This is a genomic window from Flavobacterium hydrocarbonoxydans (assembly GCF_009789235.1).
Taxonomy (GTDB): Bacteria; Bacteroidota; Bacteroidia; order Flavobacteriales; family Flavobacteriaceae; genus Flavobacterium; species Flavobacterium hydrocarbonoxydans.
The window spans coordinates 403701-634386 of sequence record NZ_WSTB01000002.1 but is presented as its reverse complement, the minus strand read 5'-3'; the positions used below and the strand labels follow the sequence as shown (position 1 = coordinate 634386).

The window sequence follows — 230686 nt, the reverse complement described above, 5'->3', positions numbered from 1 at the left end:
CAGGAAAATCCTAATCAATACATTAAAAGAAGATTTTCGGTTATTGCTAAAAAAAGATTATTTGATTCAGGAACAATTTGAAAATGAATCGAATGACATTTACAAATCCAAAGATGGTAAGCGCGATAATTATCTTTATGTATCAAAAAAAGAAGAAAAATTAGACAAAATAATTCATACTTCGAAAAGAAAAGAAAAAATAACGCTTATTTTTAGTTCAGAAAACAATATTTTTGCGGAGAAAATTCAGATTATTCATCAAAATATAAACTTAAAAATTGAGTTAAATTATTTTAAACCAGAAGAAAATACGTCAAACTAAACTAACCAAAGAATGAAGAAAATTATTATAGCTGCATTTGTATTTGTTACAGGATTTACAAACGCACAAGTAACCGTTAGCCCAGGAATTAAAGGCGGTTTAAATATTTCGGGTTTAACTAATTTTGAGCGAACTAATTCAAAGTATGATTTTTATGCTGGAGGATTTGTTGCTATCAAATTCAACAAATACTTTACTTTGCAACCTGAAATATTATATTCCAGACAAGGCGTTGAACTTAATATTGCTACAGGAAGCTTAAATAATCAAAATGATTTTGTTTATAATTCTAGAAAAGCTAATTACGAATTAAATTATTTATCGCTTGATGCTGTCGCTAAATTTCATTTTAATGGTAAAGGATTTCATGTTTTAGCAGGACCTTCTTTTGATTTTAAAATAGATGATAATAACGATGAATTTTATGCAGACAAGCCGGTTAATTTTGATTTAGGATTAATTGCTGGCGTAGGATATTCTTTGCCAAACGGTTTAACTTTTGAAGCACGATTCAAACAGGGATTAATAGATATTTATGGTTATGATTATGCGGATGATGAGAACGGAAATGGTAATTATGATGAAGTTTTTTTAAATCAGGTTTTTCAATTCGGAATTAGTTACACATTTAAAACAAAATAAAAATGAAAAAAATTATTGTAATTGCTTTTGTCTTGGTAACAGGAGTTATAAATGCCCAGGTAACTTTTAAGCCAGGATTAAGAGCCGGAGCGGCTCTTTCAACTTTTTCGAACACCAATTCCAGTTATAAAACAGATTTTTATGTGGGTGCTTTTGGCGAAATTAACCTGACAAAAGTGTATAGTTTACAGCCCGAAATCACCTATACCCAACAAGGTTCGGATAATATAAAAATTATTCGTGATTATGACGGAGAAAATTATGTTCTTGAATCACGAGATTTAGAAATTGATTATTTGTCCGTTGCGATGATTAATAAATTTACCTTTAATCAGGGATTTCAGCTTCAGGTTGGGCCAACTCTTGATTTTAGAGTACAGGACAATTTAAAATATCTAGACTCAGATGTTGACTTGGCTTTTGTGCTAGGTTTAGCCTACAGAATATCACCCGATTTAACTTTTGAAGCTCGATTTAAAAAAGGTCTTGTAGATGTTCTGGAGAGTGATTATTATAGTAGTGGCGGATATAATGACGATTATTGGTTAGACGATTATAATACTAATATTGGTTTTCAAATAGGTCTTGCTTATTCTTTTGGAGGAAAAAAATAAATTTAAATAAATATGTTCAAAAAAATTACATTCGTTCTTTTTACAGCTTTTTTAAGCTTAACAACAACACAGGCACAAGTAACTTTTACACCAGGAGTTCATGCTGGTATAAATTTATCGAAAATCACCAGCTCAGATCTTGGAAATAAAACCGATTTTTATGTAGGTGCATTTGGTTCTATAAAATTCTCGAAAATATATTCTTTGCAACCTGAATTAACGTATTCAAGACAAGGTGGAAAAGGAACAACTTCAATGGGAAGCACTACTACTTATAATCCTGAAACGGGCAACTATATTACTGTTTATCAAAATGGTACTGTTGATGCCAGCCTACAATATTTCTCAGCAGTTACCATTAATAAATTAAATTTCACTGATGATATTTACGTGTTAGTAGGTCCGTTTTTTGACATCTTACTTGCAGATGACTTTAAAGTAGATCCTAAAAGTCAGGAACGAAATTTTAATAAAGGTGAAGATGTTGATTTGGGAATTGTTGGAGGGCTTGGATATAGTTTGAAAAACGGTATTTCATTTGAAGCCAGAGTAAAAAAAGGAATAGGAAGTGCATTTACAAATTATCATGCAAGCGGTATGAATGATAGTAACAATTTAGTTTTCCAATTTGGGGCTACTTATGCTTTCGGAAAAAAATAACTAAAATCATGGTTTTAAAAGACTTTTACAAAATACTTTCGGAAGAAAAAATCTCCGATTCTAAATACATCTTTACGATTTTGGTCAATGAAAAACATGATGTTTTCAAAGGTCATTTTCCAGGAAACCCTGTAATGCCGGGAGTTTGTATGATTCAGATTATTAAGGAAATTTCTGAGTCGATTATAAAGAGTTCATTGCTAATGCAAACCCTTACCAATGTAAAATTTATGGCGCTGATAAATCCTGAAATGACACCCGAATTGCGTTTAGAATTAGACATTAACACGACTGAAGACGATTTGATAAAAGTAAAAAACACTACTTATTTTAATGACACAGTAGCTTTGAAATTAAGCGCTGTCTATAAAAAACTGTAATTATGAAATTGCTGCTATCCTTGCTTTTATGGGTTAATTTTAATGGGCAGCCAGATCTAGCAGCCATTCGAAAAATGTATCCTTCGGTAACCAAATCAGAAAGTAATGCCAAAGATTTTATGGCAAAACTGGCTGCTATTTCTGAAGATAATAATAAAGTTTTAGTTGCTTATAAAGCGGCTTCTATCCTATTGTCATCAAAATATGAAAAGAGTCTTGCCTCAAAAAAAAGCCGCTTTAAGGAAGGAGCAAAATTACTGGAATCAGCGGTAAAAAATAAACCTGATGAAATTGAAATTCGGTTAATCCGATTGAGCATTCAGGAAAATGTACCCCAAATTACAGGTTATAAAAAAAATATAAAAGAAGACAAAACCTTTATTACAACACATTATAGTGAGCAAAACAATTCACTAAAAGAATATTTAAAAGCCTTTATTCTACAATCTAAAAGTTTTTCTGAAAAAGAAAAGCAATTTGTAAAGTAGGTAAAGAAAACACGTATGGAAGCTACTTTGTTACCACAGGAACCCTTAAATCCGATACATTTTTGTGTCATTGTACCCACGTACAATAATCACAAAACATTAAAAAGAGTACTGGATTCTGTTTTGGATTATACCCAGAATATTATCATTGTCAACGACGGTTCTACGGATGAAACAAGTGAAATTTTAAAACACTATTCGCAATATACCCAAATTCATCACCCTAAGAACATAGGAAAAGGAAGGGCGCTCCGCAATGGTTTTAGAAAAGCAATCGAAATGAATTTTGATTACGCCATAACCATTGATTCTGACGGACAGCATTTCGCCTCAGATATCCCGAATTTTATTGACGAAATCCAAAAAGAACCTAATTCATTGTTGATTGGAAGCAGGAATATGATGCAGGAAAATGTGCCTAAGAAAAGTAGTTTTGGTAATAAATTCTCTAACTTTTGGTTTTGGTTCGAAACCGGAATCAAACTTACCGATACCCAATCCGGATTCAGATTGTATCCTCTTAAACTTATTCCGAAACAATTTTACACCAATAAATTTGAGTTCGAAATAGAAGTTATCGTTCGTTCTGCGTGGAAAGGAATTGTGTTAAAAAACATTCCGATTCAGATTTTGTATGACCCAACTGAAAGGGTTTCGCATTTTCGTCCGTTTAAGGATTTTACCCGAATCAGTATTTTAAATACGGTTTTGGTACTCAACGCTTTGTTGTACATCAAACCGAGAGATTTTTTTCGAAAAGCAAAAAAAAAAGGGTTTAAGAAATTTTTCTTAGAAGATATTTTAGAAAGCAACGATTCCAATTTCAAGAAATCAGCTGCTATTGCGTTGGGTGTCTTCATTGGCATTTCACCTTTTTGGGGATTCCAGACTATCTTGCTTTTGTTTTTTGCAACCCTTTTTAAACTCAACAAGATCATTGCTTATATGGCGTCAAACGTGAGTTTTCCTCCGTTTATTCCGTTTTTGATTTTCGGATCTTTGAAAGTCGGAAGCTATTTTGTTTCCAGTGATACCCCTTTGATTTTAGATAGTTCGCTTTCGCTTGATGATATTCAGCAAAATGCAACGCAATATATCGTTGGAAGTCTTATTTTAGCATCCGTTTCAGGATTATCTTTGGGCCTTTTAAGTTATGCGCTTTTAAGTGTTTTTAGTTCCAAGAAAAAATAAAATTTGGTCTTAACCTAGAAGGTTTTAGTTTTGCCACAAATTACACAAATTAGCACAAATTTTTTTGAAGCAATTTTGAAGCCCTAGATTAAAATGAAAAAATACAGACCTTTAAAATAATCTGTGCAAATCTTTTAATCTCTGGCCGAAAACAATAAACAACAAACATCTAAAAAATGCATCAGTATTTTTACGCCATACATCAATTTGTAAACAAACGAAAATTACTTTCGGTTGTATTGGCTTTTTTGGTGCTTCTGGTGTTTGGTTTTTTTGCTTCGAAAATTAAATTCGAAGAAGATATTACCAAACTTATTCCGACCAACGATAAATCTGATGTGACGGCAAAAGTGCTGAAACAACTCAATTTTTCCGATAAAATTACCGTTATTTTCAAACTCGAAAAAAACGGAACCGATGAAGATTTAAAGGAAATGGCAACCGCTTTTTCTGATAGTGTTACCCAATCCTGCAAACCTTACATTACCGGAATTCAGGGAAAAGTGGATGAAGAAAACATTCAGGAAACTATTGATTTTATTTATCATAACCTGCCGCTTTTTCTGGAAAATAAAGATTACGATGCCATTCAAAACAAATTGCAAAAAGATAGTATAGCGGCCACGGTTCAGGGAAATTACAAATCAATTATTTCTCCATCTGGTTTTGTAACCAAAGATTTTATACTGCAAGACCCTTTGGGAGTTTCGTTTATCGCCTTAAAAAAATTACAGCAGCTTAATATTGGTGACGATTTTACTTTAGACAATGGTTTTGTCATGACCAAAGACAAAAAGAAATTATTACTTTTTATCACCTCGAATATTCCTTCGAGCGAAACCGGAAAAAATACCCTTTTTGCCGCCAGACTAAAATCGATTCAGGATAATTTAAATACCCAATTTAAAACCAAAACTTCGATTAGTTATTTTGGTTCGGCTTTGATTGCGGTTGCGAATGCCAATCAAATCAAGAGCGATATTATCTTAACGACAACCATCGCGATGATTACGCTGATGTTGATTTTGATTTTATTTTATCGAAAAATATTAATTCCGCTCATCATTTTCCTTCCAACGGTTTTTGGAGCACTTTTCGCAATTGCCTTTTTGTATTTTGTAAAAGAACAAATCTCCGCAATTTCACTCGGAATTGGTTCTATTTTATTAGGTATCACCATTGATTATTCGCTTCATATTCTGACGCATTACAAACACAACAGCGATGTTAAAACCTTATACAAAGACATCACAATGCCTTTGATTATGAGCAGTTCTACAACTGCTGTTGCTTTTTTATGTTTGCTTTTTGTAAAATCGGAAGCCTTAAACGACCTCGGAATTTTTGCTGCCGTAATCGTAATGGCGTCTGCCTTTTTCTCTCTTTTGATTGTGCCGCATTTGTATAAACCAAAAGAAACAGAACATAAGAAAAATGTCATTGATAAACTGGCACATTTTTCTTTTCATAACAATAAATTCCTGATCGGATTTTGTGTTTTGATTACCATTATTTGCTTTTTTACATATAATGATGTCGGTTTTAATAATGATTTATCACAGTTGAATTTTGTTCCGAAAGAAATAAAAGCAGCCGAAAAAGATCTGGAAGAAAGCTCCAGTCTGACCTCCAAAACCATTTATCTGGCTTCGTACGGAAACAGTATGGAAGAAGTTTTACAGAAAAACTCGCGGCTTTTTTCGGCTTTAGCCAAAGAAAAAAAGGAACAGAAAATTCTAAATTACAGTTCGGTTGGAGGCATTATGATTTCGCAAAAGGAACAGCAAGAAAAAATTGCAAAATGGAATTCTTTTTGGGATGCCAACAAAAAGCAATTTCTACAATCGCAATTGATTTCCGAAGGTTCGAAATTAGGTTTTAAACCTACTACTTATACTGCTTTTTTTGAACACTTAAATACCGATTTTAAACCAATTTCTGCTGAAGATTACCTCAAAATTCAGGCTTTGCAACTGCACGAATTTGTAACCCAAAAAAATGGTTTTTTCACGATTTCGACTTTGGTAAAAGTAACGCCGCAACAACGTGATGCGTTTGTAAAATCGGCGGAAGCCAAACCAAATTTAATTGCGATTGACCGTCAGCAAATGAACGAAACATTTTTCAGCACTTTAAAAACCGATTTTAATTCGCTGGTTAATTATTCGTTTATTGCCGTAATTCTGATTTTATTTTTCTTCTTCCGAAGAATCGAATTGGTAATCGTAAGCTGTATCCCGATTGCCTTAACCGGAATTGTAACAGCCGGAATTATGGGCATTTTTGGCATTCAGATGAATATTTTCAGTATGATTGTCTGCACGCTTATTTTTGGCCATGGAGTTGATTTTAGTATTTTTATGACCAGCGCTTTACAAAAAGAATATACCAACGGAAAGAACGAAATTGCCATTTACAGAACCTCTATTATTCTCGCGGTAATCACCACTATTTTAGGAATTGGCGCCATGATTTTTGCAGAACATCCTGCACTGACTTCTATTTCTTCGGTTTCGTTGATTGGAGTTTTTGCGGCACTGATTATTACCTTTATTTTCTACCCGATTCTGTTTAAATTATTTTTATCAAACAGGCCGAAGAATGGCAAAGCACCGTTTCAATTACGCTCTTTTCTGCATGGTGTAGTGTCTTTTTTCTATTATGGTTTAGGAGGTGTTTTAATGTCTTTATTCAGCTTGATCATTATGCCGGTTTTACCGCTGAATGAAAAAACTAAAATGAAAGGCTTTCGTTATTTCATCTCAAAATTCATGAAATCGGTATTGTATTCCAATCCTTTTGTAACTAAAAAAGTAATCAATATTCATCAGGAAAAATTTGAAAAACCGGCCGTCATCATTGCCAATCATTCTTCCTTTTTAGATATTTTAGCTGTCGGCATGTTAAGCCCGAAAATCATTTATCTGGTAAGTGACTGGGTTTATAATTCTCCTGTTTTTGGTGCTACGGTTCGTAAAGCGGGATTCTATCCGGTTTCTGAAGGGCTGGAAGGCGGTATTGAACATCTGCGTCAAAAAATTGAGGAAGGCTATTCGTTAATGATTTTCCCGGAAGGAACCCGTTCTGAAAGCAATCAGATCAAGCGTTTTCATAAAGGCGCTTTTTATCTGGCAGAACATTTTAATTTAGATATTATTCCGATCATTATTCACGGTACATCGGAAGCACTGCCAAAAGGAGATTTTATCATTTACGACAGTGCCATCACCGTTTCTATTTTAGAAAGAATTACACCCGAAAATCATTCTTTTGGGAAAAATTATACCGAAAGAACCAAACAATTAAGTGCCTTCTTTAAAGCCGAATATCATACCATACGCCAAAAACTTGAAGGCCCTGAGTATTTCAAAAAAATGCTCATCAACAGTTATGACTATAAAGAAATTGAAATCGTTAAAAACATAAAAAGCAATATTAACTCGAATCTGGAAATTTACCATCGTTTGAACAGGCACCTTTCGGCGAAAGCCAAAATATTGCATTTAGCTAATGATTACGGACAACTGGACTTATTGTTAACTTTGCAGGAACCACAAAGAAAAATAGATTCTTATACTAGTGATGAAGAAAAATTAGCAGTTGCTAAAACCAATTATATTGCTAAAAAAAGAAAGATTACTTATTTTGAAAACCTTGATTCGGTTTTGCAAAATCAATATGAGGTGGTTTTAATTTCTGGTGAAGATTATAAAACCGATTTAGAAAAAATTATTTCGATTACTTCGAATGTTATTTTGATAAACAGCACGGGTTTGAAAGACACATTGGTTAACTTTGGTTTTGAAATTTCTTCGGAAGAAAATCAAATTATGGTACTAAATAAAAAATAAATACTGATTGCAGACCTGACAGGTTTTTGAAACCTCTTAGGTCTTTCTCCAAAAAAGAATAAAATTAAAATGAAAGAGCAATACGATGTAGTCATTGTTGGTAGCGGATTAGGCGGCCTGGTTTCGGCAATTATTTTGGCGAAGGAAGGCTACAGCGTTTGTGTGCTCGAAAAAAACAATCAGTATGGCGGAAATTTGCAAACCTTTGTACGTGATAAAACCATTTTTGATACCGGAATTCATTATATCGGAGGATTAAGCGAAGGACAAAATTTGTACAAATACTTTAAATATTTAGGCATTATTGACCATTTAAAATTAAAAAAAATGGACGAAAATAGCTTTGATATCATTTCGTTTGAAGATCAGAATATAGAATATCCGCATGCGCAGGGTTATGAAAATTTTGTAAATCAATTGGTGCCCTATTTTCCTGAAGAAAAAAAAGCAATCGAAAATTACTGCGAAAAAGTAAAAGCAACCTGCGATTCTTTTCCGTTGTATAATTTACAATGGGAAGGCAAATACGACAGCGAAATTTTGACCTTAAATGCAAAAGAAACCATTGACCAGTTTACCCAAAACGAAAAGCTGAGAGCCGTATTGGCAGGTTCTAATTTTTTATATGCCGGAATCGAAGACAAATCGCCTTTTTATGTTCACGCACTTTCTGTAAACTCTTATATTCAGAGCTCCTGGCGCTGCATCAATGGCGGTAGTCAGATTACAAAACAGCTTTTGAAACAGCTTAAAAAACACGGTGGAGAATTTTATAAGTACAAAGAAGTCATTAATTTTAGTGTAGATAACAATAAGGTCACTACTGCAAAAATGAAAGATGGGACTCAGGTTGATGCCCAATATTTCATTTCGAATATTGAGCCTAAAACTACTTTGAAAATGGTGGGCGAAGAGAACTTCAGAAAATCTTTTTACAGCAGGATTCAAAGTCTCGAAGGCGTCATTTCGGCCTTTAGTCTTTATATTGTTTTTAAGCCCAAAACCTTTAAATACCTCAATCATAATTACTATCATTTTAAAAATAGTACCGATGTTTGGACGGCTCATGAGTACGACGAAAATTCCTGGCCAAAAGCCTATATGGCTTCTATGAATGCTTCGAAAAAAGAAGAAGAATGGGCAGATGGAATGACGTTTATTACCTACATGAAATTTGAGGACCTGAATCCCTGGGCAGAAACATTTAATACCACGGCTGAAAAAAATGACCGTGGCGAAAGTTATGATGAATTTAAATCGCGAAAAGCGGAACGTTTTTTAAACGAAATTGAACATAAATTTCCCGGAATTAAAGACTGCATTCAATCCATACATACTTCAACACCGCTTTCGTATCGGGATTATATTGGCGGTCACAATGGCAATATGTACGGCTATGTAAAAGATTCCAACAACCCGATGAAAACATTTATCGCTCCAAAAACCAAATTAGATAACTTGTACCTAACCGGTCAGGGCATTAACATGCACGGCGTTTTGGGTGTAACAATTGGTGCGGTTGTAACCTGTTCTGAAATTCTTGGAAAAGAATATTTAGTTACTAAAATCAATCAGGCCTCTGAATAAAAGCGTATGAAAAACCGAATTATTTTATTTACTGTTGTCGGTTTTTTACTGATTTTTATTTCCTGCGGAACCTCAAAATCTTTGCAGCATCAGCCTGATATTTCTCTTTATGATGCCACGCAACCCACGATAAAAAAACTTTCGGATACTGTTTTTACTTCTGGAAATAATTCATTTTTGAAAAACAAACAAGGTCTTTGGGAATTGTATGTCGAAGGCGACCCGTTACAAATTGGACTCACAACAGGCGTACTGACTGATTCTCTTTTAAAAAATCAGGAGCAGATATTTTTTTCCAAAATTGAAGATATTGTCCCTTCAAAATTCAAACAAAAACTGCTTCGGAATTTTCTTAAATGGTACAACCGAAAACTATATCTCAATGTTCCTGATGAATATCAAACCGAGATTTATGGTGTTTCGCAATTCAGCTCTCCAAATTTTGATAACATTGCGCCCCGCTATTTAAGAACTTTATATTTGCACGGTGCACACGATATTGGTCATGCCCTGCAGGATTTGGCTTTGGTAGGCTGTTCGTCTTTTGCGGCCTGGGGAGAAAAAGCAGCCGATGGAAATTTAATTCTCGGACGTAATTTTGATTTTTATGTGAATGATGCTTTCGCAGAAAATAAAACGGTTGCCTTTATCAATCCAAAAGAGGGAATTCCGTTTATGATGGTAACCTGGCCAGGTATGATTGGAGCCGTTTCCGGAATGAACAAGGAAGGTCTTACGGTCACCATTAATGCCGGAAAATCAAAAATCCCTTTGATTGCCAAAACCCCAATTTCGATCCTGACACGAGAAATTTTACAACACGCTCAGAATATTGAAGAAGCGGTTTCGATTGTAAAAAAGAGAAACGTTTTTGTTTCCGAATCAATTATGGTCGGAAGCGCTCAGGATAATAAAGCGGTTTTAATTGAAGTTTCGCCTAAAAAAATAGCCGTTTTTGATACTCCAAACAGTAATCAATTGATTTGTTCGAATCATTTTCAGAGTGACGCTTTTAAAAATGATGAACGCAATCAATTGCAAATTACCAATAGCCATTCTAAATATCGTTTCGACCGGATGGAAGAACTTTTTGCCGAAAACCCAAAAATAAATCCTGAAATTGCGGCAGGAATTCTTCGAAATAGAGAAGGTTTACAAAACATCCATTTAGGTTATGGCAATGAAAAAGCCCTGAATCAACTCATGGCACATCACGGTATTATTTTTAAACCTAAGGAAAAACTGGTTTGGGTGTCTGCAAATCCCTATCAGCTAGGAGAATTTGTGTGTTACAATTTAGATTCAATTTTTAAAGAAAAAAAAGCTGCTTCGGATGTTTCATTGGAACAAGAAAATATGAATATCCCGAAAGATCCTTTTTTAGAAACGGCTGCATTTCAAAACTATCAGAAATTTAAAATCGAAGACCGTAAAATAGATGTATTTTTGAAAAACAAATCCGAAATAACAACTGATTTTATTCAAAATTATCAATCTCTAAACCCTGATTATTGGGTTGTGTATTACAAAACAGGATTGTACTTTTATCAACAAAAGCAATTTCAACTGGCGCAAAACCATTTTGAAAAAGCACTCACTAAAGAAATTACAACTGCTCCTGAGAAAAAAGCAATTGAAAAATATTTAGAAAAAATCAAAAGAAAATTACAATGATTCCAGCAATAGAAAAAGATTCTTTAGAAAACATTAAAATTTTTCAAGAGCAAAAATTAGCAGAACTTTTAAGCTATATCAGTCAAAATTCTCCTTTTTATAAAAGGCTTTTTGCCGGAAGAAATATTGATTTATCCCAAATAAAAACACTCGAAGATTTACAGCATTTACCGGTTACCACCAAAGAAGATTTACAGCAATTTAATGATGATTTTTTGTGTGTACCGCAGCATAAAATCATCGATTATGCTTCTACTTCAGGAACTTTGGGCGATCCTGTAACCTTTGGTTTAACCGATTCGGATTTAGACCGACTGGCTTATAACGAAGCGATTTCCTTTGCCTGTGCCGGAATAGCCGAAGGTGACGTCGTACAACTGATGACGACAATCGACAGGAAATTTATGGCCGGTCTGGCTTATTTTCTGGGTCTTCGAAAACTGAAAGTGGGTGTCATTCGCGTAGGAGCAGGAATTCCGGAATTGCAGTGGGATTCTATCCTGAAATACAAACCGTCGTACTTAATTACGGTTCCTTCTTTTTTATTGAAATTAATTGAATACGCCGAAGCACACGGAATCGATTATAACCATTCGAGTATAAAAGGTGCCATTTGTATTGGAGAATCACTCCGAAACCAGGATTTTTCGATGAATACCTTATCCAAAAAAATCACTGAGAAATGGAACATCCAATTATTCTCGACCTATGCTTCTACCGAAATGAGTACCGCTTTTACCGAATGTGAACACGGAATTGGAGGACATCATCATCCGGAATTGATTATTACAGAAGTTTTGGACGAAAACAATAATCCGGTAAAAGAGGGTGAAGCGGGTGAACTAACGTTTACCACTTTAGGCATTGAAGCCATGCCTCTACTACGGTTCAAAACCGGAGATATTGTACAATTGCACACCAGTCCCTGCGCCTGCGGAAGAAATACGCTGCGTGTTGGTCCCGTTATTGGCCGTAAAAAACAAATGATCAAATACAAAGGAACTACACTTTATCCGCCAGCAATGAATGATGTGCTGAGTGATTTTGATGCGATCGAAAATCATATCATCGAAATCTCGACCAACGATTTAGGTACTGATGAAATCCTGATTAAGATTGCAGCAAAAAACCAATCGCCTGAATTGTTAAGCCAAATCAAAGATCACTTTAGAGCCAAATTGCGTGTTACGCCAAAGATAGAATTCGCTTCAAAAGAAACTTTGAATCCTTTGGTTTTTAATCCGATGAGTAGAAAACCAATTCGCTTTTTTGATTACCGAAAAACAAACCTATAACGCTTTTTTCACCATATAAGTAATATAAGTTCATTACAGCTTTGCGCAAAGTTTTTACAGAAACTTAAATGACTTATATGGTGAGAAATTTACCACATAAGTCATTTAAGTTCATATTAAGGTTTGTGTTAATCGTTCGTTTTATTAAATGCACTTATATAAGTCCATATAAAGATTACGAAATCAATACGTTATTAAATGAACTTAAATGACTTATATGGTGAAAAAAGATCTAGCTCTAAATCAAGCCTTTAATGTTTTGCTGTGATTTAAACTAAATGTTGTAATTTTGCACAAAATAGTGAAGATGGTCAAGATTGGCAACATAGAATTACCCGAATTTCCTTTATTACTGGCTCCGATGGAAGATGTGAGCGACCCTCCGTTTCGCCGTTTGTGCAAAACGCATGGCGCTGACATGATGTATTCTGAATTTATTTCTTCGGAAGGATTGATTCGTGATGCTATCAAAAGTCGGATGAAGCTCGATATTTTTGATTACGAACGCCCGGTTGGGATTCAGATATTTGGTGGAGATGAAGAAGCTATGGCTCTTTCGTCTAAAATTGTTTCTACAGTAAAACCGGATTTGGTGGATATTAATTTTGGCTGTCCTGTAAAGAAAGTAGTTTGCAAAGGAGCCGGAGCGGGAGTCCTGAAAGATGTTGATTTGATGGTACGTTTGACGAAAGCCGTAATTAGAAGTACTGATTTGCCGGTAACGGTAAAAACACGTCTGGGCTGGGATGACAATTCCATCAACATTGATGAAGTTGCCGAAAGACTACAGGATATTGGCGTTCAGGCTTTGACTATTCATGCCAGAACCCGTGCGCAAATGTATAAAGGTCACGCCGACTGGTCGCATATTGCCCGTGTAAAAAATAACCCGAGAATTACCATGCCTATTTTTGGAAATGGCGATATCGACAGTCCTGAAAAAGCATTGAAATATAAAAACGAATACGGTATTGACGGTATCATGATTGGCCGTGCTGCGATTGGTTATCCGTGGATTTTTAACGAGATCAAACATTTCTTTACAACCGGAGAACACTTAGCTGCTCCAACGGTTATTGACCGTGTTGAAGCTGCCAGAAATCATTTGATGTGGTCGATGGAATGGAAAGGTGAGCGTTTGGGAATTGTAGAAATGCGTCGTCATTATACGAATTATTTCAAAGGAATCCATTCGTTTAAAGAATACAAACAAAAACTCGTTACGACTGATGAACCTGAAAATCTTTTTGCTATTATGAAAGAAATCGAACAGGTTTATGCAGGATATGAATTTGTATAAAAAATAAAAAGACCTTCAACTTTGAAGGTCTTTTTTTACGCTTACTCTTTTCTGTTTTTATGGGCTGCTCTGTTTGTGATTATCTGTGTAGCTTGCAAATCTTGGCCGTCAATGGACGGCAGATGATGCAGATTGGCTATGCCAAAACACGGATTAGAATGGGTTATTAATTTAATTTTTCAGCTACCAAGGCTATTCTCTAAACTACGAGGCTTACTCTACAAATTACGAAGCTCATTCTCTAAACTACGGAGCTTACTCACTAAACTACCAAGCTTACTCTACAAAGTACGGAGCTCATTCTCTAAACTACCAAGCCTATTCTACAAATTACGAAGCTTACTCACTAAACTACCAAGCTTACTCTACAAACTAAGGAGCTCATTCTCTAAACTACGAAGGCTACTCTACAAACTACTAAGCCTACTCTACAAACTACGGAGCTTATTCTCTAAACTACCAAGCTATTATTTAAGTGATTACTATCACTTTGTGTCTTTGCTTTGCGGGCACGGAAAGAATTTCCGCGCTATCTTTGTGTATATCCGAGCGTTCGGGTTTTTATTACAAATATTTAATCTGGTTCGGTTGGGACTTTAAAACGATTTTTTGAACAATTGTAATAAACCCATTCTGAACTTTTAGGATAAGTATCTACCTCTTGTAATTCACATTTCCAGTTAGGGATATTTGCAAATTGCTTTGCCGATAAAAACAAAGTCATTAAAATAGTATCCCCAGCTCTATCTTTAGTAAAAGCGTAAGTCCTATAATCTTTATTGAACTTATTTGCATATTTCATTTTTAAGTTCCTTTCAAATTCTGTTATTTCCTTTGCTCTATCAATATCTACCACAAAGGGTTTAACAATATAACCAATTGTAGTTTCATTGCTTTGAACCTCATAACTTCCACATTGAGTAGAAGTAACAATAATTTGATTTTCTTCTACACTTTGATTTGTCACTTTAGTTGTATTGCACGATAGAATCAATAACACCACAAATAAAACTGATAAAGTTGCTTTTGTATTTTCCATCCGTTAAAAATACGTTTATAGATTTATTGGTAACTCGCTAAATTAATTTTTGTTAACTAAACCAAAAAAATTGGGAAAAACAATTAAAAGGAATATATAAATAATCAAAATTATTGCACTAAATAAAAAGTAATTAATGCCTAAATTTTTACTGTTTTTACTCTGATATAAATCCAAAAGAAATTCGTGCTTATTATTGAACACTAACAAAAAATAATTAGGTAAAAAGAACAATAAAAAACTAACTAGGATAGTCAAATACCTATTGCCTAAATAAAATTTTTGCAAAAAAATCAAATCAATACCAAACAAAGTGATTGAAACAAAACAAATTAAAAAACAGTTTAAAATATTTATGGTCGATATAACAATGAGAGATAATATTATAGAGCTTCTGTTTTTATTTTGTGCCTCACTTATTTTTAGAAATAAACTTACCCAAATTTTGTAATACATTTTTAACATCGCTTTTATTTAATATTGAATATAGACCTCCTCTACGTAAACTATTCCGATCGCACGTATGTACAAAAGATAGCGCGGATTTGCAATCCGTGCCCGCCATCTGTTTCAAAACAAATCTAACACTAATTCTTCTAAATCAGCATAATTTCGAGCTAGGCTGAAAGAATAATGTTCTTCTCATTTTGGTTTTAAAAATACAAAAAAGCTATAATTTTTCAGGTTGCAGCTTTTTTGGTTTGTGACTTATCGTTGCGGGCACGGATTGCAAATCCGCGCTATCTTTGGCTATCGTTGCGGATATCCGAGCGTTCGGGTTTATTTCATTAATTGCGCAACTTTTCATTTGAAAGACTTCGGAAAATGATATATTACATAACCCAAAACTATACCGATTTATTTTAAAATTTTATAGCTATAATCTATTAAGATATATGATAAAAAAAATAGAATTGTAAATAAAAATATAAACATTAAAAAATTATTTTTTTGTCTTAAATTAATTTTGGAAAAAAAATAAAATAATATTGCAGCAAAGTAGGGAAAAACAAATAATAATATTACTTCAAGATAAAAATTTTCAACTACTTTTTGCTGATATGTATTTATATCCATTAGATTTTTATGAAAATTAATTTGGGTGTTTTTCATACTATCCCAAATAACATATATAGAAATATATCTAGTTACACCTGCTGTTACTATTGAGAAAAACAATAATTTTAAAATTTCTTTATGTTTCATTTTAAGGTGGATTTTGTTGTTTCTCTAATATTTTCTATCTATAAAGTACTTATTACTTTCGTTTAGTTTATAATTTTAATAACCAATCGCTCGAATATAAATAGATAGTCTAGAAATTCTTTCAGTGCCCGCAAAGTAAAAACACAAAGCAAAAACTACCATTCAATATTTACAAATCCGAACGATCGTTAACAAAATTTTACACCAAAGTACGTTTCCACTTCCCTCTTTTATAAAAGAAAATTCCGGCTAGTGTAATGGCGGTTTCCGCAACGGGAATCGCGATGAAAACACCTGTTGGCCCCATGGCAAAATGTTTGGCCAACAAATAAGCCAGCGGAATCTGGAACAGCCAAAACCCGAAGAAATTAATTCCGGTTGGTGTCCAGGTATCTCCTGCTCCATTGAAAGTATTAATTAAAACCATTCCGATTCCGTAGAAAATAAATCCGATACTCATGATTTGTAACGCTTCGACCGCAATGGTTTTTACAGCTTCATCATTCGTGAAAAACGAAATAATGTATTTGCCAAAACATAACGAAATTACTGTAATAGTAGCCATAAAAATCACGTTGTAACGGGCGGTTGTATAAACCGATTTTTCGGCACGGGCAATTTCTTTCGCACCTAAATTTTGTCCTACCAAAGTAGCCGCCGCATTACTGAGTCCCCAGGCGGGAAGAATAAAAAACATCATAATTCGCAGTGCGGTCTGATAGCCTGCTGAACCGTGATCGCCACCGGTAGTTGCGACCAATTGCGCCAGAAAAATCCAGCTGCAGGAGGCAATTACAAACTGTAAAACACCAGGAGCAGCAATTTTTACCAATGCTTTTATTTGTTTAAAATCGGGTACAAAATAAGATGGAATAATCCTTAAAGCACCTTTGCCAAAAAACAAATGATACAACTGATACAACACTCCAATGCTTCTTCCTAAAGTGGTGGCCATTGCCGCACCTGTTAATCCGAAAGCCGGAATGGGTCCGAAACCGTTAATTAAAACGGGACATAAAATAATATTACAAATATTGGCTAACCAAAGACTTTTCATGGCTATGGCAGCATTTCCTGCGCCACGAAAAATTCCGTTTATCAAAAACAACAGCATGATACACAAACTTCCGCCCAGCATGATTTGTGTAAATCGGTAACCGTGTTCGGCAGCATCAACTGATGCGCCCATGATAATCAGAATATCTTTGGCATAAATAAAACCCAAAACACTCATTATGGTATTGATTACAAAAGCAATAATAATGGCCTGCATACCTGCTTTTGCGGCTGCAACAGGGTCTTTTTCGCCAATACGTCGCGCAACAACTGCTGTTGCCGCCATACTGATTCCGATCGCGATGGAGTAAACGATGGTAATAACCGATTCTGTCAATCCAACTGTCTGGATAGCAAAACTGCTGTGTTCTAAATGGCCAACGAAGTATAAATCGACAAGCGCAAAAACAGATTCCATCATCATTTCCAAAACCATCGGAATGGCTAATAAAATGACTGCTTTTTTAATGCTTCCGTTAGTGTAATCAAAGGATTCATCTCCTTTTATGGCTTGTTTAAGAGTAGTAAAAACTTTAGAAAATAAAGACTTTTTTATAATTGTTTCTGTCATAATAAATATAGGATAAATAAAAAATGGTCCAGATTAAGATAGCTGAACTTAAAAGAAGTAAACGTAAGTATCCTAATTTATTCTAAAAATAAAAATAGGATTAGGCAGAAACAATCATATGCTTTGAAATTTTAAGACGATAAATATAAGTAATTTTTTAATCGGGTAATTTTAATTCAGCAGTTTTTTACTTACGCGACTGCTGGCAATTAAAGAAGCTACAAAACCAAGGGATACAATGGTTGCCAGAACAATAAGTACATTTTCGAGAGTGAAAACAACTGGATACGCTAACGTTTCGGTAATCATAATAAGCTCGTACTGCTGTTGCAAAAGTACTAAGATGATGCCCAGAACCAGCCCCACAATTCCTCCAAGAACACTGAGTAAGGTTCCCTGAAGCAAAAATATTTTTCGCAAATCTTTGATTTCGGTTCCGAGATTAAAAAGGGTTTTGAGATTTCCTTTTTTATCTAAAATCATCATAATCAAAGCGCCAATCAGGTTAAAAAGCGCCACGATAATTACTAATGTAAAAATAAGATACACCGCAATATTTTCGGTATTGAGCATTTTATAGAGCGACTCATTGAGTTGTGCTCTGTTTTTTAAAGTGATTTTGTTGCTGAATATTTTTTCGAGTTGTGTTTTAACATCGGCTTCATTGGCATTGGGTTTCAGTTTCAGTTCGATTCCCGAAATCTGATTGGGTTTATACAGCAGTAATTCCTGAGCTAAACCCAAATCGGCAAATACATATTTAGAATCGAGTTCCTCGCTTACAGAGTAAATACCAACAGGCAAAACATCGGTTTTATTAAAAGCTTCTTCCGGGTTTTCGATAGCACCTTTTCCGGGTTTTGGCGCAAAAATCTGCAAGGGGTTTTCAAAGTCTAAGATACCCATCGAGAAATCTCTGGAAATTCCATACCCAATTACCACCTGATAGGTCTCGGGTCTGAGCCATTCGCCATTAAAAAGCTTTTTTTTGATGTCGTTTACCACCGCATAGTTGCTGTCAACTCCTTTAAGGTAAGTAACCTGCTGTTTATTTTTAAATAAAAATAACACCCGTTCTTCGATGATTTTGGTGTACGAAGCTACGCCTTCTGTTTCTTTGATTTGTTTTTCCTGATCGGGTGTGATCAAAAAAGATTTTCCTAAGGTACTGGTGATTTTCAAGTCCGGATCAATCTCGTTTGTAAACGAAAGACTGAACACTTTTAGTCCGCTAAATACAGACAAAACCACAAACAAAGCCATTGTACCAACAATGATTCCCATGCTGGCAATATAGTTGATGATATTGATCGCATTGTTTTTACTTCTGCTAAAAATATATCGTTTGGCTATGTAAAGGGGGAAGTTCAAATTATGATTTTCTTCTTTTCTCTAAAAGATCACGGTTTTCGATTGGGTTTTCTCTGTTTGATAAAGCGTTATCAATTTTTTCGATATAATCTAAAGAGTCATCGATAAAAAATACCAGATTAGGTACACGACGCAATTGCAAACGTACACGCTGAGACAAATCGTGTTTGATCAGGGTAGTATTTGATTTTATTCCTTCCAGTGTTTCTTTGGCTTTCTCTTGCGGAAAAATGCTTAAATACACTGTTGCCACAGATAAGTCTGAAGTAACACTAACTTTGGATACGGAAATTACCAAATTGCTAACTCCGTTTTTTCTCACTTCACCTTGCAAAATATCAACCAGGTCTTTCTGGATGACACCGCCTATTTTTTTCTGTCTATTTGTTTCCATAGTGCAAAAATACTACTTTTAAATTCAATCGGCACAATTTCGCAATCAACAATCGAATGATTTTTATACGATTAAAGTCCTTTTTTCTAAAATTATTCAAGCCTGTTTCCGATTATCTTCCTCTTTTTTTTAAAACAAATCCTTTTTCAGAATACGAAATTTCAAAAAAACAGCGGTCTAAAAAGTACTATTTTCAAAATTGAAACTTCAAAAAAAGAATCTTGCATAAATTATAAAATCATCATCAAAAAAGCGTTTTAAGATTAAATAAAATTGTAATTTAGATTAAAAAATGAATAATTTTCATTAAAAAATCCAAAACAATGATTATTTAATAAAATAGTTATGACAAAATTAGCACCAAGTTTAAATCATAAAGGATGGGACGAAATGTTTTCTAAAGAAGGTGTCCGCGAATCCTATCGTCAGGTTTTTCAAACCTTGCAAAGCCTGTCACATAAAAATTTAACCAACAAACAAAAACAGGCCTCTGATTTATTCATGAATCAGGGAATCACTTTTACCGTTTACAGCGATGATTATAACGGAATCGAACGGATTTTTCCTTTCGATATTATCCCGCGCATCATAACCCAGGAGGATTGGTTAGAAGTGGAAAGCGGTATAAAACAACGTTTGCTGGCACTGAATTTATTTTTAGAAGATGTTTACAACGATCAAAATATCATAAAAGAAGGTATCATTCCGGCAGGATTAATTGCTTCCTGCCCGCATTATATTCAGGAAGTTCAGGGTATAAAAGTACCGCACAATATTCATGTACACATTGCCGGTATCGATTTGATTCGCGGAGCAAAAGGAGAATTTTATGTACTGGAGGATAATCTTCGCTGCCCGAGCGGCGTGAGTTATATGCTTGAAAACCGTGAAATTACCAAACGTATATTTCCTGATATGCTGTCTTCTAATCATGTCAGTATGGTGAGCAATTACCCGATGATTTTTCATAGCATTCTGGTTTCGCTTTCTCCCCGAAATGTGTCGAATCCCAATGTGGTTTTGCTAACGCCGGGTGTTTATAATTCGGCATATTATGAGCATACTTATCTGGCGCGCCAAATGGGAATTCCATTGGTCGAAGGTCGGGATCTGGTGGTAAACAACAGTAAAGTTTACATGAAAACTACTTCCGGACTACAGCAGGTAGATGTCATTTATCGCCGTCTGGATGATGAATATCTGGATCCGTTAGTCTTTAAACCAGACAGTGCGCTGGGTGTTCCGGGTTTAATAAGTGCCTATCGCCAAGGCAATGTAGCCCTGGTAAATGCCGTAGGAAATGGTGTTGCCGATGATAAAGCCATTTACGCCTATGTTCCGGATATGATTAAATATTATCTGAACGAAGAACCCATCCTGAAAAATGTGCCTACTTACCGAATGGAAAATCTGGACGAACGCGAACATGTTTTTTCCAATATGGAAAACATGGTTATTAAAGAAACCAACCAAAGTGGCGGCTACGGAATGATTATGGGTAACAAAGCGACTCAGGAAGAAATGGATGAAGCAAAAATTGCCATTACCAAAACCCCAAGAAACTTTATTGCACAGCCTATTATTCAGCTTAGCACCGTTCCCTGTCTGATAGACGGTGAACTCAAATTACGTCATGTTGATTTGAGACCTTATGCATTATGCGGTCCAAAAGGCATCAAGATTGTTCCCGGCGGCTTAACGCGTGTTGCTTTAACAGAAGGATCGCTGGTCGTAAATTCGTCTCAGGGAGGCGGAAGTAAAGACACCTGGATTATTCAATAAAATTAATCAATCAAAAAAAAGAGAATATGCTTAGTAGAGTTGCTGATGGAATGTTTTGGCTTAGCCGGTATATGGAAAGAACAGACGGAATGTTGCTTACCCTGAATACCTCGTATATATTATCTTTTGATAAGGAAATTAATGATCAGCTGGGATACAAACCCCTTTTAGAATATTATTCCACCTTGTCTCAGGAAGAGATGATTGCCAAACAATATGATACTAATTTTGTTCTGAAATATATTATCTGCGACAGCCAGAATGATAATTCGGTGAAGAATCTGGTCATCAAATCGCGCGAAAATGCCAGAGGTGCTCAGGATAAAATTACCAAAGAATTGTGGGAACACATCAATTCGATGTACCATTATATGAATTCATCGGACTTGCCCAAAAAACTGGAAAGTCCGGATGCCTTAAAAGTTATCACCAAACTCAATAAAGATTTATTGCTCTACAACGGTATTCTTCAGGTTACGATGCCAAGAGGTCTGGGCTGGTGTTTTTCGAGTATCGGCAGACATATCGAACGCTGTTTGCAAACCATTTCGATATTGCAGGCTTATTATGCTCCGTTGCATTACAATCTCGAAGGCGAAGAAGATCTCATGTACTGGAGACGTTTACTGTTTTCGCTTTCGGGTTACGAATTGTATTTGAAAAGTTACAGCAATATTCCGCACAACCGCAAAGTCGTACAACAGGTTATTTTTAATAAAGATTTTGCACACTCGGTGATTTATACTTTGGACCTTATCAATAAATATTTAGACACCTTGTTCAAAGACAATAATCTGAGCGAAACCCGAACCCTGATGAATCAGTTTGGCCGACTCAAAAGTTATGTGGCCTACACCGATTATCAGCATCTTACCAATCAGGAACTCGAAGATGTCTTAAACAACACGAAAAATCAACTGATTCAGTTCTCGACTGATTTTTCAAAATTATTCTTTTCTTATACTTAAAATTATGGCAGTTTTCAAAATCGTTCACCTTACCAAATATCAATACAATTGGCCCATAAAAGAAAGTATAAATGAAATCCGGTTATTTCCTCATCATTTTGATAATCAGGAAGTTTTACAATATCAGCTTTTGATAACTAATAATCCAGACGTAGATATTTCTGTAGATTATTACGGAAATCGTGTGGGGAATTTTAATGTACTGGATGCCCATACCGAAATGACTATTGAATCCCGAATGCTCGTTCGCGTAAATCATTCGCTTAAAATTCCTGAAATAGATGCCACTTCCGTGAATGATATCCAGGCCGAAAAAGAAAAGAGCATTCTATTATTACGTCTTTGTTATAAAGAGGAGATTGAAAAACAGAAGGAAATTGAAGCCATTCTGAAAGAAATCGACATTGAAGGAAAATCGATAATTGAGATTGCTCAAAAATGTAACGCTTATGTTTTTGAAAATTTTACTTACACCAAAGGCATCACTAATATTGAAACTACCATCGATGAAATTTTGACTTTAAAAAAAGGCGTTTGCCAGGATTTCGCTCATCTTTTATTGCAGTTATTACGAACTTCAGGAATTCCTTCACGTTATGTGAGCGGTTATATCTGCCCTAACGAAAGCGGCTTACGCGGTGAAGGTGCTACTCATGCCTGGGTCGAAATTTACACGCCCACTCAAGGCTGGTTAGGTTTAGACCCAACCAATAATATCTGGACAATGGACAATCATGTTCGTTTATCGGTAGGGAGAAATTTTAGCGATTGTACTCCTATTAAAGGAACTTTCAAAGGTCTGGCCAGACAAACACTTTCGGTTTGTGTTTCTATAGGATATGAAGACGGCAGGCAATTTGAAGAAATTAATGATGTTCAGCTTCAGGAAGTATGTTCGCGCGTGCAGGAACAACTAGATCACATGGATCAGCTGCAGCAACAACAGCAATAAAAAGGGCGCTAAATTTAGCGCCCTTACTTTTACTTGTTCAATAACCACCCTTCAGGATTATTATTTGATGTATTTTGAAGAATCAAAAACTTAATAACTGTTTTTCCAGTATCACCGCTTGTTCTTACTTTTCCTAAACTTTGCTTGATACTCACTTTATCACCTTCGCTCACTGCAACCGAACTAAGATTTTGATAAACGGTAAAATAATCACCATGCTGAATCATAACGGCTTTGTTAACAGGAGATAAAACCATCACTTTTGCAACGACCCCTCCAAAAACAGCACGGGCATTTGCACCTTGCTCTGTCGTGATTTCTACTCCAGAGTTGTGTACCGTTACCGAAGGATATAGTGGGTGTGGCTGGTCTCCGTATCCAAGCGAGATAAATCCTTTTTCTACTGGCCAAGGCAATCTTCCTCTATTGGCTTTAAAATCTGCAGCTAAAATTTTGTCTTCAGGTGTCAAAGCAATTCTTGATGACGAAACAGCTCCTTTTGGTGCAGTTGATCCCGGATTTGCTTTTGCTTTTTCTGCTGCCGCTTTTCTATTGGCTTCGGCAATCGCTTCACGAATTAAACGATTAATCTGGGCATCGATATTTCTAGATTCTTTCTGTTTCTGTTTAATATCTGCGGCTATTTTATTCTTGTCTTTTTTAATAGCGTTTACCAGCTTTTGCTGTTCTTTCTTTTCAATTTCTAAGCTTTGTTTTTCTTTTTGATTTTCAGCTATAATTTTTTTCTTAACCTGTCTTTGATTATCCAATTTAGCGTTGTAATCCACTAACTCTGTCGTTTTCGATTGAATTTCTAAACCTTGATTTTTTCTAAAATTGGTGTATTGTTTTAGATATTGTGCTCTTTTGTAAGCTTGCAAAAAACTTTCAGAAGACAAAATAAACATGGCACGGCTTTGTTCTGAACGGCTTTTGTAAGACTTCAAAATCATCTTGGCATAATCCTCTTTCAAAACCGTTAATTCTCTTTTAAGTTTATTAACCTTCAGTTGATTAATATACATATCATTACTCAAAAGTCTTTCTTGCTTAGCAGTAGTATTAATCAGTTTTTCTTTCAGCTTAATTTTATTTTGTTGAATCAAAAATACATTTACTGCCGACTTCTCTTTTTTCTTTACAGATTGTAATATTTTTTCGTTGTCGCGTATTTCCTGTATAATTTGCGCTTTTCGCTGTTCAAGTTTTTCTTGCTGTGATTCCTGCGCCCACGAAAAAGTTGTGGCGCAAATAAAGATTAGGCTTAGGAGAAATTTTGGCATGTGTATAATATCTTTTTGCAAATTTACTTAATTATTACCTGTTTGTAACCACTTGGTATGCTATATGGAAAACTAAGTTCTTCATTAAACGAAATTGTATTGTAATTCAGACTAATATCTGTTTTTCCTTTTGGCTGAATAGCATTTATTTCAATGGATGTTGGAAGCGTTCCCTGATCAAAAACTTTACTATCTGCATACGCTATTTGAAGCATCATATTCTCAGATGGTTTCGAAATTTGTTCTTTCTGAAGCAAATATTTGTCTGCATCTATAAAAAAAGATTTTTTCAGATCCCCATTTTTTTCATCATCCAGTCTAAAAAGATTGTCTACAATAGTTTGCGTATATTTTCCTTTTTTCAAATCGTCTAAAGCTTCCCCTACTAATAAATTTTGAACTTTACCATAATCCAGATCTGTCCCCAGCCATTTGCTTAAACTAGTAAAATCACCTTCATAATAAGTTCCTTTTATTTTTTCGTAATAACTTACCGTTGTTGGGGTTATCAATGCTTTTGCCATTGTAATACCAAGAAAACGAACGCTTACTAAAATTTGTTTATCCTTTTCGATTTTAATTTCAGCGGATACATTCTGACTTTGTTTTTCGTCTTCGTATTTCGCACTCGCTTTTATATACAAGGTAGAAAAATCTAACTTATTGTTATAATGTTTTTCTATAACTTTATTATCTGTTTTAGTCACTTCCTCTTTAGAAGCGTTTTGTACCGCAACTGCTTTTGATTTACAGGAAATCATAAAAACAGAAACCAATGCTATCACTATATATTTTTTCATCTAAAATGTCTCCTTTTTACTTTTTTTGTTTTAATAATTCATTGCCTTTCGAAAAATAAAATTCTTTTTTCTTGGCATCTCCCAACCCATTATACGCTTCTCCTAACTGAATATTAAAGTTTGCTTCAAGCATAATATCTTCAACCACATAATCGAGTCCCATTTCAAGAACGGTTTTTGCGTTCTTAAATTGTTGTAACTGATTGTTTCCTAAACCGGCATAATAATAAAATTGCGGCTGGCTCGGATACACTTCAATCATCATCATAGCTCTTTTGGTCATTGGCTCAAACTGTTTCGCTTTGGCGTAAGCTTCAAGCAATAACATATTCGTTTCTCTATCCGTATCCGAATTGGCTTTTAAATCTTTTTCGTAATACTTAATCGCATTCTCAAACTGATTTTTACTATGATAAAATTTTGCAATTTCTTTGGCAACATCCACATTTGGATCGTTATCAAAATAACCAATTGCTTTTTCTAAATCTGTTGCATACTGCGGATTTTTGTTTACATAAATCAAAAATTCATTCAGGGTGCGGTGTTTTATTTTCGAATCGATTTTGGTACTTGACAAAATAGTATTCATCGATTTTATGGCTTTATCAGCCTGATTGTCGTCTAAATATACTTTGAATAAACTCACTTGTGCCCACTCCGAATTTGGATTTTCCTTCGCCAATTGTTTGGCCACATCCAAAGCTTTTTCAGTTTGATTGTCTTTAGAATATAAAAAAATCAGGTTGACATAATTAGATTCTTCTTTCGGATTTTGTTTAATCTGAGCAATCAAATTATCGATTTCTGCATTTTTATATTGCCCTTGCGATAAGATTTGCGTTTTATAAATTTCGCGTTCTTCCGATTTTCCAAACTTATCATTCATTTCGTTAATCGCCGTAAGTGCTTTGTCGTACTGGTTGGTAATCATGTACAACGAAATCAAATCGTCTTTGTATTCTTCGTCAAAAGGAATAATTTTCTGAATGGTTTCTATCGCCAAAGGATAATTTTTGGTTTCATAACTTACATCGTAAATTCCTAGCCAATACCATTTGTTTTTCGGATCAATTTGAGTTGCTTTTTCAAAAGCGGTTTGAGCACTTTGATAATCCTTCAGCCAAAAATAATTTTTTCCTAATTCGAAATATGCAACTGCATCATTCGGTTTTAGCTTGATACATTTTTCTAAAGAAACAATTGCCTTGTCGTAATTCTCAATTCCTTTTTGTTTAATTGATTCATAAAAAGAGTCCAGATATTCATCGGTAACCATAGCAATATCTTCCGGCTCTGTTTGTGCCAAAACCGAAGCTGAATTGCCCAGCAACACGAAAAATAATAGTATTAAAACTCCTTTTTTCATCATTTTTTTTCTGCAAGGTTTCTAAAACCTTGTGGGTATAATTAAGTTGAAAACTACACGATTTTAGAAACCTTACAGGAATAAATTATTCTAAAACGGAATAATCACCAATACTTACACTTGTGAATTTCCCATCGTAACTCACATGATTTCCAATCATTGCGTTATCTAAATTAGCATTTTTTATATGCGAATTAGTCTGAATCAAACTGTTTTTGATTGTACTATCTTCTACACGGGTTCCATTTCCTAAAGAAACATTTGGTCCGACAGTTGTGTTTTTCAACACTACATTTTCGCCAATATAACAAGGCGGAATAACGGTTGCATTTTCTAAAACTACATTATAATCAACCAAGTGTTCTCCGTCATTATGCAAAAATCCTAACATTCTGGAATTGGTTTCAACGGTAACATCTTTGTTTCCGCAATCCATCCATTCGTCAACGCTTCCGGTTTTAAACACTTTTCCGTTGGCCATCATGGCTTTGATTCCGTCATTGATTTGATATTCTCCACCATTCTGAATATTATTATCCAAAACATTCTGAAGTTCTTTTTTCAAAACTTCAACTTCTTTAAAATAATAAATTCCGATAACGGCTAAGTCGCTTACAAACTCTTTTGGTTTTTCAACCAATTCGATAATCTCGTTATTTGCGTTCAGTTTTACCACACCAAAAGCTTCTGGCTGATCGACTTGTTTTACCCAAATTACAGCATCTGCAGCTGGATCTAATTCAAAATCGGCCCTGATTAAAGTATCTGCGTAAGCGATAACTGCAGGTCCCGAGAGAGAATCTTTGGCACACATAATCGCGTGACCGGTTCCTAATGGTAAATCCTGACGATAAATAGAGGCTTTTGCTCCCAGGCTTCCTGCCAATTCTTCTAAACTTGCTACAACATCTGCGCCAAAAAAAGCTTCGTCACCTAATATAAAGGCAACTTCTTCGATGGGTTCTTTCAAAATTTCAGCAATATCTTCGACTAAACGGTGCACGATAGATTTTCCTGCAACAGGAATTAATGGTTTAGGAACAGTTAAAGTATGTGGTCTAAGTCGGGATCCCCGGCCTGCCATTGGAACGATTATTTTCATTTTTGTTTTATTGTTTTTAACGCAAAGTTCACAAAGATTTTTCGCAAAGTTCGCTATGTTTTATTCGTTTAAATTTAAGTTCGCAAAGTTTGAAAACTGATTTCAGAAAACTACTTCACTCCTGTACTTCCAAATCCGCCTTCGCCTCTTGAAGTTTCAGATAATTCCTGAACTTCAACCCATTCGGCTCTTTCGTGTTTGGCGATAATCAACTGTGCGATTCGTTCTCCATTTTCGATTACGAAATCTTCATTTGATAAATTTACTAAAATTACCCCTATTTCTCCTCTATAATCTGCATCAACAGTTCCAGGAGAATTTAAAACCGTAATTCCTTTTTTGGCAGCCAATCCGCTTCTTGGTCGTACTTGTGCTTCGTAGCCAATTGGTAATTCTATAAAAAGTCCCGTTTTTACTATGGTTCTCCCTAATGGTTTTAGGGTAATCGGTTCTGATAAATTAGCACGCAAATCCATTCCAGCCGAAGCAATGGTTTCGTAGTTTGGTAATTCGTGTTGCGATTTATTGATAATTTGTATTTTCATTTTTTATTTAAAAAAGTAAAAAAGCAAAATTGAATCGTTAAAAATTCAAGGTTACTTTCTATTCATAATTCCTTTGATTGTGTCTTTTTCCTTATGATAAACGAAGTACATGAAGGCTAATAATAACGGAATTCCAACGAAATAATTTTCTCTAAATCCGTAAAAAGAAATAGCCGAAAACACAATCGAAATTCCTAAATAAGCTCCAATTTTGTTCATATCATACGGTATCGGATAGTATTTGTTTCCTAAAATGTACGAGATTAACATCATACTTCCATAGGCTGAAATGGTAGCGATGGCTGAACCGTAATAACTGTATTTTGGAATTAATAAATAATTTAAACCCAACGTTACAATTGCTCCGACGATCGAAATGTAAGCCCCAATTTTTGTTTTGTCTGTCAATTTATACCAAACCGATAAGTTGTTGTAAATTCCTAAAAAGAAATTTGCCAAAATAATAAGCGGTACTACTTTCATAGCCTCCCAATACGATTTATTGTCAAGCAAAAGAAATTTTAGAATATCTGCAAAAACAATTACTCCCAATAAAATCAGAGAACCCAAAATGACAAAATATTTCGTGATTACGGCATAGGTTTGTGGCGCATTTTCATTTTTGGCATGACTAAAAAAGAACGGCTCAATTCCTAATCTAAAAGCAGTGGCAAACAAAACCATAAAAAGTCCGAGTTTGTAACAAGCCGAATAGGCTCCAACTTCTGATTTTGCTAAATTTTCCGGAAGCAAATATCCCAATAAAATTTTATCAAAATGTTCGTTTACGGCAAATGCAATTCCGGCAACCAGAATTGGCAAACCATATTTCATCATTTTCCTCCAGAGTGCCGGATCAAATTTTCTGCCTAACGAAAGATAATTTGGCGAAAGCACCACAAAAGTGGCTAAACTTGCCAGAAGATTGGCGATGAAAATATAAGCAATCTGAAAGTTTTCTACATATAAGTTATCCCAAACTGAGTTTGGATTATCTGCAGCTAATTTTGGTAAATACATTAAGAAAAAGATGTTCAGCAACAGATTGATAATAACATTTCCAATTTTAATGGCCGCATACACCATAGGTCTTTGATTGGCTCTTAGCTTTGAAAACGGTATTAAAACCAAAGCATCCAAAACCAAAATCCAAACCGAATACGTAATATACTGCACATCAACTTCTGCCCAGTGCGCCAGCGTATTTCTAAAAATTAATGCTGCAAATAAGAATATTATTGAAGTCCAAAAAACCGAAATTGTAGCGGTTGCAATTACATTTTTCTTATCGTCTTCAGCACTATAAAAACGGAAAAAAGCGGTTTCCATTCCATACGAAAGTATCACATTGAAGAACACCATCCAGGACAAAACAATCGAAACCTCGCCATATTCTGCAGTTGGTAAAATTCCAGTATATAATCTGACCAATAAAAAACTCAGCATTCTTGGTAATACTGTTGCGAGTCCGTAAATGGCAGTTTGTTTGAATAGGTTTTTATATAATCCCAAAATAGTTCAATAATAAATTTGTAAAACAAAAATAACCAATTCTTTGGTTTATTATTGCATTTGTGGGTTCAATAAGCAAAGAGTTATCTAAAATTTGATGTCTTAGTTTCTTTTTATCCAAAAAAAATCCCGAAAAAGCCTCTCTGTGAAGTATTAATCTTGTGTTATTAAAATTAATTGAATTTTATTTAAAGGTTGACTAACATTAAGAAAAGATAGTTTCATTTTATAAAAGTTAACAAACAACCGTAAAATGTATAACAAAACTTAAAAATTATATAACTTTTCAAAAGCACTTCGGTTGTAGCTTTGTAGTGTAGGGATTGATAACAGCTGATATGTAACCCTCGGCAAAAAAAACAGAGCATTGGGACTAATAAAGCTAGTTTGTTCCCATAAAAGACAAAGCGTGCAGAATTACAAAATCTGCAAATATTTATAAAATGGTACTGGTTCTCGATTTTGAACAAGTCGGGAATCACCATTTTATAAATTTCTTCTTTATTAAAAACTTAGTTTTTTTATTCTTTTGAAGTAAAACTTATACTTTCCTGAGTTTCTTTTGGTTCCGGAATATCTTCTTCAGTAAGTGTTTTTAGTGTTTTCTTACTTATTTTTTTAATCTTTACAATTCTATTCGCTTGATTTTGAACACATTTTTCGAATAAGTTCCGAACAACTCTGGCATTACCAAAGCTTTCGTCTTTCTTTTCATATAGTAATTCAAAAGTATCTTTGAGTTTTTCTTTAGCATCTTCTGAAATTATAAAATCAGATTTGGCACAAAAAGATTCAAAAATTTGAAATAATTCGGCTGGGGAAAAATGATCAAAATGAAAGAATCGATTAAATCTTGATCGCAATCCAGGATTCGATTCTACAAAAATTTTCATTGGTTCTGTATATCCTGCCACCACTACCGCCAGATCATCTCTGTGATCTTCCATCCTTTTCAGCAAGGTATTTACGGCTTCGGCACCATAATCATTACCAAATGAATTTTGAGTTAAACCATACGCTTCGTCTATAAATAAAACTCCGCCAATGCTTTCCTCTACCACTTTGTCCACTTTTGCTGCCGTTTGACCAACAAAACCGGCAATCATTCCTTCGCGGTCGGTTTCATACATTTGCCCTTTCGACAAAAAACCTAAGTGCTTGAAAATTCTGCTCAAAAGCCTTGCTACCGAGGTTTTACCTGTTCCCGGTGGACCTAAAAAAACAGTGTGCAATGTAATTTCGACATTTTTTAAACCTTGTTCAGAACGTTTTTTTTGTATTTCTAATAGGTTTATTAATTCTTCGACATCTTTTTTTACTTTGGCAAGACCTACCAACTCATTTAATTCTTCCAGCACTTTTTCAAGTGTATCTTCTGCAGCTACGTTTTTTACATCATTGTTTTTTTCTAATTCCGTTTTTAAATTTGAATCGAAAAAAGTCGTGAACGCTTTTGAATCAGTAAACTTGGTATCAAAAGCATATTCAATAAACTTTTGATATTGATTTAAAATAGTCTCTTTTTTGATGTTTTTAGTTTCAGATAAAATTTTAAAAAGCAAACACTGATTTTGTATTTCGCTTACGGGTTGGATCAGATTATCTTTTTTTATTTTGATGAGATGATTTTTAAATTCATCCGAAAAAATAAACTGATTTAATCCTGCTATAGAATTCTGATCTGCAAAATGATTATTTCGCAAAACATCATAATAATAGGCCAGAACCAATCTTGATTTTTCGTTTTCCTTAACTGATAATTGATTGTAAAGTATAATGATATCGGAAAGAAAAAAATGTTCTGCCTTGTATAAAAATCCTTTGGCCGAATTTGGATTTACTACTTGGTTTATTTTTTGAATAAATGCAGCATCCTGATTTAGAACACTGCAGATTTCAAGTATGTTTAATGTTTCTTGCTGTAATTCCTGAGCAAAAGAAGCTGTAAAAACCATTTTATCTTTTCTTATATTAGATTCGAAATACTTTTTTAAAGACAATAATGATTCTTCAATCTGGTCTATCGGATTGTTTTTCTTTAACATACACCGTTTAGGAAATCATCATTTGATGAATAATTTCTTTAGATAATTTTATATGATCTTCGCAGTAATCTTTCCATGCTAATCCTTCTTCCCTCAGGTCATATTTTGCCACAATGGTTCCGTAATGCTGTTGTTTCCCATCGATGGTAGGGTAGCCAATTACATAAATTGTTTGTGCAAGTTCGATTGCAAGCTCAATATCATGGGTCGAAAAAATAATAGTATTAAAGTCTGAAGAATTTCCTAAAAGTTCAAATGCTTTTTTTACTTCCTTAATATTTCCAACATCTAATCCTGAAAAAGGTTCATCCAAAACAATAAAATGATCTGACGAAAACAATTGTTCTATAATGGCGGTTCTTTGTCTTTGACCTCCGGAAAGTTCATTTGGGTATTTATCCGCACAATTTTCCAGTCCCCAATCTTTCAGATATTGTTTGATTTTAGTTTCTTTTTCAGATTCAGAAAGCTTAGTTTTTCTTAAAGAAAATTTAAGCGCCTGACTGACTGTTTTATGTCTGAACAAAGTATATTTTTGATCTACAAAACCAATGTTTCCTTCCTTTACAGATTTTGCAGCATTGGGTTCAGGATTTTCAAAATCCCTGATGAGTATTTTTCCAGAATTCATTGGAACCAGTCCTGTGAGTGCTTTAAAAAAAGTAGATTTTCCTCTGCCAGATCTCCCTACAAAAGCAACGACTTGCCCTGTAAAATCAATGCCTTCACGTACAACGTCTTTCTCAACAAGGTTTATATCTTTAATGATAACGGTATCATCGTAGGCTACGCTAAGATTTTCTACATATAAAAGCGTCTCTTTAAATTCGTGTTTCATGATTATATTTTTGAATATCTAAAAATTGCTTTTCGTAAATAATTGATTCCGGCATCCAGACCTAATCCTATTAAGAGGATGATAATTTGAAGTGCGATAATTCGGCCAGTATTCATGAACTTATCCGAGTTTTTTATCAGGAAACCTAATCCTCCTGAAGCTACAACTATCGATTCGACAGTAACAAGCATCATCCAGGTTATAGCAAGATTTTGTCTGATTACGTCAATAACATAATCTATTCTTCCTAAAACAATTACTTGCCAAAGCACTTCCCAACGATTACATTTTAATGTTTTTGCGTGGTCAAATTCTTCTTGTGGAATGTCTTTTATTACGGCAATTAAAGAGGTAGTCAGGAACGTAGTCAGGAAAATCACTAAGATCCATACCTGCATTGTTCTGGCTTCATGAATAACCATTGTGATATAAAACGAAAGTCCTGTAAAAGGCAGAAATCTAAATTTGGTTACAAATTCTGCAACTGATTTTAAGATCGGAATAGACCATGAATAAGCAAAGAGTAACGATATAATAGTTGCTAGAAAAATAGATATAAAACACAATTTTAATGAATTGAATATATGCTCTGCCAAACCTTCATTATACAAATCTGTAAATCCTTTTAAAACTTGGTCCGGAGAAGGAAAAAGATGCTTTTCACCAGAAGTTGTTGCAAACCAAATGACGATTAAAAGAACTAACCAGCCTGATAAAATAAGTGTTTTATGGAGTTTGGATACTTTTTCAAAGGGCGTTAAAAATTTTATCATAGTAGTATAAAAGGCTGCCCGAAAGCAGCCTTGTTTTTTTAAATTATTATTTCAATAAAGTAATAACTACACGTCTGTTTTGTGCTTTTCCAGATGCTGTATTATTGTCGGCAATTGGATCATTTTGTCCTTTACCATCTACCATTTGAAAACGATTAGCAGGAATTCCTTTTTGTTTCAAATAGGTTACAACTGCTTCAGCTCTACTCTTAGATAACGCTAAATTAGATGCCGGATTTCCAACATTGTCAGTGTGTCCTACAATAGTAAGTTTTGTGTTTTCAGCCTGTACCAAAAGGTTGTAGATTTTTTCAACCTCTTTACTGGATGAACTTGAAATTTCAGCACTTGCCGTATTAAAATTAATTTTCCATTCTCCAGACGCAACAACTTCGGTAGCTTCATTGCTATAATCTGCTTTATCAGCTGATGTTGACTCGATATCGTTGATGTTTTTCAGGAAAAATAAATTTACCGCCTGATCATAAGGAACAACTGCTCCAACATTTTCATTAAACCCAAACGGATTCAAATCTGTTAAATATCCTGAAACCTGATTATACACAGATTTGTATCTGTTTACACCATCTGATAATCCAAAATATTGCATTGCATCAGCATAATTAAATACTTTTGAACCACCCATATTATAAGTCAATCCACCTTTTGTTCCTTGTTGTCCTTTGAACATTTTATACCAATACTCCGGAGTCTCCATTTTATAAGTATCTGTAATCGCTTGTGAAGCTCTCACTTTCCAGTCTTCATAATTTTTCATTTGATTAGAAGCTGTCAATGCCGATTTTAAAATATTAGATACAATTTCAGGGTTTTTTTCCGCCCACTCTTTCACTCCAATAAGTGCTGTTGGCATTTGGTTGTTAAACTCTTTTGTAGAAACAATATCTACAAAACCTGTAAGTTTATCAAAAACGGTTTTGTCTCCAGGAGTCCAGGTTGCACAACCGTCAATTTTTCTGTTAACTGATTTTCCTGTTAATTTTCCGTTTGAAACTTCTTTCAGCGTAACCGTCCAGCCTGTAGTTTGTGATTTGATTAATTCCTCAGCCGATTTAATATAATCATCATTTTCTGAAGGATAAATATTTACTGCATCTGCATCATAAGTAGTTGGATCCGGATTTACTTTTAATCCGTTAGCAAAACAATAATTTACAGTCGTAACCCAGTCACCATCACCCAAAACTGCAGATATAACAGCACCTTTCATAGATTTCGGATCCGATTTCCAGCTTGGAGGCCCTATCAGTTTATCTTCTCCATAGCTCATTCCTACCACTCCCATTACCTGTAAATGGTATTTGTCTTTACCGTATTTTTCGTCTAATGATTTTTGAACAGAACTAATATAAAATGGCGCTCCATCACCCATAATCATCACTGCAAAAACACTTTTGTCCGAAGTTGGGAAAGCTTGACCTTTATCAAATTCTTCAATAAATTTCATTTGCATATTACGAAGTTCCGAAAGCCAGTCCTGACGAATAATTTCAAGATTTACTCCATTTTTTTCCATCAAAGAACCTTTAGTTGTTTTAGGTCCTCCGTTCGAAACGATAATTCCAGATTGAGCATTCCAGGCATACCCTCCAATTCTCACTAGTGGTTTATCAGCAACTTCTGTAGAAATATCAGTAGATGGAAGTGCAATTTTTTCAGCATTCGTTACATTATTAACATCGGTCTGGTTAATTTCCATTCCGTTTAATTGTTTAGAAACTGCTGTTTTAATACCTGGAGAAAGATAATATACTCCTGCTAAAATTGCCCCAATTCCAGCAATAACGATTAACAATTCAGAAAACGTTGTTAGTTTCTCTGTTCTTAAAATTTTTCCCATTTTATTGTATTGGTTTTGATTTGTTGTTTATTGGTTATGTTGTTTTTAAAAAATATCTCCAAATCCGCCACTTTCTAATTTCTCTTCTTTAGATAATTTATAGTTTGGACTTGTATATTTGGTCGAATCCGGAATAACGCTATCTCCCGTTTTAATTTTGTCTGCCAATGAATCTAATCGAGAGTACAACTCGTCATTATCAACAGAATACTTAGAGGTCAAAGCATCAATGTCAATCAAGTTTTCAGAGGTTCTGGCAATATCCTGAGCAATGGTAGAAGTTACCACTTCCAGAGCATATTCTAATTCCCAGTCCTGAGTAAACATCATGGCACTTTTTGCGCTTTCAGTTGCTTCCTTCGCATTTTTAGCAAACTCATATTCTTTTTGAAGCATCTTTACTGTAGCATCAAAATCTGCAATCTTAATATCAATTGCTGTTCCTGCCAATGTTAGTTTTCTATCCATTTTACCCAAAACATTGGCACGTACGCCATATTTTTGAATAAATCCTTTGCTTTGCTCGTATTGAGTAGAAATTCTTTGAGAGTCACTTAATTTTCTGGCCAGCTCACTTTGCAGGGCTACATACTCATCTGTATCTTTTGCTGCTACACCGTGTACTTTAACCATTTCGTCCATGGCAGTTTTAAGCTTTTCAGATTGGCGTTGTAAACTTAAAACATCTTCCTGAAAGCTTTTTGCTTCTTTTTCAGACTTGTTCGCTTCAACTTCCATTTCATTTTTTAGCCCTTTCAGTTTTGCTTTTGTATTTTTAAAAACTTCACGGTTCTTAATCATCTTTTGCTTTTGCTCTTCTAATTCATTAAAAGGATTACTTTGAATTAATGCTTTATGAAGATTTTTAGTAGCAAAACGTAATCCTTTCATAATAACAGGATACATCATTACTAAAAAAACTAAAAATACTCCTGTTGCGGATAATGCTATTGCCTGACCCAACATGGTAAATAGTGGTGGTATAATATAAGTCCAGACTAAATAACCTCCAATACCCAATAATCCCAGGGCTAAGGCAAAAAACAATGACTTTTCTCCTTTTTTAAGCGTATCTGATTTTAAAGCAATTTCTCCTTTTGACTCATCAAAATGTTTTAAGATTGGCAGCGCCAAAAGCGTACTCTTTTCTTGTTCGTATTTAGTGTCCATTTATTATAAATATTGGTTAATTCCGGTTATAACTGTGTTTATTGAGTTTAATATTTTTTGCTTAGCCAAATCGTTAGCTTCCATTTTTAATTGAATTTCAGAAAGTTGTTCCATATTTTTAGGATCCATTTTTTGAAGAGCCAGTTTTTTAGCTTCTAATTCTTTTTGAAGTTGAGCAATTTTAGATTCTAAATCGGCTACCTCTTTCGAAAGAGTGTTTTTTTCATGAAGAATCGTATTGTTTAATTCTGTTTTTTTTGTTTTACCAATATTATCATATTTAGCATAAACTTTTTCAATTTCTGTAATATAATATTTAGCTTTTTCCAAAAGAAATTCTTTTGTCAACTCGGGTTTGATAGTCTTACCCATTGTAAAAGCCATTTGATAACTTTGTGGATTAGTAACCCCTACAGCAATCACAGATTTATACAATTCGAAAAAATCAAAACCCGATTCATTCAAAGATTCAAAACCTTTGTCATAAACTTCAAAAATTTCATTCAAAAAAGGATTTGACAACGAATTTGCAGACAAACTTTCCGTCACATGACTTGGAAATTTAGTATCTGATGACGGCATAACCGGATTAGTCGTGTTGGTTACAGGGGTTGATTCAGGGGGGTGTGATGAAGGATTTTCATCATTAATAAAAAGACTTTTCCAATTAAAACTTTCTTTTGCCATATTAATATTTTTTGTTTGTCAGTTATAAAGGTTATACGTACAAAACATAAAAAAGTTACCGATATTTAAAAAATATAAATATATATGGTTTTCTTTTAAGTTAACTTATTTTCGTCTAGTATTTTAACGAAATGAAATCCTTTTGGTCCATAACCCTGATTATAATAAAACCGATGTGCGGCAAAGTTTGCCGTAAAAGCATCCAAAACGATACTGCTACAACCTAAATTTAAGGCTTTTTGCTCAATATAATCCGTTAGTATTTTGCCAATTCCTTTAGAACGAAATTCAGGATTAACAACGAAATTATCAATTTCGAGATATTTTCCTGTCCATAATTTAGTATTGGTCCAGCAACCTGTTATTCCTAAACAAATATCTTTTTCAAAAACAGCTATTTGAATGTAATTGTGAGCAACCATTTCTGAAAGATAGGTTGTGTATTTTTCAATTGACATCGTCGGATAAAGAAATCTCATGGTTGCAAGTTGTTCCACCATTTCTTCAACTGTATTAAGTTCTTTTATATTTAATTCCATTGTAAAAAGTAAATACCAAAAATACTTAAAAAAAGCTATTTATTGTATAATCATTAAAGCATCTCCACTACAACCGAAAGGAAGTAATTAATCTATGTTTAAAAGCTTCTTCATTCCATTTCAAAAATAAACTAATTATCAGTGATTATTTTAAATTGAAAGTCAAAAATCTAGCCCTTTTGTAGATTTTATTCTACAATTAAAAATCACCAAAAGTGGGTATTGTGGAACTCAATAAATAATATGATTTTTGTCTTGTTAAGTCATTAGTAAATATTTGATTTTTAACAACCTAAAACTTCAGCTATAACAATCTGAAGTTAATCAAACCAAAGGGATTGATACAGCTGTTTTGTAACCCTTAAAAAAAAACAGAGCATAGGAATGTTATAGCTAAGTTACAACCTAATAAAAGTAAAGCAACGGGGTTTCATAAAGCTAATTGTGACCTTAAAAAACAAAGCATCGGGATTGTTATAGCTAAATTGCAACCCAACAAAAAAGAAAAGCAAAGGGACTGATATAGCTAATTTGTAACCCACAGAAAAACAGAGCATCGGGATTGTTATAGCTAATTTGCAACCCAAAAAAAGAAAAGCATAGGGATTGATATAGCTAATTTGTAACCCATAAAAAAACAAAGCACCGGGATTAATATAGCTAGTTTGTTCCCATAAAAACAAAGCATAAGCGGAACAACAGAAGCCGCATTAAAAGAATGTATAAAATGGTTGCGTTCTCGGGAATACAATTCCCGAGAACACCATTTAAAACCTTTTGAATTAGTATTAATAACATCCAAAAAAGATTTTTAATCTATATATAGAAGTTGTTTAGGTTTTAACGTCCGTTCATTTCATGAGCGGATTTTTTTTATCCAAAAATTGCGCATTATCGCCTTTACGAGACTCCATTTTTCCATTCCAATTTTACCGTAGAGGCAAATAGCAGTACGTCTTACAATCTGAATAAATTTTGGTTACGGAACGTAAGACACACTGCTGTGCGCCTCTACTTTTCATCTCCTATGGTAAAATTAGGAAGTATAATTTAATCTTTTTCCACAACATTTAGTTGATCCAAAAAAAAAAAGAGCCACTAAATGTGACTCTTTTAATATCTCTAACTATACTAAACTTATCCGTTTAAAGCTTCTGCACCACCAACAATCTCAAGGATTTCGTTAGTAATAGCAGCCTGACGCGCTTTATTGTAAGTTAATTTTAATTGATTTCTTAATTCAGTAGCGTTGTCAGTTGCTTTGTGCATTGCTGTCATACGCGCTCCGTGTTCTGAAGCAAATGAATCACGAATACCTTTGTACAATTGTGTTTTTAATGATTTAGGAATCAAAGTTAATACGATTTCTTCTTTTGAAGGTTCGAAAATATAATCCCCTGTCGAAACCGGTACATCCGATTTGATAGGCGCCAACGGCAAAAATTGTTCTGTCTGAACGATTTGTGTAGCAGCATTTTTAAACTGATTGTAAATCAATTCGATTCTATCGTATTCGCCTGATAAGAATTTCTCAGTCAAAACATCTGCAATTGCAGCAACATTATCAAAAGTTAAATGATCAAAAATTGCATTATGATGACCGTGAGCTTTATGCGTTTTTACTAAAACATCATTTCCTTTTTTCCCAATAGGAAAAACATCAACTTGTTTTCCTGCATAAAAAGCAGAACGGTTTTTAACTTCCTTAATAATGTTTGTATTAAATGCACCACATAAACCTCTGTTCGAAGTTATAGCAACAAGTAATACTTTTTTTACTTCACGTTGTGTTGTGTAATCACCACCTACTTCACCATCAAGTGTAGCAGATAAATTTTGCAACAACTCCGTTAATTTCTCGGCATAAGGGCGCATCGCAGTGATTGCATCTTGTGCTTTCTTAAGCTTTGCAGCAGAAACCATTTTCATTGCCGATGTGATTTGCATCGTAGATGAAACGGAAGTAATTCTATTACGGATTTCCTTTAAATTTGCCATTTGTTAATGAGAAAATGTGACAATTTGAAAATTAGATAATTAAAAAATATCGGGGACATTTTCTAATTATCTAATTAAAGAATTATCTAATTAGTTATATTTTGCTGAAATTTCTTTTGCTGCTTTTTCGATAACATCAGTAATGTTGTCATCTAATTTACCAGCTTTCAAAGCATTAAGTGTATCTTTATGTTTTGTATTTAAGTAAGCTAAGAAATCTGCTTCGAATTCTTTTACTTTATTTACAGGAACGTTTCTTAATAAGTTTTTAGAACCAGCGTAAATAATAGCTACTTGATTTTCTACTGTATAAGGATCATTCAAACCTTGTTTCAAGATTTCAACATTTCTTTTTCCTTTTTCGATTACGTTTAAAGTAACTGAATCCAAATCAGAACCAAATTTAGCGAAAGCTTCCAATTCACGGAATTGAGCCTGGTCTAATTTTAAAGTTCCAGAAACTTTTTTCATTGATTTAATCTGAGCATTACCTCCAACACGAGATACTGAGATACCTACGTTGATAGCAGGACGAACTCCAGAGTTGAACAAATCTCCATCAAGGAAAATCTGACCATCTGTAATCGAAATTACGTTTGTTGGGATATAAGCAGAAACGTCTCCAGCCTGAGTTTCGATAATTGGTAAAGCAGTTAATGAACCACCACCTTTTACGATAGACTTGATAGAATCTGGTAAATCGTTCATGTTTTTAGCAATTCCATTATCAGCAATTACTTTACAAGCACGCTCTAATAAACGAGAGTGTAAGTAGAAAACGTCTCCAGGGTAAGCCTCACGTCCCGGTGGTCTTCTTAATAAAAGAGAAACCTCACGGTAAGCAACAGCTTGCTTAGATAAATCATCATATACAATAAGAGCTGGACGACCAGAATCTCTAAAGTATTCTCCGATTGCAGCACCTGCGAAAGGAGCATAAACTTGCATCGGAGCTGGATCAGAAGCATTAGCAGCAACGATAACTGTATAAGCCATTGCACCTTTTTCTTCTAACATTTTTGCGATTCCTGCTACAGTTGACGCTTTTTGTCCAATTGCAACATATATACAGAATACAGGTTTTCCTGCATCATAAAATTCTTTTTGATTCAAGATAGTATCGATACAAACAGTTGATTTACCTGTTTGACGGTCACCAATAACAAGCTCACGCTGTCCACGACCAACCGGGATCATAGCATCTACTGCTTTGATACCTGTTTGTAATGGCTCAGTAACTGGCTGACGGAAGATAACTCCAGGAGCTTTTCTTTCTAATGGCATTTCGTATAAGTCTCCACCAATTGGTCCTTTTCCATCAATTGGAAAACCAAGTGTGTTTACTACACGTCCTACCATTTGCTCACCTACTTTAAGAGAAGCAATACGTTGTGTTCTTTTTGCAGTTGATCCTTCTTTGATTCCTGTTGATGGTCCTAAAAGTACCACACCAACATTGTCTTCTTCAAGGTTCAATACAATAGCTTCAAGACCGTTGTCAAATTCAACTAACTCACCATATTGTACATTCGATAGCCCGTAAATACGAGCAATACCGTCTCCAACTTGAAGTACTGTTCCTACTTCCTCTAGCGTAGCACCAGATTCAAAACCTTCTACTTGCTTTCTTAATATTGCTGAAATTTCAGCAGGTTTGATTTCCGCCATCTTAATTTATAATTTAGACACTTTTATGTGTAATAAAACTAATTACTTAACTCTCTTTTTAATACCTGCAATCTGTTTGCAACAGATGCATTGTATTGCTTATCACCTATTCTTAAAATAAATCCTCCAATGATTGAAGCATCTACAATATTTTCAATTGTTATTTTTTTGTCTGATAAAGTCGCGATTTTAGCTAAAACTTTAGCTTCTAAAGCGGCATCCATAGGGATTGCTGTAGTAACAGTTGCTACTTCAACACCATTAATTACATCAAATAACATTTTATATTCTGTTGCTATTGCTTCCAGAATTTCAAATCTTTTGTTTTCAAATAATAAATGAAATAACCCTTTCGTTACACCATTTACATTTGCAAAAACCTCTAAAAGAGCACTTTCCTTAACTTCAACTTTTACAGTTGGGCTTTGAATAAAGGTACTCAATTCTAAATTGCTTTCAATAGTTGAAGCAATCACTTTCATATCGTTGTTTACAGCTTCGGCAACACCTTTAGAGTTTGCTAAGTCTAGAATTGCTTTTGCATAACGAATTGCTGCTCTTGTACTTGCCATAATCTTAGTTTAGCTTTACGTCACCTAACATTTTCTCAACTAATTTAGTTTGAGATTCTTTGTTAGATAATTCTTCTTTCAACAATTTTTCAGCGATGCTTAATGATAAAGTTGAAACTTGTAATTTCAATTCGGCCATTGCAGCATTTTTTTCATTTTCGATAGCTGCTTTTGCCTGCTCAATTAATTTTTGACCTTGCTCTTGTGCTTCGTTTTTAGAATCTGCAATAATTTGTTCTCTCATTTCACGAGCTTCTTTTAACATTGCATCACGCTCTACACGAGCCTCTTTCAAGATACGCTCATTGTCTGCAGTTAAATTCTGCATTTCTAAACGAGCAGCTTCTGCAGAAGCTAAAGCATTGTTGATCGATTCTTCACGACTTTTTACAGCGCCTAATATAGGTTTCCAAGCAAATTTTGCTAAAAGAATGAAGAAAACAATAAAGATAATTGTTGTCCAAAAAATTAAACTTTCTGGTGAAGTTAATTGCATAACAGTATATATTTAAAAATTGTTTGTCTTTGTTTTGAAAAAACTTCCTGGAGCCAACCGCTACAGGAAGTTTTAGATTTTAATTACTTTGCGATTAACGCAACAACTACTGCGAAAAGTGCAACACCTTCAATAAGTGCAGCAGCAATAATCATAGCAGTCTGGATTTTTCCAGCAGCTTCTGGTTGACGAGCGATAGCATCCATTGCAGAACCACCAATTTTTCCAATACCAAGACCTGCACCAATTACAGCTAATCCAGCTCCGATTCCAGCTAATACCATAATAATAAATTTATATAGTTAATAATTAATAAAACTCTAATTAATGATGATCGTGCTCTTCAACAGCCTGACCAATAAATAATGCTGAAAGCAATGTAAACACATACGCTTGCAAAGCAGCAACCAACATTTCTAAAACACTCATAAACAAAACAAATGCTCCAGCAACTGGTCCTATAGCAATGCTTTTGAAAATGAAAATTAAAGAAACCAAACTCAAAATAATAATGTGACCCGCAGTAATATTTGCGAATAAACGAATCATTAATGCAAATGGCTTTGTTAACATTCCTATAATTTCTACAGGAATCATAATTGGAGCCAACCAAACTGGAACTCCAGGTGTATTAAAAATATGTCCCCAATAATTTTTGTTCCCACTTAATGTTGTAACTACAAAAGTGATAAATGCCATTACAAATGTAAAGTAAATATTCCCTGTTAAGTTTGAGCTGAATGGAAAGAAAGGAATCAAACCAATAAGATTGTTAACCCAAATAAAGAAAAAGATAGTCAAAAGATAGGGCATATATTTACCATACTTTTTTGTGCCAATATTAGGAATTGCAATTTCGTCTCTAACAAAAGTAACAAGCGGCTCTAAAAAACCAGCCAATCCTTTTGGTGCATTTGGGTTATTCTTGTATGATCTTGCAACAGCAAAAAACAAGAAAAACAAAACAATCGCAGACATTAACATTGAGAAAACATTTTTTGTAATAGAAAAATCTAAAGGTCTTGCATCAAAAGCAAAAGCCCCGTTGTCTCTTTCCTCTTTTGTCATTTCTTCAAACTTATCCGCATAAAAAATTACTTCTTTATAACGAACTACTTTTTGACCATTAATATCAACTACATGATGTCCTTCATTATCATGATGGAATTTTTCAGATGAAAAAATCTCTAAACCGTTATTTGTCCATAAAATTACAGGCAGATTAAAAGAAATTGCATGACCATTCCAATCTGCTATATGAAAATCATGAGCATCTCCAATATGAGAATTGATTAATTCGCTTGCATTGAATTCTTTTTCTACATCGTGCCCGACAGTTTTTCCGTGCTCACTTGTTGTTCCATGACCTTCTGCTGCCAACTCCACATCATCGTGTTTCACTGAAACACTATCAACAGAAGTTGATGCAAAATTTATCGACGAAGTAAGCGCTAATAAAGTAACTAATAAGTACTGGACGGGTTTATTTGAAATTATCATTATTAAAACTGTTTCTAATTTAGGTTCCAAAAAATTTTTGCAAAGGTACATTTAAAATTGAAAATTGAAAATTTATACATGTAATTTTTAATATTTAAGTTTTCAACGAGCAATCTTATTGTTAATAAAGCAATTAACCTTTATTTATTAAGCGAATTGTGAAATATGTTTCAAAAAGTAAAAAACTAAAATACGGGGCAAAGAATGTAGTTAAATCTATAATAGGATTTTTAACCTCTCCTTTTATCAAAGGAATCAAAAAAATAATGGCAGCCATCATTCTAAAAAAACTTGCGCCTAAAAAAGCAAAACCAGTATAATTCTCAAAATTATTATTTACAAAAATTAAAAAAAGATATACCAAAAAAGTTGCAATAATATTAAAAACATAGATACTCAAAGGGCTATAAAAGAAGATTAATTTATCGGAAAGAAATTCCATTATGAAATATTGCACAATAAATAGTACAATAGAAAAAGGGATAAAATACTTTAGAAAATCGATTGTTTTGTTCATTATTTATTTAAATTTTTAACTTGCCTGATAACATTGTAAAGTGCTAGAAAAACAGAAAGCAAAGATAAGATTATAGTCCAAACAGAACCTCCATTTGAATATTTTTCGTCTAACTTAATTCCAACGTAGCAAAATAAAAAAATTATTATTCCCATTTGAAAAGGAATATTAACAAATACGATCCACTTATTCCTGTTGTTTTTGTTCGGCTCCTTTTCCATCTTTTGGTTTTTCCTGATTAACTTCTGTGATCATGGTGCAGGTTGCCGTAAAATTAGCTCCTGGTTCTATAGACAATTTGCCTACCAGAACTTCTCCGTGAATTTGTGCTGAGGATTTTATATTAAGAACTTCCAGAACTTTTATTTTTCCCTGGAATTCTCCTTCAATATCTGCATTGTTACAAATAATTTCTCCTTTTACAACTCCGGCATGACCTATCACTAATTTTCCTTGCGATGTAAAATTACCTATCAATTCGCCATCTAATCTAAAATCAGCTTTAGAAACGATGTCGCCAATTATGGTGGTTCCTTCCACTATTCTGTTGGTCTTTCCTAAGAGTTCTGTTCCGGTTTTTTTGGCTTTATCAAACATATTATAAATTATGGGGTTTTGGGGGCTAAATAAGAGTCAATATTTTTCTTAATCTGAACAATTTTGTAATTGTCACTAGAGATTATGATGGCTGGCTGTTTTACTTTATACTTTTTAGTATCGTTTAAAACACCCGCAACATCCTGCGCATACGATTCAGATTTTAAACCATGAATCACAACAAAACTTTCTTTTTGATTGTAGGTATCAAAAGAGGTTTTTAATTTTTCGAAGTTTTCTACATCTAAAAACTTCTTAATGGCGTCATCAATTTGTTTGGCTGAGTTTTGATCATCAGCTGTTACTCTGTAAACAATTTTCCAGTTTCGGTTGTCAACAGTTGTAAAATCAAGTTTTTCTAAGGTCGGAATATTTTTCTCTAAAATTTCGCGGGCATTTTTTCCTTCTTCACTATTAGGATAATTATCTGCTACATTTTCGAGTGCTTTTTTATAGGCTTCTAATCCGTTGACTTTTCCTTGTGTGCTGGCTTTCAATAATTCGAATTTCGATACGATATCGTCACCTGAATATTGATTGATTAAATTATCAATATTGTCTAATACGGTTTTAAACTGTTGCTCTTCATAAAGTTTATACCACTTTTGGTATTCTTTATCGGGCGAAAGATTATCACTACTATTGGTGTTATTAATAATTTGCGCATATCTCGAATTTGGATATTGGGCTGTAATCTCTGCTTTTATCTGCTCTGCCTTCTGCGGATTGGTAATTTGATATATCTTATACAAATTATACATCGATGGCAAAACCAATTTTTCTTCCGGATTGTTGCGTAATAATTGTTCCAGTTTATTGCTGGCCAAATTATACTCTTTAAATTTTTCTTTATAAATAAGCCCTAACTGATAATAGGCAAAATTGCGTTCTTTACCAATACTATCAATAGCTGCTTTTGTTGTGGGAAGCTGTTTTTCGTAAAAATCAGTAGTGTATTTTTCGATGACAATCGTATCTTTTGCTTTCTCAGCCGCGGCCAAAGCATCAGTTATAGAATCATTTTCTGCACTATTTGTATTGGCTCTTGAAGCTGCCATTCTCCAGTTGCCGCTAAGCGCTCTGTTTCCCCACATTTTTTTGAACTGAATTTTTCCGTAAGCAACTGTGGATGGATTGTAAAAATAAAATGTACTGGCTACATCATTATTAGATCCCGGAGTTGGAACTCCATCATTTGCTTTGGGTAAAGATTGTGGGTTTACAGCTCCATCTTGTAGAACATCAGGCTGCGAATTTCGCTCGATATTTTCCTGTTTTTCTTTTTCTTTTTCTTCTAAAAGACGTTTTGTTTCGTCTTTCTTTTTAAGTTCAGCAATGTAATCTTCAAAATATGATTTTCTTTTCTCTGGCGAAAAACTGTACACTTTCAGAATACTGTCGTTGCGTTTTGAAATCCCTTCATATCTGATGACATCGTCTAAGTTTTTCCGGTTTTTTTCAATCGAGGCAAACTCTCTGGTTTTAGGATCCAGTTTTACCAATGTACTGTCGTAATATTTAGCAGCCATTGTATAATCTGTATTTTTAAAATACATATTACCAATATTTCGATAAGTCGAAGCTACTAAATAAGAATCTGCAGATTTTCTTTTTAATGATTTATTATAAAACTCTAATGCTGATTCCTGATCTTTTCTTTTATCAAAATACACTCCCATTTCGTAAAAAAGCACATCATAATAAGGTCTGTTTTCGCGATCAGCCACTAATTTATTATAGGTTTCAATAAATATAGTGTCGTTATCTTTTTCATAATCAAATAGCTGAGCTTTTTTAGCATAGGCATGCATCATGTATTTTCTGTCGGCTTTTCTATTAAGATCGATTACACCATCATAAAAATAAATCGCACTATCTTTTACGCCGGCTTCCTGATACATTTGCCCCAGAATAAAACGGTATCTTGCTTTTTCTTCGTTGTTTTTTGTAAACTCTTCGGCAATTCTAAGTTTGGCAACAGCACTATCTTTTTGTTCTAAATTCAAAAAAGCTTCTGACAACAAAGCATTTGCATCAGCAAAAGTTTGTTTACCAAGATCTGTGTTTTTTAATAATTTATTGATATTTTTAACCACAATAGCATCATTGCCCAAACGCATATTGGTTTTTTCGCGCCAAATTTTCGCTGTATAAATATTGCTGCTATTTGGGTATTTGTACAATATATAATTGAATGCCTCCAATGCCGGAATAAAACGCTGATCGTAATATCTGGCTTTTCCGAGCAACAAGTAAGATTCGTCTATCTGATAATTTTTTTCTCTTCCGCCAATATTCATCGAGTGTTTCTGAATGGCTTTGGTCGCTTTGGTTTCGGCCAATTCGAAATCAGCATTTTTAGCTTTTGTTTCCTCTCTGTTGGTTTCGTCGATTTGCATTTTTTCGATAGGCAGCATCTTCCAGAAATTGTCCTGATTGTTGCCCTGAATAGATTTCAATCCTTTATCCAGGCCAATTCCGCCATTGTACAAAATGTTGTATTTTGTGCTTAGCGCATGCGAATTTCTAGACAAAAAAGTGTTTTTCTTGGTAGAACAGGCTATCAAAAAGAATAAAAACAAAAGCGTAAAACAATATTTAAGAGTATTCTTTTTCAATAGAAATAGATTTAAATCATTTAACTTCTAAAAAGGATTTTTAGTATAATGACTCGTAAAAATACGCTTCTTTTTGAAATATCAGAAAATTATACTGCAAAAAACGTTTCTAACTCCTGTAGGGTTTCTTTTGATGTCTGAATGTCTTTTACAATTTCACCTTTATTCAATGCTACAATCCTGTCACAAACCTCTACAGTGTGCTGCAAATCGTGGCTCGAAACCAAAACGGTAACATTAGGATTATCGGCTAAATCTTTGATAATTTTTTTTAATCGGCTTACTGTAGTTGGGTCTAAATTAGCAAAAGGCTCGTCCAGAATCACTACTTCAGGATTACCAATTAGCGTCGCAATGATACCAACCTTTTTCTGGTTTCCTTTGGATAAATCACGCAGGTATTTTTTATTTTTTAAAATTTCTCCATTAAAAAATTCTTCGTGTTCCGCCAATAAAGCATCAACATCAGCTTTGTTTTGATTGCGTAAGTCACCAATAAAATAAAAGTATTCCTCAGGAGTAAGATATCCAATCAGGAAACTTTCGTCAAGGAACGAACCGGTAAATGATTTCCAGTTTTCGCTGGTATTTACCTGAATATCATTGTTGTTTATATATCCGGTTGTTGGCTGAATTAAGTCTAATAACAAACTGAAAAAAGTCGTTTTTCCTGCGCCGTTATTTCCTACTAACCCAAAACTTTGCCCTTTTGGAATTTCAAGATTTTCGATATTTAAAACTGTAGTTCCGTTATATTTTTTTGAAAGTTGATTTACTTGTATCATGAATGTAAATTTTAGATTGTTGATTTCAGATTTTAGATTTAAAAAATCTGCTGTTTGTTTATATGTTCCATTTCAATCGGATAAAAATTATCTGATTGACACATTTTTAAATTGACTAATTAATTTTTTTGTTTGTAAGCCTGAATCGTACTGTATTTTTCGACTTTGTATCTTTTTTCGATAAGAGAAAATACTTTATTTCTGAAGATAAAACCCAGTACTCCTGCTCCTGCCACTAAAGTAAGTGCTACTGTTTTGTCTCCAAAATGAAGTCCAATCCAATACAATAATAAGGGCAATAATAATTTGGGTAAAGTCAATAACATCGCATTTACATTGAATGCTTTTTTGTCACCAAAAGCTCCGCTTGCAGCACTCAAATCGATTGGTGTTTTAGTAAAAGCACCTCCTAAAAGTACCAGATGCGAGTTGACTCCTATATTATAAATGGCGCCTACAACAATAGTCAGGTACGTTTCTAAACCATAAAAAAGGTAAAAAGAAGCTAAAACTGTTGAGACCGCAGTTGCAATTACAACTAACCACCATTTTGACGTAATATATCCGCGATACGGAATGTTTTGTGTCATCATTAATTGGTAATACGAACTATCCCAACTTGGTACAAACTGCCCGAAGACAAATAAAAATCCGCCCGAAACAAAAATTCCGGCAAAAATGTGCATCACAGGTGGCTGATGTGAATTTGCAAAAAAGATCAATCCGTAGAACAAAAAGAGAACGCTCATCAAAATTGTCGTTTTCGATCTTTTGTTTCTTTTGATCAATTTTATATCATTTTTCAGGAAGGTTCCTAAAGTCCCAAATTGATTCAGCCACACTAAATTTTCAGTTTTGGCAATATCTTCTTTTTTAGAAAGTCCTGCGTCTAAGAATAAATTGTTTTTGAAATATTTAAAAGTAAAAGCATACAAACCAATCAGGATTAAAAATGGAATAAGAAACAATGCTTTTTTTGCATATAATCCCAGAAAAAAAGGCGTTGTAAAAACAGTAACATCAAATAGTTTATAATATTGAGCGGCTCCTAAACCCAGAATCAAAACAACAAAAACTACAAATAATTTGTCGATATTACTTAGGATAATATTCAGGAAATTATTTATATATATCAAAGAAAAAATCGCCAGGTTCCAGCAAATTACGCTTAAAACATCATATCCTTCCATAATTAAAACAACCGAAAAGGGTATAAAAAACAAGGCGTGAACCCAATTGAAAAATGACAAGGCTGTTTTTCCTAATGAAAAATGCACAATAGTTGGTTTCTTAAACGGCAGCACCAATAAGGGTTTGATATTGAGAACCGGAATTGCCTGCATCAGGAGTCGAACCAGTAAATCGAACAATAAATAATAAATCAAAAATTTATTGATTGTAACAAATGGATCTAAATTCATTTCTTTGAGTCCATAAAAAAGCAAAACTCCAACAGCTATAAAACAAACTGAAAAATAAGCCATCAAAAATCCAATTAAGATTTTCATGGCGAGATTTGTTCCAAAGGAAGCTGAACGGGTAAAGGCTTTCCATTCGAGATAAATAAACTTTTTAATCATGGTTTTGTTTTTTGGTTTTGTAGTAAGATACCAAATGTAAGAAAACGTTACAAAAAAAGTTAAAAAAAATAATTTCGTGCCTGAGATTTAGTCTCTGTTTGCTACTTTTGCATAAAATTATATATCATGCCTTCATTTTTAAAACTCATAATTAAAGAGGTAAAACGTGAGACTGCCAATGCAGTTTCGGTACTTTTTAATGTTCCCGAAGAACTAAAATCAGATTATAAATTTATAGCCGGACAATACGTTAATTTAAAATTAACTCTTGATAATCAAGAAATTAGACGCGCTTACTCTATATGTTCTGCTCCAGAAAACGGCGAATTAAGAATTGCTGTTAAAGCCGTTAAAAACGGTTTGTTCTCGCAATTTGCAAACACAAAACTTAAGGCTGGTGATGTACTTGAAGTAGGTCATCCTGAAGGAAAATTTACCTTTGAACCAGACGCTGAAAGACAACGAAATTACGCCGCCTTTGTTGCCGGAAGCGGAATTACGCCGGCAATCTCAATTTTAAAATCGGTTTTGAAAAGTGAGCCAAAAAGCTCATTTGTATTGGTTTACGGAAACAAAACTCCGGAAGATACTATTTTTCACCAGGAATTACATGATTTGCAATTGCAATATGTAGGTCGCTTTTTTGTGCATTATGTTTATAGTCAGGCTAAAGCCGAAAATGCTTTGTTTGGAAGAATCGACAAATCGGCGGTGAATTTTGTTTTGAACAACAAACACAAAGAGCTGCAATTTGATAAATTCTATTTGTGTGGTCCGGAAGAAATGATTGATACCGTTTCTGGAATTTTGAAAGAGAAAAATGTAAAAGAATCGGCTATTAAGTTTGAACTTTTTACTTCTTCTTCACAAGAACACGAAATCAAAACTTCATTAGAAGGACATACAAAAATTACCGTTTTGGTTGATGATGAAGAAGCTACTTTCGAAATGTCGCAAAAACAAACTATTCTTGATGCAGCCTTAAAACAAGGAATCGATGCTCCTTATTCCTGTCAGGGCGGAATTTGCAGCAGCTGTCTGGCGCGTGTTACGACAGGAAGCGCAGAGATGACCAAAAACTCTATTTTGACTGATAAAGAAATTGCCGAAGGTTTGATTTTGACTTGTCAGGCACATCCAACATCGGAGACGATTTATATCGATTTTGATGATGTGTAAAAGTTAAAATTCCAAAAAAATTGAAATTCCAAATTCCAAACTTACTATTGGAATTTGGAATTTTTTTGTTTTATCATCATTCACAGTCTTTGTCAAATTGGAATTTGGAATTTTTTTATTGGAATTTAATATTTATTATTTATGAAATCAGTTCGGGAAATTTTTAAAAATAAGCAACATCTTTTGGAGGAACCTGAAGTCGAAAAACTTATAGAATATTGTGAAGAATTGCAGGATGAAATCGTGGAGTTTAAATTTCAGAAAACCAACAACAAAGAACTCGCTATGCTTGACATGATCAAAGAAGTCATAAAAGGATGCAATGCGATTGAAAAAGAACAAATGGAGCACGAACGATTTGGTTTTGAAGCACCAAATTATGAAGAGACCATTTCGAACTTAAAAAATTATATTTATGAACGTTGCCGGGATGAGAAGATTTGGTTGTAGTTGAAAATCCAATATATATAAAATTAAATCACAATAAAAAAATTCCAAATTCCAACTTATCATTGGGGTTTGGAACCGAGTGCTAGCGAACAGGCGAAGCAATTTTTTTAACCACTTTATCATTCCGTAGAAATCTAAAAGAACTCTTTGCTAAGATTCCTACGGAATGACAAACTGTATCTTTTAAAAATCAGGAAAAACCAACCCAAACTTGTCATTCCGTAGGAATCTCAGCAAAGTGATTCTACAAACAAAACTCCAACTGATCGTAGAGATTCCTACGGAATGACAAGTTTGGGTTTAATTCTGTTTTAAAATTGAGTTTGAATTTTAGCAACTATATCTTCCGGAAGAATCGTTCTCATCGCATCTTCGTAACCTTCAACCATTTTATTTCCATATACCGAAGTTGGTAATTTTGGAAATTGATTTCGATCTGAAGTCAAAGCATTTTCTAAACTCTGATTAAAAGGTAAAAATCCTGCGTACGGATGTGTTGCGCCCCAAAGCGTGATCACTTTTACACCCAGCATAGCGGCAATATGTGCGTTTCCGGAATCCATAGAAAGCATTACGTCGAGATTGCTAATAAGTTGTAATTCTTGCTGAAATTTAATTTTTCCAGCCATATTAATTACGTTTTCAAATGGTTTTGCAAGCGAATCCAGAATTTCGATTTCCTTCTTTCCCCCTCCAAAAAGCAAAATTTTATAGTTTTTATTTTGTGCCAATGTTGTAATCACTTCTGTCATTAAATCAATCGGATATACTTTTGAATCGTACTGGGCAAATGGCGCAATCCCGATTAATTTGTAATTTTCTTTTCCGATAATTTCCAAAAGATCAGCACTTAAATTTGCCTTTTCAGGAAATTCAGGATTCGATAAATCTAATGGAAAACCCAATTCTTCAAATACTTTTGCGTGTCTTTCGAACATGGTTGGGAGCTGTTCAAAAACTTTATTTTCGTGACGTGTCAGTTCTTTTTTACCTTCACGGCCTTTGTCAACTGTAGCTCTTTTTTTTCCGCTTAAAGCGAAAAGTAAACTCACAATCTTAGAACGCAAAACGTTATGCAAATCTGCAAAAGCATTAATTTTGAGTTTTTTGACGTCTTTAAATAATCTTAAAAGTCCAGGAAAACCTTTATGGCGCTCTTTTTCATCAAAAGCAAAAAAATCAAGATTCGGAATTCCATCAAAAAAAGGCTTAAAAAAAGGGCGGGAAATTACCGTAATTTTTACCGTTGGATACTGTTTTACAAAAGCGCGTAAAACAGGAACCGTCATGGCGACATCTCCCATTGCTGAGAGTCGCATGACGGCTATATGTTGAATTTTGTTTGACAATTTTTTTATTTTAAATTGAAAATGTTTTATACTTTAAATCCCGTTAATAGATTAAATGTCAATATATTATACTTCGCTTTTTTTTTAGCCCAGATTGAAATGAAAATCCCGGAGCAAAAAAAAATAAAGTTTCTTGTTTAAAAAAAGCGACCAACGGAAGCTCTTTTTTGAACAATAGAAACTCTATTTTTTTTGTGAGGAATTGAAATGAAAAGCTGAAAATAGCTTCCCTAATTATTTCTTATTCTGATACAAAACCGGGTTCAGATCATCGTCATTGTACATTTTCATTTGTTTGTACACTTTCATGAATTTTTCGCCACTTTCGATATCAGCAAGTAAATCATCAATTGCAGTTGATAAATCTGTTCTTTGTTCTAAAAGGATATTTAATTTTTCCTGACATTTATCTCTGTGCTCTTGCGAAGCCTCAGTACGAGTAGCTTCTTCCTGCATGTGATAAATTTTTAGCGCTAAAATAGACAATCTGTCAAAAGCCCAGGCAGGACTTTCAGAGTTTATTTTTGCTCCGTCTTTTACCTGAACATGGCTGTATTTTTGCAAAAAATAACTATCGATATATTCTACCATATCGGTACGCTCCTGATTCGATGCGTCGATTTTTCTTTTTAATGTTAAAGCAGCTACAGGATCAATTTGCGGATCGCGAATAATATCCTCAAAATGCCACTGAACGGTGTCAATCCAGTTTTTTAAATATAATAAATGTTCGAATTTATCTTTTGGAAAAGGATTGTTTATAGGCTGATCTACACTATCATATTGATGATAATCTTTGATACTTTGTTCGAAAACCGAATATGCTAATTTTGAAAACATGTCTTTATTTTTTAGAGTTACAAAGATACTTTTTATACTTTTATAGTACGAAAAAAACGAATATTTTTTCGGTTTGGTATTCTTTCCAATTCAACATTTTAAAAATTAAATATGAAAATTCATTATATCTCTGAAAATAATAGTGTTTTAAACCATTTTTTAGGTCAAATCCGAAATATTAATATTCAAAATGACAGTATGCGTTTTCGTAGAAATATAGAACGAATTGGCGAAATCATGGCGTATGAACTGAGTAAAAATTTGTCTTATAAAAATGTCGAAATTCAAACGCCGCTTGGCATTAAAAAAACTACAGAAATAAATGATGATTTAGTTTTATGTTCGATTTTACGCGCTGGATTACCGCTTCATAATGGTTTTCTAAACTATTTTGATCATGCGGAAAACAGCTTTGTATCTGCTTGCAGACATCATCCGAATAATGATGATGAATTTGAAATTCTGGTTGAATATCAAGCCCTTTCCATCATCAACAACAAAACGGTTTTATTGCTGGATCCGATGTTGGCAACAGGTCAGTCTATTGTTGCCGTTCACGAAAAACTGATTCAGAATGCAACTCCTGCTGAAATTCATATTGTGGTAGTTATTGCCGCACCGGAAGGCATTGCGCATCTTGAGGCAAATCTTCCGGAAAACTGTCACTTATGGGTGGCCTCTCTTGACGAAAAACTTAATGAAAAGAATTACATTGTTCCTGGTCTTGGAGATGCGGGTGATTTAGCTTACGGAAGTAAATTATAATTGGGAGAAAAAAGTAAATAAACTACACAGGATCAATACATAGAATACAATTTCGTTATTCAGTTTTTGCTGTACATATTCTATATGACTAGCAGCCATTACTGCTAATGGAGGAATTGTTAACAACAAAATATCATTGCTTTTCTCTGGTGAAATAATATAAATAAAAGCGGCCAAAACAAAATAAGCTACTACTTTTTTGAAAGACGAATGTACAATTTGTGGTCTGTTTGAAAGTGTCGTTAACATTGAGAAAACAAAAAACAACACCACCGCCACATAAATGGAGAGTGCTCCGTTTTCGTAATTATTTTTAAAATAATCGATTCTGAAATCAACAACTGCTCTTTGCTCGATAAACGTTACGGCATCAAAATTAAAAATTAAAGAGGTCATTAAAAACAAAATGGATACCGCCAAAAGTGCAATAAAAGGCAAAACCCAGTTTCTATAATCTCTTGAAGCATGAAAAATTATCGATATAAAAACCAAAATCAGGAAAAGAATACTCCAAAACTGGAACAAAGCGGCCACCAAAATCCAAAAAGAAGCATCAAAAATCTTTTCTTTTGAAGCTTTTAAGGATTGTAACGAAATCAATCTTCGGAATGCCAGCAACACAAAAAAGTTAGCATAAATAACATTCGGATTATTAAATATCGTGGGGAAAAACAGTGAGAATAATAAATAGAAAAGTGTAGCGTAACCATTGTCTTTACTGAGGCCGTTCTTCTTAACAACAAAATTTACCAGAAAAAAAGATGCTAAAATAAAGCACAACAAAACTATTTTTTGAAAGGCCAAAAAATAAGAAGTTGCCCAGGATGGATCCTGAATTTGATAAAGAAAAAAGAAAACCAGTATTAAAATTACGACCAAAGAATAATTTAATGGTGTAGATTTTCTAAAAACACTTGTAATCATAAGGATATTTTATACTTTTGTGATTGTAAATATAATACTTGTTTAAAAAGGAAAACCAACAAGTTGAAAAAAGATTCTTTTATTTGAATTTTGACTTCAATGCGTTACAAAACAATAAATAACATATAATTTTATAAATTATGACAGCTTTTTTCGAAGGAATACAATACTTATTCGTTAACATTTTATTTGCTCCGCTTGACTTTTTACGTTCATTAGAACTTGTAACCTGGTTTGGTGCAAACACAATCAACTGGATTTTCATGATTATCTGTAGTGCTGCAATCGTATATTGGATCAAACAATTACGTATTTTTGATGATGCTGGAACAGAAAACCAAGATACTACAGCTCACTCTTTTTTAAAATAAAAAAAGACTAACCCTTCGAAAAGGGTTAGAAATGTTTCTTTTTTAGATTAAATCGAAACCAATATCTTTTCTAAAATACATCTTATCAAAGCTTAGTTTATCTATGTTTTGATAAGATTTTTTTATGGCTTGTTGAAAATCATCTCCATAAGAAGTAATGGTCAATACACGACCTCCATTACTAACGACATTATTGCCATCCAATTTTGTTCCTGCATGAAACACAATCGAATCGGTAATGCTTTCTAAACCGGTGATTACTTTTCCTTTTTCGAAATCTTCAGGATATCCTCCTGAAACAACCATAATTGTAGTCGCACTTCTTGGATCCACTTTTAATTCGAAAGAACCTAATTCCTGGTTTGCAACCGCTTGAAACAACGCAACCAAATCTGATTCTAATCTTGGTACCACAACTTCTGTTTCCGGATCACCCATTCTCACATTGTATTCGATAACAATTGGTTCGCCTTTTACATTGATCAAACCAATAAATACAAAACCTTTATATTCGATTCCGTCTTTCTGGAAACCTTCGATTGTAGGTTTTACAATACGCGTTTCAATTTTTTCCATCAAAACAGCATCTACGTAAGGTACTGGAGATACTGCTCCCATTCCGCCTGTATTTAAACCTGTATCGCCTTCACCAATTCTTTTGTAATCTTTTGCTGTTGGCAAAATTTTATAGTTTTTACCGTCAGTCAAAACGAAACAGCTCAATTCGATTCCGTCCAAAAATTCTTCGATAACTACTTTTGAACTTGCTGCTCCAAATTTTTCATGAACCAGCATGTTTCTTAATTCAGTTTTCGCTTCTTCAAGATCCTGAATAATCAAAACTCCTTTTCCTGCTGCTAATCCATCCGCTTTTAATACATAAGGAGGTTGCAATGTTTCCAGAAAATCACATCCTTTTTCAACCGTTTCAGCTGTAAAACTGTCGTAAGCTGCAGTTGGAATGTTATGTTTCATCAGGAATTCTTTGGCAAATTCTTTACTTCCTTCTAGTTGAGCTCCTAATTTTGATGGCCCAATTACCGGAATATGCTGTAAACTTTCGTCGTTTTTAAAATAATCGTAAATACCTTTTACCAATGGATCTTCTGGTCCTACGACAACCATTTTTACATTTTCCTGAATTACAAATGCTTTTATGGCATCAAAATCGGTTGGAGACATCGCAACATTTGTTGCAATTCCAGCTGTTCCCGCATTTCCTGGTGCAACAAAAAGTTTTTCGCAAAGCGGACTTTGAATCATTTTCCAAGCAAAAGCATGTTCTCTTCCTCCTGATCCTAATAGTAAAATTGTCATCGTATCGTTGTATTTAGTTGTGGTGCAAAAATAATTGCTTTTGTACGTAAAAAATAATTAAATCTTAAAAAGTTGTTGATTCTTCGCTGTTAGTAACTGGTAAATATTATTTTTGATGAAATTTATCCTCAAAATGCTATCACTTTTCGATATTTCGCTTCAGCTAAATGGTTTTCCGATAAAGAAAGCGAAAGCTGAATTGGATAGAATTGTAAACTTATCAGAAGAAGAATACGCGCTTTTTCTTCAAAATAAAAAAGAAGAAATTGTCGATTTTCATTTGCAAAATAACCTTTTTTATCAGGAATTAGTGGGTAATAAAATCGCTCCAAAATGGGAAGATTTACCGGTTTTGAACAAACAGAATTTGCAAAAACCATTGAACGAAAGGCTTTCAAAAGGCTTTACTTTAAAAAATGTGTACCTCAACAAAACTTCAGGTTCCAGCGGAACTCCCTTTGTTTTTGCAAAAGATAAATATTCTCATGCCTTGACCTGGGCTTCGAATATCATGCGTTTTGGCTGGTTTAGAATTGATTTTAATCATTCGTATCAGGCTCGTTTTTATGGTATTCCGATGGATTTTGTTGGATACCACAAAGAACGTTTAAAAGATTTTTTGAGTCGTCGTTTTCGATTTCCTGTTTTCGATTTATCGGATGAAGTTCTGGAAAAATTTCTGGAAAAATTCAAAACAAAAAAATTCGATTATATTAATGGTTATACAAGTTCGATTGTTTTATTTGCTAAATTTTTAGAACAAAGAAATCTTATTCTGAATGAAATTTGTCCCACTCTGAAAGCTTGTTTTGTCACTTCAGAAATGCTTTTTGAATCGGATAAAAAACTTTTAGAAAAACAATTCAGAATTCCGATTGTCAACGAATATGGGGCTTCTGAGCTTGATTTAATTGCTTTTGAAAACACTTTAGGTGAATGGCAAATCAATGCTGAAACCCTTTTTGTAGAAATTTTAGACGAAAATAATCAGGTTTTGCCATACGGAAAAGAAGGCCGGATTGTGATTACGTCGTTATTCAATAAAGCGCATCCATTTATTAGATACGATATTGGCGATATTGGAATTTTGGACGAAAAAAGCACTTTGCAAAAACCAATTCTAAAAAAACTAATTGGAAGAACAAACGATGTCGCTATTTTACCTAGCGGGAAAAAATCGCCAGGATTGACTTTTTACTATGTAACGAAAAGTATTATCGAAGACGATGGAAATGTAAAAGAATTTATCATCAAACAAACCACATTAGATACTTTCGAAATCGAATATGTTTCTGAAAAAGCATTAACTACAGAACAGATTCAAAAGATTAAAGAAGCGATTTCAATTTATCTTGAACCTAATTTGAATTTTAGTTTTACTCGAAAAAAAGTTTTAGAAAGAACGAATCGTGGAAAACTAAAACAGTTTAAATCTTTTCTTTAATATAGATAAAATCTTACATTTGTTTTTTTTAATTAAAAACTTATGGCCGAACAATCTTTACTTTCTGAAGAAACTATTTCGAACAAAATATATTTTATCCGCAATCAAAAAGTGATGCTTGATCGTGATTTGGCTTTGCTTTATGGGGTTGAAACGAAAAGATTGAATGAGCAAGTAAAAAGAAATTTGTCAAGATTTCCTGAAGATTTTATGTTTCAGCTCACCGAAAATGAATCCAACTCTTTAAGGTCGCAAATTGCGACCTTAAAGAAAACAAGAGGAACTCATCAAAAATATTTACCTTTTGCTTTTACTGAACATGGCATTTTAATGCTTTCGAGCATATTAAAAAGCGATAAAGCAATCCAGACCAATATTCAGATTATGCGCATTTTCACGAAAGTGAGACAAATGCTTTTTGATACGACCGAAATCAAAATTGACATTCTTCAGATTCAAAAGAAATTAGAAAACCACGATAAAAATATAGAGTTGGTTTTTTCTTATCTGGATGAATTAACAGAGAAAAAAGAAAACCAAGTTGAAAGAGTGAAAATTGGGTATAAAAAATAATTTATATCTTTTTAAAAAACTAAATTTTCCTCGTATAAGACGGTTTTACAAACAACTGCGTAAACAAAAACCGAATCATCAATAAAAAAGAAAATATAAAATTATAGCCGTGAAAATCTCTATAAACACTATAATTGTGCTTTATTAATTTGAATTTTGAAGACGAAATAGAATCTCTTCTAATTCGATAAAAAGCCAAACTTTCTGGAACTGGCTGAGCCTGATTAATTTGTTTTAAAATCGTTAGCCATAATCGCCAATCTTGTCTTTTTTGGGTGGTTTCGAGTATAATTTTCCCAAAATATTCCGTATCATAAATAGCAGTTAAATTACCAACATAATTGCAGTAGAACAATTGTTTGTAAGTCAAATTCAACGGCGCTTCGATTCTTTTATTTAAAGGATTTCCTTCCTCATCTATCCAATCATAAAAACTGAAGGTAAAAGATAAATTATGCTTTTTCAAGAAGTTTATCTGTTTCTCTAATTTTATCGGAAACCATAAATCATCTGCATCCAGAAAAGCGATATATTTTCCTGAAGCTTTTTGTACAGCGAAATTTCGAGCGAAACCATTTCCGGAATTTTTTTCTAATTTATGTAGTTTTATCCTATGATCCGTTTGGGCAAATTCTTTTATTATATTGACCGTTTCATCTGTAGAAGCATCATCAACCAAAATCATTTCCCAATCAGAATAAGTTTGGTTTTGAACCGATTGAATAGTTGCCTGTATAAATTTTTCAGTGTTAAAAGTTGGTACAATTATAGAAACTAAATCAGCCATCAGTAAGCCTTTTTATCGCCTTTCAGCGTATTATAAATCGTATTCAAAATGATTTTAATATCTAATAAAATAGACCAGTTTTCCAGATAAAAAATGTCGTATTTCACCCGGTTGATGATATCGTTATCACTTTCAACCTCACCTCTAAAACCTCGCGTTTGAGCCAAACCTGTAATACCTGGTTTTATAAAATGACGCACCATAAACTTATTGATTCGTAACGCATACTTTTGAGTGTGACTGACCATGTGCGGTCTGGGTCCTACAACTGACATTTCTCCGAATAAAACATTAAAAAATTGTGGCAACTCATCAATACTTGTTTTTCTTATAATTTTACCAATTTTAGTTACTCTGGCATCATTTTTTGAAACCTGATGAAGATCTGCCAGCTCGTTGATTTCCATTGAACGAAATTTATAACAATCGAATTCCTTATTGTTCAGACCGTTTCTTTTTTGTTTGAAAAAAATTGGCCCTTTGGTTTCTAATTTGATCAAAATACCGAGTATTGGCACTAACCACGAAAGAATTCCGATAATAATAATACACGAAAAAAGAATGTCGAAAATTCGTTTGATATTTTTATTAAAATTTTCATCTAAACGAATTTCTCTCAGCGAAATTACCGGAATATAATCGTAATATTCGAAAGTAAAATTTCGGAAAAACATCTGTTTCTCGTCCGGAATAAACTTTAGTGTTTTTAAATTATTGTCGGCAAAGTCAATGATATCACTCATTTGATTTTGAGTTAAATCGCTCATAGAGCAATATATTTCATCAATTTTATTATCCATTACAAACGAATACATCTGATTGATTTTTGCCTCTTTCTCTTTTTCTAACTCAAATATTTGAATCAGCTGGTAGCCGTAATCTAAATTTTCAGTAAAAAAATGTTGCAGTGGTGCTACATTCATACTTTTACCAATCAGGATGACTCTTCTGAAATTGCCGCCAAATAAAACACGGTACTTTCGCAGAAAAAAATAAATAGAGAACTTAACGCCCAATATAAGACTGAACGAAATAAAAATGAATAACCCTATCGTCTGAAAACTGGTTTGTTTCGCATAAAAAAATGCCAATGCAAATGTCACCACAGCAAATAAACATCCTTGTTTAAAAGCGCAGTTCAGGATAGCAATCACTTTTGTATATCGATAGACTTCGTAAAAGCCCAATTGAGCGGCGATACTAAACCAGGCAATACTTAAAACTGTTGGAAATACAAGCTGCTCAACAGGAAAATCAGCGATATATGCCGCAAAAACATTGATGATTATAAAATCGATCAAAAAGGAGAATGGGCGAATATAACCTGAATATCTTCCTGTTTTTGTCCGCATTATTTAATGTAATTTGAAAAATCTTTATGCTCTTCTTTTGAAAGTTCTTCTTTTGAAAGTGATCTGAAATAATCGTACGTAATTTTCATTCCTTCGGAACGATTTACCTTGGCTTCCCAACCCAACAATTCTTTGGCTTTTGTAGTATCTGGCTGACGCTGCAACGGATCATTTATAGGTAGCGGATGGTACACCACTTTTTGATTGGTTCCGGTAAGTTTAATGATTTCCTCGGCAAAGTCCTTAATTGTAATTTCATCCGGATTCCCAATGTTTACTGGATACACATAATCAGAATGCAATAATCTGTAAATACCCTCTACCTGATCATCTACATAACAAAACGAACGTGTTTGCATTCCGTCTCCAAAAATCGTTAAATCTTCTCCACGAAGTGCCTGGCCAATAAAAGCCGGAATTACACGTCCGTCGTTAAGTCGCATTCTTGGTCCATAGGTATTAAAAATACGAACGATTCTGGTTTCTACCCCGTGAAAGGTATGGTACGCCATCGTGATGGATTCCTGAAAACGTTTGGCTTCGTCATAAACACCGCGAGGTCCTATTGTATTTACGTTCCCGTAATACTCTTCGGTTTGTGGGTGAACCAAAGGATCTCCGTAAACTTCAGATGTAGAGGCAATCAGGATTCTGGCTTTTTTCACACGTGCTAAACCTAACAAATTATGCGTTCCTAAAGAACCAACCTTTAAAGTCTGGATTGGAATTTTAAGATAATCTATAGGGCTTGCCGGTGATGCAAAATGCAAAATATAATCTAAATCACCAGGAACATGGACAAACTTGGTAATGTCATGATGATAGAATTCAAATTGTTCTAATTTAAATAAATGTTCAATGTTTTTAAGATCTCCGGTAATCAGATTATCCATTCCTATAACAAAATAACCTTCTTTGATAAAACGGTCGCACAAATGCGATCCTAAAAATCCTGCTGCTCCGGTGATAAGTATTCTTTTCATATTATTTAATTCTAAACAACAAATGTAATTGATTTGAAAATTATAAAAATATTTTTGCGTCTATCTTTTTACAAAATTCTCTTTTATATATTATTTGAAAACTGTTTGTATTTATTTTCGATAAACTCTTTTATTTCTTTTTCAAATCGTTGTTTCGAAAATTTCGTAGCATGTTCCCGAATTGTTTTGGGTTCAAATTTTAATTTTTCGAAAGTTAATACAGCCTCTTTAATTTGTTGTGCAGACTGCTCCTCAAAAAAAACACCCGTTTGGTTTTTAATAACTGTTTCAAGAGCTCCTCCTTTTGCAAAAGCAATTACCGGTGTGCCACAGGCTTGTGCTTCGACTGGAATAATTCCGAAGTCTTCTTCGGCGGCAAAAACAAATGCTTTTGCTTTTTGTAAATATTTTCTAAGTTGCTTATTATCAACAAAACCAACGAACTCAATATTATTGTTGGCAATTTTTTGCAATTTATCAAATTCAGGTCCGTCGCCGGCCACAATTAATTTTGAATGGGGCAATTGATTAAAAGCCTCTACAATCAATTGTGTTTTTTTGTACGGAACCAAACGCGAGGCCGTAAAATAATAATCTTCTTTGTTTTCTTCTAAAGTAAAAAAATCAACCTCAACCGGAGGATAAATTACCGTTGATTCTCTGTTATAAATGTTCCTGATTCTTTCGGCGATAAATTTTGAATTGGCAATAAAAAAAGAAACGTTATCTGAATTTGTAACATCCCATTTTCTGATTTTATTCAGAACATATTTCGCATAAATTCCTTTTAGGCCTTTGTCTAAACCGGAATCTTTTAAATATTGATCCTGCAGATCCCAGGCATAACGCATAGGCGAATGACAATAACAAATATGCAATTGGTTTTTTTGGGTACGAACTCCTTTTGCTACTGACGACGATGAACTAATAATCAGATCATAGTCTTTTAAATCAAATTGTTCAATAGCTAATGGAAACAACTGCAAAAATTTACGGTGATTTTGTTTCGCAGTAGGTAATCTTTGAATGAAACTCGTCTTGACCTTTTTCCCATTTAAAATAAAGGCCCGGTCTTCTTCATTCAAAAAATCAATTAACGCATAATGGTCAAAATCATCCCAAACGGAATTTATAGAATGAATGACCTTTTCGGCACCTCCGTTTACGTAATACCAATCGCTAATTAGGGCTTTTTTCATTGTTATTTATTGTGCAAATTTCCGAATAAGATAATAAAAATAATAGGCGTTTTTTCCGAAAATCAGATTTAAATTATACAAGGTTTTTGGTAACCAATGATTGAATAAATTAAGTTTTTTCAATTCTGTTTTAAGTTCATTTAATGTTTTGTTAGGCACACCAACATTCATTTCAAAAACATGAAACGATTGTCTTACCATGAGTTCCTGTCTTAATGATTCTGCAATTTCAATTTTGTAAAGTTGTTCTGTATCTTTCGCAATATCCAAAACGCCTTTCCACATTTTTGCTCTTCCTTTTGCTGAATAAGCTCCTGGAATATGTGCCGCTCCATCTTTTTCAGAATCACCAAATAAAGGAGAATTACCCGCGCGTCCGCCAACTGAAGGCTTTGCCAGATACCCTATTCCGCTTGTACAAAAAGCATTTGCTGCTAAATAAATCTGATAATAAAGTGTGCCATCGTATTTAGTGGTTGCCAAAGGTTGTGCCCACCCTTTATTAATTACCAGTCCGCCAACAAAACCACACATTCTGAAAATTAATTTAGGTGAATCTCCTTTTTTTATAATAGTTTCAGTTGGTAATACACTAGAAATCCCCAGTGGTTTAGTGATGTCTTTTTCAAAACGTACAAAAGGACGGGAAACCATCGCAACATCTGGATTTTTTTGGCAGAACAAATCAATTTCCTGTAAACCGTTTTTTAAAAACAAATCATCATTGCCTATCAAAATAACCCATTTGTGCAATGCCTTATCTATAAGTTTTCGAATATTGGCATCATAGCCCAAATTCGATTCGTTTTCTATATATGTTATCTTAACATTGTTTTCTTCAAACTGGCTTCGATGTCTGGCTGTAATTTCTCCAATGGCTACTCTCTCTTTCGAAAAATCCTCGCAAATAATGATTTCATTTGGCAAAAAATCCATTTCAAAAATAGATGTAAGCAGTTCATCATACTCATTAGGTCTGCCATAAGCCGGAATGGCAATACTATATCCTTCGCTAATTTTATTCATTAAAAAAATACAGTTTTCTGATTTTTCCAAAAATATGATTTTAATTTGTAAAAGCTTAAAATAAAAAATCAACTTTGCCTTAACTTAATAACTTTAGAAACCCAATTCATTTAAAAGTGCTTAAAAATATCTCTCTGAGTTTCGGAATAAATTTTATTAATTTATTATTCCCATTACTGTTAATACCTTTTTACATTAAAACGTTTGGTATTGACACTTATGGATTAATTGCTATATCGCTGTCATTAATAAACATTATTTCAGTACTTTATGATTATTCATGGTATGCGTATGCCCCGTTGGAAATTGGAAAAATAAAAGATAGTACTCCTTTATTAAACCAATATATTTCTAAGGTGATTAATACAAAAGTAGTACTCTTTGTTCCTTCAGTTTTATTTTTACTTTTCTTTATTCTGTTTTTTGATAATCTTATAAATGAATTTGTTTTTTCACTTTCGCTATTTGTTTTTTTATTTTCAAGGTCTCAAAACAATCTTTGCTTTTTTATAGGAATGGATAATGTGACACCTTATTTTATAATTAATACAATTGTAAAAATAAGCTGCATTGTTCTCGTTATGTTCACCCTAACTGAGAAATCTGATTATCAATATGTCTTTTATTACTTAGGATTATCGGATATTTTAATATTTGTTTTCTCAACAATTTTTTTGGTTAAAAAATGTCATTATAAATACTCCCTTTCCGCTTTATCCGAAATTGTAGAGGAACTCCGAACAGGATTTAAACTGTTTTTAACCAATCTGACAATTTGTGCAATGCTGAATTCAAGCACCTTGATTTTAGGCCTCTTTTTAGATACTAAAACGGTTGGGATTTACAACGTTGCCGAAAAAATCATTATGCTTTGCAAACAATCGCTCAGTGTTTTATTTCAGGCAGTTTATCATAAAGCCTGTTCAATAGGAACTTCAAAAACAGAACAACTCAACTCATTCTTAAAATCGGTTTTTGTTTATTATTTCGGAATCTATGGTTTTGGAACCATCCTGCTGATTCTTTTTCCGGCACTTATCATAAGTATCCTAAGTAGTGAATCTACTTTGGAATCCAGTCATTATTTAATTTTATTGGTTCCGATTCCGTTAATAGCGTCATTAAGTCAGTCAGCCTATATGTCCCTGATCTTGCATCATAAAAAAAACACTTATTTTTTGGCTCACTTGTTTGGTTTGTTTTTAAATGTCTTTTTAGGTGTCATTCTTTGTTATTTTCTAAAGGTGTACGGAATCATAATTGCCTTAATTGTAACCGAAATGTTTATCACGCTCTATCTTAATTTTGCAGTAATTTTAGAAAAAAAGCTAAACTTTTTTAAACCTCAACCGAATAAATAAAATGAAAGTTACTGTAAAAACGATACTGATTCCAACGCTTTATTTACTCGCGATATCACCATTTATTTATTATCTGGAAGCGATTCAGTCTTTGCTTATGATTGTAACCGGTTTGCTGTTGCTGTCTCTGGCTAAATTTAAAGATTTAAAAATCAAGTTTAAAAATGCTCCTTTTATTGCTTCGTTTCTGGTTCTCTCTTTTTACTGTTTATTTTATTTTGGTTCCTCAAGTTTCAAACTTATTGGCGAAAGCTTCTTGCTGTTTTTAGGTCCTTTACTTAGTTATTATTTGTATAAAACAGATTCATTTATTCAAAACAGAAAAAAAATTCAGTTTGCTTACTGTATTGCATTGAGTTTATTGTGCTGCTACTTTATTGGGTTTTATATCAATGACATTCCTAATCATCATCTCGACTGGTATTTAGCACGTTATAATCTGGAGTTTTATTGTAAAATTCACGGAACTTACATTTGCCTCTGGATAGGAATTGCTATTTTATTTCTGGCAGATTACCTTTCAGATTATAAAAACCTGCCTGTTTCACTTAAGATTTGTTCTTTTTTAATGTTTCTGGTTTTACTGTCGGGCCTAATAATTTATAACTCCAGAAATATTATTTTAGGGCTTCTTATTGTACTTATTCTTCGTTTTGCAATTCTTAAAAGTCAAAAAATAGTCGTGCATACCAAACTAAAATTAGCGGTTGTATTTGTCGTTTTACTTGTAGTTTTATTATCACGCCGCTATCTTGATGCCATTGATTTTATGATTAACGAGTCTTTTACAAATTCTACCCGATATGCGAGCTGGTCTTGTAGCTTAAAACTAATTTACGAATCCCATTTTTTGGGGATGGATTATAATCTGATTCAGGCTAAGCTTAATGAATGTTATCAGCCTTTTGATAATTTCGAATTAAAGAAGTTCCGGATAAACTCGCACAATCAATATCTGGATTTTTTATTGAAAGGTGGTTTTGTGTTGTTGGTTACTTTTCTTTGGTCTCTTTTTGTTAAAATAAAAGAAACCCTGAAACAAAAACAATATTTATACTTTTCGGTCACTGTTTTATTTATGCTTTCCTTTATTACCGAAAATATATTGGTTCGTCAATACGGAATTTACATTTATTTTTTCTGTGATGTTTTACTCCTGGGTATCATTTTTACGAATAAAAATCATCGTATTGACGAAATAGAAAAAAGCTAAAGTTGGAATATACAACATACAGCCATCACTAAGACAGACAAATAAATAAGTGAGACTTCCAAAAAGATAATAATAATTATTGTTTTTGGTGTTTAGCGCAACATAGATTGGGCAAAAAAATGAAACGCAAAACAATAGCAAACCTACAATTCCGAATTGCTTAAAAACAGATAAGTACACAATTTCCTCGATAAAATCGAATACCTGGCTGCCAAAGAAACTTAATCCTGTAACCTGTCGGATCTGGCTGATTCTTCCTCCTAAATTAGAGTCTAAAATAAATCCCGACAAAGAGCCATATTGGAAATATTTGTTCATTAATAAAGTAGCAAAAACAAATAAAATTAGTCCCAGAAAAGCATAGATTCTGACCAGTTTAAAAATTTGGTCTCTGTAAATAAGAATAAAATAAAACAGCAACCCAAGCCAGACTGTTCTTGAAAGTGTTAATAACAACGCTAAGATTACGATTGATAATTTTATCTTAGATACATTTTGTTTGTGGAATATAGGAAACAATAATAGCATACAAACTCCAAAGATGTTTCCGTTATTATAGGTCGAAATTAACTTAGATAATGAACCTCTCATGTTATATTTCCCTTCCAGGGTTCCTAAATCGGCGGCATTGACAGTCAGGTACGGAATCTCGATATAAGTTCCAGTCAGCTGTTTAAAAATAAATAATAAAACACCGTAAAGGGATACCCAGAAAACAGCTTTGCATATAAGATTCTCTATATATTCAGGATCTATTTTTTTTAAGAAAGAACTCAAAAAGACATAAAAAAGTAAAGGCAAAAAACCAAAACTCACATAAAAAGCAATCAGGTTCCCTAATGAACCATCATAACCTCTAATGAGTAAATTAATCGAAAAATACACTACAAAAGGCAATGTAGCCAGATAAGACCAAAAGTGTTTCGCTGAAATTAGAAATTTCCTTTTATCCAGTATAACTACTATCGTGAGTAAAAAAAGGATTCCTAAATATAAATAGCCCCATGTAATAGGAACTCCTGCCACTTTAAAGCCTCCTTTAGGTAAAAGTACCAGCAATAAAATACCTATAAAAAAAAGATACTCTCTAATTTTTTCATTACTCAGAATAATTTTAAAATTAAAATGCATCTTGAAATTTTTACGCTGCTGATTGGGATTGATAATATACTTTGATTACTCTTTTGTTTGATCTTTTATAAGTTCTAATTTATCAATCAATAAATCGGTACCCATAAAATACGGATCGTATGCCTCATTTATTTTGCTTAGCTTGTAGCCAAAATAAACCGGATCCCAAGTGATAAATTCATTAGGGTAAAAAAGTGTTTTAAAATTATCCGAATCACCGCTTATGGTGTCATTCTTATATACGACCGAAATATTTTTTAAGGTAATATTCAACTGAGATTCATTTTCTCCAACATCTACCCTTATGTTTGTTGGACTGATTTTTTCAGGAAGTTCTATTTTTAATTTTTGCATTTCAGGAGAGGCATATACCGGAACATGAATCGAACTTTCGTCGTTCCAGTCTTTATCAGCTGTAAGGTAAAAAACCTGAAGCCTGTCATTTTTTGCAAATACACCTTCGATAATTACCGAAAAATTATCTTTTGAAGTTGTTTCGTTTTCTGTATTCTGTTTACAGGAAACCATCACGAAAAGTAGCATTAAAATAGAAAGTAATTTTGAATTCATTTTTTGATTTTTAAGATTTTTTAATTTTATCAAGTGCTGCCTGTTTTTTATAAAAACGAACAGATCGTAGTGAAAAAAGATAAATAAGAACAAATAAAACCGGTAAAATGATTTTGAGCCTTCCTTTGATACTTGACGTGCTCTCCATATTGGTTACAACAGAACTGTCTTTTACAATTTTGTCTGATGTAATAAGATCTACCTTGAAGTTTGCATTTTCGCGCAACAGCTCATCCTTTGTTTTGATGATGTCGTTCAATTGCATGTTTTCATTGTTATAAACCAATTTGTCCTGATTTGCATTTCCTGAACTGGAGATTTTCAGCAAAATACCATCAATCTGCGAAACAATTTCTTCGTTTTGTTTTATTTTTTGTCTGATGTTATTTATTGAAATCTTTTGAATATCAGCATAATATTTACTCGAATTAATATAATTTAGTAAGGCTTTTGCCAGATTGCCATCTTTAGACAATCCTTTTGTTGAAAACGTAATGATGTAATAAGGATAATTTTTAGTGGTAGTTGTTTCCTTAATAACCGATTTTAAATCGCCATTTGCTGTTATTAATTTTAATACTTCCAGATTTTGTTCGTTGTTGTTCACAAACTTAAAAACATCTACAATAGGTTCTATTGAAATTTTAGTAAGTTTTGGTACTCCGGAGATTCCAATCGACTTAAAAAATACGGTATCCTGAATTTGAATTTTAGATTGAATCAAATCCACTTTCGAGTACAAATAATCAACACTGCCAAAATTTGGTTTTACAATTACCTGATTATCATAGCTTTTTTGCGTTTTATCTAAAAACATTCCAATCCCAAATCCTGCCACAACCAAAATTAAAACAATGATCCAATTGTGTATAAAAAACTGAATGGTCCTAAAAACTGAAGCACTAATCCTGTCAAAAAAATTACCTATTTTTTTCGAAATCTGAGCCAGATCAATTTCCTGATCTTCATTGTTATGGGGTACTTTTGTACTCATTTATACGTTTATTTTACGTTGAAAATTTGTTCTAAAATTTTAATGGTAATCAGATAGGTTGGTTTTACACCTGTTGTTCCTAATCCGCCTGAAGCCAGTGTACTTCCCGTTTCCAAAGGATTATCCGAAGCATAATAGGCATATCTTACTTTGATATCGTGCGGCACGCTTTTTCTAATTTTGGATGCTGACTGTATGGCTTTCTGGTAATACGAACCTTCCATCTCAAGACCAATTACGCCCCAGGTTGATTCGTGAAAGAATTTCAATAAATCACGATTTTGAAGCGATGTTCCTAAAACTGTAACCATGGCGCCTTCAAAAACAGCAATGTCATTTCCTTCAAACATTTTGCCTGTCAATTCATTTTCGAAGAAATAATTATCCGCTGTTCCTTCGTTGATATGTGCGGTCGGAATCATGATATCGCCTTTTCCGCCTTCCAGAATTCCGGCTTTACCCATTATCGAAACTGATTTTACATTCAGTAAAGTATCTTTCTTATACGGTTTCAAAAGTTCATCAATGGTTTCATAGGCCTGCTCACCAAACGCATAATCCATGACGATGATAACCGGCTTCTCGTCGTCCAGTTTTGCTTTCGCGAAAGCGGTTTTACTCCAGTCAATTTTGGCTGTATCAAAAATCTGAACATCGATGTTCGTTCCTGAACTATCAGGCAATGAAATCATACCGTTTTTAAGTGCCAGTTCTTCTACTATATTTCTGGTTTCTTTAGCGCCGGATTTGCTTAATTCTTCATAAATGAAAAAATCAGACTTGTCTTTGAATTTCGATTTCAACAACGGAGTTGCAAAAATAGAATTCATTACACTGTGCATGTTTGCACTTATCACGTGAATCGGACGCTTTAAAAGATTATTGGCTTTTAAAACTTCCTTGATGTTTGTTGCCCAGATTTCACCGTGAATATGGTGTCCTAAACGTTCTCTCAATACAGGACTGAAAGTAATGGTACGTTTATTATTGTCAACCAGTTCTTCAATGGCCAGTTTTCCTAACCAATAAATAACATGTAAAAAACGATCCGGAGCATTCTCTGAACCAAATGCGTCGTAAATATCCAAAACTTCTTCGAATGTTCTTCCTAAAATATTAGCAACATGCGAAATGGCTTTTTCTTTTTCGACCAAAGGTAATTTTTTGGTTTGCAAAACAGCTTGTTCCAGTTTCAGCCAGTCACGGGAAACTTCGCCTCCATCGTCCAGCAATACTCTGTTTTTTATTTTATGCGATTCGATAAAAATAAAAGTCAGGTGTGTCAGAATATCATAAATGTCTGAACGTCCACGCGTGATTTCAACATTCATTTGTTCCTCATCAATCCGGTAGCAGTTTCGTCTTCTTTTTGGTGGAACAATGGCCTGAAAATGCGATTTTGAATAGCCTTCATCTGAAGTTAGATTGATAAAACGGCATTGCTCAATCCCTATCGGAAGACGCTCAATAACGTATAAAAGCCCGTTGAGTTCTACTTTTTCTTCGGCAATATTTCCGTAAATTTCAGGACGTAATGCCAGTAATGATTCTCTTAAACTATCGCCGGAAACTCCCATTGGTTTATAAAAACCACGGTTGAATAAATGGCGCATTGTAATGTACATTTTTTCGATCGCCGCAGAAGATTCCTGCGCTCTGGATCTTGATATATGTTTGGTTTCTTTCATGCTTTTTTATTTTAAAAATCTTCTTTTTTAAATTTAAAGAAAACTAATAATTATGATTTAACGAAAATAGGAACTTTAAATTATTACAATCAAATCTATAAATTATTCCTGTTTATGATATTTCCATTTATCTGTGATGTTTTTTCGAGTTGCAATATATCCTAAAGGTAAATCAACCAATTCTAGAATTGTTTCATCACGATTTATAATTTGCTTAAGCGTTACAATTAATGCTACTGCTCCAAAACTTTCAAACTCATCATCACTAAAAAATTGCCAGGCACCATCCTCTTAATCATGGCTAACATATGTAATGACTTTATTTTCATTAATAATAAATTTTGTTGTGAAAACTGCTGTATTTAAAGGTTCGCTGAATTTCTTTTTTGTTTGTTTTTTACTTTTTCCAAATCCAAAAAATGATAGCATACTTGTAAATATTAATTAAGTTTTTTCTACTTCAAATTATCTGCAATATCACGATTATTCGACAATCTCGGAATTTTATTTTGCCCGCCCAATTTTCCCTGTGATTTCATGTATTCCTGAAAACCGTTTTTCGAAACTTTGGTAATCACTACTTTTCGCAAAACATTTCCGGTAATCAAATCGTCGTAATAAATGTTTTGCTTGCGCATAGAATTGTCAATCGCCTCTGCAAAAACTTCCATGTCTTCAGGCTCATTTTCAAATTCTACAAACCATTCGTGATACGGCAATCCTTCTGTTGGATTAATTTGTGGCGCAACTGTAAATTCGGTCAAAACAATATTAGTTCCCTGCATGGCTTCTTTCATGGCATTTTCGACTTCATTGGCAATTACGTGTTCACCAAAAGCCGAAATATAATGTTTGATGCGGCCTGAAACGATAATTCGGTGTGGAAACAAAGTCGTAAACTGAACGGTATCCCCAATATTGTATCCCCAAAGTCCTGCATTGGTAGAAACTATCAGTACATAATTTACACCTAATTCTACATCGCCAATGGTAAGTCGCTTCGGGTTTTCTGTAAAAAATTCATCTGCTTTAATAAACTCATAAAAAATACCTGAGTTTAACAACAAAAGCATTCCTTTTGCATTTTGCGAATCCTGATACGCAAAAAATCCTTCAGAAGCCGGAAACAATTCGATACTATCTACCTTACGGCCAATCATGCTATCGAATTTAGCACGATACGGTTCATAATTAACACCGCCATAAATAAACAAACTGAAATTTTTGAACAGATCGCCTATTTTCTTTCCTCCGCTTTTTTCCTGCAGACGCTCAAAATACATTTGTACCCAGGACGGAATGCCGGAAATAATGGTCATGTCCTGATCAATTGTTTCTTCTACAATGGCGTTTACTTTGGTTTCCCAGTCTTCGATACAATTGGTTTCCCAGGACGGCATTCGGTTTTTTTGCAGATATTTTGGTACAAAATGCGCTCCAATTCCTGATAATCTTCCTAATTTTATTCCGTATTTTTCAATCAAAATAGGGCTTCCCTGCAGGAAAATCATTTTTCCATCGACAAAATCAGCATTACCGGTTTCGTAAATATAATGCAAAATAGCATTTCGGGATGCCTCAATATGATAGGGCATAGAATCTTTGGTCAGCGGAATGTATTTTGCTCCGGATGTTGTTCCGGAAGTTTTAGCAAAATATAATGGTTTTCCTTTCCAAAGAATATTTTTCTCTCCTAACCGAACCTTATCAATATACGGTTTTAAGTCTTCATAATCCCTTACCGGCACACGTTTTCTAAAATCGTGTATGGTTTTTATTTTATCAAAATGATGATCAACGCCAAATTCTGTGTCTTTTGCGTTGTTGATCAGACTCTTAAAAACTTCTAATTGAGTCTCAACCGGTTTATTGGCCCAGGCCTTAGTCTGGTAGTATATTTTACTGGCAAATAATTTTGCTGCTACTGATTTGATCGACATTATTTAGTGGTATTTCTTTGATCCTTCTTGTTTTTACTTGATTGCTCCTCCTCTTTTGCTACTTCTTCCCGTAATTGCATTTCTTCTTCAGAAGCTTTCATATCAAGGTCTGAGGGCAAATCTGCTTCAGATAAAATAGAATCTTTATTAAATTTTGCGTATTCTAATTCGCCTTTTAAAACTTTTTGAACCCCTTTTAAATAGGCTTCATTTTTTTTCAATGCAATTGTTAACGAGTCGGATTTTATTGCCAATTCAGTAGCATTACGCTTTAAATCAGAAGAAGAATATCCTGGTATAAATTCGCGTAAAGGAGTAAAAGCGATGATAAATGTGGTGATTAAAATTAAAAATATTCCGCCCAGAGAAAAAAACACAAAAACATTCATTAGGTTAAGTTTAAAAGAAAAAGTCTCCTCAAAAGTCTCTTCGTTCAAAATAACCAGGCGTTTTTTGGTATATAGTTTTTTTCTAATCTTAGATTTTTTCTCCGTCATTTTAGGTTGTTTATACCAAGCAAATATAATAATTAATCGTGTTGTTGATGCTCGGCAAAGAGTCAGGAATACCTTTAAATATAGAATTTATATAATATTTAACGTTAGTTAAAACAAATATTTTACTCTAAAATCATTTCTTGTTCGCTAATTCTATATACCTTTGCATAAAATTTAATACAAACTTGCTTCGGCATTAATTATACAATCATGGGAAGATTAGGTCTTACAGAAATCCTTGTTATAGTAGGTATTGTTTTATTACTTTTTGGAGGTAAAAAAATTCCAGAATTAATGAAAGGACTTGGTAGCGGAATTAAAGAATTTAAAAACGCTGCAAAAGACGATAATCAGGCTGCTGCTAAAAAAGAAAACGAAGAAACTAAATAAGAAAATAATACCTTATTTATAATCCCAAATGACAATGTCGTTTGGGATTTTTTTGTTTATATAAAAAATCTTACTTTTAAGGACCCAAATTTATATAAACGATGAAAAATCTACTTTTACTGGCTTCTCTTTTTTTGAGCCTGCCAATTTTTTCGCAAACAAAACCCTTTCCTGCGAACACAACATTTAGCAATGGTCTGATGGCTTCTTCCAGAAATGGCCAGCATGCCATAGATAATTACGCCATCTGGAAAGCAAATTTTGTAGAGTTATGCTCAAATGGTCGCTACCGAATAAAATTTGATGATCCGTCTAAAACTGTTTCTGAAGGAATTGGTTACGGAATGTTATTGAGTGTATATGCCGCTGACAGAACCCTTTTTGATGGTCTTTGGCAGTATTACAAAGACAATGTGAATCAAAATGGTGTAATGAACTGGAAAATTAACGGCTGTTCCGGAACGGATGGTTTTAATGGTGCCACCGATGCCGAACTTGATGCTGCTTTTGCTCTTATTGTGGCAGATTATCAATGGGGAAGCGCTGACGCAATTCATTATAAAAATGATGCTAAAACTTTGATTTCGACTATTAAAACTCATGAAATTGAAGCCGGGACTTTTGTACTGAAACCCGGAGATCAATTCGGCGGAAGCCAAATTACCAATCCTTCTTATTTTTCACCAGCCTATTACAGAGCCTTTGGAAATTTTACAAATGATACGGCATTCTGGAATTCGGTTGCAGCCAAATCGTATGAGGTTATCAACGGCAATTTAACACAAAACAATGCGGCGGGCGGTTTAGTATCAGACTGGTGTCAGGCTTCCGGTGCGTATTCCTCAGAAGCTGGCGGATATAATAAAGCCGGTAAAACCTATAGTTATGATGCTGCCAGAACCCCTTGGCGTATTGCTGTAGATTATGCCTGGTACGGAAATGCTGATGCTAAAAACTATGCTAAAAAATCATCCGATTTTGTACGCGTTACTTTAAATAGTTCTACAAATATCAAAGACGGTTATAACCAGGACGGAACTTTAAGCGGTCAATGGCATAATGCCACTTTTGTTGGAGCTTTTGCCTGTGCTGCGATGGGTGGTGAAAATCAGGCTCATTTAGATGATTCCTATAATGACCTGAATAGTCTGGGCGAACCTACCAGTTATTTCAATCAAACGCTTAAAACATTGTATTTGTTTTTATTAACAGGTAATTTTTATTTGCCTAATAATGCCACTTTGTCTAACAATGATTTTATAATGGAAGATGCAGTGGTCACTTTATATCCTAATCCAAGTGCTGACATCTTTACGGTTTTTGCTCCTGAAGGCGCTGTAATCTCAGTAATTTCGCCATTAGGGAAACTTGTTCTGGAACAAAAATCAACTTATGAAACGACTAAAATCAATTTAAGTAATCAGGCTTCGGGTTTGTATCTGATAAAAATTACCCACGATAACAAAAGCGTTACTAAAAAAGTAATCAAAAAATAACGTGCTTTTCTTAAAACAAAACGCCCAAATTACAAATTGCAATTTGGGCGTTTTTTATAGTTTTATATCTCTATTTACATTTATTCGTCTCGAAAAGTGTAATTAACTGGTTAAGCGCTGTTTTAGTCTTAAAATCTTCTTTTTCAATGGCTGCAACGAGTTTTGGGCAGCTTGCAAAAGCTTCTTTGGCCATTTTTTTAATGTGTGAACCTGTTTGCGTATGAATAGCTGCACCTGCACCAGATTTGAAAAATCCAAAATACAACTCATCTCCTTTTTTCTTTCCAAAGAAATACGTTGTATCTCCAAATTGTCCTGAACTCGTTCCTTTTATAGGATTATATTGTATTGTTCCAGCAAAATCAACACAGCCTATTTTTATATCTCTGTCATAAATGATATAAAACCATTTTTTCTCTTTTGATTTTGAAAATTTTCCGCTAAAAGCATTGGCAGAGGTTAAGTATAATTTTTCGGCTACATACTCATTTTTATCTTCGTCAGTATATTCAATTTTTTTGATGTCAGCGGTTGGAATTTTTTCTTTTTTCGCTTTTTCATCTTTTTTAAAATTTACTTTAGAATCTGCACTTTCTACCATTTCGGCCAGACCAATTTTTTTGGTTCCGTCTTCCATGTACAAAATGGCTTTATTATAGTTTGCGTAACTAATCGCTGAAAACAAAAATGCAACGAGCATTGTAATAATTCTCTTCATAGGTTTTATTTTAAGTATTTGGGTTACCACAAATATATACTTTTTAAATAAAAACTTACAATTTATATATTACAAAATCATCGTCAGCTGAATCCTCTTTCTGTCTTCATCAACTTCTGTCACTTTTACATCTACGTGTTGGTGCAATTTAACTACTTCGTTTACATCACTTACAAAACCGGCTTTCAGCTGCGAGATATGAACCAGTCCGCTTTCTTTGATTCCGATATCAACAAAACAGCCAAAATTCGTAATGTTGTTCACAATTCCTGGTAAAATCATTCCGGTTCTTAAATCTTTTATTGATTTTACATTCGCATCAAATTCAAATACTTTAGCGGATTTTCTTGGGTCTAATCCTGGCTTTTCAAGCTCTTTAATGATGTCTTTTAGCGTAAGCAAACCAATTTCAGGTGTAATATAGTTTTCGGCCTTGATAAGCGCTGTTTTCTCTTTATTGGCAATTAAATCGTTTACCGAAAGTTTCAAATCTTTTGCCATTTTCTCCACAACCGGATACGCTTCGGGATGTACCGCCGAATTGTCCAACGGATTTTTCGCATTCGAAATTCTAATAAAAGCCGCACCTTGCTGATACGCTTTATCGCCCAAGCGAGGCACTTTTTTCAGCTGTTTTCTATCTTCAAAAGGACCATTTTCTGAACGATATAAAACTATATTTTCAGCCAGCTTCTCTCCTATTCCACTCACATAACTTAGTAAATGTTTACTTGCGGTGTTGATATTAATTCCAACCGAGTTTACACAACGAATCACCGTCGCATCCAGTTCTTCTTTCAGTTTTGTTTGATCCACATCGTGCTGATATTGGCCTACGCCAATGGCTTTCGGGTCGATTTTTACCAATTCTGCCAAAGGATCCGAAAGTCGTCTTCCGATAGAAACCGAGCCACGAACCGTAACATCATAATTAGGAAATTCTTCTCTCGCAATTTTTGATGCCGAATAAACCGAAGCTCCCGCCTCAGAAACAATAAAAACCTGTAATGGCTTATCAAAAGCAATTTTTTTGATGAAGAATTCCGTTTCTCTCGAAGCCGTTCCATTTCCGATAGAAATCGCATCAATCTGATAGGCATTTACCATCGAACGGATTTTTTTTATCGCCATAGCTTCCTCATTTTGTGGGGCATGCGGATAAATGGTTTCGTTGTATAACAAATCGCCTTTTTCGTCCAGACACACTACTTTACAGCCACTTCTAAATCCAGGATCGATGGCCAGAATACGTTTTTCTCCCAATGGCGGCGCTAATAATAACTGCCCTAAATTGTTCGCAAAAACCTGAATAGAATTCGCGTCAGCTTTTGCTTTGGCTTCCTGCAAAGTCTCATTTCCAATTGCCGGATTCAGTAATCTTTTATAACTGTCTTCAATTGCTAATTGCAAATGTGCCGTGGTGCTGTTTTGTTTTTTAATGATGATTTCATCAATTACATCATAAGCTTCATCGATATCAACATCAACTTTCATCTTTACGAAACCTTCATTTTCTGCACGTAACATGGCCAGTAATCTATGCGAAGGCGCTTTGGTCAACGGTTCTTCCCAATCAAAATACTGACTGAATTTTTGCGCACCTTCTTCCTCGCTTTTCTTTTTTACGACTTTGGTCGCAATAGTCGCTTTTCGCTGAAATAATCTTCGTAATTGTTTACGAACATAAATATTTTCGTTAATCCATTCGGCCACAATATCTCTGGCACCTTGCATGGCTGCTTCTTCGTTAATCACATTTTCATTAATATATTGCGTCGAAATAAAATCGACATCCACATCATTTTCAGAAATAATGATTTTCGCCAGAGGTTCTAAACCAAATTCACGCGCCACATCGGCTTTGGTTTTTTTCTTCTTTTTAAAAGGCAAATAAAAATCCTCTATCTCCTGTAAATCAAAACTTTGCTCTATTTTTTGTTTCAATTCCGGCGTAAGCGCTTTTTGTTCTTCAATAGATTTCAGAACGGCTTCTTTACGTTTTACAATCGTTTCGTATTCTTTCTGAAGTTTGGCGATTTGCTCGATTTGTACTTCATCCAAATTTCCTGTAGTGTCTTTTCGGTAACGCGAAATAAACGGAATGGTGCAGTCTTCCTGCAATAACTCTACTGTTTTCTGAATGTTAATCGCTGCTGTCTGAACAGTCCTGGCAATGAATTGAATGTTTGTCATTTTATGAATGAGATAATGTGTCAATTAGAAAATTAGCTAATTCTTTCCATTTTTAGTATTGTTAAAAATGGAATAATTACTTCGCTAAAATAATATCTTTGTTTTAATTTTTAAGCCAATGAAAATTTTATTACTCTATTTTTTAATCGTAAATGTTGCCGCTTTTGCATTTGCTGGATATGATAAAAATCTGGCCATCAGAAACAAACGCAGAATTCCTGAAAAAGCGCTGTTTTTTCTGGCTGCAATTGGTGGTTCTATCGGGTTATTATTGGCAATGTTCGTCTTTAGACATAAAACGAGTAAATCTTCTTTTATTGTGAAGTTTTTCGGAATTTTTCTTATCCAAAGTATAGTGATTTATCTTAAATTAAGTGATAAAATCTAAATTCAGTCAGTTCGTTGACTAAATTAACGTTAAGTCAGTCAATAGAAAACTGTTTATTCATCCTGAAGTATAAAATCTTTACTACAATTTTTACCAAAATCAGGCTGAATCGTACAATGATTTATTTTGAATTCGTGAAATAAAACCTCTTCTATTTCAGCTACAAGGGAGTTAAATTCTGAAATAGAGATGTTTTCTTTGCAATCTAAATGTGCCTCAAAATGAAGCTCATTGTCGTTTAGATGCCAAACATGAATGTGATACAAACGATGATTTCCGGTAACTTCGTGGATTTTTTTGGCGATTTCTTCAATATTTAAATCTTCAGGGGTAAAAAGCATCAGCATTTTAGTAGAAGATTTTAATACATCCAGACTCATAAAAATCAGGTAAATCGCAATCCCGAAAGTAATTATACTATCGACCCAAAACCACTGGAAATATTTCATTAAAATTCCACCCAACAAAACCGCTACCGAAGCCATCATATCGGTAAAAAGATGCAAATAAGCCGAACGCATATTTAGGTTATGATCGGCATCTTTTTTTATAATAATGGCCGAAAATCCGTTGAAAAGAATTCCAAGAACAGACAACCAAATAACCAAATTGGAAGCTATAATTACGGGTTCAGAAAATCGAACTACTGCTTCATAAACCAAAAAAACAGCCACTATAATTAAAGTTGCCGCGTTAATAAACGCGGCAATAATTTCGGCCCGTTTGTAACCAAATGTGCTCGCAGAGCTCGGTTTTTTTTTTGCTAATTGGTGTGCCACATAACTCAAAATCAACGAAATTACATCACTAAAATTATGCAACGCATCTGATAATAAGGATAAACTTCCTGAGATAAATCCGCCGATAATCTGCGCAACAGTAATACCAATGTTCAAAACAATCGAAATTGATAAATTTTTACCTGTTACTTCATGAGAATGCCCGTGATGATGATTATGGTTGTGGCCCATATTTTAGTTATTGACAAGCAATTTTATTGACTCTGTTCTGGTGTCTTCCACCTTCGAATTCGGTAGTCAAAAAAGTCTCAACCATTTCTACCGCTTGAGGAACTGATGTGAAACGCGCCGGAATACTGATAATATTAGCATCATTATGCAAGCGAACTAATGCTGCAATTTCTTTGGTCCAGCACAAACCCGCTCTTACTTTTGGGTGTTTATTAACCGTCATGGCAATTCCGTTTCCTGAACCGCAAATTACGATTCCAAAATCAGCTTTTCCTTCTGATACATCATTGGCTACCGGATGACCAAAATCAGGATAATCAACAGAATCCTCAGAATCTGTACCATAATTAGTTACTTCGTATCCTTTTGCTTTTAGCATCATTACAATTGCTTTTTTATACTCTGGTCCTGCGTGGTCGTTTCCTATCGAAATTTTCATTTTTAATTCTATTAAGTTGTGTCTTGCAAATTTAACCAATTAATAAATGTTTGCCTCGAATTACACTAATTTTCACAAATTTCTTTTCTTCTTCTATATTTATACCGTTTTGAACATTCTTTATTTATTAGAATATTTTCGTAAAATTTGTAGTTTTAAAATTGCTGAATGTAACTATCCTATTATCAGAAAATTATCACTTATCAACAATTTTAATATCTCTATAAGAATCTGGTAATCAATATATAATAAACATCCTTTTTGTTAAAATTTTATAATGTTAATACCAAAACGTAATTCGTTGATATTCAGTTAACTTTAAATTAACATTATTTGTTAATAAGTTGAGATAGAAAATTAGAAGTATTTTTTGGTTGTGTCGAAAAAAAACCTAATCCAAAACCGGAATCAAAAAACCTAATAAAGTTTGAGGAATTTTTAGAAAAGTTATCAATACTTGAAAGTAGATTTTCAACAGAAATTAACAATACAAGTTATCGACAAAATTATTTCATTTTTGGTTGTTAACCGATGTTAATTAAAATTCAAAAAACCTTAAAAACTAATCCTTTATCAAAATATAAGTATGTTGATAACTCACAATAACTAAGAGAAACTTCATTTCAATACATTTAAAAATAAAATTATTGTATCTATTAACACACTATAATAACCATCAAAAATTAATTTAATTTAAAATTTTCTTTTTGTTGTATTTAATATATGTTGACAACTTTGAAAGTTTAAAAAAGAAATTTTTTTTTTATTTGAAAAAAAAGAACTGTTTAAACGATTTTAAGTGGATTGTTGAGATTGTCCAGAATTTCCTGAACCTGTTCGAAATCGTTGGGATGAACTTTGAGTTTGATGCCACCCAGCGCCGAATTGTAAAAAGGAACGACTGATAGCATGATTTCGTTTTCGAAAAAATACGGAATTTCTTCTTGCTCCAGCAAATGTTTCAATACAACGGTTTCGTGTGCAAAATTGAAAGTAGCAATGGTTTTAAAGCTTTCCATAAACGGTCTTTTCGTAAAGATACGAAAGTTATAATTTTAATAATTTATTTGTTAAAATCTATTATCTGATATCTTATTTGTAATTTTAAACTTTTAAGAAAAGAATATGAGTAAGAAAATTAGAAAGCCGATAAAAAGTGAGAAAGATTTCTCCAGTAAAATATTAAAAATTTTATCGCAAAGCGCTAATAAAGCATTCAATTATAAACAAATAGCTGCTAAACTGGAACTTGATGATACCAATAGCAGAAATCAAATTATAAAAGATTTAAAAATATTAGCTGCTTCAAAAAAAATTATTGAATCAGAACCCGGTAAATATTTAATTAAAGCAGTAAGCGAAGATTATTACGAAGGAACAATCGATATGACCAGTAGAAAAACGGCGTATTTTGTTTGTCCAGATTTTACTGAAGACGTTTTTATTCCGACCAATAATTTAAATCGTGCTTTGGATAAAGACAAAGTAAAGGTTTATGTTTACAACAGAAGAAAAGGTAAACGTGCTGAAGGTGAAGTAATTGAAGTTGTAGAAAGAAACAAAACCGATTTTGTAGGTGTGATTGATATTCAGCCCAATTTTGCTTTTGTATCAACAGCAAATCCTAAAATGTACACCGATATTTTTATTCCAAAAGATAAAATTGGAGAGGCAGAAAATGGTGATGTGGTGTTGGTTACGATAGAAGACTGGCCCAAAAGAGCTGACAGTCCGTTTGGATCTGTGATTAGAGTTTTAGGAAAACCAGGTGAACACAATACAGAGATTCACGCTATTCTGGCTGAATACGGTTTACCGGCAGATTTTCCGGTAGAAGTAGAGGTGTATGCACAAAAAATAGATACTTCTATTCAGGAAGAAGAAATTGCAAAACGTCGTGATATGCGTGATACTCTTACGTTTACGATTGACCCAAAAGATGCAAAAGATTTCGATGATGCCTTGTCTTTCAAAAAGTTAGAGAACGGAAATTACGAAATAGGAATTCATATTGCCGATGTTTCGCATTATCTGGAAGAAGGAACAATCCTGGATGATGAGGCTTATCAGCGTGCGACTTCGGTTTATTTAGTAGATAGGGTAGTACCAATGCTTCCGGAAGTTTTATCTAATTTTGCGTGTTCGTTACGTCCGCAGGAAGAAAAATATACGTTTTCGGCCGTATTCGAAGTTTCTGAAGATGCAAAAGTGATCAATCAATGGTTTGGAAGAACCGTAATTTATTCGGATCAGCGATTTGCTTATGAAGAGGCGCAGTATATTATTGAAACAAAAGATAATACGATTCCGGTTGATATTTCTATCACGGGAGATTCTTATGTAGTCTCGGATGAAATTGTAAATGCAACTCTTAAATTAGATGAATTAGCTAAGATTTTAAGGAAGAAAAGAATGGCTAATGGTGCTATTTCTTTTGATAAAGTCGAAGTTAAATTTAACCTGGATGCTGAAGGAGAACCGGAAGGAGTGTATTTCAAAGTTTCAAAAGATGCCAATCATCTGATTGAAGAATTTATGCTTTTGGCCAATAGAAAAGTGGCTGAATACATTGGAAAACAAAAGAAAACATTTGTGTACAGAATTCACGATGAACCAAATGAAGACAAATTAATTGCGATGCAAACCGTAATTGCGAAATTTGGTTATAAAATAGATTTTAGAAACAAAGGAGATATTTCGAAATCACTGAATGCGCTGATGGAAGAAGTTAATGGTAAAAAAGAGCAAAACTTAATTGATACACTGGCGATTAGAAGTATGAGCAAAGCCAAATATTCGACAGAAAATATTGGTCATTATGGTTTAGCTTTCGATTATTACAGTCATTTTACATCGCCAATTCGTCGTTATCCGGATGTTATGGTGCATCGTTTGCTGCAATTTTATCTTGACGGAGGTAAATCTGTTGATGAGGAAAGTTACGAAACAAAATGTCTGCATTGTTCGAATATGGAAAGTTTAGCGACTAATGCTGAACGTGACAGTATCAAATACATGCAGGTTAAATACATGCAGGATCACCAGGACGAAGAGTTTTTGGGTGTTATTTCCGGTGTTACCGAATGGGGAATTTATGTTGAAATTGTTTCGAACAAATGCGAAGGTATGGTAAGAATCAGAGATATAAAAGATGATTATTATACGTTTGATGAAAAACAATATGCCTTGGTTGGCGCTACTTCTGATAAATTATTGCAATTAGGTGATCAGATTTATGTGAAAGTTAAAAATGCAGATTTGGTTAAAAAACAATTAGATTTTAATTTTTTAAGAAGAGAAGAATAAGTACTAATTTAAAATTTTATGAACATGAAAAAGTTAGTTTTAGGAGTTGCAATGTTAGTTGCACAAATGTCTTTTGCTCAGGTTACTAAAGATTTAGGAGAATTTGATTCGGTAAAAGTGTATGATAAATTAAATGTAAAACTTGTTGAATCAGCTGAAAATAAAATTATTATAAAAGGCGCAAGAGAATCAGAAGTAGAAATAGTAAACAAGAAAGGAATTTTAAAAATAAGAATGCCTTTTCCAAAATTGCTTTCAGGAAATGATTTAGATATTACATTATACTATAAAAAACTGGAACTTATTGATGTAAATGAGGGAGCAGCTGTTTCAAGTTCTGAAGCCATAAAAGCAACTTCTTTTAAAGTAAGTGCACAGGAAGGAGCTACCATCAATGTTAAACTGGATGTTGATAAACTAAAAGTAAGTTCTGTTTCAGGAGGTGAAATTACACTAAATGGAGAAGCAGATAATGTAGATGCCAGTTTAGGAGCTGGAGGATTTCTTTATGCAAGTAAATTAAATACGTCTCAAACTACAGTAAGCGTTTCTGCGGGCGGAAAAGCGGATGTGAATGCTTCGACCTTGGTTGATGCAAAAGTGAGCGCAGGAGGCTCTATTTACATTTACGGAAAACCAAAACAAATTAATCAAAAAACAGTTTTCGGAGGAAAAATTGAAGAAGTAAAATAACAAATTGTATTTGAATGATAAATGATATTTTGGCTGGACTGCCATGGGGACTTTTTTTAAGTTTTATGGTAGGTCCAGTATTTTTTATATTACTGGAAACCAGTATTACAAAAGGATTCAGAGCCGCTTTAGTCTTTGATCTTGGTGTAGTTCTAGGTGATGTTTTTTTTATAGCGATTGCTTATTTAGGAAGTTACAGACTGATTCAGAGTTTAAAAGACAAACCGGCACTTTTTATTTTTGGTGGCATAATAATGTTAGCTTACGGAATTATTTCTTTTGTAAAATTAAAAAAAGAAGAAAAAATCAATGACGAAGAAATTGATCGTGATATTATAAAAAGAAACTATGGAAGTTTGTTTATAAAAGGTTTTTTATTGAATGTTATTAATATTGGAGTACTTGGTTTTTGGATTGCAGTTATCATTTCAGTTGGTCCAAAATTAGATATGCAGAACTCAAGAATGTTTACTTTTTTTACTTCAGTAATCATTACTTATTTGCTTATAGACTGTCTTAAAATTCTATTAGCTAAACAATTAAAATCTAAAATGACACCAAACAATATTCTTAAAATCAAAAAAGTAATCAGTATTGTTTTGATGATTTTTGGTTTTGTTTTAATCATTCAGGGATGGTTTCCTAAGGAAAAAGAAATGGTAAAAAATGCTTTTGAGAATATTGAGAATCATTGATATTTAGTATATGAAAAGACTTTTACTTCTTTTAGTTGTGATTTTTATTAGTTGTAAAGACTCTAATAAAACTGTTGAAAAAAAAGAGAAAGCTGTAGATGATGTTCATGAAGTGGTAAGGATAGAAAGAAATGAATTTAAAACTTTTTTTATAGCTGATAAAATTGATCATTACTATCTAAAAATTTCTGATAATTCTCTTTTAAATATTCTTAAAGGCGATACAATTGTTAAGGATCAGAAGAAATTAAGTATGATTTTGTCAGGATATTATCCAGACTCAATTTCAAGACCAAATTTCGAATCCGATTTAATTAAATATACTTTTGTAAAAACAGAATTAAATAAAAAAAAGAAAAGAGAAGTTGAAAAAATATTTACTCAAAAAGATTCAATGCAAATGACATTTTCTGGTTGTATACCAATGTATCGAGATATTTTTATTTTCAAAAAAAATGATTCAATAACCGGAATTGCAAAGATTTGTTTTGGTTGCGGAGTAGCTTATTTTTATGGAACTAAAGTTGACACTGAAGGTTTTGGAATGAAATCAGAACTTAAAAAATTAGAAAAAATAATAAGATAATTATATTTTAAACCTCTCAATTTGAGAGGTTTTTTTATGTTTTAATTTAGTTTAAACACTTAGTTTGTCATTCCGATGAAGGAGGAATCTTCGCGACAATTATTTATAAAGTTTATCAATCTTTGTAGAGTTACTTGCGGGGATTCTTCATTCCTCAGAATGACAAGATTGAGGAAAAATCAGATAAAAAAAAATTATTTTACTTTGAAGTTTTTAGAGACATCGTCCGGATTCGAACACGATATTTATTTAATTTTTTCTAAAAATTAGCCATAAAAAAAAGAGACACATTTCTGTATCTCTTTTAGAGGCATCGTCCGGATTCGAACCGGAGTAGGAGCTTTTGCAGAGCCCAGCCTAGCCGCTCGGCCACGACGCCGTACTTGAACGGACGGCAAAAGTAACTAAAATCTTTAAAATTCAAAAGTTTAATGTAAACTATTTTAAAAATTAAAAAAATATTATCTTCTAACTTCGCTCATTTTTATAGTAACTGATTCAACATCACCACCAATAGGAGGATTTATCTTTGAAACTGAAACTGTAGTTTTTTCGACTGTTTTTATTTCTGCCAATATACGATTGTTGATTCTTTTGGCAACATGCTCTAATAAATGTGATCGAATAGCCATTTCTTCAGTAACAATTCTGTTCAAATGTACATAATCAACCGTATCAACAAGATTATCTGTGTCTGCAGAATGTTGCAAATTGGTTTTAATTTTTAAGTCAACTGTGTAATCAGAACCAATTTTTCCTTCTTCAATCATACAGCCATGGTACGAAAAAGTTCTGATGTTTTTTAATTTTATAACTCCCATTTTTATAGTTTTATTCTTGTAGTATTTGGATCTTGGTAATTGGATGTTACAGCTAATATTGAAACTATTTTTTCAGTTTCATCAACTGTAAAATGTATTGTATAAGGGAATTTTTTTATAGGTAATGTTCTAACAATATTATATTTTTCTTCGAAAAAAGGAATACTTTCTAATGTTTTGCGATAACTTTTAAATTCTAAATAGAAAAGTTTTCCTAATCCTTTACTTTTAGATTCATAATATTGTGCTGCTTCATTGACTTCAAGTTTTGCTCGTGTAAGTATTTCAATTTTAAATTTATTTACAGCCATTTTTTATCCATTTCTTTTTCAAAATCTTCCCAGCTAATATAATCCTCAGGTTTAGCATTTTTCATACGCTCTAAAACCATTTCTTGCTGCCATAACGGAATTTCGTTCGCTGTGTTTTCATCAATAGAAACATCAGGAATATGTTTGAAAAAACTAACAAAAGTTTCGTAAAAGTCGTCTGGAATTGTAACAGTTAATTGTCTCATAACTTTTAATATTTATACAAAAATACTAATAATTTTGTTTCAGGTTTAAAGTTTCAGGTTTAATGCCAGTTAAGTAACTTTAAACCTGAAACCTGAAACCTTTTTTTTATCTTTGCTAAAATTACTATAAAATAATGGCATCAGAAGAGAAATCACTCAATTTTATTGAACAAATCATAGAAGAAGATTTAAAATCAGGTTTACCAAATAACAAACTTCATTTTCGTTTTCCACCAGAACCAAATGGTTATTTACACATTGGTCATGCAAGTTCTATTGCGTTAAATTTTGGTTTAGGTATTGATTATCAGTCTCCTGTAAATTTACGTTTTGATGATACAAATCCTGAAAAAGAAGAGCAGGAATTTGTTGATGCGATTAAAAAAGATGTAGAATGGTTGGGTTATACCTGGTCTGAAGAACGTTATGCCTCTGATTATTTTCAGCAATTATACGATTGGGCTGTTTTATTAATTAAAAAAGATAAAGCTTATGTTGACAGTCAGTCTTCTGAAGATATGGCCATTCAAAAAGGAACTCCGTCAACTGTAGGAACTGATAGTCCGTACAGAAATCGTTCTGTTGAAGAAAATTTAGAGTTATTCGAAAGAATGAAAAACGGTGAATTTGAGGCTGGTACTCATATTTTACGTGCCAAAATAGACATGAAATCAACCAATATGTTGATGCGTGATCCTATCATGTACAGAATTTTACACAGACATCACCACAGAACCGGAGATGATTGGAAGATTTATCCAATGTACGATTGGGCACATGGACAAAGTGATTATTTAGAAGGAATTTCACACTCGTTTTGTACACTGGAATTTTTGCCTCACCGTGAATTATACGATTGGTTTTTAGATCAGATTATAGATGAAAATCAGTTGCGTCCAAAACAAAGAGAATTTGCAAGACGTAACTTATCACATACGGTTGTTAGTAAAAGAAAATTACAGCAACTCGTTAAGGAAAAGCATGTTAACGGTTGGGATGATCCAAGAATGTCAACTATTTCCGGGTTAAGAAGACGTGGTTATACTGCTGCTTCGTTACGTAATTTTGCCAATACTATCGGAATTGCAAAACGTGATAATTTGATCAATGTATCGGTTTTAGAGTTTTGTATTCGCGAAGATTTGAACAAAATTGCACCTCGTGTAATGGCAGTTTTAGATCCGGTAAAATTGGTAATTACGAATTATCCTGAAGGAAAAGAAGAGTGGCTGGAAGCCGAAAATAACCAGGAAGATGAGACTGCAGGTTTCAGAAAAGTACCATTTTCACGTGAATTATACATCGAAAGAGAAGACTTTTTAGAAGAAGCTCCAGCGAAGTTTTTCCGTTTGACTTTAGGAAAAGAAGTACGTCTTAAAAATGCGTATATCATTAAAGGAGAATCTGTTATAAAAGATTCTGAAGGTAATATTACCGAAATTCATGTAACGTATGATACCGATTCTTTAAGCGGAAGCGGTACAGAAGCAAGCCAAAGAAAAGTGTCTGGAACCTTGCATTGGGTTTCTATCGCACATGCTGTAGAAGCAGAAGTTCGTTTATACGATCGTTTGTTTACAGATGAAGCTCCGGACAGTTATAAAGAGAAAAATTTCTTAGATTTTGTAAATCCAAATTCGTTAGAAATTGTAAAAGGATTTGTTGAACCAAGTTTAGCAACGGCTCAAAATGAAGATAAATTTCAGTTTCAGCGTTTGGGTTATTTTACTGTTGATAAAGACTCAACTGCTTCAAAATTAGTGTTTAACAAGACTGTTGGACTAAAAGATGCCTGGGAAGAAAAGGGAAAAAAAGAAGAAAATAGTATCAATAATTCTTTAAAAGATATTAATAAATATTTTAAAGTTGAAACTAAACCGGAACGTCTTGCAATAGAAAACGCAATAGGGGAGAGCATCAAAAATGTTTCAAGTTTTTCTTTATTACAGAATTCATTAAAGAAAAACATCAACAATAATAAAAGTTCATTGTTGTTTGCTCAATTTATTTTGAAATATTCTGGTTTGAAATCTTCGGATTTTGAAGAAGAGGAAATCAAAAAATTATACAATATGTCTTTGAGAAGTGAATCCTCTTTTGTTCGTTCAAAAGCACTTTTGAATTTACGTGATTTAGAAAATCAAACTTTCAGAAATCAGTTTGAAGAAGAAATTTTAAAATTAAATTCAAATCCTCCCAAAAATGCTTCGGAGAGAGAAATCGAAATTTTATCAGAAATGATAAATAAGTAATATCATTATAATCTATTAAAAGCGCTTTTATAAGCGCTTTTTTTTATTATTAATTTTTTCTATTAAAAATTAAATTTTAATAGATATTATATTTTAAAAATGACTTTCATAAATTGATTTTAAAGCTATATTTCACTTCTTCTATATCTTTTATCCTTTTTATAAAAATAATTAAAAATGAAGCTTTATTTTAATTTTAGGCTCCATTTTAGCGAGTATTTACAGTTGTTAACAATGTTTTGTTTATAACCTTGATTGTTTCATTCCAATTTTTTAAAAATACTCAAAATTTTAAAGTATAATTTAAAACTATTGTAATTATAATATTTTTATTTTTTTATTATTATTTAAAAAATCTATTACTATTTAATTTTTAATAGATTTTATATTTTAAAAAAGGCTCTCATAAATTAGTTTTAAAGCATTTTTTTAATTCTTCTACCTCATAAATCATCTTTTTAAAATTCATTTAATAGAAGGCTTTATTTTAAATTTTGCTTTTTTTAACCCTGTTTAACGGCTTGTTAACACTAAAATGTAGTGAAAGTTTCTACTTTTATGTAATTACAATAAGTAAGTTGAAATTTTCTATAAATTGAAATTTTGGCTCCTGATACTAAACGGAGTTTTCTGTAAAATTTTAAACTGAGAAATTTTTGGTTTTAAAGCTAAATTCTAAAAATGTTTTCTAATTTTTGATTGTGATTCATTTTTGATACTACTTATATAAAAGTAGCTTTCAGGTTGACTTCATAATTTTCAAATTTTGATTTTGAAATTTATCAATTATGAAAACTATTATTTTTACACAATCAATTTTATTTACACAGATTGCAATTTCAAACACATCAAATTACAAAATACAATAAAGTAACTCTTGATGGTAATTTTATAAATATGAAAAGTGGTAAACATTAAGCAGCTGCTTATGTATATTAATTTTTTGTAAATATCTTTTAATCAATATTTTATAATTCAAATATTAAGTATCTTTAATAATCATAAAATTTTATAATTATGTCTAGAAATTCAAATACAGTAGCTGCAATTTTAGCAGGTGCGGCAGTAGGAGCAGCAATAGGAATTTTGTTTGCTCCAGATAAAGGGTCAAAAACCAGAGCTAAACTTAAAGAAGGTTTAGACGATGTAGGTGGTAATCTTAAAGACAGTTTAAGTGCTAGTTCTGAAGTTCTTCGTGAAAAATTTACCAGCGCAAAGGAAAATCTGGATGGTACTTATGGGGAGTTACTTTCGAACATGAGTTATAAAACTGAAGAAGTTATTACTTTTCTAGAATCGAAATTGGCTGATTTAAAAGCGCATAACGCTAAACTTCAAAAGTAGATTTCTGCAATTTATTGTAAGCACAAAGTTCACTTTATTTTAGTAGTGGTATTTCTGATTATTTTACTTACTTTTAAGTAATACAAAATACAACTATTTGAAATTGTGCTTTGTGCTTATTTTTTTAATTTAAAATTATATTATGGCTTTTGAAGAATTAAAAGAACATACCGAAAATATTCAGGATCAGGCTAATGTGTATTTCAAAAGCCACATGGCGTATTATAAGCTTTGGGGTTTTAAGGTGGCCATGAAATCGACTACTTTAATTTTGAAGTTTACCTTGATTCTGTTATGTTTTTTAATGGTTTTACTTTTCGGATCAATTGCTTTGGGTTTTGCTTTAAGTAATTTATTTGGAAGTTATACTTTAGGATTCCTGGCAGTAGGAGGGATCTATTTGGTCGCTACTATTTTGATTTCGATGATAAAAGATAAGGTAGTGGAAGGTCCGATTTTAGAGAAATTTTCAGAAATATTTTTTAATGATTAATGATTATGGAACCTAAAAAATATTCATCATACGCCGAAATTGACAGAGAACTTGAAATTCTGAAAGTTCAAAAGGAAATCAATTATCATAAATTAGTACTGAGTTTTGAGAAAACCAAAGAGAGTATTACCCCTCAAAAAATTGTAAATGGTTTTGTTTCATCTTACACAGATTACTTTTCAAATTCTTATACTAAAATTTTAGAAGCTATTTTGCCATACATAATTGGTTGGTTTATAAATAAAAAAAGAGGCGATTAAGCCTCTTTTTCGTTTAGTATTATTTTGTTTCTGGTGGAACAATGTCATCTTCATAACCAGATTGTAAGGGTTCAATTGGTTTTGGTTTTTCTATTTTTTGCTTGTTACTTTTCTTCATCATTTCACCAACCTGGTTCGAAGCAGAGAACGAAGCTACCATATTGTTCAGCATATCGCTTCCGGCTTGTGGAGAATTTGGTAATAAAATTAAGTTTGAATTAGCGTCTGCACCAATCGCTTGCAACGTATCATAATGTTGCGTAACCACAATCAAAGCCGAAGCTTCCTGCGAATTGATACCAACATTGTTCAAAACTTCAACACTTTCTACCAGACCTCTTGCAATTTCACGACGTTGGTCGGCAATACCCTGACCTTGTAAACGTTTACTTTCGGCTTCGGCTTTTGCTTTTGCAACGATTCTGATTCTTGAACTTTCTGCTTCAAATTCGGCAGCCGTTTTTTCTCTATCAGCAGCGTTGATTCTGTTCATGGCATTTTTTACCTGAATATCCGGATCAATATCCGTAACCAAAGTATTGATAATATCATAACCGTAAGTAGTCATGGCTTCATTCAATTCTCTTTTTACCGCAATGGCGATATCATCTTTCCTTTCAAAAACATCATCCAATTTTAGTTTAGGAACTTCAGCACGAACGACATCAAAAACATAAGCCGTAATCTGATCGTGTGGATATTCCAATTTATAAAAAGCATCATATACTTTTTCCTGAATTACTTTAAACTGAACCGAAACTTTCATTTTGATAAAAACATTATCCTTGGTTTTGGTTTCGATGATAACATCAAGTTGTTGAATTTTAAGATTTACACGTCCTGCAATTCTGTCAACAATTGGAATTTTAAGTTGCAAACCTGAATTTCTAACACTCAAAAATTTCCCAAATCTCTCAATCACAACTGAGGATTGTTGCTTCACGGTAAAGAAGGAGGAGAGGAAAATAAAGAAGAGAAATGCAATAATAATAATAAATGGAATGTTCATAATGATATTGATTTAAGTTTTTATGGATGTGTAAATTACGAAAATTCTTCGGTTTTAAACATAAAAAAAACGCTAAGAACATTTTGTTAATGTTGCCTAGCGTTTATATTTTAAAAATTTACTTTTTATAAAGTACTTATAGCTTTCTGAATTCTCGAAATAGTTTCTTCTTTTCCGATGATTTCAACAATGTCAAATAGGTGAGGACCTTTCAAAGCTCCAACCAAACTCAAACGGAAAGGCTGCATTACTTTCCCCATTCCGATTTCGTTTTTCGTCAACCAGTCTTTAACGATTGCTTCGATGTTTGCTGAATCGAAACCGTCAATATATTCAAGAGTCGAAATCAATTCCTGCATTAAAGCCGGTGTTTCTTCTTTCCAGTTTTTAATTGCTTTTTCATCATAAGCTGTTGGCGCCTGGAAAAAGAAATCTGTCAAATCCCAAAATTCAGAAACAAAATGTGCTCTTTCTTTAATCAAAGAAACGATTCTTGTTACGTCATATTTAGAAATATCAACCCCTTTTTCAATCAAAATAGGAGAGAAGGCTTTCGCTAAATCTTCATCATTTTGTTGAATTAAATGTTGGTGATTGAACCATTTGTTTTTCTCTGGATCAAATTTGGCTCCAGATTTATGAACTCTATTCAAATCAAAAGATTCAACTAATTCGTCAAGCGAAAATATTTCTTTGTCAGTTCCGTCATTCCAACCCAATAAAGCCAGGAAGTTTACAACTGCTTCCGGGAAAAATCCTTTTTCTCTATAACCAGATGAAACGCCTTCTTCAGTTTTCCATTCTAATGGAAAAACAGGGAAACCTAATTTGTCTCCGTCTCTTTTTGACAATTTTCCGTTACCAATTGGTTTTAAAATCAAAGGTAAATGTGCAAATTCCGGCGCATCCCAACCAAAAGCTCTGTATAATAAAACGTGAAGCGGCATCGAAGGCAACCATTCTTCACCACGAATCACATGTGAAGTTTCCATCAAATGATCATCAACGATATTGGCCAAATGGTAGGTTGGCATTCCGTCACTTTTAAATAATACTTTATCATCAAGTAAACTGGTTTCAAATTTTACATCTCCACGAATAATGTCTTTCAAATGTAAAGTTTCATCAACTGGAGTTTTAAAACGGATTACGTAATGTTCTCCATTTGCAATTCTTTTCGCAACTTCTTCTGCAGCAATTACCAAAGAAGTATCCAACTTTTCACGGTTGGTATGATTGTAAATAAATGTTTTTCCTTCAGCTTCTTGTTCTTTTCTTAAAGCATCCAAAGTTTCCGGAGTATCAAAAGCATAATACGCCCAACCCGAATTGATCAGTTGATCAGCATATTTTTGATAAATTTCTTTACGGTCACTCTGTCTGTACGGACCAAATTTTTCGTTTTTTCCAACCGTTTCTTCAGGAGCTATTCCTAGCCAGTCTAGTGCTTCCATAATGTAAGCTTCGGCACCAGGAACAAAACGGGTTTGATCGGTATCTTCAATTCGAAGATAGAAAACACCGTTATTTTTTTTGGCAAATAAATAATTAAATAGGGCAGTACGAACGCCGCCAATATGTAAAGGTCCTGTTGGACTTGGTGCAAAACGCACACGAACTTGCTTTGACATTTGTTTAAATTTTGATGCAAAGATACAACTTTAGTTAAACTCCAATTTTTTAAATTCCAAATTCCAATGTTAAGTTGGATTTTGGAATTTCTTTTTTGGAATTTGAATTACTATAATTACTACATTTATAGGTTATAAATAAAACAGATTCATTTTGAAAACAACATCTGCCATATATCTTAAGTTAGAGGCTTTTATTAAAAAATATTATACTAACGAATTGATAAAAGGAATCCTTCTTTTTATTGGTTTTGGATTATTATACTTTTTGTTTACGCTGTTTGTAGAGTACTTTCTTTGGCTAAAACCAACCGGAAGAACAGTATTGTTTTGGATGTTTGTTGGTGTAGAAGTTTTTCTTTTGTTTCGTTTTATTATGTTCCCGATTTTTAAATTGTTCAAACTTAAAAAAGGAATTGATTACAATCAGGCGTCTGAAATTATTGGGAATCATTTCACGGAAGTGAGTGATAAACTGACTAACTTTTTGCAACTTTCTGCTGCCGAAAATTCAACTGATAATTCAGAATTGATGTTGGCTTCTATCGAGCAAAAGGCAAATTCTTTGCAGCCAATTCCTTTTGGAAATGCTATTAATTTTAATTCAAATAAAAAATATTTACCCTTAGCTTTAATTCCAATTTTACTTTTTGCCGTATTTTTTATCTCTGGAAACAGTACTATTATTTCTCAAAGTTTAAATAGAGTAGTACATTTTAATGCTACATTTTTACCTCCGGCTCCTTTCAAATTTGTCGTTCTAAATCAAAATTTGCAAACAGAACAGAACAAAGATTTCGTTATCAAAATGGAATCTGTTGGGAAAGTCGTTCCGGAAAACGTAATGATTCATATTGGTGATGAGAGTTATTTTATGGAATCTGCTGAGCCAGGAAAGTTTGAATTCAAAATTGAAAAACCTGTTGAAAATATTACTTTTTCTTTTGAAGGAAATTCGGTTTCATCTGATGAATATGAATTGAATGTAATCACGGTCCCATCAATTGCCAACTTCGAAATGGTGTTGAATTTTCCATCGTATTTAAAAAAGAAATCTGAAATCATTCAGGGAACAGGAAATGCAATTGTCCCAGAAGGAACTTTGGTAACCTGGAAAATGAATACCCAATCTACCCAACAAATCGCCTGGAAAGACCAAAACGCAACTTTTCAGTTCATTAAATCTGAAAATGAATTTAAATTAGCTAAAAATATCAGTCAAAATACAGAATATCAAATTCTTACATCGAATAATAAGGTCAAAAACTACGAAAAACTTGATTATCAGTTGAGCGTTATTAAAGATCAGCATCCAAGCATTACAGTAACTCCTGCTCCTGATAGTCTGAAGCTGGATAAGAATTATGTTTTAGGAAAATTGGGTGATGATTATGGTTTGTCTAAACTTCAAATTGTGTATTACGAACGCAACAAACCGAACACAGCCAAGCGTGGAACCATACCTGTAAAACAAACTGTTTTTGATCAATTCGTTTTTTCTTTTCCCGGTAATTTAGGAGTAGAAGAGGGCGTTTCGTATGAGTATTATTTTGAAGTTTTTGATAACGATGCGCCTCATCATTTTAAGAGTACAAAATCTTCTGTCTTTTCGGATAGAGTTTCTACAACAGATGAGATTCATGATTTAGTATTGCAGCAGCAAAGCCAAAATATTAACAGTCTTTCGAAGTCTTTAAAAGATCAAAAAAAGCAACTTTCAGAAATGGATAAAATTCAGAATTCTGGAAAAGAGAAAGATAATTTAGAGTTTAAAGACCAACAAAAAATCAATGATTTTGTCAAACGTCAGAAACAACAAGACGAAATGATGAAGAAGTTTGCTGAGAAAATGAATCAGAATCTGGATAAATTTAAAGGTGATAAGAAGGATGAAAAAGCAGAGCAATTGCAAAAACGTTTAGATAATGCTGAAAAAGATTTAGAGAAAAATCAAAAATTATTAGATGAGTTGAAAGACTTAAATGATAAAATTAAGAATGATGAATTGTTTGATAAAATGGAAAAGTTCAAACAAATTAGTAAAAGTCAATCCCGTAATTTAGAACAATTGGTAGAGCTTACGAAACGTTTTTATGTAGAGAAAAAAGCAGAACAGGTTGCAGATAAATTGGATAAACTTTCTGAAAAACAAGAACAGCTTTCGAATAAAGAAAAAGAAAATACTACTGAAAAGCAAAACGAAATTAATAAAGAGTTTGATAAAATTCAGGAGGATTTAAAAGACTTAAAAGAAGAAAACAAATCCTTAAAAGCTCCTTTGGATATTCCTTCTGATGCTTCAAAAGAAAAAGAAGTAGATGAAGATTTGAAAAAAGCTGCTGAAGAATTGAGCAAAAAGAGCCCATCTTCGGCTAAGCCAAAACAAAAAAGTGCAGCGAAAAAAATGAAGAGTATGGCTCAAAAAATGGAGCTCAGTATGGATGCCGGAGAACAAGAACAATTAGAAGAAGATGTTGCTATGTTACGTCAGGTTTTAGATAATCTTTTGGCGTATTCTTTATCTCAGGAAGACGTAATGAAACAATTTAAAACCATGAAATTAGGATCATCGGCATATACAAAGAATATTAAAATTCAACAAAATCTAAAACAGCAATTCAAACATGTTGATGATAGTTTGTTTGCTTTGTCCTTGCGTAATCCAAAAGTTGGAGAAGATGTAACTAAAGAAATTGGAAATGTACAATACAATATAGACAAAGCAATTGAAACTTTGACAGATGTTCAGGTTCCAAAAGCAGTTTCGCATCAGCAATATTCTGTTTCATCTGCGAATAAAATGGCTGATTTTTTAAGTGATCTTTTGAATAATATGCAGAATTCGATGTCCAGTTCTGGTACTGGAAAACCTAAACCAGGAGATGGTCAGGGAATGCAACTGCCGGACATTATAAAAAAACAAAAAGGTTTAGCGGATAAAATGAAGGAAGGGATGAAAGAAGGAAACAAACCGGGCGAAGGTAAAAGCGGGCAGGGTAGTCAGGGAAGTAATGGTAAAGATGGTCAGGGAAACAAAAGTGGCGGTAAAGGCAAAGACGGAAAAGAAGGTGATGACGGGGAGGGAGATGCCGAATCTATTATGGAGATTTATAAAGAACAGGTTAGATTGCGTGAAGCCTTGCAAAAAGAATTAGCAAAAAAAGGTTTAGACGCACAAGGCAGATCTGTTTTAGAACAGATGAAACAATCAGAAAAGCAACTTTTGAATAAAGGTTTTAAGAATGAAAATCTGCAGCGTATTCTAAATATTCAGCAGGAATTATTAAAATTGAATAATGCAGTTCAACAACAAGGACAGGATACAAAGCGTCAAGCTGAAACAAATAAAACTGAATTTACAAATCGTTCTAATGCTTTACCAAGCAATCTTTTAGAATATTTAAACTCGGTAGAGATTTTAAATAGACAATCACTACCTTTGCGCTCAAATTTTAACCAAAAGGTTCAAGAATATTTTAATACAAAATGATTGATTTTAATTACGAAACCGATTTTAATTTAGATAACGAAGAAGTTTACACGACTTGGTTAAGTGCTATTATTGCTTCTGAAAATAAAAATGAAGGAGAGATAAATTACATTTTTTGTGATGATGATTATCTTCATAAGATTAATGTTGAATATTTAAATCACGATACTTTAACTGATATTATCAGTTTTGATTATACGGTAGGAAACGAATTAAACGGAGATATTTTTGTTTCTGTAGAGAGAGTTGCTGATAATGCAAAAGATTTTAATGTTTCTTTTGATGAAGAACTAAAGAGAGTTTTGGCTCACGGAATATTACATTACTGTGGATACAAAGATAAAACAGATAAAGACGCTGAATTAATGCGGTCCAAAGAGGATGAAAAAATCGCTATGTTTCACGTGGAACAATAAAGCAAAACCCAAATTTTAAAATAGCAAACTCCAATTGTTTCACGTGAAACATTTTATTTTGAATTTTAAATTTGATGTTTAGTCCGGATTTTTTTAAACGTTCCACGTGAAACAATATTAATTACGGACGATTTTCTTGATGAAAATTTGCGATGTTTCACGTGGAACAGTTCTGGAATTTGGAATTTTTTGAATTGTAATTTGTGCGTTAGCGCTGTTCCACGTGGAACAAAAAAAGATAAAAGTTAATTCTGAGAACCGACTTAAACGGTATCCCGGAGAATATAAGATAAAATGTTTTTAGAAGAATACGATGTTATTGTAGTTGGTGCAGGTCATGCTGGTTCTGAAGCTGCTGCTGCTGCCGCAAATTTGGGATCCAAAACTTTGTTGGTAACAATGAGTTTGCAAAACATTGCCCAGATGTCTTGTAATCCTGCTATGGGTGGAATTGCAAAAGGGCAAATTGTGCGTGAGATTGATGCGCTTGGAGGTTACTCAGGAATTGTTTCTGACCGAACTGCAATTCAGTTCAAGATGTTGAACAAATCAAAAGGACCTGCTATGTGGTCGCCTAGAGTTCAGAGTGATCGTATGCGTTTTGCTGAAGAATGGAGAATGATGTTGGAGGGAACTCCTAATTTGGATTTCTACCAGGAAATGGTAAAGGGTTTGATTATTGAGGATGGAAAGATAAAAGGAATCAAAACTTCGCTAGGAGTAGAGATTCTATCTAAATCTGTTGTCTTGACAAACGGAACTTTTTTGAATGGATTGATTCATATTGGTGAAAAACAATTCGGTGGAGGAAGAGCAGGCGAGAGTGCAGCAACCGGAATCACCGAAGATTTGATTAAAGTTGGTTTTGAAGCTGGAAGAATGAAAACCGGAACGCCTCCACGTGTTGATGGTCGTTCTTTGGATTATTCGAAAATGAATGAAGAAAAAGGAGATGCGAAGCCAGACAAGTTTTCATATTCGGATATGACAAAACCGCTGACGCATCAAAGATCTTGTCATATGACTTATACGTCATTGGATGTACATGATATTTTGAGAGAAGGTTTTGATCGTTCGCCAATGTTCAACGGAAGAATCAAAAGTCTCGGTCCAAGATATTGTCCTTCGATCGAAGATAAAATAAACCGTTTTGCAGATAAAGAGCGCCACCAATTATTTGTGGAACCAGAAGGATGGAATACTTGTGAGGTTTACGTAAACGGATTTTCAACTTCACTTCCAGAAGATATTCAGTTTAAAGCATTGAGTTCTGTTGCCGGTTTTGAGAAAGTGAAATTTTTCCGTCCTGGTTACGCTATCGAATATGATTATTTTCCGCCAACGCAATTGAAACATACTTTGGAAACAAAGTTAGTTGAAGGGTTGTATTTTGCCGGACAAATAAACGGAACAACTGGATACGAAGAAGCAGCTTCGCAAGGTTTGATGGCCGGAATAAATGCGCATTTAAAAGTGCACGAAAAAGCACCATTAATTCTAAAACGTGATGAAGCGTATATTGGAGTTTTGATTGATGACTTGATTACAAAAGGAACTGAAGAACCTTATAGAATGTTTACCTCACGTGCAGAGTATAGAACTTTGTTGCGTCAGGATAATGCCGATTTTAGATTGACACCAATGTCACACGAAATTGGTTTGGCATCAGAAGCGCGTTTACGCCGAATGGAAAAGAAACTAAACGAATCTGAAAAGATGGTGGCTTTCTTTAGAGAAACTTCGGTTTCGGTTGCAGAAACAAATCCAATTTTAGAAGCGAAAGAAACAGCTCCAATTACACAAGGGGATAAAATGTTTAAAGTTTTTTCTCGTCCTCAAATTGATTTGGAGGATATGATGAAGTTTGAAAAAGTAAAGGAATATATTGAAGCAAATGATGTTGATCAGGAAATTTTGGAACAAGCCGAAATTCAGGTCAAATATTCTGGTTATATCGAAAAGGAAAGAAATAACGCTGACAAACTTACTCGTTTAGAAGAAGTGAAAATTCCGGAGAATTTCGATTATAATAAAATCAAATCGATGTCGATTGAAGCAAAACAAAAATTAGGAAAAATTCGTCCTGTAACTATTTCGCAAGCATCAAGAATCAGCGGAGTTTCTCCAAGTGATATTTCGGTGTTGTTGATTTATATGGGACGTTAGGAATTTTAGAGTTCAGACTTTAGCTTTCAGATTTTGATTATCTGTAGTCGTCAAATTATTGATTTTTTTTAATCTAAAATCATCAATCTAAAATCTAAAATTGATTTTGTTCCACGTGAAACTATTTTATTAATCTTAAAGCTTTTTTTTAATGAAAATTATCGAAAAGAAGATTTTATTCGCAGAAGAAAAACAAGTTTTAAGAGAACTTTGGAACAACGAATATCCGGCACGATTGTATTTGAAAACTATTGAAGATTTTGATTTGTATTTAAATGGTCTTTCAAATACAAAGCATTATTTGCTGATGGATGATTCAAACAAAATTATAGGTTGGACAGTTACTTTTTTGAGAAATGAAGAAAACTGGTTTGCTATCATTTTGAATTCAAAAATTCAAGGAAAAGGAAATGGTTCACTTTTGATAGAGAAATTAAAAGAGAATAATGATTGTTTAAATGGCTGGGTAATCGATCAGGAAAACGAATTAAAACAAAACAAAGAATTTTATAAATCTCCGATGCCATTTTATATCAAACATGGTTTTGCCATTTGTTCTGAAATAAGAATTGAAAATGAAAAAATGTCGGGTCTCAAAATAAATTGGAGTCACGAAATAAATTAAAAATCATAACCCTAAAAGCGAAATAAATCTTTTAGGGTTTACTGTATTATTAAACCAAAATACCTTTAATAAAAAAATGGACGTTTTAAATAAAAAACATTTTCTTACTGTAAAAGACCATTCTGTTTCAAAAGAAATTTTCGAATTGTACCATGACGAAAATTTAGACATGTTGATTACCTCTCCACAACCTGCTTTAGAAAATCTTGGAAAATATTACGAGAGCGAAGATTATATTTCGCATACCGATAACAAACGTTCCTTGTTTGAAAAAGCGTATCATTTTGTAAAAAACATTGCCCTGAAAAACAAACTGAATTTAATTAATGCAGAGCAAAAGCAAAAAGGAAAGATTTTGGATATTGGTGCCGGAACAGGAGATTTTTTATTGACGGCAAAAAATGACGGTTGGGAAACGGTTGGAGTAGAACCAAGCGAACGTGCCAAAAATATTGCGATTCAAAAAGGAATTTCTTTTGTGGATGAAATTAGCAATCTGGAAAATAATTCTTTTGATGTGATAACGATGTGGCATGTTTTAGAACACGTGCCAAATTTAGAATTGCAAATTCAGGAATTGAAGCGTTTGCTAAAACCAACTGGAACATTAATTGTTGCGGTTCCAAATTTTAAATCTTACGACGCAAAATATTATAAAGATTTTTGGGCTGCTTATGATGTGCCAATTCATTTTTGGCATTTCTCAAAAAAATCGATTCAAATGCTTTTTGAAAATGTAGAAATGAAATTGACAAAAGTCCTTCCGATGAAATTTGATTCATTTTACGTGAGCCTTTTATCAGAAAAATACAAAACTGGAAAAATGAATTACATCAGTGCTTTTTTAACAGGATTAAAATCAAATTTAAAAGCCAAGCAGAGTTCAGAGTATTCGTCACACATTTACGTCTTAAAAAACCAATAAAAAGGATTTTAAGCGCATTTAAGCGGTTGTTTTGGCTTAATTGAGGAGAAATATCGGCTTTTTAAAGAAAGGCGCCCTAATAAAAGATATAAAAGCCGCTTTTAATAGCGAGGATTTATGAGGTTTTTTCTTTTCATAAATAAAACTAATATGATAAAATTTGAGCATTTTTTAAACTTTATGTTGATGCTATTTATTTTTTTATATTTTTGTCTTTAATACTTAAAAAAATTAGAAATTCAAAAAATGAAAAAAGCATTAGTAATTATCGCGCTTTCTGTTTTAGTTGTTTCATGTGATAAAACAGCTGAAGTTAAGGAAGTAAAAACAGCTTACGTAGATACTTCAGTTTTAATGAAAGAGTACACTGAAGCAAAAGACCTTGAGGCTAAATACAAAGCTCAGGCGGAAGAAAAAGGAAGACAACTACAAGCTGAAATTACACGTTTTAAACAAGACGCTGCTAATTTTCAAAGTCAGGCACAAGCAAACGGTCAGGCTTGGGCACAACAAAGAGGTGCTGAGTTACAAAAGAGAGAGCAGCAATTGGGTTACGCTCAACAAGCTTTATCACAACAATTGCAACAGGAAAGTGGTGTAGAAATGGATTCTCTTGTAAGCGGAGTTAAAAAATTCATCAAAGATTACGGTAAGAAAAACGGTTATTCTTATATCTACGGAACAGGTGATGCTGCAACTGTTTTATATGCTGAGGAAAAATATGATATCACAAAAGATATTATTAAAGCGTTAAACGATAAATATAAGTCTGAGCCTAAAGCTGATAAACCAGCTGTAAAAGAAGGTGAAGAGGCTAAAAAATAATACCAAACTCAACTAACTTTTTTAAAAACCTAAGTCTATTCCAGATTTAGGTTTTTTTGTTTTATCAAATTTGAATACTTTCGTTTTTTTAATATAAGCCCAATGGAAACCGTTTCAGAAGCAGCTGCTTACACTTTACAATTCATCAACCAAACGCAAAAATCTATTTTCTTAACAGGAAAAGCAGGTACTGGAAAAACGACGCTTTTACGGGAAATTATCAATACTACCCATAAAAATACGGTAGTGGTTGCACCAACTGGAATTGCAGCTTTGAACGCTGGCGGTGTTACGATTCACTCGATGTTTCAGTTGCCTTTTTCAGCATTTTTGCCCACTTACGAGGAAAGTTCGCAATTTACGGAAACCGTAAAATTCGAAAATAAAGAAAGTTTACGCCGACATTTCAAAATGAATAATATCAAGCGAAACGTGATTCGTAACATGGAATTGCTGGTTATTGACGAAGTGAGTATGCTACGTGCTGATTTACTGGATGCTATCGATTTTATGATGCAGACGGTTCGCAAAAACACAAGAGCTTTTGGAGGAGTCCAGGTGCTTTTTATTGGCGATTTATTGCAATTACCACCCGTAATTCGTGATGAAGAATGGAAAACGCTCAGAAATTATTACAAAGGAAAATTCTTTTTTCATTCGCATGTCATCCAGCAAAATCCGCCTATTTACATCGAGTTGTCAAAGATTTACCGTCAGACCGATGATACTTTTATTTCGGTTTTGAATAATCTTCGAAATAACCAGATTACACCTGAGGATATTCAGGTTTTAAACCAATATGTGCAGCCAGATTTTGATTTGAAAAACAACAAAGGTTACATAACACTTACCACTCATAATGCCAAAGCCGATTCGATTAACGATCAGGCTATCAAAGACCTGGCAGGAAATGAATTTGCCTACCAGCCTTTTGTCGTGGGTGATTTTCCTGAAAAAATTTATCCAGTCGAAGAAAACCTGATTCTGAAAGTAGGAGCACAGGTGATGTTTGTAAAAAATGACGCTGGTTTTGAAAAGAAGTTTTTCAACGGAAAAATGGGTGTGATCAAGTCACTTTCGAGCGAAGAAATTTTTGTGCATTTTCCCGAAGAGAATAAGACGATCGAGGTAGAGAAATACGAATGGAAAAACATCAGATACAAAGTAAACGAACTTACCAAAGAGATAGAAGAGGAAGTTTTAGGCACTTTTGCACACTATCCGTTAAAACTAGCCTGGGCGATTACAGTACACAAAAGTCAGGGTCTGACTTTTGACAAAGCTGCGCTCGATGTATCGCAGGTTTTTTTGCCCGGACAAGCCTATGTGGCATTATCGCGTTTGCGTTCGTTAAACGGCCTTATTTTGCTTTCTAAGATGCAAATGAACGGAATTTCGAATGATCAGGATGTGATGGATTACGCTTTGAATAAAGCTTCTGAAGATGTTTTGCAAAAAGCACTGCATTTCGAAACCAAAAATTTTATTCATAACTATTTGATTAACAGTTTTAACTGGGCAGATTTAGCACAGGAATGGCGCAATCATCGTTTTAGTTATAACGAAAATGCCCCAGGTTCTGAAAAAGCGAAACATTCGGTTTGGGCCCATAAACGTTTGGAAACTATCGAATTGCTTTTGGATCCATCCCAAAAATTCATTCAGCAGCTCAATAAAATTTTTAGTAAAGAAACGGTCGATTTATTTTTTGTGAAAGAAAGGGTAGAAGCGGCCTATGAGTATTTTTTCAAACCGATGGACAAACTCGTGACCGATTTGCTTCAGAAAATGGCTGAAATTCAGAAATTTAAAAAAGTAAAAGAGTTTTACGAAGAATTGGCTTTTCTGGATGATTTGCAAACCAAAGCCGTTTTACGTTTGATGAAAACCAAATTGTTGATGGAAACCGTAGTTTCTGGTGAAGCCATTTCGAAAGAAAAACTGTCCTCTCCAGCCATCAAGAATTTTAAAACAGATAAAATTTCTAAGATTCGGGAGGAATTTAATATGACGAATACTGACATGTTTAATGTTGATGAGCCAGTTACGCGTTACAGTGTAAAAAAATTAGATAAAAACGAACCCAAAACCATCAAGAAAACGACTGTTGAAGAAACCTTTGATTTATGGGCTGAAAAAAATTCAATAGAAGATATTGCAAGAATCCGAAAGCTGACGGTACAAACTGTTGAGATGCATTTGGTTAAATTGATACAGGCTAAAAAAATCGAAATTACAGATGTTTTACCGTACGATAAAATTCTGGCGCTTCGTGACGCTTTTCAGTTTTATCAGGAAGAATCTTTGAGTGGCTTGAAAGAAAAACACGGTGACGAATTTACCTGGGATGAACTTAAAATGTTTAAAGCCAGTATTAATTGATTCTGTTTTTGTACTTTGGATACTTTAAATTTTTATAGACCACAAAAACATTATGTAAAATAGAAGACATGAAAAAACTAATTTGTCTGGCGTTTATGTTTTTTTCGATCCATAGCGCAATAGGTCAGGATTTGAAACCTGAGTATCAAAAATTCATTAAAAGTTTTATAGAAAATGTAAAATTAGATAAAAAAGAGGCCATTGCTGAGATGATTTCGTATCCGTTGAAAAGAGAAAACCCGATTCCATCCATCCAAAACAAAGCAGAATTTGTAAAGAGATATAACGAGATTTTTGATGCGAATTTAAAAAATGAAATCATAATCTCGGATCCGGCAAAAGACTGGTCCCAAGTTGGTTGGCGAGGTATAATGCTCAATCAGGGAACACTTTGGATAGACGAAGAGGGCCGTTTGATAGCGATTAATTATATTTCTAAATTTGAATTAGATAAAAAAAATAAAATTATTGCTGCTCATAAAACGAAATTGCATGCGTCTATTTCAACTTTTAAAGAGCCGGTTTGTGTTTTGGAAACTTCTAAATTCAGAATCCGAATTGATGATTTAGGAAATAACAATTACCGATATGCGTCATGGCCGATTAAAAAAGCTATGAGTGAAAAGCCTGATTTGATTATCACTAAAGGCGAATGGATTGCTGATGGGAGTGGTGGTAATCATCATTATGATTTTAAAAAAGGACAATATCTTTACGAATGTTATATAGCTGTCCTACCTGAAACAACTGCTGCACCCGCTACATTGACCATTTATCAAAACGAGAGTGAAATCCTTTCGCAGGATGCTCAGATTGTAACCGAATAAAAAAAATCCGAATCGTTTTTAGATTCGGATTTTTTTGGTTTTATAAAGACTGAATCAAAATCCAGGCATCAGGATTTTCTCCTTTTTGTATTTCTTTTTGGGCTTTTTCAGCTTCAGCCATTGTGGCGTAACTTCCGTATAATACAGGGAATAAACCGTGTTTGTTTTCTCCCAGCACTCTTGCTTTGTAGCCGTCTTTTATCAATTGGTTATACGCTTTCTGAGCATTTGCTTCACTTCTGAAAGCTCCAGCCATAATATGATAAGGCATTTTTGCTGCAACAATTTCTTCGGTTTTAGCTGAATCAACAGAAAGGGTTACCGCTGGCAATGGGCTTTGGATAAAAAAAGTAGCTTCCTGTATTTTGTTTTCTACTTTTTTCTGTACGGCACTTTCAACTATAAGTGTCTGATTTGCAATTTGATTTTGATACAAAGGATAACCAATACTTCCGGTAATTCCAAGACCCAGAACAAAAATGGCAGCATATTTTAAATACGATCTTGAAGATCTTGTTTCTTCTGTTTCATATAAATTGATCGCTGCTTTTTCTTCGATTTCTTCAATGTGTTTTTCAAAAATTTCTCTTTTAACAATTGGAGAAACAAACGGACTCAAACCAAAAGAAGTCGTAAGATAATTATTTTGATCAAAAGGAGTAAAAACTAAGTTGTTATCCGCATTCATGCGAATTTCACCAATGTTTTTTAAATTTAAAACTTCGTTATCTTCCAGGGCTTTTTTCCAGTTTAAAACCTCAAAAGCAATCGCACTAACAGCGAATCCATAAGATGTTTTTTCTATTTGTGCAATATGATTGGCTAATAGTCCGTCATTGTTTTTGATACGGCTATTAAAAGAAACCATTTTTTTAGGCGGAAAAAACGAATTGGTGGCCTGATTAAGTTGTGCCGACTGTATTTCGGTCAAAAATGCGCCGAATCCAGGAACCGTTACACACTGATAACGATACAATAACTGTGCTATGTAAGTTTCGATTTTCATAGTAACAAAGTTATGCAACCATAATAGTTATCAAAATTTTATTCACAATTTTTATTAACAATCGTCTTTTTGTTTTAAACAATTTAATTTCAGTTAATTAGCTATAAATGTTGTTTTCACTTAAAGTATTAGATTTTGTATATTTATTTTTTTTAACACGAAATAACTTTATATTTATTATTTTGCAAAAAAAATATTCTTCTGAATAATTAAAAAATGAATTCGTTTTATGTCTGATCAAGAGTTGTTTTATTTATTGGCTTTGCTTCGTGTGGACGGAGTGGGAGATGTGATGGCCAAAAAGCTGCTGGCAAATTTAGGAAATGCCGAAGCTGTTTTTAAAGCTAAAAATACACAAATTGCCGCTATTGATGGTGTTGGTGCTGTTTTATTAAAAAAATTAAAGGATAAAACCATTTTCGAAAGTGCCCAGACTGAACTTGATTTTATCAAATCGAATGCTATTCAGGCTTCTTTTTTTCAGGATGAAAGTTATCCGGAAAGACTCAGGCATTGTTTTGATGCCCCTGTTTTGATTTTTAAGGCCGGAAATATCGATTTAAATCAAAAAAAGGTAATCAGTATAGTCGGTACCAGACAAATTACGTCATACGGCACAGAATTCTGCAAAAAACTAATTGAAGATTTAGCGCCGCTGGATCCGGTAATCGTAAGTGGCTTTGCTTATGGAGTTGATATCGTCGCCCATCAGCTGGCGATGGAAAACGGTTTACAGACGATTGGCGTTTTAGCTCATGGTTTAAACCAAATTTACCCAAAAACACACAAAAAGTACATGGCCAAAATAGAAGAAAACGGTGGTTTTATTACCGAATTCTGGAGTTCGACCAATCCGGATAAAGAAAATTTTGTGCGTCGAAACCGTATTGTAGCCGGTATGACCGAAGCCACAATTGTGATTGAATCTGCTGATAAAGGCGGTTCGCTGATAACCGCAAATCTGGCCAATGATTACAATCGGGATGTATTTGCCGTTCCTGGAAGAGTGACCGACAAATACAGTCAGGGCTGTAATAATTTGATAAAAACCCAAAAAGCATACGTACTGAGCAGTGCGGCAGATTTGATTTATAACCTCAATTGGGATATAGAATCGAAACCAAAACCGATTCAGAAACAACTTTTTATTGAGCTCGAACCCGATGAACAAAAAATCTATGATTTCCTCCTGAAAAACGGAAAAGAATTGCTGGATATTATCGCTTTAGAATGTGATTTTCCAATTTTTAAAATATCAGGGACTTTATTGAATATGGAGCTTAAAGGTGTAATTCGTCCTTTACCTGGGAAGCTGTTTGAGGCGATTTAGTGTAAAGGTATTGCCACGAATTACACGAATTGATTGATGAAAATTTGTGGTTATTTGGATATAAAAACAAGAATCAAAAAGTACATTGATTAGACGGATTTGCTATCGCAAAAACGCGGAAAAAAACGGATTTTTTGATTGTTTTTGAAATTACTTTAAATGCAGATTTATTTATCTGATTTTAAAATATTTACAAGGAATAAAATTAAAGAAACTACACTTAAAACTATATTAATTTTGAAATTTTCGTAAGATAGTAAAGCGAGGCTTAGAATAATAAGTTCAAAATGAGCAATTGAAATTAAATAATTTGTTTTTCGGCGTAAAAGAAATAATACCAAATACCCGATGATAAAAAGAATTTGAGAGCAGGTAAAAAGGATTGCGGTAAAAATAGTTTCATGCGAAATATCATAAGCCCATCCAACTGTTTTATTTAATCCAAAAGTCTTTATGTCGCCAAACAAAATGGCTAAGATAAAGCCAAATCCAAAAAGGGAAATCAAGAGAAGAAACATGTATTTTGTAAATATTTTTTCTCAAAATTTTTCTTTAAATTGAATTACAATTTTAGGTAATATAACCCGACAGGTTTTTGAAACCTGTCGGGTTTAAATAGTTTTAATTACTTTCCGAATCCTAATTTCTCACGAACTCTGGCCAAAACACCATCTGCAACTGCAGAAGCTTTACCGGCACCTTTTTTCAACAGCGCATCTACTTCGTCGAGATTGTTGATGTAGTAATTGTATTTTTCTCTTTCGGTTTTGAAAGTTTCGGTAATCAGTTCAAACAAAGCTTGTTTGGCGTGACCGTAACCGTAATTTCCACCTAAATAATTCGCTCTCATTTCAGCAAGCTGCGTTTCATTTGCTAAAAGCGAATAAATAGCAAAAGCATTACAGGTATCCGGATTTTTAGGATCTTCCAGAGGTGTGCTATCGGTTTCGATGCTCATTACCTGCTTGCGTAACGCTTTGTCATCCAGAAAAATATTGATAATATTATTGGCAGATTTACTCATTTTTCCACCATTGGTTCCGGGAATCAGCATGCTGTCTTCCTGAATTTTAGCTTCTGGAAGTACAAAGGTTTCGCCCATTTGATGGTTGAAACGGGCAGCGACATCGCGAGTGATTTCCAGATGCTGCAATTGGTCTTTCCCAACCGGAACAAATTCGGCATCATACAACAAAATATCGGCCGCCATCAACATGGGATATGTAAAAAGTCCTGCATTGACATCGTCTAAACGATCCGATTTATCTTTGAAAGAATGCGCTAAAGTCAATCTTTGAAACGGAAAAAAACAGCTTAAATACCAGGTCAGTTCGGCAGTTTGAACCACATCAGATTGTCTGTAAAACGTCACTTTATCAGCATTTAATCCGCAAGCCAGCCAGGCAGCAGCCGTGCTGTAGGTGTTTTCTCTTAATGTTTTTCCGTCTTTTATTTGTGTAATCGAATGTAAATCAGCGATAAACAAAAAAGATTCGTTCGCCGGATTATTTGATAATTCGATTGCCGGAATAATTGCTCCTAATAAATTGCCTAAGTGTGGCGTTCCTGTACTCTGAACACCGGTAAGTATTTTTGCCATTCTAGTTTTTTTCGTCTTAATCGCAAAGTTCGTTATTTTACCGTAAAGTGTGTAATTTTTTTTAAAAGCATTTTTATAACACAATGTTTGCAGAGATTTTTCACAGAGTTTACAGAGATTTTTTTCCGAATACTTCGGAGAGTTCACAGAGCTTTGTGTTTAAAATTTTTAGAGATTATTGATCACTCTTCGTATTCCGTTTTTTAAGAGAACTTCGTTGAAATTTATAAGCAATCCGAGTTTGTAATTTCCTAATCTTAGATAGGTCAAAGTTTGAGCTAAATGATTAGTTGTTAGTAATTCTACACTTTTTATTTCGATTATAAACTTGTTTTCTACTATTAAATCTACGCGGTAACCACAATCTAATTTTACTTCTTCAAAAACCAGAGGCATTGCTTTTTCTTTTTCGACCAAAAGGCCATATTTATTGATTTTGTAAAACAAACATTCTTTATAAGTATTTTCTAATAAACCAGGTCCAAGCGCTTTATGAACATCAATTGCTAAGCCAATTACAATAGTTGAAATTTGATTTTCATTCATTTCATCAAAATTAAAATGCAATTTTAATAAAATTTTACTTATAAAACAATTATTAAAAATTAGGATGATATAAGTTTAGGTGTTTTCTCAGTGAACTTATCGCGAAGCAATTTCACAATAAAGAATCAACTCTTTTCCTCTGCGAAAAAACTCTGCTAACTCTGCGTTAAAAACAAATTTCATTAGCATATAAAATTCTTTTTCAATAATTAACATCTGTTTTATTACATTTGAGACTATGAAAGGATTAAAAATTATTTTTTGGGTTATCTGGCGCATTTGGTTCTATATCGTAATGGCCATTCCGATACTGATTATGCTGCCGTTTTTACTGGCTTCGATTATAACCGAAAGTGGTTATCCGTACTTTTTTAAAATGGCGCGGATTTGGGCGAAATTTATTCTGTACGGAATGGGTTTTTATTATAAAATAGACCGTGATCAGGAGCTGGAACCCGGAAAAAGTTATATGATTGTGGCCAATCATACCTCGATGACCGACATAATGCTGATGTTGGCCGTTGTGAAAAACCCATTTGTTTTTGTAGGAAAAAAAGAGCTTTCTAAGATTCCGTTGTTTGGATTTTTCTACAAAAGAACCTGTATTTTGGTGGATCGAAATTCATCAAAAAGTAAAAATGAAGTTTTCAAAAGAGCACAAAACCGTCTGAATCAGGGTTTGAGTATTTGTATTTTTCCTGAAGGTGGAGTTCCTGATGATGAAACTGTAGAATTAGATGAATTTAAAGATGGTGCTTTCCGTTTGGCAATTGATCATCAAATTCCGATTGTTCCGATTGTTTTTCCAGATAATAAAGACCGGTTCTCTTATACTTTTTTGAGCGGAAGTCCTGGGATAATGCGTGTAAAAGTTTTACCTTTTATTGAAACAAAAGGATTGGCCAGCGAGAACAGAAAAGAGCTTCGTGACCAAACCAGACAATTGATTTACAAACAATTACTGATATTCAAAAAAGAAGATTTAAAATAAAAAAATCCGTTAGCACCAAAAACAAAAGCTAACGGATTTTTAATAACCAACCTAAATTTACTCTAAAAATTGTCGAAAGTATTTATGGCAAATACCGTTCAAAATTTCATGTCTGTCTATAAGATGACAAGGTTTAGAAAAGGTTGCGTGAATTTTAATTTTATTTAAATAAAAAAATCCGACAAGTGTTTCAAACTGTCGGATTTTATATGTAAAGCCTTTATTTTAATGACTTTATAAAGATTTAAGCATTCGCTAATTCTTTAATATGTGCTTTAATTTTAGCTTCTAATTCTTCTGCTAATTCAGGATTATCTTTAATTAAAGATTTAACCGCATCACGGCCTTGTCCTAATTTTGTTTCTCCGTAGCTGAACCATGATCCTGCTTTTTTAACGATTTCAAATTCAACCGCTAAATCTAAAATTTCTCCGGTTTTCGAAACTCCTTCTCCGTACATAATGTCGAATTCGGCTGTTTTAAAAGGCGGAGCTACTTTGTTTTTAACGACTTTCACTTTAGTTCTGTTTCCGATAACGTTCTCACCATCTTTAATTTGAGATGAACGACGAATATCCAAACGTACCGAAGCGTAGAACTTCAAGGCGTTACCACCTGTTGTCGTTTCAGGATTTCCGAACATTACACCAATTTTCTCTCTCAACTGGTTGATGAAGAAAACCGTACAATTTGTTTTACTGATAGTTCCGGTTAGTTTTCTCAAAGCCTGAGACATCAAACGTGCGTGAAGACCCATTTTAGAATCTCCCATTTCACCTTCGATTTCACTTTTTGGAGTTAAGGCTGCAACCGAGTCAATTACCACAATATCAATGGCTCCTGAACGAATTAAGTTCTCAGCAATTTCTAAAGCCTGCTCACCATTATCTGGCTGAGAGATAATCAGGTTTTCGATATCTACGCCTAATTTCTCAGCATAATTTCTATCAAAAGCGTGCTCAGCATCTATAAAAGCAGCAATTCCGCCTGCTTTTTGAGCTTCTGCAATGGCGTGTAAAGTTAATGTCGTTTTACCAGAAGATTCCGGTCCGTATATTTCGATAATTCTTCCTTTTGGGTAACCGTTTACTCCAAGAGCTAAATCGACACCAAGAGAACCTGAAGAAATCGTTTCAACTTCTACGATGGCTTTATCGCCCATTTTCATTACGGTTCCTTTTCCGTACGTTTTATCTAGTTTGTCAAGCGTAAGTTGTAACGCTTTTAATTTGGCATCTTTCTCTGAACTCATCTCTTTTTTTTCTTTTTCTTTCATCTAAAATTTTATAATTTCTTCTTTTTCATAAACCAATCCGTTTAGTAATTAACTTCCTGATTTATATTTGTATGGGCTTGTAATCCTGTAAAAATACTTCTTTTTTTTGAAGTTTCAACGGCTTTTTATTTTCTATAAAAATAATGCTTTCAGCTCGGTAGCATCTGCAGGTTTTATTTTACCGGCCAATAATAAACTCAATTGCTTACGACGCAAAGCGGCATCATAACGCTGGATTTCAAGTTCGGTTTCCGGCACAATTGCTGGAACTTCAACAGGTCTTCCGCTATCATCTACAGCCACAAAAGTATAAATGGCTTCGTTAGCTTTGGTTCTGCTTCCAGATTCACGGTCTTCGACCCATACATCAATAAAAACTTCCATAGAACTTTTAAAAGATCTCGAAACCTTTGCTTCTATTGTCACTACGGCTCCAAGGGGAATCGCTCTATTAAAAGCCACGTGGTTTACAGATGCCGTCACTACAATTCGGCGTGAATGTCTTCTGGCTGCGATACTTGCAGCACGATCCATACGAGCCAATAATTCGCCACCAAAAAGGTTATTCAATGGATTAGTTTCGCTCGGTAAAACTAAATCGGTTAAAATAGTAAGGGATTCTGAAGGATGTTTTGGATTCATTTTTTATTTATTTTTCGCCACAGATTAAAAGGATTAAAAAGATTTTTTTGAAGGGTAAAAATTATAAATCTTTAAAATCTGGGGCCTAATTTTTTTTAAGTTCAGGCCTAAAATTAATTCAGCCAATACACCGCCATAACTGCGGGTATAAAATAGATAACAATGGTTCTCGCACCATCATAATCTTTGGCTAGTCGTTGTCCGAAAAGCATCATTAACAAACAGATACAGGAAAAAATAGCGCCGTAAAAACCAAATTCGCGACCGCTTTTTGTAAGCAGCTGTATGGCGCCAACTACACATAAAATTCCAGAAATTAATTCTAAAATTAATAAATGTAAAAGGGCTAATGGCACCTGATCTTTCAGGATTGTTTTGGAAAAATGTTCTTTTAGCCATGACACATTATCTTTCCAGTAAAAAACTTTTTCATAACCTGATTGTAAAAAGGTCAGGGCTAAGAAAATTAATATTAAAATTGAAGCAACATTATTCATTTGAAATTCTATTTTTTATGAATTAAGCGGGTTAGTTTTATAGATAAATCGGTTAGGATAATTTTGGCATTTCCGTTTCTTTCGATGTGATACATCGCATCCGAAAGTTCCTTGAAAATATCCTGAATATTATTGCCGTTTACGAAAGGCGCAAAATTTTCGAGTTTAAATTTATCGACTTTTGGTTCTATGTAAACCAAATTTGGCGCTTCATAATTCAGCAAAAGTGCCTGACGAAACATTTCGATACAAAACTGAATAAATTTCTTCTGGCTTTCACGGCCAAGACCAGCAATTTCTTCACTCCAGGAAATCAAATCCTGAATGGCAGCGGCATTTCCTTTGGCACGAAAAGCGGCACGAACCCAATTGACAAACCATTGTTCAAAAGGATATTCGGAATCATCTTCTTTAAGTAAATGCAATGCTTTGCTGAAATTTCCCTGCGCCTGATGTGCAATTTTAAAAGCAGCTTTTTCATCAACATTTTCTTTAGCAATCAGCGCCTGAGCAATTACTTTTTCAGGCAAACCATTGAAGTGAATGACCTGACAGCGAGAGCGTATGGTCTGGATGATATCTTCTTCGTTTTCAGAAATCAGAATAAAAATAGTTTTTTCTGAAGGTTCTTCTAAAAGTTTCAAAAGCTTGTTGGACGCGGCAATATTCATTTTATCGGCCATCCAGATAATCATGATTTTATAACCGCCTTCATAAGATTTTAGCGCAAGCGATTTAAGAACTTCCTGAGCATCTTCGACACGAATTTCGCCCTGTTTGTTTTGTACACCCAGCATTTTGTACCAATCGAATAATCCGCCGTAAGGCATTTCCTGAACGAAGGTTCTCCAATCCTGAATAAAGTCTAAACTTTTGGGTTTGGTTTTGACATCTTCTGTAGTTACAGTTGGATAAATAAAATGTAAATCCGGATGCGACAGGTTTTGAAATTTTAAATTACAGGAATCGTTTCCGTTCTCGTTTTCGTTCCCGGTATTGTTGCACAAAATGTACTGCGCATAGGCAATAGCGGTTGATAAGGTGCCACTTCCTTCAGGCCCAATAAACAATTGAGCATGCGGAATTCTTCCGGAGGACGCACTTTTTATCAAGTGACTTTTGATGTAATCTTGGCCTAAAATTTCAGAAAATTGCATGAAGCAAAGATAACAGAAAATGATATAGTCAAAAATTTTCGGGATAAACTTTAAATCAATAAGAATTTTTTTTCACATCAATTAAAATTTTAACGCCGAAAATTTTTTTTCCTATCAGGTTTTGTTAATACTGAGGAGTTTTTCAACAGATTTTAAGGTTTTTTTGTTAATAGTTTTTGTTTTTTTTTTTAAAAGATGCCTTTTTTTTGACTACAATTAAGCGTTTAATCTTACTTAAATTAAAACATTTCCTACAAGAAAAAATTTTAACAAAATTAACAAAAAACTCGCTAAAACGCATATTTTCTCGACATACAACCTGATTTTAAGTATTTTTTTAATCTTTTATTTCAAAAAAAAAAGCTTTAAAGTTGCGATTTAACATAATTTATATATTTTTGTTTTCATCAAAAACAAATTTATTCTAAGAATTTATGAAAGGGAAAATTATCTTATTAAGTGTCTTTTTTTTATTGACAACTGGGGCAATTTGTGCTCAAGCCAAAAATGCTCCTAGAAGTATTATTAGTACTACAGCTTTAATTCGTAAATACCACGATCAGAAAGAGCTTAGTGGAATGCAAAAAGGAGAACTTTTAGAATTATACATTGAACGTATAAAAGTACTAGTGAAAACCCTTCCTTACATCGCTTTGGTTACTAAACCAGGTGTTACTATGGCTGATTTAGGTATTCCAGACGACAACGAACACAAAAAAGTGTTAGACAACCAGGCAATTGGAACTACAACATTTTTAGATACAACTGTAGATTTTCAGAGAAAAATGATGCCTTACTCAGACAAAGGTAATTTGATCGCTGCTATTTTATTTTACGAAGGAACATTGAAATCTTTACATGAGTTCAACGATTTGAACGAAATGTAATTTGTAACTATATTTTTATTTACTGCTTAAAGAATTTAGATTCATGCTCAAATTCTTTAAGCGGTTTAAAAATCTGCTCGTTTTCGGTGGTTCTGTTAACAGGAAAATCGAGATGAGTTTTTTTAATTTTTGCATACCCAAATTTATTATTAATACTAAATACCCCCTTTATCATGAAAAAAATTACTCAAGTTATCTGCATCATGCTTTTAGTAGTAGTGAGTGCAAATGCTCAGCAAGAGAAAGGAATTATGGGCTACAACAACTGGTTGAATAACTGGACTGAATTTAAGCCTAACAAAGTTGATTATGGAGAAGCTAATCAGATTTTAGCGGGTAACATATCATCAAACACTAAACTACTGAAGAGGAATGTTTATGTTTTACAAGGGAATGTATATGTGACTAATAATGCAGTGTTAACTATTGAACCTGGAACCTTAATCATTGGTGATTTTGAAACAAAAGGAACATTGGTAGTTACAAAAGGTGCACAAATTATTGCTGATGGTTTAGAGACTGACCCAATTGTATTTACTACAAACCGTAGCTTAAAAAAAGCAGGTGACTGGGGAGGAATTGTAATACTTGGTGAAGCACCAATTAATAGATTTGGAAATGCAGGTTCTTATAACTTAGATCTTGATCCTGCTTTAACAACTTACGGTGGAGATAATGTTGCTTCTAATTCAGGAATATTAAGATTCGTAAGAGTTGAATTTGCTGGAAAAAAAGTAAAAGGTTCTACAAGCGGTGGTTTCAACGGAATAACTTTTGCAGGTGTAGGGAACCAAACGATTGTTGAAAACGTAATGGTTAGTTTTTCTGCAGGAGATTCATTTGCCTTTTTTGGAGGTGATTTAAATGCCACTAAATTGGTTTCTTATAAATCAATCAATGATGATTTCAAATTTACTCAGGGAGTTCAATGTCGTTTACACAACTCTTTAGCAATTAGATCATCTTACTTATCAAGTAACAAAGATGGTTCTCGTTGTATGGAAGTTGCTTCTTATGAAAAAAAGAACGAAACTGACTTTACTAAAAAAGGAACTTTAGTTGTTGCTTCAAACATTACAATGCTTAACGATAGCGAAAATATCAAAGCTGATATTCAGGCTGGATTAGTAAAAGAAGCGGTTTACATCGCTGAAAATGCTTCTCTTGAAATGAAACGTAGTGTAATCTCAGGATTTAACCCAGCGGTTTTATTAGACAGCAAAACTGAAATCAACGATGCAAACCTTAAGAAAATCAAAATTGAAGAAATGTATTTGAACTTATGTAATGGTAACATCTTTACTGAGTACAATGCTAACAATGAAGATTTAGAAAGCTGGTACGGAAACCCTGTGTTTTTCAATGTGATGTCACAAAGTGATAACAACGAAACGTTTATTGACTTTTTGAACCCTAAAAAACCTGATTTCAGACTTAAATTAGGAAAAATTACTGCATCAAGCGGAAACAAATAATATAGATTTCGATTTTTATTTACACGTAAATTTTATTAATTAAGTCCCCAAGACAAACAATTTGTGTATCAGTCACGTAAGGACCAAATAAAGATCAAAATAATATGGCCCCGACTTTTAAAAAGTATATTATTTATATAATATTTTTGGTTTCGCCTATTACGTTTAATGCTCTTGCCCAATCTACTGCTAAAGAACCTATCGTTCTGGAAAGTACTTTTGGTGCAGTCATTCAACCTTCTGCGACTAATCAAACCGACATAGCAACTGTTTCAGTTGCGAATTTAGATATTATTTCTAATCAGAATATAGTAGAGCTATCCATCCCCAAGGATGGCTTTACTATAACATCTGGTAAAGATAACAGTGACCCTACTGTTGAGAATTGTGATGGATCGACCGAAAAAACAGCCTACTCTGAATTAGCGAGAACTATTATAGAGAATTATAAGTATGATTTTTCAGAGTCGTTTATATACATCCTATTTTTTGAGGATATAGACTTAGCCAGAAAACGTACTACATGATTCAAAAAACTACTCTATTCTTAACGAAATGTTTCCTTTTTATCGGTATTTTTTTATTTACTAAAGGAAATTGCTATGCCCAAACACCAGCCATAGCTCCGCAGCAATTACCTTTTACAAGTATTTGTGCCGGAGATTTTGTTGATGGTAGTGTTTTTAATGAATACTTTGCTACGTTTACCTATTTAAATTTTCCGACTGGGACTACTTTTGAGGTGCAGCTTTCAGACCAATTAGGAAGTTTTAATACCCCAACTGCTACTACTACGCTTGAAGTTATTGATATTACAGCGACTCAAAAAACAATTAAGTTTGCCGTACCTGAAGACCTGATAGGTTCTGATAATTACAGTTTACGTATTATCAGCAGTACGGGCGTAACGAGTCCAAGAGCGGCTAATTTCTCCGGAAGTCTAAGTTTTGGTGCTTACTTCAAAAAATATGTTGCTCCTTTTTTTATTAATAATAAAGAAGAAACAGCCGTAATTTGTTCAGGAGGAAATACCTCTTTAACAGTGTATAATCCAACTCCGGCAGATCCGGATTCATCACCAGCAAATTTTTCGAATTTAAAATACAAATGGTACAGGGATGATGTGGTTATTGCTGGTCAAAGCACGAATACACTTATTGTTACTACTCCTGGTGAATATTATGCAGAGCTTGATTACGGGTCATGTTCTGATGAAAATTTCAGCTCAAACCGTGTTGCTGTTTCTACCTCAGGTTCTGGTTCTGCCGTTACCATAGATTCAAGTTTAGGCAATCCTTTTTGCCCAAATGGCGAAGGAACCGTTTTACTGGCAACTTCTGGAAACAGTTATGTCTGGAAGAAAGACGGAACGGTTATTACAGGTGCAACTGCCCGTACTTATTCTGCAACAGAGTCTGGTATTTATACCGTAGATGTTGACTTTGGAGGTTGTACTGGAACAGGAACTATAGATCTTCAGAGCAATGGTTTTGATGCCAGTATTGATGTTGCTGATACAACGGTTATAGATCCGGGTGAAACATTAAGCGTTTCTGTAACAACAGATGCTGCAAGTCCTACGTATGAATGGTTTTTAAACGGAAATACTATTGCAGGAGCCAATTCAAATACATATCTGGTAGCTATAAAAGGTAATTATAGAGTGGTGGTGTCACAGGCTTCGGGTTGTGTTTCTTCAAGAGAATTTTTATTCAAAGTAAATTCATCTGCAGATCCTACAGCTACCGTTATTCCAAATATTATAAAGTTGAGTAGTAATCCTTATTGGGAGCTACCTGATATATATAAATCTCCAGATACGAATGTTACCATTATCAGTTCACAAGGCGAAATCGTATTTGAAGGAACAAATTATGATTCATCCAAATGGATAATCCAAGATTTTAAAAATGTAAATCCGGTATATTACTATGTCATTGAGTCAGACACAGGTGAAAAAAAAGGATCAATAACGGTGATAAAATAATATGAAGAAAATTTTACTATTCATAACTTTATTTTACGGTACATCACAAATACTCTATTCTCAGGACAAAATTGAGGATGGAGTTGTTTCGTTTTCGCTACCTATCCGAAATTCCTTAAAGTTTAATAGATACTTAATAAACCCTGCATTTAGTTTTGTTCGCGAGCAAAACCCAACGATAAGTTTTTACAATAAAAGACAATACGTGCAATTTGACGATGCTCCTAACACGTATTTATTCAATTATTCAGGACGATTAAAAGAAAATGATGCCTATGCCATTGGTTTGTTTCAACAAAATTATGGTTTGTTTACCGTATTTGGAGGAGTGGCTAACTTTGCGCATAACATTGTTTTACAAGAAGACAGTAATTTGACTTTTGGTTTAAACGCAGGAGTTTACCAAAGCGGATTAGATAAAGGAAAAATCATTAGTGATGATGCAAGTCTTGGAAACACTGACTTTCCTTCGAATACCTTGCTTACCGTTAACCCGGGAGTAAATTACGGAACAGCTTTTCTTGATTTTGGAGTTTCTGTAAACAACTTGATATTGTACAGTTTTGGTTCAGGAGTGGTAAAAGACGATCCGGAAAGAGCGATTGTTTTGCACGCGATGTACACCGGTTACATTGATACTTATGGTTTTTTTGACAGAAGTAAATTTTCCGGAATAGTAAAAACCGAACTTAAAAAAGATAAAACCGTATTGTCAGGTTTGGGTATGCTTACCCTTCAGCAAGGGGTTTGGGCACAAGCAGGTTACAACACGTTATACGGTATTTCTGCAGGTTTGGGTGTAAACATTTCTCAAAACATTGCTATCGAATACAACTACGAAAGAGGAACAGGAAACTTTACTGATTTAGGTGCTTCACATGAATTCGTTATTGCTTATAAATTTAAAAACAGAAACTACTATTACGGTGACGAAGACGAAGGATCGCTTATTGCTCCTCAGGCTGCGAAACCGGTTAAAGCTAAAACCACAACAACACCTATTACGCGCGTAAGTGGTGCTGAAAAAGCAAAATTAGCTGCAGATGCTAAAGCGAAAGCCGATGCAGAAGCACTACAAGCGAGGTTAGCGGCTGCTGAAAAAGTGAAGGCAGATGCCGAAGCTGCTGCAAAAGCTAAACTAGAAGCCGACAATAAAGCCAAAGCCGATGCTGAGGCCATCAGAATAAAACTAGCGGCAGATGCTAAAGCGAAAGCCGATGCCGAAGCTGCTGCAAAATTAGCCTTGTCACCAGAAGCGAAAGCGAAAGCCGATGCCGAAGCTGCAAGACAAAAATTACTAGCTGATAACAAAGCCAAAGCCGATGCTGCCGAAGCGAAGCGTAAAGCGGAAGCTAAAGCCAAAGCAGAAGCTGCCGATTTAGAATCTATTTTAGCTGCCGATGCTAAAGCCAAAGCTGATTCGGATGCTCTACAGGCACGTTTAGCTGCTGAAGCTAAAGCGAAAGCCGCTGCAACTGCCAAAACTAAAGTGGCTATTGATGCTGCAAATAAAGCCAAAGCGGCTGCCGATGCTAAAGCCAAAGCTGCTGCTGCTGCTGCTGAAAAAGAAAGATTAGCTGCAGAAGCCAAAGTGAAAGCGGATGCTGAAGCCCGTCAGGCTAGATTAGCTGCTGAAGCCAAAGCGAAAGCAGATGCAGAAGCCTTAAAAATCAAACTAGCTGCCGATGCTAAAGCAAAAGCTGATGCGGAAGCCTTAAAAATAAAATTAGCTGCAGATGCTAAAGCGAAAGCGGATGCCGAAGCACAACAAGCCAAATTAGCTGCTGATGCCAAAGCGAAAGCAGATGCAGAAGCTTTACAAGCGAAATTAGCTGCTGACGCTAAAGCAAAAGCGGATGCCGAAGCGCAACAAGCCAAATTAGCTGCTGACGCTAAAGCGAAAGCCGATGCCGAAGCACTTCAAGCGAAACTAGCTGCCGATGCCAAAGCGAAAGCCGATGCAGAAGCACTTCAAGCGAAACTAGCTGCTGATGCCAAAGCGAAAGCAGATGCCGAAGCGCAACAAGCCAAACTAGCTGCTGATGCAAAAGCGAAAGCGGATGCCGAAGCACTTCAAGCGAAATTAGCTGCTGATGCCAAAGCGAAAGCAGATGCCGAAGCACTTCAAGCGAAACTTGCTGCTGATGCTAAAGCGAAAGCGGATGCAGAAGCACTTCAAGCCAAACTAGCTGCCGATGCCAAAGCGAAAGCGGATGCGGAAGCGTTGCAAGCCAAACTAGCTGCTGATGCCAATGCGAAAGCAGATGCCGAAGCACTTCAAGCGAAACTAGCTGCCGATGCCAAAGCGAAAGCAGATGCCGAAGCGTTGCAAGCCAAACTAGCTGCTGATGCAAAAGCGAAAGCAGATGCCGAAGCACTTCAAGCCAAACTAGCTGCCGATGCCAAAGCGAAAGCAGATGCTGAAGCACTTCAAGCGAAACTAGCTGCTGATGCCAAAGCGAAAGCGGATATGGAAGCTTTACAAGCACAATTATTGGCGGATGCTAAAGTTAAAGCCGATGCAGAAGCAACAGCTAAATTAAAAGCAGAAAAAGAAGCAGAACAATTAAGAAAAGTAGAAGAAGCCCGTTTAGCGAAACTTGCAGCAGATGCTAAAGCGAAAGCGGATGCAGAAGCTTTACAAGCAAAATTAGCTGCAGATGCTAAAGCTAAAGCGGATGCCGAAGCACTTCAAGCAAAATTAGCTGCTGATGCTAAAGCCAAAGCGGATGCTGAAGCTTTACAAGCGAAACTTGCAGCAGATGCCAAAGTCAAAGCAGATGCAGAAGCATTACAAGCGAAATTAGCTGCTGATGCTAAAGCGAAAGCGGATGCCGAAGCACTTCAAGCAAAATTAGCTGCAGATGCTAAAGCCAAAGCTGATGCCGAAGCACTTCAAGCGAAATTAGCTGCTGATGCTAAAGCGAAAGCTGATGCAGATGCTCTTCAAGCGAAACTTGAAGCAGATGCCAAAGCAAAAGCGGATGCAGAGGAATTACAAGCAAGACTGGCTGCCGATGCTAAAGCCAAAGCCGATGCAGAAGCTTTATTGAAAGCGAAATTAGCTGCTGATGCTCTTGCCCTTGCAGCAAATGCGCCAAAAGATGAAGCAGCAAAAGCTATTGAAAATTTAACACAGTCGCTGGATAATTCAGGTAAAGCCCAAAGTGATTTACTAGCTCAGTTGAACGAAAGTGTGGCTAAAAAACAAAAAGACTTAACTGATTTAAGAGAAGAAAACGATTTGAGCGAAAAAGGTATTTATAGAGATCCTAAACCGTTTAAGAGTGTAGCGGCTGAAAACAGTCAGCTGGAAGCTTTGAAAGTTCAGATTGCGGAAGCAAACAGATTACAAAAAGACGAAATCGCGAAGTTGACGAATTTATATAATGAAAGACTTAAAAAAGTACCAAATAAAAACGATGCTTTAAACAAAGCTTATTTAGAAAAAATCAATCAACTAAAAGCGGCTCAATTAAAAGCAGAGCAGGATAATGCTGCCTTACTTGCCAATTTAGAGCGTATTAAAGTAGAAACTGAAATTGAGAAAAAACGTAGAATTAAACGTGCTGCCTACGAAAATGACCAGGGTCGTTATGCTCAGGATGTAGCTGCTCTTAAACGTATCAAAGACAACACCAAACCAAGTTCGGCGACTTTAACAGAAAGTGATTTTGATTTTGGAGAAGATCAGTCGAATATGCAGATCATTAAAAATATCAAAAACTCTGAGAGTGGCTATTACATGATAATTGGTGTTCATAATAGTGTTGAAAAAAGAGATGAATTCCTGACGAAGCTTGTTGCTTCAGGTCGTAGTGATGTGAATTTCTTTTACAACGTAACAACTAGTAAATATTACATTTATTACCAAAAATTTGAAAGTCTGGCAGAAGCTACAAAAGCACTGGAAGGCAAAGATAAAAAGCCATATAATGCAAAAATGGCGATTGTAAAAGTTGAAAACGAGTAAAAGAAATATGGCTGGCAACTCTTTTAAGAGTACATATAAAAAGATAAAAAATTAAATAGGATTACAGATTGTTTTTTGAATGCCCCTTCAAAAAAGGATTAGTTAACTGAAACTATAATACCATGAAAAAACCTACTAACTTAAGATTGATTTTATTGACTTTGATGCTTTTTCAAAGTTATCTTATGCTCTCGCAAAATCTTAAACCGTTTACACCGGCTCGATATGATACGCGAATAAAAGGAGACATGTTACTGATTGGTAATAATATTCTGAATAGGAATGCAGGTAGAGGAGAGCGACCGAGAAATGCTTACAATGATGGTGGTTATAATTCAGATTTCAGTATGGAATATATTGATATCGATAGTGATAACGATACCTTCAGTTCAAGTAGCGCGGTTCTAACAATTCCAAATCCGGCCTGTTATAAAATCGTCTATGCAGGATTGTATTGGGGAGCTATTTTACAGCAAAATAGCCGTACCGATATTGAGAAAGTAAAACTAAAACTGCCTACAGGAGGTTATAATGATATTACGGGTCAGATTATACATGACGCTAATGCAGCACCAATTGGTGGTGATAATAATAAGGCCTATGCCTGTTATGCCGATATTACTTCTTTAGTTTCAGGATTAGCCAATGCACAAGGTACTTATACGGTTGCTAATGTTAGGTCGAGTGAAGGTACAAATGGAGGAACTGGTTTATCTGCCGGATGGTCTATTTTTGTCGTTTATGAAGATCCAACTTTGCCAGCGAAGTATATTACCTCTTTTGATGGTTTTAGTGGTATTGGTGGTGCAACTACATTAGATATTCCGGTAACAGGTTTTAGAACCATTCCTACCGGACCCGTTAGAGTAAAGTTTGCTTTTGCAGCTTTAGAAGGTGACCAGCCAATTAGTGGTGATTATTTGCAAATCAACGGTACTGCAGTTAGTGCTTCCAATTCAGCGGGTAATACTATCAGAGGTTCAAATAACTTTTTTAATAGTAGTGTTACCTATGTAAATCCTGCAACGGGAATAACAGAAAATTTTACGAATCGAACACCTAACAGTAGTAATACCCTGGGTTACGATGCGGGTATTCTTAATATCAATAACCCCTCGAATGTGGTTATTGCGAATAATGCCACTTCCGCCAGTATTCGGTTAGGAAGTACGCAAGACGTTTATTTTTATTATTTTAATGCTTTTGCGGTTGATATTATTGAACCGAATATTGTACTGACCAAAGAAGTTTTTGATAATGCTTCACCTCCAAATAATATAGGCGGTCAAAATGTAACTCTAGGACAGCAGCTAAATTATGTAGTTGGTTTTAGAAACACAGGAAATGATAATGCTACAGGATTAACGATTAGAGATAGATTGCCTATCAATACGATTTTTAATTATCCTGCAGACATGAATGTTTTACCTGCTGGAGTTACGGTTCAGAGTTACAACCCTACAACACGTGATATTATTTTTAATATTGCCAACAACATTGTTGAAGTAAACGATCCAAGAGTCGAAATTAGTTTCAAGGTTCAGGTTGTACCTGATTGTAACTCTTTGAGCGAAGCTTGTTCGAACAGTATTGATAACTCGGCTTACGCGACTTATAGAGGAACATTAAATCCTACGTTTACGATTTCGGATGATCCTAGTGTGAACACCAATACCGGCTGTTTATTAATACCAAAAGCGACCAACTTCTTAGTTGGTGTTGACGGTTGTAGATATACTGCCAATGTTACTTTGTGTACCGATAACGTAGATCTTGTAGCCGCAAATGGATACTCTACTTATACCTGGTATAGCGATGAAGCACGTACGAATCAAATTGGTACGGGTCAGACCTTAAACGTAACAGAACCGGGTATATATTATGTTTACAATCTAGCAATCGCTCCATGTAGATCTATTTATCAGGCTTTTACGGTTACCAGACATGGTAATACGCTGGTAAACCCTATATTAGCTTACGCAGATGAGGTGGTAGTTTGTCCGAACAACGGAAAACAATTACCAAATATTTATCTGTGTGGTGCCAATGCAACAAAAGAGCTTCATTCGAATGTTACCGATGGAGCAACCGTTGTCTGGGAGAAATTCAGAGAGGGGAGTTGTACCGTAGCGATCACTAAAAATTGTGCGATCGAAGCGGCTTCCAGCACTGGTAATCCTGCTGAGCTTTGTGTTTGGGATCCCATTCATACAGGTCCTGATTATACCGCAAATACAGCTGGAAGATTTAGACTGACATTAAATTATGCGGGAGGATGTTTCAACCGTTTTTATTTTGATGTCTATCAAAACATACTAAATCCTACCGCTACTTCAAGAGATATTATTTGTACCACCAACGGAAATATTACCGTTGGAGGCGTACCAAGCGGATATGAATATAGTCTTGACGGAACAAACTATCAGCCAGGTAATAGTTTTTCTATTACAACTCCTGGAATATATACTGCTTACATCAGACAGATTGGTGTAGATACAAATCCATGTATTTTCACCGTTCCAAATATTCAAATCAGAAGAAGAGATTTTACTGTAACGACAACGGTTTTACAACCTTTGTGTAACGGTGATAAAGGAAGCATACTTTTAGCTGCAAATAATGTTGAGCCACAATACTCTTTTAGTATTTACAGAGGTACTACTCTTGTAAATAGTGTTGGGCCAATTGCTTCTAATACGTATAATTTTGAAGATTTATCACCAGGAGTTTATAACGTAAATGTAAATACTGAGGACGGTTGTACGTTTACCTCTAATATTACTATAACAGAACCGGCGCCATTAACTGCTACTTCTGCCTTGACAAGACCATTAACTTCTTGTTCTGATGGAGAAATTACAGTTTACCCGGTAGGAGGAACACCTCCATACAACTTCTTTATAAATAGTACGACTGTTTTTCAAACTGAAGCAGTATATACAGTTACTACACCAGGAACGTATAATATTGATGTAGTCGATAATAATAACTGTAGAGTTAGAACTTCAATAACCGTTGCGGCGAATCCTAAACCAGTTTATACCGTTAGCAGTACACCTATTAATTGTTACGGAGAAACATCTCAGATAACAGTAAATGTTACTAACCCTAACGGATATACTTTAGAATACAGTATCAATAACGGTGGTTCATTTAGTTCGAACCCAACGTTTTCTAACGTAGCCGCTGGTACTTATAATGTAGTAGTACGCTATACCTTATCAGGAACAACCTGTACAGATCCGGCAATACCCGTTACAATTGCAGCTCCTGCAGACGCATTGACAGCATCTGGTGGTGTAGCTGAATTGTCTGGTTGTGGACCAGCTGGAAGCGAAATTCAGGGAAAAGTCAGAGTTACGAATGTTCAGGGAGGAACACTTCCGTATAGCTATAGTTTCGACGGTGGTAATACCTGGATAGCTTCAAATGAAGCGTATGTTAATCCGGGAACTTATACTTTATATGTTCGAGATGCTTTAGGATGTATTTTTTCTGTACCTGGAATTGTTTTAGAGACTAAACCGGAAGATCCTACTATTGCAGTTGGAGCACCTGTTTTTAATTGTAATGGAACAGCAACCAGTACCGTAACCGTTACTAATAATGGAGGCGCTAATTATACGTATGAATATTATATTGACAATGTTGCCAATACCCCAATAACAAATAACGTTTTTACAAATGTTACAGCAGGACCTCATACTGTAAGTGTAAAATATAATTTAGTTACAGTACCAACTTATAGTGTTTTATTAAGAGAAGATTTTGGAAGAGGTGATGATACAACTTCTCCTGGAATTAATGCGGCGTATTGTTGGGAAAGACAAGATGCGGTTGCAGATTGTAATCGTACACCAGCAGATTGGCATCCTTGGTTGATGAATGATGGAGACTATGTGGTTACCAAAGCATTACATCCTGATCATTTTAATGATTTTCAATGGTGGTTACCAAGAGATCATACTTCAGTATTAAATAGCACACCAGCAATTACTGACGGAAGATTCTTTGCAGTGAATATCGGAGATAAAATACCGGTTGGAGCAGTTTTGTACAAAAAAGCAATTAATGATGTAATTCCAAATCAGCCTATTAATGTTACATTATATATGTTGAATTTGTTAAAAACAACAAATAACCTTCCATCTCCACAGTTAACCATACAATTAGTAAAAGGTGCTACTGTAATTGCAACGCAGGTTATGCCAAGTATTCCAAGAGACGAAAGCTGGCATTCTACTACTGCATTGGCTGGTGGATCTATTTTTACATTAAACCCAGGAAATAATACCGATTTAGATTTTCAAATTATATCAAATAGTACCGTAATTGACGGAAATGATTTAGCTTTTGATGATATTTTGGTATATCAAACACCAAAATCTTGTCTTTCACAAGTTGATTTCCCAATTACAATTGATCCAAACCAAGCTTTTACCGCTTCAGTAACGGGTCATAAAAATGTTTCTTGTAACGGAGGAAATGATGGAGAAGTTACATTAGCCGCTCAAAACTTTAATTTACCTTATGGATTTGATTATTCTATGGATAATGGTAATACTTGGGTAAACTCTAAAGTTTCTCCGGTAACTGTTACAGGATTAACAAGCCAAACGTATGCTATACAAGTTCGTTTCGATAACACGGCAGGTACTTGTACTTTCCCTTTATCTCAGGTAATTGCTGCGCCAACTGCTTTAACGATTACAGCTTCAGTTACGGCACAGCCTACTTGTACAACAGGTGCAACTATTACAGGTGTGGCTTCTGGAGGAACCCCGGCTTATCAATATGAATTAAGAAATGCAGCAGGTGTTACACCAATTGTACCTTTTCAAAATTCAGGTGTTTTCACCGGTGTTGCTACAGGAACTTATACGGTTGTAACCAGAGATTTAAACCTTTGTACTTCTTCGGCTTCAGCTGTAGTAAATGTAGTGGCACCAACAATGCCAACAGCAACATTAGCTGCAAGCTCTGATCTTTGTTATGATTCGGCTAATAGAGCTACTTTAGTGGTTACAGCAACGGGTACAGGAACTTTAACGTATAGTTTAAACGGAGCAGCAGCTCAAAATTCAAATACTTTTACAGGTGTAGGTGCCGGAACACATTCTATAGTAGTGACGGATAGTAATAACTGTCAGGTAACGATAAGCGGAATTGTTATTGCGCCAGAACTTACAGCAGTAGCCGCTACCACTAAAACATTAGATTGTACCGCTACTCCACAAGCAGAAATTACAGTGACTCCTACAGGAGGAACTAGTCCATATACGTATGCAGTTTCAAGCAATGGGGGTTCAAGTTATACCGCAATGGCTTCGAATATTTATACGACTACCACAGCAGGTACTTACCAATTCAGAGTAACAGATGCCAGTGGTTGTATTGCTTTTACAACAGGTGCAGTAGTAAGTGCTATTTCAAATCCTGCTGTAACAGCTAACCCTGTAACAAACCCAACGTGTAATGGATCAGCAAATGGTTCAGTACAATTAGTAGGTTCAGGTGGTTCAGGAGGTTATACTTATAGTTTTAACGGAAGTGCTTTTACCACAACAACTACTTATTCAGGGTTAAGCGCAGGAATTGCTTATCCTTTCCAGGTAAGAGATAACAAAGGTTGTTCAGGTTCAGGAACCGTTACATTAACACAGCCTTCAACATTAGCTGCGACAACAGCTGTAGTTCCATTTGCTTGTAATGCAACAAATGGAAAAGTAGCAGGAACTGTTACAGTAAATGTTACTACTGGAACTGGAACAGGTCCTTATCAATATAGCTTTAACGGATCTACGACTTACACATCAAATAATGTATTGACCTTAAATGATAATGGTTCAGATCAGCCTTATACGTATTCTGTTAGAGATGCGGGAGGTTGTACTGTTGGAGGAAGTGGTACTTTATTAAGATTAAATACTCCAACAGATTTAGCTTTTGCTTTTGCACCAATTACCTGTACAGCTACCACTACAACTGTTACTTTAACAGCAACAAATGGAGTTGGTACTTTACGTTACGAAACAATTGCTCCATCACCAATTATCAGAGCAAAACAAACTTCTACGTCATTCGCAGGATTAACACCGGGAAGTTATACTTTCAGAGTTACAGATGCTAATGGATGTTATTATGATGAAATTCTTCCTATTAATTCTGTTAGCCCAATAGCTATTGTTGGTAATAAAACCAGCGATGTATTGTGTAGAGGAGGAAATACGGGAGCAATTACGTTTACCGTTTCAGGAAATGCAGTTGTGGGTGCTTACACACACAGCTTAACAGTAGGAACAGGAACATTAGTAAAATCTGGAAACACATTAACTTTGGCTAATGTTGTTGCAGGATCTTACACGGTTTCGGTTACGGATACGGCTACTGGCTGTACCAATACCGCTACAGTTGTAGTGAATCAGCCAGCAGCAGCTTTAACTTTTACAGCAGCTGCTTCTAATGTTAACTGTGGTAATGATAATTCACAAATTACGGTAACCGCAACTGGCGGAACACCAAATTATACGTATGCTGCAGTAGTAGGAGCAACTGCTCCAATTGCATCAGCATATCAGGCTAGTAATATAATTACAGTTGATACCAATTCAGCAGCAAACTTAACATGGAATGTTTATGTAAAAGACGCTAACGGTTGTATCACGATTAATCCGGTAACGATTATTGGTGATGCTTTACCATCAGTTACATCAGTTACGGTAAACAATCAATGTGGTCCTGCATCAGGATTTACTATTACAGCATTGGGTTCAGGATTGGGTCCGTTGACCTATAGTATTGATGGAACCAATTTCCAATCAAGCGGCACTTTCCCTGTTGCAGCCGGAACTTATACGGTAACAGTTAAAGACAGAAATGGCTGTACAGCTACGGCTCCAGCTTCTACTATTGTGTATCCACAATTTAGTGCTTTAGCTTCAGTTACCAAAGAATTGGATTGTTCTGCTTCGCCAAATGCTCAAATTACAGTTACGATTTCAGGAGGAAGAACAGCTTATACGTATAGAGTTCGTAAAGGAGCAGGAGCTTTTGGTGCAGTAACAGCAGTTACGGGTTCATCATTTTCTATACCTGTAACTTTAGCCAATGCAGACGAATATACTTTTGAAGTTACAGATGCTAATGGTTGTATCTCAACTACGTCAGCAACGGTAATCACTATTGTTAGCCCAACGGTAACAGCGGCTCAGGTTAATGCATCTTGTAACGCAACACCAAATGGTTCGGTTACACTTACCGGAGCAGGTGGTTCAGGAGGATATACATACAGTAATAATGCTACAACAGGATTTACTACTACTGCTACCTTTACAGGATTGGCAGCAGGAGCTTATACTTTTTATGTAAGAGACAGCAAAGGATGTCAGGGATCTGTAAATGTTACGATCACACAACCGGCTACATTAGCAGCAACAACAGCTGTAGTTCCTTTTGCTTGTAATGCAGCAAACGGAAAAGTAGCAGGAAGCGTTACAATTAATGTTACTACTGGAACCGGAACAACTCCTTATGAATATAGCTTTAACGGATCTACGACTTACACATCAAATAATGTATTAAACTTAAATGATAATGGATCTGATCAGCCTTATACGTATTCAGTAAGAGATGCAGGAGGTTGTATTATAAATGGTAGCGGAACATTATTAAGACTAAACCCTCCAACAGATTTAACGTTTGCTTTTGCACCAATTACCTGTACAGCTACATCTACAACGGTTACGTTAACAGCAGTAAACGGAGTGGGTACTTTACGTTACGAAACGATTGCTCCATCACCAATTATCAGAGCAAAACAAACTTCAAATTCATTTGCAGGATTAACTCCGGGGACTTATACTTTCAGAGTTACGGATGCTAACGGATGTTATTATGATGAGTCACTTCCTATTAATGCCGTTACACCAATTGCTATTGTGGGTAATAAAACCAGCGATGTATTGTGTAGAGGAGGTAATACCGGAGCGATTACATTTACCGTTTCCGGAAATGCGGTTGTAGGTGCTTACACACACAGCTTAACAGCAGGAACAGGAACATTAGTGAAATCTGGAAATACATTAACATTAGCTAATGTAGTGGCAGGATCTTACACGGTTTCGGTTACAGATACAGCTACAGGCTGTACCAATACCGCTACAGTTGTAGTAAATCAACCAGCAGCAGCATTGACATTTACAGCAGCTGCTACCAATGTTTTCTGTACTAATGATAATTCACAAATTACGGTAACCGCAACTGGCGGAACACCAAATTATACGTATGCTGCAGTAGTAGGAGCAACCGCTCCAATTGCATCAGCATATCAGGCTAGTAATATAATTACAGTTGATACCAATTCAGCAGCAAACCTTACATGGAATGTGTATGTTAAAGATGCTAATGGTTGTATCACGATTAATCCGGTAACGATTATTGGTGATGCTTTACCATCAGTAACTTCGGTTACGGTAAACAATCAATGTGGTCCTGCATCAGGATTTACTATTACAGCAGTGGGCTCAGGATTGGGTCCGTTGACCTATAGTATTGATGGAACTAATTTCCAATCAAGCGGTACTTTCCCGGTTGCAGCCGGAACTTATACGGTAACGGTTAAAGACAGAAATGGCTGTACAGCTACGGCTCCAGCTTCTACTATTGTGTATCCACAATTTAGTGCTTTAGCTTCGGTTACCAAAGAATTAGATTGTTCGGCTTCGCCAAATGCTCAAATTACGGTTACAATTTCAGGAGGAAGAACAAATTATACTTATAGAGTACGTAAAGGAGCAGCAGCTTTTGGTGCGGTAACAGCAGTTACGGGTTCATCATTTTCTATACCTGTAACTTTAGCTAATGCGGATGAATATACTTTTGAAGTTACAGATGCCAATGGTTGTATCTCAACTACGTCAGCAACGGTAATTACTATTGTTAGCCCAACGGTAACAGCGGCTCAGGTTAATGCAACTTGTAACGGTGCTTCAACGGGTTCGGTTACGCTTACAGGAGCAGGTGGTTCAGGAGGATATACATACAGTAATAATGCTACTACAGGATTTACTACTACTGCTACCTTTACAGGATTGGCTGCAGGAAGTTATACGTATTATGTAAGAGACAGCAAAGGATGTCAGGGATCTGTAAATGTTACGATCACACAGCCAGCGGTATTAGTAGCAACGCCAGTAGTAGTTCCATTTGCTTGTAATGCAACAAACGGAAAAGTTGCCGGAACAGTTACGATTAATGTTACAGCCGGAACAGGAACAACTCCTTATGGATACAGCTTTAACGGATCTGCTACTTATACAACAAATAATGTATTGACTTTGAACGATAATGGTTCTAATCAGAATTATACATATTCTGTAAGAGATGCTAACGGATGTACTGTTGGAGGAAGTGGAACATTATTAAGACTAAACCCTCCAACGGATTTAGGTTTTGCTTTTGCACCAATTACTTGTACTGCTACATCTACAACAGTTACCTTAACTGCAACAAATGGAGTGGGTACTTTACAATACGAAACAATTGCGCCATCGCCTACGATTATTCCTAAACAAACTTCAAATTCATTTGCAGGATTAACTCCTGGTACTTATACTTTTAGAGTAACAGATGCTAACGGTTGTTATTATACAGAATCACTTCCTATTAATGCCGTTACACCAATTGCTATTGTTGGTAATAAAACCAGCGATGTATTGTGTAGAGGTGGAAATACAGGAGCGATTACGTTTACAGTTTCTGGAAATGCAGTAGTGGGTGCTTACACGCACAGCTTAACAGCAGGAACAGGAACATTAGTAAAATCAGGAAATACGTTAACATTAGCTAATGTTGTAGCTGGAACTTATACGGTTTCGGTTACAGATACAGCTACAGGTTGTACCAATACCGCTACAGTTGTAGTAAATCAACCAGCAGCTGCTTTAACGTTTACAGCAGTTGCTACCAATGTTCACTGTAATAATGATAATTCACAAATTACGGTAACCGCAACAGGCGGAACACCAACTTATACGTACGCTGCAGTTTTAGGTGCAACACCTCCAATTGCAACAGCTTACCAGGCTAGTAATGTACTTACGGTTGATACGAATTCAGCAGCAAGCTTAACATGGAATGTTTATGTAAAAGACGCTAACGGTTGTATCACTACCAATCCAGTGACTATTGTTAATGATCCATTGCCATCTGTAACTTCGGTTAATGTAACCAATCAGTGTGGTGGTTCAGGATCTGGATTTACTTTCACAGCAGTAGGTTCAGGATTGACGCCATTGACATATAGTATAGACGGAACTAATTTCCAATCAAGCGGTACTTTTACCGTTGCAGCCGGAACTTATACAGTAAGTGTAAGAGATAAAAACGGTTGTATCGTTGCAGCTACTGCTACCACAACGGTTTACCCACAACTTGCCGCTACTGCTGCTGTAACGAAACAATTGGATTGTTCGGCTACGCCAAATGCTGAAATTACGGTTACGATCTCAGGAGGAAGAACGGCTTATGCGTACAGAGTACGTAAAGGCGCAGCAGGGACTTATGGTGCATCAATCCCAGTTACGGGTACATCATTTTCAATACCTGTAACTTTAGCAAATGCTGATACTTACACTTTTGAAATTACTGATGCTAATGGTTGTCAGGTAATCAGAACGGCTACGGTGGTTCCGATTACTAACCCAACGGTAACTGCAGCTCAGGTTAATGTTACTTGTAATGGTTTAGCAACAGGTTCGGTAACCCTTACCGGAGCAGGTGGTTCAGGCGGATATACGTACAGTAGCGATAATGTTACATTTGTAACTAGTCCTTTATTTACAGGATTGGCAGCAGGATCTTATACTTTTTATGTAAGAGACAGCAAAGGTTGTCCAGGATCAATTGCAGTAACAATCACTGAGCCAGCTGTATTAGCTGCTACAACAGCAGTAGTTGGTTTTGCTTGTAATGCAACAAACGGAAAAGTAGCAGGAACCGTTACGGTAAATGCTACAGTAGGAACTGGAACAGCACCTTATTTATACAGCTTCAACGGATCTACAACTTATACATCAAATAATGTTTTGACCTTGAACGACAATGGTTCAGATCAGCCTTATACGTTTTCTGTAAGAGATGCTAACGGTTGTCTTGTTGGAGGAGCAGGAACATTATTAAGATTAAACTCTCCTACAGATTTAGCTTTTGCTTTTGATCCAATTACTTGTGATGATGTAACTACAGAGGTTACTCTAACAGCAACTAATGGAGTAGGAACGTTACAATACGAAACTATTGCTCCATCGCCTACGACTATTCCTAAACAAACTTCTAATGTGTTTTCTGGATTAGCTCCAGGTACTTACACTTTTAGAGTAACAGATGCTAACGGATGTTATTATACAGAATCACTTCCTATTGCTCCAGTTACACCAATTACGGTTGTTGGAAGCAAATTGAGTGATGTTTTATGTAATGGTGGGAACACAGGTTCTATTAGATTTACAGTTGGTGCTTTTGCAGGATTGTACACTTATACTATCAACGCAGGTGCAGCAGTTACAGGACAATCCGCTACGGTTATTAATTTACCAGGTCAGCTTGCAGGTGTTTACACAATTGTGGTAACTGATGAAGCTACTGGTTGTACAGCGAGTACTGCGGTAACGATCAATCAGCCTGTTGCTGCTTTAGGTGCTACTTATGTGGCTACAAATGCCAATTGTGGTGTTAGTACGTCTAGAGTTACAGTTACAACTACTGGAGGAACGCCAATCTACAAATATTCATTTGTACAGGACGGATTGCCTGCGGGAACTTATACAACATCTAATATTGCGAACCTTAACCCTTTAACCAATACAAACTGGGATGTTCATATTATTGATGCTAATGGATGTACTTTTAAATTAGATATTAGTATTGTCAAAGATGCGCTTCCAACCATTACTTTGGATGCAACCGGTGAATGTTTAGGTACTGGTTCTTATACAATTACTGCTACTGCAACAGGAGTAGGAACTTTAATGTATAGTATTGATAATGGTCTTAATTATCAGGCAGGAAATACATTTAATGTAACTGCTGCCGGTACATATAGAGTTATTGTTAGAGACGGTAATGGTTGTACGGCGACAAGTACAGCTCTTATTGTTCAGCCAGCACTTACGCTAACAGGAGTTTTAGACAAGGACAATACGTGTGTGGCGCCTCAAATGGCCAAAATTATATTGACGGCTGCAAATGGAGATGGACCTTACACGTATGAATCTTCAGATGATGGAGGTGGAACGTATGCACCAATGGCAAGCAACGAGTTCGAAACCAGTGCTGCAGGAAGTTACACGTTTAAAGTTACGGATGCACGTGGTTGTGAGGCTTTCATAACAGTTCCTTTTATTACAACATTAGCGATTGCTCCGGATATCCTGACGGTAACATCTAGTGCTATTAGATGTAACGGTGATGCTACATCAGCACTTACCATTACGCTTGATCCTGCATTAGGTACTGCACCTTTTGTATATAGTGTTAGAAGAGTACTTCCAACAGTATTTAATTATGGTACTCAGACAACAGGTTTACCTGCAGGTACTTACGAAGTGACGGTAACAGACGCCAGAGGATGTACTGATATTGAAACAGGTATTGTTATTGGCGAACCAGATCCTATTACTTTTACTTTATTTGATGTGCCTATTCAATGTTCTGGAACACCAGGAGGAGGAAACACTTTGGGTTCTATCACCGTACAAAATGTGAATGGTGGTACAGCTCCGTTTAGATATTTCATTTCAAATAACTTTGGAACAGTAGTAACGCCTAATCCGTATGTTGCTACTTTAGATGAAGATTATACTTTTACTATCATTGATTATGGTATCTATACTATAAATGTAGTAGATGCTAACGGATGTAGTGCGACTCAACAAATTACGATGTCGTCTCCTCCGGGAGCCTTGACAATCGATGTGACGACTACTCCTGCTGATTGTACTATTGGTGGAACAGCTATTGTAACGGTTTCTGCTCCGGTTTTAGGAACTAGTTATGAGTTTGGTATCGCAGATCAAACTAGCATACCTTATGCTTCTACATTCTATCCGGCAGACTCAGGATTATACACTAAAATATTCCAAAATTTAGTTCCGGGTGTTACGTATACTTTTGTGGTGCACGATTTAACAACAGATTGTTATTATTTTGAACAATCGACACCTATAGCACAAGTTGGTAATATTACTTCTACAGTTACACCTAACAATGTTACATGTAAAGGTTTAGGTAACGGAAGTGTAACTTTTACGGCTGGTGGATTTACAACGGCTAATTTTAGTTATCAAATTTTTGATGCTAAAGATAATTCAGCGGTAAGTGGTCTTATTACTGAAAGTCCGTTCCCAATAACGTATCCTGCAGGTGCAGATCTTGATCCTACTTTGGGTACATTAGATCCAGGGCAGTATTATATTGTATTTACAGATGATGCAACAGGATGTAAAATGGCTTCCGCGCCTTTCGATATTTTGGAATCGGCACTTACTTTAGACTTATCAGCAGCAGTTGCTAAAAATGCAAATTGTAATCCGCTTTCAGGTATTATTACAGCATTTGCTTTTGATGGTACAGGACCTTATAGTTATCAATTATTACTACAGACGGATACAGCACCTACAGCTAGTTCGGCAGGATGGGAACTTAATAAGACTACATTTACAGCAGATGCTGATAGTTATACCGTATATGCAATGGATGCTTACGGATGTATCAAAGATTTTGATATTACATTAGATAGAGATGATGATCCAACGATTACAGCTCCGGCTGACGTTTGTTATGATTCGGCTCCTTTCAATATTGATTTAAGTGCGACTTCAACAGTTTCTGTTGGACCGGCTAAATACAGTATTGGAACAAGCAGCTTCCAAACAGGTTCTGTCTTTGCAATTAATGGGCCAGGTACTTATACGTTGAGAGTTCAGGATGGTAACGGTTGTATTGCAACGGTTCCTTTTGTAGTAAATCCTCAACTGCAGCTTACTGCGGCTATCACGAATGAACTAGATTGTACAGCTACTCCAGAAGCCGAAATTACTTTGACAGCTACTGGTGGATTTGATTCAGCTTATACGTATGAAGTTTCTACAGATGCAGGAGTTACATGGACAACAATCCCAAGCAATGTATATACAACAAGCGCAATTGGAGATTACATCTTTAAAGTAAAAGATGCGAGATTACCATCGGCTTGTGAGGCTACAACTCCATTCACTTTAGATCCAATTCCAACTATTGTATTTGATCAGATTGTTACTAACGTAAGTTGTAACACAGGAACAGATGGTACAGTAACTGTAAATGTTACGGCTGGAGTAGGTCCTTTCCAATACCAGTTATTTGATGGTGTTACGACAACTGCTTTACAGCCATCAAATGTATTTGAAAATTTACCAGCTGGTAATTTATACCAAATTATCGTAACAGATGCTAAAGATTGTCCATTAACAGGCCCAGCATTTAGTATTGATGAACCAGATCCTTTAACGGCTAGTTCAACGATTACAGCACCTTTAATTTGTAACGCAGGGAATACGCCTTCTAAAGCTATAGTTACCGTTACAGGTATTGATGGTACAGCACCTTATACGTATAGTTTTGATAATGGAGTAACTTATACTTCAACCAATACGTATGAAACGTTTGCAGGAACTACTTTTAATGTTTTAGTAAAAGATGCCAATGGTTGTATCTATACTTTTATTGATGGTGTAGATGTTCCGGCATTGAACGGTCCAACAAATATGGATTTTGTTGCAACACCAATTTATTGTGTTCAGCAAGGTCTTGGAGATGTTACAAGTACGGTAACCATTACCACTACAAATGGAGTGGGCACACCTGCTTATGCTATTTTAGCACCAGCTTCAGCTACAACAAATATTTCTGGAGCTTCTAATGGAATATTCACAGGATTAGATCCAGATACTTATACTTTTGAAGTTACAGATGATAACGGATGTAAATATCAGGAAACGTTTACTATAGACGATGTAACAAATATTACGGTTGCAGGTCAGTTAATACAAAATGTTTCTTGTAATGGTTTATCTGATGGCGAGGTTGAATTTACAGTAAATAATTTTACAGGATCATACAGCTATTCAATTAACGGAGCACCAGCAGTTACTGGTCAAACAGCAGCTACGATTAATGTACCATCATTGGGCATTGGTCTTCAAACCATTGTGGTTACAGACGATACTACAGGATGTACGGCTACTATTGGCGTAACTGTAAGTGAGCCAGATGAATTAGAATTAGCAGAAACTGGAAATATCCCTGCCAATTGTACAGATGGAGCCGTAGTTACGGTTGCTGCTACAGGAGGAACTCCTACTTACGAATATGCGTTTGTTGAGGATACTGTAACACCGTTGCTTACGGATTATACCAGTAGCCCAACCGCTATTTTAGATGCTACAGTAAATACACAATGGGATGTTTATGTAAAAGATGCCAACGGTTGTATCGATCAGATTGATGTTACCATTACAATTGATGCCTTACCAACTATCGCGATGCCAGCTGCACAATGTTACGTAGGATCTCCATTTACAATTGATTTGGCTACAGGACAAACAGTTCCGGTAGGACCTGCTACTTACACAGTAGACGGTGTTACATTACCTGGTTCAACGTATTCAATTACAGCTCCAGGTACTTACCAGTTAGCAATTATTGATGGTAATGGTTGTCCATCGAATGTAGTGAGTTATGTAGTAAATCCTCAGCTTCTTTTAGATGCTGAATTAACTCAGGATTTAACTTGTTTAGTTAGTGGAAATATTGTTTTAACACCATCAGGTGGTACAGGAACTTATACTCTTGAAGTTGAAATTGATGGAAGTGGAATTTTTAACACCATAACTTCTCCATACACAGCATTAGTTGATGGAAGCTATGTTTTCAGAGTTACAGACAGCCAAGGTTGTCCTGCATTGTCTCAACCGGTAGTGGTTACTCCAATTACAACTCCAACTGCAACAGAAACACATTTAAATGTTACTTGTGTTGGAGGAAATAATGGTAGTATTACCATTACGGCTGCAGACGGTATTGAACCATACAGATACAGTATAGACAACGGAGGAACTTTCCACGCATCAAATATTTTTAATGACTTAATTGCTGCAACGTATGATGTTGTGGTGATTGATGCTAAGAATTGTCAATCAGTTGCCTTCCCGGTAACTATTACAGAGCCTACAGCTATTACTGCCACCGCTGCCATAACACAAGGTTTAACTTGTGGAACTGGAAACGCAACAGTTGCAGCCTTAATTACGGTTACTGCATCAGGCGGAACAGGTACTTTACAATATAGTTTTAATGGAGGTGTTTACACTACAAGCAATACTTTCACTACTTCTGCTGCAGGACTAGTAAGTGTTTCTGTAAAAGATGCTAACGGATGTACAATTGCAGTACCAGCTACTGTTACAGTACCAGCATTGGATGCACCAACAGATATGACTATTGCAAGTACTCCAATTTATTGTGTTCAGCAAGGTCTTGGAGATGTTACTAGTACAGTAACGATTACCACTACAGATGGAGTTGGTCCATTGACTTATGCAATTCTAGCACCAGCTGGAGCTGTAGTTTCTGGAAATACTACAGGTATCTTCACAGGATTAGTACCAGACACTTATACTTTTGAAGTTACAGATGATAACGGATGTACGTATCAGGAAACTTATACTATTGATCCGGTAACCAATATTACGGTTGCAGGTCAATTGGTAAGTGATGTTTCTTGTAACGGTTTAACTGATGGCGCAGTTAGATTCACAGTAAATAATTTTGCTGGAACCTACAGTTATTCAGTTAATGGCGCACCAGCGGTTACAGCTCAAACAGCTGCGACTATTAATGTAACAGGATTGGGTATCGGATTACAAACTATTGTGGTAACAGATGATATCACAGGATGTACAGCTACTATTGCTGTTACTGTGGCACAGCCTACAGTATTAGATGTAGCGGTTGCCACAAATGTAAATGCTAATTGTAATTTTGGAGCAAGAGTTGCGGTAACCGCAACTGGAGGAACTCTAAACTACTTATATGCTTTTGTTCCAACAGGAGTTGCACCAATCGCAACAGACTACACTAATATTGCAAGTGCTGTATTAGATCCAACAGTAAGCACCTCATGGGATGCTTATGTTATGGATGCGAGAGGTTGTACAGACTTTACAACATTTAGTATTGCTACAGATGGTTTACCAACAATCACCCCGGCAGTATTACCATATTGCTACACAGGTGGCCCAATGCCAATTACGATTACAGGAACAGGAGGCGTTCTTCCTTATACCTATAGTATTGGTAACGGATATTTTGCAAGCCCTAACTTTGTGTTGAATGCACCAGGAAACTATACATTCTACATCAAAGATGCTAACGGATGTATCGTATCAACTCCTTATGTATTAAGACAGGAATTGTTATTACAAGCCAGTTTAACACAAGATTTAACTTGTGCTGCTGATGCTATCATAACAGTTACAGCTACACAAGGATTGGCACCATATCCTACTCTTGAAGTTGATTTTGAAGGAGGAGGATTTAACCCAACAGCTTCGCCTTACACGGCTACAGCTGCGGGAACTTACACGTTCAGAGTTACTGACAGTCAGGGTTGTCAGACGGTTTCGCTTCCGGTAGAAGTGACTCCAAGAACAACACCAACGGCTACATTCACACAAAACAATGTAACGTGTAATGGAGGAAATGACGGAAGTATCATCATTACTGCTGCTGATGGAATTACACCATACAGATATAGCATAAATGGCGGAACATTCCAACCATCCAATATTTTCACAGATTTAGCGGCAGGAATTTATGATATTGTCGTTGAAGATGCTAAAGCGTGTACTTCAGTAGCGTTACAGGTAACTATTACAGAGCCTGCACCTATTGCTGCAACAGCTGCTTTAACACAACGTTTAACTTGTGGAGCAGGAAATTCAACGCAAGCGGCTACAGTTACTATTACAGCAACTGGTGGAACAGGTACAGCATACCAATACAGTTTCAATGGAGGTGTAAATTATTCTACGAATAATACTTTCACTACCTATACTGCAGGAACAGTGACGGCTTATGTAAAAGACGTTAACGGTTGTACCATTGCAGTACCGGTTACTATTACAGTACCAGCATTGAATAGTCCTACTGATATGACTATTGTAAGTACGCCAATTTATTGTGCACCAGCAGCTAATACTACAAGTACGGTAACCATCACCACTACAAACGGAGTTGGCGCATTGACGTATGCAATTTTAGCACCGGCTTCAGCTATAACAAATGTTACTGGAGCTTCTACTGGAATATTCACAGGATTAGCATCAGGCACTTATACTTTTGAAGTTACAGACGCTAACGATTGTACCTATCAGGAAACTTATACTATTGATCCGGTAACCAATATTACGGTTGCAGGTCAATTGGTAAGTGATGTTTCTTGTAACGGTTTAACTGATGGCGCAGTTAGATTCACAGTAAATAATTTTGCTGGAACCTACAGTTATTCAGTTAATGGAGCACCAGCGGTTACAGCTCAAACAGCTGCGACTATTAATGTAACAGGATTGGGTATCGGATTACAAACTATTGTGGTAACAGATGATATCACAGGATGTACAGCTACTATTGCTGTTACTGTGGCACAGCCTACAGTATTAGATGTAGCGGTTGCTTCTAATGTAAATGCTAATTGTAATTTTGGAGCAAGAGTTGCGGTAACCGCAACTGGAGGAACTCTAAACTACTTATATGCTTTTGTTCCAACAGGAGTTGCACCAATCGCAACAGACTACACTAATATTGCAAGTGCTGTATTAGATCCAACAGTAAGCACCTCATGGGATGCTTATGTTATGGATGCGAGAGGTTGTACAGACTTTACAACATTTAGTATTGCTACAGACGGTTTACCAACAATCACACCGGCAGTATTACCATATTGCTACACAGGCGGACCAATGCCAATTACCATTACAGGAACAGGAGGAGTTCTTCCTTATACCTTCAGTATTGGTAACGGATATTTCGCAAGCCCTAACTTTGTGTTGAATGCACCAGGAAACTATACATTCTACATCAAAGATGCTAACGGATGTATTGTATCAACTCCTTATGTATTAAGACAGGAATTGTTATTACAAGCCAGTTTAACACAAGATTTAGCTTGTGATGCTGATGCTATCATAACAGTTACGGCTACACAAGGATTAGCACCATATCCTACTCTTGAAGTTGATTTTGAAGGAGGAGGATTTAACCCAACAACTTCGCCTTACACGGCTACAGCTGCTGGAACTTACACATTCAGAGTTACAGACAGTCAGGGTTGTCAGACGGTTTCGCTTCCGGTAGAAGTGACTCCAAGAACAACTCCAACGGCTACATTCACACAAAACAATGTAACATGTAACGGAGGAAATGACGGAAGTATCATCATTACTGCTGCTGATGGAATTACACCATACAGATATAGCATAAATGGCGGAACATTCCAACCATCCAATATTTTCACAGATTTAGCGGCAGGAATTTATGATATTGTCGTTGAAGATGCTAAAGCGTGTACTTCAGTAGCGTTACAGGTAACTATTACAGAGCCTGCACCTATTGCTGCAACAGCTACATTAACACAATCATTAACTTGTGGAACAGGAAATGCAACGCAGGCAGCTATCGTTACGATTACGGCTACTGGCGGAACAGGTACTTACCAATACAGTTTTAATGGAGGTGTAAATTATTCAGCAACGAATACAATTTCAACATTTACCGCAGGAACAATTACGGCTTATGTAAAAGACACTAACGGTTGTACCATTGCAGTACCGGTTAGCGTTACGATACCAGCTTTAAATGCGCCTAAGGATATGGATATTACTGGAACACCAATTTGGTGTACTCCAGCAGCTAATACGACTAGTACGGTTACAATTAGTAATGTGATCGACGGAGTAGGTGCTCTACAATATGAGATTCTTTCTCCTGTTGTAGTGGTTAAACAACCATCGGCTGTTTTCACTGGATTAGCGCCTAATACCTATTTATTCCAGGTAACAGATGCGAACGGATGTACGTATCAGGAAGAATATACTGTTGCGCCTTTAACTAATATTGCAGTGGCAGGTCAATTAGTAAGTGATGTTACTTGTAACGGTTTAACTGATGGAGCAGTTAGATTCACAGTAAATAATTTTGCAGGAACCTATAGTTATTCAATCAACGGTGCGCCAGCAGTTACAGCTCAATCTGCTGCAACTATCGATGTAACTGGATTGGGTATTGGAGCACAAACAATCGTGGTAACAGATGATATCACAGGATGTACGGCTACCATTGCTGTTACTGTGGGACAACCAACGGCATTAGATATAACAGTTGATTCTAATATTGATGCAAATTGTAATTCTGGCGCTTTAGTTACTGTAGTTGCTACAGGCGGAACACCAAATTATCTATATGCTTTTGTTGAAGATGGTGTTATTCCATCGGCTGCAGATTACACGATTAGTGCTACGGCTGAATTAGATATTACAGCCAACACATTGTGGGATGTTTATGTAAAAGATATCAACGGTTGTACAGACATGGTTGACGTTACCATTACAACAGCTATTTTACCGAGCGGTATTACAGCTAATGTGGTAAGTCAGTGTGCTTCTCCTACTGGCGAATATACTTTCACAGTAAACGTTACCTCTGGTGTTGGACCATTTGAATATAGTATTGGAAATGCTTTCCAAACTAGCAATACATTTGTTGTAAATGCTGCTGGAAGCTATGATATCATTGTGAGAGATGCTAACGGTTGTACAACAACGGTTACAGCTGGAGTAACGATTATTCCAACTCTGGATTTACAATTAGATATTCAGGCATTGCCAAGCTGTAATTTCTTAGATGGCCGAATTGTTGCTGCTGCAACAGGAGGTTCTGGAAACTACAGATATTCATTAGACGGAAATGTACCGGTTAATGCGCCTACAGCAACTTTCAACGGTGTTTCTTCTGGTACTCACACAGTAGTGGTAACAGATATTACTACAGGTTGTACAGATGTTGTTACAGTTGACTTAAAAGAGGCAACTCGTATTACTGGTTTAGTAATCGATCGTACGAATGTTTCTTGTAGAGGTAATGCTGATGGATTAATTGTAGTAACTATCGATGCACCGGCAGATGGCGTTAACGATAATCCAATTTATACTTATACTTTAACAGGTACAACTATTGGTGGAACTCCAGTTAGCATTGGACCAAACCAACAAAACATATTTAACAACCTTCAGGCGGGAGATTATACGGTTACCGTAACTTCAGGAAGAGGTTGTATCGAACAGGAAGATATCAGAATTACAGAACCGGCTCCAATTGCGGTTACTGCTCCAGTGGTAGTTGAATTCAATTGTACTGCTGGTGGTAATACTACAAACTTTGCAACTATAACAGTAAATAATGTTACAGGTGGTTCAGGTACTTATGTTGAATACGAATTCAGCAAAGGTGGAGTAGTAGTTCAGACAGGTACTTCTAATGTTTATACGGAAGCAAATGTGGCTGGTGGAACTTATTCTGTTAAAGTAACAGATGACAGAGGTTGCGAAGGAACTTCAGTTGCGCCTATCACTATTGCACCATTTATTACAATGGATGATATTTTAGTAGCGGTTAATACAGCTGTTACTTGTACTTCTAACGAAGATATTACAGTAACTGTTGCAACAACAGGTGGTGTTCCGGCATTGTTAAATTACAATGTTACTGGTTTAGGTACTACAGTTTATAATGTATCAAACACTACAGGAGTATTCACAGGATTAGTTATTGGTAACTACATGATTTCGGTTACGAATCCGGCAACAGGATGTATCATTCAGGAAGCTTATTATGTATTCAACCCGAATACTTTCGATATTGTAGCAACTCCGGTTACAGCTAAAATCTGTTACGGAACTGCAACAGGAAGTGTTGATTTGATGTTTGTTGACAATCAATTAATTCCTGGTGATGAAGCGGGTGAATTTAATTATGTAATTACTGGACCAGTTCCAAGCAACGGAACGCATCCAAACGCAGGACCTTTAAATATTGCTAACTTAACGGCTGGTCTTTACACGGTTACAGCTACTTTAGTGAACAATCCTTTCTGTGAAGTAACCACTACTTTCATGATCGAACAGCCTGCTGCCGAATTGCAAATTTCTGAGACTCATACTGCTATCACTTGTATCACAGGTAATAATGACGGTAGTATTTCAGTAACAGCTTCTGGCGGATGGGATAATGCTTATGAATTCGAATTAGCCGGACCAGTAAATGTGGCTTATTCTGCTCAAACAGAATTCACAGGATTAACTGCTGGTACTTACACGGTAAGTGTTAGAGACGGTCAGGGATGTATTGATGTGGTTACAGTAGTATTGTCTGTTCCAACTCCAATAATCGTTAATGCTAATCCTAGCGTAACCATGTTATCATGTTTTGGAGCTAAAGATGCTACTATAACGGTAGATCCTCCAACAGGTGGTTCAGGAAGTAATTATTTATATACCTTGAATCTGGTATCGGTTACTCCGGTTATTGTTTCAGGACCTCAAACTTCTCCGGTTTTTGCTGGCTTAGGCGCGGGTACTTACACTATAACAGTAACAGACGACTTTAGTTGTACGGCAACTTCTGCGGATGTTACCATCAACGAGCCAACTCAGGTTATAGCACGTTTGGATAAATCTAGAAACATAACTTGTTTAACTCAGGCTGAGCTTACTATTAGCGCAACTGGCGGAACGGCTCCTTACGAATATAGTACTGCTGCTAACTTTGCAACAATACTAGGTTCATTCACCACTTCAGATACTTTCCCTGTAGCTGCTGGTGTTTACCAATATTTTGTAAGAGATGCGAACGGTTGTGTGGGTGTTATTTCAGATGAGATTACAATTGATCCTTTAGAGCCATTGGCTATTGATTTAGATTTAACGAATGCTATTGTAAAATGTACTGACGAAGCAACTGGAGTTATTGTAGCAACTGCTACAGGTGGTTTAGGAAACTATACTTACACTTTACTTGATGCGGCAGGAAACGTATTAGCGGGTCCTCAGGCCGAAGGTAGATTCGAAGCTTTACTTCAGGGTACTTATAGCGTAAGAGTAATTAGTGACGATTGTCAGACTACTTCTGCTCCAATTGTTATTATACAGCCTGCGACTCCATTTACAGCTACAATTGCACAAACAAATGTAAATTGTTTTGGAGGTAATGATGGTACAATTGTCGTAACAGGTGCTGGTGGAACTGGAGCTTATGTATATTCTATTTCTCCAAGATCAGATCAGTATTTTGATGAAGGTATTTTCGAGCAATTAGCTGCTGGTACTTATCTTATTTTAGCAAACGACGCAAACGGATGTATATTCAGTCAAGAAGTTACCATTACGCAGCCACTTGCGCCGCTTTCTGTAACATTAACACCTGATTCTAAATTACCGGAAGAATGTGTGGGTGACTTAAATGGTGCCTTTACAATTGATATTGCTGGTGGAACGTTACCATATTTCGTAAGTTTAAATGATATCAACGGTACTTATGTTGAAATTACAGGTACACAACATACATTTGATAATCTTGCAGGTGGCGCTTATACGGTATTCATAAAAGATTTTGGTGGTTGTCCACAAGAAATCAGTGTTGATATCGATATGCCAGTTGACATGAATCCAATTGCTGTGGTTGAGTATGGTTGTGAAACCAATACAGTTACAGTAGATATTGAAGACGATATAGATACTAACGAAGTTGATTATGCTCTTGATAATATTGCAGGACCATACCAATTAAGTAATGTATTTACAGATGTTGTTCCAGGTGATCACGTAATTTATGCGAGATATACTAATGGTTGTATTCAGCCTACAGCAAGCTTCACCATTCAGGCATTTGATGAATTGTTATTAGCTGAAACTGCAGGACCTGGTGAAATGAATATTATTTCGGTTACCGCTACTGGTGGTGCACCGGCTTACGAATACAGTTTCAACGGAGAACCATTTACTTCTTCTAACACATACAAAATCTACAAAACGGGTGATTATGTAGTGATTGTTAGAGATCAGAATGGTTGTGAGGTTACAATCACAGTACCGGCAATTTATGTAGATGTTTGTATTCCGGATATCTTTACACCAAACGGTGACGGTCAGTTCGACGAATGGGGTCCTGGTTGTACTAATATTTACAACAACCTGGAATTCGATATCTTCGACAGATACGGTCGTGTGGTTGCCAAATATCACTACGGTCAAAAATGGGATGGAAAATACAACGGTGAAGAATTACCAACAGGTGATTACTGGTATGTTCTAAAACTAAATGACGAGAAAGATGCAAGAGAGTTTGTTGGACATTTCACATTATACAGATAACAAAGTAATAGCCCCTATGATGTTGTCTAAAAAAATTATTACAATGAAAAAATTATTTTTATCCCTAGTACTCATGGCTGTAACAACAAGTTACAGCCAAGAGTTAAACCTACCAGTATTTACACAGTATTTAGCTGACAACCCTTTTATCCTGTCACCTGCCTATGCGGGTATCGGGGATAACCTCCGTATCAGGGCCAATGGTCTTACACAATGGGTGGGTATTAAGGATGCTCCCGAAAACCAGTCTATTTATGCTGATTTTCGTGTTCTGGATCGTTCCGGAGTAGGGCTTTCGCTTTATAATGATAGTAATGGAGATACCAGACAAACCGGAGCCAAAGTTTCGTTTGCACATCACCTGATTTTAGATTATTACACGGAGCAATATCTGTCTTTTGGTCTTTCGTATAACTTCAATAGTTTCAGAATTGATTTGGATAAAAAAACAGATCTTGGTGATATTGGTATTACAGATGATCGTTATACATCAAATAACAACTTTGATATTAGTGCCTTGTATCGTAACCGAAGATTTTATGCGAGTTTTAATGCGAACAACGTTTTAAAGAAAAATACGAATAGATACCGTGGGGTAGAACCTAATTTGCTTTCAAACTATCAGGTTTATACAGGATATGTTTTCAAAGCACCTGAAAATAATCGTGTCGAATACGAACCATCTGTGTTTTATCAGTACTTTGCCAGTGATAAACGTTCTACTACCGATTTCAACTTCAAATACAGACAATACAACCGTTATGAAGATTATTATTGGGTTGGGGTTTCGTACCGTTTCTTAAACGACCAGTTTCCAAAACCTTTGGCACTAGGACCAATGGCGGGTTTCATGAAATCTAAATTTTATTTCGCTTACTCTTATCAGGCTATGTTCAATGGTTTAGGAACGTATAATTCGGGAACACACGTTGTCACGATTGGTTTCGATTTCTTAGCCTCTATCAGTAACTGTCCTTGTACGCAAAGTCCGGTTCACGATTAAGTAAGCATTTTTCCCTTTTTTAAAACTTAATTTGTTTTTTTTCATAATTTACAACGTTTTCGTTGTTATAGATAGGTTATTTTTAGATTTTTCAAATTTAATACTACTCTAAAAGTTCTATATTTGTTTTTCTTTGAAAAAAACTAAAAATTTATCATAATGAAAACTTTAAACGATTTCGATTTTAAAAATAAAAAAGCGATCATCCGTGTTGACTTTAATGTGCCTCTGGATGAAAATTTTAATGTAACTGATGCTACCCGTATCGAGGCTGCAAAACCAACTATTGATGCTATTTTGGCTCAGGGTGGAAGTGTTATTTTAATGTCGCATTTAGGAAGACCAAAAGGTGCTGAAGAAAAATATTCATTAAAACATATCCTAAAAACGGCTTCAGAAATTTTAGGAGTTGAGGTTCAGTTTGCTGCGGATTGTGTTGGAGAACCAGCTCAAACGGCTGCTAAAAACCTAAAACCAGGAGAAGTTTTATTATTAGAAAATTTACGTTTCCATGCTGAAGAAGAAGCTGGAGATGTTGCTTTCGCTAAAGAATTGGCTTCTTTAGGAGATATTTATGTAAATGATGCTTTCGGAACAGCGCACAGAGCACACGCTTCGACAACTATTATCGCTCAGTTTTTTCCAGTTGAAAAATGTTTCGGAACATTATTGGCTAAAGAAATTGAGAGTTTAAATAAAGTACTTAAAAACAGCGAAAAACCAGTGGTTGCTATTTTAGGTGGTTCTAAAGTTTCTTCGAAAATTACGGTTATCGAGAACATTTTAGACAAGGTGGACCACATGATTATTGGTGGTGGAATGACTTTTACATTCATTAAAGCGCAAGGTGGTAAAATTGGTGAGTCTATCTGCGAAGATGACAAACAGGAATTAGCACTTGAAATTTTAAAACTGGCTAAAGAAAAAGGCGTTCAGATTCATATTCCAGTTGATGTTATTGCTGCAGATGATTTCTCAAATACAGCAAATACTCAGGTGGTAGATGTTACTGCAATTCCAGACGGATGGCAGGGTCTTGACGCTGGTCCTAAATCTTTAGAGAATTTTAAAAAGGTAATTTTAGAATCGAAAACTATTTTATGGAATGGTCCTCTTGGTGTTTTTGAGATGGAAACGTTCTCAAAAGGAACAATCGCTTTAGGTGATTTTATTGCCGAAGCTACTGCAAATGGAGCATTTTCATTAGTTGGAGGTGGTGACTCTGTTGCTGCTGTAAAACAATTTGGTTTCGAGGATAAAATGAGTTACGTATCTACAGGTGGAGGCGCAATGCTAGAAATGTTAGAAGGTAGAATTTTACCTGGAATCGCTGCGATTTTAGACTAAAAAATCACAATTAACATTTTTTTAGACATTTTACCTCTATAAACTGCCTAAGTTTGCAAAACTAAGGTTTCTGTAATGGATTGAATTATAGAATTTTAAAAAAATGTTATATGATTGTAAAAAAAATACCATTAGCGATTTCGATTTTATTTTCAATGTCGATGTTTGCGCAGGAAGTTACTACTACAAGCGTTGAACTCAAACCGGAAATAAAACTTTCGTATCTGGATTCTATCAAAAGCACATTTGTAAAAGACGATCTGGCCTCGCGCGTTGACAGTCTTTGGATGAATGAATTAACAAGCTTAGATATCTACGATGATCTGACCAAAGACATTCAAACCATTAATACGGATTTGACTGTTAACGAAGAACTGCCAACAGAACTGCTTAAAGAGCGTCTGATAGCAATGAACGAAAAATCGCCTTTTGATATAGAATACAATCAGGGTTTAGAAAACATCATAAAGTCGTTCCTTAAAAATCGAAGAAAATCTTTTTCACGATTAATGGCTTTATCAGAATATTATTTCCCCATTTTCGAGGAAGCTTTTGCCAGGCAAAATGTTCCTTTAGAAATTAAATATTTAGCCGTTGTAGAATCTGCTTTAAACCCTAAAGCAGTTTCTAGAATGGGCGCCACAGGAATCTGGCAGTTTATGTACGGTACCGGAAAACAATACGACCTTAAAATAGATTCGTATATTGACGAACGTAGCGATCCTCTTAAAGCTACTGCTGCCGCTACAGAATACATGAAAAAAATGTACAATATTTTTGGCGATTGGGAGCTGGTTTTAGCATCTTACAACTCAGGACCGGGAAATGTTACCAAAGCAATTCGTCGTTCCGGAGGAAAAACCAAGTATTGGGACATTCGTAATCATCTTCCAAAAGAAACTCAGGGCTATGTGCCGGCTTTTCTGGCCACAATGTATCTTTTTGAATATCATAAAGAACACGGAATCAGCCCGGAAAGAGCGGTTGTCAAAAACTTCGAAACAGATACTATCCGCATAAAAGATAAAATGTCTTTCAAACAAATTGCTGATTTACTGGATATGCCACAATCGCAATTAGAACTTTTAAATCCTTCTTATAAATTAAAAGTGGTTCCTTTTTATCAAAACGAGCAGCATTTTATTCGCTTACCAAAGGATAAAGTAGCTACATTTCTTTCAAACGAAGATAAAATTTATACGTATTTAAGACATGAAGAAGGTTTCGAAGCTTACCCAAGCCAATTAGCTTCTAAAATAACTCCAAAAAACAAATTTGTTGTAGCAAAAACAAGTCTTGCAACAAATACTAAACTGTATAAAGTCAAAAAAGGAGATAATTTATCTTCTATTGCTGACAAATACGATGTTTCTGTTTTACAATTAAAGAAATGGAATAATATTAAAAGTAATACCGTTGCTTCTGGAAAAATATTAAAAATCAGAGAAATCGATACTACTTCGAAAGTGATAAACGATATCAAAACAACTCCTGTGCTTAATAAAGCAGATAAAGAAGAGGCAGTTGCAGTTGTTGCTGAAGATAAAGAAAAAACAGATGATAACTCTCAGGAATATGTGGTTCAGGCCGGAGATAATCTTGGAAATATTGCTAAAAAATTCGGAATTACGCTGGCAGAACTAAAAGACTGGAATAATTTAACTTCTAATAATTTAGCTCTTGGCAAATCTTTGATTGTTACCAGAGAAATTGTGGTTGAAAATGCTGCTACATCGGCTATTGCTTCAAATTCCGTAGAGGCTTTCAAGAAAAAAGCGGCTGCTCCTAAAGCAGTTGGTGATGATTACTATGTAAAAAAGGGTGATTCTCTTTATAGTATTTCAAAAAAATATCCTGGCGTTACGATTTCGGATCTAAAAAAATGGAACGGCATTAAAGATGGTGACATCAAACCGGGAATGAAGTTAAAAATAAACGGATAATTAAAAATCTTACTTAAATTTGGGTTTTATTTTATATATTAATAAAATGAATAAAACCCATTTTTTATTGCTGCTACTTTCCTTTTTGTTTTTATCCTGTGATAAAAACAAGGATAAAAATATTCCGGAGAAACCCAGTAAACCCAATACTATTTCGATTATCATTGACGATCAGTTGTGGTATGGCGAAGTGGGCGATAGCATCCGAAATAAATTTGCCTCTCCCGTTTTAGGCATTACGCAGGAAGAACCTCTTTTTACCATTAACCAATATCCCGCCCGACTGCTAGAAGGTTTTGTTACCGATAGCCGAAGCATTATTGTAGTCAAAAAAGCTACAGCAGATAAATTTGAAATTATAACGAATTCCAAAACGTTACCGCATAATACTTTCAGGATTTACGGTAAATCTGTTGATGATATTATTTGCAGTATCGAAATGAATGCTGCCCAGATCATCAAGGTGATTCGCGATTCTGAAATTCAGAAGATCCAGAAAGACAACAGCGCATCGCTTTTGAACCCTACCATCATAAGGAATAAGTTTCACATGGATTTACAAATTCCTGTCGGCTATGAGTACATGCTGCACAAGCGTAATTTTATTTGGTTAAAAAAAGAAATCATTGGCGGTAATACGAGTTTGCTTTTGTACCAGATTCCGATAAACAGATTAGAAAAAAACACGAATATTGTAGGCAATATTGTCCGAATGCGTGATTCGATTGGCAAGTACATCAAAGGTCGTGAACCCCGTACCAGAATGATTACCAGCGAAGCTTACGCCCCTTATTTCTCAATTACTACGCTAGATAACAAGAAAACCTACGAATCGAAAGGCACCTGGGAACTCAAAAACGATTTCATGTCTGGCCCTTTTATTAATTACGCCATTGTAGATAAAGCCTTTAACAGAATTCTGGTTCTGGAAGGTTTCTGTTACGCTCCCTCTAATAAAGAACGCGATTTAATGCTTGAGGTGGAAGCCATTTTAAAGTCAGTTAAAATAGATGAAAGATAATTAGTATATTTTTATACTTTTGTAATAATCTTTAAATCAATAAATTATGAAAAAGTATAGTTTGATATTTCCGATTTTAGTTTGCTGTTTTATTTCCTGTAAAAAAGAAGTGAAAACAGACATGGATACTACAAATGCTGCCGACAGCATTCAGAAAGAAGAACCAATAGCTGAAAAACCTCTAGATTCTGCCGCTGAAATGAAAGCATGGATAGATTACGCTACCCCAACAACTCCTCATAAAATGATGGCCGAAGAGACCGGAACATGGAATTGCGACATGACTTTCTGGATGGAAGCAAATGCAAAACCTGAAAAAGCAACTTCGGTTGCCGAGATCAAAATGATTTTAGGAGGCCGCTATCAGGAAAGCAATTATTCCGGTACTATGATGGGACAGCCTTTTGAAGGAAAAAGCCTCTTGGCCTATAATAATTCCAGTAAAGAATATACGACAACATTTGTAGATAATATGGGTACCGGAATGGTGGTCGCCACAGGAAAATATGACGAAAAAACTAAAAGTATTGAGTTCAAAGGCGAAATGGTGAATCCCGTAAATGGCAAAAACATCCCGTATAGAGAAATTTATACTATTGTTGACGCGAAAACCCGTAAAATGGAAATGTTCGATACTAAAAACGGACAGGAGTTTAAGAGTATGGAAATTATAATGAATAAGAAATAAGATCCAGCTACTATCAAAGATTTAATTTCCCGATTGCAAGTTGTAATCGGGATTTTTTATTGTAGCAGAGGGCATGGAACCTGAAATATTTAAATTAATTTTGCCTTTTTAAATGGAAATAAAAAATAGTGAATACTGAAATGAAATTAGAATGGAAAATAAAGCCTTTTAAGGCCTTAACTGCAGATGAGTTATATGATTTACTTAAAGTGCGCAGCGAAATCTTTGTAGTAGAGCAAAATTGCGTTTATCTGGACCTTGACGGTAAAGACAAGAAAGCTTTACACCTAATTGGCGAGTACGATGGCAAAATCGTAGCTTATTCCCGTTTATTCGATGCCGGAATCAGTTTTGATAATGCTTCTATTGGTCGCGTTGTGGTTCATGCTGATTATCGGGATAAAAAATGGGGTCATGATTTAATGCGTGAAGCCATTGCAGGAATCAAATCACACTTCGGAAAAGATAAAATTACCATAGGAGCACAGCTTTATTTGAAGAAATTCTATGAAAGCCACGGTTTTGTACAATCAAGCGAAATGTACTTAGAGGATGATATTGAGCATATTGAGATGATACGGGGATAAATATTCTTTTCAAATAAATCAAAAGCTGCATTTTTAGATGTGGCTTTTTTGTGCGAAAGTATCAAATGCCACAAAAGGAATAATCGAGTTAATTTTTCCCTGAATAAATCTAAACCTTCGTAATCAAAAACTCCACCCTGCGATCTACATTGTCGCCTTTTCCAAGAGGATATTTATTGCCACAACCCAGATAAGTCATTCGGCTTTTTGAGATTTTTTGCGAAATGAGATACATAAAAACCGTTTTGGCACGATTCCAGGAAAGCCTTCTTTCTTTAGTGATTTTGTCAATTGCATCGGTATAATCTTTTGGAGTACAGCATACATGACCTCGTATTTCAAACTGTAGTGTTTTTTTTTCTTGCAAAAGAAGCGCTATTTTGTTCAGTTCTTTTTTAGAATTTTCGGTCAGTTTAGAGCTGCCCATTTCGAATAGTATATTTTCGAGATAAATTTTGTCACCTACTTTTAAATTGTTTTTAAAAGAGTTTTTAATTCCTTTCCCATAGCTGTTCCGCTTGACAACAATCAAATCGACCCGCCGGTTTTTTGACCGGGTTTCATGCAAATTTTCAACCGTATCCTGCCGGACTACAATGCGCCCTTTACCTTCCAGAATAATTATCTTACTCTCATTGAATCCCGCCGAAACCAATATTTGCTGAACCGTATTAACGCGGTTGTTGGATAAGCGATAATTATATTCATCATTTCCGCGATCATCGCAATACCCGTATATCTGAATCGATTCTACCTTTGATGTATCTATTGTTTTAATAAAATCAACAATGACATTCGTTTGTTTTTCCGAAAGGTCATATTTGTCAAAATCAAAATATATCGTTTCAACAGGTTTTTGTTGAGCAGATAGGTTACAAATAAATAAAAGAGTTAGGGCCCGGTAGAATTTCATTTTTACATTTTTAAAATCGATTTGTACTCAGCTTGATTATTCAAAACACCAACGGCTTTCTTAATTTCTGAATTGTTTTTAATATAATATTGATATAATCCTTCCTGATACTGATACCTTTTGATAAGCTCTTCCTGAATCAGGTTTTTGATTTCCTTTTGGTTTTTATCCAGCATAGTGGTTTCGCTTTTTTCAAGAGAAGCCAGCAATTGCTGATATTCCGTCTGAATTGCTTCGTCGATATTTTCTTTTTTGGCTGTAGCCAAAGTGTTCTTCAAAGCCACTTCGGTTTCGGTATCAAAAGTGATTTTGTTGGTTTTTAAATATTGTTTGAAGCTCGCATAATCGGCATCCGTAATCTGAGGGATTTTATCGCCCATGTTTGGATTTTTGTAGTAATACGAAGTCGCATAATCAAATATCCCATCGTTTTTCTGCAAAGCCACCGTAATCGGACTTGTTTTTGCTTCTTCCAATTCGATATCAGGTAAAACCCCTCCGCCATCATAAACCGTTCTTCCTTTACGGGTTTTAAAAGCATTAAAGTTTTTAGAATCGGTTTTTTGCGCCAGACCATTTTTGTCTTTATGCGCATAATCCAACGCCTGAATACAGCGTCCGGAAGGGGTATAATAACGGGAAATGGTTACTTTTAACTGGGTTCCGTAAGTAAGTTCTACGGTGCGTTGTACCAAACCTTTTCCAAAACTTCTGCTTCCTAAAACTACAGCGCGGTCCAAATCCTGCAATGCGCCCGACACAATCTCAGAAGCCGAAGCACTTTTTCCATTCACTAAAATAGCCAGCGGAATTTCTGTATCAACGGGTTCTTTGCTGGTTTTATAGGTGTTGTTGTGTTTCTCGATTCTGGATTTGGTGGTTACGATTACTTCGTTTTTCGGAACAAATAAATTACAAATATCAACGGCTTCGTTAAGCAATCCGCCCGGATTGCCTCTTAAATCCAAAACGATTTGTTTGGCTCCGTCGGCTTTTAGTTTTTCCAAAGCTTCTTTTACCTCGTTGGATGCTTTTCGGCTAAAATGTGCCAAAACAATATAACCCGTTTTCTCATCAATTTTTCCGTAAAACGGCACAGATTTAATATCGACTTCATCCAAAACTATTTCGGTAGCATACGTTTTGCCCTGACGCAGGTATTTTATGGCTATTTTGGTGTTTTTTGTACCTTTTAGCAATTGCGAAGCATCGTCTTTAAAATCAGCAATCAAAACATCCCCAATCTGAATAATTTCGTCGCCGGCTTTCAGACCCGCTTTATCGGCAGGAAAGTTTTTATATTGTTCCCTTACAATTAAACGGTCTTTTTTTCTGGAAATTAAAGCGCCAATACCTGTATATTCACCTGTATTGTTGATTTTGAAATTAACCACATCCTGTTCGTTAAAGTAAACAGTATAAGGATCCAGACTGGCCAGCATGCTTTTGATGGACTTATCCATCAACTCACCCGGATTGGTTTCGTCAACATAATTGGTGTTGACAGCTTTAAACATCGTCGTAAAAATTTCTATTTGCTTGGCAATCTCAAAAAAATCTTCTTTGAAACTGGTTCCAATAAATAAAAAACCTGCCGCGACAGTGGGTATAATGAATTTCTTTTTGAAATAAGGATGCATGATTTATGTTTTTTTTCTTTTAAATCGTTTTCTAATAAAATAAGCAATCACCAAAAATAAGAGGATAAACGGCCAAATGCTAATTAAGGAGATGAAAAAACTCGAAATTTCGAAAAATCCGGTTTTAATGGCGTTTAAAATTTTAGAGCCGTAAGATGTCTGAACACCTTGTTTCTCAGCAATAGTTTTATAAAATTCTATGGTTATGGTGCTTTCGGAAACGCGGCTTTCTAAATATTTCAATTGACCTTCTTTCGCTTCAATTTCTTCGCGAATAGCCGAAAGCTGTTTTTCTATTTCTAATATTTCACTTATTTTGTTTGCCTTCTGCAAAATTTCCAAATAGCGTTTTTCCAGTTTTCGCTTAGTGTTTAATCTGGAGGTAAGATCAATATATTCTTCGGTTACATCCTGTGCAGAAATATTTTTTTCATCAAAATATGAAATTCCTTTGGAAACGGAATCTACAAAAGCTTCAAAGTTTTGACTCGGAATGCGAACCTTAATTTTTCTGCTAATATATTGATCATTTTTTTCCTGAATATCATTTTGTATGCTTCCTCTATTCGTTGTAATTGAAGTTTGAATCTGCTTGAAAGTGTTTTCTAAATTGCTGGTTTCAAATTTGATAAATGCTTCTTTGATGATTTTTTGCTGAACAGATATTCCGTCTCCTGATAGCGGTTTCTCTGGAGCAGAAAGATTTACGGCTAGAATTTTATCCTCAGCATAATTAGCACTTCCTATTTTTTCTTCACAACTAGAAAAAGTAAAAATAAACAGAAACAAAACGATAATATTTCGCATAAAAGTTCAATTTAGAGCTAAAACTACAATTTTTTTATAATTTTTCGTCTAATTTGATAAATAAAGTTGCTGTTTATGTATTATTCTTCCTGCTTAATTTCAGATTCAGGGCTTTTATTTACCTGAAGTAAAAATTTTTCGAATAACTGAATGGTTTTGGTATTGATTTCTTCGTAAGATAATCGGTCTTTGGTCTGGTAAAAAAACATCAGATTATAGGGTTGTTCAATACTATCCAAAAGCAAATGTTTGTTTAAGCGATAGGTTTCGCGCAAGACACGTTTGAAGTAATTACGGTCAACGGCTTTCTTGAAGTATTTCTTCGAAACCGAAACCCCAATTTTAATTTTTTCTTCTGAATTTTCTTCCGCTTGACGGTAAACCAAACGCAAAGGATATTTAGAAACCGATTTTCCTTCAGAAAACAGTAATCCAATAGTAGTTTTGCTTTTTAGCTTTTCGTTTTTAGGGTATTTGAAGTTCATTTAATTCAGAAAAAAATTGCAATTGCGTGGGCAAAGGTACAATTAAACCACAAAAACCGTTATTGTTTTCAATTTTTATACCGCTAATAATTTATTTATTACTTTTGGGCATTAATTTTTTAAGCATGCAAAAAATAATTTCGTACCCAATTTCCGTTATCTACTATTTGTGTTTTGGATTGTGTTTGGTTGTTTTTCACCCAATTCAATGGATTTGCCTAAATGTTTTTGGTTATCAGGCCCATAAAAAAAGTGTTGACTATCTGAATTTCTTTCTTTTAAGATGCACAAATTTGGTGGGAACAACTTATAAAGTAAGCAATAGAGAACTTATTCCAACAGGAGTTCCCTTGATTTTTGTGTCCAATCATCAAAGTATGTATGATATTGTAGCAATGATTTGGTATTTTAGACGATTTCATTGTAAATTTGTAAGCAAGAAAGAGTTAGGAAGCGGAATCCCGAGTGTTTCGTATAATTTACGCCACGGAGGATCTGTACTTATTGACCGAAAAGACCCAAAACAAGCTATTCCTGTAATCAAAGGCTTGTCTGAATATATCGAAAAAAACAATAGATCAGCCGTAATTTTCCCTGAAGGAACCCGAAGCAAAACGGGTGTACCAAAAGAATTTGCCCAAAGCGGGTTGAAAATCTTATGCAAATATGCACCATCAGCGTATGTAGTACCGGTGAGTATCAACAATTCATGGAAAATGGTAAAATATGGTTTTTTTCCTGTTGGTTTAGGAAATCGCCTTACCTTTACCGTTCATAAGCCCTTAGCTGTAAAAGATTATGATTTTGCAGCATTAATGGAGATTACTGAAAAAGCAGTTGTAGAAGGAGTAAACGAGTATAAATAGATTTTTGTTTTTAGAATTTTAGCTAAAACTTAAATCCCAAATCTAAAATAAGTAATGTCTATAAAAAACATTAGATTAGAAGTAATGCAGTTTTTGGAAAAAAACGTGGATAGCTTCGTTGAACAGTATTTAATTCCAGTGGAGAAAATTTGGCAGCCGTCGGATTTCTTGCCTAATTCTGAAGGAGAGAATTTCTTTGAAGAGGTTAAAGAATTACGCGAGATTGCTAAAGAATTGCCTTATGATTTCTGGGTAACGCTTGTAGGTGATACCATTACCGAAGAAGCTTTGCCAACTTATGAGTCATGGCTAATGGATGTAGAAGGTGTAAATCAGGTGGAAAATGGTGGAAATGGCTGGTCGAAATGGATTCGTCAATGGACCGGAGAAGAAAACCGCCACGGTGATTTGCTAAATAAGTACCTGTATTTATCCGGTCGTGTAAACATGCGTGAAATCGAAATGACAACACAGCATTTAATCAACGACGGTTTTGATATCGGAACTGGAAGTGACCCATACAAAAACTTTGTATATACCAGTTTTCAGGAATTAGCAACCTATGTATCACACAACAGAGTAGCACAAATCGCTAAGAAATTTGGTGATAATAAGTTGTCTAAAATGTGTAAAATGATTGCTGGAGACGAAATGCGTCATCACCATGCATATAGCGAGTTTGTGACGCGTATTTTTGCAGTTGATCCAAGCGAAATGATGTTGGCGTTTCAATACATGATGAAACAAAAAATCGTGATGCCGGCTCATTTTCTAAGAGAATCTGGTCAAAAGATCAGTACAGCTTTCGAACAATTTTCGGATTCTGCACAACGTATCGGGGTTTATACAGCGAATGATTATGTAGAAATCATGCAAAAATTAATGGATAAATGGGAGATTGATAAAATCTCTAATTTAACCGATGAAGCTGAAAAAGCACGTGATTACCTAATGAAACTTCCAGCTCGTATGGCAAGAATCTCGGAGAGAATTGTAATTCCACAAGAATCACATATTTTTAAATGGGTAGAACCAGCTAGACTTTAAATCCATTTTAGATTTCTGAGTTTAGAGTTTAGATTTAAAATTGATATTGTAATTGATTTTAGATATTGCAATTGAATAGTATATTTGTTGATTGTTGAGGTTTTTGCTTCGACAATCAACATTTTTTATTTAAAAACAGACATTAATAAAAACCTACGGAGAGTAAAAAATTTACCGCAAAAAACGCTAAGTTTTTATCTAAGAATACCTTTGAAGGCGGAGAGTTCGTAAAGCTAAATCAATACAAAGCTTTGCGAACTTTGCCTTTTAAAAAAGCTAAGAGTAAAAAAACTTTGCGTTCTTTGTGGTAAAATTAGTTGGGGAGTATATTTTCTCCATAAAATCTGCGTTAATCCGCTTAAATCCGCGTCATCTGCGTGCCATTTCTCAATACTTAAATATAATTTATGAATAACACAAACCTAATTGACAAAACTATTGCTTTCGTAAAAGAAAAACTCAACGATGCTGAAGGCGGACACGATTGGTTTCATATCGAAAGAGTATATAAGAACGCATTATTAATTGCAAAAAAAACCGAATGCGATTTAACTGTGGTCCAACTCGGAGCTTTGCTTCATGATATTGCCGACAGTAAATTTCATGGTGGTGATGAAACCATTGGACCCAAAACTGCCCGTTTGTTTTTAGAATCTGAAAATGTTTCGGAAGAAATTATTCAGCATGTGGTAAACATCATCGAAAACATATCATACAAAGGCGGAAATTTCGAAAAGAAGTTTACTTCCATCGAATTAGATATTGTTCAGGATGCTGATCGTTTAGATGCGATAGGAGCGATAGGAGTGGCAAGAGCTTTCAATTATGGTGGGTTTAAAAACAGAGCGTTATACAATCCTGAAATTGCTCCAAACACTTCTATGACCAAAGAAGAATACAAAAAAAATAATGCACCCACAATCAATCATTTTTATGAAAAACTTTTATTGCTAAAAGATAAAATGAATACTGAAACCGGAAAACAAATTGCAGCCGAAAGACATCAATTCATGGAACTATTTCTAGCTCAGTTTTATGCAGAGTGGGATGGAGTAAAGTAATACTAATTACGCGTAATTTAAGCGCAACAATGTTGCATTATATTGAAAAACGCCTGTAATCATTGATAAAATAAAAATTGCTTTTAAGGCTAAATTTTAATCTTGATTGGAATTTTACCAGAAATATTCACAAATATTTATCGCAAAGCTTCACAAAATTTAGAATAAAATCTTTGTGAAGCTTTGTGTTTTTTTGGTGAAACTATGTGGATTTTTTAAGAAAAAACTTAGCAACTTAGAACCTCAGTACCTTAGAACCTTTCTCTAAGAACACCCACAATCACCACCACCACAATCCTTCTTTTTCTTAGATTTCCAAAAGAACTTTTTCACTAAAAAAGCAACGGCTAGTCCTAAAATGGTAAAGGCTATAATTTCTTGTACCATAATTTTTTATTTTAAAAGTTGATAAGCGAGTAAGGCTACAAAATAGGCCAGGGCACTCATAAAAACCAATTGCATCGCAGGCCATTTCCAGGAGTTGGTTTCTTTTTTGGTAATGGCTAATGTACTCGCGCATTGCATCGCAAAAGCATAAAAAAGTAAAAGTGAAATCCCCGTAGCAAAATTAAATATCTTCTCACCCGTTACCGGATTGACTTCTTCCTGCATTTTGCTTTTTATAGTCGCTTCGTTATCACTGTTTCCAACGCTGTAAATTGTGGCTAATGTGCCTACAAAAACTTCACGTGCTGCAAACGAACTGATAATGGCAATCCCGATTTTCCAGTCGTAACCTAATGGGGAAATTGCAGGTTCAATAGCTTTACCCATAATGCCGATATAAGAGCTCTCTAATTTTTGAGAAGCGACAGCGTTTTCAAATTCAACCTCGTTTAGCGGTTTCTGGATGGTTCTTTCCTTAACGATGGCTTCCGCTTCGTTAAAATCCTTTCCGGGTCCGTAAGAAGCTAAAAACCATAAAATAATCGATATTGCCAGGATGATCTTTCCGGCACCTACAATAAATGCCTTGGTTTTTTCAACTACGTTGATTCCGACGTTTTTGAAAAGTGGTAATTTATAACTTGGCATTTCAACAACAAAATAGGTCTTTGAATCTAATTTTAATATTTTATTCAAAATGTAAGCCGATAAAATAGCTGTTCCAAAACCTAGCAAATACAGCAACATCAAAGATAATCCCTGCATATTCAGAACTCCGAAAACACGTTCATTCGGAATTACCAATGAAATAATTATCGCATATACGGGTAATCTCGCAGAACAGGTTGTAAAAGGAGTAACCAAAATAGTAATCAGACGTTCTTTCCAGTTTTCGATATTTCTGGTAGCCATAATTGCCGGAATGGCACATGCAGTTCCTGAAATCAAAGGCACTACACTTTTGCCCGAAAGTCCAAATTTACGCATGATTTTATCCATCAAAAATACCACCCGGCTCATATAACCGCTTTCTTCCAGAATCGAAATAAAGAGGAACAAAAAGGCAATTTGCGGAATAAAAATGATAACACCGCCAATTCCCGGAATGATTCCCTGCGAAAGTAAATCGGTCAAAATACCGCTTGGTAATTCTTCGGCAACCCAGCTGCTTAAGGAAGCAAAAGTGCTGTCGATAAAATCCATCGGAATGGTTGACCAGCTAAAAATCGACTGAAAAATGATGAATAAAATCGCAAAAAAGATAAAGTAACCCCAAATTTTATGCGTTAAAACACGGTCTAATTTGGCTCTGATGTCTTTTGCCATCGAGGCATCGACTTTTAAACCTTCTTTTAAAACATCATTTATAAACTGATATCTTTTGATGGTTTCTTTTTGCTGTAAGCGTTTTAATTCTGAATGCGATTTGGTAAAAGTGCTTCTGATTTCATTTCGATCCAAATTCGAAAAGTTCACATCCTGCGTTATTACCAACCATAATTTATATAAAAGCTGGTTCGGGAAAGCATGTTGCAGTTTTTCAAAATAGTCTTTATCAATAACTGTTGAATTCAGACAAGGTTCATTCGGAATGGTTTTGTACGAGACAATCAGGTTTTTCAATTCTTCGATTCCACGACTTTTTCGGGAACTTACCAGCGCTATTTTGGTTTTTAGTTTTTCTTCAAGATACGGAATATTCAATGTAATTCCTTTAGTTTCCATCCGATCAGCCATGTTGATGACTAAGATGGTTGGAATTTCAAGATCTTTTATCTGGGTGTAAATCAGTAAATTTCGTTTCAGGTTTTCAACATCGGTAACGACTACTGCAACATCCGGATATAATTTGTCGTTTTTGTTCAGCAAAAGTTCAATCACCACGCTTTCGTCCATCGAGCTGGCGTTCAGACTGTACGTTCCGGGCAAATCCAGAATATTGGCTTTGATGTTGTGCGGTAATTTGCAAAAACCTATTTTTTTCTCCACCGTAATTCCCGGATAATTCCCCACTTGTTGGTTTAAACCGGTAAGCATATTAAATACGGAAGTTTTTCCAACGTTCGGATTCCCAATAAGGGCAACATTTATGTTTTGAATGCTCATTAGAAATTGGTTTTTATCAATTCAACTTCAATTTCGCGCGCTGTTTCTACACGTATGGCAACGTGCGAACCGTTTATATCCAAAAACAAAGGATCTCCAAAAGGAGCAATTTGCAGTAATTCGACTAAGTTGCCCGGCAAACAACCCATCTCTAATAATTTTAGCGGAATCAAATCGATATCAAAATCTTTGATAATGGCTTTTTCGCCTTTTTTCAGGGTGTGGATTGTATTTTGCAAGCTTATTTAGATTGAATTTAGATTGCAAAAATAGACAATTATTCTTTATATCAAGGTATTTAACGCAGTTGTATATGCTAAATGTTTCTAAAAATAAGGCTTTTTACTCTTTAGACAGAAAATCGATATCTTCAAGAAGTCGTTTTATTTTTTTTCCCAACAATAGCAGTGTATTATAAGAAAAGTCACAAGTATTTATTCCGTTGAATATTAGTACAATATGTTAATTTTAGATGATTTATTTTAAAATTTAACCAAATATCTTAAAATTTATAAGTAAAAACTTTAAAATGTATTTAAATGAAAGTGTATTTTCGTTAATTGAAACTATGCTTAGATTGTTGATTTATTTAACAAATTATACTATAGATTCCAAATATCACATGTACTAACGGGTAAGGTTAAAGGAGTAAAAACTTGAAAATTAATTTTTTCTTGGATTATTAATTTTTTAATTTTTGCTTAAAGTAGATTATAAAGGGGGAAAATTAGCCGAACAGATACCCAAAAATGATAGTAGGCACCAAAAACAATAAATAAAATGAAGAAAATTTTAATGTTATGCTTTAGTGTATTATGCACTAATTTTTTAATGGCGCAAGGAGGAACGGTAGAAATATCTGGTCCATCAAATGTAGAAGTTGGAAAACCAAATACTTTTAATTTAAAATTTATCCCAACATCACCTACTACTTCAACTACTAAATACTCTATTGATTTCTGGAATATTGTTGCTCCTGTAGATGGATCTCCAATTGATGGTAATATTAATAATCAGCCAAATTCAAACTACTTTTATAATCAAACGGCAGGAACAGAGGTTTCAATTTTAAACCCATCAACAATAGGTATTCCCATTACTTTTGGAGATCAATCTTTTGCGAACAGCGAAATTAGTGTCTATTGCTCAGGGGTTTATAGGGACAGCAATAATGTAATTACTGGTCATTTTACCACAAATGTAATCGTATTTAAAGTTGGAGTTTACAAAATCAAGCCTCCAACAATTAGTAATCCAGCAATTTTAACTTGTTGCACAAATAATGTGCAAATTTGCGCGACAGATTATGGAGATGCAAATCGATTTACATGGACAATATCAGGAGCGACAATAGTTTCAGGACAGGGTTCAAGTTGTGTAACTATTACACCAAATCCGACGGGTGATATTTCTGCTACTTGTGTTGTTAAAAGGGATTTAGGCTTGCCTAATTATACAGCAACGAACACTAGAATTATTTCTAGAACAGCAAGAACAGCTTCATTTTCCCCTAATTATGCCACAACACCACCTTACAATTATATGTGTAAAGGAAGTGGCCTGCAAATGAACATGTCTAATCAATGTGGAATTTCAAGTATTAATTGGATAGCACCTAATTGTACTATAACAGGTCAAAATACATTGACACCAACAATAACACCTACAAGCTCAATTCCAACCGGAAGTTTGATAAATGTTTCTGCAGTTGTCTCGTTTGGTGATTGTACAGCCACCTCTATTAACTCATTTAAAATTTTAGACAATGCAGTTGCCCCTACTCCTCAAGGTACTTTTAGTGTAACTCTTCCTGAAAATAGTGGCTCAATTTGTACTACTGAAACCTTTGATTTGGCATTTATTAGTTCAGATGGTTTTAATAACGGAATCACAACAGTGTCTCCTGGTTTTTTATGGGGACCTGGTGATGAATTGCACTATAAAGGAGGTAAACCTACATCAGTTACGGTGTCTAATATCAATTTGTGTACAGGATTATCAACAAAGAAAATATTTACAGTTTATCCTCCTGCTCCATGTGCTTCTTTTGCTAAAGTGGCTTCGGTTTCTGAACTAGTCATTGCACCAAATCCAACAAAAGGTACTGTTACAGTAACGTTACCCGAAATTCTTTCAGGAAACTATGAAATTTATGACCAAACGAGTAGTGTTTTAGTTCAACAAGCAAAATTTGATAACCAATTGGAATTACAAATCGAAATGTCTCATAAACTAAAATCAGGAATTTATATTCTAAAAGTAAATACTAAGGGCAATACCTTAACAGAAAAAATAATCTTAAACAGATAAATATATTTTAACAGCATTATCTAATTGGGTAATGCTGTTTTATATAAAAATGACAAAACATTGCTTTAATAGGCAATGTTTTTTTGTCATTTCAAAAGCTTTATTACCAAATTGAATTGAAAAGTGAGCAGATTTTTATCTTAAAATTATAATTGAATAAATTTAGTTTTAACAGAAAATCATTTTTACTCTTTAGACAGAAAATCGATATCTTCAAGAAGTCGTTTTATTTCCTCTTTATTAGTTCCGTCATAAAATCCGCGAACGCGACGTTTTTGATCGACCAAAACAAAATTTTCAGTATGAACCATATCATACAACTGGTCAGGTCTTCCTAGTTTTACAGCCAGATACGATTTTCTGGCCATTTTGTAAATCTCTTTTTTATCGCCGGTAACCAAATTCCATTTGCTGTCAACAACGCCGTGTTTAATAGCGTACGCTTTTAGAACCGGAATGCTGTCGGTTTCTGGAAAAACAGTATGAGAAAGCAGCATTATTTTCGGATTATTCAAAACGGCTTTTTGAACATCGGCTAAATTGGTGGTCATTTTGGGACAAATTGACCCGCAGGTTGTAAAGAAAAAATCGGCTACGTAAATCTTTCCTTCGTAATTTTTTTGCGTAATCGTATCTCCGTTTTGGTTTACAAAAGAAAAATCAGCAATCGTGTGGTATTTGCTTTTATACTGAACGGTACTATCTACCATTTCAGGATTTACATCGGCCGGATTGTAAATCGGAAGCGTTTTTTGTGGTTTTAAAGCAAAATAGAATAAGGTTATAGTAATGGCCGAAAATACAATTAAAACAATAAAAAACTTTCGGTATTTGTAAAGTAGCGATTTCATAAATAAAATTTGGTGCAAAAATACAAAAAGCACTTTTTAAAACCCTTCATAATAAAGCTTTTTAACAAGATGTTGGAATTTTGGAACGGTGCCCATTCGCAATTTGGTTCCGAATTATTTCAGTTTAGGTTTTTTGATGGATTTATTCACCAGATACAAACCTAATAAAGTAACCAAAGCACCAATGGCAATGGCCTGTGTAAGGGTTTCTCCAAAAATAAAAAAGCCTAAAATTATCGCAACAATCGGGTTGATATAGGCATAAATACTGCTGATTTCTTTAGGAAGATGCTGTAAAGAATAAATAAAAGCAATAAAAGTTAAAACCGAACCGATAATCACCAAATAACCAATTGCCCACCACGAAGCCAGCGGAATGTCACTTAATGGGATATTGCTACCTGTAGATTCAGTAACGCCAAAAAGTATAAAACTCGAAATTAGCATTTGCAGACCCAGACTAAAGTAAGGGTTAAAACTGGCCGCTTTTTTCATGATATACAAAATTCCAAACGCCCAGGTTATCGTAGAAGCAACAGATAAAAAAATACCAAACTGAAAATCAGGCCTTAAAAAATCGGCTAAGTGGTCCATGAAAATAATACAGATTCCACCAAAACAAACTAATAATCCTGTAACGGCCAAACGCGCAATTTTTTCACCTTTAAAAAAACAAATAATCACAATCCATATAGGAAAAATGGCGCCGATGATAGCTCCCAAGCCGCTGCTGATGTATTTTACACCCCAAGTGCTTAATCCGTTACTGCAGACAAAATTTAAAATGCTTAAAATCAATATCGTAATCCATTGTTTGCCTTTTGGCCAGGGTTCTTTTTTGAGAAGAAAATAACCCACGTATAAGATGCCGCCTAAAAATTGCCTGATGGTGGCCAATTGCAAAGCGGGCATGTGTTTCACGCCTTCTTTTGAAGCCAGCCAGGTGGTACCCCAAAAAAAACTTACCCAGCACAAAGCCAAAATCGGTAATCCGATGGCATCCACTTTTCCTGATAAGGCACTTTGTATTTTTGCTTTCACTTTAAAATTTTCTTTTGACAAATATTCCAAAAACAATTTCAATTAATGCAAAAAAACAGACAGATTTATTCATGAAAATATTTTGTAGCTGACATGCGGATTTTTAATTTTTAATTCATTTCAAACTAAAATTAAACTTACAAATCAAATAATTCAAATTTTAACATTCGTTTTGAAATAATAGCAATATGTTTGTGTAAGACCTAAAACTATACATAAAAATGATAAAACAACTAAACAAATCTGTTTTTTGTGCTTTTTCTGCAATCCTAACTTGCGGTACAATTCAGGCACAGGATGCAAAACCCAAAGAACCAGGTGTTAATGTTTCGTACATGAATACTAAAATTAGTCCTGCCGAAGATTTCTTTCGTTATGTGAATGGAACGTGGCTGGATAAAACTGAAATTCCAAGTGATCGAAATTCCTGGGGAAGTTTTAATGAATTGCGCCAGAAAACGGATAATGATGCTTTGGCAATTTTAAAAGAAGCCTCTAAAGATCCTAAATACAAATCAAACACAGATCAGGGAAAAGCGATTGCCTTATTCAATACTATTCTGGATACAGTTGGAAGAAACAAAAAAGGAGTTACACCGCTTCAGCCTTATTTGAAGAAAATTGACGCTATCAAAAATGTAGCAGATTTACAAAATTTACTTATCGAAATGCAGCCTCAGGGAGGTCTTGGTTTCTTTGGAGTATATGTAGGATCAGATGCTAAAAACAGTAATAAAAATTCGGTTACTTTAAGCCCGGGAGGTTTAGGATTATCGGATAAAGATTATTACAATTCTGATGATAAAGATTCTAAAGAAAAACGGGAGAAATATGAAGTTCACGTAGCAAGAATGTTGCAATACATTGGAGAATCTCCAGCTAAAGCGAAGGAAAGTGCAAAACAAATTTTGGCTTTAGAGGTCGAAATGTCTGCTCCAAGATTAGACCGTGTGGAAAGAAGAGACCGTAGAAAACAATACAATCCGACTGCTGTTGCTGATTTAAAAAAGAATACACCTTCTATTCAGTGGGAAAAATATTTTGCGGGAATCGGGATGACAAAATTAGATACTGTAAACGTTGCGCAGCCACGCTACATGATCGCTCTTGAGAAAACTTTTACTGAAAAGAAAGTTGAATCTTGGAAGGAATACCTAAAATGGTCTTTATTGAATAAAGCTGCTTCAACTCTTTCTACAGATATTGAAAACGCCAATTTTGATTTCTACGGAAAAACATTAACAGGAGCTTTAAAGCAACGTCCTCGTGAAGAAATGGCTTTGCAGGTTATCAACGGTGCAACCGGAGAAGCTTTAGGAAAATTGTATGTAGCGAAATTATTCCCTGCTGAAGCAAAAGAGAAAGCGAAGAAAATGATCGCAAATGTGATGTTGGCTTACGAAAACAGAATCAATGCTTTGCCTTGGATGTCTAAAGAAACAAAGCTTAAAGCGATTGAAAAATTAAACAAACTAACGATTAAAATAGGATACCCAGATAAATGGAAAGACTATTCTAAATTAGAACTTAAAAATGTTTCTGAAGGCGGAACTTATTTTGACAATATGAAAAATATATCAAAATGGTCGTATGCAGAAAATTTAGCAAAATTAGGTAAGCCAGTTGATAAAACAGAGTGGGGAATGTCTCCTCAAACGGTAAATGCTTATTTTAACCCGTCTTATAACGAGATTGTGTTTCCGGCAGCTATTTTACAGCCGCCTTTCTACAATTATCAGGCTGATGAAGCTGTAAATTATGGTGGAATTGGAGCTGTAATTGGTCACGAAATCTCTCACGGTTTTGATGATTCAGGAGCCCGTTACAACGCAGAAGGAAACTTAGTAGATTGGTGGACACCTGAAGATCTGAAACAATTTACAGCTTTGGGTAATGATTTGGCAGCACAGTACAGTGCTTTAGAGCCGTTGCCGGGAATTCACGTTGATGGTAAATTTACTTTGGGTGAAAATATTGGTGATTTAGGCGGAATAAATGCTGCTTATGATGGTTTACAGTTGTATTTGAAGGCTAATGGTAATCCGGGTCTTATTGACGGATTTACGCCGGAACAGCGTTTCTTTATTTCCTGGGCAACTGTTTGGAGAACAAAATCCAGAGATGAGGCTATTAAAAGTCAGGTAAAAACTGATCCGCACTCTCCGGGAATGTACAGAGCGTATGTACCAATTCAGAATGTAGATGCTTTTTATGATGCGTTCGGAATCAAGAAAGGGGATAAAATGTATGTTGAACCAGAGAAAAGAGTTAAAATCTGGTAAGATATTAAATCATAAAAAAACGGCGCTAATTGAGCGCCGTTTTTGTTCTTTATATATTTTGAATTTACTTCAAATTACTATAAATGTAAGTTTCAATAGCTTTCAATTCTTCGTCAGACATAGCTTGTGTTACAGGGAAATTGGTTTTCATAACTGCAAACTGACTTGGATCGACAATGGGTTCGCCGTTTCCTTTTAAGAATGTAATCATATCGCCTTTTTTGTCTTTATAAATTTTTGCAATTTCCTGAATGCTTGGCCCAATCACTTTTTGATCGACCTGATGACAAGAAGTGCAATTTCCTTTTCCTTCAAAAATCTCTTTCCCGAGAGCTTCCGGAGTTTTCACTTCAGCAGTTTGTCCTTCAGAATAGGCTTCTGTATTGTTTTCGTTAGTTGTATCAGTCGTTGCTGTTTCTTTTTTACAGGAAACCATTAGTAAAACTGAAAATATAAAAAGTGCTTTCTTCATTATTTTATTTTTTTAAAAGTATCGCAGCTTCCTTCGCAAAATAAGTCGAAATCAGACTTGCACCCGCTCTTTTGATACACATTAATTGCTCCATCATAATCTTGTCATTGTCCAGCCAGCCTCTTTCGGCAGCAGCTTTAATCATGGCATATTCTCCCGAAACATGATAAACCGTTACGGGAACATTTACCGCATTTTTTACTTCACGAACAATATCCAGATATGCAATTCCTGGTTTAACCATGACCATATCTGCGCCTTCTTCAACATCCCAAAGAGCTTCTTTAATGGCTTCGATGCGGTTGGCATAATCCATTTGGTAGGTTTTTTTGTCTTTAGGAACCACAACATCAGCTTCTCTTGGTGCGCTGTCTAATGCATCACGGAAAGGACCATAAAACGCCGAAGCATATTTAGCCGAGTAGCTCATGATTCCCACATTATGAAAACCTGCAGCATCCAACCCTTGGCGTAAGCGTAAAACACGTCCGTCCATCATGTCGCTTGGCGCTACAAAATCGGCTCCGGCTTGTGCGTGCGAAACGGCCATTTTTACTAATGCTTCGTTAGTCGCATCATTGGCAACATCACCGTTTTCGATAATGCCGTCATGACCATAAATAGAGTAGGGATCAAGTGCCACATCTGGCATTACAATGATTTCTGGACAAGCGGCTTTGATGGCTTTGATTGCCTTTTGCATTAATCCATCAGGATTCCAGGCTTCTTTTCCGGTATTGTCTTTTAAGGATTCATCTACTTTTACGTATAGGTTTACGGCGCGAATTCCTAAATCAAACAATTCTTTTACTTCTTCAACTGTCAAATCAATCGAACGACGGAAAATCCCCGGCATTGATGGTATTTCTACTTTATAATTGTCGCCTTCTGCAATAAACATCGGGAACATAAAATCCGAAGGACTTAAAGTCGTTTCACGTACTAAAGAACGAATGGATTCGTTGGTTCTTAATCTTCTACCTCTTTGTAATGGGAACATAATTATTATATTTGTTTTATGAAAAAAAAGCTAATTTTTAGTGTTATTACACTTATCTACATTTGTATTTTTAAAATTACAAATTTTGAAACAGGAGATGTGGGATCCGCTACAATATTAATTTATATTGGTGTACCTTTCTTCGTTTTGATTTCAATTATTTTATTTATAGTAAGTTTTTATAATTTTTATAAAGAAAAGTTTAATGTCAAATCTTTAAATTTTGTTTTATTAGCCGTAAATTTTATTTCGCTAGTTATAGCCTTTGATGTTTTGAAGTTTTTTCTAGATCCAATCAATTGGTGATTCTAATGCTTTTACTAATTTTTCTTCTTCACTTCCTGCTTCTGGATGATGATCGTAAACCCATTGTACGTGCGGAGGCAAGCTCATCAGGATACTTTCGATTCTTCCGTTGGTTTTTAAGCCAAATAAAGTGCCTTTGTCGTGAACTAAATTAAATTCGACATACCGGCCACGACGAATTTCCTGCCAGTTTTTATTTTCTGGAGTATAAGCTAAATTTTTTCTTCTTTCCACAATCGGAACATAGGCTTCCAGGAAACTATTTCCAACTTCGGTTACAAAGTTGTACCAGTTTTGCATTGACATTTGCTCATTTGCTTTGCAATAATCAAAGAACAAACCGCCAAGACCGCGCGCTTCGTTTCTATGAGCATTCCAGAAATAAGCGTCACATTGTTTTTTATATTTTGAATAAAACTCTGAATTGTGTTTGTCGCAAGCCGTTTTACACGTTTTATGAAAGTGAATGGCATCTTCTTCAAACAAATAATAAGGCGTTAAATCCTGTCCACCGCCAAACCAGCTATTGATAACATTTCCGTTTTCATCGTACATTTCGAAGTATCTCCAATTTGCATGAACGGTTGGTGTCATTGGATTTTTAGGATGTAAAACCAAACTTAGTCCGCAGGCAAAAAAATCGGCTTCGCCAACGCCAAACATCTTTTGCATCGTTTCGGGTAATGTTCCGTGAACCGCCGAAATGTTAACTCCGCCTTTTTCAAAAACAGCTCCGTTTTCGATCACACGAGTTCTTCCGCCACCGCCTTCCGGACGTTTCCAAAGATCTTCACGGAATTTGGCAGTTCCGTCAACAGCTTCTAATCCAGCGCAGATTTGGTCCTGTAATTGTTGTATGTATGCGTAAAATTTATCTTTCATCGTGATTTTTATTTTCAGGGATAGTATCATAATACTTGAATTCAACATTCATATCAAAAACTATTACTGTGTCTTTCTTAAAAATTTTTACAAATCTGGATTTTGCATTTTTTGAAATTGAATCTCCAATTTCAACCTTTTCCCAAAAAATAAGATAACCATTCAATCTACTCGAATCTTTGAATTTGAAAGTAGGACTTTTTCTATTGTCATAATCTATATATTTCTTAACGATTAGACCTGAAAAATTGTCTTCAAACATATCTTTATATTGTCCTTTACTTATTGTTACTTCACTAGAAGAATACAAAACAATACAAATGATACCAATAGAAAAAAGCATGATAAAAAATGCTTTATAAGCTGGTTTCAAATCGTTAAATTCAAATTCTAGTATTTTTTCTAAAGAAGGCATATTAAAATTTATCTTTCATGAGTATTATATTCTGATTTAAGCAATCCGAAATAAACAGTGTTTTGCAGTTCGCCATCACCGTTTCTAAATTCGTCTCGCAAAATTCCTTCTTGTTTGAAATTGTGTTTTAATGCAACTTGCTGACTGGCGAAATTAATTTCTGAAGTGCAAATGAAAACTTTGTTCATCATCAATTCATTAAAACAAAAATTAAGAGCATCAGAAACCATTTTAGAAATAATTCCTTTTCCCTGAAAATCTTCATCAACAAAATAACCTAATTCACATTTAGAAATGCGATAATCAATGGTTTTTACACATAAATAACCAATTAGATTATTGGTTTTGATTTCTCTGGCAAAAAAATAAAATCCTTCTTTGTTTTTCTCTTTTTCAAGATTGACAGCTAAAAATATCTTAGCTTTTTCTAATGTATCAGAATTGGCAAGTGTAACGGGAAAGGTTTTTTCGATATGTGTTGCATTCTTGTCGATGAGGTTGAAAAACTCCTCAGGAAGAATATCATGTATGGTTTCTATTTTCCAATCCGTCAAGCTCATCTTTATTTGTTTTTAGCCGAAGCTATTTTAGTGTTGATTCCGAATGAAAAAATGACATTTTCCTTTTGAATGTATTGATAGATTGCCAAAGCGTTATCTTCAAAATCATAATTTTCAACTTTAGAAAAAGCCATTAGAAAATCGGCAAATTGCTCTAAATGATTGAAATCTAAATGACAACGAACCAGTAAGTTGATCAATTCTTCATTGTTATAATCAACCAAACTCTCGATGTTTAAAGCGAATTCTTTAAGTAAATTTTCAATTTCGAATTTCTCGCCATCTGTCAAAGGTTGAGTTACAAAATCAAGAGCGCGCAATGTTTTAAGAACATTGTCAATCCGGATGCTTTCGTTGTCTCTTAGGCCTTTGTTGAGCATTTTTTTACGTTTCCTGCAAGGTTTCCAAAACCTTGTAGGTATTAATTGTCGGTTTATCTAAATCTTTAAAATAGACCTACAAGGTTTTTGAAACCTTGCAGGAGGAAAACTATTCAAAAGTATATGTTTCATTTAAAAATTCATTCTTCTGATTATGACAAAAAACAAAATCATCAAAGTTCCCAAATAAATTTATAATTTCTTCTCTCTCAATTTTTGTTTCTTTATTCGAAAGATAGGTTTGATAAGACGAATATTTAAAGTTTTGAAAATCTTGATTTAAATGATGTTTAGGATTCAAATGAACATAAATTATCAATTGCTTTAAATAATTTTCATCTTTCAATTTTATTCTTCGAAAATGTTTTTCAAATAAACTTCCTGTTCGGTTTGATTGCTTATTAAATGCTTTTGCATAAGAATTAAATAAGTTGGAGAACATTTGCGTAACTTCTTTTTCCTCAGTATTTAATCGAATTACTAAATGAAAATGATTATTCATCAAACAATAAGCAAATATGGAAATTTTATCTTCAGAATATTTGGCGAGTTGTTTTAGAAAATAAGTTTTATTAGCATCATTTTCAAAAATTGCAGAACCATTAATTCCACGATTATAAATATGATAATAACAATCTTTTTCTAATACCTCCAACTTCATTTTTCTTTTCTTTTATCTCCTGCAAGGTTTCCAAAACCTTGTAGGTCTTTATCTGATAGTAAGTCTCAAATTTAATACCTACAAGGTTTTTGAAACCTTGCAGGAAAGTAAACAATTAACTATTTCGCTTGGTATTCCTTAACCGCTTCCACAAAAGCTTTCGCATGATCAACAGGAATATTGGGTAAAATTCCGTGACCTAAGTTTACGATATATTTGTCTTTTCCGAATTCATCGATCATTTCGTGTACCATTTTTTTGATAGTTGGAATTGGAGAAAGTAATCTCGATGGATCGAAATTCCCTTGCAAAGTAATGTTTCCACCAGACAAATAACGCGCATTTCTAGCCGAACAAGTCCAATCTACACCCAAAGCCGAAGCTTTACTTTTACCCATATCGCCAAGAGCGAACCAACATCCTTTTCCGAAAACAATTACCGGAGTAACTTCAGCTAATGCTTCAACAATCTGGTTGATGTATTTCCATGAAAATTCCTGATAATCAACCGGAGAAAGCATTCCGCCCCAAGAATCAAAAATCTGAACGGCATTTACACCCGCTTTTACTTTTTCTTTTAAATATAAAATCGTTGTATCTGTGATTTTTTGCAATAAAGTATGCGCAGCTATTGGGTTTGAAAAACAAAATCCTTTTGCAGTATCAAAACTTTTTGAACCTTTTCCTTCAACAGCATAACAAAAAATTGTCCATGGAGAACCAGCAAAACCAATAAGCGGAACCTCATTATCAAGCATTTCTTTTGTCAATTTGATGGCATCAAAAACATAACCTAAAGTTTCGTTTACATCTGGAACAAAAACCTGGTTTACTTGCTCCATCGTACGAATAGGATCTGGAATAATCGGACCTAAATTGTCTTTTAATTCCACGTGAATCCCCATCGCTCTTGGAACTACTAAAATATCCGAAAATAAAATAGCAGCATCCGGTTTTACAATTCTAATAGGTTGCACCGTGATTTCTGCAGCCAATTCTGGAGTTTCGCAACGCGTAAAGAAATCATATTTATCACGCAAAGCTCTAAATTCTGGTAAATATCTTCCGGCTTGACGCATCATCCAAACTGGTGGACGTTCTACAGTTTCTCCTTTTAATGCTTTTAAAAATAGGTCGTTTTTTAACATTTCTTATTTGTTTATCCTGCAAGGTTTCCAAAACCTTGTAGGTATTGTTGTTGATTTATTTAAACCTACAAGGTTTTGGAAACCTTGCAGGAAGCGTACTTGTTATTTATATTCTTCGATTACATCCTCAATTACATCTTCAACCGTTGGCTGATCAGCAATGATGATGTTTTTTGTAATTTTATCTAAAGCCTGAGCAGTGGTTTCGCCAATACAAAAGCATTTTTCTTTTTTTATTGAATTATCTTTCAAATAGCTTTCAACGCCAGACGGACTGAAAAACAATATTGCATCAGCAGCTGTTTTTATTTTTTGTGGTGTTAAAGACGTTTCGTAAACCTGAATTTCGTTTAGTTTCACATCAGCATCTTTTAAGGCTTTTGGTAACGTTTCTCTTCGCAAGTTTCCACTAAAAAAAGTATAGCTTTCATTACGGTAAATCAAAGTGATGATTTCGGCTAAATCTGAAGCGTAACCGGTGTAAGCAACGACATTAAATCCGTTTTCGGATAGTAAAATTTTAGTTTTAAGGCCAACGCAAAAGACGTTTTTAGTTTTCAACGCTTCCCAATTGGGTTGCGATAAAACACTGTGAACGGCATTCTGACTGGTGAAAATCAAATTATCGTTGAGGTCTTTTATTTCGAAAGATTTGTTTTTTGTTTGAATAAAATCTGCGTCAATAACCTCAAAGTTGGCTTCTAGTAAAGCTTGCTTTTGTTCGGCTGATAGCTTTTTGGTAGATAGTATCTGAATTGATTTGCTCATTATTTCTTCAAAGTTGCTTTAATGTTTTGCATCAATTCGGCACCGCCATTGTTCAAAATTTCCTGAGCAGAGTGAAAACCTAGTTTTTTCCATTCTGAAATATCAACCGTTTTGTTGATTTCCAGTTTTTGTTTCCCATCGATAGAAAGTAAAACGCCTTGAAAATGTAGCGTATCTTCGTCTTCATTATAACTTACCAAAGCTCCAATTGGTGCGGTACAACCTCCTTCAAGCGTTCTTAAAAACTGACGTTCGATATATGTACAGATTTCAGTTTCGATATGATTTAGTTGCGAAAGCGCATCCAAAGTATAATTGTCATTTTCCATTGCTACAACAAGCATTGCTCCTTGTGCAGGTGCCGGAATCATCCAATCCAAATTGATATAATTCTCAGGTTTTAGGTTAATGCGTTCCAGTCCTGCAGCGGCAAAAACGGCTCCGTTCCAGGTATTATCTTCTAGTTTTTGCATGCGTGTGTTTACGTTTCCACGCAAATCAACTACGGTATGATTCGGGTATTTATTCAGCCACATTGCCTGGCGGCGTAAACTTCCGGTTGCAATGGTACTTGGTTGATCGAAATCTGAATTTCCTTTATGAACCAAAATATCCAAAACATTGGCTCTTTCCAAAACAGCTGCCTGAACAATTCCTTTTGGCAAAGCCGTAGGAACATCTTTCATCGAATGCACGGCAATATCAATATCGCCATTGATCATCGCAATGTCTAAGGTTTTGGTGAAAATTCCAGTAATTCCAAGCTCGTACAACGGTTTGTCAAGAATAATATCACCTTGAGATTTTACGGCGACAATTTGGGTTTTATAACCTAAATCGTTTAGTTTTTTCTCGACAGTATGCGCTTGCCAAAGTGCTAATTCGCTATCACGTGTTCCAATTCTGATTGTTTTTTCGGCCATTTTGTTGAATTTCACCATATAAGTTATATAAGATAATTTAAGCAGTTTGGGTAAAACAGCAGTTTTTATTAAATGAACTTATATAACTTATATGGTTTAAAATTTATTTAAGATGCTTTTATTTTGAAGACTTTTTCGATCCATTCGATGCTTTCATCGACCATGGTATCGTCGTCTTTTAAGTGATTGGCAAAATGAGTAGTGATTTTCTGAATGATTCTGTTGCTGATGATTTCGGCTTGTGCTTCATTAAAATCACTGATTTTTTTACTTTGAAAATTCAATTCCGAAGTTTTAATCGCATTCAGTTTTTCTTTCAAAGCATTAATCGTTGGGGCAAATTTTCTGCCTTTCATCCAAACGACAAATTCTTCTTTGATTTCTTCGATAATAGCTTCAGCAGCCGGAATATGTAATTTTCTGTTTTCTAAAGTTTCATCTGTCAATTGCGACAAATAATCCATGTGAATCAGCGTTACACCTTCTAATTCCTCAACATTTTCATTCACGTTTTTCGGAATCGATAAATCTAAGATTAATAAAGGTTTCTTTAGATTCAGAATTGCTTTGTCAACCGTTGGGTTTTGTGCCCCGGTTGCGACAACCACAACATCTGCTTTTTGAAGTTCCAAATGCAATTCGGAATAATCCTTCACAATCAGATTCAGTTTTCCAGCCAATTTCTCCGCTTTGTCTTTTGTTCTGTTGATTAAGGTAATATGTTCGTTTTTGGTATGTTTTACAAGGTTTTCACAAGTATTTCTACCAATTTTTCCAGTTCCGAAAAGTAAGATATTCTTGTTGCCAACATCTTCTACATTTTTAAGAATATATTGTACCGATGCAAAAGAAACCGAAGTGGCTCCTGAACTAATTTCTGTTTCTGTTTTAATTTTTTTGCTCGCCTGAATCACCGCATTTACCAGTCTTTCCAGAAAAGTATTGGCTAATCCCATTGATTTTGAGTGAATGAAACTCGTTTTAATTTGAGATATAATCTCAAAATCGCCCAGGATCTGACTGTCTAAACCAGTTCCTACACGAAACATATGATTAATTGCTTCCTGATTTTTATAAACAAAACCAACTTTTTGAAACGCGTCAACAGATCCCTGACTGTTGTCGCAAATAAGTTTGATAAGTTGAAATGGGTGTTCTGCAAAACCATAGATTTCGGTTCTGTTGCAGGTCGAAGTAACTATTAAGCTTTCAATTCCTTCGGTTTTAGCTTGTTCCAGCAAACGCGTTTTTGCAATGGCATCCAGACTAAATTTACCTCTTACCTCGGCATCTGCCTTTTTATAGCTCAATCCTACAGCGTAAAAATAGAGATGTTTCGGTACGTTATTGTTTTCCATAAATTCACTTTCATAAAAGTGCAACAAAATTATCATTATAGTGTTTACAAAAGTAACGCTCAAAGTACTATTTGTATCGCTACGTGTTTTTTTGTTTCTAAAAAGCTATTTTTATTCAAAAAGAAGTATTTTTGTAGCAAAATCAGCACATAGTAATTAATTTGTTTAGAGCCATTCTAAATAATATTTTGTTTTTATTCTGATTTTTATCTAAAAAAAATATCGCTATGAGTTCTCAGGAAATTATAAAAATTGAAGACGACTTTACGCTTATCCGTTTTCAGAACGACAGCCCAGAACCTTTTTTTGCGCAGCGCGAAGTAGGTAGTGGCCTGATACAGTTTCACTTCGGGATAAAAGGCAATGCCAAATTCTTGTTCAATCAGGGTACGTATGCTTTAGATTTGAAAGAAGAAAAATCACTGCTTTTGTACAATCCGCAGAAAGAATTACCGCTTAATTTAGAACTCGCTCCAAATTCCTGGGTGATTTCGGTAATTGTTTCCATCAAGAAATTTCACGCGTTATTTTCTGCCGAAGCTGATTATATTACTTTTTTAAGTCCTGATAATAAAGACAAAAAGTATTATAACGAAGGAAATATCAGTCCGTCGATGGCCATTGTATTGAGTCAATTGTTTCATTATAACCTTCATCCATCCATAAAAAACCTGTATTATAAAGGAAAAGGATACGAATTGCTGAGTCTGTATTTCAACAGAACCGAAGACCCTAATGCAGAACAATGTCCGTTTTTGATTGATGAAGACAATGTTTTGAAAATCAGAAAAGCCAAAGAAATCATCATTGCCAATATGGCCGAACCACCAGGTTTACAGGAATTGGCAGATGAAATTGGTCTGAATCTGAAGAAACTAAAAATGGGTTTCAAACAAATTTACGGCGACACGGTTTATGGTTTTCTATTTGATTATAAAATGGATTTCGCTCGAAAATTACTCGACAGCGGATCCTACAACGTAAACGAAGTAGGATTGAAAATCGGTTACAGCACTGGAAGTCATTTTATTGCAGCATTCAAGAAGAAATTTGCGACAACTCCCAAGAAATATTTAATGTCCATTAATACGAATGTTTAAGTTTTTTCGCCACAAATTCACGAATTAAAAAATCTGCTGAATCTGCGAGAAACTATTCCACAAATCGATTTTTAATATTCAACAATAAATAAAAAATAACATTTATCATATTTCTAAAAAGTAGCAAGTTTTACTTTTGATGAAAATTTAAACAAACAATAATGAAAGGCGTATTATTAGTAAACTTAGGATCACCCGATAGTCCGGAACCAAAAGATGTAAAACCGTATTTAGATGAATTTTTAATGGATAAATACGTGATTGATGTTCCGTATTTATTGAGAGCTTTGCTAGTTCGCGGTATTATTTTAAGAAAAAGACCGGAAGAATCAGCACACGCGTACAAAAAAATTTGGTGGGAAGAGGGTTCTCCTTTGGTAGTTTTGTCTGAAAGAATGCAGAAAAAAGTACAGCCTTTGGTCAATGTTCCAGTCGCTTTAGCAATGCGTTACGGAAGTATGACTATCGAAAAAGGACTTCAGGAATTGCACGATAAAGGCGTAACCGAAGTAATGCTTTTTCCGTTGTACCCGCAATACGCGATGGCCTCGACTTTGACAATTTTAGTAAAAGCGGAAGAAATTCGTAAGAAGAAATTCCCAAACATGACTTTTACAGATGTACCTGCGTTTTACAACAAACTGGATTACATAAAAAATCTGGCCGATTCTATCAAAAAACATTTATCCGGATTCGATTATGATCACTTATTGTTTTCGTATCACGGAATTCCAGAGCGTCATATTCGTAAAACAGATGTAACGAAATCGCATTGCAAAATTGATGGTTCTTGTTGCAACACGCCTTCACCAGCGCACGATTTTTGTTACCGTCACCAATGTTACGAAACCACAAGACAAGTTGTGAAATTATTAGACATTCCGGCTGATAAATACAGCTTAACGTTTCAGTCGCGTTTGGCGGGAGACAAATGGTTAGAGCCTTACACCGACATTGAAATCAATAAAATGCCTGGAAAAGGAATCAAGAATTTAGCAGTGGTAACGCCAGCTTTTGTTTCGGATTGTTTAGAAACGCTGGAGGAAATTGCCATGCGCGCCAAAGAAGATTTTGAAGAAAACGGCGGTGGAAATTTCTTAGCCGTTCCATGTCTGAATGATGATGACGAGTGGTGTCAGACGGTAGGTAACTGGATTAATGAATGGGCAGAAAGAAAATAGAAAACAGAAGAAAGAGCAAAGATTGTTGTCTATATTTTAAATTGGACACAAGCTGTGGCCGAAACAATATTGAATAATGGAATATTACAATTACTTAAAATCATTGCATCTTATTTTTGTAATCACCTGGTTTGCAGGATTGTTTTACATTGTGCGTTTGTTTGTGTATCAAATTGAAGCCAACGAGAAACCATCACCTGAAAAAGAGATTTTGCAGGCGCAGTACAAAATAATGACTTACCGTTTGTGGTACATTATCACCTGGCCATCAGCAGTTTTGGCAAGTATTTTTGCTTTTTGGATGTTGTTCTTTACAGACGCAGGTCATTTATGGTTAAAAATGCCCTGGATGCATGTAAAATTATGCTTCGTTTTCCTTTTATATTTATATCACGGAAAATGCCATCAGATTTTCAAACAATTGCAGAATGATGAGGTGAAATATTCCAACAATTTTATGCGTTTATGGAATGAAGGTGCCACAATTATCCTTTTTGCAGTAGTTTTTTTAGTAGTTTTAAAAAGTGCCATCAACTGGATTTTTGGCGTAATCGGAATTGTTTTATTCTCGGTTTTAATAATGCTTGGATTCCGTTTTTACAAACGAATTAGAGAGAGGAAATAAGTTATGAGTTGTGGGTTATGAGTTTTTAAAAATGCTGAAACCTTAACGAATAATTTTAAGCTATAAAAGAATAAATATGAATAGTTATGAGTTTTGGGTCATGAGTTCTTAAAGGAAAACTCACAATTCACAACTCACAACTCACAACTAAAAAATATGTTGAACAACTTCAAAATGTCAATGCTTTCGCTGCGCATCAGGATTTTCCTGTCTATGATTGTATTGATTGTTGTGGCGTCTTTTTTGATGGCTTCTATTTCGATTATTCAGTTTAAAAACGAAGCCAAAGAATACCATAAGGAGCGTCTCGAACGTAAAGAAAACGCAGTAAAAGAACATATTAATTACGTTCTAGCCACAACCACTTATCCGCTGAAAACCGGAAATTTAGATTTAATTTTCAAAGATAAAATCCACGAATTAGCACAGATTCACAACATCGAAATCAATATTTACAGCCTTAACGGGAAACTACTGAAATCGTCAAAAGAATCATTTGCGGTTGACAAAGTGTCGCCACCAATTCCAGAATATATTATCAAATTGGTTCGTTCGTCTATCGAAAAACGTTTTGTAGATATTAAAATCATTGACGGAGTTAAAAATCGTTCATCTTATAGTTTAATAAAAGACGAAAAATTTAAACCTCTTGGCGTTTTAAATCTTCCTTATCTCGAAGACGATGGTTATTACGATAATGAGCTGAATACATTTTTGATTCGGTTAAGCCAGGTATATTCGTTTATGCTGGTCGTGGCTTTTGCATTGGCGTATTTCTTATCGACTTACATTACCAAATCGCTAAAAACCATTTCGGATAAATTAGAAGAAACCAATTTAGATCAGAAAAACGAAAAAATCGTGTTGGAAGCCAATAGCAAAGAGGTCAACTTTTTGATAAAAGCCTACAACGGAATGGTCGATAAACTAGAAACCAGTGCTATAAAATTAGCACAAAGTGAGCGCGAGGAAGCGTGGCGCGAAATGGCAAAACAAGTCGCACACGAAATCAAAAATCCATTGACGCCAATGCGTTTGACAGTGCAAAGTTTTCAACGAAAGTTTGATCCAACGGCTCCAGACGTAAAGCAGAAATTAAACGATTATTCTGAAACGCTGATTCAGCAAATCGATACGATGACAGCGGTAGCCTCGGCATTTTCGAATTTTGCTTCGATGCCGGCTCAGCAAAACGAAACTCTGAATGTCGTTGAGGTTGTAGAACTGGCTCTGGATATTTTCAACGAAGATTATATTGTTTTTGAAAGTCAGGAGGAAGAAATTATTTCCAAAATGGACAGAACACAGCTGATTCGTGTGATTACCAATTTGGTTAAAAATGCGACACAGGCCATTCCGGAAAATCAAAATCAGAAATCAATTTTGGTTACTGTAAAACGTAGAAATAACAATGTTGAAATCGCGGTAAAAGACAACGGAATCGGAATTCAGAAGCAGGATAACGGGAGAATTTTCGAACCAAAATTCACCACAAAAACCAGTGGAATGGGTCTTGGACTCGGAATTATCAAAAACATCATTGAAAATTATAAAGGAACAATTACCTTTGAGTCAACTTACGGAAAAGGAACGACTTTTAGAGTTTCTTTGCCGATTACAAACTCCTAAAAAAAGCGTCATGAACTACGAAAATCTTTTAATTTCTATCGAAGAAAAAATTGCAACCGTAACCATTAACAGACCAACAAAACTGAACGCGCTAAACAAAGCAACGATTAGTGATTTGAGCAAAGCCATCAAATTATTGGCCAAAAACGATGATGTTCGAGTAATTGTTCTAACAGGAAGTGGCGAAAAAGCGTTTGTTGCCGGAGCTGATATTTCAGAATTTGCCAATTATACGATTGTCGAAGGCGCTCAATTAGCAGCTGAAGGTCAGGAATCACTTTTTGATTTTATCGAAAACTTAAAGAAACCCGTAATTGCTGCCGTAAATGGTTTTGCATTGGGTGGCGGATTAGAATTGGCCATGGCGTGTCATTTTAGAATTGCTTCGGATAATGCAAAAATGGGATTACCAGAAGTAACTTTAGGACTAATTCCGGGGTATGGAGGAACGCAGCGCTTACCACAATTAGTTGGCAAAGGCCGCGCAATGGAAATGATCATGACAGCTGCAATGGTAACCGCCGAAGAAGCAAAACAATTCGGATTAGTAAATCACGTTGTCTCGCAAGCAGAATTGTTATCGTTTACGAATATAATTGCTAAAAAAATCATCAAAAATGCGCCTTACGCCATCAGTAAAGCAATAAAAGCTATCAACGCCAACTATAAAGACGGAAAAGACGGTTTTGAAACCGAAATAAAATCATTCGGAAAATGTTTCGGAACACAAGATTTTAAAGAAGGAACCACAGCGTTTTTAGAAAAAAGAAAAGCTGAATTTACAGGGAAATAAGTTATTCCACAAAGTAACACCAAGATTTCGCAGAGACTCACAAAGAAATTTTTTAAATAGCTTTGCGAAACTTTGCGTTAAAACAGAAATTAAAAACTTAGTGACTTAGTGTCTCAGAACCTTAGCAACTAAAAAAATAAAAAAATGTACGAACCAATATTTGCTCTTTTTTGCGAGCGCGTCAAAGAAAGCATCCAGAGCGGCACTTTTGCCAAGTTAACTCTGGCAAAAACCATCGGCGATACCGAAATCAAAAACATCTATTTCAGATTACTTCTGAATGAAGATGACACGTTTTCAATCTCGTTAACAACACGTTACAAAACCGAAGAAATCGAAAGCACCCATACTTTAGACGAAGCTTTATTGGTGTTGGGAACCTATATCAAAAATCCTTTTTTAACGGCACTTTTGTTCACGACCGACAACGATTTGACATTCAAAGTCAACAAAAAAAATGCAGGAAGCATCATAGAGCAGCCACCAACGTTCAAAAACGCTTCGCCAGTAATGTTAGAAATGGTAGAGAAGGGGATTGTTTAGTTTTTTAGGAGCTATTCCCGCTATCCGTTACAATCTTTTGTGGCGAACCCCGCCACAAAAGGATTTCCACTTCTATCGGGGCTAGGAGTCCCGTTTTCAAGAAGAATATTTTCGTTTATTTTATCATTTCGAACGAGGACAGGAGCGATAGCGAACTGGCGAAGCAATCTCTGCTAGTAACTCCATAAGGTTAAGGCTATTGATTAAGTAAAAAAACGCCACGAATTCACGAATTAATTGTTTTTATTAATTCGTGAATTCGTGGCGAAAAATCTGCGCTAATCTGCTTAAATCTGCTTAAATCTACGTGAAATACTTTTGTGAATCTCTGCAAGGATCTATTTTTGTCGAGCTTCTCGTGAAGATTTCTCGTTCGAAATGACAAACTTTGTATTTTTTGGACGGATTAATCTTTACAAATAAAATAAATTCTCCGTGTCTCTCTGTGAAACCTTAGCGAATCTCTGTGAAACAACCCTCTAAACCAACTTCACAAACAAATTCGAAGCAATTTTATTTGAAATAGACAACTCTTTACCATCAACTTTAATTTTTACCGATAAATCGAAAGATTCTTTAGATAAAAATTCGATTCTGGAACCCAAAGCAATTTCCTGCTTGTCCAGGTATTTCAAAAACTCAGAAGAAGTATCTTTTACACCCACACAAACGCCAATTTGATTTTCGTGAAGTTCAGAAAGCAGTTGTTTTTCGACTTTTACAATTCGGCCATTCGCATCCGGAATAGGGTCTCCATGCGGATCTTCGGTAGGATTTCCCAGAAAATCATCCAAACGATTAATCAATTGTTCCGATTTGATGTGTTCTAATTGTTCCGCAATATCGTGTACTTCATCCCAGGTAAAATTCAATTTTTCGACCAAAAAAACTTCCCATAGGCGGTGTTTTCTAACAATCATTTTGGCAGCCAGTTTTCCGTTTTCCGTCAAAGAAACGCCTTGGTACTTTTTATAATGAACCAAATCCTTTTCTGAAAGCTTTTTAAGCATATCCGTCACCGATGAAGCTTTTGTCTCCATCATTTCCGCAATGGCGTTCGTGCTCACTTCAGCATCATTTGAAGCTGTAAGGTGGTAAATCGCTTTAAGGTAGTTTTCTTCTGAAAAAGTCATTTTTTTGAGGTTCTAAGGTTCTGAGTGGCTAAGGTTCTAAGTTAAAGTCTCAAAGGAAAAACCTCAGTAACTTAGCCACTCAGAACCTTAGTAACTTTATTTAACAATCAACAAAGGTATCGAAATTTTATGTCTCAATTTATCTACTGTGGTACCAAAAAGAATATCTTTTAATCCAGTGTGGCCGTGGGTTCCCATTACCAAAATATCAAAATTCCCCTGGTTTATTATTTTCGGAATCACAGTGTTAGGTTTTCCAAAACCAAGTTCTGTTTCGATTCTGAATCCCTTTTGCGAAAGCATTTCTTTATATTCTAATAATAATTTTTCGTCGATAGTCGTTTCGTGGTCGTCAACATTGCCGCCGTACATCAAAGCTCCCACGGTTTCTACAATGTGAATTAAGGTGTATTGCGCGTCGATTCCGCCCAATTCGAAGGCATTGTTAAGTGCAGCTTCATCCGCATTCGAAAAATCCACTGAAATTGCTATGTTTTTCTTGGTGTACGTTTCTTTTGGTGTAAAATGCAATTGCAAATGGTGAGGGGAGTGGTTCTCGATATTCGATTTGGCCCTTGCGATAAAAGGTTTAAAAACAATATAAAGCAACAATCCTAAAAAACCAAAAGCTAATGGAACTACTGTAAACCAAAGAATCATTGGGTTTTGAGAAGACTCTAACCAGGAAGTAATTTCGTTGTAAACCAATTTAGCATTTAGCGATACAATAATCAAAGCGATAATCCAGGCAGCAACCTGAGTGGTTTTGGATATATGAAAACCTTTCATTTTGGTTTTATCACTCACAAAATGAATCAGCGGAATAATCGCAAAACCCAATTGCAAACTCAGAATTACCTGGCTCATAATCAATAATTTTCCGGTTACACTTTCGCCATAAATCATAATCACCACTACAGCTGGCACAATTGCAATCAAACGTGTGATAATACGGCGAACCCAGGGTTGAATACGTAAATTCAGATAGCCTTCCATCACGATTTGACCTGCTAATGTTCCCGTTATGGTTGAACTTTGTCCCGCTGCGATTAAGGCAACGGCAAAAAGAATCGGCGCCCATTTTGTACCTAATAATGGTTCTAAAAACTGATGTGCGTCCTGAATTTCGGCAACTTCAAACATTCCGTTTCTGTAAAATGTGGCTGCAGCCAAAATGAGAATGGCAGCATTTACAAAAAAGGCTAAGTTTAAGGCAATGGTCGAATCGATAAAATTGTATTTCAAAGCTTGTTTGATTCCCGCCGGATTTCTTTCGAATTTACGGGTTTGTACCAATGAAGAATGTAAATATAAATTGTGTGGCATTACGGTGGCACCAATAATTCCGATAGCGATATACAAAGCAGCAGAACTTGGTACAGAAGGAATCAATCCGTAAAGAACTTTGTCGAGTTCCGGTTCAGCGAAAATCATTTCAAAAATGAAAGAAAATCCAATAATCGCAACCAGAACAATAATAAAAGCTTCCATTTTTCGGATGCCTTTATTAATCAAAAACAATAATAGAAAAGTATCTAAAACGGTAATCAAAACGCCCTGAATAAGCGGAATGTCGAATAATAAGTTGATTCCGATTGCCATTCCGAGAACTTCGGCCAGATCACAGGCTGCGATGGCAATCTCCGCCAAAAAGTATAAAATATAATTGATAAATTTTGAATAGGTTTCTCTGGAAGCCTGTGCTAAATCACGTTGTGTCACGATTCCAAGTCGCGCACTCAAACTTTGCAATAAAAGCGCCATTAAGTTGCTCATTAATAAAACCCAAAGCAAGGAATACCCAAACTGACTTCCGCCAGCAATATCTGTTGCCCAGTTTCCGGGATCCATATAGCCTACACTTACTAAATAGGCGGGACCTAAAAAGGCTAATATTTTTCTGAATCCTGTTTTTTTATGCTCTGTAGCAACCGATTGGTTAACTTCTTCTAAAGATCTGGTCATTGTAAAAGTGTTGTTTCAACAAATATATATAAAAATTATATTCGTTTAACAATATTTTTAGGCACGTCTAAATATCAATTGTTAGAATTCAAACAATTTGGACATAAACCGGATAAGGTAAAATTAATGTCATTTACTTTGTAATTGTGCGGAATAATATAACTCGGTTTTACGTTTTCGAGACACGTAATTTCATGGCAGTTTTCGCAGCTAAAATGAGCATGATTATGAATGTGTACACGATGAGCGTGATTGCATTTTGCATACTTTACTGTCCCGTCAAGATTTACTATTTTATGAATAATATCATCATTTACTAATCGGTCCAGTATTCTGTAAATGGTTACCCGATCACAAACATTGTTCATTTGACTTTGAATTTCTGTATGAGACAGCGCCGTTTTAGATTTGCCAAAAATCTCTAAAACGGCTGATTTTGCTACGGTTTTTCTCGTTATTTTCATTTATTTAAAATTAAAAATAGTAACGCAACATAGTTGCGTTACAAATTATAGTGTATATTTGCAACATAATTGCATTAAATAAAAGTAAAAGAAATGAAGAAAACTGCAACACCTTTTTACGATATTTTAGGAATTTCAAGTGCCACAATTTGTTTGGTTCATTGCCTTCTTTTTCCGCTCTTGACTATTCTGCCATTAGGCATAAGTCATAACCCTTATGTCGATTTATTCTTTGCCTTAATGGGGCTTTTTGCGGTTCTCAAAATTATTAAAAAATCCACACGTTTGGTTTCAGGTATTTTAATTATTTCAATGGCCTTGATCTGGATAAGCATTTGGAGTGAAATCTTGTTTGATATTCACCTCGATTTTATCTTTATAGGCGGCATTGGAATGATTATCGGTCATTTTTTAAATTACAAATCACATAAAAAAACGCATTCTTAAAACTTTCATTAAATTAAAAAATTATGATACAACAAACTAATTTTGAGGTAATTATTGTTGGTGGCAGTTACAGCGGACTTTCTGCAGCCATGAGTTTAGGTCGTTCTCTAAGACAAGTTTTGGTTATCGATAGTGGTTTACCCTGCAACAGACAAACACCACATTCGCATAATTTTATTACGCAAGATGGTGAAAAACCCGCAGTTATTTCGGCGAAAGCCAAATTACAGACGGAATTTTATGATACGGTTCAATTTTATAACGGGCTTGCTGTGAGTGCTAACAAAACTGATAGCGGATTTGAAATCAGGACAGAGTCCGGAAAAGTATTCACTTCCAGAAAAGTATTATTTGCTACCGGTGTTAAAGATGTATTGCCAGAACTTGATGGTTTTACCGAATGTTGGGGTATTTCGATTATACATTGTCCGTATTGCCATGGTTATGAAGTAAAAAATGAAACCACTGCTATTATTGCAAACGGCGAAATGGGTTTTGAATATGCTAAAATGATTTCGAACTGGACGAAAGACCTTAGACTGCTCACCAACGGAAAGTCAACTTTGTCTTTGGAGCAAACCAAAATGCTACTCAAAAATAATGTTACAATTATAGAAGAAGAAATTGCTGCTGCGGAACATCAAAACGGAAATATTCAGCATATTATCTTTAAAAATCAATCCAAAATTGCCGTAAAAGCCGTTTATTTCAGACCTCCTTTTGTACAGCATTGTCCTTTGCCTGAAATTTTAGGCTGCGAATTAACCGAGCAGGGTTTGATCAAAACAGACATATTTCAAAAAACAAATATCCCTGGAGTTTATGCTAGTGGAGACAGTTTTACACAAGGACGATCTGTTGCAATGGCCGTTTCTTCTGGATCTTTTGCTGGAGTTGCCATCAATAAAGAACTCATAGACGAAGATTTTAATTAATATTTATAAAGGCACTAATGACAAGATTTTAAAGTTTTTAGCTTCAGAATAATTGTTTATCAAATTTAATTTTTAGTTTTGTCTAAAATTAATTTTATAATAATGAAAAATTCTATTTGGATATTGATTTTATTTGGCCTGCAATTTTCCTATGCCCAAGAAAAAACCACTATTTCAGGCTATGTTTCTTCTGAAGGAACAAAAATTAAATCGGCAACTATTCAACTACAAGGCATACAACAAGAAACGTTTACGGATAGTTTAGGGTATTTTTTAATAGAAAATGTTCCTGTTGGCAATCAAACCATTCAAATTTCGCGAGAAGGTTTTCAAACTTTAAAAAAGAAAATAGAAGTTTTAAACGATAACAATTCTTTTGATTTTGAATTAGAAGACAATCAAAATCAGCTGAACGAAGTCGTGGTTTCCGGAACTTTAAAAGCCGTGAAACGTCTGGAAAGTGCTGTTCCTGTTGAGGTGTATTCGCCGGTTTTCTTCAAAAAAAATCCAACCGCGAGTATTTACGAAGCCCTTCAGAATATAAATGGTGTTCGGCCTCAATTGAATTGCGGCGTTTGCAACACGGGTGATATTCATATCAATGGTTTGGAAGGCCCTTACACATTGGTTTTGATTGATGGAATGCCTATTGTGAGCAGTCTTTCGACCGTTTATGGTTTGTCTGGAATTCCGAATTCTTTAGTCGAACGAATCGAAATTGTAAAAGGTCCGGCTTCTTCGTTGTACGGAAGTGAGGCAGTTGGCGGTCTGATCAATATTATTACCAAAAACCCAATTAATGCGCCTTTGTTTTCTGCGGATGTTTTTACGACTTCGTATTTAGAGACGAATCTTGATTTGGGAATGAAATTCAATCCCACCAAAAAAGCAACGACACTTTTGGGTCTGAATTATTTCAATTATAATCAGGTAATCGATAAAGACAACGATAATTTTACAGATGTTACACTTTCTGAAAGAATTTCAATTTTTAATAAATGGAGTTTTTCCAGAGAAAATAATCGTTTGTTTACCATTGCAGCCCGCGGAATGTATGAAGACCGTTGGGGTGGCGATGTGCGCTGGGAAAAAAAATACAGAGGAGGTGACGAGATTTACGGCGAAAGTATTTACACCAAAAGAGGCGAATTGATAGGAAGTTATCAATTGCCTTTTGAAGAAAAACTAATGCTGTCATTCTCCGGAAACGTACATTATCAGGACAGTCGTTACGGAACCACATCGTATATCGCCAATCAAAAAATAGGTTTTCTGCAACTGACCTGGGATAAGAAATTGGGAAGAAATGATTTCCTTGCCGGAATTGCCAATCGTTATTCGTACTATGATGATAATACTACTGCAACAAAAGAAGCCGAAAGCACCTGGTTGCCGGGAATTTTTGTTCAGGACGAAATTACGCTTTCGCCAAAAAGCCAGGTTTTATTGGGTGCCCGTTACGATTACAATTCTGTTCATGGTTCCATTTTTACTCCAAGATTCGCTTATCGTTTCAAAGCAAATGAAAACACCATATTCAGATTGAATGCCGGAACCGGATTTCGAGTGGTGAATTTGTTTACCGAAGATCACGCAGCACTTACGGGTTCTCGGGATGTTGTGATTGCGAGGAATCTTAATCCGGAAAAATCCATCAACGCCAATCTGAATTACATTCAAAAAATAAATTTTACAAACGGCACTTTTATCGGAATCGAAACTACGGCTTTTTATACCCGTTTCAGCAATAAGATAATTACGGATTATGAAACTGATCCAAACCAAATAATTTACGACAATATCAACGGCTACGCAATAAGTCAGGGAATCAGCACGAATGTGGATGTGAATTTTCCAACAGGCTTAAAGATGATTGTTGGTGCTACTATTTTGGATAATAAAAATGTAGAAAACGGAGTTTCAGAAAGACCTTTTTTGACGGAGAATTTTACAGGAACCTGGAGTGTTTCGTATAAAATAGAATCGCTAAATTTGTTATTAGATTATACTGGAAATCTTTACAGCCCAATGAAACTGCCTTTGCTGAACGAATACGACCCAAGAAATCCAAAATCGCCGTGGTACAGTATTCAGAACATTCAGTTTACGTATTTTGGCTGGAAAAATTTTGAATTGTATGGCGGAATTAAGAATTTATTAAATTTTACACCCAAGCAAAGTAATCCGTTTTTGATTTCGAGAGCCAATGATCCTTTTGATAAAAATGTGCAATATGATACCGCTGGAAAAGTATTAGTAACTCCCGATAATCCCTATGGTTTGACTTTCGATACGACTTATGTTTACGGACAAAACCAGACGATTCGTGGGTTTTTAGGGTTGCGTTATACGTTAAGATAAGTTTTGGCCACAGATTTAAAGGATTAAAAAGATTTTTCCACATTTTGGTCATTCCGCAGGAATCCCAAAACTGATTTGATAAGAGCCCGCAGATTAAACAGATTAAGCAGAATTTTTAATAATCATTATAATCCTTTAAATCTGTGGCAAAAAAAAACACATGAAAAAATTAATGTTAATTATTGTTTTCTTCGGAATTTCTTCAACAGGATTTTGCCAGTTAAAGCACTATTCTTTTGAGGAAATAGATCGTTTGCAGCAAATTCAGAAACGAAAAATCATCGTTTTTATCCATACCGATTGGTGTCAGTTTTGCCAAAGGATGAAAAATACGACTTTCAAAAATCATGAAATCATAGACAAACTGAACGCTGACTTTTATTTTATTGATTTTAATGCTGAAGAAAAACGGGATGTTTTCTTTAATAATCAAACGTTTCGATATCAGCCTTCGGGAAATAATGTTGGCATTCATGAACTCGCCGTTGCATTGGGAACCGTAAATAACCAAATTCTATATCCGGTTTTATGCGTTTTGAATGAGCAAAACGAAATAATTTTGCAGTACAGCAATTACATTAGCCCAAGCGATTTTAAACTGATTTTGGAAAAACTGAACCAATAAATTTCCTTATTTTTGAAAATGGATTCTTCTCAAATCAAACATTTCGATTACATTTTTACAGGAACAGGCTTGGCGGCTTTGATGACCGTTTATAAAATGGTACAATCAGGTGATTTTGAACACAAATCGATTTTGTTATTAGATGAAAATCTAAAAAAAACCAACGACAGGACCTGGTGTTTTTGGGAAAAGAATGAAACTATTTGGAATTCGATTATTTCAAAAAAATGGGATTGGGCTTTGTTTGCCAATGAAAATTTCAAGCGGGATTTAGATTTAAAACCCTATCAATACAATCAGATTCGTGGATTGGATTTTTACAATTTTGTTTTTGAAAGTCTTTCGAAACATCAAAATATTACTTTCCTTAACGAAAAAGTAACCGATATCAACGAACTCGAAACACACGTTTTTGTCGGAACTGAAGAAAATCGCTATACGGCAGATTATGTATTCAATAGTATTTATACAAAGGCTTTCGCCGAAAGTCAATCGAAATATCCGGTTTTGCAACAGCATTTTGTAGGTTGGTTTGTGAAAACGGATGTTGAAATTTTCAATCCAAAACAAGCGACTTTCATGGATTTTTCGGTAGAACAAAAAGGCAATACGCGTTTCATGTACGTTTTGCCTACTTCAAAAACCGAAGCTTTGGTAGAATATACGTTGTTTTCTGAAAAATTACTTCCGAAAGAAGAATACGAAACAGAGATTGATAATTACCTAAAAAATTTAGGAATTGAATCTTATGAAATTCTCGAAAAGGAGCAAGGCAGTATTCCGATGACCTGTTTTCCTTTCTGGGAAAAAAACACCAAAAGAGTTTTGAATATAGGTACTGCAGGCGGATGGACCAAAGCGAGTACAGGTTATACTTTTAGAAATTCGGATAAAAAATCTTCAGAATTAGTAGAATTTCTTCAGGATTCAATTTTACTCAATTTGAAAGATTTTCATCAAAAAAACAGATTTTGGTTCTACGATTTATTGCTTTTGGATATTTTATACCGTCATAACGAATTGGGAAGCAGTATTTTTTCTTCTTTATTCAAAAAAGGAAATCCAGCTTTGATTTTTAAGTTTCTGGATGAAGAAACAACTTTGTTAGAAGACTTTCAGGTGATTTTAAAATGCCCAAAAGTGCCGTTTATAAAGGCTTTGTTTAGAGTAGTATTTCGGTAGTGAAATTTTGTTTCACGCATATTTTTCGCCACGAATTCACGAATTAATTGTTTTTATAAATTCGTGAATTCGTGGCGTTTTTTTTACTTAATCAATAACCTTATGGAGTTACTAGCGGAGATTGCTCGTTCCTCGAAATTGACAAAATAAACGAAAATATTCTTCTTGAAAACGAGTCTCCTAGCCCCGATAGAAGTGAAAATCCTTTTGTGGCGGGGTTCGCCACAAAAGATTGCAACGGATAGCGGGATTAGCTCCTGAAAAAAAGATTTGGTTTTATTATAGAAAACGGTGTCTATTTGTGTGCAATTTCTCAACAACTCAATTATCAATCGAACTATAACAAAACTTTATACCACAAATTAAGTAGTTGCGAGTAAACTTTGTAACTTTGCAGTTCAAAAGTTAAATTTAAAAAATAAAAAATATGTATCCACAAGAAATGGTAAAACCAATGGAGGCTGAATTAACGTCTGCTGGTTTTCAAGATTTACATAGTGCAGAAGCTGTAGATAACGCTATCAAAGCTGAAGGTACCACGCTAGTTGTTGTGAATTCTGTTTGTGGTTGTGCTGCAAGAAACGCACGTCCGGGAGCAAAAATGAGTTTAGACGGAGCAAAAAAACCAGATCACTTAATCACGGTTTTTGCAGGTGTTGACAAAGAAGCTGTTGATGCAGCGAGACAACACATGTTTCCTTTTCCTCCATCATCGCCAAGTATGGCTTTGTTCAAAAACGGAGAATTGGTTCACATGTTAGAGCGTCACCACATCGAAGGTCGCCCAGCTGAATTAATCGCTGAGAATTTGCAAGATGCTTTTAACGAGCATTGTTAATTTTTAAGTTGCTGAGGTACTAAGGTTCTAAGATTTAGGTCCAAAGAGGCAAAGGCACACAGGGACAAAGATTTTAAAAGCACTATTAATTTAGTGCTTTTTTGTTTTTTACTAAGTAGGTTAAAAGATTAGAACCTTAGCAATTCAGTATCTCAGAACCTTTGTTCCTTTGAATCTTTGCAACTCTGAACCTTTTTCCTACCTTTGCACCTCAAAAAATAATTTTTCACACTTAAAACTGTTTATAGCATGCAACTGTATAACACTTTGAGCGCAGAAGAAAGAGCCATCATGATCGATGATGCCGGTAAACAACGACTCACGTTGTCTTTCTATGCGTATGCCAAAATTCAAGATCCCAAAAAATTTCGCGACGATTTATTTATTGCCTGGAATAGCCTCGATGCTTTAGGCCGAATTTACGTTGCCACGGAAGGAATAAATGCTCAGATGAGTATTCCTGAAGAAAATTTAGAAGCTTTTAGAGCCACTCTGGAAGTTTATGATTTTATGAAAGGCATTCGCCTGAATGAAGCCGTAGAACATGATGACCATTCGTTTTTAAAACTTACCATTAAAGTTCGGGACAAAATTGTCGCAGACGGTTTAAACGACGAAACTTTTGATGTAACCAATAAAGGCGTTCACCTGAAAGCGAAGGAATTCAACGAAATTCTGGATGATCCCAACACAATAGTGGTCGATTTTAGAAATCATTACGAAAGTGAAGTGGGGCATTTCAAAAACGCCATTACTCCAGATGTTGAGACATTTAGGGAGAGTTTACCCATTATCAACGAGCAGCTTCAAAATCATAAAGAAGACAAAAATCTGGTAATGTACTGCACAGGTGGAATCCGTTGCGAGAAGGCAAGTGCTTATTTTAAACATCAGGGTTTTAAAAATGTTTATCAGTTAGAAGGCGGAATCATCAATTACGCCAAACAAATTGAAGCAGAAGGTTTGGAAAGCAAATTCATCGGGAAAAACTTTGTATTTGATAATCGTCTGGGCGAAAGAATTACAGACGATATTATCTCTCAATGTCACCAATGCGGAAAACCTTGCGACAATCACACCAATTGCGAGAATGATGGTTGTCACTTATTGTTTATTCAATGTGATGAATGTAAATCGGCAATGGAAAACTGCTGTTCTACAGAATGTCTTGAAATCATTCACATGCCATTAGTCGATCAAGTGAGATTGAGAACTGGAAAGCAAGTTGGAAATAAGGTTTTTAGAAAAGGAAAATCAGATAGTTTAAAATTCAAACATTCTGGTGAACTGTCTAATGATGCTTTGGCTACAGCCCAAACCCGAGGCGGAGCCGAACGGAGCGGAGCTAAACCACTTGATATTCGTCAAAAAGTAAAAGTGAAAAAAGCACTTCTTGGGAAAGCAGAACATTATTATGTAAAAGCGCAAGTGGGACTCTTTACTGTAGAAAACCAAGAATTGAATGTTGGCGACAAAATCTTAATTTCTGGCCCAACAACAGGAGAGCAAGAATTGGTTTTAAACAAAATGATTGTTAATGGAGCTGAAACTACAACAGCAAAAATTGGCGATAAAGTTACTTTTGAAGTTCCTTTTAGGATTAGATTGTCAGATAAATTGTATAAAATTGTAAATTAGCGAAAAATTAAAGCTAATTTATATGCCGCATTCTTTTAATAAATTATGGATTCATGCTATTTGGGCAACTAAAAATCGTCAAGAATTAATTGATTTTTCAATAGAAAATCAAGTGTATAATTATATCCGTGAGGAATTAATTGAACTTGGATGTCCCGTTAGAATCATCAACGGAATGCCAGATCACATCCACGCTTTGTTTTTATTAAATCCACAAAAATCAATTGCAGATGTAATAAAGCAAATAAAAGGAAGTTCGTCTCATTCTATAAATGGAGAAAATCTAATTCTTGAAAAATTTGCCTGGCAAACAGGGTATGCTGCTTATTCAGTAAGTGAATCCCAGTTAGAAATTGTTTATAATTATATAAAAAATCAAAAACAACATCACCTGAAGAAAACGGGGCAAAATGAATTTGATGAATTTAAAAAACTGCATGGATTGAATAATTCAAATGATTGACAAATGATATGTGGCCCATGTTTGAAACCGCGGGCTATTATAAACACAATTCGTAACCAACGGTTTCAACCGTTGGAATTTTGAAAACTAACACGATGTCTCCCACGGTTGAAACCGCGGGCTATTATAAACACAATCCATAACCAACGGTTTCAACCGTTGGAATTTTGAAAACTAGCACGATGTCTCCCACGGTTGAAACCGCTAGCTATTACAAACACAATCCGTAACCAAGGGTTTCAACCGTTGGAATTTTGAAAACTAACACGATGTTTCCCACGGTTGAAACCGCGGGCTACTATAAACACAATGCATAACCAACGGTTTCAACCGTTGGAATTTTGAAAACTAGCACGATGTCTCCCATGGTTGAAACCGCGGGCTATTATAAACACAATGCATAACCAACGGTTTCAACCGTTGGAATTTTGAAAACTAACACGATGTCTCCCACGGTTGAAACCGCGGGCTATTATAAACACAATCCATAACCAACGGTTTCAACCGTTGGAGATAATAATAATCAGTTAATATTTATAAATAAAAAAAAGCCTATTTTGTCTCAAACAGAATGGGTTTTTTTATTTAACAAGTCTTTAGTTTTAATCCATAAAAAGGAAACTAAAAAAAATACTATCTTTACCGATTAAACGTTTATGAACTTAAGTTGCACTTTTGCAACACTACATATAGAATTATGGCATGTACAAGTTGTTCAACCTCAGATGGTGGCGCACCAAAAGGTTGTAAAAATAATGGGACTTGCGGCACCGATAGCTGCAATAAATTGACGGTTTTTGACTGGCTTTCGAACATGAGTCCGTCTAATGGAGAGGCGATTTTTGATTGTGTTGAGGTGCGTTTTAAAAACGGCCGCAAAGAATTTTTTAGAAATTCAGAAAAATTAACTTTAAGTATTGGCGATATTGTAGCAACTGTTGCTTCGCCAGGACACGATATCGGAATTGTAACTTTGACAGGAGAATTGGTGAAAATTCAAATGAAGAAAAAAGGGGTCAATCACGAAAGTAATGAAGTTCCTAAAATTTACCGAAAAGCATCTCAAAAAGATATCGATATCTGGTCCGTTGCCCGTGATCGCGAAGAGCCAATGAAGGTTCGTGCACGTGAATTGGCGATTCAGCATAAGCTGGAAATGAAAATTTCGGATATCGAATTTCAGGGAGACGGATCAAAAGCTACGTTTTATTACACGGCAAATGACAGAGTCGATTTTAGAATGCTGATTAAGGATTTTGCTAAAGAATTCAGTACGAGAGTAGAGATGAAACAAGTTGGTTTCCGTCAGGAAGCGGCTCGTTTGGGCGGAATTGGTTCTTGCGGAAGAGAACTTTGCTGTTCGACCTGGTTGACTGATTTTAGAAGTGTCAATACATCAGCAGCGCGTTATCAGCAGCTTTCGCTGAATCCTCAGAAATTAGCAGGACAATGCGGAAAATTAAAATGTTGTCTGAATTACGAATTGGATACGTACATGGATGCTTTGAAAGATTTTCCGGATTACGATACCAAATTGGTAACGGAGAAAGGCGATGCCATTTGTCAAAAACAAGATATCTTCAAAGGATTGATGTGGTTTGCTTACACGAATAATTTTGCCAACTGGCACGTGCTGAAAATTGAGCAGGTTAAAGAAATTATGGCCGAAAATAAAGCCAAAAATAAAGTTTCTTCATTGGAAGATTTTGCTATTGAAGTAACTTCTGAACCAGAAAAAGATTTTAACAACGCAATGGGTCAGGAAAGTTTAACCCGTTTTGATCAGCCAAAAAGAAAGAAAAAACCAAACCGCAAACGCAAACCAGGGGCTGAGAATGCCATTGTAGCAAATGCAAACCCAAACAAGCCTCAGGTTCAGGCAAATGCAAATCCAAATAAACCTGCAGGAGGAAACCCAAATAAACAGAAGCCTAATAGGCCGAACAATAACAAGCCGAATAATTCGAATAAACCCAACAACAATTCGAATGATAAAAAGCCGGGCGAACCTAGAAAACCTATAATTATTACTAAAAATGAGAATAAAAAATAGCGGAATTCTTCTTTTGGCAGGAATACTTCTTTTTTCTTGTGATAAAAAAAGAGTATTTGACGAGTACAAATCTGTTGGAAGTGCCTGGCACAAAGACAGTATTGTAACTTTTGATTTGCCAGTTTTAGATTCTACAAAACGATATGATTTATTTGTAAATTTGAGAGATAACAACAATTATCCATTTAATAATCTGTTTTTGATCGTGGCTCTTGAAATGCCAAACGGATTTACGAAAGTGGATACTTTAGAATACCAGATGGCAAATCCAGACGGGACACTTTTAGGTGAAGGTTTCTTTGATATCAAAGAAAGTAAATTGTACTTTAAAGAGGGCGTAAAGTTTAGAGGAAAATATAAAGTACACATCAAACAAGCCGTACGTGAATCAGGGAAAATCCCCGGAGTACAGGCTTTAGAAGGAATTACAGACGTAGGTTTTAGAATAGAACAAAAAGATTTGAAATAAGTTATGGCTACTAAAAAAAACAATCAACCAAACAGCGTAAAAGATATTAAATACTACCAAAAGAAATTTTGGAGAATTTTTGTTTATGGATTATTAGGCATTTTAGCATTCTTCTTATTTGCTTCATGGGGACTTTTTGGTTCAATGCCTTCTTTTGAAGATTTAGAAAATCCGGATTCTAATCTGGCTACCGAAATCATTTCGTCTGATGGGGTAGTAATCGGTAAATATTTTAAAACAAACAGGTCGCAGCTTAAATATTCGGATTTGCCAAAAAATCTGGTAGATGCTTTGGTTGCAACGGAAGATGCCCGTTTTTATGAGCATTCAGGAATTGATGGACGCGGAACTTTACGTGCAGCTTTTTCTTTGGGAACCAATGGAGGTGCCAGTACCATAACACAGCAGTTGGCAAAACAGTTATTTCATCGTGGAGGATCTACCTTTTTACCTTTTAGGATAGTACAAAAAATAAAAGAATGGATTATTGCTATTCGTTTGGAAAGACAATATACTAAAAATGAGATTTTAGCGATGTACTGCAACGTTTATGATTTCGGAAATTATGCTGTTGGGGTAAGTTCTGCAGCTCAAACTTATTTTTCCAAAGAACCTAAAGACTTAACTGTAGATGAATCGGCAATTTTAGTAGGGATGTTTAACAATTCCTCTCTTTATAATCCGATGCGTAACCCAGTTGGAGTAAAAAACCGTCGTGATGTTGTATTGGGTCAAATGGTAAAAGCCAAGATGATTACAGAGGCAGAAAAAGAGAAATACAAGGCATTACCAATTTCTTTAAAATTTAAACTGGAAAGTCACCGTGAAGGAACGGCCACTTATTTTAGAGAATATTTGCGTGATTACATGAAAAAATGGACTGCTGAGAATAAAAAACCAGACGGGTCAGATTATGATATTTACAAAGACGGTCTAAAAATTTATACTACTATCGATTCGAGAATGCAGGCTCATGCCGAAGAAGCCGTTTTGGAACACATGAAAAACCTTCAACAACAGTTTTTTATTGAATCTAAAACCAATAAAAATGCTCCTTTCCTAAATATTACAAAAGCAGAAACGGATAGGATTATGATGCAGGCCATGAAAAATTCTACGCGTTGGGCCATCATGAAGGACTTGGATAAAAGTGAAGATGAAATTATCGCATCATTCAATGTTAAAACGCAAATGCGTGTATTTACCTGGAAAGGCGAACGCGATACGATAATGACCCCAATGGATTCTATTCGTTATTACAAACACTTTTTGCAATCTGGTCTAATGGCAATGGAGCCACAGACAGGAAGTATCAAAGCTTGGGTGGGCGGAATCAATTATAAATATTTCCAGTACGACCACGTTGGTCAGGGAGCGAGACAAGTTGGTTCTACTTTCAAACCAATTGTTTATGCCACTGCAATCGAACAGCTTAATATGTCTCCTTGCGATTCTATTTTGGATGGTCCATTTATGATTCACAAAGGAAAACATAATGTTACCGAAGATTGGGAGCCAAGAAACTCAGATCGTAAATACAGAGGGATGGTTACTCTTAAGCAAGGTTTGGCGTATTCAATCAATACGGTTTCGGCTAAGTTAATTGACAGAACAGGACCGGATGCCGTGGTAGAATTAGCCCATAAATTAGGAATTAAGTCGGATATTCCTTCGCAGCCTTCTATTGCATTAGGTGCGGTAGATGCTACGGTTGAAGATATGGTGGCTGCTTTTAGTACTTTTGCCAATCAGGGTGTATATGTTAAACCACAATTTTTAAGCCGTATTGAAAATAAAAGTGGAGAGGTTATTTTTGAACCAATTCCGGAATCTCATGACGTATTAAATAAAGATATTGCTTTTGCCGTAATCAAATTGATGGAAGGTGTAACCGAAACTGGTTCTGGTGCACGTTTACGCACGCAGGGCGGAGGAAACGGTGATAATCGTTGGACAGGTTATCCGTATATGTTCAAAAACCCGATAGCGGGTAAAACCGGAACTACTCAAAACCAGTCTGATGGTTGGTTTATGGGAATGGTTCCTAATTTAGTCACAGGTGTCTGGGTAGGTTGCGAAGACCGTTCAGCACGTTTCAAAAGTTTAACGTACGGTCAGGGAGCAACGGCTGCATTGCCAGTTTGGGCTTATTTTATGAAATTATGCTACGCCGATGCTGGACTTCAGGTTTCTAAAGAACAGTTTGATCGTCCACCGGGTTTAAATATTAAAGTAGATTGTTACTCCAGACCTGCTGCTGTGGTAAAAGACACTACACAAACGGAACAAAATACAGACGAATTCGAGTTATAAAATTCATTCGATAATTCATAAAAAAATATCCTTTTTTGATCTTCTACATGTTGAAGACTTAAAAGGATATTTTTTTTGATGAACGATTTTAGCGGGCTAAGGAATAGCAAATTAATTTGTGTAAATTAGTGTAATTTGTGGTTAATAAAAAAGACTATACCATTACAGGCTTTCAGTCTGCTAAATCTAAGCTATGGACTTTTAGTTTCTAGTGGTTTATTTTTTTACGAAATCGTTATAAATTAATCTAAAAATCTTATTTTTATCAAAAATATACGACAATAAAGACAGTTTGTTATGATAACAAAAAAAGTAAATAATGTTCAGGATGCTATTCAGGGAATTGAAAGCAATATGACTATCATGTTTGGAGGTTTCGGATTGTGCGGAATTCCCGAAAATACTATTGCCGCTTTGGTACAAAAACCAATTTCAAATCTAACTTGTATTTCGAATAATGCAGGAGTTGATGATTTTGGTTTGGGATTGCTTTTGCAAAAGAAACAAATCAAAAAAATGATTTCTTCGTATGTGGGCGAAAATGCAGAGTTCGAACGCCAGATGCTTTCGGGTGAATTGGATGTAGAATTGACACCACAAGGCACTTTGGCAGAACGTTGCCGCGCTGCTCAGGCAGGAATTCCAGCTTTCTTCACGCCAGCAGGTTATGGTACCGAAGTAGCAGAAGGAAAAGAAGTGCGCGAATTCAACGGAAAAATGCACATTATGGAAGAAGCTTTCAAAGCCGATTTTGCCATTGTAAAAGCATGGAAAGGCGACGAAGCCGGAAATCTTATTTTTAAAGGAACTGCCAGAAACTTTAACGCCTGTATGGCTGGTGCCGGAAAAATCACAATTGCAGAAGTCGAAGAATTGGTTCCGGTTGGAACTTTAGATCCAAATCAAATTCATATTCCGGGCATTATGGTGCAGCGTATTTTTCAGGGAGAAAAATTTGAAAAAAGAATTGAGCAACGAACTGTTAGACAAAGGAATTAGATAATGAGATAATTTGTCAATTAGATAATTAATATTGAGCGTAAAGCGTAGCATTTTCTAATTATCAAATTGACACATTAAAAAAAGCACATTAAAAAATTACACATTAAAATTATGACCAGATTTTCTGTAATGCTGTTTTCGTTTTTGTCTTTTCAGACTTTTGCTCAAACAACAAATGAACTGAGAGAACAACTAAACCAGATTATTGCAACGAAGCATGCAACCGTTGGGATTTCGATAAAAAGCATCGAAGACAAAGATACATTGAGCATCAATGGAAATCTTAAAATGCCTATGATGAGCGTTTTTAAGTTTCATATTGCTTTGGCAGTTTTAAACAAAGTCGATGAGGGCAAACTTTCATTAACTCAAAAAATATTTATTAAAAAAGAAGCGCTTGATCCGGAGACCTGGAGTCCGATGGCGGAAGAATTCCCAAATGGAAATATAGATCTTACATTAGACCAATTGTTAAGATATACGGTGTCGCACAGTGATAATAATGGTTGTGATATATTGATCAATTTGATTGGAGGTACAAAAGTGGTACAGAAATTTATCAATAAACAAGGCATAAAAGACTTTGTAATTAAAGTGAATGAGGAACAGATGAAATCCTGGGAAAAACTTTATATAAATACAACAACACCTTTGGCAACAACGGAATTGCTGGAAAAATTCTATAAAGGAAAAGTACTGAATGAAGCTACAACAAAGTATTTGTATCAAATAATGGTCGAAACTTCAAGAGGACTTACCTGGATGAAAGCGGGACTTCCTGAAAACACAGAATTGGCTCATAGAACAGGGCTTTCGGGGACCAATGACAATAATTTGAGAGTTGCGATGAATGACGTTGGTATTGTGAAACTTCCAAATGGGAAACATTTTATTCTTTCGGTTTACTTAAAAGAGATTACTGAAACCAAAGATGATACAGAAAAAATTATAGCGGACATAACCAGAGCAACCTGGGATTATTTTATTAAAAAATTAGATAATTAGAAAATTTGTCAATTAGATAATGAATTAGATTACGCAAAGTGAGGCATTTTCTAATTATCAAATTGACTCATTAAAAATTAAGACATTAAAAGATATGTTAACAAAAGAAGATATAGCAAAACGAATTGCGAAAGAAGTAAAAGACAGGTATTTTGTTAATCTTGGTATCGGGATTCCGACTTTGGTGGCAAATTATGTGAGAGAAGATATTGCCGTGGAATTCCAGAGTGAAAATGGCGTTCTCGGAATGGGACCGTTTCCTTTTGCGGGCGAAGAAGATGCCGATATTATCAACGCAGGAAAACAAACGATTACAACGCTTCCGGGAGCGAGTTTTTTTGATTCAGCTTTTAGTTTCGGAATGATTCGCAGCCAAAAAGTAGATTTGACAATTTTAGGCGCGATGGAAGTTTCGGAAAACGGAGACATTGCCAACTGGAAAATCCCAGGTAAAATGGTAAAAGGAATGGGAGGTGCAATGGATTTGGTGGCTTCCGCCGAAAATATCATCGTGGCTATGATGCACGTCAACAAAGCAGGAGAATCTAAAATCCTAAAAAAATGCACTTTGCCATTAACAGGCGTAGGCTGCGTTAAAAAAGTCGTAACCGAGTTGGCAGTTCTCGAAGTAACTCAAAATGGTTTTAAGCTCTTAGAGCGCGCGCCAGGTGTTTCTGTTGAGCACATCATTGCTTCAACCGAAGCTGATTTGATTATTGACGGAGAAATTACGGAGATGGATTTAAATTAAATTTTAAAATATACATCACCTTAGTTTAGGTTATTTTAATTAGAAATATAAGAAAGGTCAGCTTTTTAGTATAGCTGACCTTTTTTTGTGCGATAAATTGGTTGATTTAAAAATAATTTTCTTTTAAAAGGGTAAAAAATCAATATTTACGTGGTATTTTAAAAGGTTGCAAATCAATGATTTAATAATTTTCAAGGCTAATCTTTAAATATTTTGAACTTTTTGTTAAATAATATTGATTTTAAGACAAAAAATGTTGCATTTTATCGATTATTGAAATTTATAAGAGTTTATTTAACAAAAATAAAATACTTTTATTCTCTAATAAAGTAAATACTTACATTATTTATTTTGTTTGTAATCTATTATACCAACCAATTTAATCCTAATTTATTATGAAATGTACTTTACCTAAAATGATGGTAACCACCGTCGTGTTTGTTTTTTCATTTTCCGCTTTTGCTCAGGTTACAACCGACAAACGGATTAGTCAGAAAAATTTATCCGAAAACGGACAACCTGATTTAATCACTTTTAGTGATAAATCGACTTACAAAGGCTCTGATGCCAAAACAGTTTTTAAAGAACAACTTGGCTTACAAGAAAATCAATCCTTCTCAAAAATCAAAACCGAATCTGATAAAGAAGGTTTTATCCATGAAAAATTCCAATTATACGAACAAGGAATTAAAGTAGAATTTGCGAATTATACCCTGCATTCCAAAAACGGAAAATTAGTTTCTATGAATGGAGAATTCTATGCTATTAAAAATGCAAAAACGACTCCAAAAATTTCACGTCAGACCGCTTTAGAAAAGGCTATTGCGCATATAGGTGCGCAGCAATATCTTTGGGAAAAACCCGAGGATGCTCTTGAAATGGGTTATGAAAAACCCAAAGGCGAATTGGTTTTTCTACCGGCAATGGAAGAGCAAGGCTTAAAGAGAACAACTGATAAAGTGCGTTTGGCCTATAAATTTGATATTTATGCTACATATCCGTTAAGCCGCGGCGATCTTTACATCGATGCTGAAACAGGAAAAGCGCTTTTTTATAATGCCACAATAAAACACCTGGGAGAAAACAGCCATGGTGCTCGTAAATCAGCTAATGTGCGGCATAATGAGACAGAAGCTATTGCTAAAAAAGCGATCGTTGCTGCGAATGCCGCCACACGTTATAGTGGGACCCAAACAATTCAGACTACACTAAGCGGATCTTCTTATATTTTATCAGATGGAACTCGTGGTAACGGAATCCAAACCTATAATTCAGCCAGAACGGCAACCTATCCAACAACCAATTTTACGGATGCGGATAATAACTGGACGGCTGCTGAATATAATAACACTAATAAAGACAATGGAGCTCTTGATGCACATTGGGGAGCCGAAATGACTTATGATTACTTTTCAGTAGTTCATGGCAGAAACAGTTACAATAATGCTGGTGCAAAAATCAGGAGTTATGTACATTATAATTTAGTCGCAGCAGGTTATCCAAATAATAACAACGCGTTCTGGAATGGAAGTGTTATGACCTACGGCGATGGTACAGGAACAGGTGGATTTGATATTTTGACATCGATGGATGTGGCAGGTCATGAAATTGGTCATGCAGTTTGTACTTATACAGCAAATTTAGCTTACCAAAAAGAATCCGGAGCAATGAACGAAGCTTTCTCTGATATTTGGGGGGCGTGTATCGAGTATCGTGCAGCTCCTAACAAATCAACTTGGTTAGTGGGTGAAGATATCGAAAGAAGATCTGGTCATAGTGCTTTGCGTTCTATGAGTGATCCAAATTCAGAAGGACAGCCTGATACTTATGGGGGAACTTATTGGATAAATGTAAATTGTACTCCAACCAATAATAATGACCAATGTGGAGTTCATACTAATTCAGGAGTTTTAAATCACTGGTTTTATATCTTATCGGTTGGAAAGTCAGGTACAAATGATATCGGAAATGCTTATAATGTTACCGGAATCACTATTGATAAAGCGGCAAAAATCGCTTATCGTTTAGAAAGTGTTTATCTAGGTGCCAATTCTACTTATGCAAATGCCAGAACCTCCGGGATACAATCGGCGATAGATTTGTACGGAGCAGGATCTGCTGAGGTTATTGCCACAACAAATGCTTTTTACGCAGTTGGAGTAGGAGCGGCTTATGCAGGATCAGGAGATACAACTGCACCAAGTGCGCCTACCAATTTAGCAGCAAGCGGAACAACAGGTGCTACTACCAATTTATCATGGACCGCTTCTACAGATAATGTTGCAGTTACCGGATATGAAGTATATCAGGGAACTACTTTAAAAGGCACAGCTACCGGAACAACTTATGCGGTAACAGGATTGTCTCCTCTAACAGCGTATAGTTTTTATGTAAAAGCAAAAGATGCAGCAGGAAATGCGTCGGCAGCAAGCAACACAGTAAATATTACAACACTGGCTACCACTATAACGTATTGTGCCTCGAAAGGAAACAGTGCTGCTGATGAAAGAATTGGAAAAGTAGTATTGGGAACGATAAACAATACTTCAACAGGAACTACAGGTTATGAAAATCTAACGGCAATTAGCACTAATTTAACAAAAGGTGTTTCGAATACGATTACCATTACACCATTATGGACTTCTTCTGTTTATAAAGAAGGCTATGCTGTATTTATAGATTACAACCAGGATGGAGATTTTAGCGATTCAGGCGAAACAGTCTGGACAAAAGCAGCCGCTACAGCTACTCCGGCTTCGGGAAGTTTTACAATACCAGCGACGGCTCTGACTGGACCAACCAGAATCAGAATTTCGATGAAATACAATGCCGTTCCTACTGCTTGTGAGACTTTCTCATACGGTCAGGTAGAAGATTATACTGTGAATATTGTCGCAGGATCTCCTATTGCTGAAGAATTAATTGCTGGAATAAGCAAAGCTGAGGAAATTTCGGCAGTTACTTTGTATCCAAATCCAGTTGAAAGTAATTTAAATGTTGCTTTGGCAAAAGCCGAAGGATCAGCATTTAAAATAACTAATGCCTTAGGCCAGTTGGTAAATTCAGGAAAATTAACTGAAAATCCAGTAGATGTCAGCAAATTAACAGCAGGTGTTTATTTTATCGAATTGAATAGCGGAGGAAAAAAAGTCGTTAAAAAATTCATTAAAAAATAAGAATGTAAATGGTGATCTGTAAAAAGTGAAATGTTTAAAAAGAAAAACCGCCATTGGCGGTTTTCTGTTTTTTTATAAAGTTCTAAAAACCTTTGTACCTATGAACCTTTGCAACTTAAAAATTAAAGATTCTCAAAAAAAGTGATTTCCTTTAGTTGCTTAGTAAGATTCTTTTTTTTAGTCTGAAGCTATATTGGTTTTTTATTTTAAAACTTGGTTAAACCAAAGAATAAATCTTACTTTAGTCTTCAATTTTAAAACAAGTAAAAACCATAATACCACTAAAATAAACTAATGGATAAGATTAATTTACTACTTATTGTGACTATCATTTCCTTGTTCATTTCCTTATTTTTGGCGTTTTTTCTGCTTACTGTAAAAACCAAACACAAGACAAGTAATTCTCTTTTTGCTTTTTTTCTAATTATAACCGCAATAGATTTTAGCACACCTTTAGTTGAATTAATCACTAATGGTCCTTCAACTTTGGGAATGCTCAGAAACACATCGGCTTTTTTGCAAATCCCTGCTTTTTATCTGTATGTTCTATCGGTTTGTTATTCTGATTTTAGGCTTAAGCCAAAATACATTCTGCATCTACTTCCGTTTTTACTGGTAAATATCATTTTATTACCTCGTTTTTATTTGGTAGATGCTGCGGCTAAATTGAACTTTATTGTACATCGTCAGAGTATGATAGAAATACCGACCTTTCATATTTTATTTCATATTCAGATATTGGTATATTTTGTTGCTGTTTTTATGTTGTTAAAAAGAGCGAAAAAGCTATATCTCGAAAACTATGCCGGCACCAATATTAATTCTTATAATTGGTTATTTCAGTTTACGGTTGTACTGTGTATTTTATATTCGATTACACTTTTTAAAAACATCTTTAAATTTTCTGAATATTCCGATCTCTTCGAATGGATGAAAATAGGAATCATCGCATTTCAACTTTTTATTGCCTGTTGGTATTTATTTAAAGCATTGAATCACCCGGGTTTATTTAGAAATATCGATTCAAACTTAAAGTTGGTTTCTGATATTATTTTAGAAGAAAAAAACAATTCCGCCTTAGCCGCAAACGAAAAAGAGTACAATGAAGAATTAATCAAATTGAAGCAGTTTATGGCCGAAGAAAAGCCTTTTCTTAATCCTTCTTTGACGATTCAGGATGTTTCAGCGGCTATTAAAGTTCCTGTTCGAGATGTATCACTTTTAATAAATCATAAATTAGAACAGCATTTTTACGATTTTGTAAATACGTATCGTATCGAACATGCAATGGCAATCCTGAATGATCCTTCAAAAAGTAAAGTAACCATTCTTGAAATTTTGTATGAAGTTGGTTTTAATTCAAAATCTTCTTTTAATACTGCTTTTAAAAAGCACACAGGAAATACGCCAACTTCTTATCGCAAGTTATTGTAAATAAACGTTTTGTAATTACTCGTACTTTTGGCTTAAACTACCCGTACTTATTTTTTAAACAAATGCGTTCGAATACTTGCATTCGGTCGTATAGGACTTGCTACTTTCTCAAATTTGTATCGAAATAAAATTCTAACCTAAAAAATCGATACCATGAAAAATTCTATTTATTTACTAATTCTATTTATAGTTGCGAGCTTTCAAACAAGTAATAAAGCACTGGCACAAAAAAAAGATTATAACTTTTTGACCGACAGTTTAAAAATTGATCAGCAATTAGAAAAATTCAAATTACCGGGATTTAGTCTTGTTGTTTTCGAAAATTATAAGATTGTTTATTCTAAGCAATTTGGCGTAAAATCAGCAAATTCTAAAGAAAAAATAAACGAAAACACGGCATTTTCTACCGCTTCAATTTCAAAACCTATCACAGCACTTCTTTGTTTTATGCTTGAAGAAAAAGGATTGATTAATTTGGATGAGCCAATAGACAAGTATTTAAAACGTTGGCATTTGCCAAAAAGTAGGTTTACGGAGCATAATAGTCCAACTTGGAAACAATTTCTGAATCACACCGCCGGAACCACTCAGGATGGGTTTGCAGATCATTATGAAGGTGAGGCGATTCCAACATTACAACAAAGTCTTTTAGGTCAAATCCCTCGATACGATAAAGAAATTGAGTTTTTGTTCACACCAGGAACCGATTGGAGATATAGTGGTGGCGGCTATACAATTGTCCAAATGGCTTTAGAAGATACTTTTAATACATCAATTGCAGCGCTTGCAGCAGAATATATTTTCGTACCGCTTGGCTTGAAAAACACCACAATGATTCAGCCTAATGAAAAGGGATTCCTAACCAATGTTGCACTTGTTCACGATGAAGAAGGAAAAGTGATAAAAACAGGTTTGCCAATTACACCGCAAGTAGCACCATCAGGAATGTGGTCAACACCAACTGATTTAGCTAAAATTGCCCTTGAGATGCAAAATGCTTTGCGTAATAAAAACAACAAAGTGATTTCTCATAACGTTGCAAAAAAAGTAACAGAAGTCTCCGTTTTAAAAAATGCAGTTGGCGGCTGGAGTTACGGATGGCAAAAGTCTTTTGGTTACAATAATTATGATTGGTTTGCTTGTAATGGTTCTAATACGGGAGTAGGTGGCAATATTTTGGCTACGATGACAGATGGCAATGGCATGGTATATCTTGCCAATGGCGAAAAACCGAATCGTTTTCCTGTGATGAATACTACTAGAAATACAATTCTAAAAGTGATGAACTGGGACAAAAAAACTAATGAAGAAGTTCAGGAAATACCTTCAGATTTAAAAGAAAAACTAGTCGGAACGTATGATGATTTCCTTTATGCTCAAGGAATGGAAACTAAGATCGTAGAAAGAAATAACCGCTTGTATGTAGAATCTCCTATTTTGGAACATTTTAAAGGAAAAAATGATAATGAATTAGTGTACTTAAAAAATGGATTTTTTAAAATTACAGATTATCCCAACTTACTAAAATTCGATTTCAGCGATGTAAAGCCAAAATCAGTGATCTTAACAAGAGACAATCTGAAAACAGAAGTACAAATGACTAAAAAGGCAAAATAACTTTTGTTAAGGCAATGAAATACATTCTAAACAATAAAACCGCCCAATAAAGGCGGTTTTAATATTTTAAAAAACTTAGAATCTTAGTCTCTTAGAAACTTAGCAACTCTAAATTACAAATTCTCAAAGAAATCATTCCCTTTATCATCTGTAATAATAAATGCAGGAAAATCTTTCACTGTAATTTTACGAACGGCTTCCATTCCTAATTCTTCAAAATCAATCACTTCAACTTTCAGAATGTTGTCTTGTGCCAAAATTGCCGCTGGTCCTCCGATTGAGCCAAGGTAGAATCCACCGTATTTGTTACACGCATCGGTAACTTGTTTAGTACGGTTTCCTTTTGCCAGCATAATCATACTTCCGCCATGTTTCTGGAATTCATCTACATAAACGTCCATACGACCTGCAGTTGTTGGTCCAAAACTTCCAGAAGCCATTCCTTCCGGTGTTTTTGCTGGTCCAGCATAATAAATTGGGTGATTTTTGAAATATTCTGGCATTGGTTTACCTGCGTCTAACATTTCCATAATTTTAGCGTGCGCAATATCGCGTGCTACAATTACAGTTCCGTTTAGTTTCAAACGTGTTTTGATCGGGTATTGAGACAATTTCGCCAACATATCAGCCATTGGCATATTCAAATCAATCTCAACTGGTGCTTCCAAATGTGGTGCTGTTTCCGGTAAAAATTGTTTTGGATTTACTTCTAATTGCTCAACGAAAATTCCGTCTTTAGTGATTTTTCCTTTGATGTTTCTATCTGCAGAACAGGAAACGCCTAATCCAACTGGACAAGAAGCAGCATGACGAGGCAAACGAATGACACGTACATCGTGTGTGAAATATTTTCCACCAAATTGAGCGCCAATAGCACTTTCCTGGCAAATTTGCTGTACTTTTTGTTCCCATTCGATATCACGGAAAGCCTGACCCGACATATTTCCTGTCGTTGGCAAATGATCGTAATATCCAGCCGAAGCTTTTTTAACAGCACTTAGATTCGCTTCCGCCGAAGTTCCACCGATTACCAAAGCCAAATGGTAAGGAGGGCAAGCTGAAGTTCCTAGATCTTTTATTTTTGCACGAACAAAAGCATCCATTGATTTTTCGTTCAATAACGATTTTGTTTGTTGGTATAAGTAGGTTTTGTTGGCAGAACCGCCTCCTTTTGCCATGAAAAGGAATTCGTATGAAGCTCCTTTTTTAGCATAAATATCAATTTGCGCCGGAAGATTCGAGCCTGAGTTTTTCTCTTCAAACATCGAAATCGGAACAATTTGCGAGTAACGTAAATTACGTTTTTGATAGGTATTAAAAATACCTCTGCTCAGCCATTCGGCATCATCAACTCCTGTGAAAATGCTTTCTCCTTTTTTCGCCATTACAATTGCCGTTCCAGTATCCTGGCAGCTTGGCAACTGACCTTCGGCAGCAACAGAAGCGTTTTGTAATAGATTATAAGCCACGAAACGATCGTTATCTGTCGCTTCTGGGTCATCCAAAATTTTTCGCAGTTTTTGCAAATGTGTTGTTCTTAGCATAAACGAAACATCAGTAAGTGCTTCTTCGGCTAATAATTCTAAACCTTTTGGGTCCACAGTCAAAATTTCACGTTCTCCGAATTGTTCCACTTTTACAAAATCAGAAGTAATTTTGCGGTATTGTGTATCATCCTTTAAAATAGGATAGGGGTCTTGGTATATAAAATCAATCATTGCTTTGTTTTTGACAAAGTTAAAAATTATTTACCGAAGAAAGAATTTGAATTGACGGTGTTTTTGTTGTTTATTTTTGGTTATGAAAATTATTGTGATGGTTATATGATCCGTTCCTATGGAACTCATGAAATGCTGGCAATAATTTTCAACGGATTAAAATCCGTCGCTACAAAATGAATCATTCCTACGGAATTTTTAAAACGATAAAGTAAGAGCCTTAGGCTCGATTAAATATTGTAGGGCTGGAATTTATTCCAGTTCAAATAATGGTTTGTGTTATTTCCAAGAGCCGTAGGCTCGGCTCATATCAAATCCCCAAAAGTGTATTTTTCATCAAACGGAATTTCAAATTTATCTAAAAATTCTAAATATTCCTCTTTGAAAGATTTTTTTTTGTGATGTTCTTCTTGATTGGCAATGTATTTATAAACCACATCGATTTGTGATTGACTGTATGAAAACACACCATAACCTTCTTGCCATTCGAATCTTGAATTTGTCAAATGATGATCATTAATATATTTGGAAGATTTTGCTTTTACGATTTTCATTAATTCTGAAATAGAAATAGCAGGTTTTAGTCCAATTAAGCAATGAATATGATCTTCGACACCATTTACGATTATTGTTTTGCAACCAGTTTCATTTATCAAATTTCCAATAACACCTAATAATTTTGATTTCCAAAGTTTGTCAATGGCGGCTTCACGATTTTTTACAGCGAAAACAACTTGAATGTAAATTTGATGATAAGTATTTGGCATTTTGTATATAAATAATTTGAAATTAATTATAAACATACAAAATATTCTTACATAAAAAACATTGAAAACGTTTAAAATACAGCAAATATTTATATGGTAAGTTCCTACGGAACTCATTGGAATATTCGAATTTATTTTCAACGGATTAAAATCCGTCGCTACAAAATGAATCATTCCTACGGAATTTTAAAAAGACAAAGTAAGAGCTATCGGCTCGAAACATATTGTAGGGCTGGAATTTACTCCAGTTTAAAAATAGTGTTTTTCGACAAAGTAAGAGCCATCGGCTCGAAACATATTGTAGGGCTGGAATTTATTCCAGTTTAAAAATAGTGTTTTTCGACAAAGTAAGAGCCATCGGCTCGACTAAATATTGTAGGGCCGGATTTTAATCCGGTTAACATATCGTGAATTTTATTTTTTATATTAAAAAAACCAGCTAGCCACAAAAATCGCCGTGATCACACAGATTAAATCAACAAGCAGCATTGTAGTTAAGGCATAACGGGTATTTTTGATGTTGATAGAACCAAAATAAACGGCTATTACATAAAAAGTACTTTCAGCACTACATTGAAAAATACTGCTCAATCTTCCTGTCATCGAATCGGCACCAAATGTATTCATAGAATCAATTAAAAATCCTCTCGATCCAGCAGAACTAAACGGACGTAAAAGTGCAACAGGCAAAGCATCTGTAATTTCTTTACTTACTCCCAGATTCGAAAAAACAAAAGCCAGACCATTACTGATAATATCAAATAAACCACTATTTCTAAACAAAGAAATAGCCGCCAACATTCCTAGAACATAAGGAAAAATAGTAACTCCAGTTTTTACACCATTATTTGCGCCTACTACAAACGAATCAAAAGGAGTCGTATTGGCCTCTGTGAATTTTTTTTCATGACGGAAAGAAAAAATCAAAGTAAAAGCAATAATGGCTAGCAGAATTAGTCCAGATAAATTAGAAGTAAAATAATTTTTACCAATTAAATCTAAATGATTAATATACATCAGTAAACCAACAATAGCTCCAATTAAAGCCATCAATCCGGCTACCAAAGAAGCGCTTTTAAAATTGATTTTTTGTTTAATTCCCACAATTAAAAAGGCAGCAATGGTACCAATAAACGAGGTGATGATACACGGCAACATTACATCGGCTGGATTGCTGGAGCCAGCTGCAGCACGATAACCAATAATTGAGGTTGCAATTAGCGTTAACCCCGAAGCGTGTAAACACATAAACATAATTTGCGCATCACTTGCCCTGTCTTTGTCAGGATTAAGTTCTTGCAAACTTTCCATCGCTTTTAATCCAAATGGAGTTGCAGCCGAATCCAGTCCCAAAAAGTTGGCAGCAAAATTCAGCGTCATATATGAAATCGATGGGTGATTTTTAGGAATACTTGGAAAAACTTTTACAAAAACAGGACTCAAGACCTTGGCTAATTTTGCAGAAACACCAGAAATAATTAACAATTCCATAAGTCCGCAAAAGAAGGCCAAATAAGCAATAAGCGGAATAATAATATCAATCAAACTGCTTTTGCAGGTTGCCAATAATCCATCAGATTTTTGTACACCGCTATAAATTTGAACGGCTTTATTCTTGTAAACGTATGTAGTATCGGCGTTGGATAAATCACGATTAACAATGATTGTTTTATCTTCTTTCAGTTGAATACTATCGCGAACAAAAGCAGGAACCTGATCTATATATTTTTCAGAAATTAAAATTGGATCGCCTTTGGTGCCATTCAAAACATAATCAACAGTGTAATTCGTTCCAGAAAATAAACTTACCACTACGAACAAAATGGATGACACAAAAATTACTAGCCAAAATCTACTCAATACCATACTTATATTTTTTTGTAAATGTAATTATTTCAAGATATAATGCACAAAAAAATATTGATTTTGGATTGGTTTTGTTAGAAAAAAGCAAATTACTTGTGAAAAAGATAGCTATTCGATAATGATTTTGATTTCTAAGTGCTTTTCTAACAGTGAAATTGCTTTGAAAAAAGTTTTTTTCTTCGTTTCATCAAAATTGGCAAAAAAATGCGTTTTTATTTGCGCAATGTCTTTCTTTAGAGTTCTTTGCCAGGTACCAATGACTTTTCCGTTTTCTAAAATTACAGGTTTAAAGATGCCATTATTGGTAAACGCTTTCGGTTGATGTTCTAATAAAATGGAAACTTCACGAGTTTTATACCCAATCAGGATTTCATCAAAGGCGGCTAGAAAATGTACGCTTTCGCAAAAGTTACGCTGAAGATTTAAATTTTGACTAAAAAAGTACTTTTGGTTGTCAATTTCTACCGAATTCAATTCAGATTCAATTGAATTTAAAACCGTTTTGCAAGTTGTTGGAGGAAAACCCGACCACCACGAAAAGTCAAGAACCGTTGCAGGGCCGTGACTTTCAAAATAGCGTTGGGCCAATTTGGCTAGGCCTTCTTCCTTGGTTAATTTGGGTTGTGGCTTGGCAACCCGTTCTTCAAGCAAAGCATACGTCATTTGTTTACCTTTCATTTTTCCGTTGCAGACCAAACCATCCAATTCGGCGTTCATCATAATGGCTGCGCCCAGAAAATCTTGTCCAGAAGTCTTTTTTATGTTGAGTTCAAGCATGATTTCTTCACGCGTGAGATGATTATTTCCAGCTAATAATTTCTCGATTTGAGAATTGATTTGGTTCAGTTTTTTTTCATCAAAATCACATTTTTTTGCTGCCGAAGCTGTAAATCGTTTCACTTGTGGTGCTGAAAGATCCAACATCCAATAAATATCATCTGCAGCAACAAAATGCCAGGTGGGGCGTAGAATATGGGTTCGGATGATTTGTGCCGAATTTATAGCTTCTTCAATCACTTTTTCGGAAGAATCGCAACGGGAACCAATTGCCCATTTTGCCATTGCATAATCCTGAGCCTGGATGGCACCCATGTGATGTACAATTTCCTGAGGGCTTGATGAATTGACCTCTAAAAGTTTCTGAGAAGCAAGTCTGTATTGAGCAATTTCCTGGAATGTCATTTTTTTAAATATTTAGATTCTAAAAATTTAACCTTTGAACCTCTGCGACTTTGCACCTTTGTACCTAAAATTTAAACATGAATAATTTCCTCATCAATCAATAAATCTTCACGTCGTAAACGAAGGAAAATCTGAGCTACGGCAATCGTATCTTTTTCGCAATAGGTTACAATTCGGTCAATGTCCTTTTCTACATAAAAAACATACGCCACTTGGCTGCCGTCGATATCGCCTTTTGGAGACGGAACTCCAAGTATTTTGGTCAGTAATTTTAATGAAGTAAAATGTTTATAATCACCAAATTTCCATAATTCCAAAGTATCCAGATGCGGAATTTCCCAAGGTTTTTTTCCGAAAAGATTCAATTTATCCGGAATCGCAATTTGATTGATAATCATACGTCTCGCCAAAAACGGAATATCGAATTCCTTTGCATTATGCCCACACAATAAATGTTGCGGCTGATTGTAGTGATTGTTGAGTAAGTTGTTAAAGTCACGCAAAATCTTCTTTTCCTCTCCAAAGAATGAAGTCACTCTAAAATTTCGAATATCTCCTTTTATGACAAAATACCCAACAGAAATACAGACGATTTTTCCAAATTCGGCCCAAATTCCGGCACGGTCATAAAATTCTTCAGCCGAAAACTCGTCTTTTCTTTGATATTGTGTTTTATGATCCCAAAGAGCTTGCATTTCCGCGTCAAGCGAATTAAAATTCTCTTCTTCCGGAACGGTTTCTATATCGAGGAAAAGTATATTATTGAGGTTTATTTTTTCAATCATTGTTTAGACGTCTTAGAATTTTTAGACCTATTTAGATTTTCAGATTTATAAATATATATAAATTCTATTTTTAAAAATAAGAAATAGCTTATAATTTGTGTAAATCTGTGCAATTTGTGTTTTAAAATAAACGCTGCTGTGTAGTAGGATTTTCGTGTTCCAATAACCATTTCTTGCGCGATAATCCACCGGCATAACCCGTGAGCGACCCATTGGTACCAATAACGCGATGACAGGGAACTACAATCCATAAAGGATTTTTACCGTTTGCCGATGCCACAGCACGAATGGCTTTTACATCAACCAGTTTTTTAGTCTGATCCATATAGCTAATGGTTTTACCGTACGGAATTTCTAAGAGCGATTTCCAGACTTTTTGCTGAAAATCTGTACCTTTTGGATTTAGTTTTAGATCGAAATTGATTCTTTGGCCTTGAAAGTATTCTTCAAGCTGCGAAACAGCTTCTTTTAAAACTTCCGGAATTACCGGCGAAACGTCATTATCACCAACATCTGAAACGGAAATCACAGCAATGCCGTTTTCATCTCCAATAATTTTGGTAATTCCTAAAGGCGAATTGATGTAAGCTGTTTCCATAATTTTGGTTAAATCACAAAGTTCGCAAAGTTTTTGTTTAAACCATATAAGTGATTTAAGAAAATTTAAGTTTGGTGAGGTTTTGCCACGAAGCCACGAGGGCACAAAGAAATTAAATTATTAAAGCTTGGTGTCTTTGTGTTTGCCTAGCAAATCTTTTCTCTTGCCACGAAGACACAAAGACACAAAGAAATTAAATTATAAACCTTAGTGTCTTCGTGGCAAAAAAAACGAACCACAAAGTTTTTAAATCAGTTATATGGTTTAATAATTCTCCAGCCTAAATTGATAGTTCAAAAGACGCTCTGTTTTTTCACTAGAAATCACTTTCCTGATAGTTGTTTTTTCAGAACTGAATTTAGGCAAAGCCAAATTTTTATCAATAGCTTTTTGCGTGTAATATTTTTCTCTGGTGGGATGAAAAGGCGCCACAGCATTGAAAACTTCATTCCAGGATTTCTGATTGATAATTTCCTGAATGATGCTGATACAATCTTTCTGATGAATTAAATTAACGGGAGCATCAGGATTTTCGAGGTTTTCTTTTCCTGCTAAAAATTTCACCGGATGACGATCGTCACCAATCAGTCCCCCAAAACGTACAATGGTAGTTTTGAAGTTTTGATTTTCTTGTAAAAGAGCTTCTGATAAAAGCAATTGTTTGCCGCTTTCGGTATCGGGATTCGGAAGAGTCTCTTCGGTAATTAATTCGTTTTCATCCCCATAAACGGAAGTTGAACTCACAAAAAGCACTTTTTTTATTGTTGATTTTTCGATAAACGGAATTAAATTTTTGATTTTTTCTACAAATATCTTCCTTTCAGAATTTGATGAATCAACATTGTTACCGCGCAATTTAGGTGGAATGTCAATTATTAAAATTTTGCTTTGCGCTAAAAAATCATTAATCGAGTCAGAAATACTTTCGCTTTCAAGCGTAACCAAAAAAGGATTTATTCCGGCATCTTCCAAAATAGGAAGTTTATTTTCTGAGGTAGTAGAACCATTAACCAAAAAGCCTTTTCCGATAAACCTTTTTGCAAGAGGTAAACCCAGCCAGCCGCAACCTAAGATACTTATTTGTGTCATTTTTTTTAAGGTTCAAAGTTTTAGAGGATCAAAGGTACAAAGTTAAGCTCAGGAAATATTTTTTGTTTGCTATTGAAGTTTTCGGAATTGTAAGTTACTATTTAATCTCCCATCTGTACCAAATGGTGTCTTACAACATTATTTCTTTAAAATTACCCCGAAAAAAGACATAAAAAAACGGAAACAACAAAATGTTGTTCCCGTTTACCCCCCGTCCTGACACAATCAGAACGAAGTACCACCAAGCCTAATAAAAGTACCACCAAGCATAATATTAGAACTAGTCTCTTTCATAAACTGATATGACACCATTTTCATCTCTCAGTTTTAATTCGTCAAGCGTAAGATTTACAATATCCTGGGTAGTTGTTATACCTTCGATAGAAACCGTTAAGTTATTATGTGATCTCGAATAAATTCCTGAAGTTGTTGTTAAGGCACATTCGCTAATAGTAGAATCATAATTTCCTATTGTAGCGGTATTGTCAATTTTCAGGTTTAAGTAATCTTTAGAACAGCCGCTTTCGTTTTGCGGTGGATCTACATAGGTTTCTACACCATCAATAGTGGTACCTATTTTAGTAATTTCCCATTTTCCTTCTAAAGGAATTAATGTTTCTCCTTCATTATCATCATTGCTGCAAGAAGTAGCAAATAATCCGATGCTAAATAATATCGCAAGTGCTATACGTTTCGTTTTCATGTTTGATTTGTTTAATAATTATATTGCTAAATTACCCGTATTGTAGGACGTAGCCCTTACAGAACTTTTGTAATCTTTTACATAATTTTATTTGGTTGCAATAAGATGTTTTTATAAGAGAATAACTATATAACTGTTTGTTTGTTCTTTACAGTAAAATAGAACCAATGTAAATTAGCTTTCTGCCTGCTAAAAAGCACTTGACCATACAAATCCTTCAGAATAAATTTTGCAACCTTTGTGCTCATAAAAAACAAAAGAGCACTATGAGCAAGACAAAACTTATCATTAATAAAAACGGATCGATAAAAATTGAAGGTGATTTTGAAATCATGGACCAGGAAGGAACGGTTTACGGACTACAAGGAAGAGCAGCCTTAGGGCTTTGCCGTTGTGGATTATCCTCAAACAAGCCTTTTTGCGATGGTGCACACCGCAATAATTTTGAGCACGAACCGGTAGCATTTGATTTGCCACCTATGAAAACGAACTAATAAGTCGTTTTATATTATATTTTAAATGTTCACTGAGCCTTAAACGCTCAGTGAACCTCTAAATCCTCTTGCGGCATAATACGATTCTGCTCCATTGTGGTACACAAAAACAGTATTATAGCGAAAATCAGCAAATAAAGCGCCGCCAAGGTTTCTAATTTCAGATGGGGTTTCTATCCAGCTGGATGATTTGGTATCAAAATTACCAAGCTCTTGTAAAACTCTATATTCTTCTTCGGATAAAATAGTAATACCCATATTTGCCGCCATATTGATAGCGCTGTCTTTAGGTTTATGTTCTTTTCTTGACTCCAGCGCCTCACGATCATAACATGTACTTCTTCGGCCTTTAGGGCTTTCGGGAGCGCAGTCATAAAAAACATATTCGTCTTTCTCTTTATTATATAACACCACATCAGGTTCTCCACCTGTGCTTTCCATTTCGTTTAGCGACCATAGTTTTTCCGGCTGGGCTTCAAGTTTGGTCTGCACACTCTTCCATTCAATTTCTTTATGGTAGTTTTTGTTTTTCTCAAAACGTTTTTGAAGAACGTCCAGTATTTCCTGAGACTGCTGAGGTGTTAATACTTTTTTCATACTGTTGCATTGTTTGGGCAACCTTTTCGGTTGCCCCTGTTATTCAATTATTATTTTTTGATTATGAACTTTTGCACCGTCCTGCACTTTTATAATATAAACACCTTTTGATAAAAACGAAAGATTAATTTGCATTTGTTCTTTACTGGCTGATCCTTTATAAACGGTGTTCCCAAGAATACTAAACACAGCAATGTCTAATTTATCCGATTCTACATGATCTGTTATAATAGTAACGATACCTGTTGAAGGATTTGGCAACAGGCTAAAAGTAATTCGTTTGTTTTCATTTTCCAAACCAAGTGTTGACAAGTTTAATCGTCTTAGTTCTTCTCCATATTCATTATCCCAGGCTCTGCAATAGAGATTGTCATTCATAATTGTTATGTTTTTAGGGTCAGTGGGCGCTTCGGTATCTATAATGGTAGTGCCTTCTGTCGTACCATCACTTTTCCATAACTTATGTCCTCCGTTAATACCATCATAGGCAGAGAAGTAAAGGGTATTATTATAACTAACAAATCCTTCCGGCTCAGACCAGCTGCTTCCGGCTCTAATATCTTTTACCATGAGCGTTCCTTCAGGAGTTCCGTCGCTTTTCCAAAGTTCTCTTCCTGAAACGCCATTATCACCCATAAAATATAAGGTACCGTTTATGGCTATAAAATTTCTAATATTATTTAAGTCTAAACCTCCTGCTGCTCCGGGTTTAACATCCTTCACTAAAACAGTTCCTTCTTCGGTTCCGTCACTTTTCCATAACTCAATACCGTTTACTCCATCGGTAGCGGTAAAATACAAAATCCCGTTGTTGTTTGCAAAGTTGTTTACATTGGTATATTGTATAGAATTATCTATTCCGGGTCTAATGTCTTTTACCAATACTGTTCCTTCGGCAGTTCCGTCACTTTTCCAGAGTTCTTTTCCGTGTTCTGTTGTATAAGCAGCAAAAAATAAGGTTCCGTTTACATTATTTAAAAACTGTGGACTCGATCCTCCGGATGCTTGTATGTTCTTAACCATTACGGTTCCTGAAGTTGTACCATCTGTCTTCCATAATTCGGCTCCACCACTTTCGCTGTTGGCACTAAAAAACAAAATATCATTTACAACTGTAAGTTCTTCGATATAAGACTGCCAGACAGGAGCGATATTTTTTATTAGATAAGTACCCTCAGCTGTACCATCACTTCTCCATAACTCATTTTGGGTTACTCCATCATCTGCAATAAAGTACAGAATTCCGTTCATAGGCACTAACTCGCAACGGGTAACATCGATTCCGCTTCCGGTTCCAGGATCTATATCTTTCACCATTACTGTGCCATCTGCTGTTCCGTCTGTTTTCCATAACTCTACACCAGAGGTAGGCGTATAGGCAACAAAATATAACGTATCATCTATATTGGCGAAAACATTGGGAAATGTATAGTTTAATCCATCACCGTCCGGATTGATGTCTTTTACCAGCATAGTTCCCGAATCTGTACCATCACTTTTCCAGAGTTCATTTCCTGTCACTCCTTCATCTGCTGCAAAATACAATGTATTGTTGACTGCTTTTGATAAAGTAATGTAAGAACTATTTCCACCGGGATTGATGTCTTTTACTAGTTGCTGTGCTCTAAGATTTAGATTCAAAAGCAATAAAACCGTAAGCATTAAGTAATTTTTCTTCATAGTATTTTAGTTTTAAATTTTCCCCCTTCAAATGGCTTTTAGGAGTAAGCCTTTTTTTGTAGTTGTTTCTTCTTTTCAACTTTATAATATTGCTTGTCGTCATGTTGTTGATTAAAAGCAATTTACATCTTACTAAAGTACAAATTAAATTTTAAATATATATAATCCATCGTCGGGGCAGGGCTTGCCCCTGCCCAACATCATACAGAACATCCTGCCCAACATTATACAGAACATCGTGCTCAACATCACGTTGGACATCCTTCTAAATGTCTTGCTGAAACATTCTTCTCAATTATAGTTCTCAACATACTTTGGAATCATCCTTTTGAATCATTCTTTTGGAATTATCTTTTTGAATCATACTTTTGAATCTTCCTACTGAATCATTCTTTGGGGTTACTTTGGGCGGCAACCGCTAGGGTTGCGGGCTACTTTTGTTTATGAAATTTATCCTCTTGCCATTTCTTTGGATTGTTTATAATGTAATTGGAAATGTTATGATAGGCACGTTCATCCCTGATAATGTGTTCGTAATAATTGCGCTGCCATAATCTGCCCATTATTTTGTTTCGGGATTTATAAATTTCAAGACATCTATTCGCAACGATTGATTTATAGGCTCCTACGATGTCTGATATTGTCGGACGTTTATTTTCTGTTTGTTCAGTCGGGGCAGGGCTTGCCCCTGCCCTTATTGGTGTTTCTTTAATTATCGGGGGATTATCTTTTCGTGGGGCATCCGCGAGGGATGCCCGTACGTTTGTTTGATTTGTTGGGGCATGGCTTGCCCCTGCCCATGATTCAATTGTTGCTTTTTCTGTAATTGGGTTATCCTCTTGGGGTGGGGCAACCGCGAGGGTTGCTTCTACGGTATTCGAAATATTCGTTGCGATTGGTTCGACGGATAAAACGATGATGCCGTGTATGTGATTGGGCATGATTTGAAAAACATCCAAATCAAAATTAGGGAAACGATCTGCTAATTTTGACCATTCTTCATAGGCAATTTTTCCAAACTCATTCAGAATCATTTCGCCGTCTTCAATATCTCCGAAACGATAAATTCTGGCATCGCAACAGATGGTAATAAAGTACAAGCCTGCTTGCGAATAATCATAGCCTTTCAAGCGTATTGATCTGCGTTTGTGTATTGTGGGATTATATTTCATATTGATTTTTTTATTAATTATTAGTATTCTTCTTTTTGATGATACCTTAGCTGAACCATTCACTTTTTCTAATTCAGCTATTTATTAAAAACATTCTTCTTTTTTATTTTCAATACAATCGTTGACGTTATCCGACGTAAAATTTGACGTTCCGAGCCCCGACGTTGACGTTAAATCATTCATCGTTGGGGTTCTGAACGTCAACGTTGACGTTCAGAACCCCAACGATGACGTTCCGAACGTAAAATTTGACGTTGTGAACCCCGTCGTTGACGTTCCGAACGTCAAAAGTCCGGTTCTAGACGTCAACGACGGGGTTCGGAACGTCAACGCTGTTTGAATTAACCCCAACGATGGATGATGTAAGCCCAACGATGAGTTTTTTAACCTAAAAAAAGTATGATTTTAATAGCATACATAAAAAAACCTCCTGAAAGCTTATGTTCAGGAGGTCTTAATAGCGCCTTATAGTGTATTTGCTATTCGGTTTCCTCAGTTCTTGCTGATGCCGTAATGCTTTTGGATCTGGTAAAAAACTGTGCTAACTCGTTTACCTTTACTTCAAACCCTGTAGATTTTGTACCAAGTCTATATTTAGAGTACTCGTATTCAGTTAGTGCAACTTGGTAACAGTCGTAATCATGAAGAATTTTATTGTTTTTAATACTTTGCAATAAACTTTCTAAACGGGCAATAGCATTTTGCAGAAAATCTCTCGAATCCATATCATTCTGAAATTCTGCCCAGTCAATATCTGGGCTGCACAAAGAAGGCGAAGTTGCTCTGTAATCTTTTACTTTGTTTACAAATAGCTTATTTTGCTCATTGATACTTCCGTATCGGCTACGCTCATCGGGCGTAAGATTTTTTAACTTCGAGGCTACTTGCTTCTCCATAGCGTCTAGACTAGTTAGAAATCCTTGTTTTTCAGCCAGAGTGAAATGCTGGGCACTTAAATTGTCGATTGGCATACATTTTTGTTTTTAATTGTTTAACATATCTATTAATAAGATAAATTTACAACATTTTATTGTAAGAATAAACTTCTTTAACACAAAATATTCTTACAAATGTATTTTCAAATCAAATAAGCAGCTTAAAAAGGTATGCCAGCTTTAAAATACTGTATTTACAATATATAAATAGAATATTTAGAGATACCAAATCATTAAGTTTGTCAAGAAGTTAAAATTGTATTCTTACAAATGAGAACAAAGTATTATTTCAGGCGATTAAGGGTAGAAGCATAGATTTTTGTTTATGTAAAGAATACCCCTAAAATTCATACAATTAATCAACTGTTTTTCAATTAATTAATTTAATTTTAGTACTTTGAAAGTAGCGGTCGTATTTATGGAAGAGTTTACTCATATCAAATCGATTATCGGTATTATTTTGGGGCTAAGCCTAACGCATCTTATTAAAGGATCGGTTGTTTTTATTCAGCATCCGGGTCGGAAAAAAAGCTATTTTGTTCATAGCCTTTGGGTGTTTTATGTTTTTTTGCTCATCATCCATTTTTGGTGGTGGGAGTTTAACCTGAGACTTATTCAGGAATGGTATTTTGCAGATTACTTTTTTATTATCTGCTATATTTTGATTTTCTACCTCTTATGTGCTATTCTTTATCCTGATGATTTGAACGATTATACAGGCTACGAAGACTATTTTTATTCCCGGAAGAACTGGTTTTTTGCTATACTCGCCCTTAGCTTTGCAGCCGATTTAATCGATACTGCTATTAAGGGAGAGCAGTACTTTTTATACAATCAGAGCGAATATTACGTTAGGATTATCAGTCATATCCTGTTGTGCTTTGTGGGAATAAAAGTGCACAACAAAACATTTCATATTGGCTTAGTAGTATTGTTTACAGTATATGAACTCTCGTATATTTTGCGTTTGTTTAATATTGAATAAAAAATAAAAACGAATTTTAATCTTTACTAAAATGATAAAAAACAGGAAAGACAAAAGGTATTTGCCGGCGATACTGTTTCTGATTTATGTTGCATCGGGATTCTCTCAAAATAAAATCTCTTTATTCTCAGAGATCAATTACAGTTCGATTACCCCTGTGGCATTAGACGAATACAAGTCGGTACAGGATCGTAATCACCAACATCAGAACCCTAATATTGCTTTGGGAGTAGGCATTTCAGGTGGTGGTTCGAGAGCGCAGTTTTTTAGTATGGGAGTGTTATTAGGCCTTGAAGAAATCAAAGGCAACCATTTGCAGCGCAACTTTTTGACCGAAATAGATTATTTCTCTACCGTTTCAGGCGGCTGTTATTCTGCGGGTTATTATCTAACGATGATGAAGAACAAACTGTATAAAGAGCACCAGCCGTTTAATCAGTTTTATTTTTCTAAAGCCGATCTGTATAAAGACTATGTCGATAAAGCCGCCAGTATCCTGACGCTGCTGAACAACAGCCAGAACGAAAAAGGCGAAAAGATATCGATGACGCAGCGTCTCGATTTAGAAATTCTGCAATACGATGTTACGAACCCGTCGAATCCGGAGAAATTTGACAAACAAATGCTCCTGTCGGATTTCTTTATTCCTAAAGGTAGTCCTCAGGTTCCTACTTTGCCTATGTTTGTTACCAATGGTACAGCGTATAACAATGGCGACCGCATACCGTTTATGCCGCATATTATCCGGGCTTTCAAAATAAATTCTTCACTGGCTCCTAACAAAGCAAAGTTAGTATTAGACAAAGACAGCATCAACAATGGCTACGATTTTCCGCTTACGTATGGTATTACGGCGAGTTCTGCTTTTCCGGGTGTGCTTCCTAAAACTAAATTCGGTATAAAAGATCATGATAAAATACTCTGCATTGTCGATGGAGGTGCCTCTGATAATATGGGGTATAAAACTTTAATCGAATTGCTTAGCAATGATACCCGGGTAAGTTCTAAAAACAAGAAAGCCCTTTTTATCGATTGTTTTGGGCAAGGCAAAAAAGAGCCGTACATCACCGATGAGAAAATCAAACTGATTTCGTTGCTGGAAACGGCGTCATTATATACGGTTCTGACCCGCTATATTACTTTTGAAAGAGATCTTGAAAATACCTTTGAACGCTACAAAATACCCACAACCAATTATCAGATTATTGGTTTTAGTACCATCAGGGATTATCTGATTAAACAGCCCAAAGATGAGGATTATGAAGCCAGGGTGGCGGAGTTTAAAAACACTACCGATGATTCGAGCAACTGGGTAAAAATCTATAATAATTTTAAACAATCGCTGATTAATAAATTTGGTGTAGAGGCATTCAGAAAAGATAAAGACGGAGACATTATGGTGCCTACTCTTGATAGTGCTGAGTTTCATAAATTAAGTTTAGGTCAGGTTTTAATTTTATACGAAGCGGCATCGCATGTAGAAACCAAGTTGCGCATTACTCCCGAAGAAAGAGATATGCTCCTGCTCTCCGGCCGTTTTGCAGCTTATCTGAAAACCAATGAACTGAAGGCTTTATTGACTGAAAACAAATAATTGTGTTATGAGGTATGCCACGAAGACACTAAGGCACTAAGGTTTATATTTTAATTTCTATGTCTTTTGCCGCAAAGGCACAAAGACGCTAAGTTTTATAATTTAATTTCTATATCCTTTGCCACGAAGACACAAAGACACTAAATTTTATATTTTAATTTCTTTGTGTCTTAGTGCCTTTGCGGCAAATGACAAAGCAAATGAAAAGATATGCCAGGAAGCCACTAAGGCACGAAGTTTTATATTTTAATTTCTTTGTGTCTTAGTGTCTTTGCGGCAAAAGACAAAGCAAACGAAAAGATATGCCAGGAAGACACTCACGAAGTTTTATATTTTAATTTCTTTGTGTCTTAGTGCCTTTGCGGCAAATGACAAAGCAAACGAAAAGATATGCCACGAAGACACAAAGACGCTAAATTTTATATTTTAATTTCTTTGCGTCTTTGTGCCTTTGCGGCAAAAGACAAATCAAACCTGTATCTTTGCAGGACAATATTTAAACAGCATACAAATGGAATTTGGTAAAATAATAGTTTCTGATACGGCAATGAACAGTGAAAATCCTCAGGATGTCATTCACTCTAATATTTCGGTAATCAACCTAATGCGTGAGGAAGGTGTCGATGACGAACTGATACACGAAGATGCCCTGATGAGTTATTATTTAGATTATTACTGGTCACAATATACCGAAGGAAATTTTGCGCAGTTTGTCTATAATTCCAGCTGGAATAAAGAACTCAACGAACTTATCGAAGAAGGTCTTGCCTTGATTGGTGCCGAAAAACATTTAGAATTGTTTCAGCAGCAAAGCAAAAAAGTAAAACTAATGAGCAGCGTTAAGCTCAATAAATTCCTGAAAGGAAAGCTAGAAGGTGTAAACCCGATACGGGATGTACTGAACAACGATACTTTTTATGAAATAGAAGAAAACCTGATTACCCTAAACGCAAACTTCCTGAAAAACCATCCTGATTTCGAAGTGCTTTCTGTAGATGATATGTTTGCTGCTCTGGAGGAATTTGTAGGTCACGAAATAAAGAGGGCCTAATAAAGAGGAGATAGCGAAGAATTCATTTAAAAACATTCCTGATGAAAGACAGAATAGCATTAGAATACTATGTTTTAGATGTATTCTCGAATATAAGTTACAAAGGAAATCCCCTGGCTGTTGTTTTTACAGATGGGGTTCTGCCGATAGAAGTCTATAAGGATATAGCCAAGGAATTTGGTTATTCTGAAACTTCGTTTGTGTATTATGCCAAAGAACACAAAGCATTACGCGTTCGGTCGTTTACGCCTATCGGTTTTGAGATTGATGGTGCAGGACATAATTTGTTGGGTGCAGTTTGTGCGGCGGTTCTTAAAAAGCTTCCCCTCTTCGACGAACAGGATGATGACAATCATTTTGTCATCATGAAGAATGCCCCGATACCCATAACCGTTCGTTTTGATCCATCTACCCAATATCCGGTGGTACAAATGCATCAAAAAACAGCTGTAATTGGTCAGCAGATCCCTACTTATAAAATAGCCGTGGCACTGGGACTAAAAATTGAAGATATCGAAATTAAGGAATTGGTACCCACCATCGTTCAGACCGAAGTGGCGCATACTATGGTTCCCGTAAGAAACTCACAATTGCTCAACGACTGCTTTCCGGACAGCAAACTCTTAATCGAAATTGCGAAAGAATATAAATCGGAAGGTTTCTATTGTTTTACCATAGCCGGTCCTGATGAGGATTATGTGGCTGAGGCACGATTTTTTAATCCGATTATTGGTATAGAAGAAGATGCGGCTACCGGAACAGCTGCCGGACCTTTAATTGGGTTTCTTACCAAAAGTAAATACACACAGCCTAATAAAGAATACAAGATTTTGCAAGGTGTAAAACTGAATCAGTCGTCGCTCATTGAGGTAATGAACAGAGAAAATGATATTCTGGTGGGAGGATCTTCTATTATTACGATGCGTGGAGAGCTTTATATTTAAATAACTTCTGAAGAATTTATAGCAAATCTCAATTTGAAGGGATCTGTTTCAACTTAGGTTTTTCAATTTAAGACAGTATCAGCTTTACTGGTTGTCTGATTGTTCATCCATTTTTTGCTGATTCATTTTTGTAACCAAGGCTTTCAATCGTAAGGCTCTTTGCTTTTTTTCCTCCTGAATCTTAGCCTTTTTGCGGTTGAGCAATTTGGTATGCAAAGCCTTATTTTTAGTGTTTTTTTCGGGTCCTTTTGCCATGATCTAAACTCTTATTTTATTTGTTTGGCAAATTTCGGGTAAATAATCATAAAATCAACGCGTTAAATTTAAAATAAACAAAAAACGAAGCAACCTTTTATAAAGAACCCAATCTATTAATAATCATAAAATCATAAAATTACCTATAACTAACCAACAAAAAACCATGAAAAAAATTGTATTATTTTTTATAATTCTTTTTTCCTTAAACAGTTGTTGTAATGACGATTCAGAAACAATAATCGTTGATACAATAGGCAAGAACAATCTTTACGGAGGAGGAGAAGAGGGTATATCCAAATCAAATTTGGTTATAAATGATTCTGAAAACTGGAATAATTTAATAACGAAAATGAATAGTCGAAGCAATGTCAGTAATAGCTTTACGGAAACTGATATTGACTTTACCAAATATCAAATAATCGCTGTTTTTGATGAGGTTAAATATAGTGGAGGATATTCGATAGATATTATTGATATTACTGAAAATAATGGTACTGTCGTAATTAAAATTGAAAACCTGAAGAAAGGCGATGCAACTTCGGTGATAACGCAACCCTTTCATATTGTCAAGATAAAGAAAACGAACAAAGAGATTGTTTTCGAATAATTAGGGTAAATATTCTTTTGAAAACGATTGCCCTAGCCCCGATAGAAGTGAAAATCCTTTTGTTTTTTTCTTTAAAAAACAAAAGATTGTAACGGATAGCGGGAAATAGCTCCTGAAAAATTACTTCATATTTCTTTTAAAAAAACTTAGTGAATCTCTGTGAAATCTTAGCGAATCTCTGTGAAACTTAGAAATCTCAATTCTATTGCTTATTTTTGCACTCAATAAAATTGAAAAATGATACAGAATCCTAAAAGATATACTATTACGGCAGCCTTGCCTTACACCAACGGACCTATTCATATTGGCCATTTGGCGGGGGTTTACGTGCCTGCAGATATTTATTCGAGATACTTGCGTTTGCAGGGAAAAGATGTTGCGTTTATTTGCGGAAGCGATGAACACGGCGTTGCGATTTCGATGAAAGCTAAAAAAGAAGGAGTTACGCCACAGGAAGTTATTGATAAATACGACGGAATTATCAGAAAATCGTTCTCTGATTTCGGGATTTCGTTTGATAATTATTCGAGAACTTCGGCTAAGATTCATCATGATACGGCTCAGGAATTCTTTAGAAAATTATATGAAAACGGCGATTTTATCGAAGAAGTTACGGAGCAATTATACGATGCAAAAGCTGATCAGTTTTTAGCAGATCGTTTTGTGGTAGGGACCTGCCCTAAATGTGACAATCCGGAAGCGTATGGTGATCAGTGCGAAAAGTGCGGATCGACTTTGAATGCGACGGATTTGATTAATCCAAAATCTAC

Annotated in this window: 190 protein-coding genes and 1 tRNA gene (2 of these 191 only partly in view); 92 read left to right on the top strand and 99 right to left on the bottom strand. The window is 35.0% G+C overall.

Annotation, left to right across the window (positions count from 1 at the left end; genetic code table 11):
- From GON26_RS05780 to dusB, 12 genes are all read left to right on the top strand, one after another.
- Positions 1 to 322, top strand: partial view of a hypothetical protein gene (locus GON26_RS05780; protein ID WP_160373779.1) — the end only. 329 nt of this gene lie to the left of the window's left edge; the window shows 322 of its 651 coding nt (coding positions 330-651); its start codon lies off the left edge, out of view; the stop codon is at positions 320 to 322.
- Positions 323 to 334: 12 nt separating this feature from the next.
- Complete coding sequence (locus GON26_RS05775; protein WP_160373778.1) at positions 335 to 964, top strand: porin family protein; 630 nt, start codon at positions 335 to 337, stop codon at positions 962 to 964.
- Between the two features lie 2 nt (positions 965 to 966).
- Positions 967 to 1578 (top strand): outer membrane beta-barrel protein, encoded by a 612-nt coding sequence (locus tag GON26_RS05770; protein WP_160373777.1) that lies wholly within the window; start codon positions 967 to 969, stop codon positions 1576 to 1578.
- Positions 1579 to 1590: 12 nt separating this feature from the next.
- Positions 1591 to 2238, top strand: a complete 648-nt coding sequence (locus tag GON26_RS05765; RefSeq protein ID WP_160373776.1) for an outer membrane beta-barrel protein — start codon at positions 1591 to 1593, stop codon at positions 2236 to 2238.
- A gap of 8 nt (positions 2239 to 2246) precedes the next feature.
- Positions 2247 to 2618: a hotdog family protein gene (locus GON26_RS05760; RefSeq protein WP_160373775.1), complete on the top strand. Its 372-nt coding sequence runs from the start codon at positions 2247 to 2249 to the stop codon at positions 2616 to 2618.
- A 2-nt stretch (positions 2619 to 2620) separates the two neighbouring features.
- On the top strand, positions 2621 to 3106 hold the full coding sequence (locus GON26_RS05755; protein ID WP_160373774.1) for a hypothetical protein: 486 nt from the start codon (positions 2621 to 2623) through the stop codon (positions 3104 to 3106).
- 15 nt (positions 3107 to 3121) lie between these two features.
- Positions 3122 to 4297: a DUF2062 domain-containing protein gene (locus GON26_RS05750; RefSeq protein WP_160373773.1), complete on the top strand. Its 1176-nt coding sequence runs from the start codon at positions 3122 to 3124 to the stop codon at positions 4295 to 4297.
- 176 nt (positions 4298 to 4473) lie between these two features.
- Entirely contained in the window at positions 4474 to 8148 is a 3675-nt protein-coding gene (locus GON26_RS05745; RefSeq protein WP_160373772.1) for a 1-acyl-sn-glycerol-3-phosphate acyltransferase, read from the top strand.
- A gap of 69 nt (positions 8149 to 8217) precedes the next feature.
- Positions 8218 to 9735, top strand: coding sequence for a phytoene desaturase family protein (locus tag GON26_RS05740; RefSeq protein ID WP_160373771.1), 1518 nt, complete (start codon positions 8218 to 8220; stop codon positions 9733 to 9735).
- A gap of 6 nt (positions 9736 to 9741) precedes the next feature.
- Entirely contained in the window at positions 9742 to 11409 is a 1668-nt protein-coding gene (locus GON26_RS05735) for a C45 family autoproteolytic acyltransferase/hydolase (protein WP_160373770.1), read from the top strand.
- Positions 11406 to 12704, top strand: a complete 1299-nt coding sequence (locus tag GON26_RS05730; protein WP_160373769.1) for a phenylacetate--CoA ligase family protein — start codon at positions 11406 to 11408, stop codon at positions 12702 to 12704. The genes GON26_RS05735 and GON26_RS05730 overlap by 4 nt, the downstream gene beginning before the upstream one ends.
- A gap of 307 nt (positions 12705 to 13011) precedes the next feature.
- Positions 13012 to 14004, top strand: a complete 993-nt coding sequence (dusB, locus tag GON26_RS05725; RefSeq protein ID WP_160373768.1) for a tRNA dihydrouridine synthase DusB — start codon at positions 13012 to 13014, stop codon at positions 14002 to 14004.
- Positions 14005 to 14578: 574 nt separating this feature from the next.
- Here dusB and GON26_RS05720 read toward each other — a convergent pair.
- The 5 genes from GON26_RS05720 to rbfA all read right to left on the bottom strand — a co-directional run bounded on the left by GON26_RS05720 (position 14579) and on the right by rbfA (position 19641).
- Positions 14579 to 15043: a hypothetical protein gene (locus GON26_RS05720; RefSeq protein ID WP_160373767.1), complete on the bottom strand. Its 465-nt coding sequence runs from the start codon at positions 15041 to 15043 to the stop codon at positions 14579 to 14581.
- An 858-nt stretch (positions 15044 to 15901) separates the two neighbouring features.
- The gene (locus GON26_RS05715; protein ID WP_160373766.1) at positions 15902 to 16249 is read right to left on the bottom strand and encodes a hypothetical protein; all 348 of its coding nucleotides are present in this window, start codon (positions 16247 to 16249) and stop codon (positions 15902 to 15904) included.
- 199 nt (positions 16250 to 16448) lie between these two features.
- A complete protein-coding gene (locus GON26_RS05710) occupies positions 16449 to 17876 on the bottom strand; it encodes an MATE family efflux transporter (RefSeq protein WP_160373765.1) in 1428 nt (475 codons plus the stop codon).
- A gap of 171 nt (positions 17877 to 18047) precedes the next feature.
- Positions 18048 to 19247 (bottom strand): ABC transporter permease, encoded by a 1200-nt coding sequence (locus GON26_RS05705; RefSeq protein ID WP_160373764.1) that lies wholly within the window; start codon positions 19245 to 19247, stop codon positions 18048 to 18050.
- Between the two features lies 1 nt (position 19248).
- Entirely contained in the window at positions 19249 to 19641 is a 393-nt protein-coding gene (gene rbfA / locus GON26_RS05700) for a 30S ribosome-binding factor RbfA (RefSeq protein WP_160373763.1), read from the bottom strand.
- A gap of 345 nt (positions 19642 to 19986) precedes the next feature.
- On the opposite strand from rbfA, the gene GON26_RS05695 reads away from it, so the two are divergent.
- Genes GON26_RS05695 through GON26_RS05685 form a run of 3 tightly spaced genes read left to right on the top strand, consistent with a single transcriptional unit; the run spans position 19987 to position 23343 of the window.
- Positions 19987 to 21423 carry a circularly permuted type 2 ATP-grasp protein gene (locus tag GON26_RS05695; protein ID WP_160373762.1) on the top strand — a complete coding sequence of 479 codons (1437 nt, stop codon included), beginning with the start codon at positions 19987 to 19989 and terminating at the stop codon, positions 21421 to 21423.
- Between the two features lie 26 nt (positions 21424 to 21449).
- Positions 21450 to 22391: an alpha-E domain-containing protein gene (locus GON26_RS05690; protein WP_160373761.1), complete on the top strand. Its 942-nt coding sequence runs from the start codon at positions 21450 to 21452 to the stop codon at positions 22389 to 22391.
- A 4-nt stretch (positions 22392 to 22395) separates the two neighbouring features.
- Positions 22396 to 23343: a transglutaminase family protein gene (locus GON26_RS05685; RefSeq protein WP_160373760.1), complete on the top strand. Its 948-nt coding sequence runs from the start codon at positions 22396 to 22398 to the stop codon at positions 23341 to 23343.
- Between the two features lie 29 nt (positions 23344 to 23372).
- Here GON26_RS05685 and GON26_RS05680 read toward each other — a convergent pair whose 3' ends face one another.
- The 19 genes from GON26_RS05680 to atpB form a co-directional block, all read right to left on the bottom strand.
- Entirely contained in the window at positions 23373 to 24626 is a 1254-nt protein-coding gene (locus GON26_RS05680) for a murein hydrolase activator EnvC family protein (RefSeq protein WP_160373759.1), read from the bottom strand.
- 23 nt (positions 24627 to 24649) lie between these two features.
- Positions 24650 to 25426 carry a DUF4292 domain-containing protein gene (locus tag GON26_RS05675; protein ID WP_160373758.1) on the bottom strand — a complete coding sequence of 259 codons (777 nt, stop codon included), beginning with the start codon at positions 25424 to 25426 and terminating at the stop codon, positions 24650 to 24652.
- Between the two features lie 16 nt (positions 25427 to 25442).
- Positions 25443 to 26792, bottom strand: a complete 1350-nt coding sequence (locus tag GON26_RS05670) for a tetratricopeptide repeat protein (RefSeq protein WP_160373842.1) — start codon at positions 26790 to 26792, stop codon at positions 25443 to 25445.
- Between the two features lie 85 nt (positions 26793 to 26877).
- A complete protein-coding gene (locus tag GON26_RS05665; protein ID WP_160373757.1) occupies positions 26878 to 27894 on the bottom strand; it encodes a sugar phosphate nucleotidyltransferase in 1017 nt (338 codons plus the stop codon).
- Between the two features lie 110 nt (positions 27895 to 28004).
- The gene (dut, locus tag GON26_RS05660) at positions 28005 to 28439 is read right to left on the bottom strand and encodes a dUTP diphosphatase (protein WP_160373756.1); all 435 of its coding nucleotides are present in this window, start codon (positions 28437 to 28439) and stop codon (positions 28005 to 28007) included.
- Positions 28440 to 28490: 51 nt separating this feature from the next.
- Complete coding sequence (locus GON26_RS05655) at positions 28491 to 29951, bottom strand: lipopolysaccharide biosynthesis protein (protein WP_160373755.1); 1461 nt, start codon at positions 29949 to 29951, stop codon at positions 28491 to 28493.
- A gap of 521 nt (positions 29952 to 30472) precedes the next feature.
- Positions 30473 to 31996 (bottom strand): AAA family ATPase, encoded by a 1524-nt coding sequence (locus GON26_RS05650; protein WP_160373754.1) that lies wholly within the window; start codon positions 31994 to 31996, stop codon positions 30473 to 30475.
- A gap of 7 nt (positions 31997 to 32003) precedes the next feature.
- Positions 32004 to 32834, bottom strand: coding sequence for an ATP-binding cassette domain-containing protein (locus GON26_RS05645; RefSeq protein WP_160373753.1), 831 nt, complete (start codon positions 32832 to 32834; stop codon positions 32004 to 32006).
- 2 nt (positions 32835 to 32836) lie between these two features.
- On the bottom strand, positions 32837 to 33607 hold the full coding sequence (locus GON26_RS05640; protein WP_160373752.1) for an ABC transporter permease: 771 nt from the start codon (positions 33605 to 33607) through the stop codon (positions 32837 to 32839).
- A gap of 46 nt (positions 33608 to 33653) precedes the next feature.
- Positions 33654 to 35468 (bottom strand): phosphate ABC transporter substrate-binding/OmpA family protein, encoded by a 1815-nt coding sequence (locus GON26_RS05635; protein WP_160373751.1) that lies wholly within the window; start codon positions 35466 to 35468, stop codon positions 33654 to 33656.
- 45 nt (positions 35469 to 35513) lie between these two features.
- Positions 35514 to 36638, bottom strand: a complete 1125-nt coding sequence (locus GON26_RS05630) for a hypothetical protein (protein WP_160373750.1) — start codon at positions 36636 to 36638, stop codon at positions 35514 to 35516.
- 3 nt (positions 36639 to 36641) lie between these two features.
- Positions 36642 to 37325 carry an OmpH family outer membrane protein gene (locus GON26_RS05625; RefSeq protein ID WP_160373749.1) on the bottom strand — a complete coding sequence of 228 codons (684 nt, stop codon included), beginning with the start codon at positions 37323 to 37325 and terminating at the stop codon, positions 36642 to 36644.
- Positions 37326 to 37420: 95 nt separating this feature from the next.
- Positions 37421 to 37864, bottom strand: coding sequence for a GNAT family N-acetyltransferase (locus tag GON26_RS05620; protein WP_160373748.1), 444 nt, complete (start codon positions 37862 to 37864; stop codon positions 37421 to 37423).
- Between the two features lie 1137 nt (positions 37865 to 39001).
- Complete coding sequence (atpG, locus tag GON26_RS05615; RefSeq protein WP_160373747.1) at positions 39002 to 39862, bottom strand: ATP synthase F1 subunit gamma; 861 nt, start codon at positions 39860 to 39862, stop codon at positions 39002 to 39004.
- A gap of 90 nt (positions 39863 to 39952) precedes the next feature.
- Positions 39953 to 41530, bottom strand: a complete 1578-nt coding sequence (gene atpA / locus GON26_RS05610) for a F0F1 ATP synthase subunit alpha (protein ID WP_160373746.1) — start codon at positions 41528 to 41530, stop codon at positions 39953 to 39955.
- A 38-nt stretch (positions 41531 to 41568) separates the two neighbouring features.
- Complete coding sequence (atpH, locus tag GON26_RS05605) at positions 41569 to 42102, bottom strand: ATP synthase F1 subunit delta (protein WP_160373745.1); 534 nt, start codon at positions 42100 to 42102, stop codon at positions 41569 to 41571.
- A 4-nt stretch (positions 42103 to 42106) separates the two neighbouring features.
- Positions 42107 to 42598 carry a F0F1 ATP synthase subunit B gene (locus tag GON26_RS05600; protein WP_160373744.1) on the bottom strand — a complete coding sequence of 164 codons (492 nt, stop codon included), beginning with the start codon at positions 42596 to 42598 and terminating at the stop codon, positions 42107 to 42109.
- A gap of 83 nt (positions 42599 to 42681) precedes the next feature.
- On the bottom strand, positions 42682 to 42882 hold the full coding sequence (atpE, locus tag GON26_RS05595; protein ID WP_031453874.1) for an ATP synthase F0 subunit C: 201 nt from the start codon (positions 42880 to 42882) through the stop codon (positions 42682 to 42684).
- A 40-nt stretch (positions 42883 to 42922) separates the two neighbouring features.
- Entirely contained in the window at positions 42923 to 44098 is a 1176-nt protein-coding gene (atpB, locus tag GON26_RS05590) for a F0F1 ATP synthase subunit A (RefSeq protein WP_160373743.1), read from the bottom strand.
- 158 nt (positions 44099 to 44256) lie between these two features.
- Here atpB and GON26_RS05585 point away from each other — a divergent pair, with 158 nt between their 5' ends.
- Positions 44257 to 44418: a hypothetical protein gene (locus GON26_RS05585; protein ID WP_160373742.1), complete on the top strand. Its 162-nt coding sequence runs from the start codon at positions 44257 to 44259 to the stop codon at positions 44416 to 44418.
- A 196-nt stretch (positions 44419 to 44614) separates the two neighbouring features.
- On the opposite strand, the gene GON26_RS05580 is transcribed toward GON26_RS05585, so the two are convergent.
- The 5 genes from GON26_RS05580 to GON26_RS05560 all read right to left on the bottom strand — a co-directional run bounded on the left by GON26_RS05580 (position 44615) and on the right by GON26_RS05560 (position 50195).
- Positions 44615 to 44836, bottom strand: a complete 222-nt coding sequence (locus GON26_RS05580; RefSeq protein ID WP_160373741.1) for an AtpZ/AtpI family protein — start codon at positions 44834 to 44836, stop codon at positions 44615 to 44617.
- Positions 44802 to 45212: a bactofilin family protein gene (locus tag GON26_RS05575; protein WP_160373740.1), complete on the bottom strand. Its 411-nt coding sequence runs from the start codon at positions 45210 to 45212 to the stop codon at positions 44802 to 44804. Before GON26_RS05575 ends, GON26_RS05580 begins: the two co-directional genes overlap by 35 nt.
- Positions 45213 to 45220: 8 nt before the next feature.
- The gene (gene porW, locus GON26_RS05570) at positions 45221 to 47830 is read right to left on the bottom strand and encodes a type IX secretion system periplasmic lipoprotein PorW/SprE (RefSeq protein ID WP_160373739.1); all 2610 of its coding nucleotides are present in this window, start codon (positions 47828 to 47830) and stop codon (positions 45221 to 45223) included.
- An 89-nt stretch (positions 47831 to 47919) separates the two neighbouring features.
- On the bottom strand, positions 47920 to 48615 hold the full coding sequence (locus tag GON26_RS05565) for an ABC transporter ATP-binding protein (RefSeq protein WP_160373738.1): 696 nt from the start codon (positions 48613 to 48615) through the stop codon (positions 47920 to 47922).
- A gap of 119 nt (positions 48616 to 48734) precedes the next feature.
- Positions 48735 to 50195, bottom strand: a complete 1461-nt coding sequence (locus tag GON26_RS05560) for a DUF5687 family protein (protein ID WP_160373737.1) — start codon at positions 50193 to 50195, stop codon at positions 48735 to 48737.
- Positions 50196 to 50321: 126 nt separating this feature from the next.
- Here GON26_RS05560 and GON26_RS05555 point away from each other — a divergent pair, with 126 nt between their 5' ends.
- Positions 50322 to 51374 carry a ferredoxin--NADP reductase gene (locus GON26_RS05555; protein ID WP_160373736.1) on the top strand — a complete coding sequence of 351 codons (1053 nt, stop codon included), beginning with the start codon at positions 50322 to 50324 and terminating at the stop codon, positions 51372 to 51374.
- Between the two features lie 141 nt (positions 51375 to 51515).
- Positions 51516 to 51824, top strand: coding sequence for a hypothetical protein (locus tag GON26_RS05550; protein WP_160373735.1), 309 nt, complete (start codon positions 51516 to 51518; stop codon positions 51822 to 51824).
- A gap of 311 nt (positions 51825 to 52135) precedes the next feature.
- Here the strand turns inward: GON26_RS05550 and GON26_RS05545 are convergent, their stop codons facing one another.
- Positions 52136 to 53143 carry a glycosyltransferase family 9 protein gene (locus GON26_RS05545; RefSeq protein ID WP_160373841.1) on the bottom strand — a complete coding sequence of 336 codons (1008 nt, stop codon included), beginning with the start codon at positions 53141 to 53143 and terminating at the stop codon, positions 52136 to 52138.
- 264 nt (positions 53144 to 53407) lie between these two features.
- Positions 53408 to 54013, bottom strand: a complete 606-nt coding sequence (locus tag GON26_RS05540) for a DUF4254 domain-containing protein (protein WP_160373734.1) — start codon at positions 54011 to 54013, stop codon at positions 53408 to 53410.
- 111 nt (positions 54014 to 54124) lie between these two features.
- On the opposite strand from GON26_RS05540, the gene upp reads away from it, so the two are divergent.
- A complete protein-coding gene (gene upp, locus GON26_RS05535; RefSeq protein WP_160373733.1) occupies positions 54125 to 54778 on the top strand; it encodes a uracil phosphoribosyltransferase in 654 nt (217 codons plus the stop codon).
- Here the strand turns inward: upp and GON26_RS05530 are convergent.
- Complete coding sequence (locus GON26_RS05530; protein WP_160373732.1) at positions 54773 to 55702, bottom strand: DUF6427 family protein; 930 nt, start codon at positions 55700 to 55702, stop codon at positions 54773 to 54775. The genes upp and GON26_RS05530 overlap by 6 nt on opposite strands.
- Before the next feature lie 140 nt (positions 55703 to 55842).
- Between GON26_RS05530 and GON26_RS05525 the strand changes: the two genes are divergently transcribed.
- Positions 55843 to 56073, top strand: coding sequence for a DUF6341 family protein (locus GON26_RS05525; protein WP_160373731.1), 231 nt, complete (start codon positions 55843 to 55845; stop codon positions 56071 to 56073).
- Positions 56074 to 56115: 42 nt separating this feature from the next.
- On the opposite strand, the gene purD is transcribed toward GON26_RS05525, so the two are convergent.
- Positions 56116 to 57390: a phosphoribosylamine--glycine ligase gene (gene purD / locus GON26_RS05520; RefSeq protein WP_160373730.1), complete on the bottom strand. Its 1275-nt coding sequence runs from the start codon at positions 57388 to 57390 to the stop codon at positions 56116 to 56118.
- Positions 57391 to 57523: 133 nt separating this feature from the next.
- Between purD and GON26_RS05515 the strand changes: the two genes are divergently transcribed.
- The gene (locus GON26_RS05515) at positions 57524 to 58834 is read left to right on the top strand and encodes a phenylacetate--CoA ligase family protein (RefSeq protein ID WP_160373729.1); all 1311 of its coding nucleotides are present in this window, start codon (positions 57524 to 57526) and stop codon (positions 58832 to 58834) included.
- Positions 58835 to 58876: 42 nt separating this feature from the next.
- Positions 58877 to 59407 carry an ORF6N domain-containing protein gene (locus GON26_RS05510; RefSeq protein WP_160373728.1) on the top strand — a complete coding sequence of 177 codons (531 nt, stop codon included), beginning with the start codon at positions 58877 to 58879 and terminating at the stop codon, positions 59405 to 59407.
- A gap of 19 nt (positions 59408 to 59426) precedes the next feature.
- Here GON26_RS05510 and GON26_RS05505 read toward each other — a convergent pair whose 3' ends face one another.
- From GON26_RS05505 to GON26_RS05485, 5 genes are all read right to left on the bottom strand, one after another.
- On the bottom strand, positions 59427 to 60194 hold the full coding sequence (locus GON26_RS05505) for a glycosyltransferase family 2 protein (RefSeq protein WP_160373727.1): 768 nt from the start codon (positions 60192 to 60194) through the stop codon (positions 59427 to 59429).
- On the bottom strand, positions 60194 to 61546 hold the full coding sequence (locus GON26_RS05500; RefSeq protein ID WP_160373726.1) for an exopolysaccharide biosynthesis polyprenyl glycosylphosphotransferase: 1353 nt from the start codon (positions 61544 to 61546) through the stop codon (positions 60194 to 60196). Before GON26_RS05500 ends, GON26_RS05505 begins: the two co-directional genes overlap by 1 nt.
- On the bottom strand, positions 61546 to 62529 hold the full coding sequence (locus GON26_RS05495; RefSeq protein ID WP_160373725.1) for a UDP-glucuronic acid decarboxylase family protein: 984 nt from the start codon (positions 62527 to 62529) through the stop codon (positions 61546 to 61548). The genes GON26_RS05500 and GON26_RS05495 overlap by 1 nt, the downstream gene beginning before the upstream one ends.
- A gap of 83 nt (positions 62530 to 62612) precedes the next feature.
- On the bottom strand, positions 62613 to 63728 hold the full coding sequence (locus GON26_RS05490) for a glycosyltransferase (RefSeq protein WP_160373724.1): 1116 nt from the start codon (positions 63726 to 63728) through the stop codon (positions 62613 to 62615).
- A 6-nt stretch (positions 63729 to 63734) separates the two neighbouring features.
- Positions 63735 to 64754: a glycosyltransferase family 2 protein gene (locus GON26_RS05485; protein ID WP_160373723.1), complete on the bottom strand. Its 1020-nt coding sequence runs from the start codon at positions 64752 to 64754 to the stop codon at positions 63735 to 63737.
- A gap of 116 nt (positions 64755 to 64870) precedes the next feature.
- On the opposite strand from GON26_RS05485, the gene GON26_RS05480 reads away from it, so the two are divergent.
- Positions 64871 to 66115, top strand: a complete 1245-nt coding sequence (locus tag GON26_RS05480; RefSeq protein ID WP_160373722.1) for an oligosaccharide flippase family protein — start codon at positions 64871 to 64873, stop codon at positions 66113 to 66115.
- Position 66116: 1 nt separating this feature from the next.
- The gene (locus GON26_RS05475) at positions 66117 to 67328 is read left to right on the top strand and encodes an O-antigen ligase family protein (RefSeq protein ID WP_160373721.1); all 1212 of its coding nucleotides are present in this window, start codon (positions 66117 to 66119) and stop codon (positions 67326 to 67328) included.
- On the opposite strand, the gene GON26_RS05470 is transcribed toward GON26_RS05475, so the two are convergent.
- The 6 genes from GON26_RS05470 to GON26_RS05445 form a co-directional block, all read right to left on the bottom strand.
- Positions 67266 to 68459, bottom strand: a complete 1194-nt coding sequence (locus tag GON26_RS05470; RefSeq protein WP_160373720.1) for a hypothetical protein — start codon at positions 68457 to 68459, stop codon at positions 67266 to 67268. The genes GON26_RS05475 and GON26_RS05470 overlap by 63 nt on opposite strands.
- A 45-nt stretch (positions 68460 to 68504) precedes the next feature.
- Positions 68505 to 69029, bottom strand: a complete 525-nt coding sequence (locus tag GON26_RS05465; RefSeq protein WP_160373719.1) for a hypothetical protein — start codon at positions 69027 to 69029, stop codon at positions 68505 to 68507.
- A gap of 10 nt (positions 69030 to 69039) precedes the next feature.
- Entirely contained in the window at positions 69040 to 70023 is a 984-nt protein-coding gene (locus GON26_RS05460; RefSeq protein ID WP_160373718.1) for a hypothetical protein, read from the bottom strand.
- A gap of 8 nt (positions 70024 to 70031) precedes the next feature.
- Complete coding sequence (locus tag GON26_RS05455; protein WP_160373717.1) at positions 70032 to 71711, bottom strand: DUF6909 family protein; 1680 nt, start codon at positions 71709 to 71711, stop codon at positions 70032 to 70034.
- Between the two features lie 455 nt (positions 71712 to 72166).
- Positions 72167 to 73651 carry a GH3 auxin-responsive promoter family protein gene (locus tag GON26_RS05450; RefSeq protein ID WP_160373716.1) on the bottom strand — a complete coding sequence of 495 codons (1485 nt, stop codon included), beginning with the start codon at positions 73649 to 73651 and terminating at the stop codon, positions 72167 to 72169.
- Positions 73651 to 74148, bottom strand: coding sequence for a peptidase (locus GON26_RS05445; protein ID WP_160373715.1), 498 nt, complete (start codon positions 74146 to 74148; stop codon positions 73651 to 73653). Before GON26_RS05445 ends, GON26_RS05450 begins: the two co-directional genes overlap by 1 nt.
- A gap of 210 nt (positions 74149 to 74358) precedes the next feature.
- On the opposite strand from GON26_RS05445, the gene GON26_RS05440 reads away from it, so the two are divergent.
- Positions 74359 to 74538 (top strand): Sec-independent protein translocase subunit TatA/TatB, encoded by a 180-nt coding sequence (locus GON26_RS05440; RefSeq protein WP_160373714.1) that lies wholly within the window; start codon positions 74359 to 74361, stop codon positions 74536 to 74538.
- Between the two features lie 101 nt (positions 74539 to 74639).
- Positions 74640 to 76034 carry a glycosyl hydrolase family 8 gene (locus GON26_RS05435; RefSeq protein ID WP_160373713.1) on the top strand — a complete coding sequence of 465 codons (1395 nt, stop codon included), beginning with the start codon at positions 74640 to 74642 and terminating at the stop codon, positions 76032 to 76034.
- Positions 76035 to 76104: 70 nt separating this feature from the next.
- On the opposite strand, the gene GON26_RS05430 is transcribed toward GON26_RS05435, so the two are convergent.
- Positions 76105 to 76752 carry a hypothetical protein gene (locus tag GON26_RS05430; RefSeq protein ID WP_160373712.1) on the bottom strand — a complete coding sequence of 216 codons (648 nt, stop codon included), beginning with the start codon at positions 76750 to 76752 and terminating at the stop codon, positions 76105 to 76107.
- 69 nt (positions 76753 to 76821) lie between these two features.
- The gene (locus tag GON26_RS05425) at positions 76822 to 78945 is read right to left on the bottom strand and encodes a Tex family protein (RefSeq protein ID WP_160373711.1); all 2124 of its coding nucleotides are present in this window, start codon (positions 78943 to 78945) and stop codon (positions 76822 to 76824) included.
- Positions 78946 to 79063: 118 nt separating this feature from the next.
- Between GON26_RS05425 and GON26_RS05420 the strand changes: the two genes are divergently transcribed.
- Entirely contained in the window at positions 79064 to 79333 is a 270-nt protein-coding gene (locus tag GON26_RS05420) for a DUF1294 domain-containing protein (RefSeq protein ID WP_160373710.1), read from the top strand.
- A 53-nt stretch (positions 79334 to 79386) separates the two neighbouring features.
- On the opposite strand, the gene GON26_RS05415 is transcribed toward GON26_RS05420, so the two are convergent.
- The 3 genes from GON26_RS05415 to GON26_RS05405 all read right to left on the bottom strand — a co-directional run bounded on the left by GON26_RS05415 (position 79387) and on the right by GON26_RS05405 (position 81762).
- Positions 79387 to 80304 carry a cation diffusion facilitator family transporter gene (locus GON26_RS05415; protein WP_160373709.1) on the bottom strand — a complete coding sequence of 306 codons (918 nt, stop codon included), beginning with the start codon at positions 80302 to 80304 and terminating at the stop codon, positions 79387 to 79389.
- A gap of 7 nt (positions 80305 to 80311) precedes the next feature.
- Positions 80312 to 80743 (bottom strand): ribose 5-phosphate isomerase B, encoded by a 432-nt coding sequence (rpiB, locus tag GON26_RS05410; RefSeq protein WP_160373708.1) that lies wholly within the window; start codon positions 80741 to 80743, stop codon positions 80312 to 80314.
- Positions 80744 to 81528: 785 nt separating this feature from the next.
- On the bottom strand, positions 81529 to 81762 hold the full coding sequence (locus GON26_RS05405; RefSeq protein WP_160373707.1) for a putative signal transducing protein: 234 nt from the start codon (positions 81760 to 81762) through the stop codon (positions 81529 to 81531).
- Between the two features lie 106 nt (positions 81763 to 81868).
- On the opposite strand from GON26_RS05405, the gene rnr reads away from it, so the two are divergent.
- The 4 genes from rnr to GON26_RS05385 are packed head-to-tail and all read left to right on the top strand — an operon-like array spanning position 81869 to position 86023.
- Positions 81869 to 84049: a ribonuclease R gene (gene rnr, locus GON26_RS05400; RefSeq protein WP_160373706.1), complete on the top strand. Its 2181-nt coding sequence runs from the start codon at positions 81869 to 81871 to the stop codon at positions 84047 to 84049.
- Positions 84050 to 84073: 24 nt separating this feature from the next.
- Positions 84074 to 84742: a head GIN domain-containing protein gene (locus tag GON26_RS05395; protein ID WP_160373705.1), complete on the top strand. Its 669-nt coding sequence runs from the start codon at positions 84074 to 84076 to the stop codon at positions 84740 to 84742.
- A 14-nt stretch (positions 84743 to 84756) separates the two neighbouring features.
- Positions 84757 to 85437 carry a LysE family translocator gene (locus GON26_RS05390; protein ID WP_160373704.1) on the top strand — a complete coding sequence of 227 codons (681 nt, stop codon included), beginning with the start codon at positions 84757 to 84759 and terminating at the stop codon, positions 85435 to 85437.
- 10 nt (positions 85438 to 85447) lie between these two features.
- Positions 85448 to 86023 (top strand): hypothetical protein, encoded by a 576-nt coding sequence (locus tag GON26_RS05385; RefSeq protein WP_160373703.1) that lies wholly within the window; start codon positions 85448 to 85450, stop codon positions 86021 to 86023.
- 308 nt (positions 86024 to 86331) lie between these two features.
- Here GON26_RS05385 and GON26_RS05380 read toward each other — a convergent pair.
- The 4 genes from GON26_RS05380 to GON26_RS05365 form a co-directional block, all read right to left on the bottom strand.
- Positions 86332 to 86402, bottom strand: a tRNA-Cys gene (locus tag GON26_RS05380).
- An 82-nt stretch (positions 86403 to 86484) separates the two neighbouring features.
- On the bottom strand, positions 86485 to 86844 hold the full coding sequence (folB, locus tag GON26_RS05375) for a dihydroneopterin aldolase (RefSeq protein ID WP_160373702.1): 360 nt from the start codon (positions 86842 to 86844) through the stop codon (positions 86485 to 86487).
- Positions 86845 to 86846: 2 nt separating this feature from the next.
- Positions 86847 to 87155: a hypothetical protein gene (locus GON26_RS05370; protein ID WP_160373701.1), complete on the bottom strand. Its 309-nt coding sequence runs from the start codon at positions 87153 to 87155 to the stop codon at positions 86847 to 86849.
- Positions 87146 to 87361, bottom strand: coding sequence for a hypothetical protein (locus tag GON26_RS05365; protein ID WP_160373700.1), 216 nt, complete (start codon positions 87359 to 87361; stop codon positions 87146 to 87148). Before GON26_RS05365 ends, GON26_RS05370 begins: the two co-directional genes overlap by 10 nt.
- Before the next feature lie 134 nt (positions 87362 to 87495).
- Between GON26_RS05365 and GON26_RS05360 the strand changes: the two genes are divergently transcribed.
- From GON26_RS05360 to GON26_RS05345, 4 genes are all read left to right on the top strand, one after another.
- Positions 87496 to 89613 (top strand): glutamine--tRNA ligase/YqeY domain fusion protein, encoded by a 2118-nt coding sequence (locus tag GON26_RS05360; RefSeq protein ID WP_160373699.1) that lies wholly within the window; start codon positions 87496 to 87498, stop codon positions 89611 to 89613.
- Between the two features lie 1017 nt (positions 89614 to 90630).
- Entirely contained in the window at positions 90631 to 90957 is a 327-nt protein-coding gene (locus tag GON26_RS05355; protein ID WP_160373698.1) for a YtxH domain-containing protein, read from the top strand.
- Positions 90958 to 91099: 142 nt separating this feature from the next.
- On the top strand, positions 91100 to 91450 hold the full coding sequence (locus GON26_RS05350) for a competence protein (RefSeq protein ID WP_160373697.1): 351 nt from the start codon (positions 91100 to 91102) through the stop codon (positions 91448 to 91450).
- A 5-nt stretch (positions 91451 to 91455) separates the two neighbouring features.
- Positions 91456 to 91710, top strand: coding sequence for a DUF6327 family protein (locus GON26_RS05345; protein ID WP_160373696.1), 255 nt, complete (start codon positions 91456 to 91458; stop codon positions 91708 to 91710).
- A 19-nt stretch (positions 91711 to 91729) separates the two neighbouring features.
- Here the strand turns inward: GON26_RS05345 and GON26_RS05340 are convergent, their stop codons facing one another.
- Together GON26_RS05340 and gltX are read right to left on the bottom strand one after the other, a co-directional pair.
- Complete coding sequence (locus GON26_RS05340; RefSeq protein ID WP_160373695.1) at positions 91730 to 92719, bottom strand: SPFH domain-containing protein; 990 nt, start codon at positions 92717 to 92719, stop codon at positions 91730 to 91732.
- Between the two features lie 125 nt (positions 92720 to 92844).
- Positions 92845 to 94350 carry a glutamate--tRNA ligase gene (gene gltX, locus GON26_RS05335; protein ID WP_160373694.1) on the bottom strand — a complete coding sequence of 502 codons (1506 nt, stop codon included), beginning with the start codon at positions 94348 to 94350 and terminating at the stop codon, positions 92845 to 92847.
- A 154-nt stretch (positions 94351 to 94504) separates the two neighbouring features.
- Between gltX and GON26_RS05330 the strand changes: the two genes are divergently transcribed.
- The 8 genes from GON26_RS05330 to GON26_RS05295 all read left to right on the top strand — a co-directional run bounded on the left by GON26_RS05330 (position 94505) and on the right by GON26_RS05295 (position 106006).
- Positions 94505 to 97840: a DUF4175 family protein gene (locus GON26_RS05330; RefSeq protein WP_160373693.1), complete on the top strand. Its 3336-nt coding sequence runs from the start codon at positions 94505 to 94507 to the stop codon at positions 97838 to 97840.
- The gene (gene ybeY / locus GON26_RS05325) at positions 97837 to 98256 is read left to right on the top strand and encodes an rRNA maturation RNase YbeY (protein ID WP_160373692.1); all 420 of its coding nucleotides are present in this window, start codon (positions 97837 to 97839) and stop codon (positions 98254 to 98256) included. The genes GON26_RS05330 and ybeY overlap by 4 nt, the downstream gene beginning before the upstream one ends.
- A 294-nt stretch (positions 98257 to 98550) precedes the next feature.
- Positions 98551 to 100422, top strand: a complete 1872-nt coding sequence (gene mnmG / locus GON26_RS05320) for a tRNA uridine-5-carboxymethylaminomethyl(34) synthesis enzyme MnmG (RefSeq protein WP_160373691.1) — start codon at positions 98551 to 98553, stop codon at positions 100420 to 100422.
- 151 nt (positions 100423 to 100573) lie between these two features.
- Positions 100574 to 101047: a GNAT family N-acetyltransferase gene (locus GON26_RS05315; protein ID WP_160373690.1), complete on the top strand. Its 474-nt coding sequence runs from the start codon at positions 100574 to 100576 to the stop codon at positions 101045 to 101047.
- Between the two features lie 76 nt (positions 101048 to 101123).
- Complete coding sequence (locus GON26_RS05310; RefSeq protein WP_160373689.1) at positions 101124 to 101972, top strand: class I SAM-dependent methyltransferase; 849 nt, start codon at positions 101124 to 101126, stop codon at positions 101970 to 101972.
- 246 nt (positions 101973 to 102218) lie between these two features.
- Positions 102219 to 102797, top strand: a complete 579-nt coding sequence (locus tag GON26_RS05305) for an OmpH family outer membrane protein (RefSeq protein WP_160373688.1) — start codon at positions 102219 to 102221, stop codon at positions 102795 to 102797.
- A gap of 102 nt (positions 102798 to 102899) precedes the next feature.
- On the top strand, positions 102900 to 105179 hold the full coding sequence (locus GON26_RS05300) for a helix-turn-helix domain-containing protein (RefSeq protein ID WP_160373687.1): 2280 nt from the start codon (positions 102900 to 102902) through the stop codon (positions 105177 to 105179).
- A gap of 68 nt (positions 105180 to 105247) precedes the next feature.
- Positions 105248 to 106006 (top strand): hypothetical protein, encoded by a 759-nt coding sequence (locus GON26_RS05295; RefSeq protein ID WP_160373686.1) that lies wholly within the window; start codon positions 105248 to 105250, stop codon positions 106004 to 106006.
- 40 nt (positions 106007 to 106046) lie between these two features.
- On the opposite strand, the gene GON26_RS05290 is transcribed toward GON26_RS05295, so the two are convergent.
- Positions 106047 to 107012, bottom strand: a complete 966-nt coding sequence (locus GON26_RS05290) for an HU domain-containing protein (RefSeq protein ID WP_160373685.1) — start codon at positions 107010 to 107012, stop codon at positions 106047 to 106049.
- A gap of 229 nt (positions 107013 to 107241) precedes the next feature.
- Here GON26_RS05290 and dprA point away from each other — a divergent pair, with 229 nt between their 5' ends.
- Entirely contained in the window at positions 107242 to 108342 is a 1101-nt protein-coding gene (gene dprA, locus GON26_RS05285) for a DNA-processing protein DprA (RefSeq protein ID WP_160373684.1), read from the top strand.
- Between the two features lie 167 nt (positions 108343 to 108509).
- On the opposite strand, the gene GON26_RS05280 is transcribed toward dprA, so the two are convergent.
- From GON26_RS05280 to GON26_RS05270, 3 genes are all read right to left on the bottom strand, one after another.
- The gene (locus GON26_RS05280; protein ID WP_160373683.1) at positions 108510 to 108860 is read right to left on the bottom strand and encodes a hypothetical protein; all 351 of its coding nucleotides are present in this window, start codon (positions 108858 to 108860) and stop codon (positions 108510 to 108512) included.
- 107 nt (positions 108861 to 108967) lie between these two features.
- Positions 108968 to 109942, bottom strand: coding sequence for a tryptophan--tRNA ligase (gene trpS, locus GON26_RS05275; RefSeq protein ID WP_160373682.1), 975 nt, complete (start codon positions 109940 to 109942; stop codon positions 108968 to 108970).
- A 168-nt stretch (positions 109943 to 110110) separates the two neighbouring features.
- Positions 110111 to 110488 carry a GxxExxY protein gene (locus GON26_RS05270; RefSeq protein WP_160373681.1) on the bottom strand — a complete coding sequence of 126 codons (378 nt, stop codon included), beginning with the start codon at positions 110486 to 110488 and terminating at the stop codon, positions 110111 to 110113.
- A 238-nt stretch (positions 110489 to 110726) separates the two neighbouring features.
- Here GON26_RS05270 and GON26_RS05265 point away from each other — a divergent pair, with 238 nt between their 5' ends.
- The gene (locus GON26_RS05265; protein ID WP_160373680.1) at positions 110727 to 111479 is read left to right on the top strand and encodes a lysophospholipid acyltransferase family protein; all 753 of its coding nucleotides are present in this window, start codon (positions 110727 to 110729) and stop codon (positions 111477 to 111479) included.
- Between the two features lie 244 nt (positions 111480 to 111723).
- On the opposite strand, the gene recA is transcribed toward GON26_RS05265, so the two are convergent.
- The 4 genes from recA to GON26_RS05245 all read right to left on the bottom strand — a co-directional run bounded on the left by recA (position 111724) and on the right by GON26_RS05245 (position 115051).
- Positions 111724 to 112731, bottom strand: coding sequence for a recombinase RecA (recA, locus tag GON26_RS05260; protein WP_202110839.1), 1008 nt, complete (start codon positions 112729 to 112731; stop codon positions 111724 to 111726).
- A gap of 156 nt (positions 112732 to 112887) precedes the next feature.
- Positions 112888 to 113397 carry an acyl-CoA thioesterase gene (locus GON26_RS05255; protein ID WP_160373678.1) on the bottom strand — a complete coding sequence of 170 codons (510 nt, stop codon included), beginning with the start codon at positions 113395 to 113397 and terminating at the stop codon, positions 112888 to 112890.
- A gap of 113 nt (positions 113398 to 113510) precedes the next feature.
- The gene (locus GON26_RS05250; RefSeq protein ID WP_160373677.1) at positions 113511 to 113894 is read right to left on the bottom strand and encodes a DoxX family protein; all 384 of its coding nucleotides are present in this window, start codon (positions 113892 to 113894) and stop codon (positions 113511 to 113513) included.
- Positions 113895 to 113902: 8 nt separating this feature from the next.
- A complete protein-coding gene (locus GON26_RS05245; protein WP_160373676.1) occupies positions 113903 to 115051 on the bottom strand; it encodes a DNA polymerase III subunit in 1149 nt (382 codons plus the stop codon).
- 434 nt (positions 115052 to 115485) lie between these two features.
- Here GON26_RS05245 and GON26_RS05240 point away from each other — a divergent pair, with 434 nt between their 5' ends.
- The 12 genes from GON26_RS05240 to GON26_RS05185 all read left to right on the top strand — a co-directional run bounded on the left by GON26_RS05240 (position 115486) and on the right by GON26_RS05185 (position 154480).
- Positions 115486 to 115938, top strand: a complete 453-nt coding sequence (locus GON26_RS05240) for a hypothetical protein (protein WP_160373675.1) — start codon at positions 115486 to 115488, stop codon at positions 115936 to 115938.
- A 173-nt stretch (positions 115939 to 116111) separates the two neighbouring features.
- Positions 116112 to 117413, top strand: coding sequence for a hypothetical protein (locus GON26_RS05235; RefSeq protein WP_160373674.1), 1302 nt, complete (start codon positions 116112 to 116114; stop codon positions 117411 to 117413).
- Positions 117414 to 117517: 104 nt separating this feature from the next.
- Positions 117518 to 117940, top strand: coding sequence for a hypothetical protein (locus GON26_RS05230; protein WP_160373673.1), 423 nt, complete (start codon positions 117518 to 117520; stop codon positions 117938 to 117940).
- On the top strand, positions 117937 to 119400 hold the full coding sequence (sprC, locus tag GON26_RS05225; RefSeq protein WP_160373672.1) for a gliding motility protein SprC: 1464 nt from the start codon (positions 117937 to 117939) through the stop codon (positions 119398 to 119400). The genes GON26_RS05230 and sprC overlap by 4 nt, the downstream gene beginning before the upstream one ends.
- Position 119401: 1 nt before the next feature.
- Positions 119402 to 123373 (top strand): PorP/SprF family type IX secretion system membrane protein, encoded by a 3972-nt coding sequence (locus GON26_RS05220; RefSeq protein WP_160373671.1) that lies wholly within the window; start codon positions 119402 to 119404, stop codon positions 123371 to 123373.
- 122 nt (positions 123374 to 123495) lie between these two features.
- Positions 123496 to 147891 carry a T9SS type B sorting domain-containing protein gene (locus GON26_RS05215; RefSeq protein WP_160373670.1) on the top strand — a complete coding sequence of 8132 codons (24396 nt, stop codon included), beginning with the start codon at positions 123496 to 123498 and terminating at the stop codon, positions 147889 to 147891.
- A gap of 43 nt (positions 147892 to 147934) precedes the next feature.
- Positions 147935 to 148894 carry a PorP/SprF family type IX secretion system membrane protein gene (locus GON26_RS05210; RefSeq protein ID WP_230407896.1) on the top strand — a complete coding sequence of 320 codons (960 nt, stop codon included), beginning with the start codon at positions 147935 to 147937 and terminating at the stop codon, positions 148892 to 148894.
- A gap of 159 nt (positions 148895 to 149053) precedes the next feature.
- Positions 149054 to 150241, top strand: a complete 1188-nt coding sequence (locus GON26_RS05205) for a phosphoglycerate kinase (RefSeq protein ID WP_160373669.1) — start codon at positions 149054 to 149056, stop codon at positions 150239 to 150241.
- Between the two features lie 110 nt (positions 150242 to 150351).
- Positions 150352 to 152184 carry a LysM peptidoglycan-binding domain-containing protein gene (locus GON26_RS05200; protein ID WP_160373668.1) on the top strand — a complete coding sequence of 611 codons (1833 nt, stop codon included), beginning with the start codon at positions 150352 to 150354 and terminating at the stop codon, positions 152182 to 152184.
- A 46-nt stretch (positions 152185 to 152230) separates the two neighbouring features.
- Positions 152231 to 153205: a DUF4837 family protein gene (locus GON26_RS05195; protein ID WP_160373667.1), complete on the top strand. Its 975-nt coding sequence runs from the start codon at positions 152231 to 152233 to the stop codon at positions 153203 to 153205.
- 46 nt (positions 153206 to 153251) lie between these two features.
- On the top strand, positions 153252 to 153893 hold the full coding sequence (locus GON26_RS05190) for a DUF1579 domain-containing protein (RefSeq protein WP_160373666.1): 642 nt from the start codon (positions 153252 to 153254) through the stop codon (positions 153891 to 153893).
- 140 nt (positions 153894 to 154033) lie between these two features.
- Entirely contained in the window at positions 154034 to 154480 is a 447-nt protein-coding gene (locus tag GON26_RS05185; protein WP_160373665.1) for a GNAT family N-acetyltransferase, read from the top strand.
- Positions 154481 to 154589: 109 nt separating this feature from the next.
- Here GON26_RS05185 and GON26_RS05180 read toward each other — a convergent pair whose 3' ends face one another.
- The 4 genes from GON26_RS05180 to rnpA form a co-directional block, all read right to left on the bottom strand.
- The gene (locus tag GON26_RS05180) at positions 154590 to 155393 is read right to left on the bottom strand and encodes an OmpA family protein (protein ID WP_160373664.1); all 804 of its coding nucleotides are present in this window, start codon (positions 155391 to 155393) and stop codon (positions 154590 to 154592) included.
- Between the two features lie 2 nt (positions 155394 to 155395).
- Entirely contained in the window at positions 155396 to 157033 is a 1638-nt protein-coding gene (locus GON26_RS05175; protein ID WP_160373663.1) for a S41 family peptidase, read from the bottom strand.
- A 3-nt stretch (positions 157034 to 157036) separates the two neighbouring features.
- Positions 157037 to 157840, bottom strand: coding sequence for a DUF4349 domain-containing protein (locus GON26_RS05170; RefSeq protein WP_160373662.1), 804 nt, complete (start codon positions 157838 to 157840; stop codon positions 157037 to 157039).
- Between the two features lie 80 nt (positions 157841 to 157920).
- Positions 157921 to 158325: a ribonuclease P protein component gene (gene rnpA / locus GON26_RS05165; RefSeq protein ID WP_160373661.1), complete on the bottom strand. Its 405-nt coding sequence runs from the start codon at positions 158323 to 158325 to the stop codon at positions 157921 to 157923.
- Positions 158326 to 158450: 125 nt separating this feature from the next.
- Between rnpA and GON26_RS05160 the strand changes: the two genes are divergently transcribed.
- From GON26_RS05160 to GON26_RS05150, 3 genes are all read left to right on the top strand, one after another.
- On the top strand, positions 158451 to 159191 hold the full coding sequence (locus tag GON26_RS05160; RefSeq protein ID WP_160373660.1) for a lysophospholipid acyltransferase family protein: 741 nt from the start codon (positions 158451 to 158453) through the stop codon (positions 159189 to 159191).
- A 54-nt stretch (positions 159192 to 159245) separates the two neighbouring features.
- A complete protein-coding gene (locus GON26_RS05155; RefSeq protein ID WP_160373659.1) occupies positions 159246 to 160238 on the top strand; it encodes an acyl-ACP desaturase in 993 nt (330 codons plus the stop codon).
- 407 nt (positions 160239 to 160645) lie between these two features.
- A complete protein-coding gene (locus GON26_RS05150) occupies positions 160646 to 161299 on the top strand; it encodes an HD domain-containing protein (protein ID WP_160373658.1) in 654 nt (217 codons plus the stop codon).
- Between the two features lie 264 nt (positions 161300 to 161563).
- Here the strand turns inward: GON26_RS05150 and GON26_RS05145 are convergent, their stop codons facing one another.
- From GON26_RS05145 to GON26_RS05135, 3 genes are read right to left on the bottom strand one after another with little or no spacing between them, the layout of a single operon-like run.
- Complete coding sequence (locus GON26_RS05145; protein ID WP_202110836.1) at positions 161564 to 161686, bottom strand: FeoB-associated Cys-rich membrane protein; 123 nt, start codon at positions 161684 to 161686, stop codon at positions 161564 to 161566.
- Between the two features lie 6 nt (positions 161687 to 161692).
- On the bottom strand, positions 161693 to 163792 hold the full coding sequence (gene feoB, locus GON26_RS05140) for a ferrous iron transport protein B (RefSeq protein ID WP_160373657.1): 2100 nt from the start codon (positions 163790 to 163792) through the stop codon (positions 161693 to 161695).
- Positions 163792 to 164031, bottom strand: coding sequence for a FeoA family protein (locus GON26_RS05135; RefSeq protein WP_160373656.1), 240 nt, complete (start codon positions 164029 to 164031; stop codon positions 163792 to 163794). The genes feoB and GON26_RS05135 overlap by 1 nt, the downstream gene beginning before the upstream one ends.
- Positions 164032 to 164572: 541 nt before the next feature.
- Between GON26_RS05135 and GON26_RS05130 the strand changes: the two genes are divergently transcribed.
- Complete coding sequence (locus tag GON26_RS05130; RefSeq protein WP_160373655.1) at positions 164573 to 166102, top strand: T9SS type A sorting domain-containing protein; 1530 nt, start codon at positions 164573 to 164575, stop codon at positions 166100 to 166102.
- A 185-nt stretch (positions 166103 to 166287) separates the two neighbouring features.
- Here the strand turns inward: GON26_RS05130 and GON26_RS05125 are convergent, their stop codons facing one another.
- Both GON26_RS05125 and GON26_RS05120 read right to left on the bottom strand, forming a co-directional pair.
- Positions 166288 to 166953 carry an SCO family protein gene (locus GON26_RS05125; RefSeq protein WP_160373654.1) on the bottom strand — a complete coding sequence of 222 codons (666 nt, stop codon included), beginning with the start codon at positions 166951 to 166953 and terminating at the stop codon, positions 166288 to 166290.
- Between the two features lie 114 nt (positions 166954 to 167067).
- Positions 167068 to 167994: a DMT family transporter gene (locus GON26_RS05120; RefSeq protein ID WP_160373653.1), complete on the bottom strand. Its 927-nt coding sequence runs from the start codon at positions 167992 to 167994 to the stop codon at positions 167068 to 167070.
- 221 nt (positions 167995 to 168215) lie between these two features.
- Between GON26_RS05120 and GON26_RS05115 the strand changes: the two genes are divergently transcribed.
- On the top strand, positions 168216 to 170276 hold the full coding sequence (locus tag GON26_RS05115) for a M13 family metallopeptidase (RefSeq protein WP_160373652.1): 2061 nt from the start codon (positions 168216 to 168218) through the stop codon (positions 170274 to 170276).
- A gap of 64 nt (positions 170277 to 170340) precedes the next feature.
- Here the strand turns inward: GON26_RS05115 and GON26_RS05110 are convergent, their stop codons facing one another.
- From GON26_RS05110 to hemA, 11 genes are all read right to left on the bottom strand, one after another.
- Positions 170341 to 170748 carry a c-type cytochrome gene (locus GON26_RS05110; protein WP_160373651.1) on the bottom strand — a complete coding sequence of 136 codons (408 nt, stop codon included), beginning with the start codon at positions 170746 to 170748 and terminating at the stop codon, positions 170341 to 170343.
- 4 nt (positions 170749 to 170752) lie between these two features.
- A complete protein-coding gene (gene hemB / locus GON26_RS05105; RefSeq protein ID WP_160373650.1) occupies positions 170753 to 171748 on the bottom strand; it encodes a porphobilinogen synthase in 996 nt (331 codons plus the stop codon).
- A 285-nt stretch (positions 171749 to 172033) separates the two neighbouring features.
- Positions 172034 to 172936: an oxygen-dependent coproporphyrinogen oxidase gene (hemF, locus tag GON26_RS05100; RefSeq protein ID WP_160373649.1), complete on the bottom strand. Its 903-nt coding sequence runs from the start codon at positions 172934 to 172936 to the stop codon at positions 172034 to 172036.
- The gene (locus GON26_RS05095) at positions 172926 to 173351 is read right to left on the bottom strand and encodes a hypothetical protein (protein ID WP_160373648.1); all 426 of its coding nucleotides are present in this window, start codon (positions 173349 to 173351) and stop codon (positions 172926 to 172928) included. The genes hemF and GON26_RS05095 overlap by 11 nt, the downstream gene beginning before the upstream one ends.
- 8 nt (positions 173352 to 173359) lie before the next feature.
- Complete coding sequence (locus GON26_RS05090; protein ID WP_160373647.1) at positions 173360 to 173911, bottom strand: GNAT family N-acetyltransferase; 552 nt, start codon at positions 173909 to 173911, stop codon at positions 173360 to 173362.
- Positions 173912 to 173913: 2 nt separating this feature from the next.
- Positions 173914 to 174291, bottom strand: a complete 378-nt coding sequence (locus GON26_RS05085; RefSeq protein WP_160373646.1) for a hypothetical protein — start codon at positions 174289 to 174291, stop codon at positions 173914 to 173916.
- A 109-nt stretch (positions 174292 to 174400) separates the two neighbouring features.
- The gene (locus GON26_RS05080) at positions 174401 to 174952 is read right to left on the bottom strand and encodes a transposase (protein WP_160373645.1); all 552 of its coding nucleotides are present in this window, start codon (positions 174950 to 174952) and stop codon (positions 174401 to 174403) included.
- 119 nt (positions 174953 to 175071) lie between these two features.
- Positions 175072 to 176100 (bottom strand): uroporphyrinogen decarboxylase, encoded by a 1029-nt coding sequence (gene hemE, locus GON26_RS05075; protein WP_160373644.1) that lies wholly within the window; start codon positions 176098 to 176100, stop codon positions 175072 to 175074.
- A gap of 102 nt (positions 176101 to 176202) precedes the next feature.
- Positions 176203 to 176868, bottom strand: a complete 666-nt coding sequence (locus tag GON26_RS05070) for a uroporphyrinogen-III synthase (protein ID WP_160373643.1) — start codon at positions 176866 to 176868, stop codon at positions 176203 to 176205.
- Positions 176868 to 177791: a hydroxymethylbilane synthase gene (gene hemC / locus GON26_RS05065; protein WP_160373642.1), complete on the bottom strand. Its 924-nt coding sequence runs from the start codon at positions 177789 to 177791 to the stop codon at positions 176868 to 176870. Before hemC ends, GON26_RS05070 begins: the two co-directional genes overlap by 1 nt.
- A 107-nt stretch (positions 177792 to 177898) precedes the next feature.
- Positions 177899 to 179149, bottom strand: a complete 1251-nt coding sequence (gene hemA / locus GON26_RS05060; RefSeq protein WP_160373641.1) for a glutamyl-tRNA reductase — start codon at positions 179147 to 179149, stop codon at positions 177899 to 177901.
- Positions 179150 to 179376: 227 nt separating this feature from the next.
- Here hemA and GON26_RS05055 point away from each other — a divergent pair, with 227 nt between their 5' ends.
- The 6 genes from GON26_RS05055 to GON26_RS05030 all read left to right on the top strand — a co-directional run bounded on the left by GON26_RS05055 (position 179377) and on the right by GON26_RS05030 (position 185020).
- Positions 179377 to 180249 (top strand): helix-turn-helix domain-containing protein, encoded by an 873-nt coding sequence (locus GON26_RS05055; RefSeq protein ID WP_160373640.1) that lies wholly within the window; start codon positions 179377 to 179379, stop codon positions 180247 to 180249.
- 161 nt (positions 180250 to 180410) lie between these two features.
- On the top strand, positions 180411 to 181430 hold the full coding sequence (hemH, locus tag GON26_RS05050; RefSeq protein ID WP_160373639.1) for a ferrochelatase: 1020 nt from the start codon (positions 180411 to 180413) through the stop codon (positions 181428 to 181430).
- A gap of 76 nt (positions 181431 to 181506) precedes the next feature.
- Positions 181507 to 182055 carry a CopD family protein gene (locus tag GON26_RS05045; RefSeq protein WP_160373638.1) on the top strand — a complete coding sequence of 183 codons (549 nt, stop codon included), beginning with the start codon at positions 181507 to 181509 and terminating at the stop codon, positions 182053 to 182055.
- A gap of 213 nt (positions 182056 to 182268) precedes the next feature.
- A complete protein-coding gene (locus tag GON26_RS05040) occupies positions 182269 to 183684 on the top strand; it encodes an ATP-binding protein (protein ID WP_160373838.1) in 1416 nt (471 codons plus the stop codon).
- A 10-nt stretch (positions 183685 to 183694) separates the two neighbouring features.
- On the top strand, positions 183695 to 184477 hold the full coding sequence (locus tag GON26_RS05035; RefSeq protein WP_160373637.1) for an enoyl-CoA hydratase/isomerase family protein: 783 nt from the start codon (positions 183695 to 183697) through the stop codon (positions 184475 to 184477).
- A 144-nt stretch (positions 184478 to 184621) separates the two neighbouring features.
- Entirely contained in the window at positions 184622 to 185020 is a 399-nt protein-coding gene (locus tag GON26_RS05030) for a hypothetical protein (protein WP_160373636.1), read from the top strand.
- 479 nt (positions 185021 to 185499) lie between these two features.
- Here GON26_RS05030 and GON26_RS05025 read toward each other — a convergent pair whose 3' ends face one another.
- The 3 genes from GON26_RS05025 to GON26_RS05015 form a co-directional block, all read right to left on the bottom strand.
- On the bottom strand, positions 185500 to 186153 hold the full coding sequence (locus tag GON26_RS05025) for a metal-dependent transcriptional regulator (RefSeq protein ID WP_160373635.1): 654 nt from the start codon (positions 186151 to 186153) through the stop codon (positions 185500 to 185502).
- 96 nt (positions 186154 to 186249) lie between these two features.
- A complete protein-coding gene (locus GON26_RS05020) occupies positions 186250 to 188118 on the bottom strand; it encodes an Nramp family divalent metal transporter (protein ID WP_160373634.1) in 1869 nt (622 codons plus the stop codon).
- 74 nt (positions 188119 to 188192) lie between these two features.
- Positions 188193 to 188582, bottom strand: a complete 390-nt coding sequence (locus GON26_RS05015; protein ID WP_160373633.1) for a Fur family transcriptional regulator — start codon at positions 188580 to 188582, stop codon at positions 188193 to 188195.
- Positions 188583 to 188675: 93 nt separating this feature from the next.
- Between GON26_RS05015 and GON26_RS05010 the strand changes: the two genes are divergently transcribed.
- From GON26_RS05010 to GON26_RS04930, 17 genes are all read left to right on the top strand, one after another.
- The gene (locus GON26_RS05010; RefSeq protein ID WP_160373632.1) at positions 188676 to 189029 is read left to right on the top strand and encodes a MerC domain-containing protein; all 354 of its coding nucleotides are present in this window, start codon (positions 188676 to 188678) and stop codon (positions 189027 to 189029) included.
- Between the two features lie 23 nt (positions 189030 to 189052).
- Positions 189053 to 189964: an NAD(P)/FAD-dependent oxidoreductase gene (locus GON26_RS05005; RefSeq protein ID WP_160373631.1), complete on the top strand. Its 912-nt coding sequence runs from the start codon at positions 189053 to 189055 to the stop codon at positions 189962 to 189964.
- A gap of 102 nt (positions 189965 to 190066) precedes the next feature.
- Positions 190067 to 192325 carry a TonB-dependent receptor gene (locus GON26_RS05000; RefSeq protein WP_160373630.1) on the top strand — a complete coding sequence of 753 codons (2259 nt, stop codon included), beginning with the start codon at positions 190067 to 190069 and terminating at the stop codon, positions 192323 to 192325.
- A gap of 160 nt (positions 192326 to 192485) precedes the next feature.
- The gene (locus GON26_RS04995; RefSeq protein WP_160373629.1) at positions 192486 to 192950 is read left to right on the top strand and encodes a thioredoxin family protein; all 465 of its coding nucleotides are present in this window, start codon (positions 192486 to 192488) and stop codon (positions 192948 to 192950) included.
- 18 nt (positions 192951 to 192968) lie between these two features.
- A complete protein-coding gene (locus tag GON26_RS04990; protein ID WP_160373628.1) occupies positions 192969 to 194132 on the top strand; it encodes a lycopene cyclase family protein in 1164 nt (387 codons plus the stop codon).
- A gap of 427 nt (positions 194133 to 194559) precedes the next feature.
- The gene (locus GON26_RS04985; protein ID WP_160373627.1) at positions 194560 to 194970 is read left to right on the top strand and encodes a BrxA/BrxB family bacilliredoxin; all 411 of its coding nucleotides are present in this window, start codon (positions 194560 to 194562) and stop codon (positions 194968 to 194970) included.
- Positions 194971 to 195219: 249 nt separating this feature from the next.
- Positions 195220 to 196608, top strand: coding sequence for an oxygen-dependent tRNA uridine(34) hydroxylase TrhO (gene trhO, locus GON26_RS04980; protein WP_160373626.1), 1389 nt, complete (start codon positions 195220 to 195222; stop codon positions 196606 to 196608).
- A gap of 22 nt (positions 196609 to 196630) precedes the next feature.
- A complete protein-coding gene (gene tnpA, locus GON26_RS04975) occupies positions 196631 to 197071 on the top strand; it encodes an IS200/IS605 family transposase (RefSeq protein ID WP_160373625.1) in 441 nt (146 codons plus the stop codon).
- 697 nt (positions 197072 to 197768) lie between these two features.
- Positions 197769 to 199124, top strand: a complete 1356-nt coding sequence (locus GON26_RS04970; RefSeq protein ID WP_160373624.1) for a PSP1 domain-containing protein — start codon at positions 197769 to 197771, stop codon at positions 199122 to 199124.
- Positions 199108 to 199593 carry a gliding motility lipoprotein GldH gene (locus tag GON26_RS04965; RefSeq protein WP_160373623.1) on the top strand — a complete coding sequence of 162 codons (486 nt, stop codon included), beginning with the start codon at positions 199108 to 199110 and terminating at the stop codon, positions 199591 to 199593. The genes GON26_RS04970 and GON26_RS04965 overlap by 17 nt, the downstream gene beginning before the upstream one ends.
- Before the next feature lie 3 nt (positions 199594 to 199596).
- Entirely contained in the window at positions 199597 to 201906 is a 2310-nt protein-coding gene (locus GON26_RS04960; RefSeq protein WP_160373622.1) for a penicillin-binding protein 1A, read from the top strand.
- 297 nt (positions 201907 to 202203) lie between these two features.
- Complete coding sequence (locus GON26_RS04955; RefSeq protein ID WP_160373621.1) at positions 202204 to 202905, top strand: CoA transferase subunit A; 702 nt, start codon at positions 202204 to 202206, stop codon at positions 202903 to 202905.
- A 114-nt stretch (positions 202906 to 203019) separates the two neighbouring features.
- Complete coding sequence (bla, locus tag GON26_RS04950; RefSeq protein ID WP_160373620.1) at positions 203020 to 203913, top strand: class A beta-lactamase, subclass A2; 894 nt, start codon at positions 203020 to 203022, stop codon at positions 203911 to 203913.
- A 94-nt stretch (positions 203914 to 204007) separates the two neighbouring features.
- Entirely contained in the window at positions 204008 to 204664 is a 657-nt protein-coding gene (locus tag GON26_RS04945) for a CoA transferase subunit B (protein ID WP_160373619.1), read from the top strand.
- Between the two features lie 395 nt (positions 204665 to 205059).
- Positions 205060 to 207840 carry a M4 family metallopeptidase gene (locus GON26_RS04940; RefSeq protein WP_160373618.1) on the top strand — a complete coding sequence of 927 codons (2781 nt, stop codon included), beginning with the start codon at positions 205060 to 205062 and terminating at the stop codon, positions 207838 to 207840.
- A gap of 294 nt (positions 207841 to 208134) precedes the next feature.
- Positions 208135 to 209274, top strand: a complete 1140-nt coding sequence (locus GON26_RS04935) for a helix-turn-helix domain-containing protein (protein WP_160373617.1) — start codon at positions 208135 to 208137, stop codon at positions 209272 to 209274.
- 153 nt (positions 209275 to 209427) lie between these two features.
- Positions 209428 to 210891: a serine hydrolase domain-containing protein gene (locus GON26_RS04930; RefSeq protein WP_160373616.1), complete on the top strand. Its 1464-nt coding sequence runs from the start codon at positions 209428 to 209430 to the stop codon at positions 210889 to 210891.
- Between the two features lie 113 nt (positions 210892 to 211004).
- Here GON26_RS04930 and GON26_RS04925 read toward each other — a convergent pair whose 3' ends face one another.
- The 8 genes from GON26_RS04925 to GON26_RS04890 all read right to left on the bottom strand — a co-directional run bounded on the left by GON26_RS04925 (position 211005) and on the right by GON26_RS04890 (position 219599).
- On the bottom strand, positions 211005 to 212609 hold the full coding sequence (locus GON26_RS04925) for a fumarate hydratase (RefSeq protein ID WP_160373615.1): 1605 nt from the start codon (positions 212607 to 212609) through the stop codon (positions 211005 to 211007).
- Positions 212610 to 212914: 305 nt separating this feature from the next.
- Positions 212915 to 213376: an IS200/IS605 family transposase gene (gene tnpA, locus GON26_RS04920; RefSeq protein ID WP_160373614.1), complete on the bottom strand. Its 462-nt coding sequence runs from the start codon at positions 213374 to 213376 to the stop codon at positions 212915 to 212917.
- Between the two features lie 426 nt (positions 213377 to 213802).
- Complete coding sequence (locus GON26_RS04915; RefSeq protein WP_160373613.1) at positions 213803 to 215242, bottom strand: nucleoside recognition domain-containing protein; 1440 nt, start codon at positions 215240 to 215242, stop codon at positions 213803 to 213805.
- 108 nt (positions 215243 to 215350) lie between these two features.
- A complete protein-coding gene (locus GON26_RS04910; RefSeq protein WP_160373612.1) occupies positions 215351 to 216424 on the bottom strand; it encodes a winged helix DNA-binding domain-containing protein in 1074 nt (357 codons plus the stop codon).
- Between the two features lie 71 nt (positions 216425 to 216495).
- On the bottom strand, positions 216496 to 217209 hold the full coding sequence (locus GON26_RS04905; RefSeq protein ID WP_160373611.1) for a 3'-5' exonuclease: 714 nt from the start codon (positions 217207 to 217209) through the stop codon (positions 216496 to 216498).
- A gap of 121 nt (positions 217210 to 217330) precedes the next feature.
- Positions 217331 to 217807 carry a methylated-DNA--[protein]-cysteine S-methyltransferase gene (locus GON26_RS04900; protein ID WP_160373610.1) on the bottom strand — a complete coding sequence of 159 codons (477 nt, stop codon included), beginning with the start codon at positions 217805 to 217807 and terminating at the stop codon, positions 217331 to 217333.
- 264 nt (positions 217808 to 218071) lie between these two features.
- Positions 218072 to 218896, bottom strand: coding sequence for an SDR family oxidoreductase (locus tag GON26_RS04895; RefSeq protein ID WP_160373609.1), 825 nt, complete (start codon positions 218894 to 218896; stop codon positions 218072 to 218074).
- 280 nt (positions 218897 to 219176) lie between these two features.
- Complete coding sequence (locus GON26_RS04890; protein WP_160373608.1) at positions 219177 to 219599, bottom strand: lipocalin family protein; 423 nt, start codon at positions 219597 to 219599, stop codon at positions 219177 to 219179.
- 266 nt (positions 219600 to 219865) lie between these two features.
- Here GON26_RS04890 and GON26_RS04885 point away from each other — a divergent pair, with 266 nt between their 5' ends.
- Entirely contained in the window at positions 219866 to 220093 is a 228-nt protein-coding gene (locus GON26_RS04885) for a CDGSH iron-sulfur domain-containing protein (protein WP_160373607.1), read from the top strand.
- Positions 220094 to 220132: 39 nt separating this feature from the next.
- On the opposite strand, the gene GON26_RS04880 is transcribed toward GON26_RS04885, so the two are convergent.
- The 4 genes from GON26_RS04880 to GON26_RS04865 all read right to left on the bottom strand — a co-directional run bounded on the left by GON26_RS04880 (position 220133) and on the right by GON26_RS04865 (position 224513).
- The gene (locus tag GON26_RS04880; RefSeq protein ID WP_160373606.1) at positions 220133 to 220690 is read right to left on the bottom strand and encodes a DUF4256 domain-containing protein; all 558 of its coding nucleotides are present in this window, start codon (positions 220688 to 220690) and stop codon (positions 220133 to 220135) included.
- Positions 220691 to 220729: 39 nt separating this feature from the next.
- Positions 220730 to 222370, bottom strand: a complete 1641-nt coding sequence (locus tag GON26_RS04875; RefSeq protein WP_160373605.1) for an ELWxxDGT repeat protein — start codon at positions 222368 to 222370, stop codon at positions 220730 to 220732.
- Between the two features lie 431 nt (positions 222371 to 222801).
- Positions 222802 to 223542: a transposase gene (locus GON26_RS04870; RefSeq protein WP_160373604.1), complete on the bottom strand. Its 741-nt coding sequence runs from the start codon at positions 223540 to 223542 to the stop codon at positions 222802 to 222804.
- A 479-nt stretch (positions 223543 to 224021) separates the two neighbouring features.
- Positions 224022 to 224513 carry a hypothetical protein gene (locus GON26_RS04865; protein ID WP_160373603.1) on the bottom strand — a complete coding sequence of 164 codons (492 nt, stop codon included), beginning with the start codon at positions 224511 to 224513 and terminating at the stop codon, positions 224022 to 224024.
- A 361-nt stretch (positions 224514 to 224874) separates the two neighbouring features.
- Between GON26_RS04865 and GON26_RS04860 the strand changes: the two genes are divergently transcribed.
- From GON26_RS04860 to GON26_RS04845, 4 genes are all read left to right on the top strand, one after another.
- Positions 224875 to 225462: a hypothetical protein gene (locus GON26_RS04860; RefSeq protein ID WP_160373602.1), complete on the top strand. Its 588-nt coding sequence runs from the start codon at positions 224875 to 224877 to the stop codon at positions 225460 to 225462.
- Between the two features lie 31 nt (positions 225463 to 225493).
- Positions 225494 to 227056 (top strand): patatin-like phospholipase family protein, encoded by a 1563-nt coding sequence (locus tag GON26_RS04855; protein ID WP_160373601.1) that lies wholly within the window; start codon positions 225494 to 225496, stop codon positions 227054 to 227056.
- A 511-nt stretch (positions 227057 to 227567) separates the two neighbouring features.
- Positions 227568 to 228107 (top strand): DMP19 family protein, encoded by a 540-nt coding sequence (locus tag GON26_RS04850; protein WP_160373600.1) that lies wholly within the window; start codon positions 227568 to 227570, stop codon positions 228105 to 228107.
- A 41-nt stretch (positions 228108 to 228148) separates the two neighbouring features.
- On the top strand, positions 228149 to 229051 hold the full coding sequence (locus tag GON26_RS04845; protein ID WP_160373599.1) for a PhzF family phenazine biosynthesis protein: 903 nt from the start codon (positions 228149 to 228151) through the stop codon (positions 229049 to 229051).
- 84 nt (positions 229052 to 229135) lie between these two features.
- Here the strand turns inward: GON26_RS04845 and GON26_RS21555 are convergent, their stop codons facing one another.
- On the bottom strand, positions 229136 to 229306 hold the full coding sequence (locus tag GON26_RS21555; RefSeq protein WP_202110834.1) for a hypothetical protein: 171 nt from the start codon (positions 229304 to 229306) through the stop codon (positions 229136 to 229138).
- Between the two features lie 166 nt (positions 229307 to 229472).
- On the opposite strand from GON26_RS21555, the gene GON26_RS04840 reads away from it, so the two are divergent.
- Both GON26_RS04840 and metG read left to right on the top strand, forming a co-directional pair.
- Positions 229473 to 229916 (top strand): protease complex subunit PrcB family protein, encoded by a 444-nt coding sequence (locus GON26_RS04840; RefSeq protein WP_160373598.1) that lies wholly within the window; start codon positions 229473 to 229475, stop codon positions 229914 to 229916.
- A gap of 237 nt (positions 229917 to 230153) precedes the next feature.
- Positions 230154 to 230686: the start of a methionine--tRNA ligase gene (gene metG / locus GON26_RS04835; RefSeq protein ID WP_160373597.1), read on the top strand. The gene runs 1525 nt beyond the window's last position; 533 of the gene's 2058 nt are visible here — the first part of the coding sequence; the start codon lies at positions 230154 to 230156; the stop codon falls past the right edge of the window.

What these genes read in the sequence shown, in the direction of transcription:
- GON26_RS05775 (WP_160373778.1), top strand. Translation starts at nt 335, where the DNA reads ATGAAGAAAATTATTATAGCTGCATTTGTATTTGTTACAGGATTTACA.
- GON26_RS05770 (WP_160373777.1), top strand. Translation starts at nt 967, where the DNA reads ATGAAAAAAATTATTGTAATTGCTTTTGTCTTGGTAACAGGAGTTATA.
- GON26_RS05765 (WP_160373776.1), top strand. Translation starts at nt 1,591, where the DNA reads ATGTTCAAAAAAATTACATTCGTTCTTTTTACAGCTTTTTTAAGCTTA.
- GON26_RS05760 (WP_160373775.1), top strand. Translation starts at nt 2,247, where the DNA reads ATGGTTTTAAAAGACTTTTACAAAATACTTTCGGAAGAAAAAATCTCC.
- GON26_RS05755 (WP_160373774.1), top strand. Translation starts at nt 2,621, where the DNA reads ATGAAATTGCTGCTATCCTTGCTTTTATGGGTTAATTTTAATGGGCAG.
- GON26_RS05750 (WP_160373773.1), top strand. Translation starts at nt 3,122, where the DNA reads ATGGAAGCTACTTTGTTACCACAGGAACCCTTAAATCCGATACATTTT.
- GON26_RS05745 (WP_160373772.1), top strand. Translation starts at nt 4,474, where the DNA reads ATGCATCAGTATTTTTACGCCATACATCAATTTGTAAACAAACGAAAA.
- GON26_RS05740 (WP_160373771.1), top strand. Translation starts at nt 8,218, where the DNA reads ATGAAAGAGCAATACGATGTAGTCATTGTTGGTAGCGGATTAGGCGGC.
- GON26_RS05735 (WP_160373770.1), top strand. Translation starts at nt 9,742, where the DNA reads ATGAAAAACCGAATTATTTTATTTACTGTTGTCGGTTTTTTACTGATT.
- GON26_RS05730 (WP_160373769.1), top strand. Translation starts at nt 11,406, where the DNA reads ATGATTCCAGCAATAGAAAAAGATTCTTTAGAAAACATTAAAATTTTT.
- dusB (WP_160373768.1), top strand. Translation starts at nt 13,012, where the DNA reads ATGGTCAAGATTGGCAACATAGAATTACCCGAATTTCCTTTATTACTG.
- GON26_RS05720 (WP_160373767.1), bottom strand. Translation starts at nt 15,043, where the DNA reads ATGGAAAATACAAAAGCAACTTTATCAGTTTTATTTGTGGTGTTATTG.
- GON26_RS05715 (WP_160373766.1), bottom strand. Translation starts at nt 16,249, where the DNA reads ATGAAACATAAAGAAATTTTAAAATTATTGTTTTTCTCAATAGTAACA.
- GON26_RS05710 (WP_160373765.1), bottom strand. Translation starts at nt 17,876, where the DNA reads ATGACAGAAACAATTATAAAAAAGTCTTTATTTTCTAAAGTTTTTACT.
- rbfA (WP_160373763.1), bottom strand. Translation starts at nt 19,641, where the DNA reads ATGGAAACAAATAGACAGAAAAAAATAGGCGGTGTCATCCAGAAAGAC.
- GON26_RS05695 (WP_160373762.1), top strand. Translation starts at nt 19,987, where the DNA reads ATGACAAAATTAGCACCAAGTTTAAATCATAAAGGATGGGACGAAATG.
- GON26_RS05690 (WP_160373761.1), top strand. Translation starts at nt 21,450, where the DNA reads ATGCTTAGTAGAGTTGCTGATGGAATGTTTTGGCTTAGCCGGTATATG.
- GON26_RS05685 (WP_160373760.1), top strand. Translation starts at nt 22,396, where the DNA reads ATGGCAGTTTTCAAAATCGTTCACCTTACCAAATATCAATACAATTGG.
- GON26_RS05680 (WP_160373759.1), bottom strand. Translation starts at nt 24,626, where the DNA reads ATGCCAAAATTTCTCCTAAGCCTAATCTTTATTTGCGCCACAACTTTT.
- GON26_RS05675 (WP_160373758.1), bottom strand. Translation starts at nt 25,426, where the DNA reads ATGAAAAAATATATAGTGATAGCATTGGTTTCTGTTTTTATGATTTCC.
- GON26_RS05670 (WP_160373842.1), bottom strand. Translation starts at nt 26,792, where the DNA reads ATGAAAAAAGGAGTTTTAATACTATTATTTTTCGTGTTGCTGGGCAAT.
- GON26_RS05665 (WP_160373757.1), bottom strand. Translation starts at nt 27,894, where the DNA reads ATGAAAATAATCGTTCCAATGGCAGGCCGGGGATCCCGACTTAGACCA.
- dut (WP_160373756.1), bottom strand. Translation starts at nt 28,439, where the DNA reads ATGAAAATACAAATTATCAATAAATCGCAACACGAATTACCAAACTAC.
- GON26_RS05650 (WP_160373754.1), bottom strand. Translation starts at nt 31,996, where the DNA reads ATGTTAAAGAAAAACAATCCGATAGACCAGATTGAAGAATCATTATTG.
- GON26_RS05645 (WP_160373753.1), bottom strand. Translation starts at nt 32,834, where the DNA reads ATGAAACACGAATTTAAAGAGACGCTTTTATATGTAGAAAATCTTAGC.
- GON26_RS05640 (WP_160373752.1), bottom strand. Translation starts at nt 33,607, where the DNA reads ATGATAAAATTTTTAACGCCCTTTGAAAAAGTATCCAAACTCCATAAA.
- GON26_RS05635 (WP_160373751.1), bottom strand. Translation starts at nt 35,468, where the DNA reads ATGGGAAAAATTTTAAGAACAGAGAAACTAACAACGTTTTCTGAATTG.
- GON26_RS05630 (WP_160373750.1), bottom strand. Translation starts at nt 36,638, where the DNA reads ATGGACACTAAATACGAACAAGAAAAGAGTACGCTTTTGGCGCTGCCA.
- GON26_RS05625 (WP_160373749.1), bottom strand. Translation starts at nt 37,325, where the DNA reads ATGGCAAAAGAAAGTTTTAATTGGAAAAGTCTTTTTATTAATGATGAA.
- GON26_RS05620 (WP_160373748.1), bottom strand. Translation starts at nt 37,864, where the DNA reads ATGGAATTAAATATAAAAGAACTTAATACAGTTGAAGAAATGGTGGAA.
- atpG (WP_160373747.1), bottom strand. Translation starts at nt 39,862, where the DNA reads ATGGCAAATTTAAAGGAAATCCGTAATAGAATTACTTCCGTTTCATCT.
- atpA (WP_160373746.1), bottom strand. Translation starts at nt 41,530, where the DNA reads ATGGCGGAAATCAAACCTGCTGAAATTTCAGCAATATTAAGAAAGCAA.
- atpH (WP_160373745.1), bottom strand. Translation starts at nt 42,102, where the DNA reads ATGGCAAGTACAAGAGCAGCAATTCGTTATGCAAAAGCAATTCTAGAC.
- GON26_RS05600 (WP_160373744.1), bottom strand. Translation starts at nt 42,598, where the DNA reads ATGCAATTAACTTCACCAGAAAGTTTAATTTTTTGGACAACAATTATC.
- atpE (WP_031453874.1), bottom strand. Translation starts at nt 42,882, where the DNA reads ATGGTATTAGCTGGAATCGGAGCTGGATTAGCTGTAATTGGTGCAGGT.
- atpB (WP_160373743.1), bottom strand. Translation starts at nt 44,098, where the DNA reads ATGATAATTTCAAATAAACCCGTCCAGTACTTATTAGTTACTTTATTA.
- GON26_RS05580 (WP_160373741.1), bottom strand. Translation starts at nt 44,836, where the DNA reads ATGGAAAAGGAGCCGAACAAAAACAACAGGAATAAGTGGATCGTATTT.
- GON26_RS05575 (WP_160373740.1), bottom strand. Translation starts at nt 45,212, where the DNA reads ATGTTTGATAAAGCCAAAAAAACCGGAACAGAACTCTTAGGAAAGACC.
- GON26_RS05565 (WP_160373738.1), bottom strand. Translation starts at nt 48,615, where the DNA reads ATGATACAAGTAAATCAACTTTCAAAAAAATATAACGGAACTACAGTT.
- GON26_RS05560 (WP_160373737.1), bottom strand. Translation starts at nt 50,195, where the DNA reads ATGATTAAAAAGTTTATTTATCTCGAATGGAAAGCCTTTACCCGTTCA.
- GON26_RS05555 (WP_160373736.1), top strand. Translation starts at nt 50,322, where the DNA reads ATGCCTTCATTTTTAAAACTCATAATTAAAGAGGTAAAACGTGAGACT.
- GON26_RS05550 (WP_160373735.1), top strand. Translation starts at nt 51,516, where the DNA reads ATGAAATCAGTTCGGGAAATTTTTAAAAATAAGCAACATCTTTTGGAG.
- GON26_RS05545 (WP_160373841.1), bottom strand. Translation starts at nt 53,143, where the DNA reads ATGCGACTCTCAGCAATGGGAGATGTCGCCATGACGGTTCCTGTTTTA.
- GON26_RS05540 (WP_160373734.1), bottom strand. Translation starts at nt 54,013, where the DNA reads ATGTTTTCAAAATTAGCATATTCGGTTTTCGAACAAAGTATCAAAGAT.
- upp (WP_160373733.1), top strand. Translation starts at nt 54,125, where the DNA reads ATGAAAATTCATTATATCTCTGAAAATAATAGTGTTTTAAACCATTTT.
- GON26_RS05530 (WP_160373732.1), bottom strand. Translation starts at nt 55,702, where the DNA reads ATGATTACAAGTGTTTTTAGAAAATCTACACCATTAAATTATTCTTTG.
- GON26_RS05525 (WP_160373731.1), top strand. Translation starts at nt 55,843, where the DNA reads ATGACAGCTTTTTTCGAAGGAATACAATACTTATTCGTTAACATTTTA.
- purD (WP_160373730.1), bottom strand. Translation starts at nt 57,390, where the DNA reads ATGACAATTTTACTATTAGGATCAGGAGGAAGAGAACATGCTTTTGCT.
- GON26_RS05515 (WP_160373729.1), top strand. Translation starts at nt 57,524, where the DNA reads ATGCTATCACTTTTCGATATTTCGCTTCAGCTAAATGGTTTTCCGATA.
- GON26_RS05510 (WP_160373728.1), top strand. Translation starts at nt 58,877, where the DNA reads ATGGCCGAACAATCTTTACTTTCTGAAGAAACTATTTCGAACAAAATA.
- GON26_RS05505 (WP_160373727.1), bottom strand. Translation starts at nt 60,194, where the DNA reads ATGGCTGATTTAGTTTCTATAATTGTACCAACTTTTAACACTGAAAAA.
- GON26_RS05500 (WP_160373726.1), bottom strand. Translation starts at nt 61,546, where the DNA reads ATGCGGACAAAAACAGGAAGATATTCAGGTTATATTCGCCCATTCTCC.
- GON26_RS05495 (WP_160373725.1), bottom strand. Translation starts at nt 62,529, where the DNA reads ATGAAAAGAATACTTATCACCGGAGCAGCAGGATTTTTAGGATCGCAT.
- GON26_RS05490 (WP_160373724.1), bottom strand. Translation starts at nt 63,728, where the DNA reads ATGAAAAAAGCCCTAATTAGCGATTGGTATTACGTAAACGGAGGTGCC.
- GON26_RS05485 (WP_160373723.1), bottom strand. Translation starts at nt 64,754, where the DNA reads ATGAATAAAATTAGCGAAGGATATAGTATTGCCATTCCGGCTTATGGC.
- GON26_RS05475 (WP_160373721.1), top strand. Translation starts at nt 66,117, where the DNA reads ATGAAAGTTACTGTAAAAACGATACTGATTCCAACGCTTTATTTACTC.
- GON26_RS05470 (WP_160373720.1), bottom strand. Translation starts at nt 68,459, where the DNA reads ATGCATTTTAATTTTAAAATTATTCTGAGTAATGAAAAAATTAGAGAG.
- GON26_RS05465 (WP_160373719.1), bottom strand. Translation starts at nt 69,029, where the DNA reads ATGAATTCAAAATTACTTTCTATTTTAATGCTACTTTTCGTGATGGTT.
- GON26_RS05460 (WP_160373718.1), bottom strand. Translation starts at nt 70,023, where the DNA reads ATGAGTACAAAAGTACCCCATAACAATGAAGATCAGGAAATTGATCTG.
- GON26_RS05455 (WP_160373717.1), bottom strand. Translation starts at nt 71,711, where the DNA reads ATGAAAGAAACCAAACATATATCAAGATCCAGAGCGCAGGAATCTTCT.
- GON26_RS05450 (WP_160373716.1), bottom strand. Translation starts at nt 73,651, where the DNA reads ATGTCGATCAAATCAGTAGCAGCAAAATTATTTGCCAGTAAAATATAC.
- GON26_RS05445 (WP_160373715.1), bottom strand. Translation starts at nt 74,148, where the DNA reads ATGACGGAGAAAAAATCTAAGATTAGAAAAAAACTATATACCAAAAAA.
- GON26_RS05440 (WP_160373714.1), top strand. Translation starts at nt 74,359, where the DNA reads ATGGGAAGATTAGGTCTTACAGAAATCCTTGTTATAGTAGGTATTGTT.
- GON26_RS05435 (WP_160373713.1), top strand. Translation starts at nt 74,640, where the DNA reads ATGAAAAATCTACTTTTACTGGCTTCTCTTTTTTTGAGCCTGCCAATT.
- GON26_RS05430 (WP_160373712.1), bottom strand. Translation starts at nt 76,752, where the DNA reads ATGAAGAGAATTATTACAATGCTCGTTGCATTTTTGTTTTCAGCGATT.
- GON26_RS05425 (WP_160373711.1), bottom strand. Translation starts at nt 78,945, where the DNA reads ATGACAAACATTCAATTCATTGCCAGGACTGTTCAGACAGCAGCGATT.
- GON26_RS05420 (WP_160373710.1), top strand. Translation starts at nt 79,064, where the DNA reads ATGAAAATTTTATTACTCTATTTTTTAATCGTAAATGTTGCCGCTTTT.
- GON26_RS05415 (WP_160373709.1), bottom strand. Translation starts at nt 80,304, where the DNA reads ATGGGCCACAACCATAATCATCATCACGGGCATTCTCATGAAGTAACA.
- rpiB (WP_160373708.1), bottom strand. Translation starts at nt 80,743, where the DNA reads ATGAAAATTTCGATAGGAAACGACCACGCAGGACCAGAGTATAAAAAA.
- GON26_RS05405 (WP_160373707.1), bottom strand. Translation starts at nt 81,762, where the DNA reads ATGGAAAGCTTTAAAACCATTGCTACTTTCAATTTTGCACACGAAACC.
- rnr (WP_160373706.1), top strand. Translation starts at nt 81,869, where the DNA reads ATGAGTAAGAAAATTAGAAAGCCGATAAAAAGTGAGAAAGATTTCTCC.
- GON26_RS05395 (WP_160373705.1), top strand. Translation starts at nt 84,074, where the DNA reads ATGAAAAAGTTAGTTTTAGGAGTTGCAATGTTAGTTGCACAAATGTCT.
- GON26_RS05390 (WP_160373704.1), top strand. Translation starts at nt 84,757, where the DNA reads ATGATAAATGATATTTTGGCTGGACTGCCATGGGGACTTTTTTTAAGT.
- GON26_RS05385 (WP_160373703.1), top strand. Translation starts at nt 85,448, where the DNA reads ATGAAAAGACTTTTACTTCTTTTAGTTGTGATTTTTATTAGTTGTAAA.
- folB (WP_160373702.1), bottom strand. Translation starts at nt 86,844, where the DNA reads ATGGGAGTTATAAAATTAAAAAACATCAGAACTTTTTCGTACCATGGC.
- GON26_RS05370 (WP_160373701.1), bottom strand. Translation starts at nt 87,155, where the DNA reads ATGGCTGTAAATAAATTTAAAATTGAAATACTTACACGAGCAAAACTT.
- GON26_RS05365 (WP_160373700.1), bottom strand. Translation starts at nt 87,361, where the DNA reads ATGAGACAATTAACTGTTACAATTCCAGACGACTTTTACGAAACTTTT.
- GON26_RS05360 (WP_160373699.1), top strand. Translation starts at nt 87,496, where the DNA reads ATGGCATCAGAAGAGAAATCACTCAATTTTATTGAACAAATCATAGAA.
- GON26_RS05355 (WP_160373698.1), top strand. Translation starts at nt 90,631, where the DNA reads ATGTCTAGAAATTCAAATACAGTAGCTGCAATTTTAGCAGGTGCGGCA.
- GON26_RS05350 (WP_160373697.1), top strand. Translation starts at nt 91,100, where the DNA reads ATGGCTTTTGAAGAATTAAAAGAACATACCGAAAATATTCAGGATCAG.
- GON26_RS05345 (WP_160373696.1), top strand. Translation starts at nt 91,456, where the DNA reads ATGGAACCTAAAAAATATTCATCATACGCCGAAATTGACAGAGAACTT.
- GON26_RS05340 (WP_160373695.1), bottom strand. Translation starts at nt 92,719, where the DNA reads ATGAACATTCCATTTATTATTATTATTGCATTTCTCTTCTTTATTTTC.
- gltX (WP_160373694.1), bottom strand. Translation starts at nt 94,350, where the DNA reads ATGTCAAAGCAAGTTCGTGTGCGTTTTGCACCAAGTCCAACAGGACCT.
- ybeY (WP_160373692.1), top strand. Translation starts at nt 97,837, where the DNA reads ATGATTGATTTTAATTACGAAACCGATTTTAATTTAGATAACGAAGAA.
- mnmG (WP_160373691.1), top strand. Translation starts at nt 98,551, where the DNA reads ATGTTTTTAGAAGAATACGATGTTATTGTAGTTGGTGCAGGTCATGCT.
- GON26_RS05315 (WP_160373690.1), top strand. Translation starts at nt 100,574, where the DNA reads ATGAAAATTATCGAAAAGAAGATTTTATTCGCAGAAGAAAAACAAGTT.
- GON26_RS05310 (WP_160373689.1), top strand. Translation starts at nt 101,124, where the DNA reads ATGGACGTTTTAAATAAAAAACATTTTCTTACTGTAAAAGACCATTCT.
- GON26_RS05305 (WP_160373688.1), top strand. Translation starts at nt 102,219, where the DNA reads ATGAAAAAAGCATTAGTAATTATCGCGCTTTCTGTTTTAGTTGTTTCA.
- GON26_RS05300 (WP_160373687.1), top strand. Translation starts at nt 102,900, where the DNA reads ATGGAAACCGTTTCAGAAGCAGCTGCTTACACTTTACAATTCATCAAC.
- GON26_RS05295 (WP_160373686.1), top strand. Translation starts at nt 105,248, where the DNA reads ATGAAAAAACTAATTTGTCTGGCGTTTATGTTTTTTTCGATCCATAGC.
- GON26_RS05290 (WP_160373685.1), bottom strand. Translation starts at nt 107,012, where the DNA reads ATGAAAATCGAAACTTACATAGCACAGTTATTGTATCGTTATCAGTGT.
- dprA (WP_160373684.1), top strand. Translation starts at nt 107,242, where the DNA reads ATGTCTGATCAAGAGTTGTTTTATTTATTGGCTTTGCTTCGTGTGGAC.
- GON26_RS05280 (WP_160373683.1), bottom strand. Translation starts at nt 108,860, where the DNA reads ATGTTTCTTCTCTTGATTTCCCTTTTTGGATTTGGCTTTATCTTAGCC.
- trpS (WP_160373682.1), bottom strand. Translation starts at nt 109,942, where the DNA reads ATGGCAAAAATACTTACCGGTGTTCAGAGTACAGGAACGCCACACTTA.
- GON26_RS05270 (WP_160373681.1), bottom strand. Translation starts at nt 110,488, where the DNA reads ATGAATGAAAATCAAATTTCAACTATTGTAATTGGCTTAGCAATTGAT.
- GON26_RS05265 (WP_160373680.1), top strand. Translation starts at nt 110,727, where the DNA reads ATGAAAGGATTAAAAATTATTTTTTGGGTTATCTGGCGCATTTGGTTC.
- recA (WP_202110839.1), bottom strand. Translation starts at nt 112,731, where the DNA reads ATGAGTTCAGAGAAAGATGCCAAATTAAAAGCGTTACAACTTACGCTT.
- GON26_RS05255 (WP_160373678.1), bottom strand. Translation starts at nt 113,397, where the DNA reads ATGAATCCAAAACATCCTTCAGAATCCCTTACTATTTTAACCGATTTA.
- GON26_RS05250 (WP_160373677.1), bottom strand. Translation starts at nt 113,894, where the DNA reads ATGAATAATGTTGCTTCAATTTTAATATTAATTTTCTTAGCCCTGACC.
- GON26_RS05245 (WP_160373676.1), bottom strand. Translation starts at nt 115,051, where the DNA reads ATGCAATTTTCTGAAATTTTAGGCCAAGATTACATCAAAAGTCACTTG.
- GON26_RS05240 (WP_160373675.1), top strand. Translation starts at nt 115,486, where the DNA reads ATGAAAGGGAAAATTATCTTATTAAGTGTCTTTTTTTTATTGACAACT.
- GON26_RS05235 (WP_160373674.1), top strand. Translation starts at nt 116,112, where the DNA reads ATGAAAAAAATTACTCAAGTTATCTGCATCATGCTTTTAGTAGTAGTG.
- GON26_RS05230 (WP_160373673.1), top strand. Translation starts at nt 117,518, where the DNA reads ATGGCCCCGACTTTTAAAAAGTATATTATTTATATAATATTTTTGGTT.
- sprC (WP_160373672.1), top strand. Translation starts at nt 117,937, where the DNA reads ATGATTCAAAAAACTACTCTATTCTTAACGAAATGTTTCCTTTTTATC.
- GON26_RS05220 (WP_160373671.1), top strand. Translation starts at nt 119,402, where the DNA reads ATGAAGAAAATTTTACTATTCATAACTTTATTTTACGGTACATCACAA.
- GON26_RS05215 (WP_160373670.1), top strand. Translation starts at nt 123,496, where the DNA reads ATGAAAAAACCTACTAACTTAAGATTGATTTTATTGACTTTGATGCTT.
- GON26_RS05210 (WP_230407896.1), top strand. Translation starts at nt 147,935, where the DNA reads ATGAAAAAATTATTTTTATCCCTAGTACTCATGGCTGTAACAACAAGT.
- GON26_RS05205 (WP_160373669.1), top strand. Translation starts at nt 149,054, where the DNA reads ATGAAAACTTTAAACGATTTCGATTTTAAAAATAAAAAAGCGATCATC.
- GON26_RS05200 (WP_160373668.1), top strand. Translation starts at nt 150,352, where the DNA reads ATGATTGTAAAAAAAATACCATTAGCGATTTCGATTTTATTTTCAATG.
- GON26_RS05195 (WP_160373667.1), top strand. Translation starts at nt 152,231, where the DNA reads ATGAATAAAACCCATTTTTTATTGCTGCTACTTTCCTTTTTGTTTTTA.
- GON26_RS05190 (WP_160373666.1), top strand. Translation starts at nt 153,252, where the DNA reads ATGAAAAAGTATAGTTTGATATTTCCGATTTTAGTTTGCTGTTTTATT.
- GON26_RS05185 (WP_160373665.1), top strand. Translation starts at nt 154,034, where the DNA reads ATGAAATTAGAATGGAAAATAAAGCCTTTTAAGGCCTTAACTGCAGAT.
- GON26_RS05180 (WP_160373664.1), bottom strand. Translation starts at nt 155,393, where the DNA reads ATGAAATTCTACCGGGCCCTAACTCTTTTATTTATTTGTAACCTATCT.
- GON26_RS05175 (WP_160373663.1), bottom strand. Translation starts at nt 157,033, where the DNA reads ATGCATCCTTATTTCAAAAAGAAATTCATTATACCCACTGTCGCGGCA.
- GON26_RS05170 (WP_160373662.1), bottom strand. Translation starts at nt 157,840, where the DNA reads ATGCGAAATATTATCGTTTTGTTTCTGTTTATTTTTACTTTTTCTAGT.
- rnpA (WP_160373661.1), bottom strand. Translation starts at nt 158,325, where the DNA reads ATGAACTTCAAATACCCTAAAAACGAAAAGCTAAAAAGCAAAACTACT.
- GON26_RS05160 (WP_160373660.1), top strand. Translation starts at nt 158,451, where the DNA reads ATGCAAAAAATAATTTCGTACCCAATTTCCGTTATCTACTATTTGTGT.
- GON26_RS05155 (WP_160373659.1), top strand. Translation starts at nt 159,246, where the DNA reads ATGTCTATAAAAAACATTAGATTAGAAGTAATGCAGTTTTTGGAAAAA.
- GON26_RS05150 (WP_160373658.1), top strand. Translation starts at nt 160,646, where the DNA reads ATGAATAACACAAACCTAATTGACAAAACTATTGCTTTCGTAAAAGAA.
- GON26_RS05145 (WP_202110836.1), bottom strand. Translation starts at nt 161,686, where the DNA reads ATGGTACAAGAAATTATAGCCTTTACCATTTTAGGACTAGCCGTTGCT.
- feoB (WP_160373657.1), bottom strand. Translation starts at nt 163,792, where the DNA reads ATGAGCATTCAAAACATAAATGTTGCCCTTATTGGGAATCCGAACGTT.
- GON26_RS05130 (WP_160373655.1), top strand. Translation starts at nt 164,573, where the DNA reads ATGAAGAAAATTTTAATGTTATGCTTTAGTGTATTATGCACTAATTTT.
- GON26_RS05125 (WP_160373654.1), bottom strand. Translation starts at nt 166,953, where the DNA reads ATGAAATCGCTACTTTACAAATACCGAAAGTTTTTTATTGTTTTAATT.
- GON26_RS05115 (WP_160373652.1), top strand. Translation starts at nt 168,216, where the DNA reads ATGATAAAACAACTAAACAAATCTGTTTTTTGTGCTTTTTCTGCAATC.
- GON26_RS05110 (WP_160373651.1), bottom strand. Translation starts at nt 170,748, where the DNA reads ATGAAGAAAGCACTTTTTATATTTTCAGTTTTACTAATGGTTTCCTGT.
- hemB (WP_160373650.1), bottom strand. Translation starts at nt 171,748, where the DNA reads ATGTTCCCATTACAAAGAGGTAGAAGATTAAGAACCAACGAATCCATT.
- hemF (WP_160373649.1), bottom strand. Translation starts at nt 172,936, where the DNA reads ATGAAAGATAAATTTTACGCATACATACAACAATTACAGGACCAAATC.
- GON26_RS05095 (WP_160373648.1), bottom strand. Translation starts at nt 173,351, where the DNA reads ATGCCTTCTTTAGAAAAAATACTAGAATTTGAATTTAACGATTTGAAA.
- GON26_RS05090 (WP_160373647.1), bottom strand. Translation starts at nt 173,911, where the DNA reads ATGAGCTTGACGGATTGGAAAATAGAAACCATACATGATATTCTTCCT.
- GON26_RS05085 (WP_160373646.1), bottom strand. Translation starts at nt 174,291, where the DNA reads ATGCTCAACAAAGGCCTAAGAGACAACGAAAGCATCCGGATTGACAAT.
- GON26_RS05080 (WP_160373645.1), bottom strand. Translation starts at nt 174,952, where the DNA reads ATGAAGTTGGAGGTATTAGAAAAAGATTGTTATTATCATATTTATAAT.
- hemE (WP_160373644.1), bottom strand. Translation starts at nt 176,100, where the DNA reads ATGTTAAAAAACGACCTATTTTTAAAAGCATTAAAAGGAGAAACTGTA.
- GON26_RS05070 (WP_160373643.1), bottom strand. Translation starts at nt 176,868, where the DNA reads ATGAGCAAATCAATTCAGATACTATCTACCAAAAAGCTATCAGCCGAA.
- hemC (WP_160373642.1), bottom strand. Translation starts at nt 177,791, where the DNA reads ATGGCCGAAAAAACAATCAGAATTGGAACACGTGATAGCGAATTAGCA.
- hemA (WP_160373641.1), bottom strand. Translation starts at nt 179,149, where the DNA reads ATGGAAAACAATAACGTACCGAAACATCTCTATTTTTACGCTGTAGGA.
- GON26_RS05055 (WP_160373640.1), top strand. Translation starts at nt 179,377, where the DNA reads ATGAGTTCTCAGGAAATTATAAAAATTGAAGACGACTTTACGCTTATC.
- hemH (WP_160373639.1), top strand. Translation starts at nt 180,411, where the DNA reads ATGAAAGGCGTATTATTAGTAAACTTAGGATCACCCGATAGTCCGGAA.
- GON26_RS05045 (WP_160373638.1), top strand. Translation starts at nt 181,507, where the DNA reads ATGGAATATTACAATTACTTAAAATCATTGCATCTTATTTTTGTAATC.
- GON26_RS05040 (WP_160373838.1), top strand. Translation starts at nt 182,269, where the DNA reads ATGATTGTATTGATTGTTGTGGCGTCTTTTTTGATGGCTTCTATTTCG.
- GON26_RS05035 (WP_160373637.1), top strand. Translation starts at nt 183,695, where the DNA reads ATGAACTACGAAAATCTTTTAATTTCTATCGAAGAAAAAATTGCAACC.
- GON26_RS05030 (WP_160373636.1), top strand. Translation starts at nt 184,622, where the DNA reads ATGTACGAACCAATATTTGCTCTTTTTTGCGAGCGCGTCAAAGAAAGC.
- GON26_RS05025 (WP_160373635.1), bottom strand. Translation starts at nt 186,153, where the DNA reads ATGACTTTTTCAGAAGAAAACTACCTTAAAGCGATTTACCACCTTACA.
- GON26_RS05020 (WP_160373634.1), bottom strand. Translation starts at nt 188,118, where the DNA reads ATGACCAGATCTTTAGAAGAAGTTAACCAATCGGTTGCTACAGAGCAT.
- GON26_RS05015 (WP_160373633.1), bottom strand. Translation starts at nt 188,582, where the DNA reads ATGAAAATAACGAGAAAAACCGTAGCAAAATCAGCCGTTTTAGAGATT.
- GON26_RS05010 (WP_160373632.1), top strand. Translation starts at nt 188,676, where the DNA reads ATGAAGAAAACTGCAACACCTTTTTACGATATTTTAGGAATTTCAAGT.
- GON26_RS05005 (WP_160373631.1), top strand. Translation starts at nt 189,053, where the DNA reads ATGATACAACAAACTAATTTTGAGGTAATTATTGTTGGTGGCAGTTAC.
- GON26_RS05000 (WP_160373630.1), top strand. Translation starts at nt 190,067, where the DNA reads ATGAAAAATTCTATTTGGATATTGATTTTATTTGGCCTGCAATTTTCC.
- GON26_RS04995 (WP_160373629.1), top strand. Translation starts at nt 192,486, where the DNA reads ATGAAAAAATTAATGTTAATTATTGTTTTCTTCGGAATTTCTTCAACA.
- GON26_RS04990 (WP_160373628.1), top strand. Translation starts at nt 192,969, where the DNA reads ATGGATTCTTCTCAAATCAAACATTTCGATTACATTTTTACAGGAACA.
- GON26_RS04985 (WP_160373627.1), top strand. Translation starts at nt 194,560, where the DNA reads ATGTATCCACAAGAAATGGTAAAACCAATGGAGGCTGAATTAACGTCT.
- trhO (WP_160373626.1), top strand. Translation starts at nt 195,220, where the DNA reads ATGCAACTGTATAACACTTTGAGCGCAGAAGAAAGAGCCATCATGATC.
- tnpA (WP_160373625.1), top strand. Translation starts at nt 196,631, where the DNA reads ATGCCGCATTCTTTTAATAAATTATGGATTCATGCTATTTGGGCAACT.
- GON26_RS04970 (WP_160373624.1), top strand. Translation starts at nt 197,769, where the DNA reads ATGGCATGTACAAGTTGTTCAACCTCAGATGGTGGCGCACCAAAAGGT.
- GON26_RS04965 (WP_160373623.1), top strand. Translation starts at nt 199,108, where the DNA reads ATGAGAATAAAAAATAGCGGAATTCTTCTTTTGGCAGGAATACTTCTT.
- GON26_RS04960 (WP_160373622.1), top strand. Translation starts at nt 199,597, where the DNA reads ATGGCTACTAAAAAAAACAATCAACCAAACAGCGTAAAAGATATTAAA.
- GON26_RS04955 (WP_160373621.1), top strand. Translation starts at nt 202,204, where the DNA reads ATGATAACAAAAAAAGTAAATAATGTTCAGGATGCTATTCAGGGAATT.
- bla (WP_160373620.1), top strand. Translation starts at nt 203,020, where the DNA reads ATGACCAGATTTTCTGTAATGCTGTTTTCGTTTTTGTCTTTTCAGACT.
- GON26_RS04945 (WP_160373619.1), top strand. Translation starts at nt 204,008, where the DNA reads ATGTTAACAAAAGAAGATATAGCAAAACGAATTGCGAAAGAAGTAAAA.
- GON26_RS04940 (WP_160373618.1), top strand. Translation starts at nt 205,060, where the DNA reads ATGAAATGTACTTTACCTAAAATGATGGTAACCACCGTCGTGTTTGTT.
- GON26_RS04935 (WP_160373617.1), top strand. Translation starts at nt 208,135, where the DNA reads ATGGATAAGATTAATTTACTACTTATTGTGACTATCATTTCCTTGTTC.
- GON26_RS04930 (WP_160373616.1), top strand. Translation starts at nt 209,428, where the DNA reads ATGAAAAATTCTATTTATTTACTAATTCTATTTATAGTTGCGAGCTTT.
- GON26_RS04925 (WP_160373615.1), bottom strand. Translation starts at nt 212,609, where the DNA reads ATGATTGATTTTATATACCAAGACCCCTATCCTATTTTAAAGGATGAT.
- tnpA (WP_160373614.1), bottom strand. Translation starts at nt 213,376, where the DNA reads ATGCCAAATACTTATCATCAAATTTACATTCAAGTTGTTTTCGCTGTA.
- GON26_RS04915 (WP_160373613.1), bottom strand. Translation starts at nt 215,242, where the DNA reads ATGGTATTGAGTAGATTTTGGCTAGTAATTTTTGTGTCATCCATTTTG.
- GON26_RS04910 (WP_160373612.1), bottom strand. Translation starts at nt 216,424, where the DNA reads ATGACATTCCAGGAAATTGCTCAATACAGACTTGCTTCTCAGAAACTT.
- GON26_RS04905 (WP_160373611.1), bottom strand. Translation starts at nt 217,209, where the DNA reads ATGATTGAAAAAATAAACCTCAATAATATACTTTTCCTCGATATAGAA.
- GON26_RS04900 (WP_160373610.1), bottom strand. Translation starts at nt 217,807, where the DNA reads ATGGAAACAGCTTACATCAATTCGCCTTTAGGAATTACCAAAATTATT.
- GON26_RS04895 (WP_160373609.1), bottom strand. Translation starts at nt 218,896, where the DNA reads ATGACACAAATAAGTATCTTAGGTTGCGGCTGGCTGGGTTTACCTCTT.
- GON26_RS04890 (WP_160373608.1), bottom strand. Translation starts at nt 219,599, where the DNA reads ATGAAAACGAAACGTATAGCACTTGCGATATTATTTAGCATCGGATTA.
- GON26_RS04885 (WP_160373607.1), top strand. Translation starts at nt 219,866, where the DNA reads ATGAGCAAGACAAAACTTATCATTAATAAAAACGGATCGATAAAAATT.
- GON26_RS04880 (WP_160373606.1), bottom strand. Translation starts at nt 220,690, where the DNA reads ATGAAAAAAGTATTAACACCTCAGCAGTCTCAGGAAATACTGGACGTT.
- GON26_RS04875 (WP_160373605.1), bottom strand. Translation starts at nt 222,370, where the DNA reads ATGAAGAAAAATTACTTAATGCTTACGGTTTTATTGCTTTTGAATCTA.
- GON26_RS04870 (WP_160373604.1), bottom strand. Translation starts at nt 223,542, where the DNA reads ATGAAATATAATCCCACAATACACAAACGCAGATCAATACGCTTGAAA.
- GON26_RS04865 (WP_160373603.1), bottom strand. Translation starts at nt 224,513, where the DNA reads ATGCCAATCGACAATTTAAGTGCCCAGCATTTCACTCTGGCTGAAAAA.
- GON26_RS04855 (WP_160373601.1), top strand. Translation starts at nt 225,494, where the DNA reads ATGATAAAAAACAGGAAAGACAAAAGGTATTTGCCGGCGATACTGTTT.
- GON26_RS04850 (WP_160373600.1), top strand. Translation starts at nt 227,568, where the DNA reads ATGGAATTTGGTAAAATAATAGTTTCTGATACGGCAATGAACAGTGAA.
- GON26_RS04845 (WP_160373599.1), top strand. Translation starts at nt 228,149, where the DNA reads ATGAAAGACAGAATAGCATTAGAATACTATGTTTTAGATGTATTCTCG.
- GON26_RS21555 (WP_202110834.1), bottom strand. Translation starts at nt 229,306, where the DNA reads ATGGCAAAAGGACCCGAAAAAAACACTAAAAATAAGGCTTTGCATACC.
- GON26_RS04840 (WP_160373598.1), top strand. Translation starts at nt 229,473, where the DNA reads ATGAAAAAAATTGTATTATTTTTTATAATTCTTTTTTCCTTAAACAGT.